General features: G+C 74.6%; 206 protein-coding genes and 1 tRNA gene (2 of these 207 cut by a window edge). 116 read left to right on the top strand and 91 right to left on the bottom strand.

Going from position 1 to position 227,858, the window contains the following annotated elements:
• From PIR53_17590 to PIR53_17615, 6 genes are all read left to right on the top strand, one after another.
• Positions 1-1,366 carry the 3' portion of a sugar ABC transporter ATP-binding protein gene (locus PIR53_17590; GenBank protein ID WZH51814.1) on the top strand. Its footprint begins 173 nt before the window's first position, so 1,366 of the gene's 1,539 nt are visible here — the last part of the coding sequence; its start codon lies off the left edge, out of view; it ends in the stop codon at positions 1,364-1,366.
• Positions 1,363-2,418, top strand: coding sequence for an ABC transporter permease (locus PIR53_17595; protein WZH51815.1), 1,056 nt, complete (start codon positions 1,363-1,365; stop codon positions 2,416-2,418). Before PIR53_17590 ends, PIR53_17595 begins: the two co-directional genes overlap by 4 nt.
• Positions 2,419-2,562: 144 nt before the next feature.
• Positions 2,563-3,621: a substrate-binding domain-containing protein gene (locus tag PIR53_17600; GenBank protein ID WZH51816.1), complete on the top strand. Its 1,059-nt coding sequence runs from the start codon at positions 2,563-2,565 to the stop codon at positions 3,619-3,621.
• Positions 3,621-4,790, top strand: a complete 1,170-nt coding sequence (locus PIR53_17605; GenBank protein WZH51817.1) for a Gfo/Idh/MocA family oxidoreductase — start codon at positions 3,621-3,623, stop codon at positions 4,788-4,790. The genes PIR53_17600 and PIR53_17605 overlap by 1 nt, the downstream gene beginning before the upstream one ends.
• Entirely contained in the window at positions 4,787-5,971 is a 1,185-nt protein-coding gene (gene xylA, locus PIR53_17610; GenBank protein WZH51818.1) for a xylose isomerase, read from the top strand. Before PIR53_17605 ends, xylA begins: the two co-directional genes overlap by 4 nt.
• A 55-nt stretch (positions 5,972-6,026) precedes the next feature.
• Positions 6,027-7,034: a sugar phosphate isomerase/epimerase gene (locus PIR53_17615; GenBank protein WZH51819.1), complete on the top strand. Its 1,008-nt coding sequence runs from the start codon at positions 6,027-6,029 to the stop codon at positions 7,032-7,034.
• On the opposite strand, the gene PIR53_17620 is transcribed toward PIR53_17615, so the two are convergent.
• A complete protein-coding gene (locus PIR53_17620; GenBank protein WZH51820.1) occupies positions 7,027-8,349 on the bottom strand; it encodes a peptide synthetase in 1,323 nt (440 codons plus the stop codon). The genes PIR53_17615 and PIR53_17620 overlap by 8 nt on opposite strands.
• A 40-nt stretch (positions 8,350-8,389) precedes the next feature.
• On the opposite strand from PIR53_17620, the gene PIR53_17625 reads away from it, so the two are divergent.
• Positions 8,390-9,172 (top strand): alpha/beta hydrolase, encoded by a 783-nt coding sequence (locus PIR53_17625; GenBank protein ID WZH51821.1) that lies wholly within the window; start codon positions 8,390-8,392, stop codon positions 9,170-9,172.
• Here PIR53_17625 and PIR53_17630 read toward each other — a convergent pair.
• Complete coding sequence (locus PIR53_17630; protein WZH51822.1) at positions 9,163-10,551, bottom strand: hypothetical protein; 1,389 nt, start codon at positions 10,549-10,551, stop codon at positions 9,163-9,165. The two genes, PIR53_17625 and PIR53_17630, sit on opposite strands and share 10 nt — an antisense overlap.
• A gap of 122 nt (positions 10,552-10,673) precedes the next feature.
• Between PIR53_17630 and PIR53_17635 the strand changes: the two genes are divergently transcribed.
• Genes PIR53_17635 through PIR53_17660 form a run of 6 tightly spaced genes read left to right on the top strand, consistent with a single transcriptional unit; the run spans position 10,674 to position 13,606 of the window.
• Positions 10,674-10,964, top strand: coding sequence for a hypothetical protein (locus PIR53_17635; GenBank protein WZH51823.1), 291 nt, complete (start codon positions 10,674-10,676; stop codon positions 10,962-10,964).
• Positions 10,961-11,224, top strand: a complete 264-nt coding sequence (locus PIR53_17640) for a hypothetical protein (GenBank protein WZH51824.1) — start codon at positions 10,961-10,963, stop codon at positions 11,222-11,224. Before PIR53_17635 ends, PIR53_17640 begins: the two co-directional genes overlap by 4 nt.
• A 58-nt stretch (positions 11,225-11,282) precedes the next feature.
• Complete coding sequence (locus tag PIR53_17645; GenBank protein ID WZH51825.1) at positions 11,283-11,813, top strand: gamma carbonic anhydrase family protein; 531 nt, start codon at positions 11,283-11,285, stop codon at positions 11,811-11,813.
• Between the two features lie 34 nt (positions 11,814-11,847).
• Positions 11,848-12,447, top strand: a complete 600-nt coding sequence (locus PIR53_17650) for a hypothetical protein (protein WZH51826.1) — start codon at positions 11,848-11,850, stop codon at positions 12,445-12,447.
• Entirely contained in the window at positions 12,444-13,025 is a 582-nt protein-coding gene (locus tag PIR53_17655) for a hypothetical protein (protein ID WZH51827.1), read from the top strand. The genes PIR53_17650 and PIR53_17655 overlap by 4 nt, the downstream gene beginning before the upstream one ends.
• The gene (locus PIR53_17660; GenBank protein ID WZH51828.1) at positions 13,022-13,606 is read left to right on the top strand and encodes a hypothetical protein; all 585 of its coding nucleotides are present in this window, start codon (positions 13,022-13,024) and stop codon (positions 13,604-13,606) included. Before PIR53_17655 ends, PIR53_17660 begins: the two co-directional genes overlap by 4 nt.
• Before the next feature lie 11 nt (positions 13,607-13,617).
• Here the strand turns inward: PIR53_17660 and PIR53_17665 are convergent, their stop codons facing one another.
• On the bottom strand, positions 13,618-14,451 hold the full coding sequence (locus PIR53_17665) for a hypothetical protein (GenBank protein ID WZH51829.1): 834 nt from the start codon (positions 14,449-14,451) through the stop codon (positions 13,618-13,620).
• A gap of 125 nt (positions 14,452-14,576) precedes the next feature.
• Between PIR53_17665 and PIR53_17670 the strand changes: the two genes are divergently transcribed.
• From PIR53_17670 to PIR53_17680, 3 genes are all read left to right on the top strand, one after another.
• Complete coding sequence (locus PIR53_17670) at positions 14,577-15,056, top strand: OsmC family protein (GenBank protein ID WZH51830.1); 480 nt, start codon at positions 14,577-14,579, stop codon at positions 15,054-15,056.
• A 162-nt stretch (positions 15,057-15,218) separates the two neighbouring features.
• Positions 15,219-17,393, top strand: coding sequence for an RNA polymerase recycling motor ATPase HelR (gene helR / locus PIR53_17675; protein WZH51831.1), 2,175 nt, complete (start codon positions 15,219-15,221; stop codon positions 17,391-17,393).
• Positions 17,394-17,402: 9 nt separating this feature from the next.
• Positions 17,403-18,593, top strand: a complete 1,191-nt coding sequence (locus PIR53_17680) for an MFS transporter (protein ID WZH51832.1) — start codon at positions 17,403-17,405, stop codon at positions 18,591-18,593.
• Here PIR53_17680 and PIR53_17685 read toward each other — a convergent pair.
• Positions 18,578-19,069, bottom strand: a complete 492-nt coding sequence (locus tag PIR53_17685) for a hypothetical protein (GenBank protein ID WZH51833.1) — start codon at positions 19,067-19,069, stop codon at positions 18,578-18,580. The two genes, PIR53_17680 and PIR53_17685, sit on opposite strands and share 16 nt — an antisense overlap.
• 102 nt (positions 19,070-19,171) lie before the next feature.
• Between PIR53_17685 and PIR53_17690 the strand changes: the two genes are divergently transcribed.
• Entirely contained in the window at positions 19,172-19,993 is an 822-nt protein-coding gene (locus PIR53_17690) for a DUF4262 domain-containing protein (protein ID WZH51834.1), read from the top strand.
• On the opposite strand, the gene PIR53_17695 is transcribed toward PIR53_17690, so the two are convergent.
• Positions 19,965-20,444 carry a DUF2000 domain-containing protein gene (locus PIR53_17695; protein ID WZH51835.1) on the bottom strand — a complete coding sequence of 160 codons (480 nt, stop codon included), beginning with the start codon at positions 20,442-20,444 and terminating at the stop codon, positions 19,965-19,967. The genes PIR53_17690 and PIR53_17695 overlap by 29 nt on opposite strands.
• 96 nt (positions 20,445-20,540) lie before the next feature.
• On the opposite strand from PIR53_17695, the gene PIR53_17700 reads away from it, so the two are divergent.
• The gene (locus PIR53_17700) at positions 20,541-20,999 is read left to right on the top strand and encodes an Lrp/AsnC family transcriptional regulator (GenBank protein WZH51836.1); all 459 of its coding nucleotides are present in this window, start codon (positions 20,541-20,543) and stop codon (positions 20,997-20,999) included.
• Positions 21,000-21,016: 17 nt separating this feature from the next.
• Here the strand turns inward: PIR53_17700 and PIR53_17705 are convergent, their stop codons facing one another.
• On the bottom strand, positions 21,017-21,634 hold the full coding sequence (locus PIR53_17705) for a TetR family transcriptional regulator (GenBank protein WZH51837.1): 618 nt from the start codon (positions 21,632-21,634) through the stop codon (positions 21,017-21,019).
• Positions 21,635-21,725: 91 nt separating this feature from the next.
• Between PIR53_17705 and PIR53_17710 the strand changes: the two genes are divergently transcribed.
• The gene (locus PIR53_17710) at positions 21,726-23,183 is read left to right on the top strand and encodes a DHA2 family efflux MFS transporter permease subunit (protein WZH51838.1); all 1,458 of its coding nucleotides are present in this window, start codon (positions 21,726-21,728) and stop codon (positions 23,181-23,183) included.
• Here PIR53_17710 and PIR53_17715 read toward each other — a convergent pair.
• A complete protein-coding gene (locus PIR53_17715; protein ID WZH51839.1) occupies positions 23,161-23,529 on the bottom strand; it encodes a VOC family protein in 369 nt (122 codons plus the stop codon). The genes PIR53_17710 and PIR53_17715 overlap by 23 nt on opposite strands.
• A gap of 59 nt (positions 23,530-23,588) precedes the next feature.
• Here PIR53_17715 and PIR53_17720 point away from each other — a divergent pair, with 59 nt between their 5' ends.
• Positions 23,589-24,032 (top strand): MarR family transcriptional regulator, encoded by a 444-nt coding sequence (locus PIR53_17720; protein ID WZH51840.1) that lies wholly within the window; start codon positions 23,589-23,591, stop codon positions 24,030-24,032.
• Here the strand turns inward: PIR53_17720 and PIR53_17725 are convergent.
• Positions 24,022-25,425 (bottom strand): PLP-dependent aminotransferase family protein, encoded by a 1,404-nt coding sequence (locus tag PIR53_17725; GenBank protein WZH51841.1) that lies wholly within the window; start codon positions 25,423-25,425, stop codon positions 24,022-24,024. The genes PIR53_17720 and PIR53_17725 overlap by 11 nt on opposite strands.
• Here PIR53_17725 and PIR53_17730 point away from each other — a divergent pair.
• The 3 genes from PIR53_17730 to PIR53_17740 all read left to right on the top strand — a co-directional run bounded on the left by PIR53_17730 (position 25,424) and on the right by PIR53_17740 (position 27,931).
• A complete protein-coding gene (locus PIR53_17730) occupies positions 25,424-26,347 on the top strand; it encodes a DMT family transporter (GenBank protein ID WZH51842.1) in 924 nt (307 codons plus the stop codon). The genes PIR53_17725 and PIR53_17730 overlap by 2 nt on opposite strands.
• Before the next feature lie 698 nt (positions 26,348-27,045).
• Positions 27,046-27,450 (top strand): MerR family DNA-binding transcriptional regulator, encoded by a 405-nt coding sequence (locus PIR53_17735; protein WZH51843.1) that lies wholly within the window; start codon positions 27,046-27,048, stop codon positions 27,448-27,450.
• Positions 27,451-27,484: 34 nt separating this feature from the next.
• Positions 27,485-27,931: a hypothetical protein gene (locus PIR53_17740; GenBank protein WZH51844.1), complete on the top strand. Its 447-nt coding sequence runs from the start codon at positions 27,485-27,487 to the stop codon at positions 27,929-27,931.
• Between the two features lie 19 nt (positions 27,932-27,950).
• On the opposite strand, the gene PIR53_17745 is transcribed toward PIR53_17740, so the two are convergent.
• The 5 genes from PIR53_17745 to PIR53_17765 form a co-directional block, all read right to left on the bottom strand.
• The gene (locus tag PIR53_17745; GenBank protein WZH51845.1) at positions 27,951-28,745 is read right to left on the bottom strand and encodes an SDR family NAD(P)-dependent oxidoreductase; all 795 of its coding nucleotides are present in this window, start codon (positions 28,743-28,745) and stop codon (positions 27,951-27,953) included.
• A 40-nt stretch (positions 28,746-28,785) separates the two neighbouring features.
• A complete protein-coding gene (locus tag PIR53_17750) occupies positions 28,786-31,344 on the bottom strand; it encodes a DUF4173 domain-containing protein (GenBank protein WZH51846.1) in 2,559 nt (852 codons plus the stop codon).
• Positions 31,341-32,048, bottom strand: a complete 708-nt coding sequence (locus PIR53_17755) for a response regulator transcription factor (GenBank protein WZH51847.1) — start codon at positions 32,046-32,048, stop codon at positions 31,341-31,343. The genes PIR53_17750 and PIR53_17755 overlap by 4 nt, the downstream gene beginning before the upstream one ends.
• A 76-nt stretch (positions 32,049-32,124) precedes the next feature.
• Positions 32,125-32,967 (bottom strand): helix-turn-helix transcriptional regulator, encoded by an 843-nt coding sequence (locus PIR53_17760; protein ID WZH51848.1) that lies wholly within the window; start codon positions 32,965-32,967, stop codon positions 32,125-32,127.
• A gap of 34 nt (positions 32,968-33,001) precedes the next feature.
• The gene (locus PIR53_17765) at positions 33,002-33,793 is read right to left on the bottom strand and encodes an SDR family NAD(P)-dependent oxidoreductase (GenBank protein WZH51849.1); all 792 of its coding nucleotides are present in this window, start codon (positions 33,791-33,793) and stop codon (positions 33,002-33,004) included.
• A 209-nt stretch (positions 33,794-34,002) separates the two neighbouring features.
• Here PIR53_17765 and PIR53_17770 point away from each other — a divergent pair, with 209 nt between their 5' ends.
• Both PIR53_17770 and PIR53_17775 read left to right on the top strand, forming a co-directional pair.
• Complete coding sequence (locus PIR53_17770) at positions 34,003-34,386, top strand: hypothetical protein (GenBank protein ID WZH51850.1); 384 nt, start codon at positions 34,003-34,005, stop codon at positions 34,384-34,386.
• A 93-nt stretch (positions 34,387-34,479) separates the two neighbouring features.
• Positions 34,480-36,177 (top strand): ABC-F family ATP-binding cassette domain-containing protein, encoded by a 1,698-nt coding sequence (locus PIR53_17775; GenBank protein WZH51851.1) that lies wholly within the window; start codon positions 34,480-34,482, stop codon positions 36,175-36,177.
• On the opposite strand, the gene PIR53_17780 is transcribed toward PIR53_17775, so the two are convergent.
• The 6 genes from PIR53_17780 to PIR53_17805 are packed head-to-tail and all read right to left on the bottom strand — an operon-like array spanning position 36,150 to position 43,752.
• Positions 36,150-37,238, bottom strand: a complete 1,089-nt coding sequence (locus tag PIR53_17780) for a phosphotransferase (GenBank protein ID WZH51852.1) — start codon at positions 37,236-37,238, stop codon at positions 36,150-36,152. The two genes, PIR53_17775 and PIR53_17780, sit on opposite strands and share 28 nt — an antisense overlap.
• Positions 37,232-38,359 carry a phosphotransferase gene (locus tag PIR53_17785; protein ID WZH51853.1) on the bottom strand — a complete coding sequence of 376 codons (1,128 nt, stop codon included), beginning with the start codon at positions 38,357-38,359 and terminating at the stop codon, positions 37,232-37,234. The genes PIR53_17780 and PIR53_17785 overlap by 7 nt, the downstream gene beginning before the upstream one ends.
• Positions 38,346-40,127, bottom strand: a complete 1,782-nt coding sequence (locus tag PIR53_17790; GenBank protein WZH51854.1) for an ABC transporter ATP-binding protein — start codon at positions 40,125-40,127, stop codon at positions 38,346-38,348. The genes PIR53_17785 and PIR53_17790 overlap by 14 nt, the downstream gene beginning before the upstream one ends.
• Positions 40,117-41,310, bottom strand: a complete 1,194-nt coding sequence (locus PIR53_17795; protein WZH51855.1) for a glycosyltransferase — start codon at positions 41,308-41,310, stop codon at positions 40,117-40,119. The genes PIR53_17790 and PIR53_17795 overlap by 11 nt, the downstream gene beginning before the upstream one ends.
• The gene (locus PIR53_17800) at positions 41,307-42,548 is read right to left on the bottom strand and encodes a glycosyltransferase (protein WZH51856.1); all 1,242 of its coding nucleotides are present in this window, start codon (positions 42,546-42,548) and stop codon (positions 41,307-41,309) included. The genes PIR53_17795 and PIR53_17800 overlap by 4 nt, the downstream gene beginning before the upstream one ends.
• A complete protein-coding gene (locus PIR53_17805) occupies positions 42,535-43,752 on the bottom strand; it encodes a glycosyltransferase (GenBank protein WZH51857.1) in 1,218 nt (405 codons plus the stop codon). The genes PIR53_17800 and PIR53_17805 overlap by 14 nt, the downstream gene beginning before the upstream one ends.
• 216 nt (positions 43,753-43,968) lie before the next feature.
• Here PIR53_17805 and PIR53_17810 point away from each other — a divergent pair, with 216 nt between their 5' ends.
• From PIR53_17810 to PIR53_17820, 3 genes are all read left to right on the top strand, one after another.
• A complete protein-coding gene (locus tag PIR53_17810) occupies positions 43,969-45,462 on the top strand; it encodes a malate:quinone oxidoreductase (protein ID WZH51858.1) in 1,494 nt (497 codons plus the stop codon).
• A 1-nt stretch (position 45,463) separates the two neighbouring features.
• Positions 45,464-46,255 (top strand): SagB family peptide dehydrogenase, encoded by a 792-nt coding sequence (locus PIR53_17815; protein WZH51859.1) that lies wholly within the window; start codon positions 45,464-45,466, stop codon positions 46,253-46,255.
• A gap of 331 nt (positions 46,256-46,586) precedes the next feature.
• A complete protein-coding gene (locus PIR53_17820) occupies positions 46,587-47,801 on the top strand; it encodes a hypothetical protein (protein WZH51860.1) in 1,215 nt (404 codons plus the stop codon).
• Positions 47,802-47,844: 43 nt separating this feature from the next.
• Here PIR53_17820 and PIR53_17825 read toward each other — a convergent pair whose 3' ends face one another.
• The gene (locus PIR53_17825) at positions 47,845-49,134 is read right to left on the bottom strand and encodes a DUF222 domain-containing protein (GenBank protein WZH51861.1); all 1,290 of its coding nucleotides are present in this window, start codon (positions 49,132-49,134) and stop codon (positions 47,845-47,847) included.
• Positions 49,135-49,563: 429 nt separating this feature from the next.
• Between PIR53_17825 and PIR53_17830 the strand changes: the two genes are divergently transcribed.
• Positions 49,564-49,950, top strand: a complete 387-nt coding sequence (locus tag PIR53_17830) for a hypothetical protein (GenBank protein ID WZH51862.1) — start codon at positions 49,564-49,566, stop codon at positions 49,948-49,950.
• Between the two features lie 21 nt (positions 49,951-49,971).
• On the opposite strand, the gene PIR53_17835 is transcribed toward PIR53_17830, so the two are convergent.
• From PIR53_17835 to PIR53_17845, 3 genes are read right to left on the bottom strand one after another with little or no spacing between them, the layout of a single operon-like run.
• Positions 49,972-50,790: an ABC transporter ATP-binding protein gene (locus PIR53_17835; GenBank protein ID WZH51863.1), complete on the bottom strand. Its 819-nt coding sequence runs from the start codon at positions 50,788-50,790 to the stop codon at positions 49,972-49,974.
• On the bottom strand, positions 50,787-51,782 hold the full coding sequence (locus PIR53_17840; protein ID WZH51864.1) for an iron ABC transporter permease: 996 nt from the start codon (positions 51,780-51,782) through the stop codon (positions 50,787-50,789). Before PIR53_17840 ends, PIR53_17835 begins: the two co-directional genes overlap by 4 nt.
• Positions 51,779-52,795: an iron ABC transporter permease gene (locus tag PIR53_17845; GenBank protein ID WZH51865.1), complete on the bottom strand. Its 1,017-nt coding sequence runs from the start codon at positions 52,793-52,795 to the stop codon at positions 51,779-51,781. Before PIR53_17845 ends, PIR53_17840 begins: the two co-directional genes overlap by 4 nt.
• Positions 52,796-52,832: 37 nt before the next feature.
• Here PIR53_17845 and PIR53_17850 point away from each other — a divergent pair, with 37 nt between their 5' ends.
• The 6 genes from PIR53_17850 to PIR53_17875 all read left to right on the top strand — a co-directional run bounded on the left by PIR53_17850 (position 52,833) and on the right by PIR53_17875 (position 58,824).
• Positions 52,833-53,801 (top strand): ABC transporter substrate-binding protein, encoded by a 969-nt coding sequence (locus PIR53_17850; protein ID WZH51866.1) that lies wholly within the window; start codon positions 52,833-52,835, stop codon positions 53,799-53,801.
• Positions 53,802-53,892: 91 nt separating this feature from the next.
• Positions 53,893-54,021 carry a streptamidine family RiPP gene (gene amiA / locus PIR53_17855; protein WZH51867.1) on the top strand — a complete coding sequence of 43 codons (129 nt, stop codon included), beginning with the start codon at positions 53,893-53,895 and terminating at the stop codon, positions 54,019-54,021.
• Between the two features lie 93 nt (positions 54,022-54,114).
• On the top strand, positions 54,115-54,819 hold the full coding sequence (locus PIR53_17860) for a hypothetical protein (GenBank protein WZH51868.1): 705 nt from the start codon (positions 54,115-54,117) through the stop codon (positions 54,817-54,819).
• Entirely contained in the window at positions 54,816-56,117 is a 1,302-nt protein-coding gene (locus PIR53_17865; GenBank protein WZH51869.1) for a CocE/NonD family hydrolase, read from the top strand. Before PIR53_17860 ends, PIR53_17865 begins: the two co-directional genes overlap by 4 nt.
• Positions 56,102-57,502, top strand: coding sequence for a YcaO-like family protein (locus tag PIR53_17870; protein WZH51870.1), 1,401 nt, complete (start codon positions 56,102-56,104; stop codon positions 57,500-57,502). Before PIR53_17865 ends, PIR53_17870 begins: the two co-directional genes overlap by 16 nt.
• Complete coding sequence (locus PIR53_17875; GenBank protein WZH51871.1) at positions 57,499-58,824, top strand: MFS transporter; 1,326 nt, start codon at positions 57,499-57,501, stop codon at positions 58,822-58,824. The genes PIR53_17870 and PIR53_17875 overlap by 4 nt, the downstream gene beginning before the upstream one ends.
• Positions 58,825-58,969: 145 nt before the next feature.
• On the opposite strand, the gene PIR53_17880 is transcribed toward PIR53_17875, so the two are convergent.
• Entirely contained in the window at positions 58,970-59,179 is a 210-nt protein-coding gene (locus PIR53_17880) for a helix-turn-helix transcriptional regulator (protein ID WZH51872.1), read from the bottom strand.
• A gap of 4 nt (positions 59,180-59,183) precedes the next feature.
• Entirely contained in the window at positions 59,184-59,576 is a 393-nt protein-coding gene (locus PIR53_17885) for a hypothetical protein (GenBank protein WZH51873.1), read from the bottom strand.
• Positions 59,577-59,680: 104 nt separating this feature from the next.
• Here PIR53_17885 and menB point away from each other — a divergent pair, with 104 nt between their 5' ends.
• Positions 59,681-60,511 carry a 1,4-dihydroxy-2-naphthoyl-CoA synthase gene (gene menB, locus PIR53_17890; protein WZH51874.1) on the top strand — a complete coding sequence of 277 codons (831 nt, stop codon included), beginning with the start codon at positions 59,681-59,683 and terminating at the stop codon, positions 60,509-60,511.
• A gap of 185 nt (positions 60,512-60,696) precedes the next feature.
• Here the strand turns inward: menB and PIR53_17895 are convergent, their stop codons facing one another.
• Complete coding sequence (locus PIR53_17895) at positions 60,697-61,410, bottom strand: enoyl-CoA hydratase (protein ID WZH51875.1); 714 nt, start codon at positions 61,408-61,410, stop codon at positions 60,697-60,699.
• Positions 61,411-61,448: 38 nt separating this feature from the next.
• On the bottom strand, positions 61,449-64,289 hold the full coding sequence (ppc, locus tag PIR53_17900; GenBank protein WZH51876.1) for a phosphoenolpyruvate carboxylase: 2,841 nt from the start codon (positions 64,287-64,289) through the stop codon (positions 61,449-61,451).
• 164 nt (positions 64,290-64,453) lie between these two features.
• Here ppc and PIR53_17905 point away from each other — a divergent pair, with 164 nt between their 5' ends.
• Entirely contained in the window at positions 64,454-66,226 is a 1,773-nt protein-coding gene (locus PIR53_17905) for a hypothetical protein (protein WZH51877.1), read from the top strand.
• Positions 66,227-66,263: 37 nt separating this feature from the next.
• Here the strand turns inward: PIR53_17905 and PIR53_17910 are convergent, their stop codons facing one another.
• Positions 66,264-68,099, bottom strand: a complete 1,836-nt coding sequence (locus tag PIR53_17910; GenBank protein ID WZH51878.1) for a phosphoenolpyruvate carboxykinase (GTP) — start codon at positions 68,097-68,099, stop codon at positions 66,264-66,266.
• A 172-nt stretch (positions 68,100-68,271) separates the two neighbouring features.
• Between PIR53_17910 and PIR53_17915 the strand changes: the two genes are divergently transcribed.
• Positions 68,272-68,883, top strand: coding sequence for a YitT family protein (locus PIR53_17915; protein ID WZH51879.1), 612 nt, complete (start codon positions 68,272-68,274; stop codon positions 68,881-68,883).
• Between the two features lie 16 nt (positions 68,884-68,899).
• On the opposite strand, the gene PIR53_17920 is transcribed toward PIR53_17915, so the two are convergent.
• Positions 68,900-69,445 (bottom strand): thermonuclease family protein, encoded by a 546-nt coding sequence (locus PIR53_17920; GenBank protein ID WZH51880.1) that lies wholly within the window; start codon positions 69,443-69,445, stop codon positions 68,900-68,902.
• 84 nt (positions 69,446-69,529) lie between these two features.
• Positions 69,530-70,189 (bottom strand): C40 family peptidase, encoded by a 660-nt coding sequence (locus PIR53_17925; GenBank protein ID WZH51881.1) that lies wholly within the window; start codon positions 70,187-70,189, stop codon positions 69,530-69,532.
• 365 nt (positions 70,190-70,554) lie between these two features.
• On the opposite strand from PIR53_17925, the gene mftF reads away from it, so the two are divergent.
• The gene (gene mftF / locus PIR53_17930) at positions 70,555-71,970 is read left to right on the top strand and encodes a mycofactocin biosynthesis glycosyltransferase MftF (GenBank protein ID WZH51882.1); all 1,416 of its coding nucleotides are present in this window, start codon (positions 70,555-70,557) and stop codon (positions 71,968-71,970) included.
• A 10-nt stretch (positions 71,971-71,980) separates the two neighbouring features.
• A complete protein-coding gene (locus tag PIR53_17935; GenBank protein WZH51883.1) occupies positions 71,981-72,589 on the top strand; it encodes a TetR/AcrR family transcriptional regulator in 609 nt (202 codons plus the stop codon).
• Here PIR53_17935 and PIR53_17940 read toward each other — a convergent pair.
• The gene (locus PIR53_17940; GenBank protein WZH51884.1) at positions 72,573-73,025 is read right to left on the bottom strand and encodes a hypothetical protein; all 453 of its coding nucleotides are present in this window, start codon (positions 73,023-73,025) and stop codon (positions 72,573-72,575) included. The two genes, PIR53_17935 and PIR53_17940, sit on opposite strands and share 17 nt — an antisense overlap.
• A 234-nt stretch (positions 73,026-73,259) precedes the next feature.
• Here PIR53_17940 and PIR53_17945 point away from each other — a divergent pair, with 234 nt between their 5' ends.
• Entirely contained in the window at positions 73,260-73,856 is a 597-nt protein-coding gene (locus PIR53_17945; GenBank protein ID WZH51885.1) for a hypothetical protein, read from the top strand.
• Here the strand turns inward: PIR53_17945 and PIR53_17950 are convergent.
• From PIR53_17950 to mftA, 6 genes are all read right to left on the bottom strand, one after another.
• Entirely contained in the window at positions 73,853-74,590 is a 738-nt protein-coding gene (locus PIR53_17950) for a mycofactocin-coupled SDR family oxidoreductase (GenBank protein ID WZH51886.1), read from the bottom strand. The two genes, PIR53_17945 and PIR53_17950, sit on opposite strands and share 4 nt — an antisense overlap.
• Entirely contained in the window at positions 74,587-75,333 is a 747-nt protein-coding gene (gene mftE, locus PIR53_17955; GenBank protein ID WZH51887.1) for a mycofactocin biosynthesis peptidyl-dipeptidase MftE, read from the bottom strand. Before mftE ends, PIR53_17950 begins: the two co-directional genes overlap by 4 nt.
• Positions 75,330-76,556: a mycofactocin biosynthesis FMN-dependent deaminase MftD gene (gene mftD, locus PIR53_17960; protein WZH51888.1), complete on the bottom strand. Its 1,227-nt coding sequence runs from the start codon at positions 76,554-76,556 to the stop codon at positions 75,330-75,332. The genes mftE and mftD overlap by 4 nt, the downstream gene beginning before the upstream one ends.
• Before the next feature lie 106 nt (positions 76,557-76,662).
• Complete coding sequence (gene mftC / locus PIR53_17965) at positions 76,663-78,033, bottom strand: mycofactocin radical SAM maturase (GenBank protein WZH51889.1); 1,371 nt, start codon at positions 78,031-78,033, stop codon at positions 76,663-76,665.
• The gene (gene mftB, locus PIR53_17970; protein ID WZH51890.1) at positions 78,030-78,347 is read right to left on the bottom strand and encodes a mycofactocin biosynthesis chaperone MftB; all 318 of its coding nucleotides are present in this window, start codon (positions 78,345-78,347) and stop codon (positions 78,030-78,032) included. The genes mftC and mftB overlap by 4 nt, the downstream gene beginning before the upstream one ends.
• 24 nt (positions 78,348-78,371) lie before the next feature.
• Positions 78,372-78,470, bottom strand: a complete 99-nt coding sequence (gene mftA / locus PIR53_17975) for a mycofactocin precursor MftA (GenBank protein ID WZH51891.1) — start codon at positions 78,468-78,470, stop codon at positions 78,372-78,374.
• A 224-nt stretch (positions 78,471-78,694) separates the two neighbouring features.
• On the opposite strand from mftA, the gene mftR reads away from it, so the two are divergent.
• The 3 genes from mftR (at position 78,695) to PIR53_17990 (ending at position 81,597) form a co-directional block, all read left to right on the top strand.
• Positions 78,695-79,288, top strand: coding sequence for a mycofactocin system transcriptional regulator (mftR, locus tag PIR53_17980; protein ID WZH51892.1), 594 nt, complete (start codon positions 78,695-78,697; stop codon positions 79,286-79,288).
• 81 nt (positions 79,289-79,369) lie between these two features.
• Positions 79,370-80,554, top strand: coding sequence for an acyl-CoA dehydrogenase family protein (locus tag PIR53_17985; GenBank protein ID WZH51893.1), 1,185 nt, complete (start codon positions 79,370-79,372; stop codon positions 80,552-80,554).
• A complete protein-coding gene (locus tag PIR53_17990) occupies positions 80,551-81,597 on the top strand; it encodes a phosphotransferase family protein (protein WZH51894.1) in 1,047 nt (348 codons plus the stop codon). Before PIR53_17985 ends, PIR53_17990 begins: the two co-directional genes overlap by 4 nt.
• A gap of 23 nt (positions 81,598-81,620) precedes the next feature.
• Here PIR53_17990 and PIR53_17995 read toward each other — a convergent pair whose 3' ends face one another.
• Genes PIR53_17995 through PIR53_18010 form a run of 4 tightly spaced genes read right to left on the bottom strand, consistent with a single transcriptional unit; the run spans position 81,621 to position 85,640 of the window.
• Positions 81,621-82,424 carry an SDR family NAD(P)-dependent oxidoreductase gene (locus tag PIR53_17995; GenBank protein WZH51895.1) on the bottom strand — a complete coding sequence of 268 codons (804 nt, stop codon included), beginning with the start codon at positions 82,422-82,424 and terminating at the stop codon, positions 81,621-81,623.
• 3 nt (positions 82,425-82,427) lie between these two features.
• Entirely contained in the window at positions 82,428-83,621 is a 1,194-nt protein-coding gene (locus PIR53_18000; protein WZH51896.1) for an acetyl-CoA C-acyltransferase, read from the bottom strand.
• A gap of 40 nt (positions 83,622-83,661) precedes the next feature.
• Complete coding sequence (locus PIR53_18005; GenBank protein WZH51897.1) at positions 83,662-84,417, bottom strand: SDR family NAD(P)-dependent oxidoreductase; 756 nt, start codon at positions 84,415-84,417, stop codon at positions 83,662-83,664.
• A gap of 53 nt (positions 84,418-84,470) precedes the next feature.
• Entirely contained in the window at positions 84,471-85,640 is a 1,170-nt protein-coding gene (locus PIR53_18010) for an acyl-CoA dehydrogenase family protein (GenBank protein ID WZH51898.1), read from the bottom strand.
• A 96-nt stretch (positions 85,641-85,736) separates the two neighbouring features.
• Between PIR53_18010 and PIR53_18015 the strand changes: the two genes are divergently transcribed.
• A complete protein-coding gene (locus PIR53_18015; protein WZH51899.1) occupies positions 85,737-86,315 on the top strand; it encodes a TetR/AcrR family transcriptional regulator in 579 nt (192 codons plus the stop codon).
• Between the two features lie 4 nt (positions 86,316-86,319).
• Here PIR53_18015 and PIR53_18020 read toward each other — a convergent pair whose 3' ends face one another.
• Complete coding sequence (locus PIR53_18020) at positions 86,320-86,646, bottom strand: chorismate mutase (protein WZH51900.1); 327 nt, start codon at positions 86,644-86,646, stop codon at positions 86,320-86,322.
• A 29-nt stretch (positions 86,647-86,675) separates the two neighbouring features.
• The gene (locus PIR53_18025) at positions 86,676-88,262 is read right to left on the bottom strand and encodes a glycoside hydrolase family 30 beta sandwich domain-containing protein (protein WZH51901.1); all 1,587 of its coding nucleotides are present in this window, start codon (positions 88,260-88,262) and stop codon (positions 86,676-86,678) included.
• 252 nt (positions 88,263-88,514) lie between these two features.
• On the opposite strand from PIR53_18025, the gene PIR53_18030 reads away from it, so the two are divergent.
• Together PIR53_18030 and PIR53_18035 are read left to right on the top strand one after the other, a co-directional pair.
• A complete protein-coding gene (locus PIR53_18030) occupies positions 88,515-90,002 on the top strand; it encodes an MDR family MFS transporter (GenBank protein ID WZH51902.1) in 1,488 nt (495 codons plus the stop codon).
• A gap of 39 nt (positions 90,003-90,041) precedes the next feature.
• A complete protein-coding gene (locus PIR53_18035) occupies positions 90,042-90,479 on the top strand; it encodes a hypothetical protein (GenBank protein WZH51903.1) in 438 nt (145 codons plus the stop codon).
• A 156-nt stretch (positions 90,480-90,635) separates the two neighbouring features.
• On the opposite strand, the gene PIR53_18040 is transcribed toward PIR53_18035, so the two are convergent.
• Complete coding sequence (locus tag PIR53_18040; GenBank protein ID WZH51904.1) at positions 90,636-91,715, bottom strand: LacI family DNA-binding transcriptional regulator; 1,080 nt, start codon at positions 91,713-91,715, stop codon at positions 90,636-90,638.
• A gap of 104 nt (positions 91,716-91,819) precedes the next feature.
• Here PIR53_18040 and PIR53_18045 point away from each other — a divergent pair, with 104 nt between their 5' ends.
• The 6 genes from PIR53_18045 (at position 91,820) to recD (ending at position 104,022) form a co-directional block, all read left to right on the top strand.
• Entirely contained in the window at positions 91,820-92,902 is a 1,083-nt protein-coding gene (locus tag PIR53_18045; protein ID WZH51905.1) for an asparaginase, read from the top strand.
• A gap of 22 nt (positions 92,903-92,924) precedes the next feature.
• A complete protein-coding gene (locus PIR53_18050) occupies positions 92,925-93,833 on the top strand; it encodes a nitrilase family protein (GenBank protein WZH51906.1) in 909 nt (302 codons plus the stop codon).
• A gap of 23 nt (positions 93,834-93,856) precedes the next feature.
• On the top strand, positions 93,857-95,077 hold the full coding sequence (locus tag PIR53_18055; protein WZH51907.1) for a hypothetical protein: 1,221 nt from the start codon (positions 93,857-93,859) through the stop codon (positions 95,075-95,077).
• 88 nt (positions 95,078-95,165) lie between these two features.
• Complete coding sequence (gene recC, locus PIR53_18060) at positions 95,166-98,615, top strand: exodeoxyribonuclease V subunit gamma (GenBank protein ID WZH51908.1); 3,450 nt, start codon at positions 95,166-95,168, stop codon at positions 98,613-98,615.
• Positions 98,612-102,130 carry a UvrD-helicase domain-containing protein gene (locus tag PIR53_18065; GenBank protein ID WZH51909.1) on the top strand — a complete coding sequence of 1,173 codons (3,519 nt, stop codon included), beginning with the start codon at positions 98,612-98,614 and terminating at the stop codon, positions 102,128-102,130. Before recC ends, PIR53_18065 begins: the two co-directional genes overlap by 4 nt.
• Positions 102,127-104,022 carry an exodeoxyribonuclease V subunit alpha gene (recD, locus tag PIR53_18070; protein ID WZH51910.1) on the top strand — a complete coding sequence of 632 codons (1,896 nt, stop codon included), beginning with the start codon at positions 102,127-102,129 and terminating at the stop codon, positions 104,020-104,022. The genes PIR53_18065 and recD overlap by 4 nt, the downstream gene beginning before the upstream one ends.
• A 48-nt stretch (positions 104,023-104,070) precedes the next feature.
• On the opposite strand, the gene PIR53_18075 is transcribed toward recD, so the two are convergent.
• Entirely contained in the window at positions 104,071-105,555 is a 1,485-nt protein-coding gene (locus tag PIR53_18075) for a polysaccharide deacetylase family protein (protein WZH51911.1), read from the bottom strand.
• Between the two features lie 157 nt (positions 105,556-105,712).
• On the opposite strand from PIR53_18075, the gene PIR53_18080 reads away from it, so the two are divergent.
• The 4 genes from PIR53_18080 to PIR53_18095 all read left to right on the top strand — a co-directional run bounded on the left by PIR53_18080 (position 105,713) and on the right by PIR53_18095 (position 109,151).
• Positions 105,713-106,363: an ACT domain-containing protein gene (locus PIR53_18080; GenBank protein ID WZH51912.1), complete on the top strand. Its 651-nt coding sequence runs from the start codon at positions 105,713-105,715 to the stop codon at positions 106,361-106,363.
• A gap of 230 nt (positions 106,364-106,593) precedes the next feature.
• Positions 106,594-107,283 carry an NAD-dependent deacylase gene (locus tag PIR53_18085; GenBank protein ID WZH51913.1) on the top strand — a complete coding sequence of 230 codons (690 nt, stop codon included), beginning with the start codon at positions 106,594-106,596 and terminating at the stop codon, positions 107,281-107,283.
• Positions 107,280-108,119, top strand: coding sequence for a hypothetical protein (locus PIR53_18090; protein ID WZH51914.1), 840 nt, complete (start codon positions 107,280-107,282; stop codon positions 108,117-108,119). Before PIR53_18085 ends, PIR53_18090 begins: the two co-directional genes overlap by 4 nt.
• 111 nt (positions 108,120-108,230) lie before the next feature.
• Positions 108,231-109,151, top strand: coding sequence for a hypothetical protein (locus PIR53_18095; protein ID WZH51915.1), 921 nt, complete (start codon positions 108,231-108,233; stop codon positions 109,149-109,151).
• Positions 109,152-109,166: 15 nt separating this feature from the next.
• Here the strand turns inward: PIR53_18095 and PIR53_18100 are convergent, their stop codons facing one another.
• The 8 genes from PIR53_18100 to PIR53_18135 all read right to left on the bottom strand — a co-directional run bounded on the left by PIR53_18100 (position 109,167) and on the right by PIR53_18135 (position 118,812).
• The gene (locus PIR53_18100) at positions 109,167-109,826 is read right to left on the bottom strand and encodes a CPBP family glutamic-type intramembrane protease (protein WZH51916.1); all 660 of its coding nucleotides are present in this window, start codon (positions 109,824-109,826) and stop codon (positions 109,167-109,169) included.
• A gap of 5 nt (positions 109,827-109,831) precedes the next feature.
• Entirely contained in the window at positions 109,832-110,794 is a 963-nt protein-coding gene (locus PIR53_18105) for an NAD(P)H-binding protein (protein ID WZH51917.1), read from the bottom strand.
• Positions 110,795-110,858: 64 nt separating this feature from the next.
• Complete coding sequence (locus PIR53_18110) at positions 110,859-112,697, bottom strand: ABC transporter ATP-binding protein (protein WZH51918.1); 1,839 nt, start codon at positions 112,695-112,697, stop codon at positions 110,859-110,861.
• A complete protein-coding gene (locus PIR53_18115; GenBank protein WZH51919.1) occupies positions 112,694-114,439 on the bottom strand; it encodes an ABC transporter ATP-binding protein in 1,746 nt (581 codons plus the stop codon). The genes PIR53_18110 and PIR53_18115 overlap by 4 nt, the downstream gene beginning before the upstream one ends.
• A 72-nt stretch (positions 114,440-114,511) precedes the next feature.
• Positions 114,512-114,988 carry a DUF779 domain-containing protein gene (locus PIR53_18120; protein WZH51920.1) on the bottom strand — a complete coding sequence of 159 codons (477 nt, stop codon included), beginning with the start codon at positions 114,986-114,988 and terminating at the stop codon, positions 114,512-114,514.
• Positions 114,988-116,511 (bottom strand): aldehyde dehydrogenase family protein, encoded by a 1,524-nt coding sequence (locus tag PIR53_18125; GenBank protein ID WZH51921.1) that lies wholly within the window; start codon positions 116,509-116,511, stop codon positions 114,988-114,990. Before PIR53_18125 ends, PIR53_18120 begins: the two co-directional genes overlap by 1 nt.
• Positions 116,512-116,639: 128 nt before the next feature.
• Positions 116,640-117,497 (bottom strand): hypothetical protein, encoded by an 858-nt coding sequence (locus PIR53_18130; GenBank protein WZH51922.1) that lies wholly within the window; start codon positions 117,495-117,497, stop codon positions 116,640-116,642.
• Between the two features lie 118 nt (positions 117,498-117,615).
• Positions 117,616-118,812: a GAF domain-containing protein gene (locus PIR53_18135; protein WZH51923.1), complete on the bottom strand. Its 1,197-nt coding sequence runs from the start codon at positions 118,810-118,812 to the stop codon at positions 117,616-117,618.
• Positions 118,813-119,208: 396 nt separating this feature from the next.
• Between PIR53_18135 and PIR53_18140 the strand changes: the two genes are divergently transcribed.
• Together PIR53_18140 and PIR53_18145 are read left to right on the top strand one after the other, a co-directional pair.
• Positions 119,209-119,298 (top strand) — tRNA-Ser (locus PIR53_18140).
• 207 nt (positions 119,299-119,505) lie between these two features.
• Complete coding sequence (locus PIR53_18145) at positions 119,506-122,082, top strand: metallophosphoesterase (GenBank protein ID WZH51924.1); 2,577 nt, start codon at positions 119,506-119,508, stop codon at positions 122,080-122,082.
• Between the two features lie 74 nt (positions 122,083-122,156).
• Here the strand turns inward: PIR53_18145 and PIR53_18150 are convergent, their stop codons facing one another.
• A complete protein-coding gene (locus tag PIR53_18150) occupies positions 122,157-123,914 on the bottom strand; it encodes a BCCT family transporter (GenBank protein ID WZH51925.1) in 1,758 nt (585 codons plus the stop codon).
• Positions 123,915-124,103: 189 nt separating this feature from the next.
• On the opposite strand from PIR53_18150, the gene PIR53_18155 reads away from it, so the two are divergent.
• The 4 genes from PIR53_18155 to PIR53_18170 all read left to right on the top strand — a co-directional run bounded on the left by PIR53_18155 (position 124,104) and on the right by PIR53_18170 (position 128,895).
• Positions 124,104-125,189: a hypothetical protein gene (locus PIR53_18155; GenBank protein ID WZH51926.1), complete on the top strand. Its 1,086-nt coding sequence runs from the start codon at positions 124,104-124,106 to the stop codon at positions 125,187-125,189.
• Between the two features lie 252 nt (positions 125,190-125,441).
• The gene (pdhA, locus tag PIR53_18160; GenBank protein ID WZH51927.1) at positions 125,442-126,593 is read left to right on the top strand and encodes a pyruvate dehydrogenase (acetyl-transferring) E1 component subunit alpha; all 1,152 of its coding nucleotides are present in this window, start codon (positions 125,442-125,444) and stop codon (positions 126,591-126,593) included.
• A complete protein-coding gene (locus PIR53_18165) occupies positions 126,590-127,567 on the top strand; it encodes an alpha-ketoacid dehydrogenase subunit beta (protein ID WZH51928.1) in 978 nt (325 codons plus the stop codon). Before pdhA ends, PIR53_18165 begins: the two co-directional genes overlap by 4 nt.
• Positions 127,568-127,575: 8 nt before the next feature.
• Positions 127,576-128,895, top strand: coding sequence for a dihydrolipoamide acetyltransferase family protein (locus PIR53_18170; GenBank protein ID WZH51929.1), 1,320 nt, complete (start codon positions 127,576-127,578; stop codon positions 128,893-128,895).
• Positions 128,896-128,962: 67 nt separating this feature from the next.
• Here PIR53_18170 and PIR53_18175 read toward each other — a convergent pair whose 3' ends face one another.
• Positions 128,963-129,361, bottom strand: coding sequence for a VOC family protein (locus PIR53_18175; GenBank protein ID WZH51930.1), 399 nt, complete (start codon positions 129,359-129,361; stop codon positions 128,963-128,965).
• Positions 129,362-129,517: 156 nt separating this feature from the next.
• On the opposite strand from PIR53_18175, the gene PIR53_18180 reads away from it, so the two are divergent.
• A complete protein-coding gene (locus PIR53_18180; GenBank protein WZH51931.1) occupies positions 129,518-129,661 on the top strand; it encodes a hypothetical protein in 144 nt (47 codons plus the stop codon).
• Positions 129,662-129,761: 100 nt separating this feature from the next.
• Positions 129,762-131,045, top strand: coding sequence for a DUF1205 domain-containing protein (locus tag PIR53_18185; GenBank protein ID WZH51932.1), 1,284 nt, complete (start codon positions 129,762-129,764; stop codon positions 131,043-131,045).
• On the opposite strand, the gene PIR53_18190 is transcribed toward PIR53_18185, so the two are convergent.
• The 9 genes from PIR53_18190 to PIR53_18230 are packed head-to-tail and all read right to left on the bottom strand — an operon-like array spanning position 131,021 to position 138,958.
• The gene (locus tag PIR53_18190; GenBank protein ID WZH51933.1) at positions 131,021-132,319 is read right to left on the bottom strand and encodes a DUF1205 domain-containing protein; all 1,299 of its coding nucleotides are present in this window, start codon (positions 132,317-132,319) and stop codon (positions 131,021-131,023) included. The genes PIR53_18185 and PIR53_18190 overlap by 25 nt on opposite strands.
• Before the next feature lie 12 nt (positions 132,320-132,331).
• Positions 132,332-133,444 carry a DegT/DnrJ/EryC1/StrS family aminotransferase gene (locus PIR53_18195; GenBank protein WZH51934.1) on the bottom strand — a complete coding sequence of 371 codons (1,113 nt, stop codon included), beginning with the start codon at positions 133,442-133,444 and terminating at the stop codon, positions 132,332-132,334.
• Positions 133,441-134,721, bottom strand: a complete 1,281-nt coding sequence (locus PIR53_18200) for a DUF1205 domain-containing protein (protein WZH51935.1) — start codon at positions 134,719-134,721, stop codon at positions 133,441-133,443. The genes PIR53_18195 and PIR53_18200 overlap by 4 nt, the downstream gene beginning before the upstream one ends.
• Complete coding sequence (locus PIR53_18205) at positions 134,722-135,492, bottom strand: NAD-dependent epimerase/dehydratase family protein (GenBank protein WZH51936.1); 771 nt, start codon at positions 135,490-135,492, stop codon at positions 134,722-134,724. It lies immediately after the preceding gene.
• A complete protein-coding gene (yidC, locus tag PIR53_18210; GenBank protein WZH51937.1) occupies positions 135,489-136,265 on the bottom strand; it encodes a membrane protein insertase YidC in 777 nt (258 codons plus the stop codon). Before yidC ends, PIR53_18205 begins: the two co-directional genes overlap by 4 nt.
• Entirely contained in the window at positions 136,262-136,558 is a 297-nt protein-coding gene (locus tag PIR53_18215) for a hypothetical protein (protein ID WZH51938.1), read from the bottom strand. Before PIR53_18215 ends, yidC begins: the two co-directional genes overlap by 4 nt.
• Complete coding sequence (locus PIR53_18220; GenBank protein ID WZH51939.1) at positions 136,555-137,679, bottom strand: class I adenylate-forming enzyme family protein; 1,125 nt, start codon at positions 137,677-137,679, stop codon at positions 136,555-136,557. Before PIR53_18220 ends, PIR53_18215 begins: the two co-directional genes overlap by 4 nt.
• Complete coding sequence (locus PIR53_18225; GenBank protein WZH51940.1) at positions 137,676-138,242, bottom strand: GNAT family protein; 567 nt, start codon at positions 138,240-138,242, stop codon at positions 137,676-137,678. Before PIR53_18225 ends, PIR53_18220 begins: the two co-directional genes overlap by 4 nt.
• Positions 138,239-138,958 (bottom strand): class I SAM-dependent methyltransferase, encoded by a 720-nt coding sequence (locus PIR53_18230; GenBank protein ID WZH51941.1) that lies wholly within the window; start codon positions 138,956-138,958, stop codon positions 138,239-138,241. The genes PIR53_18225 and PIR53_18230 overlap by 4 nt, the downstream gene beginning before the upstream one ends.
• A 73-nt stretch (positions 138,959-139,031) precedes the next feature.
• Between PIR53_18230 and PIR53_18235 the strand changes: the two genes are divergently transcribed.
• From PIR53_18235 to PIR53_18285, 11 genes are all read left to right on the top strand, one after another.
• Positions 139,032-139,607, top strand: a complete 576-nt coding sequence (locus PIR53_18235) for a hypothetical protein (protein ID WZH51942.1) — start codon at positions 139,032-139,034, stop codon at positions 139,605-139,607.
• 240 nt (positions 139,608-139,847) lie between these two features.
• Entirely contained in the window at positions 139,848-140,078 is a 231-nt protein-coding gene (locus PIR53_18240) for a hypothetical protein (GenBank protein ID WZH51943.1), read from the top strand.
• A gap of 36 nt (positions 140,079-140,114) precedes the next feature.
• On the top strand, positions 140,115-141,125 hold the full coding sequence (locus PIR53_18245) for a hypothetical protein (GenBank protein ID WZH51944.1): 1,011 nt from the start codon (positions 140,115-140,117) through the stop codon (positions 141,123-141,125).
• A 5-nt stretch (positions 141,126-141,130) separates the two neighbouring features.
• Positions 141,131-142,579 carry an NDP-hexose 2,3-dehydratase family protein gene (locus tag PIR53_18250; GenBank protein ID WZH51945.1) on the top strand — a complete coding sequence of 483 codons (1,449 nt, stop codon included), beginning with the start codon at positions 141,131-141,133 and terminating at the stop codon, positions 142,577-142,579.
• Positions 142,576-143,874 carry a DUF1205 domain-containing protein gene (locus PIR53_18255; protein WZH51946.1) on the top strand — a complete coding sequence of 433 codons (1,299 nt, stop codon included), beginning with the start codon at positions 142,576-142,578 and terminating at the stop codon, positions 143,872-143,874. Before PIR53_18250 ends, PIR53_18255 begins: the two co-directional genes overlap by 4 nt.
• On the top strand, positions 143,871-145,457 hold the full coding sequence (locus PIR53_18260; protein WZH51947.1) for an aromatic amino acid ammonia-lyase: 1,587 nt from the start codon (positions 143,871-143,873) through the stop codon (positions 145,455-145,457). Before PIR53_18255 ends, PIR53_18260 begins: the two co-directional genes overlap by 4 nt.
• A complete protein-coding gene (locus PIR53_18265) occupies positions 145,454-146,389 on the top strand; it encodes an ABC transporter ATP-binding protein (GenBank protein ID WZH51948.1) in 936 nt (311 codons plus the stop codon). Before PIR53_18260 ends, PIR53_18265 begins: the two co-directional genes overlap by 4 nt.
• A complete protein-coding gene (locus tag PIR53_18270; protein WZH51949.1) occupies positions 146,386-147,132 on the top strand; it encodes an ABC transporter permease in 747 nt (248 codons plus the stop codon). Before PIR53_18265 ends, PIR53_18270 begins: the two co-directional genes overlap by 4 nt.
• Positions 147,133-147,154: 22 nt before the next feature.
• A complete protein-coding gene (locus tag PIR53_18275) occupies positions 147,155-148,378 on the top strand; it encodes a class I SAM-dependent methyltransferase (protein ID WZH51950.1) in 1,224 nt (407 codons plus the stop codon).
• A gap of 3 nt (positions 148,379-148,381) precedes the next feature.
• The gene (locus PIR53_18280) at positions 148,382-149,659 is read left to right on the top strand and encodes a DUF1205 domain-containing protein (GenBank protein ID WZH51951.1); all 1,278 of its coding nucleotides are present in this window, start codon (positions 148,382-148,384) and stop codon (positions 149,657-149,659) included.
• Positions 149,656-151,203 carry a 4-hydroxyphenylacetate 3-hydroxylase N-terminal domain-containing protein gene (locus PIR53_18285; protein WZH51952.1) on the top strand — a complete coding sequence of 516 codons (1,548 nt, stop codon included), beginning with the start codon at positions 149,656-149,658 and terminating at the stop codon, positions 151,201-151,203. The genes PIR53_18280 and PIR53_18285 overlap by 4 nt, the downstream gene beginning before the upstream one ends.
• On the opposite strand, the gene PIR53_18290 is transcribed toward PIR53_18285, so the two are convergent.
• The 3 genes from PIR53_18290 to PIR53_18300 all read right to left on the bottom strand — a co-directional run bounded on the left by PIR53_18290 (position 151,176) and on the right by PIR53_18300 (position 154,568).
• A complete protein-coding gene (locus tag PIR53_18290; GenBank protein ID WZH51953.1) occupies positions 151,176-151,934 on the bottom strand; it encodes a LuxR C-terminal-related transcriptional regulator in 759 nt (252 codons plus the stop codon). The two genes, PIR53_18285 and PIR53_18290, sit on opposite strands and share 28 nt — an antisense overlap.
• Before the next feature lie 190 nt (positions 151,935-152,124).
• Positions 152,125-152,835, bottom strand: a complete 711-nt coding sequence (locus PIR53_18295; protein WZH51954.1) for a dTDP-4-dehydrorhamnose 3,5-epimerase — start codon at positions 152,833-152,835, stop codon at positions 152,125-152,127.
• A 254-nt stretch (positions 152,836-153,089) separates the two neighbouring features.
• The gene (locus PIR53_18300; GenBank protein WZH51955.1) at positions 153,090-154,568 is read right to left on the bottom strand and encodes a carboxyl transferase domain-containing protein; all 1,479 of its coding nucleotides are present in this window, start codon (positions 154,566-154,568) and stop codon (positions 153,090-153,092) included.
• A gap of 104 nt (positions 154,569-154,672) precedes the next feature.
• Here PIR53_18300 and PIR53_18305 point away from each other — a divergent pair, with 104 nt between their 5' ends.
• The gene (locus PIR53_18305; GenBank protein WZH51956.1) at positions 154,673-155,473 is read left to right on the top strand and encodes an SDR family NAD(P)-dependent oxidoreductase; all 801 of its coding nucleotides are present in this window, start codon (positions 154,673-154,675) and stop codon (positions 155,471-155,473) included.
• Between the two features lie 24 nt (positions 155,474-155,497).
• Here the strand turns inward: PIR53_18305 and PIR53_18310 are convergent, their stop codons facing one another.
• The gene (locus PIR53_18310; protein ID WZH51957.1) at positions 155,498-156,298 is read right to left on the bottom strand and encodes a LuxR C-terminal-related transcriptional regulator; all 801 of its coding nucleotides are present in this window, start codon (positions 156,296-156,298) and stop codon (positions 155,498-155,500) included.
• Positions 156,299-156,399: 101 nt separating this feature from the next.
• Between PIR53_18310 and PIR53_18315 the strand changes: the two genes are divergently transcribed.
• Complete coding sequence (locus tag PIR53_18315) at positions 156,400-157,950, top strand: AMP-binding protein (protein ID WZH51958.1); 1,551 nt, start codon at positions 156,400-156,402, stop codon at positions 157,948-157,950.
• Positions 157,951-158,004: 54 nt separating this feature from the next.
• Complete coding sequence (locus PIR53_18320; protein ID WZH51959.1) at positions 158,005-158,505, top strand: hypothetical protein; 501 nt, start codon at positions 158,005-158,007, stop codon at positions 158,503-158,505.
• An 85-nt stretch (positions 158,506-158,590) separates the two neighbouring features.
• On the opposite strand, the gene PIR53_18325 is transcribed toward PIR53_18320, so the two are convergent.
• From PIR53_18325 to PIR53_18335, 3 genes are all read right to left on the bottom strand, one after another.
• Positions 158,591-159,775: an alpha/beta fold hydrolase gene (locus PIR53_18325; GenBank protein ID WZH51960.1), complete on the bottom strand. Its 1,185-nt coding sequence runs from the start codon at positions 159,773-159,775 to the stop codon at positions 158,591-158,593.
• A complete protein-coding gene (locus PIR53_18330; GenBank protein WZH51961.1) occupies positions 159,772-161,031 on the bottom strand; it encodes a lyase family protein in 1,260 nt (419 codons plus the stop codon). The genes PIR53_18325 and PIR53_18330 overlap by 4 nt, the downstream gene beginning before the upstream one ends.
• A gap of 107 nt (positions 161,032-161,138) precedes the next feature.
• On the bottom strand, positions 161,139-163,205 hold the full coding sequence (locus PIR53_18335; GenBank protein ID WZH51962.1) for a hypothetical protein: 2,067 nt from the start codon (positions 163,203-163,205) through the stop codon (positions 161,139-161,141).
• A gap of 171 nt (positions 163,206-163,376) precedes the next feature.
• Here PIR53_18335 and purL point away from each other — a divergent pair, with 171 nt between their 5' ends.
• Positions 163,377-165,662 (top strand): phosphoribosylformylglycinamidine synthase subunit PurL, encoded by a 2,286-nt coding sequence (purL, locus tag PIR53_18340; protein WZH51963.1) that lies wholly within the window; start codon positions 163,377-163,379, stop codon positions 165,660-165,662.
• 32 nt (positions 165,663-165,694) lie between these two features.
• Positions 165,695-165,901 carry a hypothetical protein gene (locus PIR53_18345; protein ID WZH51964.1) on the top strand — a complete coding sequence of 69 codons (207 nt, stop codon included), beginning with the start codon at positions 165,695-165,697 and terminating at the stop codon, positions 165,899-165,901.
• 69 nt (positions 165,902-165,970) lie between these two features.
• Here the strand turns inward: PIR53_18345 and PIR53_18350 are convergent, their stop codons facing one another.
• The gene (locus PIR53_18350) at positions 165,971-167,209 is read right to left on the bottom strand and encodes an MFS transporter (GenBank protein ID WZH51965.1); all 1,239 of its coding nucleotides are present in this window, start codon (positions 167,207-167,209) and stop codon (positions 165,971-165,973) included.
• An 82-nt stretch (positions 167,210-167,291) separates the two neighbouring features.
• Here PIR53_18350 and PIR53_18355 point away from each other — a divergent pair, with 82 nt between their 5' ends.
• The 5 genes from PIR53_18355 (at position 167,292) to PIR53_18375 (ending at position 170,436) form a co-directional block, all read left to right on the top strand.
• Entirely contained in the window at positions 167,292-167,903 is a 612-nt protein-coding gene (locus PIR53_18355; protein ID WZH51966.1) for a helix-turn-helix domain-containing protein, read from the top strand.
• Between the two features lie 140 nt (positions 167,904-168,043).
• Positions 168,044-168,565, top strand: a complete 522-nt coding sequence (locus tag PIR53_18360; protein ID WZH51967.1) for a hypothetical protein — start codon at positions 168,044-168,046, stop codon at positions 168,563-168,565.
• A gap of 102 nt (positions 168,566-168,667) precedes the next feature.
• Positions 168,668-169,021 (top strand): sterol carrier family protein, encoded by a 354-nt coding sequence (locus tag PIR53_18365; protein ID WZH51968.1) that lies wholly within the window; start codon positions 168,668-168,670, stop codon positions 169,019-169,021.
• Between the two features lie 13 nt (positions 169,022-169,034).
• The gene (arfB, locus tag PIR53_18370) at positions 169,035-169,466 is read left to right on the top strand and encodes an alternative ribosome rescue aminoacyl-tRNA hydrolase ArfB (protein ID WZH51969.1); all 432 of its coding nucleotides are present in this window, start codon (positions 169,035-169,037) and stop codon (positions 169,464-169,466) included.
• A gap of 184 nt (positions 169,467-169,650) precedes the next feature.
• Complete coding sequence (locus PIR53_18375) at positions 169,651-170,436, top strand: alpha/beta hydrolase (protein WZH51970.1); 786 nt, start codon at positions 169,651-169,653, stop codon at positions 170,434-170,436.
• A gap of 13 nt (positions 170,437-170,449) precedes the next feature.
• Here the strand turns inward: PIR53_18375 and PIR53_18380 are convergent, their stop codons facing one another.
• From PIR53_18380 to PIR53_18390, 3 genes are read right to left on the bottom strand one after another with little or no spacing between them, the layout of a single operon-like run.
• Positions 170,450-172,120 carry a phospholipase D family protein gene (locus PIR53_18380; GenBank protein WZH51971.1) on the bottom strand — a complete coding sequence of 557 codons (1,671 nt, stop codon included), beginning with the start codon at positions 172,118-172,120 and terminating at the stop codon, positions 170,450-170,452.
• 4 nt (positions 172,121-172,124) lie between these two features.
• Positions 172,125-172,820: a response regulator transcription factor gene (locus tag PIR53_18385; protein WZH51972.1), complete on the bottom strand. Its 696-nt coding sequence runs from the start codon at positions 172,818-172,820 to the stop codon at positions 172,125-172,127.
• Positions 172,813-174,177 carry a sensor domain-containing protein gene (locus PIR53_18390; GenBank protein ID WZH51973.1) on the bottom strand — a complete coding sequence of 455 codons (1,365 nt, stop codon included), beginning with the start codon at positions 174,175-174,177 and terminating at the stop codon, positions 172,813-172,815. The genes PIR53_18385 and PIR53_18390 overlap by 8 nt, the downstream gene beginning before the upstream one ends.
• 161 nt (positions 174,178-174,338) lie before the next feature.
• Between PIR53_18390 and PIR53_18395 the strand changes: the two genes are divergently transcribed.
• From PIR53_18395 to PIR53_18415, 5 genes are all read left to right on the top strand, one after another.
• Entirely contained in the window at positions 174,339-174,965 is a 627-nt protein-coding gene (locus PIR53_18395) for a PadR family transcriptional regulator (protein ID WZH51974.1), read from the top strand.
• Entirely contained in the window at positions 174,962-175,708 is a 747-nt protein-coding gene (locus PIR53_18400; protein ID WZH51975.1) for an ABC transporter ATP-binding protein, read from the top strand. The genes PIR53_18395 and PIR53_18400 overlap by 4 nt, the downstream gene beginning before the upstream one ends.
• Positions 175,705-178,428, top strand: coding sequence for an FtsX-like permease family protein (locus tag PIR53_18405; GenBank protein ID WZH51976.1), 2,724 nt, complete (start codon positions 175,705-175,707; stop codon positions 178,426-178,428). Before PIR53_18400 ends, PIR53_18405 begins: the two co-directional genes overlap by 4 nt.
• Positions 178,429-178,646: 218 nt before the next feature.
• On the top strand, positions 178,647-180,155 hold the full coding sequence (locus tag PIR53_18410; GenBank protein ID WZH51977.1) for a DUF222 domain-containing protein: 1,509 nt from the start codon (positions 178,647-178,649) through the stop codon (positions 180,153-180,155).
• 102 nt (positions 180,156-180,257) lie between these two features.
• A complete protein-coding gene (locus tag PIR53_18415) occupies positions 180,258-180,533 on the top strand; it encodes a hypothetical protein (protein ID WZH51978.1) in 276 nt (91 codons plus the stop codon).
• A gap of 62 nt (positions 180,534-180,595) precedes the next feature.
• Here the strand turns inward: PIR53_18415 and PIR53_18420 are convergent, their stop codons facing one another.
• Positions 180,596-181,906, bottom strand: coding sequence for a reverse transcriptase family protein (locus PIR53_18420; GenBank protein ID WZH51979.1), 1,311 nt, complete (start codon positions 181,904-181,906; stop codon positions 180,596-180,598).
• A gap of 314 nt (positions 181,907-182,220) precedes the next feature.
• Between PIR53_18420 and PIR53_18425 the strand changes: the two genes are divergently transcribed.
• The 4 genes from PIR53_18425 to PIR53_18440 all read left to right on the top strand — a co-directional run bounded on the left by PIR53_18425 (position 182,221) and on the right by PIR53_18440 (position 187,832).
• Positions 182,221-183,594 (top strand): dipeptidase, encoded by a 1,374-nt coding sequence (locus PIR53_18425; GenBank protein ID WZH51980.1) that lies wholly within the window; start codon positions 182,221-182,223, stop codon positions 183,592-183,594.
• 74 nt (positions 183,595-183,668) lie between these two features.
• Positions 183,669-184,793 carry a helix-turn-helix domain-containing protein gene (locus tag PIR53_18430; GenBank protein ID WZH51981.1) on the top strand — a complete coding sequence of 375 codons (1,125 nt, stop codon included), beginning with the start codon at positions 183,669-183,671 and terminating at the stop codon, positions 184,791-184,793.
• A 157-nt stretch (positions 184,794-184,950) separates the two neighbouring features.
• Positions 184,951-187,323 carry a molybdopterin-dependent oxidoreductase gene (locus tag PIR53_18435; protein WZH51982.1) on the top strand — a complete coding sequence of 791 codons (2,373 nt, stop codon included), beginning with the start codon at positions 184,951-184,953 and terminating at the stop codon, positions 187,321-187,323.
• Between the two features lie 32 nt (positions 187,324-187,355).
• Positions 187,356-187,832 (top strand): (2Fe-2S)-binding protein, encoded by a 477-nt coding sequence (locus PIR53_18440; GenBank protein WZH51983.1) that lies wholly within the window; start codon positions 187,356-187,358, stop codon positions 187,830-187,832.
• A gap of 31 nt (positions 187,833-187,863) precedes the next feature.
• Here PIR53_18440 and PIR53_18445 read toward each other — a convergent pair whose 3' ends face one another.
• Positions 187,864-189,702: a GAF domain-containing sensor histidine kinase gene (locus PIR53_18445; protein WZH51984.1), complete on the bottom strand. Its 1,839-nt coding sequence runs from the start codon at positions 189,700-189,702 to the stop codon at positions 187,864-187,866.
• Positions 189,703-189,889: 187 nt separating this feature from the next.
• On the opposite strand from PIR53_18445, the gene purF reads away from it, so the two are divergent.
• Together purF and purM are read left to right on the top strand one after the other, a co-directional pair.
• Positions 189,890-191,470, top strand: coding sequence for an amidophosphoribosyltransferase (gene purF, locus PIR53_18450; protein WZH51985.1), 1,581 nt, complete (start codon positions 189,890-189,892; stop codon positions 191,468-191,470).
• A gap of 76 nt (positions 191,471-191,546) precedes the next feature.
• Positions 191,547-192,626, top strand: a complete 1,080-nt coding sequence (gene purM, locus PIR53_18455) for a phosphoribosylformylglycinamidine cyclo-ligase (GenBank protein ID WZH51986.1) — start codon at positions 191,547-191,549, stop codon at positions 192,624-192,626.
• An 88-nt stretch (positions 192,627-192,714) separates the two neighbouring features.
• On the opposite strand, the gene PIR53_18460 is transcribed toward purM, so the two are convergent.
• A complete protein-coding gene (locus tag PIR53_18460; protein ID WZH51987.1) occupies positions 192,715-195,147 on the bottom strand; it encodes a transglycosylase domain-containing protein in 2,433 nt (810 codons plus the stop codon).
• 247 nt (positions 195,148-195,394) lie between these two features.
• Between PIR53_18460 and PIR53_18465 the strand changes: the two genes are divergently transcribed.
• Positions 195,395-195,679 (top strand): WhiB family transcriptional regulator, encoded by a 285-nt coding sequence (locus PIR53_18465; protein WZH54478.1) that lies wholly within the window; start codon positions 195,395-195,397, stop codon positions 195,677-195,679.
• 47 nt (positions 195,680-195,726) lie between these two features.
• On the opposite strand, the gene PIR53_18470 is transcribed toward PIR53_18465, so the two are convergent.
• Together PIR53_18470 and PIR53_18475 are read right to left on the bottom strand one after the other, a co-directional pair.
• Positions 195,727-197,010, bottom strand: coding sequence for an ArsA-related P-loop ATPase (locus PIR53_18470; protein WZH51988.1), 1,284 nt, complete (start codon positions 197,008-197,010; stop codon positions 195,727-195,729).
• Positions 197,007-198,041 carry an ArsA-related P-loop ATPase gene (locus PIR53_18475; protein WZH51989.1) on the bottom strand — a complete coding sequence of 345 codons (1,035 nt, stop codon included), beginning with the start codon at positions 198,039-198,041 and terminating at the stop codon, positions 197,007-197,009. Before PIR53_18475 ends, PIR53_18470 begins: the two co-directional genes overlap by 4 nt.
• 39 nt (positions 198,042-198,080) lie before the next feature.
• On the opposite strand from PIR53_18475, the gene PIR53_18480 reads away from it, so the two are divergent.
• A complete protein-coding gene (locus tag PIR53_18480) occupies positions 198,081-198,377 on the top strand; it encodes a YciI family protein (protein ID WZH51990.1) in 297 nt (98 codons plus the stop codon).
• Between the two features lie 73 nt (positions 198,378-198,450).
• Here the strand turns inward: PIR53_18480 and PIR53_18485 are convergent, their stop codons facing one another.
• From PIR53_18485 to PIR53_18510, 6 genes are all read right to left on the bottom strand, one after another.
• Positions 198,451-200,985, bottom strand: a complete 2,535-nt coding sequence (locus tag PIR53_18485; GenBank protein ID WZH51991.1) for an FtsX-like permease family protein — start codon at positions 200,983-200,985, stop codon at positions 198,451-198,453.
• Positions 200,982-201,803: an ABC transporter ATP-binding protein gene (locus PIR53_18490; GenBank protein ID WZH51992.1), complete on the bottom strand. Its 822-nt coding sequence runs from the start codon at positions 201,801-201,803 to the stop codon at positions 200,982-200,984. The genes PIR53_18485 and PIR53_18490 overlap by 4 nt, the downstream gene beginning before the upstream one ends.
• A gap of 256 nt (positions 201,804-202,059) precedes the next feature.
• On the bottom strand, positions 202,060-202,941 hold the full coding sequence (locus tag PIR53_18495; GenBank protein ID WZH51993.1) for a serine hydrolase: 882 nt from the start codon (positions 202,939-202,941) through the stop codon (positions 202,060-202,062).
• A gap of 22 nt (positions 202,942-202,963) precedes the next feature.
• Entirely contained in the window at positions 202,964-203,752 is a 789-nt protein-coding gene (locus PIR53_18500; GenBank protein WZH51994.1) for a response regulator transcription factor, read from the bottom strand.
• A gap of 10 nt (positions 203,753-203,762) precedes the next feature.
• Complete coding sequence (locus tag PIR53_18505; protein ID WZH51995.1) at positions 203,763-204,944, bottom strand: histidine kinase; 1,182 nt, start codon at positions 204,942-204,944, stop codon at positions 203,763-203,765.
• A 67-nt stretch (positions 204,945-205,011) separates the two neighbouring features.
• A complete protein-coding gene (locus PIR53_18510) occupies positions 205,012-206,382 on the bottom strand; it encodes a cytochrome P450 (protein WZH51996.1) in 1,371 nt (456 codons plus the stop codon).
• 175 nt (positions 206,383-206,557) lie between these two features.
• Here PIR53_18510 and PIR53_18515 point away from each other — a divergent pair, with 175 nt between their 5' ends.
• The 3 genes from PIR53_18515 (at position 206,558) to PIR53_18525 (ending at position 208,847) form a co-directional block, all read left to right on the top strand.
• Positions 206,558-207,832 (top strand): histidine kinase, encoded by a 1,275-nt coding sequence (locus tag PIR53_18515; GenBank protein WZH51997.1) that lies wholly within the window; start codon positions 206,558-206,560, stop codon positions 207,830-207,832.
• A complete protein-coding gene (locus PIR53_18520; protein WZH51998.1) occupies positions 207,829-208,500 on the top strand; it encodes a response regulator transcription factor in 672 nt (223 codons plus the stop codon). Before PIR53_18515 ends, PIR53_18520 begins: the two co-directional genes overlap by 4 nt.
• An 86-nt stretch (positions 208,501-208,586) precedes the next feature.
• Entirely contained in the window at positions 208,587-208,847 is a 261-nt protein-coding gene (locus PIR53_18525) for a hypothetical protein (protein WZH51999.1), read from the top strand.
• Positions 208,848-208,862: 15 nt separating this feature from the next.
• Here PIR53_18525 and PIR53_18530 read toward each other — a convergent pair whose 3' ends face one another.
• Positions 208,863-210,392, bottom strand: coding sequence for an AMP-binding protein (locus tag PIR53_18530; protein WZH52000.1), 1,530 nt, complete (start codon positions 210,390-210,392; stop codon positions 208,863-208,865).
• A gap of 89 nt (positions 210,393-210,481) precedes the next feature.
• A complete protein-coding gene (locus tag PIR53_18535; GenBank protein ID WZH52001.1) occupies positions 210,482-211,063 on the bottom strand; it encodes a TetR family transcriptional regulator in 582 nt (193 codons plus the stop codon).
• 320 nt (positions 211,064-211,383) lie between these two features.
• Between PIR53_18535 and PIR53_18540 the strand changes: the two genes are divergently transcribed.
• The 10 genes from PIR53_18540 to PIR53_18585 all read left to right on the top strand — a co-directional run bounded on the left by PIR53_18540 (position 211,384) and on the right by PIR53_18585 (position 220,991).
• Positions 211,384-212,571 carry an ABC transporter substrate-binding protein gene (locus PIR53_18540; protein ID WZH52002.1) on the top strand — a complete coding sequence of 396 codons (1,188 nt, stop codon included), beginning with the start codon at positions 211,384-211,386 and terminating at the stop codon, positions 212,569-212,571.
• Positions 212,572-212,613: 42 nt separating this feature from the next.
• Positions 212,614-213,480 carry a branched-chain amino acid ABC transporter permease gene (locus PIR53_18545; GenBank protein ID WZH52003.1) on the top strand — a complete coding sequence of 289 codons (867 nt, stop codon included), beginning with the start codon at positions 212,614-212,616 and terminating at the stop codon, positions 213,478-213,480.
• Positions 213,477-215,420 carry a branched-chain amino acid ABC transporter ATP-binding protein/permease gene (locus PIR53_18550; protein ID WZH52004.1) on the top strand — a complete coding sequence of 648 codons (1,944 nt, stop codon included), beginning with the start codon at positions 213,477-213,479 and terminating at the stop codon, positions 215,418-215,420. The genes PIR53_18545 and PIR53_18550 overlap by 4 nt, the downstream gene beginning before the upstream one ends.
• Positions 215,417-216,127, top strand: coding sequence for an ABC transporter ATP-binding protein (locus PIR53_18555; GenBank protein WZH52005.1), 711 nt, complete (start codon positions 215,417-215,419; stop codon positions 216,125-216,127). The genes PIR53_18550 and PIR53_18555 overlap by 4 nt, the downstream gene beginning before the upstream one ends.
• Before the next feature lie 94 nt (positions 216,128-216,221).
• Positions 216,222-217,292, top strand: coding sequence for a phosphotransferase family protein (locus PIR53_18560; GenBank protein WZH52006.1), 1,071 nt, complete (start codon positions 216,222-216,224; stop codon positions 217,290-217,292).
• Between the two features lie 59 nt (positions 217,293-217,351).
• Positions 217,352-218,641 carry an acyl-CoA dehydrogenase family protein gene (locus tag PIR53_18565; GenBank protein ID WZH52007.1) on the top strand — a complete coding sequence of 430 codons (1,290 nt, stop codon included), beginning with the start codon at positions 217,352-217,354 and terminating at the stop codon, positions 218,639-218,641.
• 10 nt (positions 218,642-218,651) lie between these two features.
• The gene (locus tag PIR53_18570) at positions 218,652-218,804 is read left to right on the top strand and encodes a hypothetical protein (GenBank protein WZH52008.1); all 153 of its coding nucleotides are present in this window, start codon (positions 218,652-218,654) and stop codon (positions 218,802-218,804) included.
• 5 nt (positions 218,805-218,809) lie between these two features.
• Positions 218,810-219,268, top strand: a complete 459-nt coding sequence (locus tag PIR53_18575) for a RidA family protein (protein WZH52009.1) — start codon at positions 218,810-218,812, stop codon at positions 219,266-219,268.
• Positions 219,269-219,277: 9 nt separating this feature from the next.
• Positions 219,278-220,180: an NUDIX hydrolase gene (locus tag PIR53_18580; protein ID WZH52010.1), complete on the top strand. Its 903-nt coding sequence runs from the start codon at positions 219,278-219,280 to the stop codon at positions 220,178-220,180.
• A gap of 10 nt (positions 220,181-220,190) precedes the next feature.
• Positions 220,191-220,991, top strand: a complete 801-nt coding sequence (locus PIR53_18585; GenBank protein WZH52011.1) for an MBL fold metallo-hydrolase — start codon at positions 220,191-220,193, stop codon at positions 220,989-220,991.
• A 142-nt stretch (positions 220,992-221,133) separates the two neighbouring features.
• Here PIR53_18585 and PIR53_18590 read toward each other — a convergent pair whose 3' ends face one another.
• Positions 221,134-221,811 (bottom strand): Crp/Fnr family transcriptional regulator, encoded by a 678-nt coding sequence (locus tag PIR53_18590; protein WZH52012.1) that lies wholly within the window; start codon positions 221,809-221,811, stop codon positions 221,134-221,136.
• Between the two features lie 174 nt (positions 221,812-221,985).
• Between PIR53_18590 and nth the strand changes: the two genes are divergently transcribed.
• From nth to PIR53_18610, 4 genes are read left to right on the top strand one after another with little or no spacing between them, the layout of a single operon-like run.
• A complete protein-coding gene (gene nth / locus PIR53_18595) occupies positions 221,986-222,681 on the top strand; it encodes an endonuclease III (GenBank protein WZH52013.1) in 696 nt (231 codons plus the stop codon).
• Positions 222,678-223,346 (top strand): TlpA disulfide reductase family protein, encoded by a 669-nt coding sequence (locus tag PIR53_18600; protein ID WZH52014.1) that lies wholly within the window; start codon positions 222,678-222,680, stop codon positions 223,344-223,346. Before nth ends, PIR53_18600 begins: the two co-directional genes overlap by 4 nt.
• Positions 223,343-224,080, top strand: coding sequence for a CoA pyrophosphatase (locus tag PIR53_18605; protein ID WZH52015.1), 738 nt, complete (start codon positions 223,343-223,345; stop codon positions 224,078-224,080). Before PIR53_18600 ends, PIR53_18605 begins: the two co-directional genes overlap by 4 nt.
• Positions 224,077-225,249 (top strand): MarP family serine protease, encoded by a 1,173-nt coding sequence (locus tag PIR53_18610; protein ID WZH52016.1) that lies wholly within the window; start codon positions 224,077-224,079, stop codon positions 225,247-225,249. Before PIR53_18605 ends, PIR53_18610 begins: the two co-directional genes overlap by 4 nt.
• A 129-nt stretch (positions 225,250-225,378) precedes the next feature.
• Here the strand turns inward: PIR53_18610 and PIR53_18615 are convergent, their stop codons facing one another.
• The gene (locus PIR53_18615) at positions 225,379-225,783 is read right to left on the bottom strand and encodes a phage holin family protein (protein WZH52017.1); all 405 of its coding nucleotides are present in this window, start codon (positions 225,781-225,783) and stop codon (positions 225,379-225,381) included.
• Positions 225,784-225,894: 111 nt separating this feature from the next.
• A protein-coding gene (gene acs, locus PIR53_18620; GenBank protein ID WZH52018.1) for an acetate--CoA ligase crosses the window boundary here: on the bottom strand, positions 225,895-227,858 show its 3' portion. The gene runs 13 nt beyond the window's last position; 1,964 of the gene's 1,977 nt are visible here — the last part of the coding sequence; the start codon falls outside the window, past its right edge; the stop codon is at positions 225,895-225,897.

Here is a 227,858-nt window from a genome sequence, read left to right on the forward strand (position 1 = left end):
GACCGTCGCCGGGGTCAACCAGCCTGACGAGGGCTCGCTGCGCTGGCTCGGCGAGGAGGTGCGGTTCCCGACGCCGCAGGCCGCCATCAAGGCGGGCATCGCGACGATCTACCAGGAGCTCGACTTCGTCTCCGACCTGACGGTCGCGGAGAACATCTTCCTCGGCCACGAGCGCTCCACGGGCGGCTTCCTGCAGCGGGCGCGCGCCAACCACGAGGCGACCGCGCTGCTCACCCGCCTCGGCCACGGCGACATCGCGCCGACGCGCCGGATGGGCTCGCTGTCGCCGGCGGCGCAGCAGATCGTCTCGATGGCCCGCGCCCTGTCCCACGAGACGCGGGTGCTGGTGCTCGACGAGCCGTCCGCGGTGCTCGACCAGGAGGAGGTGCGCAACCTCTTCCGCGTCGTGCGCGGCCTCGTCGCCGAGGGGGTCGGGGTCGTCTACATCTCCCACCGCCTCGAGGAGATCCGGGAGATCGGCGACCGGATCACCGTGCTCAAGGACGGCCGCACCGTCGCGACGGGCCTGGCGGTCGCCGCCACCCCGACGAGCGAGCTGATCCGCCTGATGACGGGCCGTGCGATCGAGTACGTCTTCCCCGAGCGCACCGTCGCCCCGCCCGACGACGACCGCCCGCCCGTGCTCGAGGTCGACGGCCTCGCTCAGGCGGGGGTCTTCGAGGACGTCTCCTTCACGGTCCGCGCCGGCGAGATCGTGGGGCTCACCGGCCTCGTGGGGGCGGGCCGGTCCGAGATCCTGGAGGCCGTGTACGGCGCGCGTCGACCCACCCGGGGCGAGGTCCGGGTCGACGGACGCCGGCTGCGCCGCGGGTCGGTGGACCGCGCCGTACGCGCCGGGATGGGCCTGTGCCCGGAGGAGCGCAAGAGCCAGGGCCTCCTGCTCGACGAGGCCGTCTCGCGCAACATCACCGTCTCGTCGATGGGGCGCTTCGCGCGGGCCGGGTTCCTCGACGAGCCGCGCGAGCGCCGCGCGGCGGAGAAGCTCACCACCAGCCTCGACGTGCGTCCCACCGGCGTCACCCGCGCCGTGCGCACGCTGTCGGGCGGCAATCAGCAGAAGGTCGTGCTGGCTCGCTGGCTGATGCGTGAGTGCCGGGTGCTGCTGCTCGACGAGCCCACCCGCGGGGTCGACGTCGGCGCCCGCGCGGAGATCTACCGCCTGGTCCGCGACCTCGCCGACGTCGGCGTGGCCGTCGTCGTCGTCTCCAGCGAGATCGAGGAGGTGCTCGGGCTCTCGGACCGGGTCCTCGTCGTGCGGGAGGGGCGCGTGGTCCACAGCGCACCGGCAGCCGACCTCGACGAGTCCCAGGTCCTCGACCTGGTCATGGAAGGAAGAGCAGCATGACCGAGAGCTCCACCGGCGTCGCGGCGCCGCTCACGAAGGCCCCCGCGGCCGACCCGCCGCCGTCCCGGGGACGCTCCACGTCCCCGCTCGCCGCGCTCACCGGCTCCGGGGTCGGTCGCAACCTCGGCCTCGTCGTCGCCCTGCTCATCCTCTGCGGCGTGGGTGCGGCGACGGCGGGCGAGCGCTTCGCCGACCTCGACAACGCCCTCACCATCCTGCGGCTCGCCGCGGCGGTCGGCGTGGTCAGCATCGGCATGACCTTCGTCATCACCGGCGGTGGCATCGACCTGTCGGTCGGCGCGATCCTCGCCCTGTCGTCGGTGTGGTGCACCACCGTGGCCACGCAGACGATGGCCAACGACGTGCACTGGGTGACGATGGTGATCGCCGCGGTCGCGGTCGGCGCCGGCTGCGGCCTGGTCAACGGCGTCCTCATCGCGTACGGCGGGGTGGTGCCCTTCATCGCCACCCTCGCGATGCTGGCGAGCGCCCGGGGCCTGGCGGAGATTCTCTCCAACCGTCGCACCCAGATCGTCGACGTCCCCGGCTTCGACGCCTTCTTCGGCGCGGAGGTGCTGGGCGTCGAGGTGCCCGTGCTGCTCTTCGTGCTGGTCGCGATCATCGGCTGGGTGCTGCTCAACCGCACCACCTTCGGCCGCCGCACCGTCGCCGTCGGCGGCAACCCCGAGGCGGCGCGGTTGGCGGGCATCAACGTCAAGCGGCACACCCTGATGCTCTACGTGCTGCTCGGCGTCTGCTGCGGCATCGCCGCGCTCATGCTCATCGCGCGCACCAGCACCGGCAGCTCCACCCACGGCATGCTCTACGAGCTCGACGCCATCGCGGCCGTCGTCATCGGCGGCACGCTGCTCGCCGGCGGCCGCGGCACGATCGTCGGCACCGTGCTCGGCGTCCTCATCTTCACGACCCTCACGAACGTCTTCACGCTCAACAACCGCTCCATCTCGGAACAGGCCCTGCTCAAGGGGGCGATCATCGTGGTCGCCGTGCTCCTGCAGCAGCGCTTCGCCCGGCGCAGCGACTCCAGCTGACGCCGCGGCTGCCCCGCCGCCCACCACCGCCGCCCACCACCACCAACCGCCAGCCCCGCGGGCCGTCCCGACGACGGTCCGACGGCACCCCCTTGCCTCATCCGGCTCCTCTCGGGCTCAACGACGAACCACCAGGAGAAGACCATGCGCACCACCACCGCCCTCCGCGGACGGCTCGCCGTCGCCGCCACCGCCGGCCTGCTCGTCGTCGGCCTGGCCGCCTGCACCGGCAACGACACCAGCTCCGGCAACGACAACCTGCGCGGCGGCACCGACGGGGCCGCCGAGGGCTCGAACGACGAGGAGGGCGACACCGTCGTCATCGGCTTCTCGGCGCCGGCCGCCGACCACGGCTGGATGGCCTCCATCACCGAGTCGGCCCAGGTCGTCGCGGACAGCTACGGCGACGTCGAGCTCCGCATCGCCGAGGGCACCAACGAGGTCAACCTGCAGATCAGCCAGGTCGAGACGTTCATCAACGACGGGGTCGACGCGATCGTGCTGCTGCCCTTCGACGGCGCCGCCCTCACCCCGATCGCCCTCGAGGCGATGGAGGCCGGCATCCCGGTCATCAACGTCGACCGCGAGTTCAACGACCCCAACGCCGCGCGCGTCACCATCCTCGGCGACAACTACGGCATGGGCGTCTCGGCCGGGCAGTACATCTGCTCCGAGCTCGAGGGCCGGGCCGACGCCGTCGTCGCCGAGATCGCCGGCATCGACTCGCTGCCCCTGACGCAGGACCGCAGCGAGGGATTCGCCGAGGCGCTCGCCGAGTGCGGGCTCGAGGTCTCGAACCGCGTCGCGGCCGACTTCACGGTCGAGGGCGGCGAGCGCGCCGCGTCCAACCTGCTGCAGGCGGCGCCCGAGATCGACGCCATCTGGAACCACGACGACGACCAGGGGGTCGGCGTGCTCGCCGCCATCGAGAACGCGGGCCGCGACGAGTTCTTCCTCGTGGGCGGCGCCGGGTCGGCCAACGCGATGCGCTCCATCCAGGCCGGCGACGGCGTGCTGCGCGCCACGGTCGTCTACCCGTCGACGCAGGCCGCCGACGCCATCCGCGTCGCGCGCCTGCTCGCCCAGGACAAGGCCATGGCCGACCTCGTCGAGGTCGAGGTGCCCCGCCAGATCCAGCTCTTCGCCCCCGTCGTCACCGCGGACAACGTCGAGCTCTACCTCGACACCGCGTTCGAGTCGTGATGGGGAACGATCAGATCGCCGTGGCGATGGTGGGCCACGCCTTCATGGGGGCGGCCCACTCCCACGCCTGGCGCACCGCCGGCCACTTCTTCGACCTGCCCGCGACGCCCGTGCTGCGGGTGGTGTGCGGCCGGGACGCCGAGCGGGCGGCGGCCGCCGCCGACCGGCTCGGCTGGGAGGAGTCGGCCACGGACTGGAAGGAGGTCGTCGGGCGCGACGACGTCGACCTGGTCGACATCTGCACGCCCGGCGACACCCACGCCGAGATCGCCATCGCCGCCCTCGAGGCCGGCAAGCACGTGCTCTGCGAGAAGCCGCTGGCCAACACGGTCGCCGAGGCCGAGGCGATGGCGGCCGCCGCGGAGGCGGCGGCGGCCCGTGGCGTCCGCGCCATGGTCGGCTTCACCTACCGTCGCGTGCCGGCGGTCGCCTACGCCCGGCAGCTCGTGGCGGAGGGCCGCCTCGGGGAGGTGCGGCACGTGCGGGCGGTCTACCTGCAGGACTGGATCGCCGACCCCGACGCACCGATGTCGTGGCGGCTCGAGAAGGACAAGGCCGGCTCGGGCGCCCTCGGCGACATCGGGGCGCACATCGTCGACATGGCGCAGTTCATCACCGGCGACCGGCTCACCAGCGTCACCGGGCAACTGCGGACCTTCGTGCACGAGCGGCCGCTCGCCGCAGAGCACGCGGGCCTCGGCGGCACCGCCGGCAGCGGCCGGGGGACGGTGACCGTCGACGACGCCGCCACGTTCCTCGGCACCTTCGCCGGGGGAGCCATGGCGGTGTTCGAGGCCACCCGCTTCGCCACCGGTCGCAAGAACGCCATCCGCATCGAGGTCAACGGGTCGCTGGGCAGCCTGGCGTTCGACTTCGAGGACATGAACGTGCTGCAGCTCCACGACGCGCGCGACCCCGCGCCGTACGCCGGCTTCCGCCGGATCCTCGTGACCGAGCCGGAGCACCCGTACGTCGCGGCCTGGTGGCCGGCCGGCCACGGGCTCGGCTACGAGCACGGATTCACCCACCAGGTCGTCGACCTCGTCACCGCCATCGGTGCCGGCGTCGACCCCACGCCCACCTTCGCCGACGGTCTCCAGGTCCAGCGCGTGCTGGCCGCCGTCGAGGAGAGCTCGACCACCCGACAGTGGCAGGAGATCCCGTCGTGACCCCCAGCAGCAGTGTCCCGTCCGACCGCTTCACCCCCCGACCCGAGGACAAGTTCTCCTTCGGGCTCTGGACCGTGGGCTGGGAGGGCGTCGACGTCTTCGGGCCCGCGTCGCGGGCGGCCCTCGACCCCGTCGAGTCGGTGCGCCGGCTCGCCGACATCGGGGCGGCGGCGGTGACCTTCCACGACGACGACCTCGTGCCCGACGACGCGACCCGCGACCACACGCTCGAGCGCTTCGGCAAGGCGCTGGCCGACACCGGACTGCGCGTCGAGATGGTCACCACCAACCTGTTCGGCCCGCCGGTCTTCAAGGAGGGCGCGCTGACGGCGAACAACCGCGACGTACGGCGCTACGCGATCGCCAAGGTGCTCCGCAACATCGACCTCGCCGCGTCGCTCGGCGCCGACACGTTCGTGCTGTGGGGCGGCCGCGAGGGCGCCGAGCACGGCGCGTCCAAGAACGTGCAGACCGCGCTGGCGCGGATGGCGGAGGCGGTCGACATGTTCTGCGCCTACTCCCGCGAGCAGGGCTACGACCTGCGCTTCGCCCTCGAGCCGAAGCCCAACGAGCCGCGCGGCGACATCCTGCTGCCGACGATCGGGCACGCCCTGGCCTTCATCGGTGCGCTCGACCACGCCGACATGGTCGGCCTCAACCCCGAGGTGGGCCACGAGGAGATGGCGGGCCTCAACTTCGCCCACGGCATCAGCCAGGCGCTGTGGCACGACAAGCTGTTCCACGTCGACCTCAACGGCCAGCACGGTCCGCGCTTCGACCAGGACCTCCGCTTCGGCGCCGGCAACCTGCGCGGCGCGTTCTGGACGGTCGACGCCCTCCTGGGCGGCGGGGGCGGGCGGGCCTACGACGGCTACGTCCACTTCGACTTCAAGCCGCCGCGCAGCGAGGCCGACGGCGGCGTCTGGGACTCCGCCCGGGCGTGCATGCGCAACTACCTCGTGCTGCGCGAGAAGGTGCAGGCCTTCCGCGCCGACCCCGAGGTCGCGGCCGCGCTCGAGGCCGCGGAGGTCCCGGCCCTCGACGTACCGGCCCTGGCGCCGGGGGAGTCGCTCGCGGACCTCCGCGCCGCGGCCCACGACCCCGCGGCGCTGGCGCTGCGCGAGGTCGGCATGGAGGCCCTCGACCAGCTCGCCATGGAGCACCTGCTCGGCGTGCGCTGAGCCGCGCCGTCCCCTCACCCGCACCTGTCCGCAGCACCCGACGAAGGAGCCGACGATGCCTCGACCGATCACCCTGTTCACCGGCCAGTGGGCCGACCTGCCGCTGGAGGAGGTGGCGAAGCTGGCGGCGGGGTGGGGGTACGACGGGCTCGAGCTGGCCTGCTGGGGTGACCACCTCGACCCCTGGCGGGCGGCGGAGGACGACGCCTACGTGCAGGACCGCCTCGACCTGCTGGAGCGCCACGGCCTGCAGCTGTTCGCGATCTCCAACCACCTCAAGGGCCAGGCGGTCTGCGACGACCCGATCGACGCCCGCCACCAGGCCATCGTGTCGTCGCGGGTCTGGGGCGACGGCGACCCGGAGGGCGTGCGGCAACGTGCGGCCGAGGAGATGAAGATGACGGCCCGCGCGGCGCAGCGGCTCGGCGTGAGCACCGTGGTCGGGTTCACGGGCTCGTCGATCTGGAAGTACGTCGCCATGTTCCCGCCGGCGACGGAGGAGATGGTGGACGCGGGCTACCAGGACTTCGCCGACCGCTGGAACCCGATCCTCGACGTCTTCGACGAGTGCGGCGTGCGGTTCGCCCACGAGGTGCACCCCTCGGAGATCGCCTACGACTACTGGACGACCGTGCGGGCGCTCGAGGCGATCGGGCACCGGGAGGCGTTCGGGCTGAACTGGGACCCGTCGCACTTCGTGTGGCAGGACCTCGACCCCGTCGGGTTCCTCTGGGACTTCAAGGACCGGATCTACCACGTCGACTGCAAGGACGCGAAGCGCCAGACCGGCAACGGCCGCAACGGCCGGATGGGGTCGCACCTGCCGTGGGCCGACCCGCGGCGCGGCTGGGACTTCGTGTCCACCGGCCACGGCGACGTCCCGTGGGAGGCGTCGTTCCGGATGCTCAACACGATCGGCTACGCCGGCCCCATCTCGGTGGAGTGGGAGGACGCCGGGATGGACCGGCTCGTCGGTGCGCCCGAGGCGCTGGAGTTCGTGCGGCGGTTGGCGTTCGACCCGCCGTCCGCCGCGTTCGACGCGGCGTTCTCGAGCGCTACCTGAGGCGGGCGACGAGCGCGTCGAGCCAGCCGCCGACGTTGCGGCGCGCCTCGTGGGTGTCGGGGTAGCGGCAGCGCAGGTGCAGGCCCGAGTCGTCGAGCACGAACCAGAGCATGACGCCGTCGGTGCGGATCGCGGCGCCGACGTACTGCGCCTCGAGGCCCACGGAGTCCACCCGCACGGGGAGGCGCCGGAGGTCGAGCCAGGAGATGGCGAACATGCCGGGTGCCGCCGGCATGCCGCCCCACGGGGCCAGCACGTCGGCGAGCGGCCACGACCCGAGCCGTACCGCCTCCTTCACGGCAGCCGCGCACGCGTGGGGGTCGGGATCGGGGGACTCGATCACCGCGTTCGTGATGAACCAGCCGACCGAGTCGTGCCAGGTCGCGCCGCTCTCGGGGGTGGGGGTGCGGCTGTGCACCGGGAAGACGGCCCGGAGCGGCTCGCCCGCGAGCTCGCGGGTCACCTCGGTCATGGCCGCCACCACGAGGGCCAGCGTGGAGACCCCCAGCTCGCGGGCGCGGGAGCCGATCGCGGCCGTCTCGTCGACGTCGAGCACGTCGCGCACCTCGACCCGCTCGGGCTGCTCCGACGCCACGTCGCCGAGGGGGAGGGGGAAGCAGGGCATCACGTCCCCGCACGCGGCGAGGATCTCGGCCCACCGGCCGCGTACGTCGTCGGGCGCGGCCGGCCGGTCCTCCAGCGCCCGCGTGTGCTCGGCGAAGGCGGGGACGGTGGGGCGCTCGGTGCCGGTGCCGGTGCCGTTGCCGTTGTCGGTGCTCGCCTCGCCTGGGTTCAGCGCCGCGAGCAGGTCGCGGACGATGACGAGCATCGACCACATGTCGACGTGGGCGTGGTCGGCGCCGATCACGACCGTGGGGCCGTCGGCCGTCTCGAGCACGCAGAGCCGGTGGGACGGTGCCTGGTAGGGCGAGCACGCGGCGTCGAGCACCTCGCGCAGGGCGTCGTTGACGGCCTGCCCGGGGGCGATCTCGTGCTCCACCCAGGCGCCGGGGGCGAGGGCGATGTCGTGGAGCTCCGGTGCGTCGCCCGGCCCCGGCCCGGGGGAGAACGCGGAACGCAGGGTGCCGTGGCGGGCCACCACCGCCATCCAGGCCGCGGCGAGCCGGTCGCGCTCCACCGGCCCGCGGAGGCGGAACGACAGCGCCATCCAGCTGCCCGCCCGGTCGCCGGCGCCGACGTGGCGCCCCTGGTCGAACGAGACGGGGAGCGCGGTGCCGCGCTCGCCGACGGTGACGTCGTACCCCCACAGCCGGCCGAACGGGAGCCGCAGGTGCGCCACGTTGGTCAGCCGCATGGCCGTACCCTAGGCGGACCCGCCCACCCCAGGAGCAGCCGTGCCGACGTTCGCCGTCCCCGGGGCCGAGCTCGACGTCGAGCTGAGCGACGAGGGGGGTCACCCCGTCGTGCAGCTCCACGGCCTCACGTCCAGCCGCCACCGCGACCGCCTGCTCGACCTCGACCTGGGACGGGGGCTGAGCGGCACCCGGCTGCTGCGCTACGACGCCCGCGGCCACGGACGCTCCACCGGCCGCGCCGTCCCCGAGGACTACCGCTGGACCGTGCTCGCCGACGACCTCCTCCGGCTGCTCGACTACTGGTTCCCCGGCGAGCGCGTCCACGGCGTCGGACCGTCGATGGGCTGCGCGACGCTGCTGCACGCCGCCGTGCGCGACCCCGACCGCTTCGACGGCCTGACCCTGCTCGTTCCGCCGACGGCGTGGGAGTCGCGCGTGGCGAAGGCCGAGGACTACCGGCGGGCCGCCGTCGTCGTGGAGGAGCAGGGCATGGCGGCGTTCGTCGAGGCCGGGCGCGCGGCCCCCCGACCGCCGGCGACCGTCGAGGCCCCCGAGACCGTGCCCGACGTGGACGAGGCGCTGCTGCCCGCGCTGTTCCGCGGCGCCGCACTGTGCGACCTCCCCGACCGTACGGCGATCGCCCGCCTCCGCGTGCCCACCACCGTGCTCGCCTGGACCGAGGACCCCGCCCACCCGCTGTCGACGGCCGAGACGCTCGCGTCGCTGATCCCGGGAGTGGTGCTGGAGGTCGCCAGCACACCGGCCGACGTCGCCCGGTGGCCCGGGATCCTCCGCGACGACGTGGCGCGGCATCAGCCGTAGCGATCTGCGAACGCCAGCATCAGCCGGGCCTCGTTCTCGGAGCAGGGGTGGGTGCCGGTCGGTCCTGTGGTGAAGCCGAGGCCGTTCGGGGTGAGCCAGACGTAGTGGCCGGGGGCGCGTTGTCTTGCTTGGTAGCCGGCGTGGGTCTTCCAGCGGTGGTGGCGGCGGACGAGGGGGCCGGAGTTGTGGGTGCCGGTCTGCTCCTCTCCGCGTTCTGGATTGAACGGGGTGGGGTGGTCGTAGTCGACGTTGCGGCTGGTGGAGGTGGCGTAGGGCCAGTAGTCGCCGCCGGTGATGAGGTGCACCCGTTCTTTCACCGCTTCGGGGTGTTCGTAGGCGGTGGTGCGGACGGCGTCGGCGAGGTCGATGACCGGCTTGACGGTCACGTTCGTCGTCGCGAGGAGCTGGTGGAGGGCGCCGAGGGTGCGGGGCCCGAGGTTCTCGACGCGGGCGACGCCCTGGGTGTCGAGGAGGGTGGCTTCGTGGAGGTGGACGTAGAGCGTGGCCTTGGGGCGGAGCCTGGTCAGGTCGGTGCTCCGGAGGGCATCGAGGACGTCAGCGGGCAACGCGGTCGCGCGTGAGGGCTCGAGGGGCTCGTCGTCGGTGACCGGCTCCGGCGCGACTGCGGTCCCAGCGGGAGCAGCGGCCTCGTGCTCGACGAGCAGCGCGAGGAGCTCGGCCGGCCGCGCGAGATACCCCAGCGCGATGGCCCGGACCTCGTCCGCGCTCGCATCCGGGTGGCCCGGAGCGATGATCTCCGCGACTCGGGTGACGGTGGCCTGCACCCACGCCGCATCCCCGGCATCCAACCGGGCGATCAACGTGCGCAGACCGTACTCGTCGGTCCGCCCCAGAGCCACGTAGCGCCGTCGCTTCTCCTCCTCCACGCGCTGCTCGTGCAGAGCAGGGTCGGCCTCGATCACCTTCGCCTCGGCCACCGTCAACACGCGGCCGGGTGCCTCGGTCGCGATCATCCGCGCCACCGCGACGTCCACGATCCCGACCACCGAGCACGGGAGGTGGCGCGACATGCGGGCGACCTTCCGCGCGACGTACACCTCCGCGCCACCCTCCTGCACCACCCGCAACGTCAACGGGAGACGGTGCTGCAGGTCCAGCACGTCGGCCAGGGCGTTGATCGTCGCCGCCACCCCGGCACTGCGCGCGAGGGCGATCTCACCCAGCGCGTGGTCCTGCACCCGCGGCGTACCCTCCCCACCCACCATCACCAACGGGTTCCGCAGACGGGTGGACTCCCCCGAGTGCACCGCCGCCCACGCGCTGATCACCTCCAGGTCACGCACCTCCGCCAACCGGCGGGCGCGCACCGCCTCAGCGGCTGCATCCAGCAACCCACGAGGCGAGAGATGGTCGAACATGTGTGCGAGTCTACGCGCGCCCGCCGCCACCCGCCAGCGCGAATCCACAGGTCCGGCCGCGGATCGGCCAGGGGGTGCGCTACCTTCACTCCACAGTTTTGAACGTGTTCAAAGGAGCGCTGATGGACGAGCCCATCCGCTGGCCGGTGGCCACGGTGATCATGGCGGCGATGCCGACCGTCGCGCTCCTCGCCTGGTGGCCGTTCGCGACCGTCGGGATCGCGGCGCCGTACCTCGTGCTCCTCGTGGCGGCGATCGCGGCGAGTGTCCTGCTCTCCCGCCCGCGCCGGGGACCGCTCGCCCGCTCGGTGGGGGCCGGGCTGGCGGCAGGCCTGGGGGCGATCGTCAGCGTCTTCGTGCTGTTCGCCCCGGCCCTCGCCCTCGGCACCGTCCTGGGCGGTGGCAGCGTATGAGCTGGTTCGGTCCCTCCAGCCTCGCCGGGGTGCTGCTGGGCGCCTACGGGATGGTCGTCATGGCGGCAGCACTGTCGCAGCGGGAGGCGGGCGCCGGCGCGCTCGTCGTGGGTCTCGTCGTCGCGACCGTGGCTGCGCTGGCTATCGCGCGCGTCAGTCGGGTCGGATGGATCCGGCACGTCGCCACGGGGGTGGTCTGCGGGATCGCGGGTGCGGTCCTGCTGAACGCGTTCCTCGGGGACTGGGTCGTCGCGTTCTGATCCGCAGCGCGTTCGCGCCGCAGGCGCTCGGCCCAGTGTCGCGGCCTAGGGTGACCAGATGCCTCTCTTCGAGCTCGACGGTGTCGCCCCGACCATCCATCCCGACGCGTGGGTCGCGGAGACCGCGACGATCGTCGGCGACGTACGCCTCGGTGCGGGCGCGAGCGTCTGGTACGGCGCGGTCGTCCGCGGCGACGTCGGCACCATCACCATCGGCGAGGGCTCGAACGTGCAGGACGGGTCCGTGCTCCACCTCGTGTCGGGCACCCACCTGCGGATCGGCTCGGGCAGCACCGTCGCGCACGGCTGCATCGTCCACTGCCTCGAGGTCGGCGACGGCACCCTCATCGGCAACGGCTCGACCGTGCTCGACGGCGCCGTCATCGGCTCCGGGGTGCTCGTCGCGGCCGGCTCCCTCGTGACGCCCGGCACCCAGGTGCCTGACGGCAGCCTCGTGAAGGGCGCGCCCGCGAAGGTCGTCGGTCCGATCGAGCCCGGCAGCACGGCGGCGGGGATCCTGGAGCGGAACGCGCGGCAGTACGTCGGGCTCGCCCGCCACCACCGCGCGACGGTGAAGCGGATCGACTAGGTTCGCGGCCCGCCGACGGGGGTAGAGGGCGGCGATGGATCTGAGCGCGATGTGGCCCATAGCGGTGTACGCGTCGGTGCTCCCCGTCGCCCAGATGGTCAACGACCGCAAGTGGAGGGGCGACGAGGGACGCGAGCGACTGCTCGCGCTCGACCCGCTGGCGGCACGCAACGTCCTCGATGCCTACGAGTTCGGCGTGCCCACTCGTCGGTCCCCCCGACGCCGGGCATTGCTGCGGGTCGTGGCCCTCGCGGTGGTGATCGCGTACGTCGCGTTCGTCGTCCTCAGCTGGGGTTGGGCGGGGCTCGCCCTCCTGACGCCGGTGTTCCTGCTCGGCATCGCGGCCGGCGTGTCCCGCGCCAAGGTCCGTGCGCACGTCCTCGCCGTGCTCGATGAGCGCGACGACATCGCGACCCGCGAGGTCAGCAGGCGCGGCCGCCGTCGGTCCGGCCGGATCCTCCTCGTGGCGGGTGTCGCATTCGGTGGCGCGGCCGTCGCGGGTTGGGCTGCGGGACGTTGGGACCACGACGTGCTGTGGGTCGTCATGGGCGTGCTCCTCCTCATCTCCTTCGTCCTGCTGCTCGGATCGCTCTGGGCCGTCACGTGGCGCTACGGCGACGAGGAGCCCGCGTGAGTGCCCTGGTGATGCAGTCCGTCCTCTGGTCGGCGCTGGCGATCGTCAACGCGCACGGCGACCGCCGGTTCCAGGGTGAAGCGGGTCGTCGGCACCTCCTCGAGATGAGTCCCGGCGACGCCTGGTCCCACGCGAAGCAGTACCGCAGCCCGTGGACGGCCCGCATGTTCTACTTCCTGGCCGCGGCATGGTCCCTGGGTGCTGTCACGAACGCCGCCGCCGGGGAGTGGGGGGCGGTCCCGTTCGCCGTACCCGTCGTCGCGACGACCGCCTACGCCGCCCGCTCGCACCAGCGCACCGCGCCGACCGTCCTCGCGGTCCTCGCCGAGCGCGACGACGAGCCCCGCCCGCCGCCCGCCGAGGATCGCAGTGCCCGTCGCCGGCGTCGTACCCGGCAGTTCCTCGTTGCCGCCGGCGCCTTGTATGCCGCGAGCTCGTTCGTCCTCATCATTGCGAACTCGTGGAACTCGCAGGCGGGGACCACCGCTGGCGTGGCCCTCATCGTGGCCGGCACGCTCGCACTCGTGGGAGCGGGCTGGGCGCGGGCCTGGCGCTACGGCGACGAGGAGCCCGCATGACGCCGATCCTCATCCAAGCCGTCGTCTGGATCGTGCTGCCTCTCAGCTGGGCGCGCCAGGACCGCCGGTACCAGGGCGAGGCCGGCCGCGACCGTCTTCTCGCCCAGGCGCCGGGCGACGCCTGGGCCGAGACCGTCGCCTACCGACGGAGCTTCTTGTTCGTCCTGCTCCTCGTGATGACGGTCCTAACGACCCTCGGCACGGGTACCGCCCTCGTCGCCGGCGAGTGGTGGGCGGCTCCCGTCGCCCTGGCCGTCGCCCTCGCCTGCGCCTACGCGGCGCGCTCCAACCGCCGCACGGCCACCCACGTCCTCGCCGTCCTGGCCGAGCGGGGTGCCGAGGTCCGCCCGACCCCCGAGGAGCGCAGTGCCCTCCGCCGGCGCCGAACGTCGCTCCTGCTCATCGCTGCAGCGGCCCTGTACGCCGCAGGCACCGCCACCCTCGTCATCGCGGCCTCGTGGGGATCGACGCCGTGGACCGCCCTCGGCTGGACACTCGTCGGAGTCGGCACCGTCGCGCTCGTCGGGGCCGGCTGGGCCCGCGCGTGGCGGTACGGCGACGAGCAGGCCGCGCCCGACTGACGCTGTGCGGGCTAGCCGAGCCTGAGGGTCGGACGATCGTCCTCCGCAAGGAGTCGAGCGCGCCGTCCTGCCGCCGTCCCGATCTCCTTCTCGAGGGCGTCCACATCCAGCGCAGCGAGGGCGTTCGGGCACAAGACGATGGCCAGCTCGGCTCCCTGTGACGGGAAGAAGGCGCGCACCTCGTCGCGATACCCGGCCCGGCGGAGTGTCGTCGTCACCGACGCGCACGCCTCCTCGTCGAGGAGGGGCGGGACGGCGGTGGGTCGAAGGGAGCGAAGGAGCTCGAGGAGCGTCCCGTCCATGTCGTCGCGGTCGGCGGGCGAGACCCGCCAGCGTCGAACCAGGTCCGCGAGCTCGGCACCGCGAGCAGCGACGCCCAGCACGGCGTGGTCGGGTTCCTCGGCCACGATCTGGAGCACCGCCACCGCCGCCATGTACGGCGACCCCGTCACCCCGATGTTGGCGACGTGACTGCTGAGCTCGTCCCAGCGGCCGCGCCATGGGGTGACCACCCCGCGATCGGGCTGCGGGCTGCGTCGGTGTCCCTGCTCGGCCAGGAGGTCGTCGAGGTCGCGAGCGACCGTCTGCTCCTCGAAGGAGCGTCGGTCGGCCTCGTCGCGTGCGAGCCACTGGCGGCAGGCAGCGCGCAGCACCGACCAGGCAGCCTGGGCCGACACCTCGCCGTGCTCGTAGACGTCGATCAGGTCGTTCCAGAGCTCGTAGGTGGGGTCGCCCGGTTCGCCCAGCTCGAGGAGGTCCTCGGCGGCCTCCCGTGCGGTCCACGCATCGGCGGCGGCGAGCACGCGGCGTACCCCGGTCGGCAGGTCGGCCGCGGCGTCCGTCACGACGGCAACGGTAAGCCCGCCACGGCGACCGAACCGCCCACCTGACGAGACGCCCCGCTGCCCGGCCACGACCGTGGTTCTCTAACCAAAGTAACTCAGTCGCCTTTGACCACAAGGAGATCCCCATGAGCATCCGCCCCAAGGAGACCGTCGTCCCGTTCGTCGTGCGCGGCGAGGGCAGCGGCGTCGCGCAGCAGCTGCACGTCCCCGGCTCGCAGCACCGGTTCGAGACCGACGCCTACCCGGCGTTCGGCGGGCAGGACGCGGCACCGAGCCCGCTGTTCTACGCCCTGGGCGCCCTCACGTCCTGCAACCAGGTGACCGCCCAGCTCGTGGCGAAGGACCTCGGCGTCACGTTGGGCCGCTTCGAGTTCGAGGTGCAGGGCGACCTCGACACCGCTGTGCTCGTGGGCGGCGCCGACGGCAACGCCAACTTCGACCGGGTCACGCTGACCGCGACCATCGAGTCCGACGCGAGCCCTGAGGACTTCGCGCGCCTCGAGGCCGAGACGGACCGCCGCTGCCCGGTGTCGCAGCTCTTCCGCCGCAGCGGCCTGGAGCTGTCGACCACGTGGACCCAGGCCCCGCTCCACGCCACGGTCTGAGGCTCCGCGCGACCCCTGGACGCACGAGAGGGCGGCCCTTCGGGGCCCCCCTCTGTTCCAAGGTATAGCCCACCCCGGGGCTTGCGGCAAGACCCTCCTCGCCCGGCAGAATCCCGGCTCGCTCGCCTCCGAGCCACCCTCTTCCTGCCGGAACGGAGCCCTGTGCCGACCCCTGTCTTCGCCCTCCCCGCCCACCTCGCCGCCAAGGCCGCCCCCGCCCTCACCGCGGCCGACGAGCACCACTTCACTGCCGTCGCCGCCAGCATCGCCGCCGCCGTCACCGACCTCGAGACCCAGCTCGACGCCGCCCGTCGCGCGGGGGTCGCGCAGGGGCAGGAGGCGCTCGAGCGCGACCAGCTCGTGCGGCACCTGACGACCCGGCTCCGGCTGCTGCGCCGCTTCAGCCTCGACCTCTGCCTCGGCCGGATGGTGCCGGCGGACGGCGACCCGGTGTACGTCGGGCGTCTCGGCCTCAGCGCCCCCGACGGCCGACGGTTGCTCGTCGACTGGCGCTCGCCCGCGGCGGAGCCGTTCTTCGCCGCCACGCCCGCCGACCCGCGCGGCCTCCGCAGTCGTCGGCGCTACCGCTGGACCAACGGGTCCATCACCGACTTCTGGGACGAGCAGCTCGCCCCGGGAGACGAGGAGCCGCTCGCCCTCGACGACGACTCCGCCTTCCTCGCGAGCCTGGCCGAGGGGCGCTCGGGCCGGATGCAGGACGTGCTCGGCACGATCCAGGCCGACCAGGACGCCATCGTGCGGGCCGGCTCCCGCGGCGCGCTCGTCGTCGACGGCGGTCCCGGCACGGGCAAGACGGTCGTGGCGCTCCACCGCGCGGCGTACCTCCTCCACGCCGACCCGCGCCTCGGCGAGGGCCGCGGCGGCGTGTTGTTCGTGGGGCCGCACCGGCCCTACCTGGCCTACGTCGCCGACGTGCTCCCCAGCCTCGGCGAGGAGAGCGTGCGCACGTGCACCCTCCGCGACCTCCTGCCGGAGGGCGCGGCCGCGGTCGAGGAAGCGGACCCCGAGGTCGCGCGGCTCAAGGGCACCGCGGCGATGGTGGGCGCGATCGAGCCGGCGGTGGCGCTCCACGAGGAGCCGCCCACGGCGAGCCTGCTCGTGGGGACGTCGTGGGCGGACCTCTGGATCGGCGCGCGCGACTGGGCGGAGGCGTTCGGGGCGGCGGACGCCGGCGTGCCGCACAACGAGGCCCGCGACGACGTGCGGGACGCGCTCGTGGAGATCCTGCTCGACCAGGTCGACGAGGACGAGGTGCCCCGGGAGGTGCTGCGTCGCGAGCTGCGACGCCACCCGGCCATCGCCGAGGCGCTCGGCCGCTCCTGGCCGATGCTCGAGCCGACCGACGTCGTGGGTGACCTGTGGAGCGTGCCCGCCTACCTCCGCCGCTGCGCCCCCTGGCTCGCGCCCGACGAGGTCCGGCGCCTCCAACGCACCGACCCGCACGCCGACCCGCACGCGTGGACGACGGCCGACCTCCCGCTCCTCGACGCGGCCCGCCGTCGTCTCGGCGACCCCGCGGCGGAGCAGCGGCGGCGACGACGGGAGGACGCCGAGGAGGTCGAGCGGGAGCGCATCTCCGGGGTGGTCGACCGGCTCCTCGAGGCGGGCGCCGACCCCGACGAGGGCGTCGGGCTCGTGACGATGCTGCGCCACGACGGCCTGCGCGACCAGCTCATCGACCTCGGCGGACTGCCGGAGCCCGACCCCGACCGGCTCGCCGGCCCGTTCGCGCACGTCGTCGTCGACGAGGCGCAGGAGCTCACCGACGCCGAGTGGCAGATGGTGCTCCAGCGCTGCCCGTCCCGCAGCGTCACCGTCGTCGGCGACCGCGCCCAGAGCCGCCGCGGCTTCGCCGAGCCGTGGACCGAGCGGCTCGAGCGCGTCGGCTTCGACCAGGTCCGCACCGCCACCCTCACCGTCGGCTACCGCGTCCCGGAGGAGGTCATGGCCGCGGCCGCGCCCGTGATCCGTACGGCGCTGCCCGACGCCAACGTGCCGCTGGCCGTCCGGCGCAGCGGCCGGCCCGTGCGGCACGGCTCCACGTCCGAGCTCGTCGCCGTGCTGACCGCCTGGCTGGCCGAGCACGACGAGGGCACGGCGTGCGTGGTGGGGCGGGCCGGCGCCGTACCGCCGCTGCCCGACGCCGTCGTCCGGTCCGGGCGCGTGCGCGTGCTCGACCCCGTGCTGGCCAAGGGGCTGGAGTTCGACCTCGTCGTGCTCGTCGCCCCGGACGCCCTGGGCGACGGGATCGCGGGGGCGGTCGACCGGTACGTCGCCATGACCCGCGCGACCCGGGAGCTGGTGGTGATGACCTAGGTTCGACCGGTGCCTGCCGCCACGCCCGGCCGCGCCCGCCTGGGCGTCGCCCTCATGTTCTTCACCAACGGGGTGCTCTACAGCGCGCTGCTGCCGCGCTACCCCGAGATCAAGGCCGCGCTCGACCTCTCCAACACGGCCTTCGGTCTCGTGGTGGTCGCGTTCCCCGCCGGTGCGGTGGCCGCCGCCGCGGTGGCGGCCCCCGTGGTGCGGCGCTTCGGGGCGCCGACGGTCACGGCCGTCGGATCGGGCGTGCTGGCGGCGGCGATGGCCGTCGCGGGCTTCCACCCGAGCGTGCTCGTGCTCGTCGCGGCCCTCGCGCTCGGCGGCATCGTCGACGCCGTGGTCGACGCCGCCCAGAACGTGCAGGGCGTCGCCGTCGAGCGGTGGGCGGGCCGGTCGATCATCAACTCGCTGCACGCCATCTGGAGCCTGGGCGCGGCGACCGGCGGCGTGATCGGCGCGTTCGCCGCGGCCCAGGACATCGGGATCGGTGTCCAGATGATCGTCAACGGCGTCGTCTGGACCCTCGTCGCGGTGCTCGGCGCCTGGCTCGCCGTCCTGCCGCCCGCCGCGGCCCCGATCGCCGACGAGCTCGCCACGACCCCGACACCCGCCGCCGGTCGGTGGACGGCGCTGCGGCTCGTGCTGCCGCTCGTCGTGCTCGCGATCTGCGGCACGCTCGTCGAGGACGTCTCCAACAACTGGGCCGTGCTCTACCTGGGCACCGAGGCCGGCGCGCCCGTCGGCGTCGCCGCCCTCGCGCTCACCGTGGTGCTCGTCAGCCAGTTCGTGGGCCGGCTCGTCGGCGACCCGATGACCGACCGGTGGGGTCGCGAGGCCGTCGCCCGCAGCGGGGGACTGCTCATCGCGGCCGGGATGGCGCTGGCGATGCTGCCCGCGCCGTACCCGGTCGCCTTCGTCGGCTTCGCCCTCATGGGCTTCGGCAGCGCGACCCTCGTGCCCGCCGCCTTCGCCGCGGCCGACCGCGTGCCGGGCCTGCCCGCGGGCACCGGCATCGCGCTGCTCGGGTGGCTGATGCGGATCGGGTTCCTCGTCACCTCACCGGCCGTGGGGGCGCTGTCGGACGTCGCGAGCCTCCGTGTCGCCCTGCTCATCCCGCTCGCCGCCGGGCTCCTCGCCGCGGTGCTGTCGCACCGGGCGGCGCGGACCGGGCCGGCGGGTCAGACCGGCGGGTAGGTCGGGGTGAGGGACGAGTCGTAGACGACGACGAGCGTCTCGAGCAGCGTCGTGCCGTCGAGGAGCTGCAGCGTGCAGGAGCCGTCGGCGCTGTCGGCGAGACCGTCCTCGAACCAGAACGAGGTGCCGGTCAGGATGAACGAGGTCGGTGTGCTGTAGAAGTCGCCGATCCCGTCGTGCACCAGGTTCGACGAGTAGTCGCCGAACGTCTGGCTCGTCGCCGTGCGCGGCGTCCAGACGACGCGCGCGTTGGTGATCGGTGCCCCGGTGACGGTCACGTCCAGGCGGTACTCGGCCGGCACCGGCTCCCCCTGGATGAAGTACCGCGTCTGCTGCACCACGAACCGGCTCGTCCCTCCCGACGCGGCGAAGGCGGGGGCGGCGGCGACGACGCTCACCGCGGGCACGGCCCACGCGGCGGTGCGCACGACCGTACGGCGCGTGGCGCGTGCGGCGGGGACGGGGGAGGTGGTCATGGGCGGGAGCCTAGGGTGCGTCACCTTCGGGTGAGATCGTTACACCGAAACTCGCGTTTCTCGATGCGGGGCCGCGCCGCCCGATGCCCGAGGATGGCCCGCATGGACCACGGCGCGAGCGGCATCGACGGGGACGAGCTGGTCGCGGAGCTCGCCGGCCAGGCACGGATGCACGGCCACGCCGTCATCGCGGTCGCCGGCGGCGAGGACGGGCCGTCGTTCGCCTACACCGTCGGGCTCGCCGGTCTCGAGCACCCGGAGCTCCTCGTCGTCATGGAGAGCCAGGAGACGGCGTACGCCCTCCTCAACGACCTCGCCTTCCGCGTGCGCGACGGGCACGTCCGCCTCGACACGCCGGCGCTCTTCGCGGCCGACGCGACGGGCCGGTACGACGCGGTGGCCGCCCCCGTGCCGCCCGTGGTGGCCGCGGAGCACGTGACGATGGCCGACACGGTGGCGCGCGCCCAGGGCTGGCCGGCGCCCGTCGCGGTCACGCAGGTGCACCTCATGGACGGCGACCGGCACTGGCCGTGGGAGACGAGCGAGCGCTACGGCCCGCCCGTGCCCGGCAGCGTCCTCAGCGCCGTGCCGGACGTGGCGCGCCTGCCGCGGCTCGAGCTCGCGCCGTACGAGCGGGAGGTGGCTCCCGGCCTGCCCTACGACACCGTCGCCCACGTCTGCCTCCACGTGCAGCGGGCCGAGCGGCCGGCGCGCTACGCCTTCCGCGAGGACGGCGGCTGGTCGTTCGTGTGCGGCGAGGGCGGCCACGACTGGGGCACGGAGGTGCGGGCCGCCGTGCTGGGCCGGCTCGTCGAGCTCGACCCCACCCTCGCCCAGCTCCTCGACCTGCCCGACGAGCACGAGGCGACACGGGACGAGCCCGGTGCCGCCTGGGTCAGGCGAGCAGCGACAGACCCTTCGTGAGCTTGTCGACGACCTTGCGCGGTCCGACGACGCTCACCGCGTAGTAGTCGAGCGTCCCGCCGGTGCAGCCGCCGACCGCCTCGAGGTAGTCGGTGTAGACCCGCGTGTGCTGCGCCTGCGTCGGCATGTCGGCGACCACCACCGCGGGGAGCGCGGCGGCCCGGGCGCGCAGGTTCGTCAGCCGGGACCTCGGCGCTCCGAGCACGGTGCACCCGAGCCACGGCAGCCCGGCGTGGGCCCCGCCGTCGGCGTCGACGGCGTCGGGACCGCGGAGGCCCGGGACGGTGGTGGCCGTCGCGCTCGCGACGCAGACGGCGGCGTTGACCGCGCGCCCCGCCGGGAGGGTCTCGTCAACGACGACCACCCACTTCAGCGGTACGTCGCGGGTCGTGAGCGACAGGTCGATCTCCTCGGGGGCGAAGCCGACGGGCCGGGTGGTGGCGAGACTCATGACGTTCCTTCCGGTGCGGGGCGGGACGCGCCGTACGGTAGGTAGTGCACGGATGGAGCGCATCTCAGCCGTGCATCGTCAACCGAAGGGGTTCTTGTGGCGAACATCGACGATCTCGACCGGCGGATCCTGGCCGCCTGGATGACGGATGCACGGCGCAGCCTCCGCGACCTCGCGGGCACGCTCGGCGTCTCCGCCACCACCGTCCACGACCGGGCTCGCGAGCTGCGCCGCCGCGGCGTCGTGCGCGGGGCGGTGCTCGACGTCGACCTCGGCCAGGTCGGCCGACCGGTGCAGGCGCTCATCGCCGTCCGCATCCGGCCGCCGTCGCGCTCCAACATCGAGGCGTTCCGCGACTGGGTGAGCGGGCTCCCCGAGACGGTCGGGGTGTTCGTCACCTCGGGTCGCTCCGACTTCATCGTGCACGTGGCCGTCGCCGACAACGAGGCGCTCTACGCGTTCGTCATCGACCGGCTGACGTCACGTGCGGAGATCGCCGACGTCGAGACGTCGGTGGTCTACGAGCACCTGCGGGTGCCGCCGAGCCTGGACTGACGGGTCGCGGCCGGCGATCAGGCCCCCGTCATCGCCCGGAACGCGGTGACGGCCTCCTCGTAGAGGGTCACGAGGTCCGGCTCGCCGTACGTCGCGGGGTCGTCCATCGCCTCGGCCCACCGGTCGAGCGCGGCGCGCACGACGGCGGTCGTGACCTCCACGAGCACCCGGGGGGTCGGGTCGGAGGGCGCGGCCCCGGTGAGCTCCGCGAGCGCGGCGGCGAACCCCGCCCGCCGCTCGTCGTCGACCGCGACGGCGGCCGCGCGCAGGGTCGGCTCGGTGCGCAGCAGCCGGTAGAGCGAGCGGAGCTGGCGACCGGAGGGGCTCCGGCCGTTCTCGTGGCGGCGCAACACCTCGGTCCACAGCGCCTCGAGCTGGGGGAGGAGCGGTTCCGCGGGTCGCAGCGCCGCGACGCCGGCCTCGAACGCGTCCTCGATGTCCGCCTGCACGAGGAGGGCGGCACGCTCCTTCGTCACGGCGTACCGGTAGAAGGTGCGCGACGAGACCCCGGCCGCGGCGGCGATGTCGTCGGAGGTGCATCCCGCGACGCCGTGCTGCTCGAAGAGCGCCAGCGCGGCCGCGCAGATGTCCTGCTCGGTCTGGCGGCGACGGCGGTCGCGCAGCGTCGTGGTCATCCGGCCTCCTCGGGTTCCCATGCTAGACGCTCGTCAGTTCGTGTCTAGTTGGCAGTCACTGCCACAATGCTCGGGTCGAGAAAGGACCCGTGTGACCACCGAACAGACCCGCCCCACCGAGACCGCCACCGAGACCGCTGCTCCCGTGGCTCCCGTGGCTCCCGCCCTGCCCCGCGGCGTCGTGCCGCTGCTCGTCGTCTCCGCCTTCGTCGTGATCCTCAACGAGACGATCATGGGCGTCGCCCTGCCGCAGCTGATGACGGACCTCGAGATCTCCGCCGCTCGCGCCCAGTGGTTGACCTCGGCCTTCCTGCTGACGATGGCGGTCGTCATCCCGCTCACGGGCTGGCTGCTGCAGCGCTTCCACGTGCGCACCGTGTTCCTCGTGGCGATGACGACGTTCTCGCTCGGCACCCTCCTCGCGGCGGTCTCACCCGGTTTCGGCCTGCTCGTGACGGGTCGCGTCGTGCAGGCGGTCGGTACGGCGATCATGATGCCGCTGCTGATGACCACCATCCTCACGACGGTGGCGCCCGAGCGACGCGGTCGCATGATGGGCACGATCTCGATCGTCATCTCCGTGGCGCCGGCGATCGGCCCGACGGTCTCCGGCCTCATCCTCCAGGACCTCGGCTGGCGCTGGATGTTCTGGATCGTGCTGCCCATCGCGCTCACCTCGCTCGCGCTCGGCGCCGTGTGGGTGCGCAACGTGACGACGCCGGGTCGTCCGCCCCTCGACGTGCTCTCCGTCGTGCTGTCGGCGGTGGCGTTCGCGGGCCTCATCTACGGCCTGTCGAGCATCGGCGAGTCCGCCGCCGGACACACGCCGGTGGCTCCCTGGATCCCGGTGGCCGTGGGCGCCGTCGGCCTCGTGGCGTTCGTCGCCCGGCAGCTGGCCCTGCGCGAGCAGGCGCTCATGGACCTCCGTGCCTTCGGCACGCCGACCTTCAGCATCGCCGTCGGTCTCGTGGCCGTCAGCATGATGGCGCTCTTCGGCACGCTCATCCTGCTGCCGATCTACCTGCAGACCGTGCTGGGTCGCACCACCCTCGAGACCGGCCTCGTGCTCCTGCCGGGCGGCCTCACCATGGGTCTTCTGGCGCCGATCGTGGGTCGGCTCTTCGACCGCCACGGGCCCCGGCCGCTCGTCGCGCCGGGTGCCGTCGTCGCCAGCGCCGCCCTCTGGGCGATGTCGCTGCTCGACGTCGACACGGCCCTCGGGCTCGTCGTCGCCATCCACGTGGTGCTGAGCATCGGCCTGGCGCTCATGTTCACGCCCCTGCTCACCTCGGCGCTCGGGTCGCTGCCGCGGCACCTCTACTCCCACGGCAGCGCGATCGTGGGCACGGTGCAGCAGGTCGCGGGCGCGGCCGGTACGGCGCTGTTCATCACCGTCATGACCCGACGCTCGACGGCCGAGCTGGAAGCCGGGCTGGGCACGGCCGCCGCGACGGCCGAGGGTGTGCACGCCGCGCTGCTGTGGGGCGGGATCATCTCCGCCGTGGCGATCGTCGTGGCGTTGTTCGTCAAGCGCGGTCGTGCAGCGTGACGTGGTAGCCGTCGGGGTCGGCGAACGTGAACGTCCGCCCGAACGGACCGTCGATCGGCTCACTGACGATCGGGTGGCCGTCGGCCGCCAGCGCGTCGTGGATCTCCTGCACGTCGGTGGCATGGAGCCAGATCGCCGCCCCGATCCCCGGCCGGCCGACGGCGTCGAGGTCGGTGCCGGGGACGACGTCGCGCAGCGCGAACGCGATCGGCGCGGTCTGGAAGACGACCGCGTGCGGTGGCCCGGCGGGCGAGCGGACGAGGCCGAGGTAGTGCTCGTAGAACCGCTGGGCGGCGGGCAGGTCGCGCACCTGCAGGGAGACGAAGTCGGGACCGGTGACGGGCATGGGTGCTCCTCGGATGCTGTGTCAGGAAACTGACACGCAGACTATGTCAGGATACTGACATGAGTCAACGCGCGGACGGCATCGACCTGGAGACCTCGATGGGCTACCTCCTCAAGGAGGCCGCGACCGCCCTGCGGGCCGCGATGGAGGAGGCGCTGCGGCCGCTCGGGATGACCGTGACGCGCTACTCCTGCCTGGAGCTGCTGGCCCAGCGCCCGGGGATGTCGAGCTCCGACCTCGCCCGCGGGGCGTTCGTGACGCGGCAGTCGATGAACGTGCTGCTCCAGGCCCTGGAGCAGGAAGGCCTCGTCGACAGGCCCGCCCAGCCCGTGGTGGGCAAGGCGCTGCCGACGACGCTCACCCCGGCCGGACGACGCCTGCTCGACGAGGCCACCGCCGCGGTCCGGGCGGTGGAGGTCAGGATGCTGGGCGGGCTCACCCCGGCCGAGCAGGCCGCGACGTTCGCCGGCCTCCGGAGCATGGTCGCGGCGCTCAGGCCCTGAGGTTCCGCCCCAGTACCCGCATCGCCTCCTCGAACGTCTCCGGACGCGGTCCGGCGTAGTTCAGCCGCACGTACGGGCCGGTCGGCTCGGCCGGGAACCACTCCCGCCCCGCGGCGATCACCAGGCCGTCCGCCTCGCAGCGTCGTGCCAACCGGTCGACGTCCGTGCCGTCCGGCAGACGCACCCAGAGGTTGAGCCCCCCGGACGGGACCTGCTCGAGGTGCGCGTCGGGGACGTGCGCGCGCAGGCTCGTGACCAGCAGGTCCCGGCGGGAGCGCAGCTGCCCGCGCAGCTGCCGCAGGTGCGTGCGCCAGGCGGGCTGGGTCACCACGTCCAGCGCGGCGGCCTGCAGCACCCCGCTGACGTACATGGCCTCGGCGGCCCGATCGTTGCGGATCCGCTCGCGGGCCGGGCCGCGCGCCACGACGGCCGCCACCCGCAGTGCCGGCGAGACGCTCTTGGTGAGCGAGCGCAGGTGGACCACGTGGCCGCCGTCGTCGTGGACGGCGAGCGGGGTCGGGTCGGCGTCGATCCCGAAGTCGTGGGCCCAGTCGTCCTCGACCACGAACGCGCCGTGCGCCCGCGCCACGGCGAGGACCTCGAGGGAGCGGGTCGTCGTCCACCGGGCGCCGGTCGGATTGGCGAAGCTCGGCTGTGCGTAGAACGCGCGCGCCCCGGTCTCCCCGAAGGCGCGCACGAGCTCGTCGACGTCGGGTCCCTCGGGGCCGCTGGGCACCGGGACCACCCGTACGCCGGCCGACGCGGCTGCGGTGAGCGCTCCCCAGTAGGTCGGCGACTCCACCAGCAGGGGCCGGTCCGCGCCGACGAGGCTGCGGAAGATCGAGCTGAGGCCGCTCTGGCTGCCGGGGAGGACGGTCACGTCGGCTGGTGCCGGCGGTGTGAGCCCGGTCGGCGTCGCCCGGGCGAGCTCCGTGGCGAACCAGCCCTGCAGCTCCGGCAGGCCGGCGACGGGCGAGCGCGCGAGCGCCGCGTCGGCACGGGCGGCGCGGGCCAGGGCCGCGCGGACGAGACGTTCGGGCAGGAGGTCCCGGGCGGGGTAGCCCGACTGCAGCTCGATCACGTCGTTCGGGACGTCACGCATCGTCGCCGACACCGGCGACCCGAGCGCCGGCGCCGCCCGCAGGGCCGCGGTCTGCCAGCCGTGCTCCGCCGGGCGGACGGTGCGGACCGCCCGCACGAACGTGCCCGACCCGGGTCGGCTCTCGACGAGACCCTGCGCGGCGAGCGTCCGCAGCGCCTTCTGCACGGTGACCGGGCTCGCCTGGTGCTCGGCCACCAGGGCGCGTGTCGACGGCAGGCGGGAGCCGGGCGCCGCGTCCGCCACGAGCCCGCGGAGTGCCGCGACGATGCGCGCGCTGCTATCGTCGTTCATGACGCAACAGAGTAGCGCTATCCATTCTGCGCGAACACCGTTATCGCCCTCGACCACGACGGGGCTGCTCTGGGGACTGGCCGGGGTCGTCGCCTTCTCCTTCACGATCCCCCTGACCCGCGTGGCCGTGTCCGGCCTGTCCCCCCTGTTCATCGGCTCGGGCCGCGCGGTCGTGGCCGCGCTCCTCGCCGGGGCCGCGCTGGCGCTGACGCGACAGCCCGTGCCCTCCCGTCGTCAGTGGGCGCGACTGGCGGTCGTCGCCGGCGGGGTGGTGGTCGGCTTCCCGATGCTCACGTCGTACGCGCTGGTCTCCGCGCCCGCGTCCCACGGCGCCGTCGTCATCGCGGTGCTGCCCGCCGCCACGGCGGTGGTGGCCGTGCTCCGGGCGCGCGAGCGTCCCCCCGGCCGTTTCTGGATCGCGGCCGGGGTCGGTGCCCTGGCCGCCGTGGTGTTCGCGTCGGCGCAGGGCGGGGGCGTCGGCGAGCTGCACGCGGCCGACGTCCTCCTGGTCGGCGCCGTCGTCGCCGCGGCCGTCGGGTACGCCGAGGGCGGGTTGCTCGCCCGCGAGGTCGGCTCGTGGCAGACCGTCTCCTGGGCCCTGGTGCTCGCCTTCCCGCTCATGCTGGCCCTGGCGGTCGGGGACGCCGTCGCGTCACCTCCCCGGGGGACGCCCGGGGAGTGGACGGCCTTCGCCTACCTGGCCGTCGTCAGCATGTTCCTGGGGTTCGTCGCCTGGTACCGCGGGCTCGCGATCGGGCCCATGGCGCAGGTCAGCCAGGTGCAGCTGGCCCAGCCCGCCCTCAGCATCCTGTGGGCGACGCTCCTCCTCGGCGAGCCGCTGACCGTCGCGACGGTCGCGGGAGGCGCCGCCGTGATCCTCTGCGCCGGCGCGGCCGTGACGTCGCGCCGCGCTCCCGGCTGAGGTCGTTCCCGTCCCGTCTCGACGCTCATCGAGGGGGGGGGGCCGTTCGGCGCGCGCCTGCCGGAGGGCGGATGCCCACCAGGTGAGCTCGGCGAGGGCGCGGGCCAGGTCGCCCTCCACGCCGGCCGGAGCGTCGAAGCCGGCGGGGCCCACGTTGTTCCACGGTGTCGTCAGTCCGACGGTGCTGCGGGTCGTCGCCACGTGGAGCTCCGCGAGGACGCCGCGGAGGTGCTCGGTGGCGATCCGGCCGCCGTGGGCACCGTAGGAGACGACGGTCGCCGCCTTGAACATCCACTCCCGGTAGTGCCAGTCGATGGCGCGCTTCAGGGAGGCCGGGTAGCTGTGGTTGTGCTCGGGGGTCACGATCACGAACCCGTCGGAGGCGTCGATCCGGGCGGCGATGCTCGTGGGTCCACTCCCGCCGGGCTGCAGCAGCCGGTCGTCGGGCAGCTGGACCTCGGCCAGGTCGATGAGCGAGACGTCCACGTCGCCGGCGCGGGTCCTGCTCACCGCCCAGTCGGCGATCGTCCTGCCGACCCGATCGTCGCGGACACTGGCGGAGACGACGGTCACCACGAGTGGCGCGCCGGCGCCGCTCGTGGCCGACCCTGCGGGCTGGGGATCTGGGCTGGTCATGAGGTCACGCTGCGGGTTCGACCATGGTTGAAGTCAATGGTCGGATCGGTCATGGTGATCCGGTGAGCACCATCGAGCGTGGGGTCGGCCCCGAGTTCTCGGAGACGGTCGCCGACGTCGCGAGGGAGTCCGGCGTGGCACCGTCAGCCGTGCGGTTCTACGAGCAGCACGGGCTCGTGGGTGCGGTGCGCACGCCTGGCGGTGCTCGCCGTTTCGACGCGACGGCGGCGTGCCGCATCAAGGTCGCGAAGGTCGCTCAGCGGGTCGGGCTCTCGATCCGCGAGATCGTCGAGGTCCTCGAGGGACTGCCGGCCGAGCCCGCTCCGGCTGACTGGGGTGTCGTGTGCCAGCGACTCGTGCGCGAGGCCGAGGAACGGGTGGCCGCCCTGCACGCGCAGCTCGACGCCCTCGGCGGCGACGTCCGGTTGTGCGACCTCGCCGAGGTGGGCTCCGAGCGGCGGTCTTGACCTCAACCTCTGTTGAACTCCTAGCGTCGCGAGCATGGAGACGCGACCGATGCAGCCGCCCGCCCGTCAGCCCCTGGGGTTCTGGACCGTCCGTGCCGGGGAGGCGATCGGGCACCGCACCCGGTCCGCGCTGGCCGAGCTCGGCGTGACGCAGCCCGAGTGGTGGGTGTTGCACCAGCTCTCCCTGCACCCGACGGGAGTCGGACGCGCCGACGTCATCGCCACGATCGGCCCGAACGAGACCGACGCCGCGATCGAGGAGGCGATCGCCTCCGCCGAGACCCACGGGTGGCTGGTCACTGACGGCGACTCGATCCACGCGACGGCCAGCGGCACCGACGTCTTCGCCCGCTGCGCCGCACTGCAGACCGAGCTCCAGGAGGAGCGGATGCGCGGCATCACCGACGCCGAGCTCGCGACGACCATCACCGTCCTCCAACGCACCATCGAGAACGTCGGGGCCAGCGCCTGGCACTGGTGACGGCCCGCCCCCGTCGCAACTAGGGCAGGATCGCGTCGACGTACCCGCCGTCGGCGCGCACCGCGGCGCCCGTCGTCGCGGACGCGAGGTCGGAGCAGAGGTAGACGACGGTGTTCGCGATCTCCGCGGGCTCGAGGAGGCGCTGCACCAGCGAGGCGGGGCGGTGCTCGCGCATGAACCGCCGCTGGCGCTCGTCCCAGGGGCCGTCGGTGCCGACCATCTCGGCGACGAAGTCCTCGACGCCGGGCGTGTGCGTGGGGCCGGCGATGACCGTGTTGACGGTGACGCCGGAACCCGCCACCGCCTTCGCGAAGCCGCGCGTGACGCCGAGCAGCGCGGTCTTCGTGACGCCGTAGTGGATCATCTCGGCCGGGATCGCGACGGCGGAGTCGCTGGCGATCGTCACCGCCCGGCCCCAGCCGCGCTCGGCCATGCCGGGCAGGTAGGCGCGCAGCATCCGCACGGCGGACATGACGTTGACCTGGAAGTACTGCTCCCACGTCGCGTCGTCGACCTCGAACGGGTCGATCGCGCCGAAGATCCCGAGATTGTTGACGACGGCGTCCACGTCCGGGAGCTGCTCCACGAGGCTCGCCGCGCCCTCCGTCGTGCCGAGGTCGGCCGCCACCTGCAGCACCTCCGCGCCGGGCACGGCCGCGGTGATGGCGGCCGCCGCCTCCTCGAGCGCCTCGGGCCGACGGCCGTTGACGGCGACGCGGGCGCCGGCGCGGGCGAGCCCGGTGGCGATGGCCAGGCCGATGCCCTGGCTCGATCCGGTGACGAGGGCCGTCCGGCCCGAGAGGTCCAGCTGCACGACGTGCTCCTTCAGGGTGCGTCGGTGGGGTCGGTCCCCGTCACGAACAGGTCCCCCGGCCCGAGGATTCCGCGACGGCCGGCTGCGCCCCGAGCGCGTCGGCCGCCCGGGCGCGACCCAGGTTCCACTCCAGCCAGTCGTCGTCCGACGGCGTCCACCCCGGCAGCACGCACGCGCGCTCGGTCGCCGGCAGGTCGGCGAGCACCGGCACGGCGTCGTCGGACAGGCCCGCGAGGTAGGACCAGTCGATGCGCCCGGTCGCGTCGTACCGCTCCAGGTTCTGCTCCGCGATCCACGCGTCGGGGTTCACGACCGCGAGCCCCAGCAGGGACACCGCCCCGCTCAGCACCGCGAACCGCGCCAGCCAGGCGCCCCGCAGCGTCACGCCGCCGACGAGCACCGCGAGCACGACGACGCCGAGCCAGCCCTCGAAGACGTCGACGAGCAGGCGGAGCCGCGTGTAGCCGTAGGCCTCCTGGTAGAGGTCCATCCGGTGCAGCGCCGAGGCCACGACCACGAGGGTCTCGACGCAGAGGGCACCGAGGGCCACCCGCAGCCACGCCCGGTCGGCGACCGTCTCCCGCGGCGCCTTGCGCGCGGCCACCCCGACGACGACGAGCGTCAGCGCGGTGACGACGGTGAGCTGGCCGAAGCCCTGGTGGACGTACTCGGCGTAGGTGAGCCCCGTCGTACGGCGCAGGTAGTCGTGCCCGCCGAACACCACCGCTGCCTGGGCGACGAGGAAGGCCGCGACCACGCCGACCACGACGAGCACGGGAGCGAGCCACTCGAAGCGGTGCGCGACGGGGCGCGGGGCGCGGGGGCCGCGGTCGAGCCGCGGGGGGTTGAGGGCGAGGTACGCCGCGGCGAGCACCGCGCCGCCGATGGCCACCGTCAGGAAGGCGCGGAGCACGAGCGTGTCGATCGTGAGGTCGGGCAGGAGCGCGTCGACCCACTCCGCGAGGAGCGCGTCGGCCGAGGTCAGCAGCGCACCGAACACCAGGAGGCCGAGCGCCGAGAGCACCGCGGTCCGCAGCAGCGCCGCGCTCTGGCCGAGCCCCGTGAGCCGCGCCAGGGTGCGCCCCAGCCACGGCAGGCCGCGGAGGCCGGCGAGCGGCCACGACAGCCCGGCGAGCACGAACGCCGGCAGCGTGCGGCCCCGGGTGACCCCGACGACGCAGAGCGCCGCGCCCGTGAGCGCGCAGAGGAACGTGATCCACTCCGCGTCGCGCACCGCGACCGTGGCGGCGAGCAGCCCGCAGAGCGCGGCGCAGGTCAGGGTGAACGGATCGCGACGGTGCTTCGCCGCGCCGAGCACGACGCCGCCCGCGGCGAGGAGCACGAGCGCCGCGCCGATGCCGTGGTCGCGGAACGGCAGCACGACCGCGCCGAGCAGGCCCACGCTGAGGGAGGCGACGAGCACCCACAGCCGGGCGGGCACGCCGTCGTCGGGCCAGAAGTCGCCCACGAGGTCGTCGACGACGCCGGGCACGTGCGCGGGGACGTCGCGGCCGGGGACGGGGCGGGGCGGGACGGGGGAGCTGGGACGAGCGGGCGGGAGCGGTGCGGGCACGAGGGCCTCCTGGGGATCGGGTGGGAGGTCGACCTGCACGCGGGCGCCGGTCGGACCGAGGGGATCGACGAAGCGGATCGCGCCGCCGTGGAGGTCGGCGACCCAGCGGGCGACGGCGAGACCGAGGCCGGTGCCGCCGCCGGAGCCCGCGCCGAACGCCTCGAAGACGCGGTCCCGCTCGCGCGGCGGGACGCCCGGTCCGTCGTCGTGGACCTGCAGGCGCAGCCCGCCGTCGGGGCCGGGGCCTGCGTCGACGCGCACGGTGCCGCCCGCTGGGCTGTGCCGCGCGGCGTTGTCGAGGAGGTTGGCGACGAGCTGGTGCAGGCGCGCGGGATCGGCGCGCACGGCGAGGTCGTGCGGGCTGACGTCGACGTCGTACGTCACCGCCCGGCTGCGGGGACCCGCCGCGGTGACCGCCTCCGCGACGCAGGCGTCGAGGAGGTCGGCGACCTCGACGGACTCGGGGCGCAGCGGGGCGTGACCCGCGTCGACGCGGGCGAGGTCGAGGAGGTCCTCGACCAGGGCACTCATGCGCTCGGCCTGGCCCAGCGCGGTCGCGAGCGCGTCGTGGCGGGCCTCGGGGGTGGGGGCGCCGACGTCGTCGACGAGGTTCTCCAGCACGGCGCGGAGCCCGGCGAGCGGGGTCCGCAGCTCGTGGCTCACGGTGGCGACGAGCTCGCGCCGACGCCGGTCGACGTCGCCGAGGTCGCCGGCCATCGTGTTGAACGCGCGGGCCAGCTCACCGACCTCGTCGCGGGACGCGTCGGCCACCCGCGCCGTGTAATCGCCCCGCGCCATGCGGCGGGCGGCCGCCGTCATCTGCCGCAGCGGCGAGGTCATGCCGACCGCCAGCAGCTGGGTGACGGCGAGGGCGAGCAGCACCGTCACCGGCAGGCTGAGCCACAGCGGCACCGAGGCGGCACGGCCGAGGGAGGCGACCAGCGTCGCCACGGTCACGCTGGCGGCGACGAGCACGCCCAGCTTGACCTTGACCGAGCCGACCCCGGCCAGGGGTTCCCGGCTCACGAGGCGGTCCCCGGCTCCAGGGCGTAGCCGACACCGTGCGCGGTGCGCACCCGGTCGGCCCCCACCTTCGCCCGCAGGCCCTTGACGTGGCTGTCGACCGTGCGGGTGCCGGCGGCGTCCGCCCAGCCCCACACCTCGGCGAGCAGCCGCTCGCGGGTCACCACGGTGCCGGGATCGGCGGCGAGGCAGACGAGCAGGTCGAACTCCGTCGGCGTCAGGCGCACCTCGGTGTCGCCGCGCCACGTGCGGCGAGCGCCCACGTCGACCCGCAGGTCGCCGACCTCGAGCACCGGCCGGGCCGCCGCGGGGGCGGCCGCGAGCTCCGCCGCCCGCTCCACCCGACGCAGCAGCACGCCGACCCGCGCGACGAGCTCGCGCATCCGGAACGGCTTCGTCAGGTAGTCGTCGGCGCCCACACCCAGCCCGACGAGCACGTCCGCCTCGTCGTCCCGCGCGGTCAGCATGAGCACCGGGACGGGACGCGTCGCCTGCACGCGGCGGCACACCTCCAGCCCGTCGAAGCCCGGCAGCATCACGTCGAGCACCACCACGTCGGGCGCGTGCTCCTCGTGTGCCGCCACACCGGCGGGTCCGTCCCAGGCCTGCGTGACGACGTACCCCTCCGCCGTCAGGCGGTCCGTGACCGCCTGGTTGATGACGGGGTCGTCCTCCACGACGAGGACCGAGCGCGTGCGGTGAGCCATGCCGAGAAGGCTAGGAGCGCACGGGGCCGGGAGTGGGGGACGAACCGTGGAGGTTCTGTGCAGATCGGGGGGCAGGTCAGGGGGCGCGCAGCTCCTGCGTCCCGATCACCGACAGCAGGCGCAGCTTCTCGTGGCTCTCCGTGCCCGGGGTCGCCGTGAAGACGAGGAGGCCCTGGGACTGCTCCGCGTCGTACAACGTCTGGCAGTGCACCTCCACCAGGCCCACCTCCGGGTGGCGGATCCGCTTCGTGCGCGGGTGCTTCACCCCGACCTCGTGCGCCGCCCACACCTCGCGGAACCCGGCACTCGTGGCCTCCAGGTCGGCGACCACGCGGCCGGGGAAGGAGTCGGGACCCTCGCGGGTGTACGCCGCGCGCAGGTCCGCGACGAACACCCGGGCGTGCTCGGGCTGGTCCTCGGCCGGGTAGAGGTCGCGGCTCGTCGGGTCGCTGAACCAGCGGTGCACGACGTTGCGGGCGAGGCCCTCGTGCGCCGTCTCGTCCCCCAGCAACGCCACGGCGGCCGGCGTCTGCACGAGGGTCTCGCCGGATCCCGTGACCACCATCGCCGGGGTGTCGGCGAGGCGGTCGAGGATCCGCATGATGCCGACGTCGACGTGGTCGGAGCGCCGGGCGCGGCCGGGCGAGGCGTAGCCGCCGAGACGGAACAGGTGGTCCCGCTCCTCCAGCGTGAGCCGCAGGGCGCGGGCGAGGGCCGTGAGCATCTGCTCCGACGGCTCCGGCCCGCGCTGCTGCTCGATGCGCCCGTAGTAGTCGGCCGACATCTGCGCCAGCAACGCCACCTCCTCGCGCCGCAGGCCGCCGGTGCGCCGCCGGGCGCCGCGGGGCAGCCCCACGTCCTCCGGCTGCAGCGCCTCGCGCCGGGTGCGGAGGAAGTGGGCGAGCTGCTCGCGGTCCATGCCGCTCATCCTGCCCGGCCGTCGGGACGGCGCGTCACAGGTTCATCCCGCCCGACGCCTCGATGCGCTGCCCGGTCACCCAGCCCATGGCGGGGCCCGCCACGGCGGCCACCACCGCGCCGACGTCCGCGGGCTCGCCGACGCCGCCCATCGCGACGACCTGCGCGAGGTGGGCGCGCACCTCGTCGTCGTCGCGCAGCACGCCGCCCGCGAAGTCCGTGGCCGTGGGGCCCGGGGCCACCGCGTTGACGGCGATCCGGCGCGGGCCCAGCTCCTTCGCCAGGTAGCGCGTGTAGACCTCGACGGCGCCCTTGACCGCGGCGTACACCGAGTAGCCGAAGGCGCCGACGAACCGGGCCAGACCGGTGGAGGTGGTGACGATGCGGCCGCCGTCCGCGACGAGGGGGACGAGCTCCTGCGTCAGCAGGACGACCGGGGTGAGGTGGACGGCGACGAGGTCCTGCACCTGGGTGGCGGTGGTGGCGCCGAGCGTGGTCCAGCCGGCCACGCCGGCGTTGTGGACGAGGGCGTCGAGGTGGGTGCGGTCGAGGGTCGCGAGCGCGCGCCGGACCTCGTCGGCGAAGGCGGGGAACGATTCCGGCTCGGTGACGTCGAGCCGGAGCGCGACGGCCCGACGACCGCGCGCCTCGACGGCGGCGACGACCTCGGCGGCCTCGGCGGCGCCGGAGCGGTAGGTGAGGAGGACGTCGCTGCCGCCGTCGGCGAGCGCCAGGGCGGCGGCACGGCCGAGACCGCGGCTGCCACCCGTGACGAGGGTGGTGCGGACGGGGCTGGTGGTGCGGCTGGGTGCGGGGTTCGTGGTCATGCCTCCACGGTGCGCCCGGAGCGGCCCGGGGAGAAGGCCGCGGTCATCCGGGGACAGACAGTCCGTGGATGGTGCAACTACCGGTCTGACCTGGGACGACACCGAACGGGTGAGGCCATTGGACGGGACAAGTGACGGGGCGCTCGAACACGCGTACCGTCGACGGAGACGTTCCCGGTCTCGGGTGCGTGACCTTGAGGAGGGCAGCCATGCCCGACCAGACCATCCCTTCCCCGATCCCCTTTCCCGTCGACATCCGGCTCGAGCCGGACGGTTCGACCGTCACCGTGCGCGGCACCGTCGACCGGCGCAGCGGCCACGGCATGCGTACCTTCCTCGAGTCGACCGACCTGCGGGCGGTCCCCGAGGTGACCATCGACCTCAGCGGCGTGGACATGCTCCTCGCCGGCGGTCTCCGCGAGCTCGCGGAGGGCTTCCGCTACGTGCGTTCCGGCGGTTCGGTCGTCGTCGTCCACGCTCCCGACGACACGATCGCCGGACGCGTCATCGACGTGCTCCGACGCATCGACGCCCGCGAGCACGACCGGCTCTGCGGCCGCAATGGAGTGGACCCCCTCCCGCCCGCTGCGTAGGCTCGCTCCCGTGGAGCTCTGAGGACACCCCCGACCGCGGCCCGAGGCACCTGTCTGCCCGCGTGGTCACCGTCCTCCTCGGAAGAGCTTCCCGTGACCACCACTCCTGCTGCCGACTCCTCCCTCACCCCCCTGACCGCCCGGGGACTGGTGCGCTCGTACGGCGACCGCACCGTGTTCGACGGCCTCGACCTCACGGTGCCGCCCGGCACCCGGCTCGGACTCATCGGTGAGAACGGCTCCGGCAAGTCGACCCTGCTGCGGCTCCTCGCCGGTGTCGAGCGCCCCGACGCCGGCACCGTGGTGCGTCCACGCGACCTCGTCCACCTCGCGCAGGAACCGGCCGTCGGCCGGGACGGCCGCGCGACGCGCGGCACCGTCGGCGACCTCCTCGACGACGCCCTGCGGCCGCTGCACGACCTCGTGGCCGAGCTGGAGCGGCTCGCCGGCCTGATGGCGGCCGGCGACGGTGGGCTCGACCCGCGGCTGGGGGAGGCGTACGACGCCGTGCTCGCCCGCGCGACCCACCACGACGCCTGGGACGCCGACCGCCGGGCCGAGGTCACGGCGGGGGTGCTGGGCGTGGCCGACCTCGACCGGGACCGTCCGGTCGCCGCGCTCTCGGGGGGTCAGCGCACGCGGCTGGCGCTGGCGGCCGCGCTCGTGCGGCGCCCCGACTGCCTGCTGCTCGACGAGCCCACCAACCACCTCGACGCCGAGGCGCTCGACCTGCTCGAGAGCGCGCTCGTGCAGCTGCCGGGGGTGGTCGTGGCCGCGAGCCACGACCGCACGTTCCTCGACCGGGTCTGCACCTCGCTGCTCGACCTCGACGCCGGTGCGCTCGGCACCGACGGTGCGGGCGGGCGGGTGTTCGGGGGGTCCTTCACCGACTACCTCGCGCACCAGGAGGCCAGCCGGCGCCGCTGGGAGGAGACCTGGGCCGCGCAGCAGGACGAGATCGCGGACCTGCGGGCGGCGACCCGCATCGGGACCACCGCCGTGGCCCGCGACCGCGGCCCGCGGGACAACGACAAGTTCATCCACGCCTTCAAGGGCGCCCGCGTCGAGCGCACCCATGCGCGGCGCGTGCGCGACGCGGAGCGTCGTCTCGAGGTGGCCGAGCGGGAGGCCCTGCCGAAGCCGCGGCCGCCGCTGCGCTTCGCCGGCGCCCTCACGGCGGACGCGGGCGGCGACGGGCTCGTCGTGCAGGCACGCGGCCTGGTCGTGCCCGGGCGCCTCACGCTGGAGCGCCTCGACCTCGCCGCCGGTCGGAAGCTGCTCGTGAGCGGGCCGAACGGCTCCGGCAAGTCGACGCTCCTGGCGGTGCTGGCGGGGGAGCTCCCCGTCGGCGGCGCGCTCGAGGTGCGCGCCCGCACCGTGCGCCTGCTCCGGCAGGACCCGGTGGTGACCCGTCCGCGACGTACGGCGCGGGCCGCCTACGTCGCGGCCGTCGGGCCCGAGACGGCCGAGCGGGTGCCGCTGCGCGCGCTGGGGCTGCTGCCTCCGCGCGCCCACGCGACGCCCGTCGGGGCGCTCAGCGTCGGCCAGCGGCGCCGGCTCGACCTCGCCGTCGCCATCGCGGCCGCGCCCGACCTGCTCCTGCTCGACGAGCCCACCAACCACCTGTCGCTGCGGCTGGCGGGCGAGCTCGAGGAGGCGGTCGGGGTCGCGCCCGGCACCGTCGTCGTGACCACCCACGACCGGTGGCTGCGGGCGCGGTGGACCGGGGACGAGCTGCGGCTCGGCCGGCCTCAGCCCCCGCCTCAGCCCCCGCCCGGCCGGAACGCGTAGACCGCCGCGAGTCGCACCCGGGCCACCGCCGCGTGGGCGTCGACGGCGCGGCGGGTGCGCTCGTCCGCGCCGTACCCCTCCAGCAGGGCGGCCGACCACCCCGCCACGAGGGCGGGGTCGAGCAGGCCCTGCCGGGCGCGGAGCTCGAGGTGGACGGCCATGTTGGCCAGGTCGAGGGCGGGGTCGCCGAGCGCCAGCAGGTCGAGGTCGAGCAGCGACCAGCTGCCCGTGGCCGGGTCCCGCAGCAGCTGCTTGTCGTGGAGGTCGCGGTGCAGCGGCACCAGCCGGTCCGGGGCGGACAGCGCGGCGAGGCGCGCGACCACGTCGTCGAGCCCGGCCGGCACCGCCGCCTCGAGCCCGTACGCCGCGGCGAGATCCACCGCGCGGCGCGTCAGGTCCGCCTCGTCCCCGGCGTCGTGACGGGGCGTCCCGGCGGGCGGGGCCACGTCGTGCAGACGCCGCACGAGGGCGCCGATCGCGTGGAGGTCGGTGGCGCCGACGGCGGCACCGGTCGGGAGCAGGTCGTGCAGCGTCGCGCCGGGCAGCGCCTCGGTGACGAGGAGCGCCGCGGGCGTGCCGGGTCGCACGCGGGGCACCGGCAGACCGGCCGCGGCGAGGTGCTCCAGCGTGGCGGCGGCCCCGGTGGCGCGGTCGCCGCGCAGGACCTTCACGAAGTGCGGGGGCGCGTCGCCCCGGTCGACGCGCACGACGGCGCGGCGCTCGGGTCGGTGGGCGACCAGGTGCGTGCCGGGGGCGGCGACGAGCGGGGCGAGCTCCGGCAGGCGGCGGTCCGCGCCGCGGCGCTGCACGACGACGTGGCCCCCGAGGCGCTCGACGGCGCCCGCGGGTGCGCCGGCCGCGGTGCGTCGGGCGACCCGGTCCGCCTCGTCGGCGTCGGCGATCCACTGGCCGGGCACGAGCGCCCCGTCCCGCTGCCGGAGGTGCAGCAGCAGGTGGGTGCTGCTCCGGGGCTGCGCGCGCTCGAGGTCGAGGCCGGCGGCGGCCACCTCGGCGCGGACGGCGGCGAACCTCGTGGTGCCGGTGGGGCGAGCGGTCAGCACAGGTCCTCCAGGGTGGCGAGCAGGGCGGTCGTGGTGCTCCGCCAGTCGGGTGCGCAGGTGCGGAACGGCTCGACGGCGCGGCGCAGGAGGTGGGCGGCGGTCCAGGCGCGGAGGGCCGTCGGGTCCGGGAGGGGGCGCACCGCGGCGTACCCCGCCAGCAGGGCCGACCCCTGCTCCCGCCCCGGGACCCGCCCGTGGACGAGGTCGTCGGCGAGGAGGTTGCCGAGGTCGTCGGCCGCATCGCCGCGGCGGGCGCGGTCGAGGTCGAGGACGCCGACCCGTGGCGCGTCGGGGTTGCCGTCGAGCACGAGCTGGTCGCGGGACAGGTCGCCGTGGAGCGTGACGGCGGGGCCGCCGGGAGCGTCGCGCAGGGCGGCCGCCGCCCGCGCCGCCAGCTCGGCGACGCGGTCGGCCCGGGCGGGCAGGAGCAGGGCCAGCTGGTCGCGCGCCTGGGCCAGCGCCCGCAGCGGGCGGCCCTCGAGCGGGAGGTCCGTCGCGGTGCCGTGGAGGTCCGCGACGGCCGCACCGGCGCGGCGGAGCGCGGCCGGGGTGGCGGGTCCGTCGTGGGGGCCGTCGAGCGGCTGCCCCGGTACCCAGCCGGTGAGGAGCGTCCCGCGGCGGGCGTGGCTGTCGAGGAGCCGTGGCGTGCCGGCCCGTCCCGCCAGCGCCCGCGGCCCCCGCACGGCCGCGGCGTGGGCCGAGGGCCGCACGACGCGCAGGACCGCGGGCCCGTCGGGGCCCTCCACGCGCGCGACCACCCGACGCTGCGGGTTGGCCGACAGCACCACGGCGTCCGCCGGCAGGCCCCGGAGGCCGGGGAGGTCGCGGTCGCCGACCAGGTACGTCGCGAGCAGGCCCGCCTCGGGGTCCGCGGCCGCGACGGCGCCGAGCCGGGCGGCCCGGTCGTGGGACTTCGCCAGCTTCGGCCGGGCGTGGTCCGCGGCGGCGAGGACGACGAGGTGGTCGGTCCCGCGCCGTACGGACAGGGCGGCCGAGGTGCCCGCCTTCACGCGCAGGCGGAGCCGGACGAGGTCGTCGCTCCCGAGCAGCTCGGCGAGCCGGTCCCCGAGGAGCACGTCGAGACCGGGGACGCCGAGGTCGATCCGCTCAGCCGGCCGCACGGACCGCTCCCGGGGTGAGCACGACCGCGGGCGGGCCGTCGGCGACGACCTTGCCGCCCTCGAGCCACACGACGCGGTCGCAGTCGCGGGCGTGGGCGAGGTCGTGGGTGACGACGATGGTGGTGCGGCCCGCGGTGAGCCGCTCGAGGGCGGCCAGCACCTCGGCCTCGGTGCCCTCGTCGAGGCCGGTGAGGGCCTCGTCGAGCACCACGACGGGGGCGCGGCGCACGGCGGCGCGCGCGATGGCGATGCGCTGCCGCTGCCCGCCGGAGAGGGTGGCGCCCCGCTCGCCGACGACGGTGGCGTAGCCGTGGGGCAGGGCCTCGACGAAGTCGTGCGCACCCGCGATCCGGGCGGCCTCCTCGATCTCCTCGCGGGTGGCGCCGGGGCGGCCGTGGGCGATGTTCTCCTCGATGGAGGTCGCGAACAGCACGCTCTCCTGCAGCACGACGGAGACCTGGCTGCGCAGCGACTCGAGCGTGAGGTCGCGCAGGTCGTGCCCGTCGACCCGGACGGCGCCCGCGTCGGGGTCGCGCAGCCGCGACAGCAGGGAGGCGAGCGTCGACTTGCCGGAGCCCGAGGAGCCGACGAGCGCCACGCGCTCCCCGGCCGCCACCCGCAGGGAGACGCCGCGGAGCACGGGTGCGTCGGGCGTGTAGGAGACCCAGACGTCGTCGAGCACGAGCTCGCCGCGCAGGGCCGGGGCCGTGCGGGCCTCGGGGTGGTCGCGCACGGTGGGCTCGACCTCCAGCAGGTCGACGACCCGCTCGCCGGAGGCGGCCGCGGCGGCGATGCGGCCGGTGTACTTCGCCAGGTCCCGCATCGGCTTGAAGGTCGCCTTGAGGTAGGTGAGGAACACGACGAGCTCGCCCGGGGTGAGCATCCCGGCGAGCACGCGCTGCGCCCCGACGTACAGGACCAGCGCGGTCGCGAGCCCGACCAGCACGTCGGTGCTCCGCTCGAGCCGCGCCGAGAGCCGCTTGGTGCGCACGCCCTCGGTGAGGCTGCGGCCGTTGCTCTGCGCGAAGCGGCCCTGGAGGTGGTCGGCGAGGCCGTAGGAGTGCACGACCCGCATCGACGACAGCGTCTCGGTGGCGAGCGAGGCCAGCTCGCCCTCCGCCTTGCGCTGCTCCTTCGAGACACCGTGGATGCTGCGCGACGTCTCGCGGCCGGCGAGCAGGAACAGCGGCACGACGGCCACCATGAGCAGCGCCAGGGGCCAGTCGAGGAAGGCCACGACCACGACCATCCCGAGCATCGTCACGATGTTGCCGACGAGCGGCAGGCCCGCGGTGACGACGACCTCCTTGAGGCGGCCGACGTCGCCGGTCACGCGCTGCACGAGGTCGCCGGTGCGTGCCTTGTCGTGGAAGGCCATCGGCAGGCGCTGCAGGTGGGCGTAGGCGTCGGCCCGCACCCGGGTCAGCAGCCGGTTGCCGGCGAGGGCGAACGCCAGCGTCGTCAGGTAGGCGGCCACCGCCCGCACCAGCACGACCCCGAGCAGCGCGACCGCGGCGATCGTCAGCGTGGCGCGGACGTCGCCGGGCGCGGCCCCGGCCACGTCGGTCCCCGAGGCGGCGATGACGGTGTCGATGACGACCTTGAGCGGCCAGGGCTCGGCGAGCCGCATGAGCACCTCGACGAACAGCGCCAGCATGCCGCCGGCGACGAGCGGGGTCTCCTTGCGCAGGTAGGGGCGCAGGTGCGTCGCCGTGCGCCGCAGGCCCGGTCCGGCCTCGCGGAGGGTCGTGGGCTTCTCACGCGACACGGGTGGCTCCTGTCGTGCTGGCTGTCGGGTGGGCGCTGCTCAGGGTGGCGAGGGACGCGGTCACGACGTGGTCCCAGTCGAGCGCGAGGGCGGCGCGCCGGTTCGCGGCGCGCAGCGCGCGCCGGCGGGCGACGTCGTCGCGGAGGTCGGCGACGGCGGCCGCCAGCGCGGCGGGGTCACCGGGCGCCACGAGCGCGTCACCGCCGAGCAGGTCGCGGAGCCCGCCCACGTCGCTCGCGACGACGGGGAGGCCCGCGGCCAGGTACTCCGTCACCTTCAGCGGCGAGAAGTAGAAGCCGTCGAGGGCCGGGTACGGCGCGCACGCCACGTCCATCCGCTGCAGGAGCGCGGGCACCGCGGCGGCCGGTACGGCGCCGGTCCACTCGACCCGGTCGCTGACGCCGAGCCGGTCGGCGGTGGCCCGCAGGCCGGTCGCCCTGGGCCCGTCGCCGACGACGAGCAGGCGGTGGCCGGGACCGACGAGTGCGAGCGCCGCGAGCAGCGTCTCGACGCCGTGCCAGCCCTTGAGGGTGCCGACGAAGCCGAGGGTGAAGGGGCGGTCGGGGCGGGGCCGACCGTCGTGGACGGGCCGGTCGGCCGGCACGACGCGGCGGGTGTCGACGCCGTTCCCGATCGTCGTCACGTGGGCGGCGCCCTGGGAGCGTGCCCACTCGCTGACGGCCGGGCTCACGCCGATCACGCTCGTCGCGGTGCCCAGCGCGGCGCGGGCCGCGTCGTACGCCGCCGGCTCGTCGACGAGCACCCGGTGCCGGGCCTGCTCGACGGGGAGGGGGGCGTTGACCTCGAGCAGGGACGGTACGCCGCGGGTGGCGGCCCAGGCCGTCGCCGTGCGGCCCCACAGGGCGTAGCGCTCGTAGACGAGGTCGAGCGGGTGAGCCTCGTGGAGCCCGTCGAGCAGGTCCGCGACGGCGGCGTCGCTGGCCCGGGCGGCGTGCTCCCGGGCGGCGGGCTCGCCGCGGCCGACGCGGGGCAGGCGGTGGATCCGCAGCCGCGGGTGGGCGGCGAGGTCGGCGGCGGCGTCCTCGTCGGCGCGCGGGGTCAGCAGATCGACCTCCGCGCCGCGCCGCAGCAGGGCGGCGACGACGGCCTGCACGTGCACCGAGGCGCCCTTGGTGCCGAGCACGTCGATGCCGGGGTCGGTCGAGACGTACGCGACCCTCATGCCGGCACCCCTGCCACGCCGAAGTGGCGCTCGAGCTGGGCGGTGTTGGTGCGGGTGTCGAAGGCCTCCTCGACACGGGCGCGGCCGGCGGCGGCGTAGGCGGCCCGCAGCCCCGGGTCGTCGAGCAGCTCCTTGAGGGCGGCCGCGAGCGCGACGGGGTCGTCCTCCGGCACGAGCGCGCCGCTGTGGCCGTCGACCACGGCCTCCGGGATGCCGGTGACCGGGGTCGTCACGCAGGGCGTGCCCAGGGCGAGGGCCTCCAGCACGACCGTCGGGAGGCCGTCGCGGTTGCCGTCCGCGGCGACGCGACAGGGAGCCGCGAGGAGGGTGGCGTCGGCGACGACCTGGAGCATCCGGTCCTGCGGGAGCGGTCCGAGGAGGTCGACGCGGTCGGCGATCCCGAGCGTGGCGACGAGGTCGCGCAAGCGCTCCTCCTCCGCGCCGGCGCCGACCAGGTGCACGCGGAGCGGGTCGCCCGCACGGGCCAGGAGGGCCGTGGCCTCGAGGAGCACGTCGAAGCCCTTCTTCGGCACGAGGCGCCCGACGGCCGCCACGGTGCGCGTGGCGCGGCGGCCCGTGTGGAGGGCGAAGCGGTCGAGGTCGAGGCCGTTGTAGACGCGCACGACGTTCGCCGTCGGCGCGAGGCCGCGGAGGTGGTCGACGTGGAAGTCGGAGACCGTCACCACCGTGTCGACGCCCGCGAGGTTGGCGCGCAGCGCGTCGGCGTCGAGGCCGTCGTGGAAGACGTCCTTCGCGTGGGCGGTGAGCGAGCAGGTGATGCCGGCCAGCCGGGCGGCGACGCGGGCGACCGTGGCCGGGGTGTCCGCGAAGTGTGCGTGCAGGTGGGTGAGGCCCTGCTCGACGGCCTCGGTGGCGACGGCGAGGGCCGCCGCGCCGGTCTCGGCCGGGAGGGCGAGCACGTCGTCGAGATGAGCCGCGAGGCCCGGGAGCCGGCCGTGGGCCCCGCGCAGCGCCTGCCACACGGCGGTGCCCTTCGGGCTGCGGGTCAGGTGCGGGAGGTAGGTCACCGGCGCCCGGAGGTCGCCGAGGGCCGCGTGGAAGCGACCGTCGTCGGGGGAGCGCAGCGACAGCACGCGCACCTCCAGCCCGCGGGCCTCGAGGGCGAGTAGCTCGGTGAGCACGAACGTCTCCGAGAAGCGCGGGAACATCGTCAGGACGTAGCCGACCCGGGTCGTGGGCGGCCGGTTCTCAGGCGGTCGGTTCTCAGGCAGTGGCACGGGAGGTCTCCTCGGCGAGGGTCGGGGCGAGCAGGTCGTCGACGAGCCGCGGCAGGCGGCCGAGCCCGTCGAGGTCGAGGTCGTGGGGGATCGCTGCGCGGCGTACGGCGCGGTCGAGCCACGCCGCGAGCACCGCGGGCGTCGCGTGCTCCGGCAGGACGTGGTCGAGCGCGGTGTGCGGGGCGAGGCCCTCGGCGCGGACGAGCTGCTCGCGACGCGGGGTGGTGCGGGGCACCACGAGGGTGGGGCGTCCGGCGGACAGCAGCTCGCAGACGGAGTTGTAGCCGCCCATGCTCACCACGGCGGCCGCGCCGGCCACGAGCGGACGGGTGTCGCCGACGAAGGGGTGCACGTCGAGGTCGGGGCGCCGTGCCGCCAGCTCCTGCAGCCGCTGCCGCTGGTCGCCCGGCATGCAGGGTCCGGTCACGAGGACGGCGCGGTGCCCGGCGGGCAGGGAGGTGCGCGCCACGGTGTCGGCGAGGCGGTGGCCGTCCTGACCGCCGCCGACGAGGCACAGCACGTAGGGCTGCTCCGGGGGCGTGGGGTCGCCCGCGGGCGGCGTGGTGACGTGGCCGCCGCGGCCGTGGGCGAGGTAGCCCGTGTGCCGCACCATCGCCGCCACGTCGCCCGGGAGCCGGAGCGTGGCCGCGAGGTCGTGGACGCGGGGGTCGCCGTAGACCCACACCGCGTCGTACGACGCCCGCACGGCCGCCGTCGTGCCCTCCGCCTCCCACTCGGCCCGCGCGGTCGCCGGGTCGTCGAGGACGTCGCGGAGACCGAGGACGACGCGCGTGGGCAGGCCGCGGGGGCCGACCGTCGAGCGCAGCGTGCGGAGCGCGGCGTCGAGCTCGCCGCCGAGGCCGCGCGCCACCTTGTCGACGACCACGAGGTCGGGGGAGAACGCGGCGAGCGCGCTCTCGATCATCCGGCCGCGCAGGTCGAGCACCTCGCCGAGGTGGAGGCCCAGCGACGCGGCGGCGTAGGTACCCGGACCGTTCTTTGCGACGCCGGGGAGCACCACCACCTCGGCACCCGGCGGTAGTGGGAGCGCCGCGGCCGCCGGTGTGCCGGTCAGCAGCAGCACGTCGGTGCCGGGCCGGGCGGCGACCAGGGCGGCGGCGATCTCGATGTTGCGGCGGACGTGGCCGAGACCCTGGGTGTCGTGGGAGTAGAGCGCCACCCGGCGGCGAGGTGAACGGGGCATGGCGGGAACACTGCGGGCGGTCGGTGACGCGAACGTGAGGTCCGGATGAGAGGGCTCTCATGCCGCGCGGGATCCCCGGGTGGATCACGGCCACCTCCGTCCAGGTGACGCGCCACGCCGCCTGGAACGATCAAGTAAGTGACCTTCGTCTCGTTATGCGGGCATCGAGGCACCCCGGTTGTGTGTCCCGACCGATGGCTCGGTCTAATCGTTGTCGTGGACGCACCCCTCGACGTAGTTCTCATCGGTGGCGGCATCATGAGCGCGACACTCGGCTCGATGCTGCAGCAGCTCGAGCCGGGCTGGAGGATCCGTCTGGTCGAGCGCCTGGACTCGCTCGCGCAGGAGAGCTCCGACCCGTGGAACAACGCGGGCACGGGGCACTCGGCGCTGTGCGAGCTCAACTACACGCCCGAGAAGGCGGACGGCAGCATCGACATCACCTCCGCGGTGAAGGTCAACGAGCAGTTCCAGCTGTCGCGGCAGTTCTGGTCGTTCCTCGTCGAGAGCGGTCGCATCCCCGACCCCAAGGCGTTCATCAACCCCACGCCGCACATGAGCTTCGTGTGGGGCGCGGAGAACGTGGAGTACCTGCGGAAGCGGTACGAGGCCCTCCGTCCCCACCCCCTCTTCGCCGGGATGCAGTTCTCCGACGACCCCGAGGTGATCCGGGGCTGGGCGTCCACCCTCATCGACGGCCGGTCGGGCGACGAGCCCGTCGCCGCGACGTTCACGACCGCGGGCACCGACGTCGACTTCGGCTCGCTGACCCGCATCCTCACCGACCAGCTCGTCGAGGGCGGCGCGGAGCTGCAGCTCGGCTCGCAGGTCACCTCGCTGACGAAGGACGCCGAGGGCCTCTGGGTCGTCACCGGCAAGAACCGCGCCTCGGGCGAGAAGTTCACGCTGCGGTCGCGGTTCGTGTTCGTCGGCGCCGGCGGCGGCGCGCTCACCCTGCTCCAGAAGTCGGGCATCAAGGAGATCCGCGGCTACGGCGGCTTCCCGGTGTCGGGCGAGTTCCTCCGCACGCGCAACCCCTCGGCCGTCGCGAAGCACGCCGCGAAGGTCTACGGCAAGCCGCCCGTCGGTGCGCCCCCGATGTCGGTGCCCCACCTCGACACCCGCGTCGTCGATGGCTCGGCCAGCCTCATGTTCGGTCCCTACGCCGGCTTCAGCCCCCGCTTCCTCAAGAACGGGTCGCTCTTCGACCTGTTCCGCTCCGTGCGGCTGCACAACCTCGTGCCGATGATCCAGGTCGCGTTCCGCAACGTCAGCCTGGTGGTCTACCTGGTCGGCCAGCTCGCCGCGCGCCGCAGCACCAAGTTCAAGGAGCTGCGCGCGTTCATGCCCGAGGCCGACCCGGCCGACTGGGAGATGATCACCGCCGGCCAGCGCGTCCAGGTCATCAAGAAGGACCCCGAGAAGGGCGGCGTGCTCCAGTTCGGCACCGAGGTCGTCGCGGCGGGCGACGGCACCATCGCCGGCCTGCTCGGCGCCTCGCCGGGCGCGTCCACGACGGTCGCGATCATGCTCGACCTCATGGGCCGCTGCTTCCCGGACCGCATGGACGCCTGGGGCCCCGTGCTCGACGAGATGGTGCCCGGCCACCGCTCGCCGCTCGCGAAGGACCCGGCCGCCGCGGCCGCGCACTTCGAGCGCACCGACAAGACCCTGCAGCTCGACCAGGGCCAGCAGCGCGCCTCGGCCTGACATGGCCCCTCCCGGGGCGCCGGGGCACCCGGACGTCCCGGGCCTGCGCGCACTGCACCGCGAGCTGAACCGCACCGCCACCGGGGGCGTCGACGACCCGCGGGGTGCGCGGGAGGTGCTGCCGCCGCTCGTCGGTCCGGACGTCCCCGGGATCCCCGTCCCGGAGACGGCGTTGCCCGGCGCCGACCTCGGCGAGGTGCTCGCGGCACGGCGGTCGTCCTACCGGTACGGCGCCGCCCCCGTCCCGCTCGGCGACCTCGCCGCGCTGCTCCGCACCGCGCTGGGCGTGCAACGGGCGGTGCGGCTCCCCGACGGACGGTCCCGCGCCTTGCCCGTCGCGCCGTCGGCCGGCGGGTTGCCGTCGCTCGCGGCGTACGTCGTCGTGCGGGGGCCGGGCGTCGGTCTGCCGGGGACTCCTGTGCCCGCCGGCGTCCACCGCGCCGACCTGCGGGCCGACGAGCCCACGCTCGCACCGGTGCGGGTCGGCGACCCGACGCCGTTCCTGTCCCGTGCCCTCGACCAGCCGGAGCTCGCCGAGCGGGCCGGGGTCGTCGTGGCCCTGGTGGCGCGGCTGAACACGACGTTGCCGCGCTATCCCGCCCGGCACTACCGCACCCTTCACGTCGACGCCGGCGTGGCGCTGGGGCACCTCTACCTCGCCGCGACCGCCCTCGGGCTGCCGGGTGTCGCCGTCATGGGGTACGACGACACGGCGTTCGACGCCCTGCTCGACCTCCCGGAGGACCAGTTCACGGCGGTGTTGTTCGCGCTGGGGTCGCGGGTGGAGGGCTGACTGCTCGGATCCTGCCGCGCGCCGGGTGCCAATGCGGGCTGACGCGACGTGGACTAGACCTGTGTGCTTCATTCAGCCGGAAACTTGTCGAATTGTTCTGGCCCTGGTCGGTTGGAGGAGATCGCATCTTCCATCTCGCCAGGGGGCCGGCATGTTCAGGACGTTTCGACGATGGAGCGTTCCGACAGGCATCACAGCGCTCGCCACCGTCGCGCTTGTGCCTAGCGGGACTGTGGCACCGGCGACGGCAGACGCGAGGATGTCCATCACAGAGGTGTCCTACGCCCCGAACGAGTACAACCCGGTCCGCTTTCCTCCTTACGCTCCGACGGTGTCGCTCGCCTGTGGATTCGTGGTCGACTTCTCAGACCCCGACCCAGCTTCGACCTACGAACTCTCGGTCTCGCCGGCCGACGTGGGTTCCACGGCCTCCTCGGTCGTCCTCGACCCGGCCACAGGAACAGGTGTAGGTCGCATGGGGTGCACTGACGCCGGAGGAGGTGCACTGGTCCCGGGTACTGACTACACACTCACCCTCGAGAAGCGCGACGGCTCCGGACGAGTGGTCGAGGCGGTGAGTCGGGTCGCGGCCTACGACAGGGTCCCTGCGCCGAAGGGGGTCGTCGTGCGCGTCGGGGGAATCCCTACGCAGGGCGAATTGAGGGACGACAAGCCCATCTCCATCGAATACTCGGGTTCGTGGGCATCGGGCACGACCTTCTCGACACTGGTGATGAGCGTGTCTGCCGGGGCTGACCCACTGGACCCCGGCCTGGACCCGCTCGACGTCGATCGCCACTCGTACTCGTGGAACACGAACCGACCGATCTCGTCCTTCCCATTGACGCACGTCCGTGACGGGAGTGACGTCTACATGTCCATCCGGGCCGAGCGCCCGGGCCAGGATGCAGCCGTCCTGGTGTTTCCTCTCGGACGGGCTGTGGTTATTCCACCACCGCCGATCCCGATTCCCTCGCACTTCATCTCCTGGCCGGGCACGAGGGTTCAGTACCGGCCACTGGTGGGCCAGCCGTCGGGCGTAACCCCGCCCATCCTGAGCCAGTCGGCCATCAATGTCGGCATCACGCCGACCTATCAGTGGCTCTCGGGCAGGACGCCCATACCCGGTGCCACGGGACCGTTCTACACACCGACCGCTAGCGATGTGGGACGGGGCCTGATCTTGGAGATCACCTTCGCGGCACCGGGATATGTGGCCAAGTCGGGGGGGTTCATCTTCGCCGAGGTCCGGCGACGGCCCGTGCCCGGCGGATGGCTGACGAGAGCCCCGGTGAAGTCTGGACAGGCTCGTGCGGGAACCGTGGTCTCGGTCGACGGCCCGCGGCTCAGCCACACGGCTGTCGTGTCGGGGGCGAGGGTCCACTATCAATGGTTCCTCGACGGTCGAGAGATCCCCGGCGCCACCAGTCCCAGCTACAAGGTGGCTCACGCCGCGCGCGGCGGTCACCTCACCGTCGGCGTGGCTGTCGTCAAGCAGGACTGGGAGCCTCGGACGGGCACATTGTCATTTGGCCTCGTTCGCTGAACGGTTTCGCCGTCGGAGCTGCGGCGGTCCAAGACGGCGGTTGTTATTCGCGTCGGGTGAAGCGGAGCTTGCCGGTGCCGAGTCGTTCGACGAGGTAGAGCGGGTCGTGGATCTGGTGGTGGTGTTGGTCGCAGAGGAGGCAGCCGTCTTGCACGTTGGTGTGGCCGCCGGCTGACCATGGGGTGAGGTGGTGGGCGTGGGTCTGGTGGGGTGGTCTCGTGCAGCCCTCGGCGACGCAGCCGCCGTCGCGGATGGCCATGGCGGTGCGCATGGCTCGGGTGTGGAAGCGGGCGGTGCGGCCGAGGTCGAGGACCTCGGATTTGGTGCCGAGGACGGCGGGGATGATGCCGGCTTCGCACGCCAGCCGCCGGGCCTCGGCTGCGCTGAGGGTGCCGCCGGTGTCAAGCGATGCGGCCGCCAGACCATCGAGCAGTGACTCGAGCGTCATGGTGACGACGACGGTGGCTCCGGTGCCGCCCGTAGCCGGGAGGTCTTTCTGGTCGAGCATCTCCAGCAGCTGCTGAAAGGCCTGTCCGTAGCGCTCCGGGGTCGGACGGCCTGCCTGGAAGCGCTGCTCAGGGTCGTCGTTGGTGTTGAGGTGCTGGGGTGCGGCGTAGGCGTCGAGGGCTTTGCGGAGCATCGCGCCGTGGAGCTCGGGCAGCGTGAACCGTCCGTGGATCTTGCCGTGGCCATCGGAGACCATCGACAACCGCGACGCGGCCCGGGCCTCGCGTTCCTCCCGTTCGAGCAGCGCGGCCTCGTGGGCTTCGCCGACCTCGGGGGCGATGACGGTGAGAATCTTCTTGCCCAGGGCTCGCAGGGCCTTGGCGTCGTGGTCGGTGGCAAACCCGACGAGCGTCTCCTCTGCCTGCAGCCGTAGCTCGTCGGGGAGCTCGTCGGGGAGTGCGTCGAGGGCCTTGATGATGACGTCGGCCTGCTCGGTGTTGACCGTCCCGGCCTCGCAGGCTGGGGCGAGGTGGGTGGCACAGCGGCCCGCCGTGGCCTCACCGATGCGGGCCAGACGGTAGGCGTCGCGCCGGGTCACGGCGGTCGCGTTCGCCAGCCATACCGCGGCGGTCGACGCGCCGTTCTGCCGGTGGAGCTCGACCGCCTCGGCGTGCTCCACCAACACCGCGACCAGCGCCGAGGCGCGGGCGACGAGGCGGTGGGCGTCAACGAGCGCGATTCCGGTCTGCGGCGCGCTCAACCACCCGAGCCCGGTCCGCCCATCGTCCGCGAGCACGGCCGTGGCCACCCGGATCGCCTCCAAGACCGGATGCCCCACATCGACCGCACCCGGACCGGCACCGGGACTCGAGGCGACGCCCGGCACCACCCACCCGGGCTCCGGCTCTGCGGCGGGTTCGGGCGCGTCGTACTGGCTCTCGCCGCGCGAGACGATCCGGCATCCGCGCGTAGCCTCCGCAGGCCACTCACCCGTGGCGAACGCGTGCTCCAACCAGTCCGGCACCGGCTCGTCGACCAGGAACTCGGCAGGCGGTTCCGGCACCGGTGGCCCGAAGCCACCGGCGTCGCCAGATGAGCCGACCCCCGTCATGGCCACCACTCAACCCGAGACCACCGACAGTTCTGAACCACACCGGACAAGCCGCCGTACGGCCTGTGGACAACCCCGAGGCCCGCCGCCGTTCGACCCAACTCGACGCCCCCGCCGCGCCGAACAACCCAGCTCGACGCGAACGCCGACGCCGATCTCGGTCGTTCCTTGGCAGCGGGGTGCGCGCCTGCGAGGTTCCGGAGCGTGGCGGACATCAGCAGGAGGGGCATCGTGCGCGCCGGCGTGTGGAGCGTTCCCGCGATCGCGGTCGTCGCCGCGGCGCCCGCCGTCGCCGCGAGCGCGGCCCCCGCGATCCGGATCACCAGCATCGTCCCCCGCGGGTTCAGCGACTGGATCACGCTGTCCTTCGCCGTGGACGGCATCCCGGTCGGTGCGTCGGGCTTCGTCCAGCTGAGCTGGACGCCGGCGGGTGGCACGACGATCGACACCGACTACGCGCTCGTCTCCGGGCCGGGGACGGGCAGCATCACCCTCTCGGGATTCACGCGAGGCACCACCTACACGTTCACGGTGTCGTGCCAGGTCGGCAGCAGCCCCGTCGTGACGGCCTCCAGCCCCTACACGCCCTGAGCCCGCGCCGCCTCCGGCACCTCACCGCTCCACGAAGTGCGGGCGGCCGCTGACGGGGTCGGGGACGACGACGGCGTCGATCTCGAACACGTCCCGGAGGAGCGCCGGGGTCACGACCGCCGCGGGGTCGCCGTCGGCGACGATCTCCCCGCCGCGCAGCGCCACGATCCGCTCGGCGTAGCGCGCCGCCTGGTTGAGGTCGTGCAGCACCATCACGATCGTCATGCCCTCGTCGCGGAGCCGACCGACGAGCCGGAGGAGGTCGAGCTGGTGGCGGACGTCGAGGTACGTCGTCGGCTCGTCCAGCAGCAGCACGTCGGTCTCCTGCGCGAGCGCCATCGCGATCCAGGCGCGCTGTCGCTCGCCGCCCGACAGCGTCGCGAGCCGCCGATCGGCGAGGTGGCTGACACCGGTGCGCTCGAGGGCGCGCTCCATGGCGGCGTCGTCGGTGCGCCGCAGCATCGCCCAGGCGCCCCGCTGCGGGTAGCGCCCCTGCTCGACGAGCTCCCGCACCGTCGCCCCCGGCGGAGCCGTCGACGTCTGCGGCAGCAGCGCTATCCGGCGCGCGACGGCCCGGGTGGGGAGGTCGCGCAGGGGCGTGCCGTCGAGCCGCACCGCCCCCGACCGCGGTGCCAGCACCCGCGCGAGGGCGGCGAGCAGGGTGGACTTCCCGGACCCGTTGGGGCCCACGAGGGCCGTGGCGGTCCCGGGCTCGATCCCGAGGGAGAGGGCGTCGATCACGGCGGCCCGGCGGTATCCCACCGTGATGCGGTCGGCGGCCAGCACCGGCGTCTCCGGCGTGGAGGGCGGTGGGAGAGGTGGGGGGAGGGACGTGGTCATCCGCGCTCCTGGAGGGTCGGGCGTGCGCTGCGGCGCACCAGGTGGACGAGGAGCGGCGCGCCGATGAGCGCCGTCACCGCACCGACGGGCACGCCCGCGACGTCGGGCCGGGCGCCGGGCAGCTCGAGGGACACGGCGAAGGCGACGAGGTCCGCCGCCGACAGCAGCAGCGCCCCCAGCACGGCGGCCGCGGGCACGAGCCGCCGGTGGTCGGCTCCGACGAGCATCCGCGCCACGTGCGGCGCCACGAGGCCGACGAACGCCACGGCGCCCGCGGCGGTGACGGCGGCCGCGGCCGCGAGCACCGCGACGCCGAGGATCGCGGCGGGAGTGAGCAGGCGCCGTACGCCGAGGCCCACCGCCGTCGTCTCCCCGAGCGCCCACGCGTTCATGCGGGAGGCCAGCAGCCACGCCAGCGGCACCGTCACGAGCCACGGGGCGACGGCGTCCCAGTCCCCGGTCGTGCGCGCGTTGAGCGACCCGACGAGCCAGCGGAGCACGGTGCCCATCGGCGCGGAGTCGAGCACGAGCGCGAACGAGGTGAGCGCCCCGAGCACGGCGCCGAGCAGGATCCCGGTGAGCGCGAGCGAGCGGCGCCCGAGCAGGAACAGCAGCCCGCCGGCGGCCAGGGCGCCGAGGAGGGCCGCGAGCGCGACGTACGGGTGCCCCGGCGCCACCAGCAGGCTCACCACGACGGCGAGCGCGGCACCCGAGCCGACCCCCGTCGTGGCGGGCTCGGCGAGCGGGTTGCGCACGACGGCCTGCACGAGCACGCCCGAGGTCGCCAGCAGCGCTCCCGCCGCGAGCCCCACGAGCACGCGGGGGAGCCGGAAGCGCAGCACGATGATCTCGTGCGCCGGCTCCCGGGCGTGCCCGAGCAGGGCCGCGGCGACGTCGCCGGGCGCCAGCGCGGAGCGTCCGACGAACAGGTGCGCCGCAACGAGCGCCGCCACGGCCAGGGCCGCGCCGACGGCGAGCAGGAGCGACCTCACCGGGCGTCCCGGGAGCGGGCCAGGGTCCAGACGAGGGCGGGTACGCCGACGAGCGTCGTGGCGACGCCCACCGGGACCTCGACGGGGTAGAGCGCGAGGCGCGAGACGAGGTCGGCCGCGACGAGGAGCACCGCCCCGACGACGCCGCTCAGCGCGAGGACCCGCGCCGTGCTCGTGCTGCCCAGCAGGCGCCGGACGACGTGCGGGGCCAGGAGCGCGACGTACGCCACCGGTCCGCAGACGCTCGCCACCGCGGCGGCGAGCGCGGCCGCCGCGGCGAGGGCGGTGAGGCGGGTGCGGACCACGGGTACGCCGAGGCCCGTCGCCGCGACGTCCCCGAGCGCCAGCGCGGCGACGCGGCGGCGCAGCAGGACGGCGACCGCGACGCCGACGGCGACCCACGGCAGCACCACCGCGACGTGGTCCCAGCCGCGGGCCGCGAGGCTGCCGAGGAGGTAGCGGAACAGCACCACCACGTTGCCCTCGGTGCCGAGACCGACGATCGCGACGACGAGGCCCGCACACGCTGCGGAGACGGCGGCGCCGACGAGCACGACCTGGTCGGGGTCGCGGGTGCTGCCCCCGATCGCGAGCAGCACGAGCACGCCGGCGACGAGTGCGCCGACGAGAGCGAGGTAGGGGAGGGCCGCCAGGGGCACGGGCAGCGCGAGGACGACGACGGCGGCGGTGACCACAGCGGCCCCGGAGGAGACCCCGAGCAGCTCGGGACCGGCGACCTGGTTGTGGAGCGCGTCCTGCATCAGCAAACCGGCGACCGCCAGCCCGAGGCCCGCGAGCGCCCCGAGCACGGCCCGCGGCAACCGCGCCTCCGTGACCGCCACGTGCTGCGGGTGGGCGGGGTCGCGCAGCGCGTCGACCACGGCGGCCGGGCTCAGCCGCGGCTCGCCCAGGCACAGCGCGGCGACCACGAGTGCGACGAGCACCGCGGTCGCGAGCAGGTGGACGGCGACGGGGGCGGTGGTGCGCCCGGTTGCGCCGCGAGTGAGAACCATTATCATTTCGGCGCCATCGTCACGTACAGGAGATCCCATGCGCAACCCGAGCCCGTCCCGCGGCGTCCGCCGCGTCCGTCCCGCCCTCGCCGTCGTCGGCGTCCTCGCCCTCGGAGCCGGGGTGCTCGCGGGGTGTGCGAGCGACTCCTCCGAGGCGACCTCCGGGGGCGGTGCCGGCGGCGCGGTCCGCGCCACCGACGCCACCGGGGTCGAGGTCGCCCTCGACGCCCCCGCCGAGCGCATCGCCTGCCTCACCATGATCTGCGTCGACGCCCTCACCGAGGTCGGCATCACCCCGGTCGCCTACCGGGACCAGCTGGCGCTCGACGAGCGGTACGCCGGGCCCGACGCCGACATGCGCGAGATCACCGGCGGGTTCGGCGAGGAGAACGTCGAGGACATCGCCCTCGCCGCCCCCGACCTGGTCATCGGTCTCGCCGGCGCCCAGGACGGCCTGCGGGACGCGGTCGAGGAGATCGCGCCGCTCTACCTGGTCGACCCGGGCTCCTGGGAGGAGTCGGTCGAGGTCCTGCGCACCGTCGGCGAGCTGACCGGCACGCAGGAGGCCGCCGACGCGGCCGCCGACGCGTTCACGGAGCGGGTCGAGCACGCCGCCGAGCACCGCTCCGACCTCACGACGCTCTCGATGTTCGGTGAGCCCGGTTCGCTCGGCGTCGACTCGGTCGCGACCCCGGTGGGCTCGCTGCTGGCGGAGGTGAGCGACTACCCGTGGGAGGCGGGGGCCGACCCGTTCGCGACCGTCGCCGTGGAGCAGGTCGCCGCCGTCGATCCCGACGTCGTCTTCGCGCAGGCGTTCTCGGCCTCGAGCGACACCGAGCCGCTGTCGGAGCGCCTCGCGAGCGACCCGCAGTGGGCGCAGCTCGCCGCCGCCCGCAACGACCGCGTCGTCGAGGTCGAGGCGCCCGTGTGGGCGACCGGCCGCGGCACGATCTCGCTCGGCATCGTGCTCGACCAGGTCGAGGCGGAGCTCGGCATCGAGCACTGAAAACTTGTTCTTGAGAATCGTTCTCAGAAATGGTCTGATCCTCCCGCGGCCCCACCCGGGGCTCGCGCCCACCGATGCGAAGGAGCAGCAGATGAACGAGTTCTTCAGCCCCGTCCCCGCCCGCGCCGCCCTGGCGACGCACTCCGCCGGTCACAGCAACGCGCTCGTCGAGAACCCGTTCGACGAGGTCGAGGCCGTCGAGGCCGAGGGCGACCGCTGACCACCGTCGCCTGACCCGCTGCCCGTGCGCCCCACCTCTCCTGGGGCGCGCGGGCAGCGCTTCGTCCGATCGAGCCACCCCTCGGGAGCACCCATGACCGTCCTCACCGCGCCGCGACTCGCCCCCGGCGTCCGGCTCCACCGCACCGCCGCCGGTGACCTGCTGCGCACCGCGGACGGCACCCTCCACGCGGTTCACCTCCCGCCCGCCGAGGCGGACGAGCTGCGGAGCGCGCTCGTCGCCGACCGTCGGCCGCGCACGTCGACGGCCGCCGCGGCGTACGACGCCCTCGGCTCCGCCGGGCACCTGCGGCCCGCGACCGTCCCCGCCGCGCGGGTGCAGGGCGCCGGGGTCCTGGCCGACGCCACCGCCGCCGCCCTGCGCCGGATGGGTGCGGAGGTCACGCAGGACGCGGGGAGCGCGCTCCGCGTCGAGGTCACGGCCCCGCGGGCCGCGTGCGTCGAGGCGTGGTGCGCGGACGGGCACCTCGTCGTCGCACCCGTCGCCGTGCCCCTCGCCGACGTGGCCGCCCGCTGGCGCGCCGCCGGCCACCACCGCCGCCTCGACGAGATCGACCCCGTCGACGAGCTCGCGCCCAGGGTCGTCGCCGCCTCCGCGGCACCCTCGCCCCGCGCCGTCGAGCTGGTCGCCCACACCCTCGCGAGCGAGGCGCTCGCCCGCGCGGACGGGCCGGTGGACCGAGCCACCCGCGACGCCTACCTCGCCACCACGGTCGACCTCCGCACCCTCGCGGTCGTGCGCCGCCCCGTCCTCCCCGTCCCGCCCGCGCCCCGATGACGCTGCAGGCCGAGCCGACCACGGCCGCCACCGTGCACGCCGAGCGGCACACGGTGGGCGGACTCGCGACGTACGTCTGGCGCCCCGACGGCCCACCCCGCGCCGTGCTCGTCGCCCGCACGCCGTACGACGCGGCCGGCCACGCGCCCGAGGGCGTGGGCTGGGCGCGCCACGGGGTCGCGCTCGTGCTCCAGGACGTGCGCGGGCGTCACGGCTCGCCGGGCCGGTTCACGCCCTACGCGGGCGAGGGGCCGGACGGCGCCGACCTGCTCGCCTGGACCCGTCGCCGACCGTGGGTGCGGGGGCCGGTCGTGCTGCACGGCACGTCGTACGGCGCGCACTGCGCCCTCGCCGCCCTCGCCGCGCTCGAGGAGCACGGGGCCGCACCCGCCGACGGTCCCGACGCCGTCTCGCTCGCGGTGCCCGCGCTCGGGCTCGGCGAGACCGCGTGGACCCGCGGGGGAGCGTTCCAGCTCGCCTCCCGCCTCGGCTGGTGGGGCGAGCACGCCGACCTCGCCGACTGGGAGCGCGTCGTGGACGCGACCCGCGACGACGCCGACCGCGCGGCACTGGCCGCCCGGCAGCGCGTGCCGCTGCTGGCGATCGGCGGCCTCCACGACCACTTCGCGCACGACACCGTCGACCTCGCCCGCGCTTGGGGCGGACCCGCCTGGCTCGTCCTCGGGCCGTGGGGCCACGACCTGCGCGGCGCGCGGCGCGCGGAGCGCGTCCTGGCGTGGCTGGACCGGCTGGCCGACGGCGCGCCGCCGACCGGAGCGGTGGTCGGGGACGGGACGCGCTCGCTCCGCCCCGGCACCCCGTTGCGCCGGCGGCTCGCCGTGGCTCTCGGCGGCGGCATCCTCCGCGTCGACCCGGCGCACCCCGTGCCGTCGCCGCCGTTCGGCACCCGGGAGCTCGACCCGCGCGTCCGCCCCGACCGGCTGCTCCTCCCCGTCGACCTCCCGTGCCCGGGAGCCGGGCGGGCGCTGGTGGCCGACGTCGCGGCGTACGTCGCCGGTGACGCGCCGCCCGGCACGCCGCCGGATGCCGTCTGGTGCGTGGCGCTCGCCCGCCGTGTGCCCGGCCCCGGGGGGCCCGTGCTCGAGGAGCTCGCCCACGGCGCCGCCGTCGGCCCGCGGGTGACCCTCGGTCCGGTGGTCCTCGACCCCGCGGACGACCACGTGCTCGTCGTCGCCGCCGACGCCTTCCCCCGCACCGCGCCCGCCCGCTCGGGCTCCGCGCACGTCCGTACCGTCCGCCACGTCGACCTGGAGGTCGCCCCATGGCCGCTCCGCTGACCGCGCCCGCTCCGCTCGCCCTCGACGACCTCGTCGACCCGCTGGTGGGGCTCGTCCGCGAGCTGCACCCGGTGGACCGGCTGGACGGGATGCCCGCGGCGTACGTCGGCCTGACCGCCGCCGTCGCCGACTCCCGGACCCACGGCGCCTGGCCGAGCGACCTCGTCTCGCTCGGCACGACCTTCGGCGACCTCGCGGGCGCCCGGGTGGCGGCGATCGGGGAGGCGGTCGAGCGCTACTGCGGCAACTACGTGCCCGCCGGGCTCCGGCGAGCGAGTGCCGCGGAGCTGCGCGCCGAGGGGCGGCGCCTGCTCGGCCCCGACGACCTGCGCTGGTTCGCCGACTGGCAGCACGCGCGGGCGGGCTTCCCCTACGCCCGGTTCACCGACGACGTCGAGATCGCGTGGGTGGTCGGCGCGGGCGACGGCGGCGGTGCCAGCGGTGGGGGAGAGGTGCTCGTCCCCGCGTCGTGGGTGCACCTCAACTGGCGCACCGGCGAGCGACGGGGCGATCCGTTCCTGCACCACCTCAACTACGCGGGCATCGCCACCGGGCAGGGGCTCGCCGACGCCGCCCGGCGCGGGTTGCTGGAGCTCGTCGAGCGCGACTCGCTGTCGCTGTGGTGGCACCTCGACCTGCCGGCGCGCGGGATCGACGTCGCCAGCGTGCCGGGCCTGGCGGACCACCTCGCGGGCTCGCGGCTGGAGGTCCACCTGCTCGAGCTGCCGTCGTGGTTCGGGGTGCCGGTCGTCGCGGCCCTCGTGCGCGACCCCGTCACGGGCATCGCCGCCGGTGGGTTCTCGGCCAAGCTCGACCCGGCGGAGACGGCCACGAAGGCGGTGCTCGAGGCGGTGCACAGCTGGGTCTTCACCCGCGGCCTGCTCGACGCCGACGGCTGGGTCTTCGGGTCGATGGACGCCGGGGTGCTCTCGCGGGGGCTCTACCTCGAGCACCGGGCGGACCGGTCCTACCTCGACGCAGCCGGCGCGCTGCAGGAGCACGTGCGCGACCTCGGCGCCCAGGCGCAGGTGTGGCTCGACCCGCGGGTGCAGGCGGCGCTCGCTCCCCGGTTCACCGATCCCGGCGAGGTGGTCGGCATCGACGCGCTGCCCGTCGGCACCGAGGAGGGGATGCGGGCCGCCCTCGCCGCGGCGGGGCACGAGGTGATCGTCTGCGACCTCACCACGCCCGACGTCGCGCTCACCCCGCTGCGGGTCGCGCGCGTCTGTGCCCGGGGACTGGTGCCGAACGCGCCCGCGGCGTTCACCTACCTCGGCCTCCCGCGCTGGGCCGAGGTGGCCGCGACGACGCCGAACCGGCACGGGCGCCGGGTCGACGTCACCGACCCGGCCCAGCTGCTCCTGCTGCCCCCGCCCAGCCTGTGAGCGCCCCGTCCGTCAGCGCCTGGGACGTCCCGGCGTACCGGACCTACCTCGCCGTCCGTGCCCTCGCCATGGCGGGCGGCGCGCTGACGCTCGTCGCGCTCCCGGTGCTCGTCTACCGGCTCACCGGCAGCGCCACCCTGACCGCGTTGATGGCGGCCGCGGAGACGCTGCCCTACCTCCTGCTCGGCCTGCCGGCCGGCGCGCTCGTCGACCGGTGGCACCGGCGGCGGGTGCTCGTGGGTACGTCGCTGGGCGTCGCCCTCCTCCTCGCCGCCATCCCGCTGGCGGACGCCGCGGGCGTGCTGACCTACCCCCAGCTGCTCGCGACCGGGCTGCTCGTGGGAGCGCTGTTCGTGTTCGCGGACGCCGCGTCCTTCGGGGTCGTGCCGCAGATGGTCGGGCGGGACCGGGTCGCATCGGCCACGTCGCTGCTCGTCACCGTCGGCACCGCCATCAGCGTCGCCGGCCCCGTCGTGGCCGGCGTCCTCGTCGCCACGCTGCCCGCGGCGCTCGTCATCGGCCTCGACGCGCTGGCCCACCTCGTCGCCGCGCTCGTGCTCGCGCGGCTCCGCTGGGAGGGGAGCGAGACGCGACCGGCGGCGGCAGCGGGGGGCGGGCCGCGCCGTACGCGCCTCGGCGCCGACATCCTCGAGGGCCTCCGGTTCGTGCTCGGACAGCCCGTCGTGCGCGCGCTGACGCTGCTCGGGATCGGCTGCAGCCTCGCCGGCGGCGCGGTGGCGGGCCTCGTCGTCGTCATCGGGGTCGAGCGGCTCGGGCTCGGCGCGGAGGACGCGGCCATCGGATGGCTGTTCGCGGCGGGGGCGCTCGGCACGTTCGTCGCCAGCCTGGCGCTGCCGCGGCTGCAGCGGCGGGTCGGGGTCGGGCTCATCACGACCTGCGGGTTCGCGGTCGCCGCCGTCGCGGTGGGGGCGTTGTCGGCGGCGACGTCGCTCGCGCTCGCCCTCGTGCTCCTCGCCTGCTTCCACCTCGCGTCGACGACGCTCATCGTCAACGGGATCGTCGTGCGCCAGGTCGTCACCCCCGACGCGCTCCAGGGCCGCGTCAACACCACCGCGCGCATGATCGCCTGGGGCGGCAGCCCGTTGGGGGCGGCCGCGGCGGGGGGCGTGGCGGGTACGGCGGGGGTCGAGTGGGCCCTACGGCTCGCCGCGGTCGCGCTGCTCGTCAGCCTGGTGGGCGCGCTGGTGTGGGGGGTGGTGCGCTACCCGCGGCTCGCTGTGCTGGAGGTGGAGCGGGCCGAGCCGGGCCGGGCGCAGAAATGTGCGCCTGGTGCCGCTCGGACCGAGCGGGCGCCGTCCTAGCCGCACAGTTCTGGACCTCGGGCTGGGGGCGGCGGGCCGGGCCGGGCTCAGAAATGTGCGCCTGGTGACGGTCCGCCCGCGTCAGGACCGCCCCAGCTGCACAGTCCTGAACCCGGTGCGGCTCAGCCCCTCGGTCCTCTGCCCCTCACTTCTCGGAGTCGCTCGCCCCCGGTTCGAACAGCGCGTCGACCGACGTCTCGAACAGTGCCGCGAGGCGGAACGCCAGCGCCAGTGCGGGGTCGTGGCGCCCGCGTTCGATGGAGATGATCGTCTGGCGCGAGACACCCAGCTGCTGCGCCAGGTCCTGCTGCGTCCAGCCGCGCCACGTGCGGTGCTCGGCGATGTGGTTGCGCATCGGGTCACTGCTCCTTCAGGCGGATGAGCCAGTAGCGCACGCCGTAGTCGATGCCGGCCAGCACGGTGAGACCCGTCAGGAAGACGAACGGTGCCATCTCGTGGGCCCAGGCGACGACCACGGACACCAGGAGGACGGTCGGCACGAAGAACTGCATCGTGTCGAGGAACGCCCCGGACTGGGCGCGCCGCGTCCATTCGGCCTCGATGTCGCTCGGGGCGGGCTGGGGCCGGTCCCGGCGGCGGTAGATGCCGCCGATGAAGCCCGCCACGGAACAGGCGGTGACGAAGAGGGGCGCGTTCGTCTGCCACTTCCAGGCGAACACGGCTCCGATCGCCGCCAGCACCACGATGGTCAGCGCCGACCGCACCTTCGTCTCCAGCGTCATGCCCCTCATGCGTCCCCCTTCAATGTCAAACATCCTTGACATCGAACGCTAGGACCCCGCCCCGACCAGAGTCAAGTTCTCTTGACATGGAACGCCCGGTCACAATGAACGCCATGAGCGACGAGACGACCTGGACCACCGCGGGCGACTACGAGGACATCATCTTCTCCACGACCGACGACGGGATCGCCAAGATCTCGATCAACCGGCCCGAGGTGCACAACGCGTTCCGCCCGCAGACGCTCATCGACATCTCGCACGCGCTCGACATCGCGCGCGAGGACGAGCGCATCGGCGTCATCATCCTCACCGGCGAGGGCGGCAAGGCGTTCTGCTCCGGCGGCGACCAGCGGGTGCGCGGCGACTCGGGCTACAAGACCCACGAGAGCGCCACCGGCCGCTTCCACGTCACCGACCTGCACGTGCAGATGCGCCGCTGCCCCAAGCCGATCGTGGCCTCGGTCGCCGGGTGGGCGATCGGCGGCGGCCACGTGCTCCACCTCGTCGCCGACCTCACGATCGCCGCCGACAACGCCCGCTTCGGCCAGGTCGGCCCGAAGGTCGGCTCGTTCGACGGCGGCTACGGCGCCAGCATCCTCGCCGACCTCGTCGGCCCGAAGAAGGCGAAGGAGATCTGGTTCCTCTGCCGCCAGTACGACGCGGCCACCGCCCTCGAGATGGGCCTGGTCAACACCGTCGTACCCCTCGAGGACCTCGAGGCCGAGACCCTCACGTGGTGCCGCGAGATGCTCGAGCTCTCGCCCTGGGCGCTGCGCCTGTCGAAGCTGTCGTTCAACGCCCACGAGGACGGCTACGCCGGCATCCAGCAGCTCGCCCACGACGCCAACCTGCTCTTCTACGGCCAGGCCGAGGCGCAGGAGGGCCGCGAGGCGTTCAAGGCGAAGCGGAAGCCCGACTTCACGCAGTTCCCGCGTCGGGCCTGAGCCGACTCTGGTTGTGGTGTGAGGCCGCGGATTTCCGCAGGTCTCGCACCACGACCGGGTGGGCCCCTGAGGCGCCCCCGCCTCCGCCCCAAAAATGTGCAGCCGGGGCGGGCCGGAAGCGACCGGCGCCGCGCCAACGTCCCATTTCGGAGGGCCGGCTGCGACGCGGGACAGGAGCAGAGAGCTCAGAGCCCCCGGAACGCCGGCGTCCGCTTCTCCACGCGCGCCGCGGCCGCCTCCCGCACGTCCTCGCTGGCCCAGCACGCGGCGAAGGTGCGGTCGATCTCGGCGTCGCTGCCGCCGTTGAGCACGAGCTTGTTGTGGGCGAGCGTCAGCGGCGCCAGCGTCGCGATCTCCGCGGCCCACGCGAGGGCGTCGTCGAGGGTCCCGGCACGGTCGGCGAGGCCGCAGCCCAGGGCCTCGTCGCGGTCGACGGTCTCGGCGGCCAGCATCAGCCGCCGGGCCGTCCCGCCGCCGGCGACCGTCTGCAGGGTGCGCATCGTCCAGGCGTCGACCGCCATGCCGTTCCGCGCGGTCGGCACACCGAACTTCGCGGTCGTGTCCGCGACCCGCAGGTCGGAGGCGAGCGCGAGCTGCGTCCCGGCGCCGATGGCCGGACCGTTGACGGCCGCGACGACCGGGACGGGCAGGCGCGTCAGCCCGTGGAGCATGCCGTACAGCGCGTCGAGGAACTCCGCGCCGTACACGCCCCCGAGGTCCGCGCCCGAGCAGAACGACGTGCCCTCCCCGGTCAGCACCAGGACGCGGGCGCCGGCCTCCACCTCGGCGTGGGCGGCCGCGTCGATGGCGCGGCAGAGCTCCAGGTTCAACGCGTTGCGCCGCTCCGGGCGCTGGAGGGTGAGCAGCGAGACGGCACCGTCGCGGGTCGTGGCGAGCATGGCCGCACCCTAGGACCCACCCCGACGCCCCATGGCGCTCACCCCGTGTTCCGCAGCCCCGCCGCGATGCCGTTGATGGTGAGCAGCAGGGCGCGCTGCACCTGCGGGTCGGGCTCCGCGCCCTCCGGCGTCTCCCGCACCCGGCGCAGCAGGGCGACCTGCAGCGCGTGGAGCGGCGTCAGGTAGGAGTCGCGCAGCGCCAGCGTGCGCCGCAGCACCGGCGAGTGCTCCAGCAGCGCCGACTGCCCGGTCACCTCGAGCACGTTCGCGACCGTGCGCGCGTGCTCCTCCCGCACCTGCTCGAACAGCCCGTGGTGCTCGGCGGGCACGAGCGCCGCGACGTACTCCGCCGCGATGTCGAGGTCTGTCTTCGCCAGGGTCATCTGCACGTTGGAGAGGAAGGTGCGGAAGAAGGCCCACGAGCCGTACATCTCCCGCAGCGTGTCCCGGCGACCGGCGTCGAGCGCCGCCTGCAGGCCCGACCCGACGCCGAACCAGCCCGGCAGGATCATCCGTGTCTGCGTCCAGCCGAACACCCACGGGATCGCGCGCAGGTCGTCGAGCCCGCCCGCGCCGCCGGGGCGCTTGGCCGGGCGCGAGCCGATGTTCATGCGGCCCAGCTCGTCGACGGGGGTCGCGGCGACGAAGAAGGGCACGAGGCCCGGGTCGCGCACGAGGCCGCGGTAGGTCGTCTGCCCGCCCGCGGCGACGACGTCCATCGTGTCGTTCCACGACGCCAGCAGGTCGGCGGGGAGCTGCGAGTGCCGGTGCAGCAGGGTGGCCTCGACGACGGCGGCCAGCGCTCCCTCGAGGTTGCGGCGGCCGAGGCCCGGGAGGGCGTACTTGTCCGAGATGACCTCCCCCTGCTCCGTCACCTTGATCGCCCCGGTGAGCGACCCGTAGGGCTGGCTCATGATCGCCTCGGCCGTCGGCCCGCCGCCGCGGCCCACCGAGCCGCCGCGGCCGTGGAACAGCCGCAGGGTCACCCCGTGCCGCGCCGCCACGTCGCGCAGCGCCCGCTGCGCCCGGTGGATCTGCCACTGCGACGCCGCGATGCCCGCGTCCTTCGACGAGTCCGAGTAGCCCAGCATGATCTCTTGCACGTCGCCGCGGGCGGCGACGAGACGCCGGTACGACGGCTCCTCCAGCAGCGCCTCCAGCAGCGGTCCCGCGTTCTCGAGCTCGGCGACCGTCTCGAAGAGGGGCGCGAAGCCGATCCGGGCGCGGGCGGGACGGTCGGCGGAGCCCAGGTCGACGAGACCGACCTCGCGCGCGAGCACGACCACGGCCCACAGGTCGTCCACGTCGTGGGTCATCGACACGATGTAGGTCTCGACGACCCCGTCGCCGTAGGTGTCGAGCGCCGTGCGGATCGTGCGCACCAGGTCGAGGGAGGCCGTCGCCGCCTCGCCCAGGTCGCTCGCCCCGGCGCCCGTCAACGGCCGCGACGAGGCGAGCTCCCGGGCGAGCAGAGCGATGCGCTCGGGGCGCTCCAGCTCGTCGTACGGCGTCGTGAGCTCGCCCGTGCGGGCGTAGAGCTCGGCCAGGGCGGCGTGCGCCTTGGCCGAGTGCTCCCGCACGTCCATCGTGGCCAGCCCGGCGCCGAAGGTGACGGCGGTGCGGATGAGCCGCAGGATCGCGCCGTCGCCGGTGAGGGTGTCGCCGGCGGCGAGCATCGAGTCGCGCACGAGGCACAGGTCGGCGACGAGCTCGTCCACCGACAGGTAGTCGCGGCCCGGCTCGTGCGGCGTGCCGGCGCGCAGCCGGTCGCGGGTGCGCTGCAGGCGCACCTTCACGAAGGTCAGCTTCACGCGGTAGGGCTCCTCCGCGTTGAGCCGCCGCACCGTGCTCCACGTGACCGGCAGCGCGGCCGCGTCGCGCTCGAGGCTCTCGGCGAGGGCCGCGGACGGGGTCACCACCCGCGTCGAGGCGGTCATCTCGGTGAGCACCTCGTCAACGGCCTCGACGAGCTCCGCGAGCCCCGCCGCGTGCTGCAGGGCCAGGATCTCGAGGGTCACCGCCGGCGTCACGTTGGGGTTGCCGTCGCGGTCGCCGCCCGCCCACGTGCCGAACCGCAGCGGCCGCGCCGTCGCCGGCAGCGCCACGTCGAGCGCCGCCAGGGCGCGGTCGAGCTCGCCCAGCAGCTCGGGCACGACCTCGGCGGCGATGGAGCGCAGGTAGTAGACCGCCGTGCGCGCCTCGTCGCCGGGCTCGGGACGCACCACCCGCAGCTCGTCGGTCTGCCACAGCAGGTCCACCAGCTCCGCGAGCCGGCGCTCGTCGGCGGCCCGACGCGCCGCAGGACGACCCGGCTGCTCCGCCGTCGTCACGACCTCGGCGACCTTGCGGAGCAGGCGCAGGACGGTGCGGCGGGAGGCCTCCGTCGGGTGGGCCGTGAAGACGGGGCGGTACTCGACCCGGCCCAGCAGGTCCACCAGCTCGTCCCGCGTGAGGCTGCCGTCCGCCAGCGCCTCGCCCACCCGGCCCAGCGTCGCCGTGAACGGACCCTCCTCGCCCGCGTCGAGCTCGCGCAGGCGGTGCAGCTGCTCGGTCGTGTTGACGAGCTGGAAGTACGCCGTGAACGCGCGCGCGAGCACGACCGCCGTCGCCGGGTCGACGTCGGCGAGCAGCGCGTGGAGCTCGGCGTCGGACGGCTGCCGGGCCAGGCGCCGTACCTTCTCGACGAGCGCGAGCAGGTCGGGGCCCTCGTGGCGGGTCAGCGACTCGCCCAGCAACGTCGTCAGCTGGCGCACCGAGGCGCGCAGCGCCGCGTGCTGCGGCTCGGAGCCGACGCCGCCGGCGAAGAGGGCGGCGTCGGGCTCGCGGCGGTCGGCCTCGAGGAGGTCGTCGACGGAGGCCGGCGTCTTGTCGGTCGTCATGCGCCCCAGTCTGTCGGGTGGTTGTTACGGGCCCGTGCCGGGCTCGCGGAGCGGACGACGCCGGTTCTGCTCAACCGAGGGCGCGCTTCGCCGATGGGTCCTCGTCGCGACCCGGCTCGGCGGTTCCCCCGTCGCCGACCACGGGTCGTGGAAGGGACCCTCGGATGCACCACCACCCCCGGCAGTGCCGCCGGAACAGCCGCCGGAACAGCCGCCGCGACCAGCGCGGCAGCGTCGCGGTCTTCGTCGCCGTCATGATCGCGGTCGTCGTCGCCGCGGCGGCCTTCGTCACCGACCTCGGGCTGCAGCGCGTGCTGCGCTCCGACCTGCAGGCCGTCGCCGACGTGGTCGCGCTCGACCTCGCCCGCAACCTCGACGGTCGCCCGGCCTCCCAGCTCGGCGCCGTCCTGGACACCGCCCGGGACCAGTCCGTGGCCCGCAACGACGACGCCGTCGGCGACGGGACCCGCGTGACGTGGGAGGTGGGCGAGGTGACGCTCCAGGGGCAGTTCCGGGCGTTCACCGCCGCGGACGCCGGGAAGAGCCCGACCGCCGTGCGGGCGACCGCCCGGTCGCAGGTGCGGTACCCGATCACCGGGGGCGACGGCCCCGCGACCCGGTCGGCGGTCGCGGGTGCGACGTCGTCGGCCTGCTACCGGGTGGGCTCCTACGCGGCGATGGTGCGGTCGGGGAACTCGTTGCTGCTCAACCCCGTGCTGCGCCGGATCGGGCAGAGCAACGCCACGCTGTCGGCCGCCGACTACACGGGGCTCGCCGGCGTCGCCGTGTCCCTCGACAAGCTCGCCGCCAACCTCGGCCTCGGCTCGGTCAACGAGCTCGCGACGGCGACCGTGAAGGCCCGCGACTACTACCTGGCCGTCGTCAACGCGCTGCCGGCGGGCGCGAGCGGCACCCAGGTCACGATCCTCAACCAGCTGCGGTCGTGGACGCTCGCCCAGAACGCCGACCTGCAGCTCGGGCGGATCATCGGGGTGTCGTCGGGTTCCGGCGCGGTCGTGGGCGCGTCGTACGACCTGCTCGACCTGGTCGCGGGGTCCATGTACCTCGTCAACGGCGAGAACCTCATGAACGTCTACATCGGGAGCCTGGCCACCGGCGTCACCAACACCGGCCTGGCGATCCGGCTGATCCAGGGCGCGCGGCAGTACTGCGGGCGACCGGGCGAGACCCAGACCACGGCTCGCGCGACCGACACCCAGCAGCTCGGGGTGCACGTCGACACGTCGCTCAACCCGGTCGTCACGTCGATCGTCGTGCCGGGCATCCCCGGGATCCTGGCCTCGCCGGCGTCGCTGACGGTCAACCAGCCCAACTACGTCAGCCTCGACGTGGGCGTCGCCCCCACGGTCTCGACCCTCACCGAGCTGCGCTGCGGGAGCCCGAAGAAGGCGACCTTCACGGTGGAGAACGGGCTCGTCAAGGTCACGCTGCGCACCAACATCCGCACCGTCCTGCAGACCCAGCTCAAGCTGCTCGCGCTGCCGTCGCTGACCGAGACGCGGGTCGAGGTGAACGCGACGGTCGACATCAAGGTGACCATCGGGTCGTCGAGCCGCAACGGCTTCACCGTCGAGGTGCCGCCGCAGAGCTTCGACACGGCGTACCCCACCGGCTCCGGCGGCGTCACCATCGACTCCGCCGCCGTCGTGGGCACGGCGTCGATCACCGCCCACAAGTACGTCGCGGGTCTCAACGTCGGCGGGGTCACGCTCACGACCAGCGAGAAGAACGCCCTCGCCCAGTCGGCCGCCGACGGGTCGGCCCGCGCCTACTTCGACCCGGCCCGGTCCACGAGCATCCTCAGCGGGATCGTCACGCCGATCCTCGGCCTCGCCGGCGCGGAGATCGCGGGGTCGCGCCTCTCGCTCAACAGCACCCCCGCCCTGCAGTGCGGTACGCCGCGACTGCAGGGCTGAGGGTGCTGCCGGGTGCTTCTCGGTCGGGTGCCGGGGCTCAGGCCTCGTCGAGGGCGGCGGCCACGCGGCGGTGCGCCTCCCAGATCTCCTCGGGAAGACCCTCGAACAGCTCGAGGTGCGCCTGGCGGAAGCCCATCTCCTGGCGCCAACGCTCCACGTCGATGTCGAGGAGCCGCTCGAGGTCGGCTTCGGGGAGGTCGAGGCCGGTCAGGTCGAGCTCCTCGCGCGTGGGGAGGATGCCGACCGGCGTGGGCCGTCCCTCGACCTCGCCCTTGCGGAGCTGGATCAGCCACAGGAGCGCCCGCAGGTTCTCGCGGTAGCCGGGCCACAGGAAGTGGCCGTCCTCGGCGTCGCGCTGGAACCAGTTGACGTGGGCGAAGATCGGCGGCTTCGAGGCCGCGCCCACGATCTTCAGCCAGTGCGCCGCGTAGTCGGCCTCGGCGTAGGACATGAACGGGCGCATCGACATGGGGTCGTAGCGCAGCTGCCCCTCGACGCCCTCGGCGGCGAAGGTGGCCTCCGCGCCCAGCGTCAGGCCGTCGTAGACGCCCTCGGCCACGTCGTGGAAGGCGCGCACGAGCGGCTCGCGGTCGCGGGTGCGGCCGCCGAAGATGATCGCGTCGACAGGCACGCCGGCCGGGTCGTCGTAGTCCGGCGCCACGTTGGGGACCTGGCTCAGCGCGGTGGTGAAGCGGCTGTTCGGGTGGGCCCACGGGGCGTCCTTCTCGGACTCCGAGCGGTCGGCGATCTTGTCGCCCTTCCAGTCCTCCCAGCCCGTGACGTCGGCCGGCGGCTGGGGCGTCTTGCCCTCCCACCAGACCTCCTGCGTGTCCGGGTTGTAGGCGACGTTGGTGAAGATCGCGCCCGAGCCCTCGTCGACCGAGTGCAGCGCGGTCGGGTTGGTCAGCTCGTTGGTGTCCTTCGCGACGCCGAAGACGCCCCCCTCGGGGTTGAACGCGTAGAGACGGCCGTCCTCGCCGGGCCAGATCCAGGCGATGTCGTCGCCGTAGAACTCGACGTGGTAGCGGTCGCCCAGCGCCTCGGGGGCCAGCGTCATGGCCAGGTTGGTCTTGCCCGACGCGCTCGGGAAGCCGCCGACGACGTGGTGCTTCTCGCCGGTCTGCTTGTCCGTGATGCCCAGCAGCAGGAACTGCTCGGAGAGGAACTCGCCCGAGGCGAAGCCGTCGAACGCGGCCTGGCGGAGACCGTGCGCGATCTTGCCGAGGAGCGCGTTGCCGCCGTAGGACGAGCCGTAGTGCAGGATCGTCCGCTCGTCGGCGATCGTGACGAAGTAGCGCTGGTCGTCCGGGGTGCCCTGGCCGAGGTTGGGCAGGTCGCCGGCGACGTGCACGGCGCGCACGAAGCTGTCGGGCTCGGCGAGGTCGTTGATGTAGGAGACGCCCACGCGGGCCATCCGGATCATGTGGAGCACGACCGTGCGGGTGTCGGTGAGCTCGACGCCCGCGGCGTACTTCTCCAGGGGGGAGCCCTGGGGCGCCATGAGGTAGGGGACGACGTACATCGTCTTGCCCTCGAGCTGGCCGCGCATCTTCGACGTCAGCAGCTCGCGCATCTCGGCGGCGGGACGCCAGTTGTTGTACTCGCCCTTGTGGCGCTCGTCGTTGGTCGCGACGATCGTCCGCTCCTCGGAGCGGGCGGTGTCCTTGTGGTAGCTGCGCGAATAGTACCGGCCCTCGCCGGCGGGCAGCAGCTCGCCGGCCTCCAGCGCCTCCGCGACGAGACGGGCGTCGTCCGCGGCGTCCACCACCTCGATGCGGGCCGCGCCGGTCACCTCCGCCCAGTGCGCGACGTACTCCCGCACGTGCGGGTTCAGCAGGCCGGCCTCGTCGAGGGCGGTGTCCACGAATCCCATATCTCCCCGGATCCCTTCGTCGGTGGCACCCCGGGGGGTGCGCACGGCGTCAACTGGCGTCGATGCTCGCACACCCCACGCGTAGCGGTACTGCGGCCCCATATTTGGTACTGAGTGCCGCACTGGGTCCCACGCGGTCGGGAGTGTCTCCCGCCGTCGCTAGGGTGCGGCCGTGAGCACCGCGCCCGACACCGTGCCCCACTCGTTCGCGGAGAACGTGCTGGGCGTGCTCACCGGCACCTTCGTGGTCTCCCTGGGGCTGCTCTTCCTGACGACCAGCGGCGCCGTCACCGGCGGCACCGCCGGTCTCGCGCTGCTGCTGACGTACGCCGCGGGCGTGCCCTTCGGTGTCGTCTTCGTGCTCGTCAACCTGCCCTTCTTCGCCCTTGCCGTCGTGAAGAAGGGCGTGGCGTTCACCGCCCGCAGCCTCGCCTGCGTCGTGCTGGTCAGCGGCTTCTCCGAGCTCCACCACCGCCTGGTCGACCTCGCGGGGCTCGACGCCGTGTACGCCGTCGTCGCGGGCAACCTGCTCGTCGGCATCGGTCTGCTCATCGTCTTCCGCCACGGTGCCAGCCTCGGCGGCTTCAACGTGCTCGCCCTCCTCGCGCAGGAGCGGCTCGGGTGGCGGGCCGGCTACGTGCAGATGGGGCTCGACGTCTGCGTCGTGCTCGCCGCGCTGGCCGTCGTCGAACCCGTCGACGTGCTGATCTCGGCCCTCGGCGCGGCCCTGCTCAACCTCGTGCTCGCGCTCAACCACCGGCCGGGGCGCTACCTCGGCGCCTGACGGCTCCTCGCGCCGGTCAGCAGGCTCCCCACGCGCCACGGCCCTCGGCCTCGGCGCGGTCCTCCGCCGAGGCGTACCGCCCCAGGCGCTCGAAGTCGTCGCGGAACACGTACGTCGCGACCCAGCCCGACGCGATGAGCCGCTCCCCGACGTCGGTGCCGTCGGGGGCCTCGACGTAGCGCAGCAGCCGGTCGTAGCGGTCCACGTCGTCCTGGGTCGGGTCGCCCACCAGGGTCACCGTGGTGCCCACCGGCAGCAGGTCGACGAGGACGTCGGTGGCCTCGGGGCCGCCGCACTCGGGGGTGTCGCGCACCTCGGGCGCGTCGAGGCCGAGCAGCCGCACGCGTCGCTCCTCCGCGGAGCCGTCGGGCACCACGCGGATCGTGTCGCCGTCGACGACGGCGGTCACGGTGGCGGCGCTGGACGTGCCGCTCCCGGGGTCGGTGTCAGGACTGCCTCCCGAGCCGCCGTCGGGACCGTCCTCCGCCCGGTTGCCCGTGAACCAGATCGCGGCCACCACCAGCAGCGTCAGCAGGACCCCCACCATGCGTGTGCGCACCACGCACCCCCTCTCACGACCGTCGGCGGCGATCCTAGGGATCGCCGCCGACGGTTCTCGGGAGGTGCGGGGTGCCGCGGGCGTCGCTCAGACGCGACCGAAGGTGACGCTGGTCGTCCAGATCTTCTCCAGCTTGACGCGCTCGCCGGTGCCGGGGGCGTGCCAGACGTAGCCGTCGCCCGCGTAGATCGCCACGTGGTAGACGCGGCCGCCGCTGTAGAAGAAGACGAGGTCGCCGACGCGGGCCGACTTCGTGCTGATCCGGCCGACCGACTCGGCCATCTGGCGCGACGTGCGGGGGAGGGTCTTGCCGACCTTCTTGTAGACGTAGCCCACGTAGCCCGAGCAGTCGAAGCCCGTGCTGGGGCTGGTGCCGCCGTAGCGGTACTTGACGCCCTTGAGGGCGCGGGCCGCCTTGAGCACCTCGTAGTTGCGGATCTCGATCTGACGCTCGTACTCGGCCCGCTGGGTCGAGGACCAGTGCGCGGGGTAGGCCTCGGCCGGCTGGGCCGTGCCCACGCTGAGCGCCGCGGTGGAGGCGACGGCCGCGAGGGCCAGACCGCCGGCGGTCGCGGCCCGGCGGAGGGTGGAGGTGCGGCCGGAGGTGCGGGCCGTCGTGGGGCCGGTGGCGCGCGCGGTCATGCGGGCGCGGCCGTGGGCGCGGTGGCGGGGGGCTCCGGAGGGGGTGCCGGAGAGGTCGTGCTCGGGGGTGCCCGGACGTGCGGGCACGCTGACATCAGCATGCATGGAGGGGATTCCTTGCGGCGACGCCTACGAAAGATGACCTGTCGGGTTCGGGCTGCCGTTGCCCGGGTCGGCCGCCTCGCGGCGGGCGGACCTTCACCCCAAGCCGTTCCACCGGGGGCGGTGGAGCGGCGTACTGCCTGGGTCTCCCGTGCTCACCACTCGCGCGTGCGCGATCTGGTTCTCCCCAAGCCGTGGTGAGCCTCGGCGCAGCCTGGGCGGCCCCGTCGACCACGACGAGGACTTTCGGCCGTCAACACTGCGGGCTCGTCCGCCGCGTTGGCAAGAGGTTGAACTGTCATTTATGTCACGCGTGTTAACGCTCAGGTGGGCGGCGGTGACGCCGAGGAGAACTACCTTTGGTGCCCGTGACCGTCCCGCCCCCGCCCGAGCACGCCGCCCCGCCCGCGGGCACGCGGGTCGTGCTCGACGCCGGCGTGCGGCGCTACGGCGCCCTCCTCGTGGGGGGTGCGCCGGTGCGGGCCGTCCGGCTCGGCGCGGGCGGCGTCCGGCTGCTCGAGGCCGGGTCCTTCACGCTCGACGGCACGGCCGGTCGCGTCGGGCTCGCAGCGCAGCTGGTGGGGGCCGGGCTCGCGGCGTACGTCGCGGACGCACCGCCTCCGACCTGCGACGACGTGCTCGTCGTCGTGCCCGCCCACGAGCGGGCCGACGGTGTCGAGCGGCTGCTCACGACCCTCGGTGGCGCGGTGCCCGTGCTCGTCGTGGACGACGCCTCGCCCGATCCGGGGCCGCTCGCGGCCGTGGCGGCGCGGTACGGCGCGGACGTGCTCCGGCTGCCGGTGAACCTCGGCCCGGCGGGTGCGCGGAACGCCGGCCTCGCCGAGGCGCGGAGGCGGGGCGCGCCGTACGTCCTCTTCGTCGACTCCGACGTCGTCGTCACGGTGGACGCGCTGCGCCGGCTCCGCGCCGCCTTCGTCGACCCCGGGCTCGCCGTGGTCGCCCCCCGCATCCGCGGGCTGGTGGAGACGGGGTCGGCGCTGACGCGGTACGAGGCCGTCGCCTCCTCCCTCGACCGGGGCCCCCGCTCGGCGTTCGTGGCGCCCGGCACCGCCGTGGCGTACGTGCCGTCCGCGGTGCTCCTCGCGCGGGTCGCCGCGCTGGGGGAGGGCTTTGCGGCCGACCTGCGGGTGGGGGAGGACGTCGACCTCGTGTGGCGGCTGGTGCGGGCGGGCTGGCGGGTGCGGTACGACGCCGGGGCCACTGCCCGCCACGACCACCGCGTCGCCCTCGGGGCGTGGGCGCGCCGGCGGGCCGACTACGGCGGGAGCGCGGCCGTCCTCGCCGCGCGGCACGGCGACCTCGTCGCGCCCGCCGTGCTCGCCCCCCTCGGCGTCGCCCAAGTGACGGCCCTGCTGCTGCAGCGTCCGGTGCCGACGGCCGTCGCCGGGGCCGCGTCCGTCGTGGTGGCCGCCCGGCTCGCCGACAAGCTGGGCGGCGACGCCGACGCGCGCCGCACCGCGACCTCCCTCACGCTCCTCGCGACCTGGATGAACGTCGAGCAGGTCGCCACCGGCCTGCTCCGCCACCACTGGCCCCTCACCGTCGTGGCGCTCGCGACCTCCCGCCGGGTACGACGCCTGGTGGCTGCCGCCGTCGTCGCCGACACCGCGGCGGGCTGGGTGCGGCAGCGTCCGGCGATGGAGCCCGCGACGTACGCCGTGCTCCGCCGGCTCGACGACCTGGCCTACGGGTGGGGGGTCTGGCGCGGCACCGTGAGCGAACGCTCGGTGCGTTCCCTCCTCCCGGCGTGGCGGAGGTCGTAGGGTGCTCCGCATGGTTGCGGAGCCGCTGGAGTGGCGGAAGTACGACGACGCCGAGCTGCCCCGGGTCCTGGAGGCGGCGCTCGAGGCGTTCGCCAAGCACGGGTACCACGGCACCTCGATCCGGGAGCTGGCCTCCACGGCCGGCCTGTCGGTGCCGGGGCTGTACCACCACTACCCTTCGAAGCAGGACATCCTCGTCGCCCTGCTCGAGGACGTCATGCGCGACCTCGTGCAGCGCACCGCCGCGGCGCTGGAGGAGGCCGGACCGTCCCCCGCGGCGCGCTTCGACGCCTGGGTCGAGTGCCTCCTGCGCTTCCACATGTTCCGCACGAAGCACGCGTTCGTGACGTCCAGCGAGCTGCGGAGCCTCGAGGGCGCCAACCGCGACCGGATCGTGGAGCTGCGCGACGAGCTCCAGGCGATGCTCGACAGCGCCGTCGAGGACGGCGCGGCCGACGGCACCTTCGCCACGCCGTACCCCAAGGCCGCGAGCCGCGGCGTCACCGTGCTCTGCATCGGGGTGTCGTCCTGGTACCGCCCCGACGGGCCGCTGAGCCCCGAGGAGCTCGTGCACCGGCACCTCGTGCTGGCGCGCGGCGTCGTCAACGCGACGGAGTGACGCCCTCGCCGGCGGGCAGACGGTTCACGGCCCAGTAGACGGGCACGACCCCGCGCACGTCGCCGACGTCGTCGCGGAGCACGCCGATCTCGCTGCGGAACCGCTCTCCCGCGGTGGTCTCGCCGCGGAACGTGACGAGCGCGGTGCCGTCGTCCTGCAGGTCGACCTGGGTGGCGACGTCGCCGGTCGGCCCGGCGGGCACCCCGTCGAGGGTGCGCTCGCACAGCGAGACGGACGCGGACAGCTGGCAGACGTCGTCGGGCGGCAGCGCGAGCAGCTCGTCTGCCCACGCCTCGGCCTCCGCCACGGTGATGGCGTCGGGCGGGTCGGGCTTCGCCACGGCCGAGATCCCGGCGCTCGCCGCGACGCCCGCACCCGCGATCCCCAGCACGGCGGCGCCCAGCGCGAGGGTCCGGCGGATCGGGAACGTCGTCATGATGCTCACCATGGGGCGGGCCGAGCGCCCCCGGTGGAGTTCTGCGGAACAGATGCGGTTCCAGGGCCCTCCCAGGTGCATCCGTTCCGCAAGACATGGGGACCAGCCGGGCCCGGTGTCGACAAATCGGTGGCGACGCAGCCGTCGGCAGCGCATCCTGCTCTACTCGGCCGACGGCGCCGGGGGGTGGTGCGAGGCCGACTCGCGACGGCCGGTCCGGCCCGGAGGCCCACGATGGTCTACCTGCAGTTCTTCAGCGACTACACCGAGCACCCGTTGTGGCTCCGCGGACCCGCTTGGGACGACGTCGGGCACGCCGATGCCGACGAGCTCGGGCTGAGCGCTCCCTTGCAGGAGGACCTCGCCGACTGGTGCAACCGCGAGGACGGCGACGACCAGCTGCGCGACGGCTTGCTCGGCCACCTGGTGCGCGCCCTCGACCTCGCGCGACGGGTCCAGCTCGAGCTGGGCGGTGAGCACGAGGTGTGGCGCTGCGAGTCGGGGCGGCACGAGCTGCTGCTGGCCCTGCCGGGCGAGGGCGCGGACCTCCTCCGGTTCGAGGCCGGTCGGCCGGTGCGATTGCCGATCCGGACCCTCGCCGTATCGGTCCCGACCCGTCGCCGCATCCACCGGTGGCGCGCGCAGCGCCGTCACGCCGACGGCCTGCCGGGCGATGCGTCGTGGCGCGCGGAGGGCCTGTCGATCGCGGCCGCGATCCAGGAGGAGGTGGGCCTCGACGCAGTGGTCGGCTACCGCGGCGGTCGGACGGAAGAGCCGCCGCGGGCCCCGGTCCCGCCCTGGCTCCGGGGAGGGCAGTGGCGCGCCTACTAGATGCCGAAGCCCCCGTCGGCGTTGACGACCGACCCGTGGAGGGCCGCGCCCGCCGGCGAGCAGCAGAGTGCGACGACATCGGCGACCTCGGCCGGCTCGAGCGGTCGGCGGAGGCCCTGGTGGCGGGCGAGCTCGTCGATGCCGTCCTCGCCCGCGAGGCCGTAGAGCGCCGCGGTCGCCTCGAGCATCGGCGTGCGGGTCGCGCCGGGCGAGACGGCGATCGCCGCGACGCCGGTGCCGGCGAGGTCGGCGGCGAGCCCGCGGACGATCCCGACGACGGCGTGCTTCACGGCCGTGTAGGCCGCCAGCCCGAACAGCCCGTGCTCGCCCGCGGCCGAGGCGATGCCGACGAAACGGGCGAGGTGCGGCTCGGGAGAGGCCAGCAGGTGGGGGACCGTGGCGGCGGCGGTCGTCCACACGCCCTTGGCGTCCACCTCCCACAGCTCGTCGAGCACCTCGTCGGGGGTGGCCCAGAGCGGGCTGCCACCGCCGACCACGGCGGCCGCGGCGACGACGGCGTCGAGCCGGCCCCGCCGGGCCACGACGTCCGCGGCGAGCTGGCGCAGCGCCGTACCGTCCCGCACGTCGACGACGTGCGCCTCCGCGCAGGGCGCGGCGACGGGTGCGACGTCGACGCCGACGACGTCGTAGCCGTCGCGGGCCAGTGCCGCGAGGATCGCCGTGCCCATCCCCCCGGCGGCACCGGTGACGAGAGCGACGCGGCGGTCGGTCACGCCTGCACCGGTACGCGGCCCGCGGCCCGCGCCGCGGGTGCGGCCAGGTGTCCCCGGGCGTCGGGAGCGGCGTGGCGGACGCGTTGGAGCACGTCGCGCACGAGCTCGGCGACGAGGCAGCGGCCCTCGTCGGCGGTCGCACCGGTCGGGTCGCCGAGCACGCCGTTGGCGGAGACGGCCTTGACCCCGCCGCTCATCAACGTCGGCAGGATCTCCGTCAGGCTGCCGGTGTTGCCCACCTCGGCGCGGCGGAGGTCGACCGCGGTGGGGCGCAGGTGGAGCATGATCGAGGTCTCGGTGCGGCCCGCGTGGAGGTCGACGTCCTCGGTCGCGCAGGCGACCCAGGCGGTGTCGTGCCCCTCCTCGCGCAGCTGCCGCACGGCCTTCTCGAGCGCGAACACGTTGCCGCCGTGGGCGTTCACGAAGACGACGCGCGGGGTCCACAGCTCGGCCGAGCGCACCAGCTCGACGAGCAGCGTGGCGAGCGCGTCGGTGCCGATCGACAGCGTGCCCGGGAAGCCGTGGTGCTCGCCCGACGCGGCGAACAGCAGGGGCGGGGCGACGAGCACCGACACCTCGTCGAGGAGGTGCACCGCCACGCGCGCCGCGACCTCGGCGGCGATGACGCCGTCGGTGTCGAGGGGCAGGTGGGGGCCGTGCTGCTCGATCGAGCCGACCGGCACCAGGAGGAGCGTGCCGGGCTCGACGTCCGGCCACGTGCGGGACGACAGGGCGGGGGTCATGGTGCGCCCAGCGTGCGGTGGAAGCCCTCGGGCACGAGCAGGTGCTCGGGCGTCAGGTCGTGGATCGACGCGACGCCCATGCCCCGCAGCGCCGAGTCGACACCCATGCGGAGCACGTCGAGGACGTTCCCCACGCCCTGCTCGCCGTTGGCCGCGAGGCCCCACAGGTAGGCGCGGCCGATGAGCACCGCGCGGGCCCCGAGGGCGACCGCCTTGACGACGTCGGAGCCGCGGCGGATGCCGCCGTCGATGACGACCTCGAGGTCGTCGCCGACCCGCGAGGCGATCGGGTGGAGCATGCGGATCGCGGCCGGGGTGCCGTCGAGGTTGTTGCCGCCGTGGTTGGAGACGGAGATGGAGTCCACGCCGGCGTCGACGGCGCGGAGCGCGTCGTCGACCCGGCTGACGCCCTTGAGGATGAAGGGCTTGCCACCGGAGATCTGCTTCCACTGCTCGCGCATCCACGCGACGTCGTCCCACGACGGCGGCTCGGTGTTCATCCACTCGTAGTAGGCCCCGAAGAACGTCGGGCCCGCGATGCCGCCCGGGGGCGCCAGGTTGGGGGCCGTCAGGTCGGGGATCATGCCGGTCTTGCCGAAGGTCCACAGCCAGCGCGGCTTCGTGGCCACCTTCGGCGCGAACCGCACCATCGTCTTGAGGTCGACCTTCTCGGGGATCTCGGGGGAGCCCCAGTCGCGGCCGATCGAGAACGACCAGTCGGTGGTGGCGATGAGGCCGAGCGCGCCGGCGTCCTGCGCCCGCTGCATGCGGTGGAGCATGATGTCGCGCTCGCCGGTCCAGTACATCTGGAAGAACGTGCGCGCCCCCGTCTCGGTGACCTCCTCGACGGACTTCGACGCGAAGTTCGACAGGCCCATGAGCGTGCCGCGGTCCCGGGCGGCCCGGGCGACCGCGACCTCGCCGTCGGGGTGCACGGCCTGCACGCCGGTGGGCGAGATGACGACCGGCTGCGAGATCTCCTGCCCCCAGAGGGTGGTGCTCTGCGACCGCTCCTTCTTCTGGCCCGCGACGACCGGCTGGAGGCCGATCTCGGCGAAGGCCGCCTGGTTGTCCCCGGCGGACTGACCGCGCTCCGAGCCGGCGACGAGCGCGCCGTACACGGGCTGCGGCAGGCGCTTGCGCGCCCGCTCCTGGGCGACGGCGACGGACTCGAACCAGGGGTTCTGCTTCCAGGGGTTGCTCAGCCACTCGGGCTTGGCCATGGGTCTCTCCTGCGGTGGTGTGCCGGCGGGCGCGCGTGGTCGGCGCAGGCGCGCCCGCCGGCGGATCGGGGGTGGGGTGCTCGGGGTGCTCGGGTACGGCGCGGGGTCAGCACCCGCAGGCGCCGGAGGCGCAGCCGCCCCCGCCGCCCAGGGCACCGGTGCCCGGGTCGAAGCCCGCGAGCGGGCTCTCGGCGCACGCCGAGACGGGCATGCCGCGGGGGGTGAGAGCGGCCTCGAGGTCCTCGGGGCGGCGACCCAGCTGCAGCATCACCGGCTGGTTGCGGGTGGGGTTCTTCTTCGAGTGGTCCTGGCTGGACTCCGGGATGACGCGACCGCCGGCCGCGTTCATCGACGCGAGGGCGGACTCGCCGTAGCCCTGCACGCACTCGGGGTCGGGACCGTCGAGCGGGAGCCCGGTGAAGAACTTGGCGGCCATGCAGCCCCCGCGGCAGGCGTCGAAGAAGGAGCACTTCGCGCACGCGCCGCCGGTCTGCGGGGCCCGCAGGTCCTGGAACAGCTCGGACTTCTGCCAGACCTGCTGGAAGCCGCCGTCGGTGAGGATGTTGCCGGCGTGGAAGTTGTCGTGGATCGCGAACGGGCAGGCGTAGACGTCGCCGATCGGGTCGATCAGGCAGACCACGCGGCCCGCGCCGCACAGGTTGAGGCCCGGCAGCGACTCGCCGAACGCGGCGAGGTGGAAGAAGGAGTCACCGGTGAGGACGTTCTCGCCGTTGGCCATCAGCCAGTCGTACAGCTCGCGCTGCTGCTCGGGGAGCGGGTGCAGCTCGTCCCACACGTCGGCGCCGCGGCCCGAGGGGCGGAGCCGGGTGAGGCGGAGCATCGCGCCGTACTGGTCGGCGATCGCCTTGAACTCGTCGAGCTGGCCGATGTTCTGGCGCGTGCAGACGACGGAGATCTTCGCGTCGGAGAAGCCGGCGGCCTGGAGGTTCTCCAGCGCACGGATCGCGGTGTCGAACGAGCCGGGGCCGCGGACGTAGTCGTTGACCTCCGCGGTCGCGCCGTCGAGGGAGATCTGGATGTCGACGTACCCGTTCATGGCGGGCGAGGCGAGGAACTCGGCGCGCTCCTTGTTCAGCCGCACGCCGTTGGTGGAGAACTTCACGCCGACGTTGTGCTCGATGGAGTACTCGAGCAGCTCCCAGAAGTCGGGGCGGATCGTGGGCTCGCCGCCGCCGATGTTGATGTAGAAGACCTGCATGCGCTGCAGCTCGTCGATGACGGCCTTCGCCTGGTCGGTCGACAGCTCGCGGGGGTCGCGGCGGCCGGAGCTGGAGAGGCAGTGGGCGCACTCGAGGTTGCAGGCGTAGGTGAGCTCCCACGTCAGGCAGATCGGCGCGTCGAGACCGAGCTCGAACTGGTCGACGAGGCGGTCGCCGCGGGGCGTCCGGTCGCCGGTCGTCGGGAGCAGCTGGCCGATCCGGGTGCTGGGGCCGGGGCGCTCGGGGGCGATCGTCATGCTGCGGCTCCTTCGGTCGGGCGCGGGCGGATCATGTCGGTGCGGGCGAGGCCCTGCAGGGCCGCGAGGTAGCCGGGCCACTGGGCCTCCGGCACCGCGGCGGCCGCGAGGGCGGCGGCCACGTCGGGCTCGTCGGCGAGCGCGCGCACCACGGTGACGAGCTCGGGACGTTTGAGGAAGGTCAGCTTGCGGTTGCCGAAGTGGTAGGCGAGCGCCCCGAACGGCTCGGGCCGCAGCGCCACCGCGGGCGAGATGGCCCACGGCTGGTCGAGTCGCACGGCGTCGGGGGCCGAGCTGTCCGGGGCGTCGCTCATCGCAGGTCTCCTGGGCTCGTCGGCTCAGTACACGCCGCACATGCCGTCGATCGAGACTTCCTCGATCAGCATGTCGGCGCTCAGGTCGGTCTGCGTCTCGACGGACTCCTGGGGCTTGCTCATGCGCATCTCCTCACGGTGTCGGTGCGGGGTGGCGAGCCCCCCGCGTGTGCCGTGCGCCACAGTAATGACACGGAGTGCCACTTGGGAAGAGGCAAGCGACACCTGGTGTCATAACTGCCTGGTCGGGCAGGTGCGACCCCGTCGCCTTCCCGGCGCGAGGGGGCGCGTGGTGGGATTCGCGAGGCCGGCGTTCCCGGCCGTGCCGGCGGCGGAAGGAGGCAGCGGTGCGCCACGAGCGCGGCGAGATGTTCGGCCGACCCCGGTCGACGACGCACGAGTCCATCGAGTCGGTCGCGCTCGACCTCTTCCACCGCGACGGCTTCGATCGGACGACCGTCGACGACATCGCCGCGGCCGCCGGCATCAGTCGGCGCACCCTGTTCCGCTACTTCGCCTCCAAGAACGACATCCCGTGGGGCCGCTTCTCCGAGGGGCTGGCCGAGCTCGCACGCCGCCTCGACGAGGCTCCCCGCGACGAGCCCCTGTGGCGGGCGCTCCACGACGCGATCCTCGACTTCAACGCCGTGCCCGAGGGCGGCGAGGAGCAGCACCGGCGCCGCATGCGGCTCCTCCTCGGCACGCCGGCGCTCCAGGCGCACTCCGCCCTCATGTACGCCGAGTGGCGCGGCGTGATCGCCCGCTTCGTCGCCGAGCGGCGCGGCATCGCGGCGGACGACGTGCGCGCCGTCGTCGTGGGCCACGCGGCCCTCGGGGTGTCGCTCGCGGCGTACGAGACCTGGCTCGCGCACGACGACGCCGACCTCGGCGAGCAGCTCGACGCCGCGCTCGGCGCCCTGCGCGACCACCTCGCCGAGTAGGTCCACGGAGATTGCGCGAGGTCCGGACCGTCTGGCACCCTGGTGCACGATCCGAGCGAGCGCTCGGTCGGGAAGGGTGGAATGGGAACGCTGGCCGAGGACCTGACCGCACGCACGCGTGCCTTCGTCGCGGAGCACGTGCTGCCGCTCGACGACGAGCACGACGGCGACATCGTGGCCGCGGGAGGCGACGAGCGTCGGGTCGCGCTGCAGGAGGCCGCGCGTGCCGCCGGGGTGTTCGCGCCGCAGGTGGCCCGGGAGTACGGCGGGCACGGCCTCGGCATGGTCGACCGCTCGGGCCCGCTCGAGGAGGCCGGCTACTCGCTGTTCGGGCCGATCGCCACCAACGTCGGCGCCCCCGACGAGGGCAACATGCACATGCTCGAGGCCATCGCGAGCGCCGACCAGCGCACCCGGTTCCTCGAGCCGCTCGCCCGGGGGCTCGTGCGCTCCGCCTTCGCGATGACCGAGCCGGCGCCGGGCGCCGGGGCCGATCCGTCCGCGCTGCGCACCCGCGCGGTCCGCGGCGACGGCGGCTGGGTCATCAACGGCGAGAAGCGGTTCATCACGGGGGCGGACGGCGCCGGCTTCTTCATCGTCATGGCGCGCACCGGCGGCGAGGCCGGCGGCCCCGGCGGGGCAACCATGTTCCTCGTGCCCGCCGACACCCCGGGCGTCGTCGTCGGACGTCACCTCCCGACCGTCGACCGCGCCATGATCGGCGGTCACTGCGAGATGCGCTTCGAGGACGTCGTCGTCGGTGACGACGCGGTGCTGGGCGAGGTCGACCTCGGGTTCCGCTACGCGCAGGTGCGGCTCGGTCCGGCGCGGATGACCCACGTGATGCGCTGGACCGGCGCGGCCCGGCGGGCGCACGAGACCGCGGTGGCCTACGTCGCGGGTCGCCAGGCCTTCGGTGGTCGGATCTCCGACCTGGGCCTCGCCCAGCAGCACATCGCCGACAACGAGATCGACCTCGCAGCGACCCGCGCCCTGCTGCGGGTGGCCTGCGAGGAGCTGGACGCGGGCGGACGTGCGTCGGAGTCGACGTCCATCGCGAAGACGTTCGCGGCCGAGGCGCTCGACCGGGTCGTCGACCGCTCCCAGCAGCTGTGCGGCGGCCTCGGCGTCACCGCCGACCTGCCGGTCGCGAAGATCGCCCGGGAGATCCGCCCGTTCCGCATCTACGACGGGCCGTCCGAGGTGCACCGCTGGTCGATCGCCAAGCGCGCGGTCAAGCGCATCACGAACGGTGCACCGTCGTGAGCGACGCCGTCGGCGGGCTCGCGCCCGCGGAGCTGGACCGGGTCACCGCCTGGCTGGCGACCCAGGGGATCACGACGGCGGGACCGCTCGCGGCCCGCCTCATCGCGGGCGGGAAGTCCAACCTCACGTTCGCCGTCACCGACGGCACGCACCGCTGGGTGCTGCGGCGTCCGCCGCTCGGGGGCCACACGCCCTCGGCGCACGACGTGGGCCGCGAGTTCCGGGTGACCCGGGCCCTCGAGGGCGCGGGCGTCGCGGTCGCGCCGACGATCGCGTCGTGCACCGACGAGAGCGTCCTCGGCGCGCCGTTCACGGTCGTGGAGTTCGTCGAGGGCCTCTCGATCGCCCGGCGCGACCACCTCGACGCGCTCGACGACGACGAGGTGGCGCGGGTCGTCACCGGCCTGGTCGAGGCACTCGCCCGTCTCCACGACGTCGACCACGTCGCCGCCGGGCTCGAGGGCTTCGGGCGACCGGACGGGTACGCCGCGCGCCAGCTCCGGCGCTGGAGCGGCCAGTGGGAGCACGTGAAGCAGCACCACGCCCCGAGTGTCGACGCGCTCGCGACGCAGGTGGCGGCCCGGCTGGGCGAGACCGTCCCCGGGCAGGACCGCACGAGCGTGGTGCACGGCGACTACCGCATCGACAACACGTTGCTGGCGGCCGACACCGCCGGACGACCCACCGGCGCGGTCGCGGCGATCGTCGACTGGGAGCTCTCCACGATCGGCGACCCCGTGGCCGACGTGGCACTCATGGCCGTCTACCGCGACCCGTCGCTCGACCTCGTCCTGGGCTTCGACGCGGCCTGGACCTCACCGCGCCTGGCCGACGAGGCGGCGCTCGCCGCGGCGTACGAGGCCACGGGCGGAACCCTCCCGCACTGGGAGTTCCACCTGGCGCTCGCGGCGTTCAAGCTCGCGGTGATCGCGGCCGGGATCGACCACCGCTACCGCGCGGGCGGCACCGTCGGCGACGGCTTCGACACCGCCGGGACGGCCGTGGCGCCGCTGCTGGAGCGGGCCCTGCGGCAGCTCCCCTGAACGCCCTCGACCCGGTCCTGCGCTCAGCGCGGCGCCATGCGGATCGCGCCGTCGAGGCGGATCACCTCGCCGTTGAGCATCGGGTTGGCGGCGACGTGGGCGACGAGCGCGCCGTACTCGCTCGGCTCGCCGAGGCGGCTCGGGTGCGGCACCTGGGCGCCGAGGGAGGCCTTGGCCTCGTCGGGCAGCGTCGCGAGCAGCGGCGTGTTGAAGAGGCCCGGGGCGATGGTGACGACGCGGATGCCGTGGCTCGCGAGGTCGCGCGCGATCGGCAGGGTCATGCCGACGATGCCGCCCTTGGAGGCGGAGTACGACGCCTGTCCGACCTGGCCGTCGAAGGCGGCCACCGAGGCGGTGTTGACGACCACGCCGCGCTCCTCGGGGGTGCCGAGCGTGCCGGGGAGCGGCTCGAGGGTGGCCATGCGGGCCGCGGCCAGGCGGATGACGTTGAACGTGCCCACCAGGTTGATCTCGATGATCCGCTGGAACGACTCGAGCGGCAGGGGCTCGTTGCCCCGGCCGACGGTCTTGCCGGGGTCGCCGGTGCCGGCGCAGCTCACGGCCACCCGCAGGTCGCCGATCTCGGAGGCGAGGTCGACGGCCTGCTGCACGGCGTCGGCGTCGCGCACGTCGGCGGCCGCGAACCGTACGTCGCGGTCGAAGCGCTGCGACAGCTCGACCGCGACGTCGGCGCCGGCGGAGGAGGGCAGGTCGAGGATGACGGCGCCGCGGGCGCCGGCCTCGAGGAGGGCCTCGACGGTGGCACGGCCGAGGCCGGAGGCGCCGCCGGTGACGAGGGCGGTGGAGGAGCCGGAGGAGAGGTCCACGGGTCAGAGCCTTTCGATGATGGTGGCGTTGGCCATGCCGGCCGCCTCGCACATGGTCTGCAGGCCGTAGCGGCCGCCCGTCTGCTCGAGGTCGGCGAGGAGCGTGCCGAGCAGGCGCGTGCCCGACGAGCCGAGGGCGTGGCCCAGCGCGATGGCGCCGCCGTTGGGGTTGAGCTTCGCCGGGTCGGCACCGAGCTCGCGGGCCCACGCCAGCGGCACGGGGGCGAACGCCTCGTTCACCTCGTAGGCGTCGAGGTCGTCCATCCCGAGGCCCGTGCGGGCGAGCACCTTCTGGGTGGCCGGGATCGGGGCGGTGAGCATGAGCACCGGGTCGTCGCCGGTCACGGCGAAGCCCACGAAGCGGGCGCGGGGGGTGAGGCCGAGCTCCTGCAGCACGCGCTCGCTCACGATGAGGGCGGCCGAGGCGCCGTCGGTCAGGGGCGAGGAGTTGCCCGGCGTGATCTGCCAGGCCAGGTCGGGGAACCGGGCGGCGAGCTCGTCGGTGCGGAACGACGCCCGCAGGCCGGCGAGGCCCTCCGCGCTCGTCGCGGCGCGGATCGTCTCGTCGACGCGGTGGGTGAGCGTGGTGCCGTCGGGCAGCGTGACGTCGATCGGCACGACCTCGCGGTCGAAGAAGCCGGACTCCGTGGCCGCGGCGGCCCGGCGGTGGGACTCGGCGGAGAAGGCGTCGAGCTCGTCGCGCTCGAGCTTCCAGCGCTGCGCCACCAGCTCCGCGGAGACGCCCTGGTTGACGAGGCCCTCGGGGTAGCGGGCGGCGACCTCGGGGCCGTCGGTGTCCAGTCCCAGGGTCGAGGCGCCCATCGGGACGCGGCTCATCGACTCGACACCGCACGCGATCACGACGTCGGCGAAACCGGACATCACGGCCTGCGCGGCGAAGTCCACGGCCTGCTGGCTCGAACCGCACTGCCGGTTGATGCTGACGGCCGGCACGGTCTCCGGGAAGCCGGCGCCGAGCAGCGCCGTACGCCCGATGTTCATGGACTGCTCCCCGACCTGCTGGACGCAGCCGGTGATGACGTCCTCGACACGGGCGGGGTCCACGCCCGTGCGCTCGGTGAGCGCCTTGAGCACGTGGGACAGCAGCACGGCGGGGTGGGTGCCGGACAGGGCGCCGCCGGGCTTGCCCTTGCCGGACGCGAGCCGGACGACGTCGATGAGGTAGGCCTCGGCCATGGGTGTCTCCTGAGGGTGGGGTGGGGTGGGGTGCCGAGGGTCAGCGGGGGGCCATGCGCAGCGCGCCGTCCATGCGGATGACCTCGCCGTTCAGGTAGTCGTGGTCGATGATCGCGAGGGCGAGCTGGGCGTACTCGTCCGGCCGCGCGAGGCGCTGCGGGAACGGGACGCCGGCGGCGAGGCCGGCGCGGAACTCCTCGGAGACGGTGGCGAGCATCGGGGTCTCGACGATGCCGGGGGCGATCACGTTGACGCGGATGCCGTACTGCGCCAGGTCGCGCGCCGCCGGGAGCGTGAGGCCGACGACGCCGCCCTTGGAGGAGGAGTACGCCGCCTGGCCCACCTGGCCGTCGAAGGCCGCGATCGAGGCGGTGTTGATGACGACGCCGCGGGCGCCGTGCTCGAGCTCGGGGGTCTGCGCGATCCGCTCGGCGGCGAGCGTCAGCACGTTGAAGGTGCCGATGAGGTTGACCTGGATGATCTTGGCGTAGAGGCCGAGGTCGTGCGGGCCCTTGCGCGAGAGGATCCGCGCCGACGGGCCGATGCCCGCGCAGTTGACGACGGTGCGCAGCGGCGCGCCCTCGGCGGCGGTCGCGACCGCCGCGACGACCTGCTCGGGGTCGGTGACGTCGGTCGGCACGTAGGTCACGCCGTCGACCGACGGCGCGCTCTCGAGGGAGCCGGGGAGGTCGAGGCCGAAGACGGTGGCGCCCTGCGCGGCGAGCGCGGCGGCGGTCGCGGCGCCGAGGCCGGAGGCGGCACCGGTGACGATGGCGGCGGTGTCGGCGAGCTGCATGCGGGTTCTCCTGGGGTGGTGGGGTCGGTCGTGGGAGCGGCGGGTCGGGTGGTTCAGGCGGTCACGTGGAGCGAGGTGTCGGGCTTGGCGTCGAGCGAGCGCGCCACGACCATCCGCTGGATCTGGTTGGTGCCCTCGAAGATCTGCATGACCTTGGTCTCGCGCATGTAGCGCTCGAGGGGGAAGTCGCGGGTGTAGCCGACGCCGCCGAGCACCTGGACGCCGTCGGTCGTCACCTTCATCGCGTTGTCGGTGGCGACGAGCTTGGCCACGGAGGCCTCGCGCGAGAAGGGCAGGCCCTGGTCGCGGAGCCGCGCGGCGTGGAGCGTCACGGCGCGGGCGGACTGCACCGCCGCCTCCATGTCGGCCAGCACGAAGCCGAGGCCCTGGTGGTCGATGATGCGGCGCCCGAACGCCTCGCGCTGCTGCGCGTAGGCCAGTGCCGCGTCGAGCGCGCCCTGGGCGACGCCGGTCGCGACGGCGGCGATGCCGAGGCGGCCCGAGTCGAGGCCGGCGAGCGCGATCTTGAGGCCGTCGCCCTCCGCGCCGAGCCGGCGCTCGACGGGCACCCGCACGTCCGTGAGCAGCATGGAGGCCGTCGTCGAGCCCATCAGGCCCATCTTGCGCTCGGGGTTGTCGGCGACGAGACCGGGCGTGTCGGCCGGCACGAGGAAGCAGGAGATGCCGTTCTTGTCGTCCGACGTGCGGGCCATGATCTTGTAGAAGTCGGCCTCGCCGCCGTGGGTCACCCAGGCCTTCGCGCCGTTGAGCACGTACTCGTCACCGTCGCGCCGCGCCGTCGTGCGCATGGCGGCCGGGTCGGAGCCGGCGTGGGCCTCGGAGAGGCAGTAGGCGCCGAGGAGCTCGCCGCCGAGCATGTCGGGCAGCCACTCCTGCTGCTGCTCCGCCGTGCCCCGCGTGGCGAGGCCGAAGCACGAGAGCGCGTGCACCGAGACGCCGACGCCGACGCTGGCCCAGACGCGGCCGATCTCCTCGAGCACCTGGAGGTAGACCTCGTAGGAGACCCCGCCGCCGCCCACCTCCTCGGCGTACGGCAGCCCCAGCACGCCCGTCCGGCCGAGCAGGCGGAACACCTCGCGGGGGAACTCGCCCTTCTCCTCGGCCTCCGCGGCGCGGGGCGCCAGCTCCTTGGTGACGAGCTCGCGCACGAGCGCGATGAGGTCGGCGGACTCCTGGTCCGGCAGCAGGCGGCGGGCAGGCATGGGTCCTCCTCGGTAAGCGATACTCAGAGCAGTTCTACAGTATCGTTCTCGGTATCGCTAGGGTGAGGCAGGAGTCGAGGAGGTGGACGTCTGGTGGTGGCCGCGACACGACCGCGTCGTACGGCGCGGCAGCAGGAGCTGCTCGGCCGGCTCGTCGACCTGTGCGAGGCGGAGGGGTTCGCCGGGTTCACGCTCGACGACCTGACGGTGCGCCTCGGCTGCTCGAAGACGACGCTCTACTCGCTCGCGGGCTCCAAGCTGGAGCTCGCGGTCGAGATCGTCCGGGCCTCGTTCCGCCGCGCCACCGACCTCGTCGAGGCGCGCCTCGACGGTGTGGAGGGCGCCGGGCCCCTCATCGACACCTACCTGCGGGCCGTGGCCGACCACCTGCAGTCGCTGTCCGTCGCGTTCCTGGCGGACATCGCCGCCTTCCCGGCCACCGACGCCGTCTACCGCCGCAACACGGAGGCCGCCGCCGACCGGATCCGGCAGCTCGTCAGCGAGGGCGTCGCCTCCGGGGAGCTCCGCCAGGTCCACGCGGGGTTCGTCGCGGAGATGGTCGCGGCGACGATGTTCGACATCCAGCGCGGGCGGCTGTTCGAGCGGCTCGAGCTGAGCGACGCGGAGGCCTACGCCGAGCTCGCCGACTTCGTGGTGCAGGCGCTGACGGGCTGAGGGCTCAGCCGCCCTCGGCGATGCGCTGGTGGTGGTGGATGACCTCGGCGATGACGAAGTTGAGGAACTTCTCCGCGAACACGGGATCCAGCCCGGCGGAGGTCGCGAGGGAGCGCAGGCGGGTGATCTGCCGCTCCTCGCGGGCCGGGTCGGCCGCGGGCAGCTGCTGCTCGGCCTTGAGCACGCCCACGCGCTGCGTGCACTTGAACCGCTCCGCGAGCAGGTGCACCAGGGCCGCGTCGATGTTGTCGATGCTGGAGCGCAGCGCGGCCAGCTCGGGCGGTACCTCGCCGGCCGGAGCCGTCCCCGTCTCGGTCACGTCGTCGCTCACGGGAGCCAACAATAGGTGCGCGCGGCCCCTCAGCGACCGAGCAGCCCCCGCACGAGCCCGCGCACCGTCCCCAGCAGCGAGCCCACCGGGTCCCCGCCCGGCTCCTCCGGCGACCCGGAGCCGTCGGCCGGCGTCCCCCAGTCGAGCGTGCTCCACGACGCGTTGAGCACGACGAGCACGCGGGAGCCGTCGGGGTTCGCGTAGGCCACCGTCTCCACCGGCGAGCGCTGCGTCGAGCCCAGCAGCACCGCACCGGGCTGCACGAAGCGGGAGAGCTGGGACCAGTACGCCGCCGACTGGCCCACCGCGTACCCCTCGTCGCCCACCTCGACCATGCCCCGGCAGGTCGCGCAGCCGCCGAGGTGCGGCCCGCCGGCCGTGTCGAGCGCCAGGTTCCAGTAGAGGGAGGCGACCGCGCCGTACCGGAGCGGGTTGAGGAGCGCCAGGTGCGTCTCGTTGACGAGGTTCTGCCGGGTGTCGCGCCAGTGGGTCGTGCCGGTGCACTCCGTCATCCACGCCGGTCGCGCGGTGGTCTGCTGGGCGGCGGGCTCGCGGCGGCGGTTGGACTCGTAGCAGTGGTAGCCGATCGCGTCGACCTGCTCGCCGGCGGCGGCCAGCAGCGCGGCGGGGTAGCCCGTCGGGCGGTCCGTGCCCTCGTCCACGTAGTTGTGGTCCCAGCCGAGGATCGCGACGTCCGCGAACCCGGCCGCGTCGAGCGCGGGCCGCAGCACGGTCGCGAGCCGGGCCTGGGTGGCGACGGGCATGGTCATCGTCGGGTAGGTCGAGTTGCAGTGCTGCGGCTCGTTGCCGAGCGACACCTGGGCGACGTCGATGCCCTCCGCGGCGTACGCCTGCAGGTAGCGCACGTAGTAGCGCGCGTAGACCTCGACCATGTCGTCGCGCAGCTGGTTCTGCTGCTGCCAGCAGTCGCCGACGTACTTCCCCGAGCGCTTCATCCACCCCGGCGCCGACCAGGGCGCCGCGACGACGACGAGGTCGGGGTTGATCGCGAGCGCGTCCCGCAGCACCGGCAGCACGTGGGCCCGGTCGCGCTCGATCGAGAACGCCGCGAGCGTCGGGTCCGGCGCGTCCGCGTAGCTCGCGTGCCCCGCCGTCGCGACGAAGTCGCTCGCCCCCATCGCGAGGCGCACGACGTCGAGCGAGGCGCCGTCGGCGCCGAAGAGGTCGGCGAGGATCGCGTCGCGCTGCGGCGAGGTGTCGATGACGTACGCCGCGGAGTCGGTCAGCGCGCCGCCGAAGCCGACGACGGGGGAGGCGCCGGGGACGGGGTCGCCCACGACGAGCTCCTCGCCGCCCACGACGGGACGGGTGGCGAGCGGGACGCGCGCGGCGACCCGCTCGGTGAGGCCGCCGGCCGTGGCCGTGGTGCGCCACGACGTGACGCCCGTCCCGGCCGGGTCGCCGGGGCGCCAGACGTAGGTGGTCACGGACGTCGGCGGCAGCGTGTCCCGGACCGCAACGCCACCCAGGTCGATGCGGACGTCGCTGCGGGTGTCGGCGGCGGGCTGCGCGGGCGCGGCCGCGCTCGTGGTGGCGACGAGCGCCACCAGGGCGGTCGTCGTGACGGAGAGGCGCAGGAGGGGCGTGGGGAGCATGGGAGGCGTCGACTTTCTGGGGCCCGGGGGAAGGCGTGGCGCCCTGACGACCGGAGGGGGAGGGTGTCGTCGTCCGGCAACCTACGGCATCTCGGGCCCCGGCGGAACGGTTCCTCAAGGAATCCTCAAGGCGCGTCGGGTGGAATAGCGACCCGGTGGAAAACGATTCGCTCCTCGACGATGAGTTCTGGGAGCCTCTCCGGTCGGACCCGTCGTCCGTCGCACCACCCGCCCCCGCTCCAGGAGACACCCATGACCGACACCCGCGCTGCGGCGCCGCCCGCGCCCCCGAGGGTCGCCGACGCGTCCCGGCTGGAGCGCCGCGACGTCGTGCTGATCGGCGTGCTGCTGGTGGCGACCTTCGTGGTGATCCTCAACGAGACGGTCATGAGCGTCGCCCTGCCGGTGCTGCAGACCGAGCTCGGCGTCGACCCCAGCGTCGGGCAGTGGCTGACGACGGCGTTCCTGCTGACGATGGGCGTGGTCATCCCGCTGACGGGCTACCTCATCTCCCGCCTCGGCACCCGCACCCTGTTCGGGGTCGCGATGAGCCTCTTCACGGTCGGCACGACGCTGGCCGCGCTGGCCCCCGGCTTCGGCGTGCTGCTGAGCGCGCGGGTCGTCCAGGCCACCGGCACCGCGATCATGCTGCCGCTGCTGATGACGACGATCATGACGCTCGTGCCGCCGGCCCGCCGCGGCGTGATGATGGGCAACATCTCGATCGTCATCTCCGTGGCGCCGGCCCTCGGACCGACGCTGTCCGGTGTGGTGCTCGAGCACCTGGGCTGGCGCTGGGTCTTCGGGCTCGTCGTGCCGGTGGCCGTGGCCGCCCTCGTGCTCGGCCTGCGCCTCGTGCGGCCGGTCGCCGCCCCGCTCGCCGCGCCCGTCGACCTCCTCTCGGTGCCGCTCGCGGTGCTCGGCTTCGGCGGTCTCGTCTACGGCCTCGTCAGCCTCGGGCACGCGGCCGAGGGATCGGGCGGGCTGCCCCCGGCGGTCCCGTTCGTCGTGGGTGGCGTCGCGCTGGCGGCGTTCGTCGCGCGCCAGCTGCTCCTCGCCCGCACCGACCGTGCGCTCCTCGACCTGCGGGTCTTCGCGTCGCGGCAGTTCACGGTCGCGATGGTCGCGATGCTCGTGGCGATGGCCGCGATGATGGGCACCTTCATCCTGGTGCCCTACTACGCCCAGACCGTGCTCGGCATGGGTCCGACCGCGACCGGCCTGCTGACCCTGCCGGGCGGCATCCTCATGGGCGTCGCCGGTCCGATCGTCGGGCGCATCTACGACGCGCGCGGCCCCCGCCTGCTGCTCCTCCCCGGCGCCGCGCTCATCAGCGCGGCCCTGTGGATGCTCGCGACCGTCGGGGCCGACACCCCCGTGGCGTGGCTGCTCGCGGCGTACGTCGTGCTCTGCGTGGGACTGGCCGTCACCTTCACGCCGCTGATGACGGCGGGCCTCGGGTCGGTGCGCCCGGCGCTCTACGCCCACGGCTCGGCGGTGCTCGGCACGTTCCAGCAGGTCGCCGGGGCGGCCGGTACGGCGCTGTTCGTCACCGTCATGACCATCGTCTCCACGCGTTCGGCCGAGGACGGAGCCACCACGGAGGTCGCGGTCGCGGACGGCGTGCAGTCCGCGTTCCTCGTCGGCGCCTGCGTCTCGCTGCTGCTGCTCGTCGTCGTGACGTTCGTGCGGAGGCCGGAGCCGGAGCCCGCCTCGGACGGCGCGCCGCTGCCCCACTGAGCGGCGCCGTCCGCGGGAGCATCCGTCACACTGGCTCCCGTGGACGTGACCGCGTGCATCTACTCGCCGGACGGGGCCCTGCGCCTCGAGCCCGACGAGTTCCTCGACGCCGCGCTGCTGTGGTGGCCGGACGCCGTCGCGGTCGACGTGCGCCGCCGCATCCCCCGGTCCCGCCGCGTCGGCGTGCGGGTCGAGGCGCCCGGCGAGCGGCCGTTCCAGGTGCGCCTGTCGCGTGACGGCACCGAGCTGCTGACCGACGGCGACCACGTGCAGCAGATCTGGTTCGCCATCTGGGCCCGCTCCCGCGTGCCGTACGACGCGCCCGGCCGCATCGTGCTCGTCAACGCCGACGCGTCCGAGGCGGCCCTGCTGACCCCGGGCATGACGCCGCGCGAGGTGTGGGCCGCCTGGCGCGGCCAGAGCGAGGAGTGGCAGCGCTTCGCCCGCGGGTGGCTCGCGGGGGCGCTGGCGGGGTAGGCCGCGCGCCGAGCTGGGGTGTTCGGCGCGGCGTGGGCGCCGAGCTGGGGTGTTCGGCGGCGCCCGGCGGGGCGTGGCGGGGTCCGTAGTGCCCGCGCCATCACCAGCGGCAGGTCCCGACGCGTCCGGGACGTCGTTCGTGACCAGTTCTGCGGGTCAGCGGGTCGTCGTCCCCTCGGCGTCCGGGCCGAGCGTGCTCTCGCGGGCCGCGAGGGTCGGGGGGAGGACCACCGAGGTCACCTCGGTTCCCCCGAGTGCTGCGACGAGCAGTGCCATCGCCTCCCGGCCCATGTCGTGGAGCGGCGAGCGCACGGAGCTCAGCGGCAGGGGCAGCTCGGCGGCGAGGGGGATGTCGTTGTAGCCCACCACGGCCACGTCCCGACCCGCGGTGAGCCCGGCGGCGCGCAGCGCGCCGAGGGCTCCGATCGCCGCGAAGTCGTTGACGACGAAGAGTGCCGTCGGCCGTTGGCCCGACCGAGCCAGAAGGTGCTCGGTCGCGCTCCGGCCGCCGGCCACGTCGAAGCGTGAGGGCACGACCAGGTCGGGATCGAGCGGGTGCCCGGCCGCGGCGTAGACCTCGGCGAAGCCGGCCAACCGGTCGATCCCGGTGCTGGCGAACGGCTCGCCGGCGACGACGGCCACCCGTCGGTGCCCCAGGTCGAGCAGGTGCTCCGCAGCCAGGCGTCCGCCCGCCCGGTCGTCGCACGTGACGCTCGGGTGGCCCGGGGACCGTCGGCTGACCAGCACGAAGGGCACCTTGCGGGCCTCGAGCTGGGCGATGACCGCGTCGTCCTCCACGCGTGCGTCGCCGAGCACGATCCCGTCGACCTGGCGGGCCAGGAGCATCCCGAGCTTGGCAGCGCGCTCGTCGTCGCGGTCGCTCGTGTTGGCGACGAAGGTCTGGTAGCCGTGGCGACGTGCCTCGTCGTCGATGCCCTCGTAGATGGTGGCGAGCACGAGGTCGGTGAGCCGGGGGACGAGCACGCCGGCCAGGGAGGTGCGGCGCGTGCGGAGGCCCGCAGCGTGGATGTTGCGGGAGAAGCCGACCTGCGCGGCGACGGCCCGGATGCGGGCCACCGTGGCGGACGAACCCACACGCACGCCGTCGTCCAGCGTCGCGGACAGCGCGCGGGACGCGGTCGAGGGATGCACGCCGGCGAGAGCGGCGACCGTCGCGAGGGTGGGGCGTCCGGCCTTGTCCAGGTGCGGCAGGTCGGACGGGGCCTCTGTCGACATCGCGCCCTCCTCACGTCTCCCCGCGGAATCTACCGGGTGCTCTTGCGCGGCGTGACGACGGCCACTACGGTAGCGCAATCGATTGGCACAAACGATTGGGCACTATGCAAAACATCGTGGTCATCACGACCGGAGGCACGATCGCGAGCGTGGCGGACGAGTCCGCCGGACCGGGCGGTGCGCACGCGAAGGTCGCGCGCGTCCCCGGCCCCGCGCTGGTTGCGGGGCTCGCCGCCGAGCGCCTGCCCGTCGGGACGGACGTCCGCGTCGTGGAGGCCATGAGCCTCAACAGCTACGACATCGACTTCACGGCGATGGACACGATCGTGGCAGCGGTGCGGGGGGCGCTGGCCGATCCGACGACGATCGGCGTCGTGGTCACCCACGGCACCGACACGCTCGAGGAGTCGGCCCTCCTCGTCGACCTCTTCCACGACGACCGCCGGCCGGTCGTGCTGACCGGCGCGCAGCGCAGCAGCGACGACCCCGGCGCGGACGGCCCGGGCAACCTTGCCGACGCGATCGCCGTCGCCGCCTCCGAGGAGGCCCGCGGTCTCGGCGTGCTCGTGTGCTTCGCCGGTCTCCTGCACGCGGCCCGCGGCACGCGGAAGATCCACAACACCGAGCGAGACGCGTTCCGCGACGCCGACCGCGGACCGGTGGGCAGCGTCCACGACGGGCGCGTCCGCATCGACGCGGTGCCGGACCGGGTCGGTCGCTCACCGCTCCGCGCCGTACGACTCGCCGGGACCCGCGTCGACACCGTCGCCCTCTATCCCGGTGCGGACGCAACGGCCATCGACGCCCACGTGGCCCACGGGGCGCGGGGCCTCGTGCTGGAGGCCACCGGGTGCGGCAACGGGAACGCCGCGGTGGTCGCCGCCGTCGCGCGCCACGCCGGCTCCGGTCTGCCGATCGTCCTGTCGACGCGGGTCGCCGCGGGCGCGGTCCGACCCGTGTACGGCGGGGGTGGGGGCGGCGTCGACCTCGTCGCCGCCGGCGCGGTGCCCTCGGGGTCGCTCCGACCGAGCCAGGCCCGGGTGCTGCTCGCCGCCCTGGTCGCCGCCGGCAGCGCCCCGGCCGCGATCGCCGCGGCGTTCGCTGCCGACCCGTCCGCGCCGTACCCCGTCCCCGCCTCCGCTCCCCTGGTCACATCCCCCCGTCCCACCACCGTCGTCCCGACCTGACCCCCATCCCGAGGAGAACCCCATGAGCGACACCCCGCGTTCCGCCACCCACCCGGCCGTGAGCCAGGTCCGGGTCGCCGCCGTGCAGTCCGACCCGCAGGTCGGCCTCGAGAACAAGGCGGCCAACGTCGAGGCCACGCTGGCCCAGGTGCGCGCCTGCGCGGCTGAGGGCGCCCGCCTCGTCGTGCTGCCGGAGCTGGCCAGCACCGGGTACTCCTTCGACACGCGGGAGGAGGCCTACGCGCACGCGGAGCCCGTGCCGGACGGCCCGACCTGCACCGCGTGGGCGGAGCTCGCCCGCGAGCTGGACGTCTACCTCGTGGCCGGCATCGCGGAGAGCGACGGCGTGCAGCTGTTCGACACCGCCGTGCTGATCGGGCCCGAGGGGTTCATCGGGAAGTACCGCAAGACGCACCTGTGGAACCGCGAGAAGCTGATCTTCACGCCGGGATCGTCCTACCCGGTCTTCGAGACGCGGATCGGCCGCATCGGCCTGCTCGTGTGCTGGGACATCTGGTTCCCGGAGGTCGCCCGCATCCTCACGGCCCAGGGCGCCGACGTCATCTGCTCGGTCAACAACTGGGTGTGGACCCCGCCGCCGCTCTTCGACGACGCCGGCAACTGCATGGCCAGCTACCTCACGATGGGCGCCTCTCACGTCAACAGCGTGCCCATCGTGGCCGCCAACCGCGTGGGCGAGGAGCGCGGCGGCAAGTTCCTGGGGTGCTCCCTCATCACGGGTGTCAACGGCTGGCCGACGTCGCGCATCGCCGACGCGGAGAAGGAGGAGGTGCTCTACGCCGACCTAGACCTAGCTGCCGCCCGCTCCGCCGTCGTGTGGAGCGACCTCAACGACCTGCCTCGCGACCGCCGCACCGACCTCTGCGACCCGCTCCTCGGCTACACCGGCGGCACGCCGGTCGTGCGCTGAGCCGCGCCGACGGGACCACCGCCATGACCATCCCCCTCGACGGCCCGCCCACCGGCCGCACCCGCCCGGCGGAGCGCGAGGAGCTCGCGCTGCCCGGTGTCCTGCTCGGCGGCGCGGTCGTCGTCGGTGCGTTCACGCTCCTGACGGCGGCCCTGTCCGCGGTGCCCGCGGGCGACCGTGGGCTGACCGACTACGCCACCTGGCTGGCCGCGGTGCCCGACGACCTGGGCGCCCGGGTGCAGTGGGTGCTCGGCGACATCACGGAGCCCCAGTTCTACAAGTCCTGGGTGGCCTCCCTCGGCCTGCTGCTCGGCGGCCTCGTCGGCTGGTGGGCCCACCGCACGCGGCGGCGCTGGGCCGGCGAGCCGATCGCTTACGGCAGCGGCCTCTGGCCGTGGATGCTCGGCGCGGCGGGACTGAGCCTGGTGCTGTCGAACGTCGTCGTCGGGGACCGGCTCGCGGACGGCTGGCAGCCCACGTTCGTGCCCTTCGTGTGCGTGGCGCCGGCGGTGGTGCTGGTGTACGGCCGCGGCTGGAGCACCCTCGTCACCGGCGCCGTGCTGGGTGTGGTGACGACGCCGCTCGCGATGGTCCTGATCGCCCACGTCACCGGGCCGCTGGCGCTGCCGGCGGTCGTCGCGAACACCGCCGCGATGAGCGTCGGCACCGCCGCGGTGTTCCTGCTCTGCCGCGTGCTGCCGTGGATGGCCCTGCCCGTGGCGGAACCGGACTCGCAGGTGGAGACCGTCGCTGCGGAGCGGCGGGTCCCGACGGTGCTCGGCGATGCGGTCTGGACGGTACGGCGTGTGGTCACCGACTTCACCGAGACGCAGTTCTGGGCCAACGAGTGGGCGAGCCTGGGGCTCATCGCGGGCGCGGTCGTGACGACGCTGCTCAACCCCGACTTCGGGTCCTACGGAAGCGGGCTCCTGCCGCGCATCATGCTGGCCCAGGCCCTCACCTCCGCTCTCGGGGTCGTGCTGTGGCGGCACCTCTACCGGGGCGGCGGCTGGGCGCCGACCTACATCTCGGTGGTCTCGGTCGCGCCCGCGACCGTGCTGGCCCACGGCGACAGCCTGCTCGCCCTGGTCCTCGGTGCGGTCGCCGGGGCGGTGCTCTGCCCGGTCGTCGCGCGGCCGGTGTCGCGAGCGCTGCCGGAGGACTTCCACCCGTTCATCGGCAACACCGTCGCGATGGCGGTGGTGACGTCGCTCGTGGTGCCCGCGGTGGGGCTCGTCGTCTGAGGGCGGGCCACGACCCGACCGGGCAGTCCCGGACGGTCCTGTGGAGGACCGTCCGGGACTGTCGGTCGCTCGTGGCAGGCTCTCCCGCGTGACCCTCACCGTCCACCGCGCGACCAGCACCGGCGTCCTCGCCGACGCGCTGGGCGACCTGCTCGCGCACCCGGTGGACGACCCGTTCGCCGACGAGCTGGTGGTGGTCCCGGAGCGCGGGATCGAGCGGTGGCTGGCCCAGCGGCTCTCCCACCGGCTCGGTGCCGGGCCGCGGGGCGGCGACGGGGTGTGCGCGGGGGTCCGGTTCCTGAAGCCGCACTCGCTGGTGACCCTCCTGCTCGACCGCGACCGCGACGACCCGTGGGAGCCGTCGCGTCTCGTCTGGCCCGTGCTCGCCGTCGTCGACGCCCACCTCGACGAGCCGTGGTGCGCGCCGCTGGCGCGGCACCTGGGGGCGGTGCTCGCCCCCGGCGAGCCGCCGGAGCTGGGGGAGCTGCGGCGGTCCCGGCGCTGGGCGGTCGCGCGGCGTCTCGCGGGGCTGTTCGGGTCCTACGCGTCGCAGCGCCCGCGCCTGCTGGCCGACTGGCGGGAGGGGCGGGCGCTCGACGGAGCGGGCGAGCCGCTGCCCGACGACCTGCACTGGCAGGCCGAGCTCTGGCGCCGGGTGCTCGACGAGGTCGACGCGCCGCCGCCCGACGTGCGGTACGCGCGCACGGTGGCGGCGCTGCGCGCCGGTGAGCTCGACGACCTCGACCTGCCGGGGCGCCTGTCGCTCTTCGGCCACACCCGCCTCCCCGCCGCGGAGCTGGAGCTCCTCGCGGCCCTGGGGGAGCACCGCGACGTGCACCTGTGGCTCCCCGTCGCGTCCACCGCCGTGGCGCGGGCGCTCGACGCGCACGCCCCGGTCGACGTGGCGGCACCGGTGCGGGCCGACCACGACACCGACGTGCTCGTCCACCACCCGCTGCTCGCGGCGCTGGGACGCGACGCCCGCGAGCTGGGGCTGCGGCTCGCCGCGGTGCCCGGCGTCGCGGTGGTGACCCACGACGACCACGACGAGCCCGGCCCGGACGCCTCGCTGCTGCGCCTCCTCCAGGCCGACGTGCGCGCCGACCGGGTCCCCGACGAGCACGACCGCGCCGCGCGCACCCGGGCGGTCGACACGTCGGTGCAGGTGCACGCCTGCCACGGGCCCGCGCGGCAGGTCGAGGTGCTGCGCGAGGTGCTCGTCGGGCTGCTGGCCGACGACCCCACGCTCGAGCCCCGGGACGTGCTGGTCATGTGCCCCGACGTCGAGACCTACGCGCCGCTGATCGAGGCGGGCTTCGGGCTGGCCGGCGCCCTCGACGAGGGCGACGAGCCCGCAGCGAGGGAGGGCCGTCACCCGGCCCACCGGCTGCGGGTCCGCCTCGCGGACCGCGCGCTCGGCAGCACCAACCCGCTCCTGGCCCTCGCCGAGCGGCTCGTCGCCCTGGCCGGCGGGCGGGTCACGGCCTCCGACGTGCTCGACCTGGCGTCGCTGCCGGTGGTGCGCCGCCGCTTCCGCCTGGCCGACGACGACCTGACGGTGCTGCAGCGCTGGGTGGCCGACGCCGGCGTGCGCTGGGGCCTCGACGCGCCCCACCGCGCGGGGTTCGGGCTCGACGGCATCGCCCAGAACACCTGGCGCGCGGGTCTCGACCGCGTGCTGCTCGGCGTCGCCATCTCCGGCGACGAGCCGCACTGGCTGGCCCACGCCCTCCCGCTCGACGACGTCGGCAGCGGCGCGATCGACCTCGCGGGACGCGTCGCCGAGCTGGTCGACCGGCTCCAGCGCACGCTCGACGCCCTCCACGGTCCGGCACCGGCCGGCCGGTGGGCAACCGCGCTCGCCGAGGGCGTGGCGTCGCTCGCCGCGGTCGCTCCGACCGACGCCTGGATGCAGGCCGAGCTCGACCGCGAGCTGCGGCGCCTCGCGCCCGACGACGACGGGGCCTCGCCGCCCCTGGTGCTGCCGGACGTCCGGGCCCTGCTCGCCCGGCTCTGGTCCGGCCGCCCGACGCGCACGAGCTTCCGCACGGGCACGCTGACCGTGGCCACGCTCGTGCCGATGCGGTCGGTCCCGCACCGCGTGGTCTGCCTGCTCGGCCTCGACGACGGCGTGTTCCCGCGCGCCGGGATCGACGACGGCGACGACGTGCTCGCCCGGCGGCCGCTCCTCGGCGAACGCGACCCGCGCGCGGAGGACCGGCAGCTCCTCCTCGACGCCGTCATGGCGGCCGGCGAGCGACTGGTGGTGACCTACACGGGGGCGACGGAGCACACCGGTGGGGTGCGGCCGCCGTCGGTGCCGGTGGGCGAGCTCCTCACCGCGCTGCGGGCCACCGCCCCCGTCGAGCGACCGCTGGTGGTGCGTCATCCCCTGCAGCCGTTCCACCCGGCCAACCTGGAGCCGGGGGCGGGCACCGGCGACGGCCTGGTGCCGCCGGGTGCGCCGCCGTTCAGCTTCGACCCGACCGCCCTCGCAGGCGCTCGCGCGATCGTGCGGGAGCGCGCGCCCCGCGGTCCGTTCGTCGCCGCGCCCCCGCCCCGCGACCCCGAGCCGGAGGTGGCGCTCGACGACCTGGTGCGGTTCGTCGAACGACCCGTGCGGGAGTTCCTGCGCACCGGTCTCGGCGTCGGCAGCCGCTTCGACGCCGACCAGGTCGCCGACGCGCTGCCGCTGGAGCTCGACCCCCTCGACCGGTGGGGCGTGGGCGCACGGCTCCTCGCCGACGTGCTGGGCGGCGTGCACCCGGAGCTGGCCCGGGAGGCCGAGCGCCGGCGCGGCCAGCTGCCCCCGCGCGCGCTGGGCGCCCGCACCCTCGCGAGCGCCGAGCGCGACGTGCGGGCGCTCTACGTCGACACCGTCGAACTGCGGGCCGGTGACGCGCGCACGCTCGACGTGGACGTCGACCTGGGCGACGGCCGCCGCCTCGTCGGCACCGTCGGTGGCGTGCACGGCAACCGCCTGGTCTCGGTCGGGTTCTCCCGCGTGCGGGCACGGCACCGCATCGGGGCGTGGGTGCGGCTGCTGGCGCTCTCGGCGGCCCACCCCGACTCCTCCTTCACGGCCCACACCGTCGGCCGGAGCGGTCGTTCCGGCCCGCAGCGCTCGTTGGCCGGGCCCCTCGACCACCGCGCGCTCGACCACCTGCGCGCCCTCGTCGACCTGCGGGACCGGGGCCTCGCCGAGCCGCTGCCGATGCCGGAGCGCACGGCGTGTGCCGTGGCGGAGGCCATGCGCCGCCAGCGGGCCGGCGACGACGTGGAGCTCGAGGTCGTCGCGCGTCGCGAGTGGGAGACCTCGCGTGACCGTGCCGCCGTCCCCGGCGAGCACGAGGAACCCGAGCACGCGTTGGTCTTCGGCGACGCGTCCGGCGTGGAGGTGCTGCTCGGTCCGCCGGGCGACGACGAGCTCTGGGTGCCCGCCACGGAGGGGCCGGGCTTCCGCACCCGCATCGGGCAGCTCGCCTGGCGGGTCTGGGGTCCGCTGGTCACCGGCGGCGAACGGCTGGGTCCGCTGTGAGCGCCGAGGACCTCACGCCGCCGGAGCTCGCGCCCTTCGACGTGCTCGGCCCGCTGCCGCAGGGCACCACCCTGCTCGAGGCCAGCGCCGGCACCGGCAAGACCTGGACGATCGGTGCCCTCGTCGCCCGGTACGTCGCGGAGGGCCACGCCCGGCTCGACGAGCTCCTCGTCGTCACGTTCGGGCGTGCCGCCAGCCAGGAGCTGCGCCAGCGGGTGCGGGGCCAGCTCGTCGACGTGGCGTCCGCCCTGGCGGCCACGCTCGCCCGCCGGGACGCCACGGACGCCACGGACGCCACCGGCCCGGCTGTTCCCCGACCGGCGCCGGACGCGCCCGACGTCGACGAGGTCGTCGCCCTGCTCTGCACCGGCGACCAGGCGACCCTCCGCGCCCGCCACGCCCGGGTCAGCAGCGCCCTCGCCCACTTCGACGGCGCCACCATCGCGACGATCCACCAGTTCTGCCAGCAGGTGCTCCGCAGCCTGGGCGTCGCGGGCGACACCGACCCGTCGGCCCGGCTCGTGGAGGACGTCGGCGACGTGCGTGACGAGGTGGTGGACGACCTCTACCTGCGGGGGTTCGTCGACGAGGAGGCGCCGGTCTTCTCGGTCGCGGACGCGCGCCGCCTGGGCGCCGCCGCGGTCGGTGACCCGCAGGCGGCCCTGGTCCCGGAGCACCCGGCCGACGGCACGCCCGCGCTGCGGCGCGTGCGGTTCGCGCGGGCAGTGCGGGCGGAGGTCGAGCGGCGCAAGCGGCGGGCCGGCCTGCTGGGCTACGACGACCTCCTCAGCCAGCTCGCCACCGCGCTGGAGGACCCGGGTGCCGCGGCCCGCACGCGCATGCGGCAGCGCTGGCGCGTCGTGCTCGTCGACGAGTTCCAGGACACCGACCCGGTGCAGTGGCAGGTCTTCGACCGCGCCTTCTCGGGCCACGCCACGATGGTGCTCATCGGCGACCCCAAGCAGGCGATCTACGCGTTCCGCGGAGGCGACGTCGCGACGTACCTCGAGGCGGCGGCGACCGCGTCCACCCACCAGACGCTCGCCACGAACTGGCGCTCCGACCGTGCTCTCGTGGACGCGACGAACCGTCTGCTCGAGGGCACGGCGTTGGGCGACGACCGCATCGTCGTGCGACCCGTGACCGCCCACCACTCGGTCGCACGGCTGAGCGGCGCGCCGTCGGACGCGCCCTTCCGGCTGCGGATGGTGCGGCGCACCGACGTGAGCCGCGTGACGCGGCAGGGACGCGGGCTGCGCATGGACCAGGTGCGTCCCCACGTCGACACCGACTGCGCACGCGACATCGCGGCGCTGCTCGCCTCCGACGCGCAGTGGGACGGGCGGCGGCTCCAGGCGGGCGACGTGGCGGTGCTCGCCCACACGCGTCGCCAGCTCGGAGCCGTGCGCGACGCCCTCGCCGAGGTCGGCGTGCGCGCGGTCTTCGCGGGGGGCGGCAGCGTCTTCGCGACCCCCGCCGCGGAGGAGTGGCGCACGCTGCTGAGCGCCGTCGACGCGCCCCACCGCTCGCTGCTGGTGCGGGCCGCCGCGCTCACCTCGTTCTTCCCCGACACCCCGGCCTCGCTCGCGGCGGAGGGCGACCGGGCGACCGACCGCACCGCCGACACGCTGCGCCGCTGGTCGGTGCTGCTCGCCCGCCGGGGCGTGGCGGCGGTGTTCGAGGCGGCCCAGAGGGTTGGTCTGGCGGCCCGCGTGCTGTCCCGCCTCGAGGGGGAGCGCCACCTGACCGACCTGCGGCACCTCGCCGAGGCGCTGCACGCGGCGTCCCGGGGCGAGGCGCGCGGCGGCGGCGACCGCGCGCGCGGCGAGGCGCTGGGCCCGGCGGGCCTCGTGGCGTGGCTCGAGCACGAGATGCGGGAGGGGGCGAGCGACGGCGTCGACGAGCGCACCCGACGGCTCGACAGCGACCTGGCGGCCGTGCAGCTCGTGACGATCCACGGGAGCAAGGGGCTGCAGTACCCGGTGGTCTACCTGCCCTGGCTCTGCGACCGCTACGTCTCCGACCCCGCCGTCCCGCTCTTCCACCTGCCGCCGGACGAGCGCGGGCACCGCCGGCGCGCGATCGACGTCGGCGGGGAGTCGGGTCCGCACTGGCGGCGCAGCTGCGAGGAGCACCAGGCGGAGGACGCGGGCGAGTCGCTGCGGCTCCTGTACGTCGCGGTCACCCGCGCGCAGTCCCAGGTCGTCGCCTGGTGGGCGCCGACGAACAACACGGCCGGTTCGCCGCTGCACCGGGTGCTGTTCGGCCGCACCCGCGGCGTGGCCACGGTGCCGCCCACCGCACCCCTGCCGAGCGACGACGACGCCCAGGCCCGGCTGGCCGCGCTCGAGGCCGCCGGTGGACCGGTGCTCGAACGTGCCGTGCCGGCCGCGGCGCCCGAACGGCCGCCCGCCGCGGCGCCGCCCCGGCTCGCGGTGCGCTCGTTCGACCGCGAGGTCGACCTCGGCTGGCGCCGCACGTCCTACTCGGCGCTGGCCGCCGGAGGCAGCGCGACCGGGGTGCACGAGCCCGTGCTCCCGCCCACGAGCGAGCCCGAGGTGGTGCCGCGCGACGACGAGCCCGACACCGGGACGCCACCGCCGGCCCCGGACGCCGAGGTCGAGCTCGCCGACGACGTGGTCTCGCCGATGGCGGGCCTCCCGGTCGGCGCGACCTTCGGGTCCCTCGTGCACGCCGTGCTCGAGCACGCCGACCTCACGGCGCCCGACGCGCCGGAGCGGGTCGCCGCACTGGTGAGCGAGCAGCGCGCCTGGTGGCCGGTGCCCGACCTCGACGAGGACGCGCTCGTGCAGGCCCTCCTCGCGGTCGCGGCCTCGCCGCTCGGCCCGCTCGCCGGGGGACACACGCTGGCGACCATCGCACCCGCCGACTCGCTGCGGGAGCTGGACTTCGAGCTGCCGCTGTCGGGTGGCGACCACGCTCGCGGCGCCGGCGCCGGGTCCCGCACCGCCCCGGTCGTGCTCGGCGACCTCGCCCCGCTCCTGCGGGCGCACCTGCCCGCGGGGGATCCCGTCCGGAGCTACGCCGCGGTGCTCGACGGCGACGCGACGCTGGCGGGGCAGCCGTTGCGGGGCTACCTGGGCGGGTCGGTGGACGTGCTCCTCCGGCTCCGCGGCGCGGGCGCGGACGGCACGGACCGCTACGTCGTCGTCGACTACAAGACCAACTGGCTGGGCCCGCACGGCGACGACGCGCCCCCGCTCCGCGCCTCGACCTACCGCCCGGAGGCGATGGAGGCCGCCATGGCGGGGAGCGACTACCCGCTGCAGGCCCTGCTCTACGCGGTGGTGGCCCACCGGTTCCTGCGGTGGCGGCTCCGGGGCTACGACCCGGAGGTCCACCTGGGGGGCGTGCTCTACCTCTACCTGCGCGGGATGTGCGGACCGGCGACACCTCTCGTCGACGGGCAGCCGTGCGGTGTCTTCAGCTGGGTGCCGCCCGTCCCGCTCGTGGAGGCCGTCAGCGCCCTGCTGGACGGGGGTGACGACCGGTGAGCGAGCTCTTCGAGCCCGACGGGCCCCACGACCACCGGATCGCCGCGGTGGCCCCGGAGGGCCCGCTCCGCCTGCTCAACCACGCGGGGGTGCTCACGGCGGCCGACGTGCAGGTGGCCACGCGGGTCGGTGGCCTGGCGGTGCTGGCCGACGGCCGCGGCGCCGAGCACGATCTGGCGCTGCTGGCGCTGGCGCTCTGCGTGCGGTCGGTCCGCGGCGGGTCCGTGTGCCTCGACCTCGACACCGTCGCGGCGTCCACGGAGGCACCCGACGGCTGGTCGTGGCCGGACCGCGACGCGTGGAGCGCCGCGATCGACGGCAGCGCCCTGGTCGCGACGGGCGTGCTCCACCGGGCTGGCTCCCTGGTCCACCTCGACCGCTACCTGCGGGAGGAGCGCCAGGTCGCGGACGACCTGCGGGCGCGCGAGCGGCAGGCGGCGCCGGACGTCGACCTCGCCGTGCTCGAGCGGGGCGTGACGCGGGTGTTCCCCGCCTCGGGCGACGAGGAGCAGCGCGCCGCGGCCCGCCACGCACTGACCCGCCGCACCACCGTGCTGACCGGCGGCCCCGGCACGGGCAAGACCACCGCGGTCGCCGGGCTGCTCGCGCTCCTGGCCGAGCAGGCCGAGCACGATCCCGCCGGCCGGGCACCCCGGGTGGCGCTCGCCGCCCCCACGGGCAAGGCCGCCGCGCGCCTGACGGAGGCGGTCGCGGAGTCCGCGCGCCGCTTCTCCGCCGCCGACCAGGAGCGCGTCGCCCGGCTCGTGCAGGGCGCCCCCGCGACCACGCTCCACCGGCTGCTGGGCGCACGCCCGGACTCCTCCGTCCGGTTCCGGCACCACCGGGGCAACCGCCTGCCCCACGACGTCGTCGTGGTGGACGAGGCCTCGATGCTGTCCCTGACCCTCACCGCGCGCCTGCTCGAGGCCGTGCGCCCCGAGGCCCGGCTCCTGCTGGTCGGCGACCCCGACCAGCTGGCCTCCGTCGAGGCCGGTGCCGTGCTCGCCGACCTCGTCGCCGGCTTCGGCGACCCAAGCGACCCAGCCGACCCGGCCGACCCGGCCGGTCCCGTCGTCCGCCTGCGCACCTCGCACCGGTTCGGGGCGTCCATCGGCACCCTGGCCGCCGCCCTGCGCGACGCCGACGCGGGCGCCGACGCGGACGGCGAGGCTGGCGTGCTGGCCCAGCTCCGCGCCGTACGGCGCACGCCCGGGTCCCCGGCCGACCCGTCGGCGCCCGTCGGGTTCGTCGACCTGGCGGAGCCGGCGACGGAGGCGGCGCTCGACGAGGCGTTGCGGCCGCTCGTGCTGCCGACGGCTCGTGCGGTGCGGGCCGCGGCGCTCGCCGGGGACGCCGAGGGCGCCCTGGCGCTGCTGGGCGAGCACCGGCTGCTGTGCGCGCACCGGTCCGGTCCCGCGGGGGTGGCGGCCCAGAACCGTCGCGTCGAGACGTGGCTGGCGGAGGAGGATCCGGGCCTGGTGCCCGGCGGGTCCTACGCGGGCCGTCCGCTCCTCGTCAGCCGCAACGACCCGGGTCTCGGCCTCGCCAACGGTGACACCGGCGTCGTGGTGCGGGCGGCGGACGGCTCGTTCCGCGCCGTCTTCGCGACGCCGGGCCGCCCGCGCGAGCTGGCGCTGAGCCGGGTCGGCGACGTGGAGACCATGCACGCCCTCACGATCCACAAGGCGCAGGGCAGCCAGGCCGAGCGCGTCACGGTGCTGCTGCCCGGTCCCGAGTCGCGGCTGCTGACGCGGGAGCTGCTCTACACGGCGGTCACCCGCGCCCAGCGGTCCGTGTGCCTCGTGGGGTCCGAGGAGGCCGTCAGCGCGGCCGTGGGGCGCCACGTCCAGCGGGCCAGCGGTCTCCGCGAGCGGCTCCGCGCGACCGACTGACGGCGCGACCGACCGGGCCGACCGGCCAGGCCCACCGGGCCGACCGGCTCAGTCGGTGGTCCCGGCGTCCTCGGCGCCGTCCGCCTGCTCCAGCAACCGGCTGGCGGTGACGAGCGTGAAGCCGCGCTGCCGCAGGCCGGTCACGATGGCGGTCACCGTCGCCGCGCTGGTGCTCGCGGTGTCGGGCAGCACGACGATCCCGCCAGCCTCGGCGTCCGCGACGACCCGCTCGACGAGGGCCGCGGGCTCGAGCCCGGCCAGCGTGTCGGGGTCGACGGTCGGCAGCACCTCGGTGAGCCCGGCGGCGTCCGCGCGGGTGCGGACCCGCTCGTCGGTGGCGCCGTAGGGCGGCCGGAACAACGTCGGCGTCTGGTCCACGGCGTCCTCGACCACCGTGACGGTGCGGGCGAGCTCGCGGTCGACCTCGGGGAGGGGGAGCCGGGTGAGGTTGCGGTGGTCCCACGTGTGGACGCCCAGCTCGTGCCCGGCGGCGGCGATGGCGGCGGTGACGGCGGGGTACGTCGCGACCTGCTGCCCCAGCACGAAGAAGGTGGCCGGTGCGTCCAGCGTGCCGAGCGCCTCGAGGAGCGCGGGCGTCCCGGCGCCGGGGCCGTCGTCGAAGGTGAGGGCGACGCACTGCTGCTCGGCGCAGTCGACGTCGCCGGTGTCGACCGGGGGCGTCGAGGTGGCCGCGGACGCCTCGGACTCGTCGGACGTCCCGGGGTCGTCGGAGCCCTCGGGCTCCACGGCACCCGGCGGCAGGGCGGGGTCGACGAGCGACGCCTGGGCGACCTCGCCGAGGTCGGAGAGCAGGTCGTCGGTCTGGTCGAGCGTGAGCACGACGCTGACCCGGCCGGTGTGCGCGGGCGAGATCTGGCCCTCGTCGAAGCCGACGAACAGCTCGCCGTTCTCGGTGAACCCGAGCACGGGCACGCCGGTGGCGAGGGCGTCGGCGAGCAGGTCGGGGTCCACGGCCGGCTGGCCGTCGAGGGCCTCGGTGACGTCCTCGGCGAGGGTGGCGGCGTCGTCCACCAGCGCGAGGTTGGGGACGACGGTGCCGGCGGCCGCGTCGTACCACGTCGTCTGCCACGTCTCGGTCGTGCGCCCCTCGGCGAGGAGGTAGGTGTCGGTGAGCACGCCGACGACGTCGGCGGAGGACCCGACGAAGCTCCAGGTGCCGTTCAGCTCGGAGTCCTCGGGGGCCGCGGCCACCGTGGGGCGGAAGGTGGCCACCTTGTCGGCCCCGAGGCGGTCGAGCTCGGCGTCGAGCGCGGCGATGCCGAGCCGCGGCCACGTCACGTGCACCTCGCCCAGCTGCTCGGTGACGGTGACGGTCGACGCGGCGGGCACGTCCTCGAGGACGGAGGGGTCGACGACGGCCGGGTACCCGTCGACCGTCACGGCCGTCGTGTCGACGGGCGGCTGGGACGGGGCGAGCTCGTGGGGCTGGTCGGGCTCGGTGGCGACGTCGTCCGAGCAGCCGGTCACGAGCGCGCCGACGGCGAGCAGCGCGACGAGGGCGCGACGGGACATGGGGCTCCGATCCGGCGGGGTGGGACTGCCAGCATCATGCCAGCCCGGTGTGCGGCGTGCCGGACGGCACGTGGGCACCCGGCCGTCCGACGGCGGCCGAGCGACTATCGTGACCCCGGAACGGACGACACCCGAGGCCCGAGGAGGGACCTGCGCCATGCCCTTCCTGCTGCGGGTGGAGCTGCCCGACGTGCCGGGATCGCTGGGCCGGGTGGCCTCCGCGATCGGTGAGGCGGGCGCCGACATCGAGGCCATCGAGATCGTCGAGCACCGCCCCGACGGAACCGCGGTCGACGACGTGCTCCTCGAGATGGCCCCCGGCGCGATGCCCGACTCGATCGTCTCGGCCTGCAACCGCCTCGACGGGGTGCGCGTGGTGTGGATCAGCCGGTACGCCGCCGGCGGCAACCTCTTCCTCGACCTCGAGGCCGTCGAGGAGCTGACGGCCCACCCGGCCGAGGCCCTCGACCGTCTCGTCGACCTGCTGCCGGTGACGTTCCGGGCGGACTGGGCGGCGCGGGTACGCCGCATCGACGCCCCCGGCGGCCACGACAGCACCAAGATCGTCCACGCCACCGGTGCGGCTCCGGGCACGGTCGGCTGGTTCGCGGTGGACCGCGTCGCGCGGGTCGAGCAGCCGGACGACGACGTGAACGTGCTGTGCGCCGTCCCGCTCGCCCGGGCCGACGGTGGCCGCGCGGAGCAGATCGTGGTCGGCCGTCGTGGGGGTCCGGAGTTCCTCGAGTCGGAGCTGGCCCGCATGGGTCACCTCGTCGCGCTCGCGGTCTCCATCACGCGCCCGGGCTGAGCCCGGCGCGGGCGAGCGTTCCGGACCGGGCGCTCCCGAGCCCCCTGCGAAACGCCTCTCCCGTCATGTAACGCGGTGTCCGTGCTACTTGTGCGGTGGTAGAGCACGTGTGGAGTAGCCCGGACACCGCGTTACACGGGGCGGGGGGACCGTTCGGGCGGCGCCATCCGACCGTCCACGTGTGACGGCCCCCACCGTGACCTGGCGCACGAGCGTGCAGAATGACGGCCATGCGCATCGTGGTGCTGACGGGGGCGGGCATCTCCGCCGAGTCGGGCGTGCCGACGTTCCGTGACTCGGACGGCCTCTGGGAGGGGCACCGGGTCGAGGACGTTGCGACCCCTGAGGCCTACGAGATGCAGCCCGGCGTCGTGCAGGCGTTCTACGACGCCCGCCGTGCCGCGCTGGACGTGGTGGAGCCGAACCCCGCGCACGAGGCCCTGGCCCGCCTCGAGGAGCACCTCGGCGACGACTTCCTCCTCGTCACCCAGAACATCGACGACCTGCACGAGCGGGCGGGCAGCAAGCGCCTCATCCACATGCACGGCGAGCTGAAGAAGGCGCTGTGCCGCTCCTGCGGCAAGCGCAGCGAGTGGCTCGGCGGGCTCTCCGACCTGCCGCCCTGCCCCGCGTGCGGCACGTGCGAGCTGCGGCCCGACGTCGTGTGGTTCGGCGAGATCCCCTACCGGATGCAGGAGATCGAGGACGCCCTCGCCGAGGCCGACCTGTTCGTGTCGATCGGCACGTCGGGGGCGGTCTACCCGGCGGCGGGGTTCGTGCAGGTCGCGCGGGCGTACGGCGCGCACACCCTCGAGCTCAACCTGGTGCCCTCGGAGGGCCGCTCGATGTTCCACGAGGCCCGGCACGGGAAGGCCGGCCAGATCGTGCCGGAGTGGGTCGAGGAGCAGGTCCTGCGATGACCCGACCGACCCCGCGACGTCGGTGGGCGACCTGCCTCGTCGTACCGCTCCTGGCCCTGCCCGGCCTCGCGGCGTGCAGCGCCGACGACGAGAACGCGTCCGCCGGGGAGGGCACACCCCCGGTGCCCGGCGCTGGCGCGGACGACAGCCCCGCAGCCGCCCAGCGGTTCGCGGCCCTCCCCGCGTCGTCGATCGAGGCCGCCGTGCTGCAGGACATGTCGGAGGTGACGACCGTGCGGGCGCGGGTGCGCGCGACCCACCTCGGCCTCCCCGTCGACGCCCAGGTGGCCGTGGACGAGTCGGGGGCGTGCCTCGGCACGCTCACCGCCGGGTCGGGCACGGCCGAGGTCCTCCGCCCGCCGCCCGTCACGTCGCTGGGCACCGGCGACAGCGCCGACGTGTACGGGACGTTCGACGCCCCCTTCCTCGAGGAGGTCGGGTTCACCGCCGCCCAGGCGGACGCCGTCGTGGCGGCCACCGCCGGCCGCTGGGTCCTGCTCGATCCTGTCTCGGGCCTCACCGACATCGGCCTCGTCTGCCAGGCCCTCGACGACACGCGCGACGGCCGGCTGCTCGGCGGCGAGGACGCCGCCACGGAGGTGACCGGTCTCGACCAGGTCGACGACCGCCCCGTGCTCGGGCTCGAGCGCACCGGCGAGGACGGCACCGTCTCGCTGGTGGTCGCCGCCACCGGCGAGCACCGCTTCGTCCGGGTCGTGACGCCGCGCGACGGGTCGTCGGCGACGGTCGACGAGCTGGCGTACGACGAGGAGGTCGTCGTCCCGGACCCCGCCGCCCGCGGGGTGGTGCCGGCGGCCGAGGTCGGCCTGGACTGACGGCCCGCCCGGGCTGCGGACCTGCTGACCGCTCTCAGGGGCGACCGGTACCGTTCGCCGTCGGCGCGTCGCCGTGACGCGCGGCACGACGACGTCGATCGGAGCGAGACCGTGGCCGACGAGCCCGACCAGGAGCGCGACGAGCAGCCCGCGGAGGCGCCGGAGCCCACCCTGCTGGTGAAGCGCGGCGTGGAGAAGCCCCGCCGCTTCTCGCGGCCCGTGCTGGTCGGCGGGGGCGTGGCCCTCGCGCTGGTGGCGGTCGTCGGCGGGCTTGCGGTGTTCTCCCAGCTGCGCGAGGACGGCGACGCCGACGCGGCGGGCGCGGAGCGCAACGGCATCGAGGACGACCCCATCGGCGAGATCGGCCAGCGGATCGACGTCGCCATGCGCGAGCTGACCTCGGTGCGCGTCGTCCTCCAGCCCACCGACGCGCAGCTGCCGCCCTTCGACCTGCGCCTCGACGTCGACGGCGACTGCTCGGGCTCGGTGGGGGCGGACGGCGCGTTCGGCGAGGTGCTCGCCGTGGACGACCAGTTCTTCTTCCGGCCCGGTCCGGAGTACTGGGCGGCGTACGCCGGGACGCCCCCCACCGCAGGCGAGGCGGAGGGCGAGCCCGAGGGCGGCGACCAGGCCGCCCAGATCGCCGCGCTCCAGGAGGTCGTCGGCGACCGGTGGATCGACGGCACCGAGTCGGCCGACGCCACGTCGCTCGGCATCCTCTGCAGCCAGGGGCTCGAGGCGCTGCTCGGCGACACCTACGACGCCGACGCCTTCGAGGAGGACGGCTGGCTCGTCAGCGACGAGGTCGAGGTCGACGGCGACCCGGCGGTGACGCTCACCAACGGGGCCGGCAACGCGACGCTCCGGGTGGCGACGACGGGCGAGCCCTACATCCTCGAGGCCGAGGTGGCGCAGGGGGCGTCGGGTGCGACGTACACGTTCTCGGAGCAGAACGAGCCGCTCGACCTGGCCGTGCCGCCCGCCGACGAGATCGCGACGAACGAGGAGCTCCAGGCCGCCGTCGGCGGGTGAGCGGGCCGACGGGGGCTACGCCGCGGGGAACAGCATCGGCAGGATGAAGAGCATCCCGATCGACCACGTGATGTGGGTGATGCACCCGGCGAGCACGCCGCCGGTGGCCCGTCGCTGCAGCCCGGTCACGAGGCCGAGCAGGGCGGCCGCGAAGGCCAGCATGATGTTGCCGGTGGCGGCGGTCGCGACGACGTACACGGCCGTCGTGACGACCACGGGGTGGCGGTGGATCGCGTCGTACAGCGCACCGCGGAAGAACAGCTCCTCGCAGATGCCCGCGACGGCGGTGACCACGACGAGGCCCGGGGCGACCCCGTCGCCGGTGTAGGCCACGACGTGGCGCACGGCCTGGTCGAGCGGCTCGAGGAACGGCACCTCCCGCACGACGAGCCCGCCGACGACGAACAGGGCGATGAGGCCGAGCCCGATCGCGAAGGGCACGAGCAGCGGTCGGCGGCCGGGGGCGCGACCGGTGCGGCCCAGGTGCACCGGCCCGGCGAGGAACGCCCCGGCGGCCCACACCGCGGCGAGCGCCACGGTGCAGACGTAGAAGCCCACGGACCCGGGATCGAACCGCAGCATGAGGGCGAGCACGACCGCGCCCGCGACGACGGTGCCGATCGTGGCGACGCGCTGGCGCGTGTCGACACCCCGCGGCGGGGGTGCCGGAGGCACGGGGCTCAGTGTCCCGCTCCTGCCGTCTCCCCCGCCTCCATCTCCGCGGCCCTCTCGTCGAGGGCCCGGCGCACGGCCTCGGCGTAGGTCAGCGGCTCACCCGGCACGATGTCGCGGATCGAGTGGTCGGTGACCACGACCTCCACGCCCATCGAGTCGATGAGGTTGCGGCCCGTCGTGGCGTCGACGGTGGTGACGAGCGCCAGCCAGCGGGACGACAGCCGGGGCGTCAGCACGGGCACGGGCACGATCGGGGGCGCGTGGCCCTTCGCCACCTTCGCCGCCTCGCGCAGCATCCCGATGTAGTCGAGCCGGTCGGGGCCGCCGATCTCGAAGGCCCGGTCGAGGGCCTCCTCGCGGTCGGCGACGCCGACGAGGTAGCGCACGACGTCGTCCACGGCGATGGGCTGCGTGCGGGTCTTCACCCAGCGCGGCGCGACCATCGCGGGCAGCTTGTCGACGAGCTGGCGGGTGATCTCCCAGGAGATGCCGCCGTGACCGACGACGATCGCGGCCCGCAGGGTGGTGACGGGCACGCCGCTCTCGGCGAGGAGGTGCTCGACCTCGCGCCGCGAGCGCAGGTGGGGCGAGAGGTCCTCGTCGTCGGAGCCCAGGCCGCCCAGGTAGATGATCTGGCGCACGCCGAGCGCGGCCGCCGCCTGGCCGAACGCGCGGGCGGCCGCGGCGTCCTTCTCCTCGAAGTCGTCGTCGTCGAGCGAGTGCACCAGGTAGTAGGCCACGTCGACGCCCGTCAGGGGCTCCGCCAGCGACCCGGGATCGGCGACGTCGCCGTACACGGGCGTGCCCTTGCCGTCGTACGTCTCCGGGTGCCGGGTCATCGCCCGGACGTCGTGCCCCTCCGCGACGAGCGCAGGCACGAGCCGGTGCCCGATGAAGCCGGACGCGCCGGTCACGAGCACGGTCAGGGGTCGGCGCTCGGCGCCGGTGGATTCGCTGGTCGCAGCCACCCGTTCACTATGCATGCGGGGTGGTGAGGCCCCCGGGCCGGCGGCAGCGGACGAGCGCGCGACCTCAGGCGTGCCAGGCCGCCGACAGCCGCGCGTAGTGCCCGCCCGACGCGACGAGCTCGGCCGGCGTGCCGACCTCGACGACCCGGCCGCCGTCCATGACGACGACCCGGTCCGCGGCCTCGGCCTGGGTGAGGCGGTGGGCGATCGTGAGGGCGGTACGCCGCTGGACGACCCGCGCGGCCGCCCGCTCCAGGTCGCGGGCGCCCGCCGAGCCCGCCTCGGCGGTGGCCTCGTCGAGCACGACCACCCGCGGGTCGGCCAGCTCGACGCGCGCCAGCGCGAGGTGCTGCGCCTGGGCGGGCGTGAGCGCGGTGGCGCCCTCGCCGACCACGACGTCGAGGCCGCCCAGCGCCCGCACCCAGCCGGCGGAGCCGAGGAGCTCGAGCACCTCCCACAGCCGGTCGTCGGAGGCGTCGGGGTCCGCCAGCGTGAGGTTGTCGCGCACGGTGCCGGCGAACACGTGCACCTCCTGGGTCACGATGACGACCGGTGGCCGCGCCGCGACGCCGTGCACGGCGACCGGCGCGTCGCCGAGGCGCACGGTGCCCGTCGTGGGGGCGATGCGGCCGGCGACGATCTGGCCCAGCGTCGACTTGCCCGCGCCGCTGGCGCCGACGACCGCGACCCGCTCCCCGGGCTCGAGCACCAGGCTGACGTCGGCGAGGACGGACCGCCCCGCGTCGTACGCATGCCCCACGCCGTCGATCACCAGCCGCGCCAGGGCGGCGGGCGGCGGGGTCGGGGCGGGGACGGTGGTGCGCAGCTGCGCGACGCCAGCGACGCGGGTCATCGACGCGCCCGCGGACTGCACCTCGTCGAAGATCATCAGCACCGCGCCGATCGGGTTGAAGAGGCGGTGGAAGAACAGGGCGGCCGTCGTGACGGCGCCGACGCTGACGGCGGGGCCGAGGTCGCCGCGCACCAGGAAGAAGCCGCTGCCGAGCACGAGCAGCAGGCCGATCAGCTCGGCGCGGTTGGTGCGCTGGCCGAAGCGGGTCAGGAGGTTCCACACGCTGAGCCCGATCGCCGCGGAGCGCCACGAGGCGTGGCCGACGCGCTCGGAGTGCGCCGGCGCCAGGCCCTGCGCGCGCAGCGTCGCGCTGCCGTGGACGGCGGTGAGGAGCGCCTCGGCGCGCGCACCCATGGCGGCCCGCTCGGCGCGGTAGTAGGGGCCGGAGCGCGGCAGGTACCAGCGCAGGCTCATCGCGTAGAACGGCAGCGTCAGCAGCCCCGCCACGCCGAGGCGCCAGTCGAGCGCGAAGAAGCCGACTGCCGTGAAGGCGATCGCCACGACGGAGCGCACCAGCAGCGGGACCACCTTGGTGAGGGAGTCGGCGAGCACGCGCACGTCGTCGCCGGCGCGCGACAGCAGGTCGCCCTCGCCGGCCTTCTCGACCACCTCGTGGTCGAGGCCCAACGCGACCTCGACGACCTCCTCGCGGAGGCGGGCGAGGGCGGGCTCGCCGGCCCGGGCGAGGAACGTCACGCTCGCCCACGCCGCGACCGTCTCGACCAGCGCGGCGACGGCGATCGCCCCGGCACCCCACCAGACGAGGGCGCTGGCGTCCCCCGAGTCCCCCGCGCTCCCCGAGCTCCCGGTGACGGCGTCGACGATGCGTCCGAACACGATCGGGGCGACGAGCCCGGCCAGGCCCGACAGCGCGAACATGACACCCGCGACCGCCAGCGACCCCCGGTGGCCCTCGAACGCGGCCCACGCCTTGCGGGCCGCCGCCCGCGGCGTCGCGACGGGCAGCAGCGTGCGCCCCGCCTCGGAGTCCGCGTCGCGACCGATCTCCACCGTCTCGCCCCCGGTCCCGCTCCCCGGCTCGCGCGTCATCGGAGCACCGCCTCGCGGTACGCCGCGTGCTCGAGCAACGCGGTGTGGGTGCCGGTGCGGGCGACGCGCCCGGCCACGACGTGGACGACCTCGTCCGCCACCGCGAGCAGCGCGGGGCTGGAGGTGAGCACGAGGGTGGCCCGGCCCTGCCGGAGGGCGCGGAGGCCCGCGGCGATGCGCTGCTCGGTCACGGCGTCGACCGCGGTCGTCGGCTCGTCGAGCACGAGCACGGGCGGGTCCGCGGCCAGGGCGCGCGCCAGGGCGACGCGCTGCTGCTGGCCACCGGACAGCGTCGACCCGTGGGCGGCGACGTGGGCGTCGAGACCGTCGGGGGAGAGGGCGACGACGTCGTCCGCGGCCGAGGCGCCGAGCACCTCGTCGCGACGGTCGCGCGGCAGCGTCCCCGCCGGGTCCACGTTGGAGGCCAGCGTGCCCTCGAACAGGTCGACGCGGTGGGCGGCGACGAGGAGCGTGCGGTGGCGCTCGTCGAGCGCGAGCTCCGCGAGCGGCACGTCCCCGAGGGTGACCCGCCCGGCCTCGGGCACGTCCTCCGCCCGCAGCAGGGCGAGGAGCGCGCCGGCGGCCGCGGGCTCGTCGACGACGAGGGCGACGAGGCACCCGGGGCGCACGACGAGGTCGAGCCCCTGCAGCGGACCGGCCACCACGTCGCGCACCACCAGGGGTGCGTCGGTCGGCGCCGACCGGTCGCCGTGCCGCTCGAGCGGCGGCGTGGCGAGGAACGACGCGATCCGTCCCGCGCTGCCGCGCGACGCCGCGAGGGTGGAGACGAGCTCGGCGCACATCATGAGGGGCTCGGCGAGGAACTGGGCGAGACCGACGACGGCGATGAGCTCGCCGACGGTGAGGTGGCCGTTCACCGCCCGGAGGCCGGCGAGCAGCGCGACGACCGCGAGGAACAGCAGGGAGGCGCCCGCCGTGACGCCGAGCATGAGGCCCTCGGCGCGGGCGCTGGCCACGCCGGCCGCGGCCGCGTCGCGGCTGGCGGTCCGGTAGCGACCCAGCGCGGTGCCCTGCGCGCCGACGCCCTGCAGGGGACGCAGGCCCGACACGAGGTCGGCCGCCAGTCCCGACGCGCGGGCGATCCGCTCCTGCGCCGCGGCGGTGCGGCGGCTGAGCAGCGGGGCGACGGCCTGCGAGCCGAGCAGGACCAGCGGCGCCCCCACCGCGACGACGACGCCCAGCAGCGGGTCCGTCCAGAACAGCACGCCGACGGCGACCGTGAGGCCGGCGATGCCGGCGCAGGCCTGGGCGACCTGGTGGACGACGAGGGTGCTGACCTCGGCGTCCGAGGTGGCCAGGGAGAGCACCTCGCCGGGCATCGCGCCGGTGCGGGCGCCGGCGGGCGACAGCACGTGGTCGGTGATCTCGGTGCGCATCCGATGGTTCTCGACCTGCATGGCGTAGCCGGACACGCGCGCGCCGTACCGGTAGCTGTAGCTGAGCACCGCGAACAGCGCCGCCAGCCCGAGCGCCGACCAGACGAGCGCGACCAGGTCGCCGGTGGCCACCGCGCGGTCGATGATGACGCCGATCGCCACCGGCACGGTCGCCTCGCAGACCTGCCAGGTCGCGATGAGCGCGAAGGCGGCGGTGAGCCGACCGCGGTGGCGCCGGAGCGTACGGCGCAGGAGCCGGCCGCCCGTGGCGGGGCGCTCGTCGGTGACGGCGGGGGGTGCGACCTCGGGATCGGGGACGAGCCGCTGGGCGATCCGGGTGCGCATGTTAGGTGACCCTAATCTGCGCGGGCGTGCTGCGGCGAACCGGGATCGCTCCCCGGTCCGCCGCAGCGCCCGTCAGGCAGACGCGATCTTGCTCTCCAGGGCGAGGAACTCCTCGTCGGTCAGCACCCGTGACCGGATGAGGAACCGCACGCCCTCCGGCGCCTCGAGCGAGAACCCGGCACCCCGGCCCCTCACCACGTCGATGGTGAGGTGGGTGTGCTTCCAGTACTCGAACTGCGCCTTCGACATCCACACCGGTACGCCGCGCTCCAGCCCGACGTCGAGGTCGCCCAGGTGGACGTCGGCGTCGCCGGTGAGGAAGTCGCCGTCGGGGTAGCACATCGGTGCCGACCCGTCGCAGCAGCCGCCGGACTGGTGGAACATCACCGGACCGTGGGTCTCGGTGAGGCTGCGGACGAGCTCCGCCGCCGCGTCGGTGACCGAGACCCGCACCGGCTCGGGCGGCAACGGCGAGTCCGCGGTGACGCCCAGGGCGCCGTCGGGGAGATCGCTCGTCGTGCCGGCCGAACCGGTGTCGGGCGTCGTCATCAGAAGAAGCCGAGCGCGTCGGGGCTGTAGGACACGAGCAGGTTCTTCGTCTGCTGGTAGTGGTCCAGCATCATCTTGTGGTTCTCACGGCCGATGCCCGACTGCTTGTAGCCACCGAAGGCCGCGTGCGCCGGGTACGCGTGGTAGTTGTTCGTCCACACGCGGCCGGCCTGGATCTCCTTGCCGGCGCGGAACGCCTGCGAACCGTCACGCGACCACACGCCGGCACCCAGGCCGTAGAGGGTGTCGTTGGCGATCTTGAGGGCGTCCGCCTCGTCGTCGAACCCGGTGAGCGAGACGACGGGGCCGAAGATCTCCTCCTGGAAGATCCGCATCGAGTTGTCGCCCTCGAAGATGGTGGGCTGCACGTAGTAGCCCTCGGCGAGGTCGCCGTCGAGCACGTTGCGCTCGCCGCCGGTGAGGATCTTGGCGCCCTCCTGCTTGCCGATGTCCATGTAGGACAGGATCTTCTCGAGCTGGTCGTTGGACGCCTGGGCGCCGATCATCGTCGTGTCGTCGAGCGGGTTGCCCTGCTTGATCGCCTCGACGCGCTTCACCGAGTCGGACACGAAGTCGCTGTAGATCGAGCGCTGCACGAGGGCGCGGCTCGGGCAGGTGCAGACCTCGCCCTGGTTGAGGGCGAACATCGCGAAGCCCTCGAGCGCCTTGTCGTAGAACGCGTCGCGCTGCGAGGCCACGGACTCGAAGAAGATGTTGGGGCTCTTGCCGCCGAGCTCCAGCGTCACCGGGATGATGTTCTGCGAGGCGTACTGCATGATCAGCCGGCCGGTCGTCGTCTCGCCGGTGAAGGCGATCTTGGCGATCCGCGGGCTCGACGCGAGGGGCTTGCCGGCCTCGACGCCGAAGCCGTTGACGATGTTGACGACGCCCTTGGGCAGCAGGTCGCCGATGAGTTCGAAGAGCTTCAGGATCGACCACGGCGTCTGCTCGGCCGGCTTCAGCACGACCGCGTTGCCGGCGGCCAGGGCGGGGGCGAGCTTCCACACGGCCATGAGGATCGGGAAGTTCCACGGGATGATCTGGCCGACGACGCCCAGCGGCTCGTGGAAGTGGTAGGCGATCGTGGTGCTGTCGATCTCGCTGATGCCACCCTCCTGCGCGCGGAGCGCGCCGGCGAAGTAGCGGAAGTGGTCGACGGCCAGCGGGAGGTCGGCGGCGAGCGTCTCGCGCACGGCCTTGCCGTTGTCCCACGTCTCGGCGACCGCGAGAGCGGCGAGGTTCTCCTCGATGCGGTCCGCGATCTTGTTGAGGATGTTGGCGCGCTCGGCGACCGACGTCTTGCCCCAGGATGGCGCGGCGGCGTGAGCGGCGTCGAGGGCGGCGTCGATGTCCTCGGACGTGCCGCGCGCGATCTCGGTGAACGCCTTGCCGTTGACCGGCGAGATGTTCTCGAAGTAGTTGCCCTTGATCGGGTCGACCCACTCGCCACCGATGTAGTGGCCGTAGCGGGGGGCGACGGAGACCAGCGAGTCGGGCTGGCCGGGTGCGGCGTAGACGGTCATGGGATGTGTTCTCCTCGCTGAGGCAGGTGTGTGACTGCCCTCACACCGTAGGAAGTCCCACGTTGCACCCTCGTTGCGACAAGAGCCGCGGGTCCGGACCCGCGGCGTACGCCCGGGGTGGTGCTGCCTCAGCCGATCGTGATCGCGCCGTCGGTGATGACCACGTAGAAGCGCTTGCGGTTCTGGCTCGTCGTCACGGTGCCGTCGCTCAGGCGGGGGCTGATCACGAGGTGCTCGGCGTTGTTCGTGCCGGCCGGGGCGCACGCGACGACGCCGGCGACACCGCACAGCGTCGCGCTGATCTCGCCCGAGAACTCGGGGTTCGCGTCGGGTGTGCCGGCGCGGCCGTTGGTGACGCCGTCGCCGTTCTGGTCCACCTGGTTCTGCAGGGCGATGGTGGCGACGATGCCCGACCCGGACAGGTCCTCCCCGGCGTCGACGTAGACGTTGCCCGCGGCGCGCAGCGCGTTCGACGGCGAGCCGGCCGGTGCGGTGTTGGCGAGCTCGGGGTAGGCCGCCGCGACGGTGAAGCCGCCCGACTGGGCGACGATCGCGCCGGTGGCGTCGACGAGGAACCAGCGCGTGCCCGTGCCGGGCTCGCCCTGCGGTCCCTGGGGGCCCTGCTCGCCGGGTGCGCCGGGGGTGCCCGGGGTGCCCTGCGGCCCCTGCGGCCCACGCGCGCCGGCCGGGCCGGCCGGCCCCTGCGGGCCACGGGCGCCGGTCGCGCCCTTCGGTCCGGCCGGCAGCTGGTTCTTGGCGAAGTCCTGGCGGAACAGTGAGCCGTCGCGCACGTCGAGGCCGGTGATGGAGCCGTTGCGGATGTCCTCGCCGCCGATGAGCTTGGCGGCGTACGCGCCGGTGCCGCTCGAGGCGGCGACCAGGGCGACGGTGGCGACGACGAACGCCGGCGTGATGCGGGCGCTCCGGAGCCGGGAGGGCAGGCGGGACGTCAGGCGGGAGGTGAGCGACGGGCGCGAGGAGGACATGGCGGGCCTTTCCGGGAGGGAGGAACGGAGGCGTTCCACCCTCGGTTCGGCCCCCGCTCGGCGCCGGATGGCGAGGACTAGACCACTTTCGTGACCGGGGTCACGTCGACGGTGGGTCTCAGAGCCCCAGGTCGCGGTCGAGACGCGCCAGCTGACCGTCGATGAGCGGCAGCATCGGCGACGTCGTGCCCACCGCGCGGCGCTGGGCCTGCCACATCTCGTAGTCGTCGGCGCCCCACGTCGAGCGCGTCCACTGGGACATGAGGTCGGCCTCCCGCGAGCGCAGCAGCGCCTCGCGCAGCTGGGACTCGAGGCTTTCCCGCAGGCGTACGACGCCGGGTGCCGTCGACCGCGGGAGCACGGGCCCGCCGTAGGCGCGCATCGCCGCGCGGAGGTCGCCCGCCGCGAGCATCGCCTCCACGGTCAGCCAGTCGCCGGTGACCTGGGCGGTCAGCCGGTAGGGCCGCGAGGCGAGGAGCTCTCCGCCGAGGAGGTGGCGCAGCCGGTTCAGCTCGGCGCGGAGCGTGGAGGAACCGGCGCCGTCCTCGGCGTACAGCAGCACCGCCAGCTCGTCGCCGCTCAGGCCCTGCGGCGAGCTGCCCAGCAGCATGAGGATCTCGCTGTGGCGCGGCGAGAGCCGCAGGGTCTGCGGCGTGCCGCCGGCGCCCTCGACCGTGAGGAGGGCATCGGACCGGCCGAGGCCCTCCATGACGAGGCGCGGCCCGGCCGCGGTCGGCGCTGCGGCGCGGCGGTCCTGACGGCTGAGGAGGTCGCGGGCCAGCTCCAGCTCGGCCATGCGGGCGGCGGCGCGGATCATGGCCATGGTCTGCGGTACGACGATCTGGTCGCCGCCCGTGATGTCGAGGACGCCCAGCAGCGCGTTGGTGCCGGGATCGTGGATCGGGGCGGCCGCGCAGCTCCAGCCCTGGACGGAGGAGCGGAAGTGCTCGTCGCGCACGATGCTGACGGGCTGGTCGAGCGCGAGGGCGAGGCCGGGCGCGTTGGTGCCCGCGAGCCGCTCGTCCCAGTTGGAGCCCTCGACGAAGCCGATGGCCTCGCAGCGGCGCAGCGTCGTGGGCGTCCCGCAGACCCACAGTAGGTTGCCCTCGGCGTCGGACACGGCCATCACCGCGTCGCAGTCGCGGGCCGCGTGGCCGAGCACCTCGTCGAGCAACGGGAAGGCCCGCGCGAGGGGGTGCGCGTCGCGCCGGTCCTTGAGGTCGCTCTCGGGAAGGGTGATGGGCACGCTCGCCGCGTCGGGGCGCACACCGGCCGATGCGGAGCGGTGCCACGAGTCGACGACCGCCGAGCGCATGCCGGCATCGCGGCTCCGTGTGGAGAGAACGTCGGACCTCGTCACGCGGACCACCCCATCGGATCACCGACCCCATGGCGACGTTGCCCGTGAGCGGGGTCACAGCCCCATGATGCTCCGGATCGGAACGTTGCACCAACGTTGCAGGCCGTGCGACCTCCGGGTAGGTCCGGGTAGGTCCGCCGGGTCGGGCAGGGCGGTGCCTGTCGGGTCGGGTAGGTCGCCGGACGTCATGCGGAGCGGCGCCTCGGGCGGCCGGGGCGCATGACGTCGCGCGAGGGGCGCGCCGGACGTCATGCGAGGTGGTGCCCCCGGCGGCCGGGGCGCATGACGTCCCGAGGGGCAGGCCGGGATCCGATTTCGGCCCCGCGCCGGGCGTCCGCTAATGTCTCCCGCGGTGGCGTGTCCGAGCGGCCTAAGGAGAACGCCTCGAAAGCGTTTGTGGGTGCAAGCCCACCGAGGGTTCAAATCCCTCCGCCACCGCCAGCACGGGAGAACCCCCGCCGAGACTCTCGGCGGGGGTTCTCTGCTGTCGTGACGACCGGTCGACGCCGACCGCGGCCCTTCACCCAACCCACCCGGGGCATTCGCCGCCGTGTCACCCGCGCGCACCACGCTGCCGGGGGCGAGACGGTGCTCGGGCCCGGCCACGCCACGACCAGGCCGTTGCCCTCGAAAGGTGATCCCTCTCCGATGACGACCCTCCGAGCCCGGCGGCCGCGCGCCTCCGGGCGCATCGTCGTGACCAGCCTCGCGCTGCTCGCGCCGCTGACTTCCGCCTCCGCGCTCTCCGGGGCCGACGCGTCCGCCCGGACCCCCGACCGGTCGGCGAGTGCCGCGCTCGCCGCGGGCACCTCGTCCCTCTGGACCGACCCGGTCGGCGACACGCGTCTCCTCACCGACCCCTTCCTGCAGGCGCCGACCGCCGACGGCGTCTCCGTCGTCTGGTTCACCGAGTTCGCCGGTTCCGACCACACCGTCCTCGTGGGTGACGGCGTCAGCCGTCTCGGCGTCGCCGACCTGGCGGCCGCGTCGCGGGGCACGACCTACCCGGGCGTCACGGCGTTCGACGCCACCACCGGGACGCTCTCGCAGGTCGCCGAGGACCACCAGTCCAACATCCCCGTCAAGCCCGCGCAGTCCGACGGCATCGTCGACCGCGACGTCTGGCGCCACGAGGGCGTCGTCACCGGCCTCGCCGCAGGTGAGCGGGTGCCCTACCGCGTGGTCAGCCGCGACGGCGAGAAGGTCGCCGGCTCCGGCACCTTCAGCCTGAAGCCGGCCGCCCAGCCGGGCGAGGACCTCGACATCCTGCTGACCAGCGACCACCAGGCGATGGTCAACACCCCCGCGAACCTCCAGGTCGCGGCCGACACCATCGGCGACATCGACGCCGTCTTCCTCGCCGGCGACCTCGTCAACATCCCCGACCGCGCCTCCGAGTGGTTCGACGACAGCCGCGGCTCGGGCTTCTTCCCGGTGCTCCAGGGCAACGGCGGCCGCACCTCGACCGGCGGGGTCTCCTACGCGGGCGGCGAGATCGTGCAGAACGCCCCGCTCTTCCCCGCGGTCGGCAACCACGAGGTCCAGGGCCGCCGGGCCGGCGCGACCGCGTTGGGCGCGTCGTACAACGCCCCGGTGCCGCGGGACGTCGCGACGGCGGCGTACGAGCGGGTCGCCGCCGAGGTGAACCCGGGGAACGACCCGGCCGTGCGCGATCGGTGGATCCGCGACAACTCGTTCTCCACGACCACCTACGAGGAGATCTTCTCGCTCCCCGACGCTTCGCCGGGTGGCGAGACCTACTACGCGACGACCGTCGGCGACGTGCGGCTCATCTCGCTCTACTCGACCCGCATCTGGCGCGGCACCGGCGCCGTGCCGGACCCGGCGGCGCGCACGAGCTCGACCCGCTACCAGGAGTCGCGGCAGTCGCTGGCCGACCCGCTGGCGCAGGGGTACGGCGAGCACGTGTTCGAGGCCGTCGACGCGGAGAGCCCGCAGTACGCCTGGCTGCAGGACGAGCTCGCCAGCGACGAGTTCGCCGCCGCGCGCTACCACGTGGTGATGCTGCACGAGGGGCCGCAGGGTCTCGGCGACAACGTCATGCCGCAGTTCGTCGACCCGCAGCGCATCGAGGAGCGCGACGAGGCGGGCAACGTCGTCGGCGTCCGCTACGAGTACCCGCCGAGCGAGAACAAGCTCCTCACCGACCTCCAGCCGCTGCTCGAGGACGCGGGGGTCGACCTCGTCCACAACGGCCACAGCCACCTCTGGAACCGGTACGTCGCGGAGAACGGCACGACGAACTTCCTCGAGACCTCCAACACCGGCAACTCGTACGGCGCGTACCACCCCCTCAGCGGCCGTAGCCGCCCGCTGCCCCCGGCGCCGTGGGACGCGTCGCACTACCTCGCCCAGGGCAACCCGGGCGGGCTGGAGCCGGTGGTGCCGAACGTCGCGCCGTACACGGACGCCCAGGGCACGCCGCTGCCGTTCGTGCAGGACAACAACCTCGCGGTGTTCACGAAGCTGAACACGGGCTCGGGGGAGATCACGACGTACTCCTACGACGTGCGCACCCCGAACGTGCGACCGAAGGTCATCGACGTCTTCACCATCGGCGACCCCGACGACTCCGAGGCGCCCGCGGTCACCCGCCAGCCGGGGCACGTGACGGTGACCGCGGGGGAGCCGGCGACGTTCACGGCGGAGGCCTCCGGCGTGCCCGCGCCCGGGGTGCGCTGGCAGCGCCTCGTCGACGCGGAGTGGGTCGACGTGCCGGGCGCGACGGCGACGACGCTGCGGCTGCCGGCGGTGACGACCGCGCAGAACGGCGAGCAGTACCGCGCGGTGTTCACCAGCTCCGCAGGGTCGGTGCCGACCGCGGCCGCCGTGCTCACCGTGCGGGCGGCGCCGACCCCGCCGTCCGAGCCGGGTCCCGGCTCGATCGGCCTCGGCAGCCGGGTGGTGCCGGGCGCGCCGTCGGCGTACGGGCGGATCGGCAGCGGCAAGCCGATCTCCGTCTTCTTCGCCGGCGACGACGGGCGCCGGGTGACGGGCACGACCTACGTCAGCATCCGCAAGGCCGGCACCGGGAACGTGACCGCCACGGCGTGGGCGTACGTCGGGCGCACGACCACCGTCGCCACGCCACGCATCCCGAGCAAGGGCAGCTGGCGCGTCACGGTGACGTTCGTGCCGGACGACCCGCGCTACCGACCGACGACGCGGGCGTGGTGGCTCTGGGCGACGCCGACGGGTCGCTGAGGCCGGGTCCGCACGGGCAGACGGGCCGGGCCCCCACCTCCGCGGAGGTGGGGGCCCGGTGTCGTCGTGGGGGATCAGCCCTTCGTGCTGGGGTCCGCCGGCACCACGGGGATCTCGCCCGTCATGCCGAGCCGGTCGTCGACCCGCTCGTCGACCCGCTCGTCGATGCGCTGGTCGACCTGCTCGCCGAAGTGGTCCTCGAAGTTGGCGACGAGGTCGCTGGTCACCGTCTCGCCGACCTCCTCCGCCAGGACCTTGCGGCGGGCCTTGAGGTCGAGCCGGCGGATCTCGGTGTACTCCGCCTTGAACGCCTTGTAGAGCGCGACGCACATCGCCACCATGATGACGCTGAAGGGCAGCGCCGTCAGGATGGCACCGGTCTGCAGGGCGCCGAGACCGCCCGCGACCAGCAGGCCGATGGCGACGAGCGCCTCGATGACGCACCACAGCACGCGGCTCCAGCGCGGCGGGTCGGTGTCACCGCCGGAGGCGAGCATGTCGACGACCAGGGAGCCGGAGTCGGACGAGGTCACGAAGAAGATGGCGACGAGCACGATCGCCAGGCCCGACAGCAGGGTGCCGCCCGGGAGGTCGCCGACGAGGCGGAACAGCACGGACTCCGACGTGACGGAGCCGTCGGCGTCCAGCAGCCCGCCCTCGCCGAACTTCTCGCGGTAGATCGCGGAACCGCCGAGGATCGAGAACCAGACGGCCGACACGGTGGTCGGCACGAGCAGCACGCCGGCGACGAACTCGCGGACGGTGCGACCCCGCGAGATGCGGGCGATGAAGACGCCGACGAAGGGCGCCCACGACATCCACCAGCCCCAGTAGAAGGTCGTCCACAGGCCCTGCCACTCCTGGCCCTCCTCGCCGAAGAACGCCGAGGTGTCGAAGCTGTTGGGCACGATCGTGAACAGGTACTCGCCGACGTTCTCGACGAACGAGCGCAGCACGAACAGCGTCGGCCCGAGCAGGAGCAGCGCGACGACGAAGATCCCGGCCATGCCGAGGTTGATGTTCGAGAGCCACTTGATGCCCTTGTCAAGGCCCGAGACCACCGAGGCGGTGGCGGCCACGGAGATGACGACGATCAGGCCGACGAGCAGCGGGGTGCCCGCCTCGTCGACGACCCCGAGGCTCTCGAGGCCCGCGGCGATCTGCGAGACGCCGAGGCCCAACGACGTCGCGACACCGGCGATGGTGCCCACGATCGCGACGACGTCGATCGCATCGCCGAGCCCGCCCTTGACGCGGTCGCCGAGCAGCGGCTCGAGCACCCAGCGCAGGGAGACCGAGCGGCCCTTGCGGTGGATCGCGTACGCCAGGGCGAGCCCCACCACGACGTAGATCGCCCAGGCGTGGAGACCCCAGTGCAGGAACGTCTGGCTCATCGCCTCGTGGGCGAGCTCGACGTCGTCGCCCTCCACGCCGGGCTTCGGCGACGTGTAGAAGTTGAGGGGCTCGGCGGCGCCCCAGAAGACGAGGCCGATGCCCATGCCGGCGGCGAACAGCATCGAGAACCAGACGAGGAACCCGTACTCGGCGCCCTCGTCGTCCGGCCCCAGCCGGATGTCGCCGAAGCGGCCGACGGCGACCCAGATCGCGAAGACGACGAAGCCCGTGACGATGAGGCTGTAGTACCAGCCGAAGACGCCGATCACCTCCTCCTGGGCGGCGGAGAAGGCGTCGCCGGTGCGTTCGGGGAACGCGATGCTGACCACCACGACGACGGCGAGGATCGCCAGCGCGGGCCAGAAGACGGTCGGTCGGACGGACTGCAGGCGTCGCCGGGACGGCGGCGCTCCAGCGGTGCTCGGGGTGTCGCTCACGGGTGGGGTTTCCCTCTCCAGGTCTCGACGGGGGACCCGTCACGCTTTCGTCCGGAGGGGGTCCGCGTCAAAGCGACCCGTCGCGGACCGACCCGCGGCGAACGGGTCGGAGGTTCCGCTCAGGTCTCCCCGGACTTCGCCGAACAGGGGTGCAACGGATCCAACCGACTCGGAAAGTGGTGCCCACCGATGCGCACAGTGCTCAACCGGCGGAGGGCGTCGGCCCTCGTCTCGGCCGTCGTCGTCACGGGCGGCCTCGCCCTCGCGGCGCCGGCCCCCGCCCAGGCGGCCTCCGGCCTCTCCGTCGTGGGCGTGCAGACGTTCTACAACTCCGGCGCCACCGTGTTCGACTCCTCGCGGGGGCTCACGATCGTCAACTGGAACGACGCCACCCCGGACACCTCGCACACCTACCGCCTCAAGCTGAACCCGACCGGGAAGGTCGGCTACTTCGACCCCCGCTCGCTCAGCGAGGACGTCGACGGTCCGTGGGACGGCTTCTACACCGACTACACCGTCGGGCGGCACATGCAGCCGGGCGGCACCTACCAGATGGTGCTGGAGGAGTGGGACGGCAACCGGCTCGTCGAGTCGAGCCCGACCTTCGACTACACCTTCGCCGAGGTGCAGGCTCCGAGCGCCATGACGGTCGGCACGTCGCTCGTCGGCGGCCGGCAGGCGGTCGTCGCCGGGCGCGCCACCTCGCTGGCGTTCACCGGGCAGTGGGAGCCGGGCACGCGCTACCGCACCGTCGTCGGCGTCAAGGGCGCGACCGCGGCGAAGGACTTCGTCCTCTGCCAGGCCTCCGAGTGCGTCGACGCGGGTCTCGGCACGGTCGGCGAGTCCCCCACGCCGGTCACCTCGTTCACCGCACCGTCGTCGCTCGTCGGCAAGACCCTCCGCATCCAGGTGACGGGCGTGAAGGACGGACGCCTGCGCAGCACGTTCGACGTGGAGTACCCCGTCGTCGCCGACCCGTCGATGAAGACCGTCCCGGGCGGCTGGATCACCTCGCCCGGCAAGAAGTACGGCGTCGTCCGGACCGGGAAGACGGTCGGCGTGAGTGCGCCCGTCCTCACCGCGACGGCGAAGCAGAAGGGCGTCAAGACCTACTACCAGTGGTTCGCGGACGGCAAGAAGATCCCCGGCGCGACCAAGGCCAGCTACACGATCCACCCCAGCCTCAAGGGCCGGAACCTGAGCCTCGGGATCCAGTTCTCGGCGCCCGGCTACAAGCCGCTGACCGGCGGCTTCGGCTTCGGCACGGTGCGCTGACCCGCACCGCTCGTCAGCCGCAACACCCCGCAGCACCCCGCAGCTCCCGTACGGCGCCCGGTCGGACCCACTCCGACCGGGCGCCGTCTCGCGTTTCGTCGGAGGCGTCCGCTACCGTGGGCGCACCCAGTGACCTGGGTCACAACAGGTGAACAGATCGACGGATCCGGTCGGCGCCCACCCACGCGCCGCGACGACCCGTCACGACGAGCCCGAGCGCGGTGACCCCGCGCTCGTCGCGAGGAGCGTGCGATGACGATCCTGACCGGGGCGCCCACCGCCCACGAGTCCGCCGGGTGCGAACCCGACTACGTGCAGCTGCTGACGCCCGAGGGCCAGCGCGTCGAGCACGACGACTACCACTTCGACGGTGACGACGACCTCGTGCGCACCTTCTACCGCGACATGGTGCTGGCCCGCCGCGTCGACACCGAGGCCACCGCCCTGCAGCGCCACGGCGAGCTCGGCATCTGGGCCCAGCTCCTCGGCCAGGAGGCGGCGCAGATCGGTGCCGGCCACGGGTCCCGCCCGCAGGACTTCGTGTTCCCGACCTACCGCGAGCACGGCGTCGCCCTCGTCCGGGGCCTCGACCCGGCGCGGCTCCTCGGCCTCTTCCGCGGGGTGGACCACGGCGGCTGGGACCCCGCGGAGCACAACTTCGGGCTCTACACCGTGGTCATCGGTGCCCAGACCCTCCACGCGACGGGCTACGCGATGGGTCTCACCGCCGACGGCCTCGTCGGCTCCGGAGACGTCACCCGCGACGCCTGCACCCTCGCGCACTTCGGCGACGGCGCGTCCAGCCAGGGCGACGTCATGGAGTCGTTCGTCTTCGCCGCGACGTACGACGCCCCCGTCGTCTTCTTCTGCCAGAACAACCAGTGGGCGATCTCGGCGCCCATCGAGCGCCAGTCACGCACGCCGCTGCACTGGCGGGCGCCCGCCTTCGGCTTCCCGGGCGTGCGGGTCGACGGCAACGACGTGCTCGCGACGTACGCCGTGACCCGCGCCGCGACCGACCGCGCCCGTGCGGGCGAGGGCCCGACGCTGATCGAGGCGTACACCTACCGGATGGGAGCGCACACGACGACGGACGACCCGACGCGCTACCGGTCGGGGGCCGACGTCGACGCCTGGCGCCGCAAGGACCCGATCGCCCGCGTGCTGGCCTACCTGCGTTCCCGCGACGCCGTCGACGACGCGTTCGTCGCCGCCCTGGAGGCGGAGGCCGACGACCTCGGTGCCGACCTGCGGCAGCGGTGCCGCACGATGCCCGACCCGAGTCCGCTCGCGATGTTCGACCACGTGTACGCCGAGGCCTCGCCCGAGGTGGAGGCCCAGCGGGAGGGGTACGCCGCGTACCTCGCCCGGTTCGACCTGACCGGTGCGGAGGGGGACCGATGAGCAAGGTGACGCTCGCGAAGGCGCTCAACGCCGGTCTGCGGACCGCCATGGAGGCCGACGACAAGGTCATGCTGATGGGGGAGGACGTCGGCCGGCTCGGCGGCGTCTTCCGCATCACCGACGGCCTGCAGAAGGACTTCGGCGAGCGCCGGGTCATGGACTCGCCCCTCGCGGAGTCGGGCATCGTCGGCACCGCGATCGGCATGGCGATGCGCGGCTACCGGCCCGTGGTCGAGATCCAGTTCGACGGGTTCGTCTACCCGGCCTACGACCAGATCGTCACCCAGCTGGCGAAGATGTCCTACCGCTCGCAGGGCAAGGTGCGCCTGCCCGTCGTCATCCGCATCCCCTTCGGCGGCGGCATCGGCGCCGTCGAGCACCACTCCGAGAGCCCCGAGGCGCAGTTCGCGCACACCCCCGGCCTCAAGGTCGTGGCCTGCTCCAACCCGGTCGACGGGTACTGGATGATCCAGCAGGCGATCGCCTGCGACGACCCGGTGATCTTCCTCGAGCCCAAGCGGCAGTACCACGGCGACAAGGCCGAGCTCGACCTCGACGCCACGCCGGACCCGCTCTTCACCTCGAAGGTCGTGCGCCGCGGCGACGACGTCACCCTGGTGGCCTACGGGCCCATGGTCCGCACGGCGCTCGCCGCCGCCGAGGCCGCCGTCGCCGATGGTCGCTCCATCGAGGTCGTCGACCTGCGCAGCCTGTCCCCGCTCGACCTCGGCCCGGTGATCGCGTCGGCGCGCCGCACCGGTCGGGTGGTCGTCGCCCACGAGGCGCACGTCAACCTCGGCATGGGTGCCGAGGTCGCGGCGCGGGTCACGGAGGAGTGCTTCTACTCCCTCGAGGCGCCGGTGCTCCGCGTCGGCGGGTTCGACACGCCCTACCCCGCGGCCCGCAACGAGCACCACTTCCTGCCCGACCTCGACCGCGTGCTCGACTCCGTCGACCGCGCCTTCACCTTCTGAGGAGGGACATGCCCGAGTTCAAGCTGCCCGACGTCGGCGAGGGTCTGACCGAGGCGGAGATCGTGGCCTGGCACGTCAAGGTCGGCGACGTCGTCGAGGTGAACGACCCGATCGTCGACATCGAGACCGCGAAGTCCGTCGTCGAGCTGCCCTCCCCGTTCGCCGGGGAGGTCACCGCGCTGCTCGTCGACGTCGGCGTGACCGTCGAGGTCGGCACGCCGATCATCCGGATCGGGGAGCCGGCCGCGGCCGCCGCCCCCGCTGCTGCCCCGGAACCGGAGCGGACGCCGGAACCGGAGCCGGTCCCGGAGCCGGAGCCGGAGCCCGCCGAGGAGGAGCACAAGACGCTCGTCGGCTACGGCCCGCGGGCCACCGGCACGACGCGTCGTCCCCGGCGCGTGACGGCGGCGCCCGCCGCCGCTCCCGCAGCCGTCGGGGTGCTCGCCAAGCCGCCCGTGCGCAAGCTCGCGGCCGACCTCGGCGTGGACCTGGCGACGGTGCCGCCGACGGGTCCGCACGGCACCGTGTCGCGCGAGGACGTCGAGCGCGCGGCGGCGCCCGCCGCTCCCGCAGCCTCGCCCGCGGCGCCCGTCGCGGTCTCCGGCACCGAGCGCCGTCAGCCCGTCAAGGGCGTCGGCAAGGCGATGGCGCAGGCGATGGTCGCCTCGGCCTTCACGGCGCCGCACGTGACGATCTGGACGACGGTCGACGCCACCGCCACGACGCGGCTCCTCGACGGGTTGCGCGAGCGCGCGGCGTACGCCGACCTGCGGCTCTCGCCCCTCGTCGTCGCCGCCCGGGCGGTGACGCTCGCGCTGCGGCGCTCGCCGCTGCTCAACGCGCGGTACGACGCGGGCACCGCCGCCGACGGCGGCGACGAGCTCGTGCTGCGCGACGAGGTCAACCTCGGGATCGCGGCGGCCACGCCGCGGGGGCTCGTCGTGCCCAACGTGAAGGGAGCGGAGCGGATGTCCCTCGCCGAGCTCGCCCGGGCCATCGGCGCGCTGACCGCGACCGCACGGGAGGGCCGCACGGCGCCGGCCGACCAGGCGGGCGGGACGTTCACCATCACCAACGTGGGCCCGCTGGGGATGGAGGGCGGGACGCCGATCATCAACCCGGGCGAGTCCGCGATCCTCTGCCTCGGTGCGGTGCAGCGCCGGCCGTGGGTGGTGGGCGAGGGCGCCGACGAGCGCCTGGAGGCGCGCGACGTGGTGACGTTGACGCTCAGCTTCGACCACCGGCACATCGACGGCGCGACGGGCTCGGCGTTCCTGCACGACGTCGCGCAGGTGCTCGCCGACCCGGTGAACGCCCTGCTGCTCTGATCCCTCCCGGGACGTCATGCGCCCCGGCGGGCGGGGCGACCGGCGCGCATGACGTCCCGCGGTGGGATCAGCCTGCCTGCTCCTCCGCCGGCCGGATCACGCAGAACTCGTTGCCCGCCGGATCGGCCAGCACGACCCATCCCTTGCCGTCGGGCGTCCGGAGGTCGTCGACCACCGTGGCGCCGAGGGCGAGCACCCGCTCGACCTCGGCGTCGCGGCTCGCGCCGACCCGCGTCGGGTCGACCTCGGGCGGGGCGAGGCAGAGGTGCAGGCGGTTCTTGACGACCTTGCCCTCGGGCACGCGGAGGAACAGCAGCGCCTGCCCCGACGGCAGCTCGAGGCCGGCCTCGTCGTCACCGGGCGCGTCGTCGTCGGCGAGGGGGATCCCCAGCACGTCGCTCCAAAAGACGCCGAGGGCGTAGGGGTCGGCACAGTCGATGCAGATGTTCGCGATGGCGAGGCTCACCCCGACCACCCTGCCACCCCCACACCTCCGGAGCACGTGTTGAGCGGTTCCGATCGGTTGGGCACCACGGTCTTTCGTGGGCGTGCGGGCGCTCCTAGCGTCGAGGACGTCATTGCTGATCAGGCCCGCCCGGCCCCATCTCTCGAGGAGCGAAACATGAACGCGCAGTCCACCCCCAAGCGCAAGATCACCGTCCAGTCGAGCGGCTCGCGTGCCCGCGGCGAGCTCCGGGTCGCCGGCGAGACCCGTGAGGCCAAGGTCGTCTCGCCCGAGCGGAGCTTCTCCTACAGCTCCTACTGAGCCGACGACGCGCCGGGGAGCCGGGAGGGCGGAGCCGCCCTCCCGGCTCTTCGCCGTCCTGACGAGGACCTGCCGAGGGGGGGCACGGGTGCGGGTGGTGATGACGGCCCTGGGCGAGCGCACGCACGTGCTGCCGCTCGTCCCGGTCGCCTGGGCGCTGCGCGCCGCCGGGCACGACGTGACGGTCGCGACGCCCCCACGGGTGCTCGACGTCGTCACCGGTGCGGGTCTCCGGGGCGTCCCCCTCGGCCGCGACCACCGCGCCTACCGTGCGCTCGAGCGCCTCGATGCCCTCGAACGCGGGGCCGACGGTCCGGCGGCGGGCGCGACCTCGGGCTTCGCCCCCGCGGCGGTGCGCCGCCGCACCTGGCCGGAGTGGCAGGCGTTCTACCGCGAGAACGTGGGGCTCTGGTGGCGCCTCATGAACGACCCGCTCGTGCCCGACCTCGTCGCGCTCCTCGAGCGTGAGCGTCCCGACCTCGTGCTCTGGGAGGGGTTCACGTGGGCGGGCTCCATCGCCGCGACGGCGGCCGGGGTGCCCCACGCCCGGGTGCTCTCGGGCTCCGACCTGCTCACGCCGGCCCGCCGGCGCTACCGCAAGCTGGCCGCCGCCGCCGACCCCGCGCCCGACCCCGTGCTCGGCTGGCTCGGCGGGCGCCTCGCCTCGCTGGGACGTCGCGGTGGCGCCGACGAGCACCTGCTCACCGGTCTCGCGACCGTCGACTACCTGCCGCCCGCGCTGAACCCCACGGGCGCGCCCGCCGCGTCCGCCGCCCCCGCCGCCCCCGCCGCGTCCGTGCTGCCGGTCCGCTACGTCCCGTCGAACGGGCGCGCGGTCCTCCCCGCCTGGCTCCGGTCACGCCCGCGTCGACCGCGGGTCTGCGTCACCCTCGGCCAGTCGTCGATCACCAACCACGGCCGCTACGGCGTGGCGCTGCGGGACGTGCTCCTGGGCGTCGCCGCGCTCGACGTCGAGGTCGTCGCCACCGTCCCGGCGGACCTGCACGCGTCGGTCGGGCCGCTGCCCGCGCACGTGCGTCTCGCGTCCTTCGTGCCGCTCGACGCCCTCGCTGCGACGTGCAGCGCCGTGGTCGACCACGGCGGTGCCGCCACGATGTGCACGGTCGCGCGCCACGGCGTACCGCAGCTCGTCGTGCCCGACGACACCTACGACGAGGCGGTGCTCGGCGACCTGCTCGCCCGCTCCGGGTCGGGCCTGACGTGTCCGCCGGAGCAGGTCGACGCCGCGTCGGTGACCGCGGCCGTCGACCGGTTGCTGCACGACCGGGCGCTGCGCGCGGGCGCTGCGCGGCTCGCCGGTGAGATGGCCGCGATGCCGCCGCCCGCCGCCCTCGTCCCTCAGCTCGAGGCGCTGGCTGCCTGACCCCCGGAGGCCCCGGCCGCCGAGCCCGCCAGGTCCGTCAGGTCCGCCGCCACCCTCCGGGCGCCGGGCATCGCCAGCAGCTCCTGCCGCAGGGCGGCGGCGCCGGACCGGAACGGCTCCTCGTCGAGGAGCCGCTGCACGGCGTCGTGCACGGCCGCCGGCGTCGCGTCCTCCGGGGCCAGCGCGAGCCCCGCCCCCGCGCGCTCGATCCGCGCGGCGAGCACCGGCTCGTCGTAGTGCTGCGGCACGACGAGCTGCGGCACGCCGTGGCGCGCGACCGTGCACACCGTGCCGCCGCCGCCGTGGTCGACGACGACGCTGCAGGTGGCGGCCAACGCGTCGAGCGGCACGAACGGCTCGACGCGCACCGTGTCCGGCAGCGGGCCGAGCGCGCGCCGTACCTCCGTCGGCGCGGTCGCGACCACCTCCAGCCCGCCGAGCCGCGCCAGTCCGGCCAGCAGGTCGCGGAACCGGGCGGGGTCGTCCGCCGACGAGTGCCCGAGGCTCACGCCGACCCGCGGGCGGCGGGGCGGTCGCCGGAGCCAGGCCGGGAGCGTGCCGTCCCCGTTGAACGGCACGAAGCGCAGCGGGTGCAGCGGCCCCGTCGACCCCGGAGGCTCCCCGTCGGGGCGGCCGAGCGACGGCGGCAGCGGGTCGACGGTCGGGGCAGCGAGCACGTCCGCGGCGTCGAACCCCGTCCCGAGGCGGTCCGCGGTGCGGCCTAGCCAGTCCACCAGCGGGTCCGCGCGCACCTCGGGCGGCCGCTCCCGCCGGTACGCCGCGTGCAGGCGCCCCGCGAGGTCGACGCCGAAGAGGACCCGCGCGTGGGCGGCTCCCGCGGCACGCGCGGCGACCACCCCGGCGAAGGTCACCGCCCCCCACAGCACGAGGTCGGGACGCCAGCGCCGGGCGAGCCCCACGAGGTCGTCCACCATCGGGTCGTTGACCAGTCGCCACCACCACGGCACGACGCGCTCCAGCTCCTCGCGCAGCACCGGCCAGTCGGCGGGTCCCGACCCCGGGCCCGGACCCAGCCCCGGCGCCAGTCCCAATCCCGGCACCCGGTCGCCGCCGCCCACCGCGCCGCGCACCCGCCACAGCTGCGAGTCCCGGCCCACGGCCGCGACCGGGAGCCCGGCGGCGTGGCCCGTCGCCGCGAGCCGCGGCTGCACGGCGACGAGCACCTCGTGGCCCTCGGCCCGCAGGGCCCAGGCGAGCGGCACGAGCCCGAGCAGGTGGGTGCGCTCCGCGTGGGTGGTGACGAGGACCCGCATCGAGGTCGGCGCTCAGAGGTCGCGGAGCACGTCGAGGAGGTTCTCGATGACGGTGTCCTGGATCTCGCGGGAGAGGTGGGGATACATGGGCAGGGAGAAGATCTCCTCGGCCGCCGCCTCGGTGACGGGGAGGCTGCCCCGCGGCACCCCGAGGTGCGCGAAGCCCGACATCGTGTGCACCGGCCACGGGTAGCTGACGGTGAGCTCGATCCCGCGCTCGGCCAGGTGCTTGAGCACGAGGTCCCGCTCGGGGTGCCGCACGACGTACAGGTAGTAGGAGTGCTCGTTGCCCGGCGCCACCGCGGGCAGCACGAGGTCGGTGCCGGCGAGCGCCTCGTCGTAGCGGCGCGCGACCTCGCGGCGGGCCGCCACGTAGTCGTCGAGCCGACCCAGCTTGCGGCGCAGGATCTCGGCCTGGACCGCGTCGAGGCGGGAGTTGAGCGCCGGCCGCTCGACGACGTAGTAGGTGCGCTCCATCCCGTAGTACCGCAACCGTCGCGTCCGCGCCGCCGCCTCGTCGTTGTCCGTCAGGACCGCGCCGCCGTCGCCGTAGGCCCCCAGCACCTTCGTCGGGTAGAAGGAGTACGCCGTGGTGCGGCCGAAGGTGCCGGCCAGCCGCCCGTGGTGGCGCGCGGCGTGGGCCTGGGCGCAGTCCTCGACGACGGCGATCCCCGCCTCGGCGGCGAGCGCGGTCAGCGGCTCCATCTCGACGCACTGGCCGTAGAGGTGCACCGGCAGCACCGCCCGCGTGCGCGGGGTGATCGCGTCCCGCACCTGCGTCACGTCCATGAGGTAGGAGTCGTCGTCGCGGATGTCGACGAACACCGGCACGGCGCCGATCGCGTCGATGGCGACGACGGTGGGCGCCGCGGTGTTCGACACGGTGACCACCTCGTCGCCGGGGCCGACGCCGGCGCTGCGCAGCGCCAGCTCGACCGCGTTGGTGCCGTTGTCGACACCGACGGCGTGCCGCACGCCGTGGAAGTCGGCGAAGGCTCGTTCGAACTCCTCGACGGCGGGGCCCAGCACGAGCCGGCCGGAGGCGAACACGGTGCGGACGGCGTCGAGGAGGTCGGCCTCCTCCGCGCCGTACTCGGTCAGGTAGTCCCAGACGCGGATGGTCATCGCTCGGCTCCTCGGGTGGTCTCCGGACAGGGGGCGGGGTGCTCGACGAGGCGCTCGAGCGCGTCGACGAGGTCGTGGGGGCTCGGCATCCCGAGCAGGGCGGTGCGCAGGCGCACGGTCTCCTCCCGGATCGCCGGGTCGTCGAGGAGCCGGCGTGCGGCCTCCGCGACGGAGGCCTCGGTCAGCTCGTCGAGGGAGAGCCGCAGCGCGGCGCCGGTGTCGGCGAGCAGCCGGGCGAGCACGGGGGCGTCGAACTCCTCGGGCACGACCAGGGCCGGGACACCCGCGGCGACCGCCGTCATCGCCGTGCCGGGCCCGCCGTGGTGGACGACCAGGTCGCAGGTGCGCAGCACGGCGTCGAGGGGGACCCGGCCGACGAAGCGCACGTGGTCCGGCACCTCCGCCGGGTCGAGGCCGGCGTCCTCGGGGCCGTCGAGGGTCACGAGCACCTCGGCGGCCACGGCGGCGACCCCGCGCACCACGGTCGCCGCCGGCACGACGAGGCGGCCGAAGCGGTCGAGCGCCGAGGTCCCCAGCGTCACGCAGGCCCGGGGGACCGTGGGCTCGTCGTGCACCCAGTCGGGCACGACGACGGGACCGGCGTAGGGCACGAAGCGCATCGGGAGGTAGGTCAGGTCGGGGTCGTCGAGGCGGCGCAGCGCCGCGGGGAGGAAGGTGATCGTCGCGTCCCCGGTCACCGCCGCCGGGTCCGGCTCGACGCCGAACCGCGCCGCAACGGTGGCGAGCCAGGCGGTCAGCGGCTCGGCGGCGCCGGGCGGCTGCACGTCTCGGAGCCGTCGCAGCACCGAGGCGAGGAAGTCGTAGGTCCACAGGAACCGCACGTGGGGCACCCCGCAGGCGCGGGCCGCCACCGCCCCCGCGACGGTGATCGTCTCCCACACGACCAGGTCGGGCTCCCACTCGCGGCACAGGGCGACGAGGTCGCCGACCAGCGGTTCGTTGGCTGTGCGGAACCACCACTGCACCAGGTCGGCGAAGGCGGGGGCCGCGGTGTCCCAGTCGAGGGGCACCGTCGGGTCGACGAGGTCGAGGTCCCCGTCGGCGTCGCCCTCGTGCTCCGCGTGGTCCCACAACCGGTACAGGGGCAGCGACCGCCCGACCGCCACCACGGGGAGTCCGCTGTCGGCCAGCGTCTCGACGAGCTCCGGCTGGGTCGCGACGAGCACGTCGTGGCCGGCGCAGCGCAGCGCCCAGGCCAGCGGCACCAGGGGCTCCGCCTGCGTGCGCTCGGCGTAGCTGACGAGGAGGACCCGCACTCACCCCACCCCCGGCCGGCTCGCGGGTGCGTCCACGTCGATGCCGACCGCGCGCAGGTAGCCGTCGATCACCGTGCGGAAGTAGTCGGGCGGGAAGTGCAGCTCCACGTCCGCGGGCAGGAGGCCGAGCATCTTGTCGGTCGACATGCAGTGCCGGGCGCCCTCGTCGAGGCGGACCCACTCCGCCCGCATCCCCAGGCGCCGCTCGACGTGCCGCACGATGCGGTCGATGAGCACGCACTGCCCCGAGGCGACGTTCACGACGTGGTCGGTGACGCCGTTGCGGAGCAGGCCGTCGGTGATGGTGACCATGTCGCCCACGTCGAGGAGGTCGCGGTAGGCGTGGCGGTGCAGCGTCACCGTCCCCGCGCGGACCTGGCGCACCAGCGAGGGCACGAGGCGGTGCGGCGGCGCGTCGCGACCGAGCACGTAGCCGAGCCGCAGGCTGAGGTGGCGCACCCCGGAGTCGCGGATGAGGGCCTCCAGCGAGGCCTTGTGGTGACCGTACGGCGTGGGTGGGTCGGGCGGCTCGTCCTCGCTCCCGCGCTCGTCCGTGCGGCCGTAGACCGCCGCGCTGCTCATGAACACGAGCTTGCGGTCGTCGCGCAGGCACTCCTCGACGACCTCCTCGACGAGGCGGCGCTCCCGCACGTAGGACTCGACGGGGTTGGTGGGGAACGAGACCCCGGCGGCCAGGGCGACGACGTCGTCGTGCCGGTGGGCGATGCGTTCGAGGTGGGTGGCGATGAACCCGGTCCCGATGATCTTCATGCCCGTGCCACCTCCGGCTGCGGATGGGGGGCGCCGCGGCGCCGCGCCGCCACCCAGGTCGACTGTCCGATCCCCCAGAGCAGGCTCGTCGTCAACGAGAGCACGATCGCGAGGGGGAGGTTGAGGGCCAGCGCTCCCGCCAGCACGGGCAGCGCCAGGAGCCGCAGCCGGCGCCCGGTCGGCGTCACCGCGGCGGGGTCGGGGCGCGCAGCGAGCGCGCGTCGCTGCCCGACGTGGACGAGGACGACGGCGAGGAGCGCCGTCGCCAGCACGACGGCGCGACCGTCGTCGTGGTGCAGGAAGGTGGTCGTCGGCGCGGGGACCGCCGCCCACGTGGCGGGGTGCAGGTCGGCCGTGCGGTCCGGGCTGCCGAAGAGCCGGAGCACCGCGACGACCGCGGGGATCTGCACGAGGGCGGGGAGGAACCCCACCCACCAGCGGACCCCGTGCTCCTTGAGCAGCGCGTCCTGCTCCTCCTCGGCCCGCACCCACGCGGCTGCCGCCTTGCCCGGACGCTTGACGAGCGGTGTCGCACCGACGCCGTGGCGCTCGCGGATCTCCCGCAGCTGCGGCTCGAGGGCGTCCATGCGCCGCGTGAACCGGAGCTGCAGCGCCAGCGTGGGCAGCAGGGCCGCCCGGACCAGCAGCGTGAGCGTGACGACGGCGAAGCCCCACGACCACCACCGGGTCGCGCCGAGCGCGGCGAAGGCGCCGTCGAGGGCGAGCAGCACGACCTGCAGCGCCGACTCGACCGCGTCCCAGGCCCCGCTCATGACCGGGCGGCCGCCTCGCCGCGCGAGCGCTCGACCTGCGCCACCACGAAGTCGGTGACGTCGTCGAAGGTGGTGCCGCGGAAGTCGCCGAGCTCCTCGAGGAGCTCGACGTCGAAGGCCGCCTCCACGGAGAGGAGGAGCTGGATGAAGGTGAAGGAGTCGAGGTCCGCGAAGGCGACCGCGGTGCCGCCCGCCTCGCCCTCGGCGTCCGACTGGATCCAGGTGAGCACCCCGGCCTCGGTCTCGACGTGGTCGCGGACCTCGGTCCACAGTGCGCTGCGTGTGGTGCTCATTGCCGTTCCTCCCGGAAGTAGGTCTGACCGGACACGACCTTGCCCGTGCTCGACGTGACGAGCTCGGTCACGAGCCGCACCCGTCGGGGGTGGACGCCCACCACGTCGATGGCCCGCCGCAGGTCGTCGGCGATGTCGACGAGACCGGCGGTCGGCTCGACGACGTAGAGCTCGAAGTGCTCGCCCACGTCGGGGTCGACCACCCCGATGCAGGCGACCTCGCGGCGCAACTGCGCCCCGAAGCGCGCCGCGACCTCGTCGAGGTGGTGCCGCACGCCGTTGACCTTCACGAACCGGCCGGCGCGGGCGACGAGACGGAGCCGGTCGGCGCCGTGGCGCTCGACGACGTCGTCAAGCCGGTGGACGCGCCGGTCCTCCGTGCTGCCGGGCGCCCGGGCCAGCCAGGGGCTGCGCACCACCAGGCGCTCCTCGTCCGCGGGGCCCTCCTCGCGCGGGCCGGCGAAGGACACCCCCGGCAGGAGGGTCCAGAGGTCGTCGCCCCGTCGTCGGGTGGCGACGGCACCCGACTCCGTGGAGCCGAGCAGCTCGACGACGGACAGGTCGGCCCCGGGGGCGGCGAGGGCCACCTCGTCCTCGAGCGCCCCGGCCGCAGCGGGCAACGTCGCCGAGCTGTGCAGCACCGTCACCGACGCCGCGGCCTCCAGCCAGGCCAGGCGGTGCCGCAGGATCGCGAACGTGCTCGGGATGCCGACGACCAGCACCCGGCCGCGCAGCGGGGGCAGCGCTCCCAGGGAGCGCGGACGCACCCAGGCGGGCACGCCGAGGGCCGCGGGCAGCAGCACGGAGCAGTGCGCGCCGTACCGGTGCCGCGGCGGCGCGAAGGCGACGACCGCGTCGATCCCGCCCCCGGCGCCGAGGACGTCCCCGAGGGCCAGCACCTCGGCCAGCATCTGCTCGGGCCGCAGCTCCCACGGCCGCGGCGGACCGGTCGAGCCGGACGTGTGGAACTCGCAGCGCGGCGGCATCCGGTGCTCCACGAGCCGCTCGAGGTCGGCGAGCCGCGTGCCGCTCCAGTCCACGTGCCACGGCCGCGCGTTGAGGAGGTCGGCGTCGTGGGGCCACGCGAGCACCTCCTCGGGGGTCAGCGTCACGTCCTTCACGGGCTTACCTCCTGCGACCCGGTGCGCGGGGTCAGCCGCTCGAGGAACGGCGCCCCCTCCGCGCACCAGGAGTCGCGCTCCATCGAGTACCAGTGGGCGTCCCAGTGCCGGCCCTGGAACCAGAAGTGGTCGGGGATGACGGCCTCGCGGCGCTCGTCGGCGAAGGCGACGCCGAAGTCGGAGCTGCTGTGCTCGGTCGTCACCGACCAGACCTTGCGCACGCCGAGGGCGGCGAAGGCGTAGTTGACGACGAGCAGCGTGGCCTCGGCCCCGGCGCCCAGCGGGGTGCGCTCGGCGTCGGTGTAGATGCCGACCTCGACGTGCCGGCCCGCACGGAGGTTCTGCAGCATCGCGAAGCCGACCGGGTCCTCGTCCCGGCCGACGTGGACGGTGAAGAGGGCGCTGACGTCGGCGGTGATGCCGCGCGCGAAGACGTCGGGGTCGCCGAGCGCGGTGGTGCCGAAGGCGGTGAGGAAGCGGTAGACCGTGCGCCCGACGTCGTGCCCGCCCTGGCGCAACGAGACCCGGCGGGTGCGCAGGTGCGGGGTCAGGACGGTGCTCACGCGGGCACCTCCGGAGCGCCGCCGACGAGGATCCGGCGGGGGAACGGTCCCGAGGGCACGCGCTCGGTCACCAGCCCGGCGGCGCGGAAGGCGTCGGCGTACTCCTCCTCGGTGAAGAGGCCGAGCGCGTGGTGCTCGACGACGTGCTCGATGCCGGTCGCGGCGGAGCCGATGAGGTACTGCAGCTCCACCTCGGCCACCCGCCCGTGCCGCGTCGACGACCCCATCCGCACCGCGGAGAAGCCGGGGCGCTCCACCACGACCGTCCCGACCAGGTCGGTGCTCCACTCCGTCGGTGCGTTGCACGTCTCGACGACCAGCAGCCCGCCGGGGCGCACGTGGCGGGCCATGGTGGCGATCGCCCGGCGCAGGTCCTCGAGCGTCAGCATGTAGCCGACGGAGCCGAAGAGGCAGGTGACCACGTCGAACGTGCGCCGCAGGTCGAAGGTGCGCATGTCGCCGACCACCAGCTCGGCGCCCGGGCAGCGCCCGGACGCGACGGCCAGCAGACCGGGGTCGAGGTCGACGCCGGTGCAGGTCAGCCCGTCGGCCAGGAGGGCCAGGTGCTTGCCCGTGCCGCAGGCCACGTCGAGCAGCGTCCGCGCGTCGGGCCGGCGTTCGCGGAGGAGCCCGAGGAGGTGCGCGGCCTCGGCCTCGTAGTCCTTCCCCGCCCCCTCGTAGACGAGGTCGTAGAGGTCCGCCGACTCGGAGAACACGGCCCGGTCACCTCCCCCGCGTGGCATAGGGTCGGCCACCGACGGTCCCCACCCACGAGGCGCAGGAGCAACCGTGACCCTCTTCCCGACGCTCGCGACGGCGCGCGTGGAGCTCGAGCCCACGTCCTTCCGATCGGCCCTCGACCTGCCCGAGGAGCTGGGGATCGACCCGGACGACGCGGCCGGGATGCCCGACCTCGACCTCGTCGTGGAGCTGGCCTGCCCCGCGGAGCCGGGCCGCATCGCGCTCCAGTACGACGTGCGCCCCGGCGGTGCGGACGGCGGTGCGGACGGCGGTGCGGACGGTGGCGACCCGGTCGGGATCGCGACCCTCTGGGACCTCGACCCCCACGCCGGCCACGTGCGGGCGGGCGTGCAGCTCGCCCCCGGCGCGGACGCCGTGGTGGCGCGCGAGACGCGGCTGCTGCTGCTCAACGTCGCCTTCGCGACGTGGCGCGTGGCCAAGGTCTACGTGCACGAGGTCCACGGCGCGTGGGCGTGGGACGCGCCGGGGGCACGGCTCGAGGGGACGCTGCGCGACTACCTGCACGATGGCTCCCGAACGCTCGACATGGACGTGGTCGCGGTCCACCGGTCGGACTGGGACCGCGAGGGCCGCGAGGTCCTCGGGGCGCTCCTCGGCGACTGAGCGCCGGCACGGCCGGCGACCCGCGGCAGTTCGCCACGCTAGGTGAGGACCATCGCGAGCGGTCGTCCTCGCCCCCCGGTTTGACCGGCTCCGCTCAGGGGCGACCCGGCCCGCGCACCCGGCGGACCGGTTCCGCTCGCGTGCCCTCCCGAGCCTTCCGAGGCGCGTCGGCGCCTGCCTAGCGTCCAGGGCACGACGAGGTCGCGGGGAGCCTGCGACCGTGGCCGGGAGGACGACGTGATGACCGACGAGCGCATCGGGCCGGACACCAGCGCGGGGCCCACCGCCCCGCCGCCGGCCCCCGCAGCAGCCACGCCCCGCCGTACGGCGCGGGTGAGCTTCGTCGGGGGCACCAGCCACAGCCGGGCCTCGGTCGACGTGCGCGGCACGGAGCGCGAGGTCGTCGACCGCACCGGGCCCGACGGGGAGACCCCGCCGCCGGCGGGCTGCCCCTGCTCGTCGGGCTTCTGAGCCTCCCGCACACCCTCGACCGGAAGGAGCGCCGCCATGACCCTGACCGACACCTCCGCGGAGCAGGAGGCGGGCTTCGCCGAGCGGCTCGCGGCCTCCCTGCTCCCCGTCTTCGAGGGCGAGGAGCCGCTGCTGCTCACCGACTCGCGCGCCCTGCTCCGGATGCTCCACGAGCGCGGCGTCGGCGCACTGCACTTCGAGCACCTCTCCGGGCTCTCGCCCGACGAGCGCCGCAACGTCGTCGCCATCCCGACGACGCCGCTCGACGTGTCCAACCACGACGTGTGGCGCGAGTACTTCGCCGAGTCGCGCGTGCTCATCGTGGCGGGGGTCGCCTTCGACCCGGCGCCGGAGGCCGTGCTCTACACGCTCGAGAAGATGGCCCGCTCGTCGTTCGTCGACGCCGCGGAGCGCAACAACGTGCTCCTCGAGGCGGTGGCGGGCTCCTCGACCATGGTCGTGTCCAGCGCCGACGCGGAGCTGCGGTGCGAGCTCGACGAGATCACCATGCTGCGGCCCAAGATCGAGCCCGAGCTCGCCCCGGGCGAGTGGGAGAGCGTGGGTGCCTACTTCGAGGTCGGCCTCGTGTCGGTCCCCGACGAGTTCATGACCGGCATCAAGCCGGGCTTCGACGTCAACGGCGAGTTCGTCGCCGACGGTGTCTCGGTGGCGGTGCACCGCCACGTGGGCGACGACGTGCGCGCCATGCAGACGGCTGCCTGGGAGCTGCTGCGCTCGCTGGCCCGGGCGGGCGAGTTCCCCCTGCGGCTGACGGTCGAGCACTCGGTGCTCCGGAAGGTGCTCACGGCCTCCGGACGCGACATGGCGCCCGAGCTGCTCGTGCACACCAACGCCGGCCTGGGCGGCATGCTCACCGAGCTGGCGTTCAGCTCCAACGCGGCCATGAAGCCCGACGAGGTCGACTGGTCGGTCAACTCGCAGCTCAACGAGGGCGCCATCGGGGTCCACATCGCGGTCGGCGAGGGCCTCACCGGGGCGCACGTCGACTTCATCGCCATCGACGCCACCACCGACTTCCGGGCCTGAGCGTCATGACCTCCGTCGACGAGCTGGCCCCACGGCGGACGACGCCGCCGGGGGTGGCGTCCGTGCAGGCCTGGCTGGCCGACGTCGCGGCGCGGCACACCATGACGGTGCGCCAGGTCGACCTCGACGACATCGCGCCCTGGCGCGCCGACCCGCTCACGGGCGACCTCGTCCACCCCAGCGGCGGGTTCTTCCGGGTCACGGGCCTCCACGTGGGCCCGGTCGTCGGCGCCGACGACCACCCGGGCACACCGCGTCCGGAGGGCTGGAGCCAGCCGATCATCGACCAGCCCGAGGTCGGGATCCTGGGGTTCGTCGCCGCCCGCGCCGAGGGACGCCTCCACGTGCTCGTGCAGGCCAAGGCGGAGCCCGGGAACCGCAACGGCGTGCAGCTGAGCCCGACGGTGCAGGCGACGTGGAGCAACTACACGGGCAAGCACGGCGGGGCGTCGGTGCCCTACCTCTCGTGGTTCACCGACGCCGGTCGCGGTCGGGTGCTCGTCGACGTCCTGCAGTCGGAGCAGGCGGCCTGGTTCTTCCAGAAGCGCAACCGCAACATGTTCGTCCTCCTCGAGGACCGGGAGGCGCTCGAGGTGCTCCCGGGCTTCCGCTGGGTGCCGCTCGAGGACCTCTACGGCTGCCTGCTCGAGGCCGACCTGGTCAACATGGACGCGCGCACGGTGCTCTCCTGCCTGCCCCTGCACCTCATCGGCGGCTGGCGCGAACCGACCCCCGGCCTCGACGACCGGCTCGCCCGCACCGTGCGGGCGTCCCTGGCGCCCGCGACGGAGGCGCTGCACCCCTACGCCGACCTGCTGAGCTGGCTCACCGGCCTCCGCAGCCGCCCGCTGCGCCGCGCCACGCTGGTCCCGCTGCGCGAGGTCGGCGACGGGTGGCACCGGGCCGACGGGGAGCTGCGCCACGTCGACGGCGGCCGCTTCGCCATCCGGGGCGTGCAGGTCGAGGCGCGTGGCCGTGAGGTGCGCACGTGGCGCCAGCCGCTGCTGGCCCCGCACGCCGAGGGGCTGGCGGTCTGCCTGGCGGCCGCGGTCGACGACGTGCTCCACCTCCTCGTGCGGGCGAGCCCGTCGCCCGGTTACCGCGACGGCGTCGAGCTGGGCCCGACGCTGCAGGACGCCACCGATCCCACCGGTGCCGCCGACGCCGCCCTGCCCCTGCCGCTCCGGTCGCTGGCCGTCGACGCGCCGTCAGGGGCGGTGCTGTTCGAGTCGGTGCTGTCCGAGGAGGGCGGTCGCTTCTGGGACGCCCGCACCCGCTACCGGCTCGTGGCGGTCGACGAGGCCGTGGTCGGCGCCGAGCCGCCCGGGTTCCGCTGGATGAGCCTGCACCAGCTCGGCAGCCTGCTGCAGCACAGCCACTACGTGAACGTCGAGCTGCGCACCCTCGTCGCCGCGGCGCACGGACTGGCGGCGACCCCGGGGGACGTCGCATGAGGGTCCTCCTGGTCTCGCAGGCCGAGTGGAGCCACGCCGCCGGGCTCGTCCCGGTGGGGTGGGGCCTCCGCGCGGCCGGCCACGACGTGCTGTTCGCGACGCAGCCCGACCTCGTCGCCACGCTGGCCACCAGCGGGCTGCCCACCGTGGGGGTCGGCCGCGACCACCGGCTGGGGGCGCTGCTCCAGAGGGTCCCGCCCCGGCGGCGCGTGAGCGGGGGGATGGACACCGCCTGCCTGCGCCCCGGCGTGGACGGCGAGGTGGTGGCACGGGGCTACACCTACCTCGTGCGCTGGTGGTGGGCGCTCGTGAGCGACCCGATGTGCGCCGGCCTCGTCGCGCTGGCCCGTCGCTGGCGTCCCGACCTGGTGGTCTGGGAGACCACGACCTTCGCGGGAGCCGTGGCCGCGGAGGCGGTCGGCGCCCGCCACGTGCGCTTCGCCTGGAGCCTCGACCTCGTCGCCCGCTTCCGCCGGCAGTTCCTGCGGCTGCGGTCGGACGGCGTCCCGGACCCCCGCCCGGACCCGCTCGAGGAGTGGATGGGGCGGTCGGCCGCGCCGTACGGCGTGGAGTTCAGCGAGCGCCTCGTGCACGGCGAGGCGACGATCACCCAGCTGCCCGCCACCCTCCGCGCCGAGGACCCGGCGGACGTCACCTACCTGCCGGTGCGGCACGTGCCCTACAACGGGTCCCGGCCCGTGCCCTCCTGGGTGCTGACCGAACCACCGACGCCCCCGGGCCGGCCGCGGGTCAGCGTCTGCCTCGGCTCGTCGTCGGTGGCGCGGTTCGGGCGCTACGTCTGCTCGGCGCGCGAGGTCGTCCACGGTCTCGCCGCCCTCGACGTCGAGGTGGTGGCCGCGCTCGCGCCGTCGGAGCACGCGTCGCTGGGGTCGCTGCCCGGCAACGTGCGGCTCGAGGAGCACGTCCCGCTGGACGCCCTGCTGCCCACCTGCGCGGTCGCCGTCAACCACGGCGGTCCCGGCACCGTCGCGACCGCGGCGGTGCACGGCGTGCCGCAGCTCGTCCTCCCCGCGGAGTTCGACGCGCCCCTGCTGGCCGACGGGCTGGTGGCGCAGGGCGCCGCCCGGTCCGTGCCCGCCGAGGAGGCCGACGCGGCCACCGTGCGCGACCACGTGACGGCGCTGCTCGACGGTCCGTCGCACCGGAGGGCGGCCCGCGCCCTGCGCGACGAGGTCCGCGCCATGCCCGATCCCTACGCGCTCGGCACCACCCTCACCGACCTGGTGCGGGACGTGCCCGCCGCGCCGCTCGCCACGGCAGGAGCCGCCCGATGACGACGACCGCCCCCACGCCGCTCGCGACCCCCGGGACGCTCGCGGCGTCACCCGCACCGACCCCGCCGCTCACCTCGCTGCGCGCGCTCGTCGCCGGTGGTGACCTCGCGACACCGGTCCCCCCGCTCACCGCGGAGGAGCGGGACGCGATGGAGCGGAGCGTCGCCGTCATGGCGGGCGCGCTCGCCGCCGACGCGCAGGTGTACGGCGTGACGAACGGCTTCGGGGCCCTCGTCGACCACCCCGGGGCCGGCGACGGCACCCGCACGGGGATGGGCCTGATCCACCACCTCGGCACGGCCCAGGGACGCCACCTCGACCCCCGGGTCTGCCGCCTCGCGGTGCTGCTGCGGCTGCACGGCATGCGGCAGGGCTTCTCCGCCGTGACACCCGAGCAGTGGGAGTCGCTCGCCCGGCTCCACGACCGCGGCTTCACCCCGGCCATCCCCGGTGCCGGGACGGTGAGCGCGAGCGGCGACCTCCAGCCCCTGGCCGCCGCGGCGCTCGCCCTGGCCGGCCGGGGCGAGGCCTGGGTGCAGGACGCCACGGGCGCCTGGCGGGTGGTCGACTCCGCCCGCGCGCTGGCGGACGTCGGCTGCGACCCCGTCGCGTGGCCGGCCCGCCTCGCGCTCGCCTTCGTCAACGGCACGAGCGTCAGCCTCGCCGCGGCTCTCGTCAACCTCCAGGAGCTCCAGGCCCACGTGCGCGCGGCCGCCCTGCTCACGGCGCGCCTCGTCGAGGTCGTGGGGATCGGCACGGAGTCGCTGGACCCGGCCATCGCGGCGGTCCGTCGGCAGCCGGGCCAGGCGGAGGTGGCCGGGTGGATCCGCGGCGCGCTCGACCCGGACCGCCCCGCCCGGGTGGAGGGACGTCCGCTGCAGGAGGTCTACAGCATCCGCGCCGCCTCCCAGGTGCTCGGCGCCGTGCTCGACCAGGCCCGGTCGTGCGAGGAGATCCTGCTCCGCGAGGCGAGCGGGGTCACCGACAACCCGGTCTGCGTCGACGGGCGGGTGCTCCACGGCGCGAACTTCCACTCGCTGCCGGTGGGTCTCGCCTCCGACCAGACCGGCCTCGGCGTGCAGCAGGTCGCCTTCCTGCTCGAGCGCCAGCTGGGCGTGCTCTGCTCGAGCGAGCTGAACGGCGGGCTGCCCCCGATGCTGACGTCCTCACCGGGGCTGAGCAGCGGACTGGCCGGCGTGCAGATCAGCGCGACCTCGTTCGTGTCGTCCATCCGGCAGCGCGTGCAGCCGACGACGCTCACCTCGCTGCCGACGAACGGGGCCAACCAGGACCACGTGCCGATGTCGCTGACGGGGGCCATCGCCGTCGGTGAGGCCCTCGAGACGGCGCGCTGGGTGATCGGGTCGCTCGCCGTGGGCCTCGCCCAGCACGCCGCCCTCGGCGGCTGGCCGGCCACCGGGCTGTGGGCCCGGGTCGCGGCGGCCTGCCCGCCGCTCGTCGAGGACCGCCCGCTCGCCGCCGAGGTGCGCGCGTGCGCGCGGCTGGTGCTCGACGCCGTGGAGGAGCACGACGACACCGGGGGAGGAACCTCCCTCGCCGAGGAGCTCGGGAGACGCCAGTGAACGTTGCCACGCCAGCCATCGAGGTCCGGCAGCTGCGCAAGACCTACCGCGGGACCACCGCTCTCGACGGGGTCGACCTCACGGTCGGGACCGGGGAGATCTTCGGCATCCTCGGCCCGAACGGCGCCGGGAAGACGACGACGGTCGAGATCATCGAGGGCCTCACCCGCCCCGACTCCGGTGCGGTCAGCGTGCTCGGGATCGACCCCTTCGGCGACCGGGACGCGCTCCGGCAGGTGCTCGGCGCCCAGCTGCAGGAGAGCCGCCTGCCCGCCAAGCTGCGGGTGCGCGAGGCGCTCAAGCTCTACGCGTCCTTCTACCCCGACCCGGTGCCCGTCGACGAGATGCTCGAGCGGGTGGGTCTGACCGACAAGCGCGCCACCCCCTTCGAGGGCCTCAGCGGGGGGCAGCAGCAACGGCTCTCGATCGCGCTCGCCCTGGTCGGCCGTCCCCGGGTCGCGATCCTCGACGAGGTGACGACGGGCCTGGACCCCACGGCCCGGCGGGCGATGTGGCAGACGATCCTCGACCTGCGGGACGGTGGCCTGACCGTCGTGCTCATCACCCACTTCATGGAGGAGGCCGAGCGCCTCTGCGACCGCGTCGCGCTCATGCGCGGTGGTCGCGTCGTCGCCACCGACACCACCGGCGGGATCATCGAGAGCACCGTCGGCGGGCAGCGGGTCACCTTCGACGTCACGGGCCCTGCGCCCGTCGGGGACCTCGAGCGGCTGCCGGGGGTCACGGGGGTGGAGGCCGACGGCTCCACCGTCCACGTGCTGGGGCGGGGCGACCTCGTCACGGCGGTCACGAGCGCCCTGCACGGCTGGGGCGTCACCTACGAACGGGTGCGGGTCCACCAGGGGACGCTCGACGACGCGTTCCTCCAGCTGACGGGCACCGCCGCGGGTCGCACGGAGGAGGACCGATGAGCACCGCCACCGCTGTCCGCCAGGTCGTCGCCACCGAGGCCAAGCTGGTCTGGCGCGACCCCGCCGGGGTGTTCCTCCCGCTGGCCCTGCCGGCCCTCATCATCGTGATGAGCGGCCTCACCTCCGAGGAGGGCGGGGTCGACGGCACCGGCATCCCGGCCGCCAGCGCGATCGGGATCCCCAACGGGTTCGGCACGATCGTCGCGATCCTCGCGCTGGTCAACATGCCGTCGTTCCTCGCGTCGTACCGCAGTGAGGGCGTGCTGCGGCGCCTGGCCGTCACGCCGGCGCGGCCCTCCTGGGTGCTCCTCGGACAGGTGACCGTCAACGCGGTCCTCGGCATCGTCGGCACGATCCTGTCGCTGGTCGTGGTGGCGACGGTCTTCGAGCTGGTCGCGCCGCGCCTGCTGCTCTGGACCGTCCTCGCGGCGCTGCTCACGACGGCCGCCATGTACGGCATCGGGCTCGTCCTCGCCGCCCTCGTGCCGTCCTCGAGCAGCGCGACGGCCGTCGGCCTCGTCGTCTTCCTCGGCATGCTCACGCTCGGCGGCGGCACGGTGCCGCCCGACGTGCTGCCCGACGTGCTCACCGAGATCGGGCGGGTCCTGCCCTTCGGTGCCGGGACGCAGGCCATGCAGTCCGCCTGGCTCGGTGACGTCCCCGAGGCCCGCGACCTGCTGACGCTGGCCGCCACCGCCGTGGTGCCGACGCTCGTCGCCACCCGTGTCTTCCGTTGGAAGTGACCCGACCGAGAGGGAGCAATCGATGAGCGAACCGGCACGGTGCCGCGTCTGCGGCGAGGGCCTCGCGCCCTTCCTGGACCTCGGCGAGCAGCCGTTGTCCAACGACTTCGCCACCGCGGAGGAGTCGAGCGACTTCAGGTTCCACCTGGAGATCGCCGCCTGCACCGGCTGCACGATGGTGCAGATGGTGCACGAGGTGCCCCGCGAGCTGATGTTCCGCGAGGACTACCCCTACCTCTCGTCGGGCTCGACCCGCATGGCCGAGCACTTCGAGGCCGCGGCCCGCGACGCCCTCGAGCGCGAGCTGCGCATCGACGACCCCTTCGTCGTCGAGCTGGGCTGCAACGACGGGGTCTACCTCAAGCACGTCGCGGCGGCGGGGGTCCGCCACCTGGGGGTCGAGCCGTCCGCGGAGGTGGCCCGACGCGCGGCGAGCCTGGGCGTCGACGTGCGCGTCGACTTCTTCGACGAGGAGCTGGCGCGCGAGGTGCGGGCCAAGGAGGGGCCGGCGAAGGTCGTCTTCGCGGCCAACACCCTCTGCCACATCCCCTACATCGGCTCCGTGCTGGCGGGGGTCGAGGCGCTGCTCCACGACGACGGCGTCTTCTGCTTCGAGGACCCCTACCTGGGCGACATCCTCGCGACGACGGCGTTCGACCAGTTCTACGACGAGCACTTCTACTACTTCAGCGTCCACTCGGTGCAGGCGATGGCCCGCCGCCACGGCCTCGAGCTCGTCGACGTCGCGCCGCAGGCCGTGCACGGCGGCGAGCTGCGCTACACCCTGGCCCGCGCCGGTGCCCGGGCCCCGTCCCCGGCGGTGGCGGCGGCGCTCGAGCAGGAGCGGGCCGCGGGCGTCACGGACCCGGCCCGGCTGCGGGAGTTCGGCGAGCGGGTCCGCACCAACGCCGACGAGCTGGTGGCCGTGCTGGAGGAGGCGCGCGCCGCCGGGCGCAGCGTCGCGGCGTACGGGGCGACGGCGAAGAGCGCGACCGTCCTCAACTACTGCGGGATCGGGCCCGACCTCGTCCCGGTGGTCTACGACTCGAGCCCGACGAAGCAGGGCCGGGTGACCCCCGGGTCGGGCATCCCGGTGGTGCCGAGCGAGGGGTTCCGCGCCTCCTACCCCGACCTCGCGCTGTTGTTCGCCTGGAACCACGCGGCCGAGATCCGTGCCAAGGAGCAGGGCTTCGCCGAGGCGGGGGGCTCGTGGCTGACCTACGTGCCCCGGGTGCAGGTCGACTGAACCGTGCGGGTCCTGCTCGTGGCCTACGCCGAGCGCACCACCACGCAGCCGCTGGTGCCGCTCGGCTGGGGGCTGCGGGCGGCCGGCCACGAGGTGCTCGTCGCGACCCAGCCCGCGGCGGCCGCCCAGGTCGCCACGACGGGGCTGCCGGTGGCCGCGGTCGGTCGGGACCACGGCTTCTGGCGGGTGATGCGCCACGTGGGGTTCGAGCGCGACACCGACGTGCCGGGGTTCGCCTCCGTGCACGGCCGGGCGCGGTCCGCCGCTCCGCCGGACGAGCGCCTGCACGCGGACTACGCCGAGGTCGTGACCTGGTGGTGGCGCACGGTCAACGACCCGATGCTCGACGCGGTGGTGCGGCTCGCGCGCCGCTGGCGTCCCGACGTCGTGGTCTGGGAGACGTCGACCTACGCGGGGGCGGTCGCCGCGGCGGCGTGCGACGCGGCCCACGCGCGGTTCGTCTGGACGGTCGACGTCTTCGCCCGCCTGCGCGCCCGGGTGCACGCCGCCGGCCCCGGCCCCGACGCGCTGCGGGCGTGGCTCGAGCGCTGCGCGCGCCGGTACGACGTGGCGTGGGCCGAGGAGCTCGCCGTCGGCCAGGCGACGATCACCTTCCTGCCCGCTGCGCTGCGGGGCCCGGCGCCCGACCGCTCCAGAGGTCCCGACCGCCCCGGAGGCGCGGTGGTGCTGCCGGTGCGACCCGTGCCGTTCCCGGGGCGCTCGGTGCTGCCGCGCTGGCTCACCGAACGGCCCCCGCGACCCCGCGTGGTGGTGTGCTTCGGCACGACCGGGGCGGAGCACTTCGGCACGGACGGGGCCCACCTCGGCGACGTGGTGCGGGGGCTGGGCGGGCTCGGTGCCGACGTCGTGGTGGCGACGGCCGCACCGGAGACCATCGACGGCGTCGCCCTGCCCGCCGGGGTGCGCGTCGAGCCGTTCCTGCCCCTCGACGCGCTCATGCGGTCGTGCGCGCTGCTCGTCAGCCACGGCGGGCCCGGCACGGTGGCGACGGGCGTCGCCCACGGCGTACCGCAGCTCGTCGTGCCGGGGGAGTTCGACGGACCGGAGCTGGCCGCGCACCTCGCGGCCACCGGGGCGGCCGCGGTGCTGGAGCGCCCCGCGGCGTCGCCGGAGGCCGTGACCGCCGCGGCGGACGGGCTGCTCCGGTCGGGGGCCGTCACGGCGGCCGCCCGACGACTGCAGGACGAGGCACGGGCGATGCCCGCGCCGGCCGAGCTGGCCGCGCCGCTCGCGGCGCTGCGGGGAGGGCGGGTGCGGTGACCACGAACGACGGCGACGACCGAGGAGACGAGGCAGCGGTGACGACGGACGAGAGCACGACCGGGACGGTGCGACCCTTCACGGGCGCGGAGTACCTCGACAGCCTGGCCGACGGCCGGGACGTCGTCATCCACGGCGAGCGGGTGAAGGACGTGACGACGCACCCCGCCTTCGCCGCGAACGCGCGCGTGATCGCGGGGCTCTACGACGCCCTGTGGGAGGAGCCGGGCCGGTCGGACCTGACCGTGCCCACCGACACGGGCAACGGCGGGTTCACCCACCCGTTCTTCCGGCCCCCGCGGTCGCGCGAGGACCTGGAGACGGCGCGGACGGCCATCGAGGCGTGGCAGCGGCGCTGCTACGGCTGGCTGGGTCGCACCCCGGACTACAAGGCCTCGTTCCTCGCGACGCTGGGCGCGAACGCGGAGTTCTACGGCGAGTACGCCCCCAACGCGCGCCGCTGGTTCACCGCGGCGCAGGAGCGGGTGCTCCACGTGAACCACGCGCTCGTCCACCCGCCGGTCGACCGCCACCTGCCGCCCGACGAGGTGCGGGACGTCTACGTGCACGCCGAGGGCGACAACGACGCGGGCGTGATCGTGTCGGGCGCCAAGGTCGTCGCGACCGGGTCGGCGCTGACCCACCACAACTTCATCGCGCACCACGGGATGCCGGTGCAGCGGCCGGAGTTCGCGCTGGCGTTCATGGCCCCGGTGGACACGCCCGGGTGCACGATCCTGTGCCGCACGTCGTACGCGCAGTCGGCCGCCGCGACCGGCTCGCCGTTCGACTACCCGCTGAGCAGCCGCATGGACGAGAACGACACGATCATCGTGTTCGACAAGGCGCTCATCCCCTGGGAGAACGTCCTCGTCTACCGGGACGTGGAGATGGCCAACGGCTTCTTCCACCGCTCGGGCTTCCTGCCGCGGTTCGCGCTCCACGGGGCCACGCGCCTCGCGGTGAAGCTGGAGTTCATCGCGGGCCTGATGCTGCGGGCGATCGAGGTCAACGGCACCGGCGACTTCCGGCGCACGCAGGCCGCGGTCGGCGAGGTCATGACGTGGCGCCACACCATGCGGGCCCTCTCGGACGCGATGATCCACTCCGCGGGGCCGTGGACGGGGCCCTACGTGCAGCCGCCGGCGGAGTACGCCCTCGCCTACCGCGTGCTCGGCCCCATCGCCTACGCCCAGGTGCGCAGCCTCGTGCTGAGCACCGTCGGCAGCGGGCTCATCTACCTCAACTCGGGCGTCGAGGACTTCGCCGCGCCGGACGTCCGGGCGCTCCTGGACCGTTACCTGCGGGGGTCCGGGGGCCACGACGCCGTCGGACGGGTGAAGGTGATGAAGCTGCTCTGGGACGCCGTCGGCACCGAGTTCGGCGGGCGGCACGAGCTCTACGAGCGCAGCTACGCCGGCAACGAGGAGGACACCCGGATCCAGGTCGCCCGGGGAGCCGCCGGGTCCGGTCTCGCCGACCGCATGCTGGCGCTGGTCGACGACTGCATGGCGTCCTACGACCTCGACGGCTGGGTGGACTGACCGGGGAGCTCGTAGTAGCCGTGGGCACCCGCCCACGCCGCCAGCTCGACCCGGCGGGTCGTGTCGGTGCGCTTGCGCAGGGCGGAGACCCGTCGCCGCACCGTCGCCTCGCTGACGTAGGAGCTGCGGGCGATCTCGAGGTCGGAGAGACCCTGCGCGACCATGGCGAGGAGCTCCCGCTCGTCGGCGCTGAGCGAGGGCACGGCGGCGGTCTGGGCTCCGCGCAGCAGGAGCGACTGCAGGAAGCGGCCGGTCTCGCCCGCCCGGTCGAGCTGCACGATCATGTGGCCGCACTGGATCATCTCCAGCGCCGACACGAGCTCCTCGGGGGCCAGGCCGGCGCCGAGCACGCCGGAGGGCCGGCACTTCAGCAGCTGGGCCAGGGCCGACTTGCTGACGGAGCGCTCGCAGGTGATGAGCAGCACCAGGTGGGTCGTCGACGGCGGCAGGGCACGGCACCACCGCACAGCGGCGGCCGGGTCGCCGCAGACGTCCACGACGACCCAGGTGCTGGCGGCGACGAGCGCGGGCTCGATGGGCGACTCGCCCAGCACGATGCGGGTGGACGTCAACCCGCGGGCGGCGGCCTGCTCGGCGAAGGTGGAGGCGATGAAGGGCCGGTTGCTCAGCACCAGCAGCTCGGCGGGTGCATCGGCAGCGGCGGTGTCGGCGGCGTCGGTGGCGGCGTCGGCGGCGAGGTGCGGACGAGGCGCCGGTGGCGCTTCGGTCATCGCGCGGGCACCGGGTCGACCGGACGTGCGTCGCCGCAGCCCCCGTGGTCGTCGTGTCGTCTGCCCGAGAACCTCATCTGGTGCCGCCCCCTCGTCTGGAGCGCCGGGACCCGTCTCCCATGGTGTCCCCGCACTCGTGGTCGTCCGATCCCCTAGGAGAATACGGAACGGAGGAGCCCGCGTTCCAGTATCAGAAACGACCGGAATCGTCCAGAATTTGTGGCGAATGGCGGGAACTCGTCGGGCCGTCGGCTCGTTGTCCGGGAAGGTGCGTTCTGCCGTCCTGGGCTCTGCCCGGTGCGCGGTCCGCCGCGCCGTCCCGTGCGCCGTCCCCCGCGCCGTACGTCGGGAGGAGACCGGCGGCGAGCGCCTCCGCGAGCGTGGGGGCAGAGGCGTCCCGGGCCGACATCACGGGCTCGAGGTCGGCCGGGATCGGGAGGCCGAGCGCCGGGTCGAGCGGGCTCACCGTCCGCTCCCGCTCGGGCGCGTAGACGCTGGAGCAGAGGTAGAGCACCGTCGACGCGTCCTCCAGCGCGCAGAAGGCGTGGCCCAGGCCCTCGCCGATGAGCACGGCGCGGCGGTCGACGCTGTCGAGCCGCACGCACTCCCACGTGCCGAAGGTCGGCGAGCCCACCCGCAGGTCGACGACGAAGTCGAGGAACGACCCCGTGAGGGCGGTGACGTACTTGGCCTGCCCCGGCGGCACGTCGGCGAAGTGGACGCCCCGCACGGTGCCGCGGCCGCTGACCGACACGTTCGTCTGCCACACGTCGAGGTCGTGGCCCGTCACCGCGGCGACGGTGTCGCGGCGGAACGACTCCAGGAAGACGCCGCGCTCGTCGGGGAGCTGCACCGGGGTCACCGTCCAGGCGCCCTCGATGCGGGTCGGCACTACCTCCATGGCCTCTCCCTGTCGCCGCGGCCCGTCGGGGTCGGTCGCGACCCTAGCGCTGCGGTGCGTCGGGAGCCGACGACCTCGGCCCAGGTTGAGCGGAGCCGCTCCGGCTCGACCCGGAGCGGTCGTGGTGGGCAGTCCGGCACTTTCCCCGGCTGACCGGGGAACACGCCACTTAGACCATCAAATTTGATGGTCAAAGCGACACTTTCCCCGGCTGACCGGGGAAAGTTGTCAACTCCTGTGACTCGCCCCCGGGCCTAGAACGCGTAGCGGCGGGCGCGCTGCGACACCGACCCCGCGCCCGCGACGAGCAGGCGCGACAGCTCGTGCTCGAGCACCCCGCCGACGCGCGCGCAGAACGCCTCGGGCTCCTCGGCGGCGTCGGGCAGCTCGGGCACGACGACGTCGACGACGCCACGGGCCGCGAGGTCGAGGGCGCGCACCTGCTGGGCGCGGGCCATCTCGGCGGCGTGGTCGAGGTCGCGGTGCACGATCGCGCTCGCGCCCTCGGGCGGCAGCGGTGAGAGCCACGCGTGCTGCGCGGCGACGACCCGGTCGGCGGGCAGGAGCGCGAGGGCGCCGCCGCCGTTGCCCTCGCCGAGCATGAGGCACAGCGTGGGCGCGTCGAGGGTGACGAGGTCGGCGAGGCAGCGGGCGATCTCGCCGGCGAGACCGCCGTTCTCGGCGTCGGCCGACAGCGCGGCACCCTGGGTGTCGATGACCGTCATCAGCGGCAGCTTGAGGTCGGACGCGAGCCGCATCCCCCGGCGGGCTTCCCGCAGCGCCTCGGGTCCCATCGGGTGCTCCCGCGTCTGCCCCCGCCGGTCCTGGCCGAGGAAGACGCAGGGCGCGTCGCCGAAGCGCGCCAGCGCGATGATGAGGCCGGGGTCGGCCTCGCCCTCGCCGGTGCCGTTGAGCAGCACGACGTCGCTCGCGGCGTACTTGAGCAGGCGCCGCACCCCCGGGCGCTCCGGGTTGCGGGACCGCGTCACGGCGTCCCAGGTGTCGACGTCGGGGACGGGGGCGAGGTCGGGCGGCGGCACCGTGCCGACGCCCCGGCGGCGGGCGAGCAGGATGGTGAGGGCCCGGTCGACGATATCGACGATGTCCTCGGGCGCGACGACGGCGTCGATGATGCCGCGCGCGTAGAGGTTCTCCGACGTCTGCACGCCCTCGGGGAACGGCTGGCCGTAGAGCGCCTCGTAGACCCGCGGTCCGAGGAACCCGACGAGCGCGCCCGGCTCCGCGACCGTCACGTGGCCCAGCGAGCCCCACGAGGCCATGACGCCGCCGGTCGTGGGGTGGCGGAGGTAGACGAGGTAGGGCAGCCCGGCCTTCTTGTGCGTCGCCACCGCCGCCGAGATCCGCACCATCTGCACGAACGCCGGCGTGCCCTCCTGCATGCGCGTGCCGCCCGACACCGGCGCCGCCAGCAGCGGGAGCCCCTCGGCGGTGGCGCGCTCCACGGCGGCGACCACGCGGTCCGCGGCCGCCCGCCCGATCGAGCCCGCGAGGAACCGGAACTCGCCGAGCATGACCGCGACGCGGCGTCCGCGGATGAGGCCCTCGCCCGTCACGACGGACTCGTCCGTGCCGGCCTTCTCGGCGGCGGCGGCGAGCTCCGCGGCGTACCCCTCCGCGATGTCCCCGCGTTCCGGGGGCGTGTCCCAGGAACGCCACCTGCCGGCGTCGATGACGAGGTCGACGAGGTCGTGGGAGGTCAGCCGCGTGGTCACGCCCCGACGCTAGCGCGGGGGCCGGTGCCGGGGGAGGGGTACGGCGCGGACGGGTCCACCCCGTCGGGTGAGTCCGTTGGGGTGAGGGGGCTACAACCTCTGACATGGACCTCGGCATCGCAGGACGCACCGCACTCGTCACCGGAGGCGACTCCGGCATCGGCTGGCACACCGCCCGCATCCTCCTCGCGGAGGGCGCCACCGTCGTGCTCAGCGACAAGGACCCCGACTCCCTCGCGGAGGCGGCGGCCAAGCTCGACGCCCCGGACGGCCGGCTGCACCACGTGGCCGCCGACCTCACCTCGGAGGCGGCAGCGCTCGAGCTGCGCGACGCCGTGCTCGGGCTCGTGCCCACGATCGACGTGCTCGTCCACGCGGCCGGGGTGACCGGTGCGCAGGGCAAGTTCCACGAGATCGACGACGACGGCTGGGTCGACACCCTCACCATCGACCTGCTCGCCCCGGTCCGCGTGACGCGGGCGTTCCTCCCCGCGCTGCGCGACGGCGGCTGGGGCCGGATCGTCTACCTGACCAGCGAGGACGCGCTCCAGCCCTACGACGACGAGCTGCCCTACTGCGCCGCCAAGGCCGGCGTGCTGTCGTTCGCGAAGGGTCTCTCCCGCTCGTACGCCGCGGAGGGTCTCCTCGTGAACTGCGTGTCGCCCGCGTTCATCTCCACGCCGATGACCGACGCGATGATGGAGAAGCGGTCCGACGAGCTGGGCGTGTCGTTCGACGAGGCCATCGAGAGCTTCCTCGACGAGGAGCGGCCCTACATGGAGCTCGGCCGCCGCGGGAAGCCGGAGGAGGTGGCCAACGTGGTCGCTTTCCTCTGCTCCGACCTGGCGTCGTTCGTCAACGGGTCGAACTACCGCGTCGACTCGGGGTCGGTCGCGACGATCTGAGGGCCCGTCCGGCTGCGCCGCGGGTCAGGCCAGGAGCCCCGCGCGCCGGGCCAGCACGACGGCCTCGAGCCGCGTGGCGGCGCCGAGCTTGGCCATCACGTTCTTCACGTAGCCCTTGACCGTGTGCAGGGTCAGCCCCAGCTCCTCGGCGATGCGGGCGTTGCTCGACCCGAGGGCGACGAGGGCGAGCACGTCGCGCTCCCGCTGGGTGAGGTGCACGAGGGCGAGCGCCTCGGCGGACGCGGGCGCCTCGGGGGCAAGGTTGTCGGCGGCCCGCACGAGGGCGTCGCGGAGCAGCGGGTCGTCGAGGTCGGCGGCGAGGCGGCGGAGGTCGGCGTACGTCGCGCGCACCCGTTCGCGCAGGGCGGCGGCCCCGTCGTCGTGCGCCGTGTCGAGGGCACGCGCCACGGCCAGCGCCTGCTCGAGGGCGCGGGCCTCCGCGGTCAGCACGTCGAGCGTGCGGCCCCCCAGGTCGCCGGGGGAGTGGAGCGCGCCGTACAGGACCGCGACGGGACGTCGGTCGACCACGACGGGCACGGCCGCCATGGCGTGGAGGCCCTCGGCGGCGATGATCGCGTCGTACCGGTGGGAGATCGAGCGGCTGCTCAGGTAGTCGCTGAACGCGTGCGCGCGCCCGAGCGCGAGGACCCGGCCGCCGAGGCCGTGGCCCGGCTGCAGCGTCGTGCCGGCGAGGCGTCCGACCGTGCGGCCCTCGAACCGGTCGAGGGTGACCCGACCCTCCACCACGGAGCCGGCGAAGGCGAGCGAGACGGCGGCGCCGCGGCGTACCCGCCCCAGCGTCTCGTCCAGCGCTCGACCGCTCATGCGACCTCCTCCGCACCCCTCCTCGGAGGGTGGCGGGCGGCCGACGGCGCCCGCACCATGTGACCTCCGTGACACACCGACCGTCATTCTAGGAGGAACCCGTGACCGCCGTCGTCGCCGATCGCGTCCGTGAGGAGCTCGAGGGCTGGCTGGCCGCCTACGCCGCCCCCGACGCCTGCGCCGCCACCCTGCTCAACGACGGCCACGCCCCGGACGCCGTGGCCTTCCGGCTGCTCGACGCGTGCTACGGCGAGCGCGTGCTGACCCACGGCGAGCTGCGCGACCTGTCCTCCCGCCTCGCCACCGGCCTCGCCGAGCGCGGCGTGGGCGCGGGCGACCGGGTGGGGGTGCTCATGGGCAAGCGGCTGGAGTACGTCGTCACCCTCCTCGCGCTCTGGCGCCTCGGCGCCGCCCTGGTGCCGCTCTTCACCGCCTTCCAGACCGGGGCGATCGAGACGCGCACCTCCGGCAGCGGCGCCCGGCTGGTCGTCACCGAGCCCTCGCAGCGCTCGAAGCTGGACCCCATCCCGGGTCTCGACGTGCTCGTGACCGGCGACGAGTTCGACGCCCTCCTCACCCGCGAGCCGCTCGCCGAGCCGGTCGCGGTCGGCGGCGACGGCCTCCTCGCGATGCTGTTCACCAGCGGCACGACGGGCAAGCCCAAGGGCGTGCCGATCCCGGTGCGGGCGCTGGCCGCCTTCCACGCCTACGTGGACCTCGGGCTCGACGTCCGGCCCGACGACGTGTTCTGGAACGCCGCCGACCCGGGCTGGGCCTACGGGCTCTACTACGGGATCCTCGGCCCGCTGGTCGCCGGTCGGCCCAACATCCTGCTCGACGCCGGGTTCTCCCCGGACGCCACCCGCGAGGTGTTCACCCGCTGCGGGGTGACCAGCTTCGCGGGCGCCCCGACGATGTACCGCGCCATGTCGAAGGACCCCTCCTTCACCGGCTTCTCCCTGCGCCGCGCCTCGTCGGCGGGCGAGCCGTTGACGCCGGACGTCGTCGCGTGGGGGCGCGAGGCGTTGGGCGTCGAGGTGCGCGACCACTACGGCCAGACCGAGCACGGCATGTGCATCGTCAACGCCTGGCACGACGACGTGCGCCAGCCCGTGCGTACCGGCTCCATGGGCCCCGCCCTGCCCGGCTTCACCGCCGGCGTGGTCGACGGCCAGATCGCCCTCGACGTGGAGGCGTCGCCGCTGATGTTCTTCCGCGGCTACCACGAGGCGCCGGAGAAGTCGGCGGAGCGGTTCACGCGGGACGGCCGCTGGTACCTCACCGGCGACATCGGCCGCGTCGACGAGGACGGCCACTTCTTCTTCGCCTCCCGCGACGACGACGTCATCCTCGCCTCGGGCTACCGCATCGGACCGTTCGACGTGGAGAGCGTGCTCGTCACGCACCCCTCCGTCGTCGACGTCGCGGTCGTCGGCAAGCCCGACGAGGTGCGCGGGGAGGCCGTGACGGCGTACGTCGTGCTCGCCCCCGGCACCGCGCCGACCGACGGGCTCGCGGTCGAGCTGCAGCAGCTGGTGCGCAACCAGTACTCCGCCCACGCCTACCCCCGCGTCGTGCACTTCGTCGAGGAGCTGCCCAAGACGCCCAGCGGGAAGGTGCAGCGCTACCTGCTGCGCCAGCGGCAGGACTGATCTCCCCGGGTGGTCGGGGCATGGACGCCGGCCACCCGGGGTAACCAGCGGCCCGTGGGCGACGACGCGGTGCGGGTGCTGGTGGGGATCGGCGTCGGGCTGCTGCTCGTCTTCCTGGTGCTGGCCCTCGTCTACCGCTTCCGGCGGCTGCCCTTCGCCCACCGGGCGATGTTCCAGCCGTCGCCGCGGGTGCTCGGCGACGCCGAGGGCCAGCGGTTCCTGGCGGTGCCGACGGTGTCGACCCATCGTGGCCGTCCCGGTCGGATGCAGCCGGTGCGCGGCCACCTCTCGCGCGCCGACGAGGTCGTCATCGGGCCGGCGGGCGTGGACCACCACCGCCGCAGCCTCGTGCGTCCCCTCGCGCGCCACGTGCTGCCGTACGGCGAGGTGCGGTCCGTCGAGGCCCGCAGCGCCCACGGCGCGGCGCAGGTGGCGGTGCTGCTGCGGGACGGGAGCGAGCTGCTGATCAGCGCCGCGTCGATGGCGGCGCAGCAGGCCGCCGTGACCGAGATCCGGTGGCGCTGCGGGGACGGGGCGGCGCCGGCCGACCCCTAGTCACCGCCGGCCGCGAGTTCTGCGGAACGGACGCAACGCGGGGCGCCCCCAGACCGCATCCGTTCCGCAGGACGTACGGCGCGGGCTACAGCTCGACGCCCTCGGCCCGCAGCGTCTCCTGCGCGACGCGGAAGGCGGCCGCGGCGGCGGGCGTGCCGCAGTGGACGGCGGTCTGCAGGAGGACCTCCGCCAGCTCGTCGACGCTGACCCCGTTGCGGAGCGCGGCGCGCACGTGGACGGCGAGCTCCTCGTGGTCGCGCTGCGCCACGAGCGCGGTGAGGGCGACGACGGACCGCGTGCGGCGGTCGAGGCCGGTGCGGGACCAGACGGAGCCCCAGGCGTACTGCGTCACCAGGTCGTCGAAGTCCCGCGTGAACGGGGTCGGCGCGTCGCCGGCGCCGTCGAGGTGCACGTCGCCGAGCACCTGGCGCCGCACGATCGCGCCCGCGGCCGCGCGCTGCGACTCGGTGATGACCGCGCCCTGCTCCAGGTGGCGGCGCAGCAGGTCGGCCACCTCGGCGGGCGCCTCGGCAGGGGCGAGGTGCGCCACGTCCTCGAGCACGACGGCGCGGCCGTCCGCCACCCCGGCGGCGATCGTCTGGAGGTCCGACGGCGGGGTCGCCTCGTCGCACACCCCGGCCACCGTCAGCACGGGGACCCGGATGGAGCCCAGCCGGTCCCGCACGTCGAACGTCGCGAGTGCCTTGCAGACCGCGGCGTACCCGCTCGCGTCGGCCTCCTCGAGCGACGCCAGGAGCGCCTGGGCGGCCTCCGGCTCGCGGTCGGGGAAACCCGGCGCGAACCAGCGCTTCGCCGAGCCCTCGACCATCGTGGCCGTGCCGAACGCCCGCACCATCGCGGCCCGCTCGTGCCACCCGTCGGGCGTGCCGATCTTCGCGCCGGTGCAGATCAGGGCTGCCGCGGCCACCCGCTCGGGGGCGTCGAGCAGCAGCTGCAGGCCCACGGCGCCGCCGACCGACACCCCGGCGTAGACGAACGTGCCGCTCGCCTCGCCCCGCTCGCGCAGGATGCGCTCGGCGAACGCGAGCACGCCCCCGGCCAGCTCCGCCATCGTGAAGGCCTCGCCGGGCGCCGGGCTCGTCCCGTGCCCCGGCAGGTCCCAGCCGACCACGTGGTGGTCCTCGGCGAGCAGTGCCGCGCTCCGCTCCCAGAGCGCGGTCGCGGAGGTGCCGAGGGACGGGCCGAGCAGCAGCAGCGGGCCGTTGCCGGCCTCGCTCAGCTCGACGCCGTCGATGACGGGGACGCTCATGGGCGGGTCCTGTTCTGCACGATCTGGTCGGTGATGCCGAGGTACGACGAGGGGCCGCCGTCATCGGCAGCATTCTCCCCACCCGTTCCGGCGACCTCGACGAGACCCCGCACGGCGTCGCGCTCGGCCAGCAGCGCACCGGCCGCGCGGGCGCGCTCGCGCATGGCGACGACGTCGACCTGGAGGCCCGCGACCAGCTCGGACGTGTGCGCCGCGGCGACGACGGTGCGTCGGGCGAGGTCCCGCAGGGTCGCCCACTCGGCGTGCCACGCGCCGTCCGGCCGCTCGTCGTTCGCGAACGCCGCGGCCGTGTGGAGCGTGCCCGCCAGGCCCGGAGCGGTGATCGCGGCGCGACGTACGAGCACCGCCAGCACCGGGTTCTGCTTCTGCGGGATCGTGGACGAGCCCCCGCGGCCGGTGCCGAGCGGCTCGGCGACCTCCGCGATCTCGGGACGCGTCAGCGTGAGCACGTCCGAGGCGATGCGGCCCATGGCGGAGCTCGCCGTCGCGAGGGCGTCCCCGACGCGCGTCACCGGGAAGCGCGTCGTGTGCCACGGCGCCGCCGGCACCAGGCCGAGCGCCGCCGCCGTCTCGCGGGCGAGCGCGACGGTCGCGCCCTCCGGGTCGCGGAGGCCGCGGCGCCGCGCGAGCTCCACGGTGACGGCGAGCGTGCCCGCGGCCCCGCCCACCTGCGCCGGCAGCACCGAGTGCGCGAACGCCACCGAGGCCCGCGCGTCCTCGATCCCCGCCAGCCACCCGCTGGCCTTGAGGCCGAACGTGATGGGGACGGCGTGCTGGGTGAGCGTGCGCCCCACCATCACCGTGCCGCGGTGGGCGCCGGCGAGCGCGTCGAGGGCCTGGGCCTGGGTGCCGAGCTCGATCTCGAGCCGGCGCAGGGCCGTCCCCGCGCACAGCATCAGCGCCGTGTCGACCACGTCCTGGCTGGAGAGGCCCTGGTGGAGCCACTGGGCGGTCTCCTCCCGGCCGGCCTCGACGAGCCGGTTGCGGAGCGTCGAGACCAGCGGGATGACGGGGTTCCCCCCGCCCTCGGCGTCGAGGACGATCCGGGCGACGTCGCTGCCGTCGAGCAGCTCGAGCAGCTCGTCGGCGCTCACGGCGACGCCGCGGGGCGCCAGCCCGTGCGCCACGAGGCCGGCCGACCAGGCCGCCTCGAGCGCCACCATCCCCTCGAGGAGTGCGGAGTCGGCGAAGAGGGCACCTGCCCGCTCGTCACCCGGCCAGAAGAGGTCGCTCACGCCCCCAGTGTCCAGGGTGCGCCAGAGCGGCCCACCCGACGTACGACGACGGCCCCGCCTCCACGGGGGAGACGGGGCCGTCGGCGGTGGGTCGGATCAGCCGCGGGTCACGGACGCGGCGGGTCCTGCGGTCGCTCGAACTGCGACGTGTCGCCGCCCGCGGGGGGACGCACGATCGTCTGCTCGCTCGGGTCGTCCTGCGGGGCCGGCGGCTGCTGCGCGGGCTGGCCCTGCGGGGCGCCCCACGCCTGCTGTCCGGGCTGGCCCGGCTGGCCCTGGGGCTGGCCGTAGCCACCCTGCTGGCCGGGCTGGCCCTGCTGCGGCCACTGCTGGCCCGGCTGGCCCTGGGGCGCGCCGTACTGACCGGGCTGCCCCTGCGGCTGGCCGTAGCCACCCTGCTGGCCGTAGCCACCCTGCTGGCCCGGCTGGCCGTACTGGCCCGGCTGACCCGGCTGGCCGTACTGACCGGGCTGGCCCTGCGGAGCGCCGTACGGGCCCGGCTGGCCCTGCGGCTGGCCGTAGCCACCCTGCGGGCCGGGCTGGCCGTACTGACCCGGCTGGCCAGGCTGCCCGTACTGGCCCTGCTGCGCACCGGCCGGCTGCCCGCCCTGCGGCAGGATCGAGCCGAGCACGTTGCGGATCGACGGCGGGGCCGTCAGCGCGGCGATGGCCAGGCCGGAGAGGCCGAGCCAGGCGCCGGCCGAGTAGACCGAGAGGCTGTAGCCGTTGAGCGCGTCGGAGCCGTTGAGCACCGCGACGTAGACGATGCCGAGGACGAAGTTGCCGGCCACCATGCCGACGACGACCAGACGACCCTTGCGGGGGTCGGACAGCATCGTCGTCGGGATGACCGCGAGCGCGATCGCGATGACGCCGAAGACGAGCGAGACGATCGTCGAGCCGGTGAAGCCGTCGCCGAGGAAGTCCTCGGTCTGGATGTAGATCAGCACGAGGAGCGTGCCGAGGACCGTGAGGCCGACGACAGCGGCGTTGACGTAGAGCGCCAGCTTGGCCGCGCCGACCCAGGCCCAGAACGGCTCCTGGGGCGTGGTCGCCCGCTGCACGGGGCGCGTCACGAGGAGACCGGCGAGCAGGCCGACCGTGAAGAACGTCGAGCCGGGCACGTTCCAGCCGTGCAGCTCGGCGTCGAAGATCGAGCCGTCGTCCCCGGCGAACATGGCGGTCACGAGACCCACCAGGAGCAGCGTGGCCAGCACGAGGCGGGCCTCCTCGCTGCGCTTCATCAGGGTGAGGGTCGGCCAGGCGATGGCGACGACGGGGATCAGCACCGACACCACCACGAGCGCGGCGAACGCGAGGAACGGGTCGAAGATCTCGACGTCCTCGGCGAGGCCCCAGACGATGTAGAGCAGGAACGTCAGCACCGCGAGGCCGACGGTCGCCCACGCCAGGATCCACGTCGCCTTCCACCAGATCGCCTCACCGGTGGCCTGGCCGTTCGTCTCCTCCGACTGGCGCGGGGAGATGGCGAGGACGGCACCCGCCATGGCGAGGGCCACGCCGGCGCCGATCCCGCCGTCGAAGCGGTCGCCGCCGGAGATGAGCTCATTGATGAGCGCCGCCAGCACGCTGCCCACGTAGGGCAGCAGGAGCGCGGCCTTCGCGAGCGTCACCTGCACCGGCGGGATGGGCAGGACGTTCGACTTGACGAGGTAGGGCACCGCGACGGAGAAGATGCCGATGAGGGCGGAGACCCACACCCACCAGCGCTCGGCGCCGACGCCGTTGGAGTCCCACAGCGTCCACAGCGGCGCCAGCAGCAGCAGGAACGCCCCGCCGTCACGCACGTAGTCGCTGATGGGCGTGCCCGCGAACGGATTCACCTTGGGGACGGAGGGCCGTGGCGGGGCCTGGGGCGCGCCGTACCCCGGCTGCCCGTAGCCCTGCTGGCCCCATCCCGGCTGGCCCTGCGGCGGGCCCTGGGGGTAGCCACCCTGCTGCGGGTAGCCCTGCTGCGGGTAGCCGCCCGGCTGGCCCTGCGGCGGCGGAGCGCCCCACGGCTGGCCCTGCTGACCGGGCTGGCCCGGCTGGCCGGGGGGCGGGGGCGGCTGCTGGCCCCAGCCCGGCTGGCCCTGGGGCGCGCCGTACCCGGGAGCACCCGGCTGCGGGGGTTGGCCGCCCTGCTGCGGATAGGGATCGGACGGGTTCGACATTCGAGTGCTCCTCGCATCGACTCGGTGCGGGCCTGGACCCGCAACGTAGCAATTCAGGCACCACGCGACGACGGGTCGTCGCCGCGTGGACCGGCGGGTCCTGCTTCCCCACTTACCCACGACTTACTCCTGTGGCGGGGCACGGGTGTGGACGGCGATACGATGCGGCCCGTGACGGACGCTGCTGCTCCCGCTGTTTCCCCCTCGGTCCTCGACACCGTCGAGCGTGCGGCGGGCGACCCCGACCGCAGCCAGCCGTGGGCCGACCTCGGTCTGAAGGAGGACGAGTACGCCCGCATCCGCGAGATCCTCGGGCGCCGCCCGACGTCGAGCGAGCTGGCGATGTACTCCGTCATGTGGAGCGAGCACTGCTCCTACAAGAGCTCCAAGGTGCACCTGCGCCAGTTCTCCGAGATCCCGCAGGAGACGCGGGCCGGAAAGATGCTCGCCGGCATCGGCGAGAACGCGGGCGTCATCGACATCGGCCAGGGCTACGCGGTGACGTTCAAAGTGGAGAGCCACAACCACCCGTCCTACGTCGAGCCCCACCAGGGCGCCGCGACGGGCATCGGCGGCATCGTCCGCGACATCCTCGCCATGGGCGCCCGCCCGGTCGCCGTCATGGACCCGCTGCGCTTCGGACCGCTCGACGCGGAGGACACGTCCCGCGTGCTGCCCGGCATCGTCGAGGGCGTCGGCCACTACGGCAACTGCCTCGGCCTGCCCAACATCGGCGGCGAGGCGGTCTTCGACGCGACGTACCTCGGCAACCCCCTCGTCAACGCCCTCTGCGTCGGCGTGCTGCGCCACGAGGACCTCCACCTCGCCAAGGCGAGCGGTGCGGGCAACCAGGTGATCCTGTACGGCGCGCGCACCGGCGGCGACGGCATCGGGGGCGTCTCCGTGCTCGCCTCCGAGACGTTCGACGCCGACGGGCCTGCGAAGCGCCCGAGCGTGCAGGTCGGCGACCCCTTCATGGAGAAGCTGCTCATCGAGTGCACGCTCGAGCTGTTCGCGGCCGGCGTGGTCGCCGGCATCCAGGACCTCGGCGGCGCCGGTCTCTCGTGCGCCACCTCCGAGCTCGCCAGCGCCGGCGACGGCGGCATGCACGTCGAGCTCGACAAGGTGCTGCTCCGCGACTCCACGCTCGCTCCCGAGGAGATCCTCATGAGCGAGAGCCAGGAGCGGATGATGGCCGTCGTCGAGCCCGACGACGTGGCCGCGTTCCTCGCGATCTGCGCCAAGTGGGACGTCGAGGCCGTGGTCATCGGCGAGGTCACCGACACCGGCCGTCTCGAGATCGACTGGCACGGCGAGCGCGTCGTCGACGTGCCGCCGCGCACGGTGGCCCACGACGGACCGGTCTACGAGCGTCCCTTCGCCCGGCCCGACTGGCAGGACGGCCTCCAGGCCGACGCCGCCGAGGCCCTCCCGCGGCCGAGCGGCGGCGACGAGCTGCGGGAGACCCTGCTCCGCCTGGTCGCGTCGCCGAACCTCTGCGACAAGTCGTGGATCACGGACCAGTACGACCGCTACGTGCGGGGCAACACCGTGCTCGCGCAGCCGTCGGACTCCGGCATGGTGCGCGTCGACGACGAGACCAACCTCGGTGTCGCGGTCTCCACGGACTGCAACGGTCGCTTCGCGAAGCTCGACCCCTACGCCGGCGCGCAGCTCGCGCTCGCCGAGTCGTACCGCAACGTCGCGACGGGTGGCGCCGTGCCGCTCGCCGTCTCCGACTGCCTCAACTTCGGCTCGCCCGAGGACCCGGCCGTCATGTGGCAGTTCGCCGAGGCCTGCCGCGGCCTCAAGGACGCCTGCCTCGAGCTCGGCGTGCCGGTGACCGGCGGCAACGTGAGCCTCTACAACCAGACCGGGGAGACGGCGATCCTGCCGACGCCGGTCGTCGCCGTGCTGGGCGTCGTCGAGGACGTCACCCGCCGCACGCCCACCGGCTTCGAGACCTCCGGCGACCAGCTCGTGCTGCTCGGCACGACCCGCGAGGAGCTCTCCGGCTCCGAGTGGGCGCACGTCGTCCACGGCCACCTCGGCGGTCGCCCGCCGGCGCTCGACCTCGCCGGGGAGCGTCGCCTCGCGGGTCTGCTCGCCGACCTCGTGGGCGTCGCCTCCTCCGCGCACGACCTCTCCGACGGCGGCCTCGCCCAGGCGCTCGCCGAGTCGACGTTCCACCGCGGCATCGGTGGGACCGTGGCGCTGGCGGAGGTGCACGAGGACCCGTTCGTGGCGCTCTTCGCGGAGTCCACCGGCCGGGTGCTCGTCTCCGTCTCGGCGGACGCGCTCAACGAGCTGCTCGCGCGGGCGGCGGCGCACGACGTGCCCGCGGCCGTCATCGGCCGCACCGGTGGCGAGGACCTCGTGGTCGAGGGCCAGTTCACGCTGCCCGTGGCCGAGGCCCGTGCCGCCTGGGTGGCGACGCTGCCGGCGGTCCTGGGCTGATCGCGCTTGTCGCCCCACGTCACGATGGGGCCATGAGCGATCAGAAGCACGACGACCAGCAGTCCGAGGGGCAGGTCTCGGAGGTCAGCGGCATGGACCCCGCCGACGCCGACACCCCGATCGCGCCCGACCAGGCCGTCGCGGGCTACCCCGACTCCGAGAGCGGCAAGCCCGACGAGGGCCCGGCCGGTCCAAACGCCATCCCCGACCACGAGCACGAGAACAAGCCGCACGCCTGATCCACCGTTCCGGGTCGTGGCCCCAGCGCACCGTTTTCCGGGGCGCTGGGGCCACGACGCGTCGGGGGGTCAGGCGGCCGTCGCCCACTCCCGCGGCCGCGGGACCCGGCGCACGCTCCGGCTGCAGGTGACGAGGAGCGCGGTGAGCAGGCACCCGCCGAGGAGCGCGGCCGTGGCGACCGACCCGCCGTACGCCGCGAGCAACGCCCCGCCGAGGAGCGGCGCGAACGGCATGAGCGACCACGACAGGAACGCCGTCGTCGCCGCGACCCGCCCCTGGAGCTCGGGCGGGGTCAGCGACATCCGGTAGGCGCCGATGCCCGCGTTGCCGATCGGGTTGAGGAGCACCAGCATCCCGACGCACGCCGCGGCGGTGACGGGTGTGGCCCACCAGACGAGGGGCACCAGCGGCACGGCGCACGACCAGCCGACGGCGACGGTGAGCCGCCCGGTGCGGGTGCGGTCGATGACGGCCGGCGCGATCGCGGCCCCGACGATGCCCGCCGCCCCGACGACCGCCATCGCCACGCCGATCGCGGCCGGGCTGTGGCCCGCCTCGGCCATCCGCACCAGCACGACGAACAGCAGCCCGTTGACGACGAGGTTGCCCAGCGCCGACCAGACGGCCAGCACCCGCATGACGGGGTGGCGCGCGACGTACCGCGCCCCGGCCACCACCTCCCGCCCCGCGCCCGCGAGCAGGCGCCCCTCGCGCCGGGCCGCCGGGGCGAGGTCGGTGCGGATCCGGCCGAGGGTGAGGAACGAGACGAGGTACGTCGCCGCGTCGAGCGCGAACGGCAGCCAGCGCCCGACGCCGAGCAGCACGCCGCCGAGCGGGGCGCCCGCGAGGCCCGCCACGTGGCCCCGGGCCTGGTTCTGCGCCAGCGCCGTGGGCAGCTCGGCGGTCGCGACGACCGAGCGCACCGCCGACACCTGCGCCGGCTCGTAGATCCCCGCGAGCCCGCCGGCGACGAGCGCGCCGACCACGAGGCCCGCCGCCGGGAGGGTCCCGGTGGCGAGGGTGGTGGCGAGCGCGCCGTACACGGCGAAGCCGGCCAGGGAGACCGCGCGCAGGAGGCGGCCGCGGTGCACGCGGTCCACGAGCGCGCCCGCGGGGAGGAGCACGAGGACGATGCCGCCGAAGTACGCCGCCTGCACGAGCGCCGCCGTGCCGGCCGAGCCGGTGAGGGCGAGGGCGACGAGGGGGTAGGCGAAGGCGCTGGTGCGGTTGCCGAGCTCGGAGACGGTCTCGCCCACCCACAGCACGGTGAAGTCGCGGTTGCGGGCGAGCTGGCGGTAGCCGGTCATGGGAGGACGGTAGATCCGCACGTGTCATTGCGCAAGTAATGGTGCGCAATGGGTGGTGCGGACTGGCGGTAAGGTCGCGCTCATGCCCGGACGCCCGTCGATCACCGACCCGCGCGTGCTCCGCGCGTTCGCCCACCCCGTGCGCTCGCGGATCCTCGAGGAGCTCAACGCCCGCGGACCGCAGCGCTCCGCCGACCTCGCGCGGCTGCTCGACCTCCCCGCCAACCAGGTGAGCTTCCACGTGCGCAACCTGGCGGGCTACGGGCTCGTCGAGGAGGCTCCCGAGCTCGCCCGCGACCGGCGCGACCGCGTGTGGCGCGCCGCGGACGGTGGCGACGGCTTCCGGCTCGACCTGGAGGCGGTGGCCGCAGCACCGGGGGGCACGGCGGTCGCCGCGGCCTGGCGCGGACGCGCGGGCGCGCGGGCCCACCGGGCGGTGGACGCGGCGTACACGGCCGCCCGGGACCCCGCCGTGCTGCGCAGCATCACGGAGGCGACCTTCCTGCTGACGAAGGACGAGGCGTCCGCGCTCGAGGGCGAGCTGACCGAGGTGCTGCACCGGTGGACGGTGCGCAGCCGGGCGGCGGGGGAGGAGCCCGCCGGGGACGCGGGACGTTCGGTCTACGCCCTGCTCCAGATCCTCCAGCCCCGGGTGCCCGACGAGGAGGAGCCCGGCCAGGGCGCGGAGGGCTGAGACGCGGGACGCCCTCGTCCGAAAGGGCGACCTGACACCGCGTGATACCCCCGGGGGGCTTTGCGGGCCCCTCCGGACCTTGGTAGACCAGAAGTGAGGCCTCTTCAGAGCACGACACAACCGAACACAGGAGTCGAACAATGAAGAGAGCACTGGCCCTCTCGGGTGCCGCTGCCGCCGTCATCGGAACGACCCTCTTCGTCGCCCCGCCAGCCGCACAGGCGGACGAGTGCGTGGGGGGCAGCAGCTCAGGCAAGTGCGTGCAGGTGCTCAGCACCTCCGTGTCGACGTCCGTGGTGGAGACGGTCCCCATGCAGAACAGCTCGGGGACGACCGCGAGCTTCACCTGCGGCTTCTCGCAGACGATCTCCCGCAGCGTGGAGTCGAGCGCCAGCGCGGAGCTGAGCGTGTCGGCGCAGGTCGCCGCCGTCGGTGCGTCCGCATCGGTGGGCGTGAGCGAGTCCGTCAGCCAGTCCGCGAGCGAAGCCTCGTCGGCCGGCGGCACCGTGACCCTCGCCCCCGGCGAGAGCATCCTCTGCGAGCGCACCTACAGCGCCGTGACGGCGCAGGTGCGGGAGTACAGCTACTCCGGCACCGGCACGACGGAGACCGCCCGCTACCAGGTCACCGTCCCCTCCAGCCTGGGTATCCGTCTGAGCTGACCGCACCACGCCGCACCGCGGAGTCGTGGCCCCAGCGCACCGGACGACGGCGCGCTGGGGCCACGACTCCGTCCGGGCGCGGGAGGGTGGTTCGATGGGAGGGTGCCCCGTCGCCTCCTGCCCGCCGCCGCCCCCGACGTCGCGGCCGCCCTCGCGCGCTGGCGCGCCGGCGACGCCGACCGCGCGGACCGGAAGCTGCTGGTGAAGCACTACCTCGCGATCCTCCAGGAGCGGGCGCCCGGCGCTTCTGTGGAGGTCCGGGTCCCGCCGTACGCCGCGGTGCAGGTCGTCCCGGGCGTGCGGCACACGCGGGGCACGCCGCCCGCCGTGGTCGAGACCGACGCCGACACGTGGATCCGGCTCGCCACGGGGGAGACCGCGTGGGACGAGGCCGGGACGGCGCTCACGCGCAGCGGCGAGCGGACGGACCTGTCGACGTACCTCCCCCTCGGCTGAGCCCGGACGAGCCGTGGACCTCTCCGCCGACCTCGAGGTGAACGCCCGCTGGCGCGTGCCTGCGAGCGAGCTCGTCGAGCGGTTCTCGCGCGGGTCCGGGCCGGGGGGCCAGGGCGTCAACACCACGGACAGCCGCGTCGAGCTCGTGCTCGACCTCGCCCGCTCGTCCTCGCTGCCCGACCACCTGCGGGAACGGGTGCTCGAGCGGCTCGCCGGCCGCCTCGTCGACGGGACCGTCGTGGTGGTCGCGAGCGAGCACCGCGCGCAGCGCGACAACCGGCGAGCCGCGCGGGTGCGCCTGGCCGCGCTCCTGCGCGACGCGGCCGCCCCGCCATCCGCACCGCGTCGGGCGACGAAGCCCACCCGGGGATCGCAGCGACGACGGCTCGCGGCGAAGACCCGGCGATCGGAGGTCAAGCGTGGGAGGCAGGGACGGTGGGACTGACGGGGGGACTGACGGGGGGATTGACGGTGCACGACTCACACGACGGGGGCTCGCGGCGCTGGGCGTCGGGCTCGGCGGCGGGCTGGCCCTGGGTGGCCTCGCCGGTTGCGCCGACGACGGCCTGCCCGGCGGTGCCGACGACCCGCCGCCCCCGGAGGCCACGAAGCTGCCCGGGACCGACGTCATGAGCCCGCGGCGGATCGCCTACGGCGACGACTCCTCGCAGTGGGGCGACCTCTACCGCCCCAGCGCCGCTGCCGACCCCGACGGCCCGGCCTCCAAGGGGGTCGTCGTGGTGGTGCACGGGGGCTTCTGGAAGGCCGAGTACGACGCGAGCCTCGGCGCGCCGCTCGCCCTCAGCCTCGCGGAGAACGGCTGGACGGCACTCAACCTGGAGTACCGCCGCGTCGGGGACGGCGACGGCGGGGGTGGGGGCTACCCCGCCACCTTCGACGACGTCGCCGCCGGGATCGACCTGCTGGCCGACGTCGAGGAGCTGACCGACGCCGAGCGCGCCACGGTCGTCACGCTCGGGCACTCCGCCGGCGGGCACCTCGCCGTGTGGGCCGCCGCCCGCGGCCGGTTCGAGCGCTGGTCGCCCGTGCGCGTGCCGGTCACCGCCGCGGTCAGCCAGGCGGGGGTGCTCGACCTGACGGCCGGGCTCTCCGACGCGAACGCCGCCCCGAACGTCCTGGCCCTCATGGGCGGGGACGCGGAGGCCGACCCCGCGGCGTACGACGCGGCCGATCCCGCGCGGCACCTGCCCCTCGGCGTACCGGTCCGCTGCGTCCACGGCACCGCCGACACGATCGTGCCGCTCCGCCAGTCGCGGGACTACGTGGCCGCGGCGACGGTGGCCGGCGACGACGCGACCCTGACCGAGGTCGACGGCGACCACTTCATCGTCATCGACCCCGCCACCGAGGCGTGGGAGCGCACGCTGGAGCTGCTGGAGGACCTGCGCGCGTGACGGGTCCCGCGGCTCAGTAGGACTCGGTCGCCCGCAGGTGCGCCGGACGGCCGTCGGGGTCGTGCACCGTGGCCAGCAGCAGCCGCGCCAGGGGCCGCAGCACCGCGGGGGGCTCCGCCCGGGGCAGGCGGCGCAGGTGGCCGGGAGGCCGCTCGCCGACGCGGCCCGCGGCGTGCCAGTCGTCGAGGTGCGTCGCCGCCAGCGAGAGCTGCTCGAAGAACCCGTCCGCGGTCTTGCAGTCGGCGACGCGGTCGAGCTCGCCGACGTCCGCACCGTCCGGGCCGACGCCCTCGTCGGGGGCGAGCCGCCCGAGGTGCTCGGCGGCCAGCCGCATCCGCAGGGTGCGCGCGTGCACCGGGTCGAGCACGGCGGCGGTCAGCTCGGAGTCGTGGGTCCAGGAACGGCGGTTGAAGTTGTCCGAGCCCGTCGTCGCCCACGTGTCGTCGACGATGCAGACCTTCGCGTGCACGTAGACGGGGGTGCCGGAGGTGTTCTCGAGGCAGTACGCCGCGACCCGCCCCGGCGCGACCCGCACCAGCCGCTCGAGGGCGCGGTGCCGGGCCAGCAGCTGCGCCTGCCGGTTGATGCCGTCCTGGTCGGGGTGGCGCGGGACCACGATGACGACGCGCAGTCCGGGCTCCGCCTCGAGCTGCTGCTCGAGGGCGGCCACGACGTCGTTGCCGTGCGGCTCGTTGGTGGAGCTCTTGCGGCGTCCCGGCAGGTTGTGCTCGGTGTCGTGGCTCCAGAAGAACTGGTCCTCGATGTAGACGAGCTCGCGGGCCCGCGCGATCGCCCGCGAGTAGCCCCGCGCCACGCTGCGCTCGCCCTCGGGAGCGAAGTCGTAGCCCCGGCCCGGGCCGAGGTCGGGGTAGGTGCGCAGCAGCTGCACCGTCGCGTCGCCCGCCGGCGGGGGCGCGGCGGCCTGCGGCGGCAGCGGCGACGGGTCCGTCTCGACGCGGCGCAGGGCGTCGGCGATCCGGCGCCAGGGCGCGAGCGTCAGCGGCGCCGGGTCCTCCCAGCGCTCGCGGAAGGTCGTCTCCACGTCCCGCACCACGGGGCCGCGCAGCTCGAGCTGCACGTCGTGCCAGGGCGAGTGCGCGCCGTACTCCTTCGTCAGGCCGCGCGCCTGCGGGTCGCCCGCGTGGTGCTGGTCGTCGCGGCGGTTGCGGGCGAGGTCGATGCCGCCGACGAAGGCGACGTCGCGGTCCGCGTCGTCGGCGTGCCGCACCACGACGAACTTCTGGTGGTGGGAGCCGCCGGGCCGCACCCGCATGTCGAGGGACACCTCGGCGCCGCGGCGGCCGAGCTGCTCGCCGAGGTGGCGGTTGCTGGGCGCGAAGAAGCCGGCCTGGTCGGTGTGGGACCGCCAGACGAGGCCGCGCACGTCGACGCCCCGCGCCAGGGCGCGGCCGAGCACCTCGACGACCTCGCTGCCCGGCTCGCCGGTGAGGCGGAGGTTCCCGTCGCCCATCCAGTCGGTGAACCAGACGAGGTCGCCCGGTCCGGTCGCCTCGACGACCCGGTGCAGCGCCTCGAAGTAGGAGGCGCCGTCGATGTGGGCGAGGACGCGGTTGCCGGTCGTCCAGGAGCGGTCGGGCTCACCGGGCACGTCGGCGGCGTCGACGCGGGTCGCCGGGTTGCCGCGGTCGGCCGGGGAGAGCAGCCAGGCGGCGGGGTCGGTCACCCGGTCAGTATGGCCCCTGCCGCAGGAACGCCAGCACGGCCTTGACCCGGCGGTGCTGGGCGTCGTCGGCGTGGAGGTCGAGCTTGGCGAAGATGCGCTGCGTGTGCTTCTCCACGCCGCCCTCGGTGACCGTGAGTCGGGCGGCGATCGCGGCGTTGGAGAGACCCTCGGCCATCGCGGCGAGCACCTCGCGCTCACGGGGCGTGAGGGCCTCGAGCGGGTCGCGGCGCCGCCGCATGAGCTGCGCGACGACGAGCGGGTCGAGCACGGTCCCGCCGGCGGCGACGGTCGCGACGGCGTCGAGGAACGAGCCCAGCTCGCTGACGCGGTCCTTGAGGAGGTAGCCGACCCCGCCCTCGCCCGAGGCGAGGAGCTCGTCGGCGTAGGACACCTCGACGTACTGGCTCAGCACGAGGATCCGTGCCCCCGGCCGCGCGCGGCGGATCTCGACCGCGGCCCGCAGGCCCTCGTCGGTGTGGCTGGGCGGCATCCGCACGTCGACGAGGGCGAGGTCGGGCACGTGCGCGGCCACCGCGGCCACGAGGCCGGGGCCGTCGCCCGCCGTCGCGACCACGGTGTGCCCCGCGTCGGCGAGGATCAGCTGGAGGCCCTCCCGCAGCAGGACCGAGTCGTCGGCGACGACGACGCGCAGGTGCTCGCCTGTCCCGTCACTCCTGCCGTCACCCCTGCCCTCAGCCATCGAGCGGCACCTCCGCGCGGAGCACCGTCGGACCGCCGGCGGGGGAGGAGAGCAGGAGCCGTCCGCCGAGACCGCGCACCCGCTCCTCGAGCCCGGCGAGGCCCGACCCCTTGCCCTGGTGGGCCCCGCCGACACCGTCGTCGGCGACGTTCGCGGCCACGCTGGCCCCCTCCCGCTCGACCTGCACCAGCACCGTCGCGGCGCCGGAGTGCTTGGCCACGTTCGTCATGCCCTCGGCCACGACGAAGTAGAGCGCGGTCTCGACGTGCGGCGCCAGCCCGTGGGCCAGCTCCGGGTCGATCCGCAGCTCGACCTCGGCGTCGGCGCGGCTCACCAGCTCCTCGAGCGCCGGCCCGAGGCCGCGGTCGACGAGCAGGGGCGGCGCGATGCCCCGCGACAGGGCACGCAGCTCGTCGATGGCGTCCCGGGCCTGCGTGTACGCCGCGTCCAGCGCCTCCCGCGCCCGCTCGGGGTCCTTCTCGAGCTGGTGCCGGGCCCGGCCGATGTCCATCGCGAGACGCACGAGCCGCTGCTGGGGCCCGTCGTGGATGTCGCGCTCCAGGCGGCGGAGCGAGCGGGCCTCGGCGTCGCGGGCGGCGTCGCGGCCGCCGGTGGCGCGGCGCACCTCGGCCTGCAGGCTCGCCCGGCTGCAGAGCAGTGCCTCGGCCAGGCCGGCGTGCAGGAGCACGACGAGGCGGACGACCCAGGGCAGCAGGGCCAGTGCGAGGAGGCCGAGCACGAGGTTGAGCGCGCTCTCCGCGCCGCGCCCGTCGCCGAGGCCCAGGAGCTCGGCCAGCGAGCGGTTGTCGGGGTCGTCCGGCAGCCACTGCTGCCAGAACCAGAACGTGAGGCCGCCGAGCACGAGGGCCCAGCAGGTGACGACGGCGACGAACGCCAGCGTGCCGGTCGCGAGCGCCAGCACCGCCCAGACCATGTCGAGCCACGACTGCGGGTCGCGCAGCGGGGTGAGGACGCGACGGAACCTGCCGTCGCCGGGGCGAGCCGCGGCGTACGTCGGCGCCGAGGCCTCCCGGTCGAGCAGCCCGCGCATCCGGGACCGCTCGAGGTGGGCGAACCCCCGGGCCACGACCGCCGTCAGCGCGAGCACGGGGAGGCCGACGACGACGACCGCCAGGCCCGCGCCGAGGGCGACCCCGGTCACGACCAGCACGAAGCCGACGAGGCCGATCGGGAACGCCGTCAGGGCGTAGCCGGTCTCCGCCAGCACGCGGCCGGCGCCGCGGCGCCGGGTGTCGTACGGCGCGGTCGCGGGGCCGGTCGCGGGGCCGGTCGCGGGGCCGGTCGCGGGGCCGGTCGAGGCGGCGTCGACGGGCGGCATGGGACGAGTCTCGGTCATGACGACGACGCTAGGGATCGCGCGTCCCGTGTGGCAGCCGGGCGGCCGGACGATCGGGGGTCGGGGTAGCCCGACACCGGCGCGCCCTCGGCGAAATGGATACCGGGTATGTACGGCCCGTGATATGCATACCCGGTATCCACCACTGCGAGGAGGGGCCCATGTCGGTCCGCAACGCGTTGCTCGCGCTGCTCGATCCGGACCCGAAGTACGGCTACCAGCTCCGGGCCGAGTTCGAGGCGCGCACGGGAGCGACGTGGCCGCTCAACATCGGGCAGGTCTACACGACGCTCGCCCGCCTCGAGCGCGACGGCCTCGTCGAGCGCCAGGACGAGGGCGGGGGCGAGCAGCAGGTGCTCTACGTGCTGACCGAGCGCGGTCGCGCGGAGAGCGCCTCGTGGTTCGCCTCGCCGGTGCCGCGCGAGACGCCGCCCCGCGACGAGCTGGCGATCAAGCTCGCCCTCGCCGTCGACGCACCGGACGTCGACGTCGTCGCCGTCATCCAGCGGCAGCGCGAGGCGACGGTCGCGGCCCTGCAGGAGCACACCCGCGCCCAGCGCCGGTCGCGTCCCCCGGCCGGCAAGGAGCTGGGGGCGGACGAGCTGGCGTGGAGCCTGGTGCTCGACTCGCTCGTCTTCGCCGCGGAGGCCGAGGTGCGGTGGCTCGACCACTGCGAGACCCGCCTGGCCCGCCTTGGGCGACCACCCCGCCGTACCGGCCCCGGTGACCCCACCCCCACCCCCACCGCCACTGCCCACCCCGCCGAGCCGCAGGAGAACGTCCGATGAGCACACCGACCCCCGCCGCTCCCGTCGTGCTCCGCCTCGAGGACGTGCACCGCGCGCACGGTGAGGGCGCGGCCCGCGTCGACGCCCTGCGCGGCGTCACGCTCGAGGTCGCCGCGGGCGAGCTCGTCGCGATCATGGGCCCCTCGGGGTCCGGCAAGTCGACCCTGCTGACCATCGCGGGTGGCCTCGACACCCCGTCGTCCGGGCGGGTGCTCGTCGAGGGCGAGAACCTCGCGGAGGCGTCGCCGGCGGCGCGGGCGCTGCGGCGGCGCTCGTCGATCGGGTACGTGTTCCAGGACTTCAACCTCGTGCCGGCCCTCACCGCCGCCGAGAACGTGGCGCTGCCGCGGGAGCTCGCGGGGGTACGTCCGCGGGACGCCCGCGCCGACGCGCTCCTCGCGCTGGAGGAGGTCGGGGTGCCGCAGGTGGCCGACCGCTACCCCGACCAGATGTCCGGCGGACAGCAGCAGCGGGTCGCCATCGCCCGGGCGATCGTCGGCCAGCGTCGGCTCGTGCTGGCCGACGAGCCGACGGGCGCGCTCGACTCGGTGTCGGGCGAGGACGTGCTCGAGGTGCTCCGCGGGCGCTGCGACGAGGGCGTCGCCGGGGTCATGGTCACCCACGAGCCGCGGCTCGCGGCCTGGGCCGACCGCATCGTCCACCTGCGCGACGGCCGGCTGGTCGGCGCGGACGGCGGAGCGGCCGGGGACAGCACGATCGCGCTCAGCGGGGCGCGTCGATGACCGGCTGGCGGCCGCTGCTGCGGCTCGCGCGGCGGGACCTGGCGCGGCACCGCGGGCGTACGGCGATCGTCCTCGTCATGCTGACCCTCCCCGTGCTCGTCGTGACGGCGGGTGCGGTGCTGTACGCGTCCGCCGACATCAGCTCCACGGAGCGGCTCGACCGGGAGCTGGGGCCCGAGGCGCAGGCCGCCCTGGCGCCCACCTCGATGGGGCCGTTGCGCCAGGCCGCGGACCCCGACGACGGCTGGTCGTCGGGCAGCGGCGGCGGGATGGGCGACGCGTTCTCGATGGTGGACGACCCCTCCGCCGACCCGAGCGCCTGGACGGACGTGCTGGGCGACCGGCCCGTCGTCGAGCTGCGCGAGGGATCGGCGGAGGTCGAGGTCGGCGGCGGCCGCCTCTACGCCCCCGCCCTGGAGGTCGACCTGACGTCCCCGCTCGGCTCCGGGCTGGTCGAGCTCGCCGACGGGCGGCTGCCCGCGACGACGGGCGAGGTGGCCGTCAGTGCCGCGCTCGCGCGTCGCGGTGCCGACGTCGGTGACGAGGTCGAGATCGGCGGCGCGGCGCGCACGGTCGTCGGCATCGCGGAGAGCCGCACCGACCAGGGGCCGTTCGTGACGGGCCCCCTCGGTGCTCTCGGTCTCGACGACACCCAGGTGGCCTCGGCGAGGTACCTCGTCGGCGGCGCCCCGGTGACCTGGGACGACGTCGAGGCCCTCAACGCCGACGGTGTCCTCGTCCTCTCCCGGGCGGTCGTCGAGGACCCGCCGGCGGAGGCCGAGGCGATCGAGGCCGAGGTCGGCTACAGCGTCGTCGACGACGGGGTGGTCGTCTCGGGGGCACTCATCGTCGTCATGGTGCTCCTCGAGGTGGTGCTGCTCGCCGGTCCGGCCTTCGCGGTCGGTGCGCGCCGCCAGGCGCGGACGGTGGCCCTGCTCGTCACCGGCGGGGCGACGCCGGCCCAGGTCCGCACCCTCGTGCTGGCCTCCGGTGTCGTGCTGGGCGTGGGGGCGGCCGTCGTCGGCGTGCTCGGCGGGATCGCCGTCGCCGCCGTCGTGCCGTGGGGCCTGGAACAGGCCGCAGCGCAGTGGCCGTGGGTCGACCAGCAGGTGTCCGGCGGCCGCCTCGGGCCCTTCGACGTGCCGTGGGGCGCGGTGCTCGCCGTCGCCGCCTTCGGCGTGGTCAGCGCGCTGCTGGCCGCCGTCGTCCCGGCATGGCTGGCGTCGCGCACCGACGTCGTCGCCGTGCTGGCGGGCCGGCGGGGTGACGACCGCCCCGGCCACCGGTCGCCCGTCGTGGGTGCCGTCCTGGTCGCCCTGGGGGTTGCGGCCGCGGTCGGGGGAGCGGTCGACCGCGACGAGCGGCTCGTCGCCTTCGGCGCCGTGCCGCTGGTGATCGGCACCGTGCTGCTCGTCGCGCCGCTGCTCGCCCTGCTGGGCCGGTCGGCGGCCCGGCTCCCGTCGGCGCTGCGCTTCGCCGTACGGGACTCGGCGCGGCACCGCTCCCGCACGGTGCCCGCGATCGCGGCCGTGGCGGCGACCGTGGCCGGCGCGGTGGCGCTCGGCATCGGCGGCGCGAGCGACGCCGAGCAGGAGGCACGGGCCTACAGCCCCGAGCTCCCCGTCGGCCAGGCCGTCGTGCGATCGGCCACGGGGGTGCCGCTCGACGACGACCTGGCCGCCGTGGAGGACGTCGTGCCCGCAGGGGCCGTACCGGTGGAGGGTCTCGGCTTCCGCTCGGACGACGAGGTGCAGATCGACTGGAGCGCGACGATCCTGGGCGACGACGAGGGGTGGTCCTACGGGTCGTGGACGACGTCGTACGGCAGCCAGGTCCTCGTCGCCGACGACCTCGGAGCGGCGGACCTCGACGCGGGCATCGCCCCGGCCGACCGCCAGGTCGCGCGGGACGCGCTCGCTGCTGGCCGGGCGCTCGTGGTGGTCATGGACCCCGCCGGCGCGGGCGAGGAGCGGCAGGTGCTGCTCACGGCGACCCGGTGGCGGTACCAGCAGGGCACCGCCGAGGACGAGAACGACGAGCTCGTGGCGGCCGAGGTGCCGGCCACGCTCGTGCGCTCGGAGCGGCCCACGGCGCGGTTCGCCGCCGTGCTGCCGACCGCGCTCGCTGCCGAGGTGACGGCGGGCGCCCCCGCCGAGGTGCAGCCGGCGACCACGGCGCTGCTGCTGCCCGACGGCCCGGGACCGGAGGGCGCGCAGGAGCTGCGGGAGCAGGTCGAGGAGGCGGGACGGGGGCTGACGCTCTACGAGGAGACGGGGTACGAGAGCCCCGCCGAGACCGTGTGGGTGCTCGTCGGGCTCGGGACCGTCGCCCTCCTGCTCGTGCTCGTCGGCAGCCTGACGGCCACCACGCTCGCCATCAACGACGCCGCCGGCGACCTCGCGACGCTGGGCGCGGTGGGTGCGACCCCGGGGGTACGGCGCCGCATCGCCGCCTCCTACGCCCTCGTCATCACGGGGATCGGCGCCGGCCTCGGCCTGCTCGTCGGCCTGGTGCCGGGCATCGCGGTCGCGTTCCCGCTGACGGCCCCGATCGACTACTACGGCTACGGCACCGAGGGCCTGCCCGGCCCGGTGCTCGCGGTGCCGTGGCTGCTCATCGGTGCGCTGGTGCTGCTCCTGCCGCTCGTCGTCGCCGGCATCGCCGCGGCCACGACGCGCAGCTCGTCCGTGCCGGCCGGGCGGAGCGCGGCGGTGGGGTGAGGGCGGTGTGAGGGCGCGTCGAGTTGGGTTGTTCGGCGCGGCGTGCGTGTCGAGTTGGGTTGTTCGGCGCGGCGGGGGCGTCGAGTTGGGTTGAACGGCGCGGCGGGTGCGTCGAGTTGGGTCGAACGGCGGCGGGTCTCGGGGTTGTCCACAGGCCGTACGGCGGCTTTGTCCGGTGTGGTTCAGAACTGTCGGTGGTGTCGGGTTGAGTGGTGGCCATGACGGGGGTCGGCTCATCTGGTGACGCCGGTGGCTTCGGGCCACCGGTGCCGGAGCCGCCTGCCGACTTCTTGGTCGATCTGCCCGATCCCGACTGGTTGGAGCACGCGTTCACCACCGGGGAATGGCCCGTCGAGGCGACGCGCGGATGCCGGATCGTCTCGCGCGGCGAGGGTCAGTACGACGCGCCTGAGCCGGCCGCGGAGCCGGAGCCTGGGTGGGTGGTGCCGGGCGTCGCCTCGAGTCCCGGTGCCGGTGCGGTCGATGTGGGGCATCCGGTGCTGGAGGCGATCCGGGTGGCCACGGCCGTGCTCGCCGCGGACGGCCGCACCGGGCTCGGGTGGTTGAGTGCACCGCAGACCGGAATCGCGCTCGTTGACGCCCACCGCCTCGTCGCGCGCGCGTCGGCGCTGGTCGCGGTGTTGGTGCAGCACGCCGAGGAGGTCGAGATCCACCGGCAGAACGGTGCGTCGACCGCCGCGGTATGGATGGCGAACGCCGGTGCTCTCACGCGTCGCGATGCCTATCGGTTCGCGAGGATCGGTGACGCTCTGACTGGTCGGTGCGAGACGCACCTGGCGCCAGCCTGCGAGGCCGGGACGGTCAACACCGAGCAGGCCGACGTCATCGTCAGGGCGCTCGACGCGCTCCCCGACGAGCTGCCGGCCGAGCTACGACTGCAGGCCGAGAAGACGCTCGTCGGGTTCGCCGCCGACCACGACGCCAAGGCCCTGCGAGCCGTGGGCAAGAAGATCCTCACGGTCATCGCCCCCGACATCGGCGAAGCCCACGAGGCCGCGCTGCTGGAGAAGGAGGAACGCGAGGCCCGCGCGGCCTCCCGGCTCAGCATGGTCTCCGACGGCCACGGCAAGGTCCACGGACGCTTCACGCTGCCCGAGCTCCACGGCGCCATGCTCCGCAAAGCCCTGGATGCCTACGCCGCACCGAAGCACCTCAACACCAACGACGACCCCGACCAGCGCTTCCAGGCAGGACGGCCGACGCCGGAACGCTACGGCCAGGCCTTCCAACAGCTGCTCGAGATGCTCGACCAGAAAGACCTCCCGGCCACAGGCGGGACGGGTGCGACCGTCGTCGTGACGATGACCCTGGAGTCACTCCTCGGCGGACTCGAGTCAGCCTCCCTCGACACCGGCGGCACCCTCAGCGCCGGCGAAGCCCGACGCCTCGCCTGCGGAGCGGGGATCATCCCCGCCGTCCTCGGCACCAACAGCGAGGTCCTCGACCTCGGCCGCACCGCCCGCTTCCACACCAAGGCCATGCGCACCGCCCTGGCCATCCGCGACAAGGGCTGCATCGCCGAAGGCTGCACGAGACCGCCCCACCAGACCCACGCCCACCACCTCGCCGCATGGTCAGAAGGCGGGCACACCAACGTCGACGACGGCTGTCTCCTCTGCGACCAACACCACCACCAGGTCCACGACCCGCTCTACCTCGTCGAACGACTCGGCACCGGCAAGCTCCGCTTCACCCGCCGCGAGTGAGACGGGTCGGCGCATCCCGATCGCCCACGGGAAGCACGCGCAGCTTGCGATGATCGGCGAGGCCGTGATCCAGGGAGGGTGCGCGGCAGTGAGGGGAAACGCTTGAGCACGACCGTGACGCCTCGCTACGACAGGACCAGCCTGGCGCCACCGGACGTGCAGTCCTCGTCGGTGATCGGGTGGCTGGCCCTGGCGTGCTCCGTCGGCTGGGTCGCCGGGTTCGGTTCGCTCGCGGGCGTCGTGCTGGGCACCTGGTCGATCGTGCGCGCACGTCGTCGCGGTCTGCGCGCGCCGATCCCCGCCGTCATCGCGATCGTGATCGGGACGGTCGTCCTCGTTCTCTCGCTGGTGGGCATGTGGGTGCTGCTGAACATGTAGGTCTCCACCGGCTCGGGCCCCGCCGGGTGACGCCACCGGTCGCCACCGGTCGCCACCCCGTCTCACCGCTCCCAGTTCACCGCGTACCACGCGTCGAGCAACCGCTGGCCGCGCGCCGGGTCGTGCTGCGCGACCCACGCCACGCGTCCGCGGAGGTGGTCGGCGAAGGCCGGCACCGCGGCCCGGTTCTGGCTGCTCGGCCCGTGCACCCGGCAGTTGTGGAGGATCGCGCGCAGGCGGTCGACCTCGTCCCGGGCGACGCGCGGCCGGTCGTTGACGACGAGCCCGGCGAGGTGCTGCCGCTCGCCGCGGCGCATGACGGCCGTCTTGAGGGGGTTGAGCCGGAAGCCCTCGTCCCGCACGACCTCGGTGACGGCGGTGACGAGCCGCGCCGTACCGGCTCCCCAGCCGCGGTCGCTCGAGAGGGCGAGGTCGTCGGCGTACCGGGTGTAGCGCCCGCCCCACGCCTCGGCGAGGGCGGCGAGGCGGAGGTCGAGGCGGTACGCCGCGAGGTTCGCCAGCGCCGGCGACGTGGGCGCGCCCTGGGGCAGGTGCGGGGCCGCGAGCCGGCGGCCGAGCCGCCAGTGCGCGTCGTGGAGGCTCGTGTCGGCGGGGCGGGGGAGCGCCCGCCAGGCCGAGCGCGGCAGCACCGTCGTCGTGAGCCCGGCGAGCAGGTGGGCGACGGGCTCGGGGTAGCCGGCGGTGCGCCAGACGCCGTAGACGCGGCCCACGGTCACGCTCGCGAAGAACGCCTCGAGGTCGAGGTGGAGCACGGTGGCGCGGCCGGCGTGGGGTGCGGCGTACCGGGCCACGGAGCCACCGGGGCGGAACCCGCGCGCCGCGTTGTGCGGCGGGATGCGGTCGAGGACCTCGTCCAGCAGGAGCCGCTGGATGCGCTTCAACCGCGGCTTGGGCGCCTCGAGCACGCGGATCGCGCCGCTGGCCGCGACACGGTGACCGACGCGGTAGTGCTGCAGCGGCGCCACCGCGACCTCCCGCGCCCACCGCTTGGGGTCGGCGAACCAGTCGAGCTCGTCCGGCGCCACCTCGAGCAGGGTGGCGAGGTCGTCGACCCCGTCGAGCACCGGCAGCGCCCAGCGGTTGCCGGCCATCGCGGTGGGCGCCGGGGCCCGGCGGAGCACCCGGGTGCGCCGCGCCTTGGCCGCCGCCGGAAGGCTCGCGACGACGGCGGCCAGCTCGCGGGGCCGGTCGCGGGGGGCGGCGGGGTACGCCGCGATCACCTGCTGTGCGAGCTGCCGCAGCCACTGCGGCCGTCGGCCGATGACGCGCGCCCCGCTGGTGAGGAGCCCGTCCTCGGTCCACTCCCCGCCGAGGAACCCGGCCCCGAGCGCGGCCGCGACGTCGGGCCTCACCGGCGCGCGGGACCGTGCGGGACGGGGGTGTGCGGGACGGGACTGTGCGGGACGGGACTGTGCGGGACGGGAGCGTGCGGCAGCGGCTCTCGACCTGTCCCGTCGTGCGCGCGGCGACCTGCAGCGGAGCGCAGCAAGCCGCGCGCGGTGGAGTGCCCGGACGTGCCGGTGGTCCCCGGGGTAGCCCCGGGGAGGTCGACCGGTGACGCGCACCGGTTGACCGTCTCGAGAGAGCGCTGCCGCACGCGGCGACCCTAGCGTCCGCCGCGCCCGGGGCCGATCAGCAGGCGCGGCCGATCAGTAGGGTCGACCTCATGAGCGACCTCACTCTCGACCAGCTGCGCCAGCGGGTCGCGGACGTCCTGCCGGGTGTCCGCGCCGACCTCGAGGACCTCGTGCGGATCCCGTCGGTGAGTGCGGACCCGGCGCGCGCCGAGGACGTACGACGCAGCGCGGCCGCCGTCGCCGCCCTGCTGGAGGCGGAGGGCCTGGAGACCCGGGTCGTGTCCGCCGACGGCGGTGCCCCCGCGGTCATCGCCTCCCACCCGGCGCCCGCGGGCGCACCGACGGTGCTGCTCTACGCCCACCACGACGTGCAGCCGGAGGGCGACCACGCCGACTGGGCGACGCCGCCGTGGGAGCCCACGGAGGCCGACTCGCCCGCCGGTCCGCGCCTCTTCGGCCGTGGCGCCGCCGACGACAAGGCGGGCATCGCCGCCCACCTCGGCGCGATCCGCGCGCTCGGCGACGATCTCGGCGTCGGGGTCACGGTGTTCGTCGAGGGCGAGGAGGAGGTCGGGTCCGACACGCTCCCGGCGCTGCTCGCGGCCCACCACGACGACCTCGCCGCGGACGTCATCGTCATCGCCGACTCCACCAACTGGGACATCGGCGTCCCGGCCCTCACCACCAGCCTCCGTGGGCTGGTGCGCGTCGACGTCGAGGTGCGCACGCTGACCCACGCCGTGCACTCGGGCATGTGGGGCGGCCTCGTCCCCGACGCCCTCATCACGCTGTCCCGGCTCATCGCCACGCTCCACGACGACGCGGGCGACGTCGCGGTCGCGGGGCTGCACGCGGGTCCGGCGGCCGACGTCGACTACCCCGAGGACCGGTTGCGCGCCGAGTCGGGCGTCGCGCCCGGCGTCGAGCTGATCGGCACCGGCACGGCCGTCGAGCGCCTCTGGACGAAGCCGTCGCTCAGCATCACCGGCCTCGACGCCCCGAAGGTCGACGGCGCCTCCAACACGCTCGTCCCCGCCGCCCGGGCCAAGATCTCGATGCGCATCGCCCCCGGGGACACCGCCGAGAGCGCCCTCGCGGCCCTCCGCACCCACCTCGAGGCGCACGTCCCGTGGGGTGCCCGGCTCACCGTCACGCTCGTCGACACGGGCGAGGCGACGCAGATCGACGCGACCGGCCCGGTCTACGACGTCGCCCGCGCCGCCTTCGCCGACGCGTGGGACGGCACCGCCCCGGTCGACATGGGCGTCGGCGGCTCGATCCCGTTCATCGCCGAGTTCCTCGAGGCGTTCCCGCAGGCGGCCGTCCTCGTCACCGGTGTCGAGGACCCCGACACCCGCGCCCACGGCGCCAACGAGGGGCTCCACCTCGCCGAGTTCGAGCGCGTGCTGCTGGCGGAGACGCTCCTGCTCGCCCGCCTGGCTCGCTCGACCGTCCGGGCCTGACCGTGCGCCCGGTCGCGGCGGACCTCCTCGCACGGCACCGGGCCGCGCGGGTGGGTCCGCTCGCGGACCGGCTGGTGGCCACCATCCAGGCGGAGAACGCCGGCTACGTCGAGCTGCCCGTCGTCCCCGTCGAGGACCTGCGGGCCTCGTGCGTCGACAACGTCGCCCGGGTGCTGCAGCTGCTCGCCGTCGAGCTCGGCCTCGCGCCGGACGGCCGCGGACCCTCGGTCGACCGGTACGACGCGGCCCGCGCCACCGGCCGCCGCCGGGCCGAGCAGGGGCTGCCCCTCGACGACGTGCTGCGCTCGTTCCGCATGGGCGGTCGGCTCATCTGGGACGACCTGCTCGACCAGGCCGACGGCATCCTCGAGGCCCGGGAGACGCGGGAGCTGGGCACGGCCCTGTGGGCGGTGGTGGACAGCACCTCGGCGGCGGTGGCCGCGGCGTACCACCAGGCCGAGGCCTCGTCGATCCGGGTGCACGAGCAGCGCCGTACCGCCCTCTGGGAGGACCTCCTCGCCGGCCGCGGCGCCGACGCGGCCTTCGCGGCGGAGGCCGCCCGCGTGCTCGACCTCGCGCCCGGGCCGTGCGTGGTGGTGGTCGCGCCCGCTGGCGCCCCGGCGGAGGCGGGCCGTCGCGCCGAGACGCACCTGCGGGTGGCGGGCCACCACTCGAGCTGGGTACGGCGCGCGATCGGCCTCGTCGGCGTGGTCGAGGCGCCCGCGGGATCGATCGACGCGCTCTGTCCCGCGCTGGAGACGGCGGACGTCGGCCCGACGGGGGTCTCCGGCGTGGCCCCGGGCCTGGGCCACGTGGAGGAGGCGTTCACCCAGGCGGTGGCGGCCCAGCGCATCGCCACGGCCCGGGACCTCGCCGTGGTCGCGTTCGACGACGCGCTGCCCGACGCGCTCGTGCTGGCGGCGCCCGCGATCGCCGGGCGCCTCGCCCGGCACTGGCTGGCCCCGCTGCTCGCGCTGCCCGCCGACGAGTCGCGCGCGTTGCTGGACACACTGGAGGCGTGGGTGGGGGCCGGGGGGTCGCCGACCGCCACCGCGCGGGCGCTGCCCTGCCACCGCAACACGGTGCTCAACCGGCTCCGCCGCGTGCATCGCCTCACCGCCGGTCGGTTGGGCGAGGGGGCGCCGCCGGCCGAGCTGGGGCTCGCCCTCGCGGCGTACCAGCTGGGCCTCGTGGACTGACCAAGCCCAGTTGTGCGGATCGCACAGTGACGCGCGCCACATCGTGGGCGCCTGCGGGTTGGGTCCGCCGGCCGGTGATGTGACCGTGGTCGCAGGGAGGGAGTGACGACCCGGCGGTGCCCCCAGGGTGCCTCCGGCCGACGCTCTCGGAGGAAACGTGACGATCACAGGTCCGGCCGGCTCGACCGGTCTCGGGCAGGACCAGGCGGCGACGGAAGGGGACACGGAGGGGAGCGGGACGGTCAGCCGTCGCGGCTTCCTCGGCTTCGTGCTCGGCGGCGCGACGCTCGTGGCGGCAGCGCCGTTCCTCGAGCAGCCGCCCGCGGCGGCCGACGGCATCCCCACGGTGCCGCAGCCCGCGGAGATCTACGACCTCAACGACTTCCTCACCCACATCACGCTGCCGACGAGCCAGCTCATCACGATCACCATCGACGACGACGGCGGTGCGTCCTTCGCGCTGCCCCGCGCGGAGGTGGGCCAGGGGATCACGACCTCGACGGCGATGATCATCGCCGAGGAGCTCGACCTGCCCCTGGACAAGGTGCGGGTCTCGCTCGCCCCCGCGCGGCCCGAGCTCCTCTTCAACCAGCTCACGGGCGGCTCCAACACGACGATCTCGACCTACACGCCGGTGCGGGTCGCCGCCGCGGTCGCCCGCGGCGCGCTGCTCGCGGCCGCCGCCCGCCTGCTCGGCGACAACGTCGACCAGCTCGTCACCAAGGCCGGCGGCATCGTGGAGGCCCCGGACGGCCGTCGGGTGACCTACGCCGAGCTCACCGTGGACGCCGCGGTCGCCCAGGACCGCGCCGTCGAGGTGCAGCTGCCCGACCGACCGGCGGGGCGGATCATCGGCACACCGCAGAACCGGGTGGACGCCCGGGACGCGGTCACGGGGCGCAAGCAGTACGCGACCGACCTGCAGGTCGAGAACGCCTGGCCCACGATGGTGTGCCGGGCGCCCACCCTCAACGGGACGCTGCGGTCGGTCGACAACCTCGACGCCGTGCGCGACCTGCCCGGCGTCACCCACGTCGCGGAGCTGGACTTCGGGGTGGCCATCCGGGCGCGGACGTTCGGCCAGTGCATCGACGCGGTGCGCGCCGTCGAGGCGCAGTGGGACGACGGCCCGGTCGCCGGGGAGTCCGACGAGAGCGTGCTGCGGGGCCTCCAGGCGTCCCAGCTGCCGCTGCCGAAGCTGCCGAGCCTCCCCCTGCTGGCCCGCACGATCAACCACGACGTGACGTTCTACTTCCGCAGCAACTCGCCGATGGACACCAACTCGGCGATCGCGGACGTGCGCTCCGACCGCGCCGAGATCTGGTCGGCGCTCAAGTCGCCGGTCGTCGCCCAGGCGGCGATCGCCGAGGCGGTGGGGCTGCCGGTCGACAAGGTGACGGTCAACGTGGTGCAGGGCGGCGGGTCGTTCGGCCGCCGGCTCTTCTTCGACGGCGCCCTCGAGGCCGCGCGGATCAGCAAGGCGATGGGCGTCCCGGTGAAGCTGATGTGGCACCGGGCCGACGACGCCCGGGCCGGGCGGGTGCACCCGATGTGCACGTCCCGGATCCGCACCGTGCTCGTGGGCGACGAGGTCGTCGCCTTCCAGCAGTCGCTGACCAGCATCGAGACCGACTTCCGGCACGGCCTGGGTGACGCCCTCACGGCGTTCGCCGCGGACCTGCCCACGGGTCTCGGCAACCTGGGCTTCAGCGAGACGGTCTTCCTGCTGACGCAGGAGGTGCCCTACAACTTCGGCGCGGTCGTGCAGACGTTGACCGAGGTCGACCAGCGCTTCAACACGGGCTCGATGCGCAACATCTACTCGCCCGACGTGCGCGCCGCCTCGGAGCTGGTCGTCGACCGGATCGCCGACACCCTCGGCAAGGACCCCTACGAGTTCCGGCGGTCCCACGCCCGCAACCCCCGCGTCGCGGCCGTGCTCGACAAGGTCGCCGAGGAGGGCGGCTGGGGACGCGAGATGGAGCCGGGCACCGCCCAGGGAATCGCGATCCACAAGGAGTACAAGGGGGCCACCGCCTGCCTCGTCGAGATCGACTGCCGACCGGAGACCGTCGGGCGCCAGGTGCGCGACGCGGTCACCGGACCCCGGGTCACCAAGGTCGTGTTCGCCGTCGACGCCGGTCTCGTCATCAACCCGCGAGGCCTGGAGGCCCAGATGCAGGGCGGCATCAACGACGGCATCGCACTGGCCCTCACCTCCAGCCTGCACCTGCGCGACGGGCACTTCCTCGAGGCCAGCTGGGACAACTACTTCTACACGCGGCAGTGGAACACGCCGCCCGAGGTCGAGGTGCACGTCATGCCGTCGGACAGCCCGCAACCGGGCGGGGCCGGCGAGGCCGGGGTCGCGGCCACCTTCGCCGCCGTGGCCTGCGCCTACGCCCGGGCGACGGGCACGACGCCGACCCACTTCCCGATCAACCACCGCGAGCCGCTGGCGTTCGAGCCGAAGACGTTCGTGCCACCGATCCCGCCGTCGCCGACCAACGGCCTGCGGCTCACGTACTGACCCCCCGACCGTTCCGCGACGAGGAGCCCCCCGTGCCCACCCAGACCTTCCGCCTCAACGGCGAGACCGTGACCGTCGACGTCGAGGACGACGTGCGCGTGCTGTGGGTGCTGCGCGACCTGCTCGGGGTCACCGGCCCCAAGTACGGCTGCGGCATCAACGTCTGCAAGGCGTGCACCTCGCACGTCAACGGCCGTGCCTTCAACCCCTGTGCCGTGCGCGTCGGCGACCTCGGCGCCGACGACGAGGTCACGACCATCGAGGGACTGCCCGCCACCGTGGGCAAGGAGCTGCACCCCATGCAGGAGGCGTGGCTGGAGCACGACGTCGCCCAGTGCGGCTACTGCCAGCCGGGGCAGGTGATGGCCGCGGTCGCGCTCGTCAACAAGGCCCGGCGCGAGGGCCGCACCATCACGGACGCGGACCTCGACGGCATCCGCAACATCTGCCGGTGCGGCACCTACACACGGATCCGCGAGGCCATCGTGGACGGGGAGAGCCGCATGTGACGCCGTACCGCGCTGGTGTCAGGCGCTGGTGTCAGGCGCGCGGGTCAGGGGCCAGTGGCAGCGTCACGGTGAAGGTGCTGCCCTCGCCGTGGACCGAGTCGACGTGCACGCTGCCGCCGGCGCGCTGCACCGTGCGGGCCACGATGGCGAGGCCCAGCCCGGTGCCGGTCTCGCGTCGCGCCACGGGGTCGTCGGAACGCACGAAGGCGTTGAACACCCGCCCGAGGTCGTCCTCGGCGATGCCGATGCCGGTGTCGACGACCCGCAGGACGGCCGTCGCGGGGCGGTCCCCGGTGGCGGGCACCGCCTCGAGGTCGACGACGACGGTGCCGCCGTCGGGCGTGTACTTGATCGCGTTGCCCACGAGGTTGCCGAGCACCCGGTCGAGACCTCCGCGGGGCACGAGCACGGGCACGGGGGCGCCGGGCACGGCGACGACGAGGGTCTGCTCCTTGGCCGCCGCCACCGTGCGGAGCAGCTCGACGGTCTCGACGACCGCCTCGTCGAACGCGGCCGGCTCGGTCGGCACGGCCTGGGGCCCGTCGGCCTCCGAGAGGGCGAGCAGGTCGTCCACGAGCGCGCCCATTCGCTCCGCGGCGCGCCGGGAAGCGTCGAGCGGCGGGGTGGGCTCGATGAGCTCCGCGAGCACGTCGAGGTTGCCCAGCACGGCGGTGATGGGGTTCTTCAGCTCGTGGGCGACCGTCGCGATCAGCTGTTCCTTGTAGCCCACCATCGCCCGCTTCTCGGCGAACACGGCCGCGGTGTGGAGGGCGTCGCCGAGGTCGCGGCCCAGGTCCCGGGCCGCCTGCTCCTCGATGTCGCTCCAGTCGCGCTGCCGGCCGCTGCGGGCGAGCACCACCGTGCCGAGCGGCTCGTCGAGCGTGCCGAGCGGCACGACGAGCACGGTGGTGACCTCCACGCGCTCCATCCACGCGTCGACGGCCGCGAGGTCGGCGTCGGAGATCCCGGGGTGCGAGCGCGAGTAGACGCTGCGCATGAGCAGCTCCTGGTGCGACCACAGGTGCCGGGTGATCCGGGCGACGAGGTGCAGCTCGTCGGGCGTCGTGACGACCTCCTCGAGCGCGACCTGCTGGCCGCCCGACGAATCGCGGCTCGCGACGACCGAGGGTCCGTCGCTGACGTGGAACCAGGCGGCGTCGGCTCCCAGGGCGTCGACGAGGGCGGGCGCGCAGGCCTCCACGACCGCGTGGGCACCCTGGCGGGCGTCGGCCCGGCGGATGACCTCGCGGGAGGCGGCCGCCAGGGCGAGCTGCTGCTCGACCCGGTGTCGCTCGTCGAGGTTCTCCAGCACCGCCGCGGTGCGCTCGACGTAGTCGATGAGTCGCGCCCGTGTGTCGGCATCGGGCCGCAGCCCGTCGAAGGGCACGTCGAGGGTGAGCACGCCGGCGACCTCGCCGTCGGGGCGCAGCAGCAGCGCGGAGAACCAGTCGTCGGGGTCCCAGGCGTCGGGGTGGTCGGTCTTCTCGATGTCGGGCGTCCAGGAGAGCCCGACGGGCACGGCGCGCTCGACGGGCAGGAAGCGGAGCGGGCCCCAGACGTCCGCCTCGTCGGTCTGCTCGGCCAGGGCCTCCGCCGGGAGGTGCTTGCCGAGCACCAGTGTCCGGGCCTCCTCGTCGCCGACGAAGCTGACGAACTCGAGGTCGCCCGACTCGCGGCGCATCGCCAGGGCCGCGACCCCGAACCCGGCCACGTCGGCGGCGGCGCGGGTCAGCACGTCGATCGCCTCGGCGTACCGCCCCGCCACCCCGTGCTGCAGCGCCGCGGTGATGCTCGCGTCCACCGCGTCGGCGGGGGTGCGGGGGACCGCAGCACCCCCGGAGTCGTGCGCGTTCGTCGTGGCTGTCGTCACGGGTCCCCTCCCCCAAGCCGGTCCCGAGTCACGCAAGTGTCCCGACAGTAACCTGCTGGTCCCAGCCGCGCGGGTGATCGCCCACAGAGGTGACGCAACGGGAGGTTCGCGGGGTGTGAGGAGCCCGATCCGAGCGTGGTCGGTGACCGGGCCCCGTTCGCCGTACCATGGCCCGGTGGCGAACTCCGTGAGCACACGCAAGGGCGGCGACGGGCGGCTCACCGCGGCTCTCGACCCGCAGGACCAGGGACCCCAGGACGCGTGCGGCGTCTTCGGCGTCTGGGCGCCGGGCGAGGACGTGGCGAAGCTGACCTACTACGGTCTCTACGCGCTGCAGCACCGCGGCCAGGAGTCCGCCGGCATCGCGGTCAGCAACGGTCGGCAGATCCTCGTCTACAAGGACATGGGCCTCGTCTCCCAGGTCTTCGACGAGTCCACCCTCGACGCGCTGCAGGGCCACCTCGCCATCGGCCACTCGCGCTACTCGACGACCGGCGCCAGCACCTGGCACAACGCGCAGCCCACGTTCCACCCGACCGCGCACGGCTCCATCGCGCTGGCCCACAACGGCAACCTCACCAACACGGCCGACCTGGCCGCCCTGGTGCGCGACCGCAGCGTGCTCGACGGCGAGCTCGACCTCAAGGTGCACCGTCCCGAGCAGGTCGGCTCCACCAACGACACGAGCGTCGTCACCGCGCTGCTCGCCGACCACCCCGACACCACGGTCGAGGAGCGCGCCGTCGAGCTGCTCCCGCAGGTCAAGGGCGCGTTCTCCTTCGTCTGGATGACGGAGAACACCCTGTACGCGGCCCGCGACCCCCAGGGCATCCGTCCGCTCGTGCTGGGTCGGCTCGAGCGCGGCTGGGTCGTCGCCTCCGAGACGGCGGCGCTCGACATCGTCGGCGCCTCGTTCATCCGCGAGATCGACCCGGGCGAGCTCGTCGCGATCGACGCCGACGGCCTGCGCACCCGCACCTTCGCGCAGCCCGAGCCGAAGCACTGCCTCTTCGAGTTCGTCTACCTCGCGCGGCCCGACACGATCATGACCGGCAAGCGCATGCACAGCGTGCGCGTCGAGATCGGTCGCCGCCTCGCCAAGCAGTTCCCGGTCGACGCCGACCTCGTCATCCCCGTGCCGGAGTCGGGCACGCCGTCGGCGATCGGGTACGCCGAGGCCTCGGGCATCCCGTACGGCACCGGTCTCGTGAAGAACTCCTACGTGGGCCGCACCTTCATCCAGCCCTCGCAGACCATCCGCCAGCTGGGCATCCGGTTGAAGCTGAACCCGCTCCGGGACGTCATCGAGGGCAAGCGCCTCGTGGTCGTCGACGACTCCATCGTGCGCGGCAACACGCAGCGGGCGCTCGTGCGGATGCTCCGCGAGGCGGGCGCGCGCGAGGTGCACGTGCGCATCTCCTCGCCGCCGGTGAAGTGGCCCTGCTTCTACGGCATCGACTTCGCCACGCGCGCCGAGCTCATCGGCAACGGGCTGTCGGTGGACGAGATCTGCCGCTCCATCGACGCCGACTCGCTGGGCTACATCGACCTCGACGAGCTCGTGGACGCCACCGACGTGCCCAAGCAGAACTTGTGCCGCGCCTGCTTCGACGGCGTCTACCCGATCCCGCTCCCCACGCCCGAGCACCTGGGCAAGGACGTGCTCGAGGTCAACCCGACGGCGCCCGTCGTGCGCACGACCGACGTCGACGGCCTCGCCGCGTCCCTGGCCGGGAGCGGCGCGTCCGACGCGCTGCAGCGGCCCTGACCCGCGCCGTACCCCCGCGCCGTACCCCCTTGCCGTTCCGCCCGAACCACCCCGCAGACCCCTGGGAGCAGACCACGTGAACCAGCCCGAGAACGCGTACGCCGCCGCCGGCGTCTCCATCGAGGCCGCGGACCGCGCGATCGACCTGATGAAGGGCTGGGTCGAGAAGTCCCGCCGTCCCGAGGTCATCGGCGGCCTCGGCGGCTTCGCCGGCCTGTTCGACGCCAGCGCGCTCAAGGCCTACGACCGTCCGGTGCTGGCCACGTCGACCGACGGCGTCGGCACGAAGGTCGCGATCGCCCAGGCGCTCGACAAGCACGACACCATCGGCTTCGACCTCGTCGGCATGGTCGTCGACGACCTCGTGGTGTGCGGCGCGGAGCCGCTGTTCATGACGGACTACATCGCGACCGGCCGCGTGGTGCCCGAGCGGATCGCCGCGATCGTCAAGGGCATCGCGGAGGCGTGCGTCGAGGCGGGCTGCGCGCTCGTCGGCGGCGAGATCGCGGAGCACCCGGGCCTGCTCGGCCCCGACGAGTACGACGTCGCCGGCGCCACCACCGGCGTCGTCGAGGCGGAGCAGATGCTCGGCCCCGGCCGCGTGCGTCCCGGCGACGTCGTCATCGCGATGAAGTCGTCCGGCGTGCACTCCAACGGCTACTCGCTCGTGCGTCACGTGCTGCTGTCCGACGCCGGCGCCGGCTGGACCCTCGACCGCCACGTCGACGAGCTGGGCCGCACCCTCGGCGAGGAGCTGCTGACGCCGACGAAGCTCTACACGAAGCCGTCCCTGCGGCTCGCCCGTGAGACCGCGACGCACGCCATGGCCCACGTGACCGGCGGCGGCCTGGCCGCCAACCTCGAGCGCGTCCTGCCGGCCGAGCTGACCGTCACGATCGACCGCGGCACCTGGACCCCGCTGCCCGTCTTCGACGTCGTGCGGCAGGCGGGCGACGTCGCCCAGGCCGACGTCGAGGCGACGCTCAACTGCGGCGTCGGCATGGTCGCCCTCACCGACCCCGGCTCCGTCGACGCCGCCCTGGCGATTCTCGCCGAGACCGGCGTCGAGGCCTGGGTCGCCGGCGAGGTGCGGGCGCTCGCCGACGGCGAGCGCGCCGGCTCCGTCAACCTCGTGGGGCAGCACCCGGGCTGGTAAGCCCGCCGGGTCCGCCCGGCCCCCGTACGCCGAGCGCCCGCCCTCCGTGAGGAGAGCGGGCGCTCGTGTCGTTCGGTACGGCGCGGGGTCAGCCCCCGGCGCCCGGGCCGCCGTCGCCGCCGGGGCCACCACCGGCACCACCACCGGGGCCGCCACCGTCGCCGGGCCCGGCGTCGCCGCCACCAGCGCCGCCGCCAGCGCCGCCGCCAGCGCCGCCGCCAGCGCCGCCGCCAGCGCCGCCGCCAGCACCCCCACCACCGCCGGCTCCGGCCCCGGGCTCGGGGTCGGCCGGCTCGGGCGCGGTCGTCTCCGGCTCGCGCGTGCGGTTCTCGTTGGTGGTGGAGCCCCGCGACGTACCGCTGCGCTCGCTGCGGCCACCGCCGCCGAGGCCGAGGAAGCCCTGCGGGTCGGGCGGACCGACGGCCTCGCGCAGGGCCGAGGCGCTGAACCGCTCGAAGTCGTCGCCGGCGAGCTCGTCGCGGACGCCGCGCATGGCGTCGCCCCACATGGGGGCGACGTAGCCAGAGGCCGACACGTTGTAGAACGTGCGGCCGCCGACGCGCTGGCCCGACAGCGGGATCGGCGAGCCCTGGCTGTTGGCGCCGGCGATCATGGCCGCGGTCGACAGGTTCGGGGTGTAGCCCGCGAACCACACGGAGCGGCCGTTCTGCGTCGTTCCGGTCTTGCCGGCGTTGTCGATGCCGAGGTTCTGGGCCGAGGCGAAGCCGCCGGAGCCCAGGACGCCCGAGAGGATCTCGTTGACCGCGTCGGCCGTCTCCGGCTGGATCACCTGGTCGCAGGTCGGCAGGTAGTCCTTGAGGACGTTGCCGGCCGAGTCGAGGATGCGCTGCACCGGGAGCGCGTCGCAGTGCTGGCCGCGCGCGGCGAACGTCGCGTACGCCTCGGCCATCTCGATGGGGCTCACGTCGGCCACGCCGAGCACGAAGGAGGGGATGCGCTCCGCGCCGCGGCCGGGCTCCTCGCTGCCGGTCGGGTTATTGAGCTCGACGCCCATCGACCGGGCGAGCTCGAACGGCTCGCAGAGGCCGGTGCGCTGCTCGAGCTGGGCGTAGAACGTGTTGACCGACAGGCGCGTGCCCGTCGTCATCGTCATGTAGCCCGAGCTGGTCGAGTTGGAGGGGTCCCAGATCGTGGAGCCGCCGTAGGGCTCGCCGTCGCAGTCCTTGAAGGACGACTCGCGGAGCCGCACCTGCTCCGGGGAGTTGATGCCCCACGACACCGGGATGCCCTGCTCGAGGGCCGCGGCGAGCACGAACGTCTTGAACGTCGAGCCGGCCTGGAAGCCGTTGGCGTCGCCGAGACGCTCCGGCACCGTGTAGTTGAGGTAGGTCTGGCCCGCGTCCACGTCCCGACCCATGGGGCGCGACTGGGCGACGGCGCGGACGTAGCCCGTGCCCGGCTCCACCATGGCGAGGGCGCCGATGGCGTTGTCGGTGGGGTCGACCGTCTCGGAGACGGCCTCGTCGGCGGCCGCCTGGAAGGGCAGGCGCAGCGGGGTGCGGATCGTCAGGCCGCCTTCGTAGAGCAGCGCGCGGCGGTCGGCCTCCGACTCGCCGAGGGCGGGGTCGGCCACGAGGTAGCGCAGCACGTAGTCGCAGTAGAACGGCGCCGCCGAGGAGACGCAGCCGTTGGACGGGGCCGCGACGTTGACGCCGAGGTCGCTGCTGCGGGCCGCCTGCTGCTCGGCGTCGTCGATCACGTTGAGCTGCGCCATCCGGTCGATGACGACGTTGCGGCGCTGCAGGGCACGGTCGGGGTTGACCGTGGGGTCGAGGCCGACGGGGTTCTGCACCAGACCGGCGAGGAGCGCCGCCTGCGGCAGGGTGAGGTCGGCCGCGTCCACGCCGAAGTAGGTCTTCGCCGCGGACTGGATGCCGTAGGCGCCGTTGCCGAAGTAGGCGAGGTTGAGGTACCGCTCCAGGATCCAGTCCTTGGAGTAGGTGTTCTCGATCGCGATGGCGTAGCGGAGCTCCTGGATCTTGCGCGCCACGGTCTCCGCGGTCGCCGCCCGCCGGGCCTCCTCGTCGTCGCCCGCCTGCTGGATCAGCGTCAGCTTCACCATCTGCTGGGTGATGGACGAGCCGCCCTGGACCACGCCCGAGGAGGCCTGGTTGATGACGAACGCGCGCAGGGTGCCCTTGATGTCGAGGGCGCCGTGCTCGTAGTAGCGGTAGTCCTCGATCGAGATGATGGCCTCGCGCATCACGGGCGCCACCTGGGTGAGGGGCACGTTGACGCGGTTCTCGTCGAACAGCGTCGCCACCAGGGCGCCGTTGGCGTCGAGGATGCGGCTGCGCTGGGGCAGTGCACTGGTCTCGAGCTCCGCGGGGAGCTCCTTCACGCTCTCGGAGACGTTGCGCGCGCCGACCCCGAGGAGTCCGGCGAACGGCAGCGCGAGGCCCGAGGCGACGACGCCCAGCACGACCGAGCCCGCGACCATTACGAGGAGGTGCTTGACGACGCGGGCGGCCGTGAGGCGCTCGGGATCAGAGGAGGCCATGGTGCAGAAGGGTACGGGGTGAACCTGTGAAGGGTCTCCTCCGCGGACGAGCCCGCGGCGGCTCCCCCGAACGGGTGGGTCCCGTGCCCCGCGCGGGGGACGTCCTAGTCATTTCGGACTATGCGACGTGAGCCGTGCGGGTCTGTGAATCTCCTCAGCCTTTCTTTACCTTTCTCGGTGTTGGGTTGGAATGGTGAGGGCGAGCGGCGTGGGGCTGCGGATCCTCCGGATGATCTGGGGACATCACATGTGGGTCGAGGACTGGACGAACGAGGCGGTCTGCCGCAAGTCGACGCCGGACGAGCTGTTCGTCCGCGGTGCCGAGCAGAACAAGGTCAAGCAGATGTGCCAGGGCTGCCCGGTGCGCACCGAGTGCCTCGCCGAGGCCCTCGACAACCAGATCGAGTGGGGCGTCTGGGGCGGCATGACCGAGCGGGAGCGCCGCGCGCTGCTGCGTCGTCGCCCCGAGGAGTCGTGGCGCGAGGTGCTGCAGAGCGCCCGCGCCCAGCACGCCGCCGCCGTCGTCGTCTGACGCGCTGAGCGGTCGGACCAGGTGCGGTCGGACCAGGTGCGGTCGGGCTAGATCCGACCGACGGCCAGCAGGTCGCCGACCCGGCGGAGCCCGTCGAGGTCGTGCACGTCGCTGGCCAGCGCCGGCACCACGGCGGTCGCCACCTCCGGGTGCGTCGCCGCGAAGCGTCGGCGCAGCTCGCCCTCCCGCTCCGTGATGCGCACGTGGTCGGCGTGCAGCCGCAACAGGCCCTCGGCCAGCGCGGGGTCGTGCAGCGCCGTACCGCCCTCGCTCGTTCCCGAGGCTCCCGGGGACTCCGCGTTCCGCGCGAGCCACCGCGCGGCCGAGACGGCCTCCTCCGCGCCGAGGTCCACCGGGGGCTGGGGGTGGGCCCGGTTCACGACCAGGCCGGCCAGCGGCATCCGGTCGTCGGCGAGCCGCTCGACGAAGTAGGCCGCCTCGCGCAGCGCGTCCCGCTCGGGCGCGGCCACCACCACGAACGCGGTCTGGGCGTCCTGCAGCAGCGCGTAGGTCTGCTGGGCCCGCTGCCGGAACCCGCCGAAGACCGTGTCGAACGCCGCCACGAACGTCTGCAGGTCGGTGAGCACCTGGGCGCCCAGCACCTTCGTCAGGGCTCCCGTGATGAGGCCGAACCCCATGCCGAGCACCTTGGCGGGACCCTTCGCCGGCGCGAGCAGCAGCTTGATGAAGCGCCCGTCGAGGAAGCTCGAGAGCCGTTCCGGGGCATCGAGGAAGTCGAGCGCCGACCGGGACGGCGGGGTGTCGACGACGATGAGGTCGTAGGTGCCGTCCACCTTCGCCTGCCGGTGGATCTGGCCCAGCTTCTCCATCGCCATGTATTCCTGCGTGCCCGCGAACGAGCTCGACAGCGCGACGTAGAACGGGTTCTCCAGGATCGCCCGGGCCTTCTCGGGGCTGGCCTGGCTCTCGACGACCTCGTCGAAGGTCGACTTCATGTCGAGCATCATCGCGTCGAGCGAGCCGCCGTTGCTCGCGTCGATCCCGACGACCGGGCGCGGGGTGTTGTCGAGCTCCTCGATCCCCATCGACTGCGCGAGCCGGCGGGCCGGGTCGATGGTGAGCACGACGACCTTCCGACCGCGCTCCGCGGCGCGCATCGCGAGGGCCGCCGCCGTCGTCGTCTTGCCGACGCCACCCGACCCGCAGCAGACGACGATGCCCGTCCCGCGGTCGTCGACGAGCGCGTCGAGGTCGAGGTGCGGCGCGGCCTTCGTCGGGTCGCCCGCCAACCGGCCGACCCGGTGGCTGCTGCGCCGGTGGCTCCCGAGCCGCTCCGCCGCCCCGCCGCCGGGCGTGCTGCTGACCGTCATGCCATCCCCTGTCGCCGCAGGTGTCCCGCCAGCTCGTAGAGCCCGCCGAGGTCGACGCCGCCCGCCATGCGGGGCAGCTCGTAGGTGGGGACGCCGTACGTCGCGACCAGCTCCCGCTGCGCGTCCTCGAGCGCCTTGCGCTCCGCGTGGTCCCGGCCCTGCGCGAGCAGGTGCTCGGCGAGGTCGGTGAGCTCGTCGGGCCCGCCGTCGATCCCGGCGGCGGCCAGGTCCTCGGCGAGGGGCGCCGCCTGCGCCGTACCCGCGGTGACGGCCGCGAGGTCGTCGGCGTCCAGCTCGTCGGGACGCGTCAGGTTGACCACCACACCGCCCACGGGCAGGCCCGTGCGGCGGAGGTCGGCGATGCCGTCGGCGGTCTCCTGCACGGGCATCTCCTCGAGCACGGTCACGAAGTGCACCGCGGTCCGCGAGGAGCGGAAGAGGGTCATCATGAGGTCGGCCTGCGACTTCACCGGCCCCACCTTGGCCAGTCCGGCCAGCTCGTCGGAGACGTTGAGGAACTGGGTGATGCGGCCCGTGGGGGGCGCGTCGAGCACGACCGCGTCGTACTGGCGGGCGTTCTTGCCCCGTCGGCCCGGCTTCGCCGCCTCGAAGACCTTGCCCGTGAGGAGCACGTCGCGCACGCCGGGCGCGATGGTGGTCGCGAACTCGATGACGCCGAACTTGTCGAGGGCGCGGCCGGCGCGGCCGAGGCGGTAGTACATCGCCAGGTAGTCGAGCAGGGCCGACTCGGCGTCGATGTGCAGCGCGTGCACCGTGCCGGCCGCGCCGCTGGGCTCCGCGGGGAGGCCCTTCGCGATGCGCCGCTCCTCGTAGGGCAGCGGGTCGACGTCGAACATGCGGGCGATGCCCTGCCGGCCCTCGACCTCGCAGAGGAGCACCTCCTTGCCGCGGGAGGCCAGGGCGAGGGCGAGAGCGGCGGCGACGGTGGACTTCCCGGTGCCGCCCTTGCCGGTCACGACGTGCAGGTGCACGCCCGGCCAGTCGGGCCCGGGACGATCGACGGCGGACACGCGCGCAGCATAGCCAGCGGGCCCTGGGAGGATGCCCGCATGAGCATCTACGCGGTGACCTACACCTACTCCGACGACGTGGCCCTGCGGGACGCGGAGCGCGCGACGCACCGCGAGTACCTCGCCGGGCTCGCCGAGGCCGGCCGGATGGTCGTGTCGGGCCCCTGGGGCGCCGACGAGCCCGCCGGCGCGCTCCTGCTGTTCCGGGGCGACTCGGCCGACGAGGTGCGGGCCCTGACGGCGGAGGACCCGTTCGTCAAGGTGGGCGTCGTCGTCGACCAGGTCGTCCGCGAGTGGCTCCCCGTCCTCGGCCCCGGCAAGGACGCCTTCGCCTGAGGTCTCTCGCGTCGAGTCGGGATGTTCGGCGGATCGCGCCGAACATCCCGACTCGACGCGGGCCGTGCCGCGCTCAGTCCGCCGTCAGCCCCGCGGCCGGGGCGGTGCGAGCGGCGCGGCGGGCCGGGAGCACGCAGGCGACGAGCCCGGCGAGCGCGGCGACCACGACGACCACCGCCAGCTGCCCGTAGGGCAGCACCATCGTCGCCTCGGGGATCGACGGCTGCACCATCACCTTGACGCCGACGACCGCGAAGTAGACCCCGACGGCCGTGCCGATGAGCGTCGCGACCACGGAGAGCAGCACTCCCTCGGTCGCCAGCGTGCGGCGCAGCTGCCGGCGCGTCAGGCCCAGGGCCCGCAGGAGCGCGTTCTCCCGCGACCGCTCCAGCACCGAGAGCCCCAGCGTGTTGCCGATGCCGATGAGCGCGATGAGCACGCCGATCCCGAGCAGGCCCACGACGGCGATGACGACGACGTCGAGCTGCCGACCGATCCAGTTGCGCTGCTCCACGAGCGGCGTCACCGACGCCCCGGTCCCGGCGGTGGCCGCGTCGAGGTCGGCGAGCAGGTCGTCGAGGTCGTCCCCGTCGGCGCGCAACCACGCGGCGTACGGCGCCGTGTCCGGGCCCAGCAGTGCCTCCAGGGTGTCCGGCGCCACGATCGCCGCCGTGCCCCAGGCGCTGTCGACGTAGCGCGCCCGCAGCGTCAGCGTCCCGCGGGGCGTGCTCACCTCGAGCCGCTCGGTCAGCCCCGTCTCGCCGGTCAGCCCGGACGGCACGAGGATCTCGTCGTCGCCGGGCAGCGCGATCCCGCGGTCGCCGCGCACGACCTCGTCGAGGGCGGCGTCGGCGTCGGGGGCCGCCCCCGGTGCCACCACGGCCAGCGCCTCGTCCGCGAACAGCTGGTCGACCGGCACCCCGGCGACCGTCTCGTCGAGCACCGGGGCCGCCGCGACCGCGCCGCCCGGCACGACCAGCGACGCCTCGACCCCCGGGAAGCCCGTGACGCGGTCGGCGAGCTCGGCGCCGATCGGGCCGTCCTCGGCGGCGACGGTGACGTCGAGCGGGTACTGCTCGTCCATCTCCTTGTCCGTCGCCGCCCGGGCGGTCGCCATGCCGGTGAGGACGGCGGTGGTGAGCGTGACCCCGATGAGCAGGGAGGCGGTCGTCGCCGCCGTGCGTCGCGGGTTGCGGACCGCGTTGTCGCCGGCGATGCGCGCCGTGGGTCCGGTACGCCGCACGACGAGGCCCACCAGCCGCAGGACGGCGGGCACCAGGACGGGACCGAGCAGGACGACCCCGGCGAAGAACAGCGTGCCCCCCGCCACCATCACGACCATCTCGCCGGTGGAGACCGCCGCGGTCAGGCCGACCACGCCGGCGGCCACCACGACGAGACCGAGGGCGATCCGCACGCGACCGGCCGCCGTCCGCACGCTGGGCGCCGCCTCGGGGCGGAGCGCGGCGAGCGGGCTGACCCGGGTGGCGGTGCGCGTCGGCACCCACGCGGCGACCACCGTCGTCAGCACGCCCCCGGCGAAGGCGGCGCCCCACCACACCGGGGAGGGCTGCGGCGTGCCGAGCGGGAAGTCGACGGTCGCCTGCAGCAGCGCGACGCCGCCGAAGCCGAGCGCGGCGCCCGCCAGCAGGCCGGTGGCCGACGACAGCAGGCCGACGACGAGGGCCTCGAGGCGCACGGAGCGTCGTACCTGCCGGCGCGTCGCGCCCACGCAGCGGAGCAGCGCGAGGTCGCGCTGGCGCTGCGCGAACAGGATCGAGAACGTGTTGGCGATGACCATGACGGAGACGACGGCGGCGATCGCCGCGAAGAGCAGCACGACCATCGAGAGCACGTCGACCTGCTGGTTCGCCTTCTGCAGCCGGTCGTCGGCGACCTCGGCGGGGGACCAGGTGACGAGCTCGCCGACCGCGGTCTCCGTGCTCGCCAGCGCCGCGACCTCCGCCGCCGCGTCGGCGACGTCGTGGTCGGGACCGACGGCGTACGTCACCGTCTCCGCCGACCAGTAGTCGAGCGAGGAGACCACGGAGAAGTCGGCCCACAGGGCGCTCGACGTGAACGTCGTGCCGTCGGCCAGGCCGACGATGGTGAGGGTGGTCGCCGCGTCACCGGACCCGACGACCACCTCGTCACCGATCCCGAGGTCGTTGGCCTGGGCGCCGGAGGCGTCGGCGACGACCTCGTCGGGGTCCTCGACGCCCCGGCCCTCGACGAGGTCCTGCCACACGAGGTCGGGGTCGGCCGCCCAGGTGCCGATGGAGGCGTCCTCGACGATCGACGTGCCGTCGGTCCGGTCGATCGGCGCCCACGCCTCGGCGAGCGGGGCGGCGCTGTCGCCCTCGTCCGCGGCGTGGGCGAGGACGGCCTCGACGCCCTCGTTCGAGGGCCACGCGTCGACCGCCCCGCCGGTGACGACGAGGTCGCCCCGCTCGTAGGGCTTGCCGATCTCGTCGGTGAGCCCGCCGCGCGCGGCCGACGCGATCGCGTCGGTCACCACGACGAAGGCGACGGCGATGGCGACCGCCAGCACGGCGGCCACGTAGCGCCGGGTGTGCGTCCGCAGCGACGCGAGCAGCACGGTCCTCATCGGGCGGCACCCCCGTGTCCGCCCGTGCCGAGGGGACCCGTGCTGCCCGGCCGCAGCGTCGCGACGAGCCGGTCCGCGTCCGGCTGGACGAGGTGCGCCCGCACCGTGCCGTCGGCGAGCACGACGACGTCGTCGGCGTACGCCGCGGCGTCCAGCTCGTGCGTCACCATCACGACGGTCTGGCCGAGCTCGCGGACGCAGCGCCGCAGGAACCCGAGCACCTCCGCGGAGGTGTCCGAGTCGAGGTTTCCGGTCGGCTCGTCGGCGAAGACGATCGCGGGCTGCGCGACGAGCGCGCGGGCGATGGCGACCCGCTGCTGCTGCCCGCCGGACAGCTCGCCCGGGCGGTGCCCGAGGCGGTCGCCGAGGCCGAGGGTGGCGACGACCTCGTCGTACCGCGCCCGCACGGTCGCGTCGACCTTCCGGCCCGCGAGCTCGAACGGCAGCAGGATGTTCTGGCCCGCCGTCAGCATCGGCAGCAGGTTGAAGGCCTGGAAGACGAAGCCGACGTGGTCGCGGCGGAAGCGCGTGAGGTCGTCGTCGCCGAGACCGTCGAGCCGGCGTCCGGCGATGGTGACGGACCCCGCGGTGGGCTGGTCGAGCCCCGCGAGGCAGTGCATGAGGGTGGACTTGCCGGATCCCGAGGTGCCCATGACCGCCGTGAACCGGCCGGCCGGCACGTCGAGGTCGACGCCCCGGAGCGCGTGCACCTGGGCGTCGCCGCGGCCGTAGGTCTTCGTCAGGCCCCGGGCGCTCGCCGCGAGGGCAGGGCCGGCCGGGGCGGGCTGGACCAGGTCGGTGAAGGGTGTGGTGGACATGACCGGAACGCTAGGGACGGCGCACCCCCGCGTCGTCACGCGAGCGGTTGATCCTCGGGGGCGGTGGTACGACGGGGGTGGGACCCCGGGTGGACCCTGCGTCCACCCGTGGGTGGAGGCGGCCGGGTCGGCGCTCGGGGAAAGAAGACGCGGACGGGTCGAGAGCGCGGGGAAAGAGAACGCGGACCGGTGCCTCGACTGGATCGATCCAGGGGGCCTCCCGGTCCGCGTCTTCCTTCCCCGGCGCGCATTCTCCTCAGCCCGACGCCCCCGACGCCCCCGCTGCGGCCTCGACGACGCGCTCCGCCATCCGGTCGGCGCCAGCGTGGTCGTGGGCCGTCAGGGTCACGACCGTGTCCCCGCGGAGGACCACCAGCTGGCCGTGGGCACCGTGCAGGCGCCACGCGTCGCCCGGTCCGCCCCAGGCACCGAGGCCGTACCGGGCGTAGGACGGGTGGGCCTCACGCTCGACCCAGGTCGTGCGCATGGCGCGCGGCCAGTCCGCGGAGACCAGGCGCGTCCCCTCCCACCACCCGTCGTCGCGGACGAGCCGTCCGAGGCGGGCGAGCTCGTCGATGGTGAGGTGGAGACCCCCGCCGGCGGCGATCCACCCCTGCGGGCAGCGGTCCCACGGCGGTGCGTCGATGCCGAGCGGGTCGAACAGCCGCGGACGCAGCCAGTCGGCGACGTCGCCCACGACCGACCCGAGCGCCCGCATGGCGGTGTAGGTGCTGGCGTTGGAGTACTGGAACACCCGCCCGGCCGACGGGCGGGACAGGAGCTCGTGCGCGAGGTCCGGCCAGTCCGTCAGCAGCGTCTCCGACCAGGGCAGGTCGATGCCGCTCGTCATGCCGAGCAGGTGCCGCGTCGTGACGTCCTCGACGCCCGCGCCCAGCGCCAGGCCGGGGAACCACCGGCCGACCGGCGCGTCGACGTCGAAGATCCCCGCGTCGTGGGCGATCCCGGCCGCGAGCACGCAGACCCCCTTGGCGGCGGAGTGGACATCGCGTCGCACGTCCTCGCTCCACAGGTGCCGCGCGGTCGCGTCGCCGACCAGCACGTGGGCGGCGTGCGCACCGAAGCCGTCCTCCTCGGCGGCGGCCACGACGCGGTCGAGGAGCTGCCGGGCGCGGGACACGCGGGGAGTCTCCCACCCGGGCTCAGCCCGGCCCCACCACGCCCGCCTCGTAGGCCAGCACGACGAGCTGCACCCGGTCGCGGGAGCCCGTCTTGGCGAGCAGCCGCCCCACGTGGGTCTTCACCGTCGCCTCGCCGAGCACGAGCTCGGCGGCGATCTCGCCGTTCGACAGCCCGCGCCCGACGAGCTCCAGCACCTCGGCCTCGCGCTCGGTCAGGGTCGCCAGCCGTGGGTGGTCGGCGGGCGAGGCCGGCGACCCCGGTGCGCCGCGGTCCGCCCCGCCCGACAACCCGCCCGACGACCCGCCCGACGACCCGCCCGACGACCCGCCCGACAGCCCGTCCGGCAGCGTCGCCGCCACGTGGTCGAGCAGGCGGCGGGTCGTGGAGGGCGCGACGACGGCGTCGCCGGCGTGCACGCGCCGTACGGCCTCCAGCAGGTCCGGGGGAGCGGCGTCCTTGAGGAGGAAGGCGGAGGCGCCGGCCTTGAGGGCGGCGAAGGCGTACTCGTCGAGGTCGAACGTCGTCAGCACGATCACCCGCGGCACGGGCGCACCCGCCGCGGCCCGCTCGGCCAGGGCGCGGGTGGCCTCGACGCCGTCCAGCCGCGGCATGCGCACGTCCATGAGCACCACGTCGGCGACGGGTCGGTCGCTGCCCGCCGGCGCGGCGAGCGACCGCAGCGCCTCCTCCCCGTCACCGGCCTCCCCGACGACGGTCAGGTCGTCCTGGCTCTCGACGAGCATGCGGAACCCGGCCCGCACCATCTGCTGGTCGTCGACGAGGAAGACGCGGATCGGCGGGGCGTTCACCGGGCCATCCTCACACCGGCACCCGCGCCACGACCTCGAACCCGCCGCCGCCCCGCGGCCCCGTCGTCAGCGTGCCGCCCGCGGCGCGCACCCGCTCCCGCATCCCCACGAGCCCGAGGCCACCGCCGGGACGTCCCTCGCCGGCCGCGGCGCCCCGCCCGTCGTCGGTGACGCGCACGACGAGCCCGCCCGGCTCCGCGTCCACGACCACCTCGACGTCGCGGACCGGGCCGGCGTGGCGCCGCACGTTGGTGAGGGCCTCCTGCAGCACCCGGTAGACCACGAGCCCCGTGCCCGTCGGCACGGTCGGCAGGGGGTCGGGGAGCCGCACGGTGAGCGGGAGCCCGTCGGCGCGGGCCTGCTCGAGCAGGCCCGCCAGGTCGTCGAGGCCGGGCTGCGGACGCGTGCCGGTGTCCTCGGAGCGCAGCAGGCCCAGCAGCCGCCGCATCTCGCCGAGCGACTCGCGCCCGGTCGCCGCGATGGTGCCGAGCGCCGCGGTGGCGACGTCGGGGTCCTTCGCCGCGGCGTACCGCGCCCCGTCCGCCTGCACCACCATCACCGACAGCCCGTGCGCGACGACGTCGTGCATCTCGCGCGCGATGCGGGCCCGCTCGTCGGAGGCGGCGAGCTCGGCGCGCTGCTCGGCGTCCCGGGCCACCTGCTCGGCGTGGGTGCGGAGCGCGTCGACGTACGCCGCCCGCGTGCGTCCCAGCGTCCCCAGCGCCCACGCGGCGACCACGATGACGCCGATCGTGGTGGCGTAGCTGACCACCTGCTCCACCGGGTAGTCGCCGGGGTCCACGTACGGCGAGGTCCAGTCCCACGCCGCCGTCGCGGCCGCCACCAGGCCGACGACGAGGGCGACGGCCCCCGCCGTCGCCGTGGAGAAGCGGGCGACCGCGTAGACGGCGACCGGGTACGCGAGCTGCGAGAACAGGGGCATGTCGACGAGCAGCACCTGCAGGGCGCTGGCGGCGGCCACCGCGGCGTACACGGCCACGGGGAAGCGGCGTCGCCACCACAGCGGCGCGCACTGCAGCAGGCCCAGGAGCGCCCAGTCGGCGGCGCCGGCGGCGACCCCGATCAGCAGGCTCAGCCCCGTGAGCCCGACCGCGAGCCCCCGGTCGAACCACGCCTCGCCCCGCGGCCCCAGCCGCCGCGGCTGCCGGGGGAGGGCGGAGGTGGCGCTCATGGACGCCGAGGGTACGGCGCCGCCCGGGCCCCGCGCGTCCACCCGCGGGTGGACGTCGCGCCGGTCCTCAGGCCGGCGCGGCGACCCGACCGGGGGCGACCGGCAGCCGCTCGAAGCCGCGGAGCACCCGGGTCTCCCGGCGTCGCGGGGTGCCGTCGACGCGGAGGTCGGGGAACCGCTCGTGGAGCATCTGCAGGGCGATCCGCGCCTCGGCCCGGGCCAGCGCCGCGCCGAGGCAGTAGTGCGCACCGGAGGAGAAGGCGAGGTGGGCGTTCGCGTTCGGGCGCGCGACGTCGAACACCCGCGGGTCGTCGAACACGGCCGGGTCGCGGTTGGCGGCGGCGAGGAACAGCAGGACGGGCGTGCCGCCCCCGATCTCGACGCCCTCGAGCTCGAGGTCGTGGGGCACGATGCGCAGCGAGTTCTGCACCGGCGGGTCGAAGCGGAGCGTCTCCTCCACGACGCCGGCCCACAGGTCGGGCTCCGCGAGGGCGCGCTCGCGCTGGTCGCGGTGCTGCTCGAGCAGCACCACGGCGTTGGAGATGAGGTTGACGGTCGTCTCGAACCCGGCCGCCAGCACGAGCAGGGCGACGGCCCGCAGCTCCAGGTCGGTCAGCTGCGTCTCGTCGCCGTCGCCGTCGAGGAGCGCGAGCTGGCTGAGCAGGTCGTCACCGGGGTGGCGCCGCTTCTCCTCGACGTGCGCAGTCACCCAGCGGTGCATCGCGCGCACGGCGCTGCTGGCGCGGCGGTAGCGCCCCCAGCGCAGCCCGGGGTCGAGCAGGCTGGCGGCGCTGTTGCCCCAGGCGAGGAGCTGGCGGTGGTCGCGCTCGGGCACCCCGAGGATCGCGCCGATCACCGCGACGGGGAGCTGGGCGGCGTAGGCGTCCACCAGGTCGGTGCGCTCCGCGCCCGCCCGCTCGATCCGGTCGAGCAGGCGCTCGGCCGTCGCGGCGACGAGGTCCTCCTGGCTGCGCACCTGACGGGCGGTGAAGGCGCGGTTGACGAGGCGCCGCATGCGGGCGTGGTCGACGCCGTCGGTGGCGAGCAGCGAGGGCGGGTCGATCGGTCCGGCGGCCCACGGGTCGGTGCCCCAGCGGGCCAGGACGCCGAGGGGGCCGGGCAGGTCGCGCAGACCGGCGCCGACCCGTACGTCGGGGTGGCGCAGCAAGGCCGTCGTGAGCGCGTGGTCGGTCGTCGCGGAGACGACGCGGCCCGGGACGAGCCGGCCGAGGGAGCGGAGCTCCTCGTACGCCGGGTAGGGGTCCGCGCGCAGGGCCGGGTCGCAGTCGATCCGGGCGAACAGCTCGCCGCTCCGCGCCGCGTGCTCGAAGAACGCCCGGGTCAGCGCGTGCTCGCCCACCCAGCGGGCCGCCGCCCGGACGTCGCCGACGGGGTCCCGCTCGGCGGGCACGTGGTCGGCGCGGTCCAGCAGGGGCATGTCTCGTCCTCCTCGGGCGTGCGGGCGCGTGCTCCTCCACGCTAGGACGCCGGGGGAAGCGGCGCATCGGTCGACGGCAGGGTGTCGGTCTCCTCCCGTGGGAGGAGACCGGCGGGGTGCCGTCGGGTGTCGCGGAGGGATGTCGCACCGGTGTGCGCACGCCTAGGGTGCCCCTGTGGAGCGAGCCCCCGGCGTACCGCGCCCGCCCGCCGGCCTGCGCGCCCGCATCGAGGACAAGGCGCTGCGGCACGGGCTGGCCGCGCCCTGGTGGATCGGCACGACGGCGGTGCTCGCCCAGGTCGCCGCGGCGCTGGTGGCGCTCGTCCAGCGGGACGCGCTCTTCTCCCCGGCGGTGCTCGCCGTCGGGGTCATGGCGGCGCCGTTCGCCGCGCAGGCGCTGCTGCGCGCGTGGGTGCCGGCGTGGGTCGACCTCGCGGCCGGGCTCGCGGGGGCGGCCTGGATCGCCGTCCTGCCCGTCGTCACCACCGGCCTCGCCGACTTCCTGCCCGTCTCGGTGGCGTTCCTCGTCGCCCACGTGACCGCGGCGACGAGCGCGCGCGTCGGGGCCCTGGCGGCGGGGTCCGCCATCGGCGTCGCGGTGGTGCTGCCGGGGCCGCTGCTCGGCATCGCGGCCGACCCGGGCGGGGCCGTCGTGGGCGTGCTGGAGGTGTGCCTCGGCGGGGTCGTCGGCTACTGGTTCCGCACGCAGATGCGGGCGTTGGCGGCCGAGCGGGCGGCCCGTTCGCAGGAGGCGGAGCGGGCGGCGCTGGCCGAGCGGCAGCGGATCGCGCGCGAGATCCACGACCTCGTCGCGCACTCGCTCAGCGTGACCGTCCTGCACGTGGCGGGAGCGCGCCAGGTGCTCCTCGACGGGGTCGCCGACGCGGCGGAGGGGCGGGCCGCGGCGCTCGAGGAGGCGACGCGCGAGGCGTGCGAGGCGTTGGCCGACGCCGAGGAGGTGGGTCGACGCGCGATGGCCGACATCCGCCGCACGGTCGGGCTCCTGGCCCGCGGCGACGGGGACAGGGGCGACGGGGACAGGGGAGGCGACGGCGGGGACCGCCACGCCCTGCCCGACGCCCGCGACCTGCCGGCCCTGGTCGCGCAGGTGCGCGCGGCGGGCCTCCCCGTGGAGGCGGCGCTCGAGGGCGACCTCGCCGCGGTGCCGCCCGCCCTCGGGCTGGGCCTCTACCGCGTGCTGCAGGAGTCGTTGGCGAACGCCGCCCGGCACGCGCCGGGTGCGCCGGTGCGGGTCGAGGTCGACGTACGCCGCGGGGCCCGCCTCCGCGTCGTGAACGACGTGCCCCCGGGTGCGGTCCCCGGCACCGACGGGTCGGGCACCGAGGGGATGGCCGCCCGCGTGGCGGGGCTCGGTGGCACGCTGCGGGCGGGCCGACGCCGCGAGGGCGGCGTCGTGCGGTGGGTCGTCGAGGCGGAGGTGGCGGGATGAGCGAGCGGCCGCCGGTCCGCGTGCTGCTGGTCGACGACCAGGAGCTCGTGCGCTCGGGGCTGCGCCGGATCCTGCGGCGGCGGGCGGGCTTCGAGGTCGTGGCCGAGTGCGACGACGGGGACGGGGTGCCCGCGGCGGTCGCGGCGCACGCGCCCGACCTGGTCGTGATGGACCTGCGGATGCGCCGCGTCGACGGGATCGCGGCGACGGCGGCCCTGCGCGCGGCCGGGGACGCCCCACCGGTGCTGGTGCTGACCACCTTCGACGACGACGAGCTGCTCTCCGGTGCGCTCCGGGCGGGCGCGGCCGGCTTCTGCCTGAAGGACACCCCGGCCGACGACCTGGTCCGCGCCGCCCACGCCGTCGCTGCCGGCGCGTCCTGGCTCGACCCCACGGTCACCGGGCGCGTGCTCGCGACGTACCGCGCCGTCTCGCCCGGTTCGCCCGCGTCCTCCGCCAGCCTCGACGTGCTCACCCAGCGGGAGACCGAGGTGCTGCGGGCCATCGGCCGGGGCCTGACGAACGGCGAGATCGCGGCCGAGCTGACGATCTCGGAGCTGACGGTCAAGAGCCACGTCGGCCGCATCTTCACCAAGCTCGGGCTCCGCGACCGGGCCGCCGCCGTCGTGCACGCCTTCGACACGGGTCTCGTGCGTCCGGGCGGGTAGCGGACCCGTCGGGTCCGGTCCAGACCTCTGCGGCGTCTCCCCGGCGAACCCGGGACAGACGGCCCCCGGGTTCCTAGCGTGCGTCCATGAGGTTCCGCACCCTGCTCGCCACCGTCTCCCTCGTCCTCGCCGGGCTGGTGGCGTCGCCCGCCCTGTCGCCCGCCCTGTCGCCCGCCGCCCACGCCGCGGCACCGGCGGCGAGCTGCACGAAGACCTCGAGCGGCACGTGCATCAAGGGCGGCCAGTTCTGCCCCAAGGCGTCCTACGGCAAGAGCGGCTACGACAAGAACCACAAGCGCTGGGTGTGCAAGGGCGACCGCCAGCACCCGAGGTGGACCAAGCCCTGATCCGTACGCCGCGGGTCAGCCCGCGTGCTGCTCCTTCAGCACGCGGCGCAGCAGCTTCCCGGTCGGCGTGCGGGGGAGCTCCTCGGCGAAGGTCAGCGTGCGCGGGCACTTCACGCGTGTGAGGTGCTCCCGCACGTGCTCGAGCAGCGCCTCGGCGCGCTCCGGGCTCGGCTCGAGGCCCGGCCGCAGCTGCACGACGGCGCGCACCTCCGCGCCGTACTCGGGGTGGGGGACCCCGAACACCGCGGCGTCGGCGACGTCGGGGTGCGCGACGAGGAGGTTCTCCGCCTCCTGCGGGTAGACGTTGACGCCCCCGACGAGCACGAGGTCCTCGCGACGGTCGCTGAGGTAGAGGTAGCCGTCGGCGTCGACGTACCCGAGGTCGCCGACGGTGCGCCAGCCCCGCTCGTTGCGGGTCGCCTCGGTCTTCTCCGGGGCGTTGAGGTAGCTGAAGTCCAGGCCGCCCTCGGACCAGATGGTGCCGTGCTCGCCGGGTGGCAGCTCGTTACCCTGCGCGTCGAGGACGTGGGGGGTGCCCAGCACGGCACGGCCCACGGACCCCGGCCGCTCGAGCGCCTCCGCGGAGCGGATGACGGTGAGGAGGATGGCCTCGGTGCACGAGTAGTACTCGTCGACGATCGGGCCGACCCAGTCGATCATCGCCCGCTTCACCTCGGGTGGGCACGGCGCGGCGGCGTGGATGACGGCCCGGAGCGAGGAGAGGTCGGCGGCGGCACGCACCTCGTCGGGGAGCTGCAGCATCCGCACGAACATCGTCGGCACCATCTGGGTGTGGGTCACGCGGCGCACCTCGATGAGGCGCAGGGCCTCGGCCGCGTCGAACTTCGGCATGACGACCACGGAGCCGCCGAAGCGCTGCACCGTCATGGACGTGCGCAGGGGGGCGGCGTGGTAGAGCGGCGCCGGCGAGAGGTAGATCGTGTCGGCGTCGAAGCCCCAGGTCGCCTGGAGGAACGGGGCCGTGCCGGGAGCGGTGCCCAGCGGCGCGTTCGGGAGGCTCGCCGCGACGCCCTTGGGGCGGCCCGTCGTGCCGGAGGAGTAGAGGAGGTCGACGCCCTCGCGCTCGGGGCCGGTCGGCTCCGCGGGCTGGGCGGGCAGGAGCGGGCGGAGGTCCTCGAAGACGTCCTCGAACCCGGCGGCCGGGCCGTCGACGGTGAAGGCCGCGACGGGGCGGTCAACCTCGGCCAGCGCCGTGGCGGCGACGGCTGCGTGGCTGGTGGCGGTGAAGAGTGCGCGGGCGCCGGAGTCGGCCAGGATGTAGGCGACCTCGCTGGCGGTCAGGCGCTCGGCGATCGCGGTGTAGCGCAGGCCGGAGCGTTGCGCGGCCCACGCGACCTCGAGGAGTCCGACGACGTTCGGCAGCAGGAGGGCCACGACGTCGCCGTCGGCGATCCCGCGCTCGCGCAGCAGGTTGGCGATGCGGATGGAGTCGTCGACCAGCTCGGCGTAGGTCACCCGGGTGTCCCCGAGCTCGTAGGCGACCTTGTCGGGGGTGCGCTCCGCATGTGCGTCGGGGAAGTCCACTCCAGCTCCTTCTAAACGAACGCTCGCTCAGTTCTTGCTCAATGTAAGCCGGGCCACACGAGGCGTCAAGGCGCGGAGCGGGTGGTGGGTCAGCGCACCATCGCGAGCGCGAGGTCCGCGTAGGTCGCGGCCATCTCCTCCGGGGCGACCGGGCCGTCGGTGCGGTACCAGTTCACGATCGAGCGGCTCATGTTGATGATGGCGCGCGCGGCCTCGCGGGGATGGGGGGTGGAGAACGTCCCGTCGGTGACGCCGCGGTCGACCACCGCGCGGAAGAGGGTCTCCTGCTGGTCGCGCAGCGCGACGATCGCGGCGAGCCCCCCGTCGTCCAGGCTGCGGATCTCGGAGGCGCCGATGAGCGCCTCGCGCTGGCGCCGGATGTGGAACAGGACCCACGTGCGGACCAGGGCGGCGAGCTGCTCGTCCGCGTCGCCGCCGGCGGCCAGCACGGCCGCACGGGTCTCCTCGATCACCTCGCTGAGGATCTCGACCATGATCGCCTGGAGGATCTGCTGCTTCGACTTGAAGTGGTAGTAGATCGACGCGACCGTCACGTCCGCGGCCGCGGCGATGTCCCGGGTCGAGGCCCCGTGGTAGCCGACCTTGCCGAAGAGCTCGACCGCGCCCTCGATGATGACCGCGCGCCCGCCCCGGCGTCCCGACGTCGCCATGTGTGCTCCTGCCTCGTGCCGGCCGCGGTGGCCGATGTGGTCGCTGATCCTGCCTGATGTCCGCCCCGGAGTGGGTGTCGAGGAGGGCGCGTCGCGGAGTCGCGACCCCAGCGCCACGGGAGGCGACGCGGAGGGAGCGCAACCCCGGCGGGCGCAAGAAATGAGCGATCGCTCGGTATGCGGTTCCCGCTCAAGTCCCTCCGTTGCAGCCTGATCGACATTTATTTATAGCGAACGTTCGGTATTGCAATGTGCTCGGTTGGGCCGTACGGTGACGCCGGTCACGCTCGACGGGAGCGGCCGACTCCAGGAGAAGAACCATGAAGAAGTTCGCAGTCGCAGCGCTCGCCGTGGCCTCGGTGGCCAGCCTCGCCGCGTGTGGCAACGACAGCTCGTCCGAGCGCGAGGACGGTGTCGTGCGCATCGGTCTCGTCGGTCCCGAGACGGGCGCGGCGCCGCAGTTCCACACCGACCTCGTGCGGCCCGTGGAGCTCGCCGTGGCCGACCTCGCCGACGAGTACGGCCTGGACGTCGAGATCGTCACGGTCGACGACAAGGGCACTCCCGACGGCGCCTCGGCGGCCGTGCAGCAGCTCCTCAACACCGAGGACGTCGACGCGATCTTCGGTCCCCCGCAGTCGGGCAACGCGCTCCAGGTGGCCGAGGTCATCCAGCGCAGCGGCCGCCCGTGGCTGAGCGCCGCGCTGGCCCCGGAGATCATGGACGAGTCGCTCGACCCCAACTGGCTGTTCCGCACCAACTACAACGCCAGCGACCTCTCCTCCGTCGTGGCGCAGTACCTCTTCTCGGGCGACAGCACCGTGGGCATCGTGCACTCGGCCGACGCCTACGGGCAGAGCGGCGCCGAGTCCATCGAGGCCGAGGCCGAGGAGCTGGGCGCCGAGATCGCGGCCGTCGAGGCGATCCAGCCCGGCACGACCGACTTCAGCGCCGGCATCTCGCGGCTCGCGGCCGCCGGCGTCGACACCGTCTTCCTCGCCATCACGGCCGGCGCCGACACGGCGACCGTCACCAAGGCGATCGCCCAGGAGGGCCTCGCCGCCGACCGCGTCGTCACCAACGCAACGATCCTCGCGGACTTCGCCACGCTGGCCGACCCCGAGCAGTGGGAGAACCTGGTCTTCATCGACCCGCGCGACCTGACCGGCGACACCGTCGCCGGGATCGCGGCGGACTACGAGGCGGAGTACGGCGAGGCGCCGATCATCCCGACCAACGTCTACAGCTGGATGGCGGCCGTCGACGCCTACCTCCAGGCCGTGGCCGAGGTCGGCGACGCCCGCGACTTCGACGGCGTCCGCGAGGCCATGGAGGGCCTCGAGCAGGTGTCCGTGCGCGACGACGTCTACGAGCAGCCGTTCGGTGCGGGTGACCACGAGATCTACGAGCCCGAGGACCCGTCGCAGTGGATCGTCTTCGGGTTCGACGGCGAGGGCGCGCTGGAGGCCCGGGGCGACCTGGGCTCGTGCATCGCCGACGGCTGCTGAGCGCCGTACCGACGACCCGAGAACCTGGGAGAGAGGCCGCCGATGGACGCCGTGGTGTCCGGGATCGTGCTGGCGGGGCTGTACGCCCTCGTCGGCCAGGGGCTGGTGCTGACGTTCGTCACCACCCGCACCCTCAACTTCGCCTCCGGTGAGCTGCTCGCCGTCGGTGGCTTCCTCGCCCTGGGGGTGGGCAGCTGGTCGTGGCTGCCCACCCCGGGCAAGCTCGCCGTCGTGGTGCTCGTGGGCGGCGCGCTGGGCGCGGTGGTGCACCGCTGGCTGGTGCTGCCGTTCGCGCGCGGCGAGCACGACTCGCGCTGGTTGCTCAGCACCGTGGGCATCTCCTACGTGCTGCTCAACCTCTTCACCAACGGTGAGGGCGCGAACCCGCAGCGGGTCGAGCTGACCCGCAACCCGGGCACCGTCGAGGTGCTGGGCGTGGGGGTCAACAAGCAGTCGCTGGTCATCGCGGTGATCGCCGTCGTGGTGACGCTCGCGCTCGTCGCGGCCTCGCGCTGGACGTCGGGCGGCGTCATCATGCGCGCCGTCGCGGAGGACCCGCGCACGGTCGCGCTCATGGGCATCTCTCCGCGGCTCGTGGGCGCGGTGGCGTACGCCGCGGCCACCGCCCTCGCCGCGCTCGCGGGCGTGCTGTGGGCCTCCGAGGTCGGCGCCACGCCCGGCCTCGGCGTGCACGTGCTCGTCTCGGCCTTCGCCGTGGCGGTCATCGGTGGCCTCACCTCCTTCTGGGGCCCGCTCGTCGGCGCCGTCGTCTTCGGTGTCGTCGTGCAGGTGAGCGCCTACGAGCTGGGCGCGCTCTGGGGCCAGGTCGCCGGCCTGGCGCTGGTCATCGTGGTGCTGGTCCTCCGCCCGGAGGGCCTGGTCGGTCGACGCGTGGAGGCGAAGCTGTGAGCACGACGACCTCGAACCCGGCCCCCTCCCTCCTCGACCGCGTCCGCCAGGGTGAGGCCGCTCGCGACCTGGGCTTCCTCGCGGTGCTCCTGGCGGCCGCGGCCTGGATCGCCGTGCCGGCCCTCAGCGGCGACGGCACGACCCTCGCCGGCACCCAGACGGCCGCCGTCGTGGTGGCGGTGACCGTCGCGGCCGCCGGGCTGAACCTCCTGTCCGGCCACGCCCGCCTCATCTCGCTCGGCCAGGGCGCGTTCTTCGCGATCGGCGCCTACGTGAGCGCCTACCTGTCGGTCGACTCCGCCCTCCACCCCCTGGTCGCGATCGTGGTGGCGCTGGTCGTCACGGCCGCGTTCGGGAGCCTGCTCGCGCTCTGCACCATGCGGCTGCGGGGTCCGGCCTTCGCCATGGTCACCCTGGTGGTCGCCATCCTCACCGAGCGGGTGCTCGCCGAGTGGGCGCCGCTCGGCCGGCTCTCCGGCTACCCCAACACCCTCGACCACGGCAGCGGCCTCATGCCGCCCCTCGAGGTGTTCGGGACCAGCCTCCAGCCGCCCCTGTTCGCGGGCACCGAGGCCACCGTGGTCGTCGCGATCCTCGTCGTCGCGGTCGTGGCCCTGCTCGGCTACCGCAACGTGGCCCGCTCGCCCTGGGGCCGCTCGCTCCACGCGATCGGCACCAGCGAGCACCTCGCGGCGCACCTCGGCGTCAACGTCTTCGGGCGCAAGGTGGCGGTGATGGCGCTGGCGTCGACGTACGGGGCCCTGGGCGGGGTCTTCTACGCCCAGGTCTTCGCCCACCTGCAGCCCGAGAGCTTCACCATGCTGCTCTCCATCACGATGATCCTCGCGGTCATCCTGGGTGGGGCCGGCACGGTCGCCGGGCCGCTGGTCGGTGCCGTCATCATCGTGCTGCTCCAGCGCACCGACGCGCTGACGCCGCTCGTGGACCTGCAGCGCCAGGTGAGCGACACGTGGTACCTCTCCACCCCCGGCCTCATCGGCGTGCTCCTCGTGCTCACGCTCGCCTTCCTGCCCCAGGGCATCGTGGGCGGCCTCGGCGAGCTGGTGCACCGGCTCCCCGGCCGGCCCGGCGCGGCCGCCCCGGTGCGCTCGGCCGCCCCGGCGCGGGCCGAGACGGCCGCTGCGGCCGCGGCGCCTGTCGGTGACGACGTGCTCCTGGCGGTGCGCGGCGTGTCGAAGAGCTTCGGCGGCATCAAGGCGGTGCGGGCGGCCGAGCTCGTCGTACGGCGCGGCACCATCCACGCCGTCATCGGCCCCAACGGGGCCGGCAAGACCACGGTGGCCAACCTGGTCACGGGCGTCTACGGGATCGACGGCGGCGAGATCACGTTCGACGGTCGCCGCATCGACGGGCGGCGCACCCACGCGATCGTGCGTGCCGGTGTCGCGCGGACGTTCCAGACGCCGCTCCTCTTCACCCACGCGAGCGCGACCGAGAACGTGCTGGCCGGGTTCCCCGACACGGGCCGCCTGCCGCTGGTGCGGGCGTGGCTCAAGGACCCGGGCCAGTACCGCCGGGCCCGCGAGCTGCGGGGGCGGGCGGGCGAGCTGCTCGCGCTCGTCGGGCTCGGGGAGGACGGCCACGTCGAGGCGGGCAGCCTGCCCTACGGCAAGCAGCGCGCCCTCGAGATCGCCCGGGCGCTCGCGAGCGAGCCGCGGTTGCTGATCCTCGACGAGCCGGCGGCGGGCCTCAACACCGCCGAGACCGCGGAGCTGGGTCGGCTGATGCTCACCCTGCGCGCGCAGGGTCTCGCGATGGTCGTGGTCGAGCACCACATGGACCTCGTCACGCAGGTGTCCGACGAGGTGACCTGCATGGAGAGCGGGGCCGTGCTGGCGCACGGCACGGCGGCCGAGGTGCTCGCCGAACCGGCGGTCGTCGAGGCCTACCTCGGCGTCGAGATGGAGGAGACGGCATGAGCCTCGTGCTGGAGAAGGTGGCGTCGGGCTACGGCCGGCTGGCGGTGCTGCACGGTGTCGACCTCGAGGTCCCCCGCGGGGAGATCGTGTCCGTCGTGGGCGCCAACGGTGCCGGCAAGTCGACCCTGGCGCAGACCGTCAGCGGGCTGCTCGCGACGACGGCCGGCACCATCACGCTCGACGGGACACCGGTGCACCGGATGCGGCCGGAGCGCCGGGCCCGGCTCGGCCTCGTCCACGTGCCGGAGGGGCGCCGCCTGTTCGGCGGTCTCACCGTCGCCGAGAACGTGGGCATGGGTCGCCACGCGGCGCGCGGCCGCGGCGGCGACCCCGACGTCGTCGAGCACCTGCTGGAGGCGTTCCCGCGGCTGCGGGAGCGCTGGGGCCAGCGGGCGGGGCTGCTGTCCGGCGGCGAGCAGCAGATGGTGGCGCTGGCGCGGGCGGCGGCGTCGCGACCCCGCTACCTGCTCCTCGACGAGCCGTCCCTCGGCCTCAGCCCGCGGCTGAGCACCGAGGTGTTCCGCCTCGTCGCGATGATCGCGGCCGAGACCGGTGCCGGGGTGGTGCTCGTGGAGCAGCGTGTCGACGCCGCCCTCCGGCTCGCGACCACCGGCCACGTGATCGAGCACGGTCGGATCGTCGTCTCGGGTGACGCCGAGGAGCTGCGCACCTCGGAGACGATCCGCAAGGCGTACCTCGGCGTCTGATCCGGGCGGGGGTGCGGCCCTGGTTGACCACCGGGGCCGCGCCCGTCATGCTATCTGAGCGAGCGTTCGGTAAGTTTCGGGACAAGGGAGCATCATGACGACCACCAGCAGCCCGCCCACGGGCGCGACCGAGCTCGACCTCGCGGCGCTCGGGACCTACCTCGACGCCCACGTCGAGGGCGGCCTCCGCGGGCCGCTCACCGCCCGTCTCGTCGCCGGCGGGCGCTCGAACCCGACGTACGAGGTCGGGGACGGCGAGCGGAGCTGGATCCTGCGCCGCCCGCCGTACGGCGAGGTGGTGGCCGCCGCCGCGCACGACATGGGGCGCGAGGCGCGGGTGCTGCGGGCGCTGGCCGGCTCGCCGGTGCCGGTGCCGCGGGTCGTGGCGCGGTGCGAGGACCCCGCGGTGATCGGGGCCGACTTCTACGTGATGGACAAGGTCGAGGGCCGCACGCTGCGGACCCCCGCGGACACCACGACGCTCACCCCGGCGCAGCGCGCCGGTCTGACGGAGGCGCTCGTCGCGCTGCTCGTCGAGCTGCACGCCGTGGACCCCGCCGCGGTCGGGCTCGCCGACTTCGGACGGCCGGACGGCTACCTGGCGCGCCAGCTGACGCGCTGGCAGCGGCAGTGGGAGAAGGTCCGCACCCGCGACCTGCCCGGCTTCGCGGAGCTGGCCGCCCGCCTGGAGGCCTCGATGCCGACGGTGGGGCGGCCCGGGATCGTGCACGGCGACTACAAGATCGACAACCTCATGCTCGACCCGCAGGACCCGACCCGGATCGTCGCGCTGCTCGACTGGGAGATGGCCACCGTCGGCGACACGCTGGCCGACGTCGGCATGCTGCTGAGCTTCTGGGACGAGGCGGGCGCGATCCCCAACCCCATCACCGCCGGGGCGACCGCGCTGCCGGGCTTCCCCGACCGTGCGACGGTGCTGGGGATGTACGCCGAGCGCTGCGGCATCGAGGTCGCCGACATCGAGTGGTACGTCGTCTTCTCCGACTTCAAGCTGCTCGTGATCCTCGAGCAGATCCACGCCCGGCACCTGCAGGGCACCACGGTGGGCTCGGGCGTCGACGACCTCGGTCCGATGGTGCCGCTGCTGCTCGAGCGCGCCCGCGCCGCCGCGGCCGCCGCCAGCGACCCGCGGCTGCGGGCCTGACGCGGCCCCGCGCCGTACCCCCCCGTCCCGTGATCCCGTTCCGCGCCACCGGAGGCACCATGACGTTCCAGCCCACCGACGACCCGATCGACGTCGCCGGCCTCGACCTCACCCCGTCGCCGCGGGCGCGGGAGCTGCGGGCGTCGCTCGTGGAGTTCATGAACGAGCACGTGTTCCCGGCCGAGGCGAGCTACCACGCCTACCGGGCGGCGCGCGGTCCGGCCGACCACACGCTGCCGCCCGTCGTCGAGGACCTCAAGGTCGAGGCGCGCCGGCGGGGGCTGTGGAACCTGTTCCTGCCGTCGTTCGGCGGCATCAGCCAGCTCGACTACGCGGGGCTCGCCGAGATCACCGGCTGGAGCCTCGAGCTGGCCCCGGAGGCGATCAACGGGCAGGCGCCCGACACGGGCAACATGGAGCTGCTCCACCTCTTCGCCACGCCGGAGCAGCGCACCCGCTGGCTCGAGCCGCTGCTCGAGGGCACGGTGCGCTCCGCCTTCGCGATGACGGAGATCGCGGTCGCGAGCAGCGACGCCACCAACATCGAGACGCGCATCGAGCGCGACGGCGACGAGTACGTCATCAACGGCCGCAAGTGGTGGACCTCCGGCGCCGCGGACCCTCGCTGCGAGCTGCTCATCGTGATGGGCAAGACCGACCCCGACGCCGCCAAGCACCGCCAGCAGTCGATGGTGCTCGTCCCGACCGACACCCCCGGGGTCGAGATCGTGCGCGACGTGCCGGTGTTCGGCCGCCACGACCAGCACGGGCACTGCGAGGTCGCCTTCACCGACGTGCGCGTGCCCGTCTCGGCGATCCTCGGGGAGGAGGGCGCGGGCTTCGCGCTGGCCCAGGCGCGCCTCGGGCCCGGCCGGATCCACCACTGCATGCGGGCCCTCGGCGCCGCCGAGCGGGCGCTCGACCTGCTGGTACGGCGCGCCACGAGCCGCGTAGCGTTCGGCAAGCCCCTCGCGGAGCAGGGCATGGTGCAGCGCGACATCGCCGAGTCGCGCATCGCGATCGACCAGGCGCGGCTGCTGTGCCAGCACGCGGCCGCGGTGATCGACGCCCACGGCAACAAGGCCGCCGCCTCGCTCGTCTCCATGGCCAAGGTGGCCGTGCCACGGGTGGCGCTCGACGTCATCGACCGCGCCATCCAGGTGCACGGCGGCGCGGGGGTGAGCGACGACGTACCGCTGACCGCCATGTACGGCTGGCACCGCGCCATGCGGATCTTCGACGGTCCCGACGAGGTGCATCTGCGCGGCATCGCGCGCGCCGAGCCCGGCCGCGCCCGCGTGCTGGACCCGGTGGGCCACCGCGACCGGTGGGCGACCCGCGGACAGTAGGGTGCTGGCCATGACCAAGTGGGAGTACCAGGTGGCGCCGATTCCGCTCCACAACGAGGCGCTGATGCTGAACAACTTCGGGCAGGACGGGTGGGAGCTCGTCACCATCCAGACCAACGCGCAGGGCGGGCTCATCGCCTTCCTCAAGCGGCCGCAGGCCTGAGCGCCGTGAGCCACCCCGAGGAGCGGCTCGCCGCCCTGGGCCTCGCGGTCCCCGAGGTCGCGAAGCCCGTGGCGGCCTACGTGCCGGCGGTCCGCAGCGGTGACCACGTCTTCACGTCGGGCCAGCTGCCCATGCGGGGCGGCGAGCTCATGGTCACCGGCAAGGTCGGCGGCGAGGTCGACCCCGAGGAGGCCCGCGCCTGCGCCCAGCAGTGCGCCCTCAACGCGCTGGCCGCGGTGAAGGCGGAGATCGGTGACCTCGCGCTCGTGAAGCGCATCGTCAAGGTCGTCGTCTTCGTCGCCTCGACGCCCGACTTCACCGGGCAGCCGCAGGTCGCCAACGGTGCGTCCGAGCTGTTCGGCCAGGTCTTCGGCGACGCCGGTGTCCACGCCCGGTCCGCCGTCGGCGTGCCGGTGCTGCCCCTCGACTCGCCCGTCGAGGTCGAGCTCGTCGTCGAGGTCTGAGGAGGGCTGGTGCGCATCCCGCTCCCGCCCGTCCCGCTGGACCCCGAGGTGGTGACGCGCGCGCAGGAGTACGCCGCGGGTCGGCACACCCCGGCCGAGCCGCGTGACGCGGCGACGGTCGTGCTCCTGCGGGAGGGGAGGGGCGACGTGCCCGGGCCGGAGGTCTACCTCCTGCGGCGGCAGGCGTCGATGGCGTTCGCCGCGGGCATGGCCGTCTTCCCCGGCGGGGGCGTCGACCCCCGCGACTTCGACGCCGAGCTGTCCCGCGACGCGTGGGCGGGTCCGTCGCCGGCGGACTGGGCCGTGCGCCTCGGGGTGGACGAGCACCTCGCGCTCGCGCTCGTGTGCGCGGCCGTGCGGGAGACCTTCGAGGAGTCCGGCGTGCTGCTGGCCGGGCCGTCCGCGGACGAGGTCGTCGCCGACACAACGGGCGACGACTGGGAGGCCGACCGGGTCGCGCTCGAGTCGCGGGAGCTGGCGTTCACGGCGTTCCTCGCGCGCCGCGGGCTCGTCGTGCGCACCGACCTGCTGGGGCTGTGGGACGCCTGGACGACGCCGGTCTTCGAGCCGCGCCGGTTCCGCACGTGGTTCTTCGTCGCCGCGCTGCCCGAGGGCCAGCGCACCCGCGACGTGTCACGGGAGTCGTCCTCCGTGGTCTGGCTCCCTGCAGCCACGGCCGTCGAGCAGGCGGAGGCCGACGAGCTGGCGATGATGCCGCCGACCTACCTGACCTGCCTCGACGTCGCCGCCCAGGACGGGCCCGCCGCCGCGCTCGCGGAGGCCGCGACCCGCGAGGCGGTCATGTTCACGCCGACCATCGAGCAGCTCGACGACGCCGGCGACCGCTGGACGATGTCGATGCCCGACCGGATGCGGCCCGTCGTCGCCGCGCGGCGCGCGGCGTCGTCGTGACGGGGGCGTCGTGGTGACGGACTGGACCGGCGGCACCTTCGGCGAGCGCGCCCGCTGCGTGCTCGCGCCCAACGCGGGCCCGATGACGCTCGACGGCACCAACACGTGGGTGCTGCGGGAGCCGGGCGGCAGCCGCTCCGTGGTGATCGACCCGGGGCCGACGGACCCCGGCCACCTCGACGCGATCGTCGCGGCGGCCGACGGGCGGATCGGTGCCGTCCTGCTCACCCACCACCACCACGACCACTCCGAGGCGGCGAAGGCCTTCGCCCAGCGGGTCGGCTGCGGCGTGCGGGCGCTCGACCCGGCGTACCGGCTCGGTGCCGAGGGACTCGGCGACGGCGACGTCGTCGAGGTGGACGGGCTGGAGCTGCACGTCGTCGGTACGCCGGGGCACACGGCCGACTCGCTGTCGTTCGTGCTGCCCGCGGAGCGGGCCGTGCTGACGGGCGACACGGTGCTCGGGCGCGGCACGACGGTGGTCGCGCACCCCGACGGCTCCCTGGGGGCCTACCTCGACTCGCTCGACCGCCTGCACGCGCTCGCGGAGCGCGAGGAGGCGCAGGTCGTCTGGCCGGGCCACGGGCCGGTCATCGACGACGCGCTGGCCGTGCTCGACCACTACATCGCCCACCGGCGGGACCGGCTCGCGCAGGTCGAGGCCGCCGTCGCGACGCTGGAGCCGGGACCGGCCGACACGCTGCCGCGCCGGGTGGTCGAGACGGTCTACGCCGACGTCGACCCGGTGCTGTGGGGAGCCGCCGAGCTCAGCGTGCGGGCCCAGCTGGCGTACCTCGGCCGCGTGGGCTGAGGGCCCCCGGATGCCGGGGTGGCCCCCGGACGCGGGTAGTCCCTGACGTTCCAGTCCATGTGAACGTTCACGACGGACCGAGACGTCAGCGACGACCCACCCGACGGGAGCGGTCGACCGACCGCAAGCCGTACGGCGCGGGTCAGCGCGCGCGGCGCGAGAGCCGCTCGATGTCCATGATGACGACGGAGCGCGGCTCGAGGCGGAGCCAGCCGCGCGACGTGAAGTCGGCCAGCGCCTTGTTGACGGTCTCGCGGGAGGCGCCGACGAGCTGGGCCAGCTCCTCCTGCGTGAGGTCGTGGTGCACGTGGACGCCGTCGTCGGCCGTGCGGCCGAAGCGGTCCGCCAGGTCGATGAGCGCCTTGGCCACGCGGCCGGGAACGTCGGAGAACACCAGGTCGGCGACGACGTCGTTCGCCTTGCGGAGGCGCGCCGCGAGCTGCGAGAGCAGGCCACGAGCGACGACCGGGCGCCCCTCGAGCCAGAGCTGCAGGTCCTCGTGGGAGAGCGACGCGAAGGTCGACTCGGTCACGGCGGTGACGGTCGCGGAGCGCGGGCCCGGGTCGAAGAGCGAGAGCTCGCCGAACATCTGGCCGGGACCGAGGATCGCCAGCAGGTTCTCGCGGCCGTCGGCCGACGTGCGGCCGAGCTTCACCTTGCCCTCGAGCACGACGTAGAGCTTGTCGCCGGAGTCGCCCTCGTGGAACAGCACCTCGCCGCGGCGCAGCCGGGTCTCGGCCAGCGACGACACCAGCGACTCGATCGAGTCGTCGTCGAGGGCGCTGAACAGCGGCGCCTGACGCAGAACGTCGATGTCCACAACAGCCTCCAGGTGGAACGTGTCTCGTCGCCACGGACGAGGGACCGTCGTGGCCTCCGCGCATCCTAGTCCGCCGTGACCTCCGCGTCGCGCACCGACCGGCTCCGACGGCGGGTGTCGGTGGGTCTCGCAGGGTCGCGGAGGACCGTCGGCGGGGACCCGTACCCTGTGCGGGTGCCCGACGTCGCCTTGGTCCGTCGCGCCCGGAAGGTCGACCGGGTGCTCGCGGAGACCTACCCCGACGCGCGCTGCGAGCTCGACTTCGACGACGCGTTCCAGCTGCTCGTCGTGACCGTGCTGTCCGCGCAGACCACGGACAAGCGCGTCAACGCGGTGCGTCCCACCCTGTTCGCGGCCTACCCCGACGCGGCCGCGATGGCCGGCGCCGACCGGGCCCACCTCGAGCAGATCGTCGGCCCGCTGGGCTTCTTCCGGGCGAAGACCGACGCGCTCCTGCGGCTCTCCCAGGCGCTGGTCGAGAAGCACGACGCCCAGGTGCCCGCCCGGCTCGAGGACCTCGTCCAGCTGCCCGGCGTCGGTCGCAAGACCGCCAACGTCGTGCTCGGCAACGCCTTCGGCATCCCCGGGATCACCGTCGACACCCACTTCGGCCGGCTCGCCCGTCGCCTCGGCTGGACCGAGCAGACCGACCCCGTGAAGGTCGAGCACGAGATCGGCGCGCTGTTCCCGAAGCGCGACTGGACGATGCTCTCCCACCACCTCATCTGGCACGGCCGCCGCCGCTGCCACGCCAAGCGGCCCGCGTGCGGCGCCTGCCCGGTCGCCCGCTGGTGCCCCTCCTTCGGCGACGAGGGCCCGACCGACCCGGTCGAGGCGCTCAAGCTCGTGCGCACCGAGGGGCGGGCGTGAGGGCCCGGCCGGGCGCGGGCCGGCGCCGTACGTCGCGGTTCGCCGCCGCCGCGCTCGCGCTCGTGGCCCTCGCGGGGTGCACGTCGGGTGGGGCGGACGAGGAGGGCGACGACTACTGGTCGCCGCCGCTGCGTCCGCCGGGGGCGCCCGACATCGACTACGACAGTCCTGCACTGCAGGAGGCGCGGGCGGCAGCCGGCATCGAGGCCTGCGCGCCAGGTGACCGCACGACCGGCCCGGCCGTGCTGCCGGACCTCACGCTGCCCTGCCTCGGCGGCGGTGAGTCCGTCGACCTCAGCAGCTTCCAGGGGCCGATCCTCGTCAACGTGTGGGCCAGCTTCTGCACGCCGTGCCGGAAGGAGCTGCCGGCGCTGCAGCAGTTCCACGAGCGGTACGGCGACGAGGTGACCGTGCTCGGCGTCGACTATAACGAGACGAGCCCGGAGGAGGCGATCGCCCTGCTCGACGAGACGGGCGCGACCTTCCCCCAGCTGATCGACATCGAGCTCGAGCTCGGCACCCGCGAGCCGTTCGTGCCGCTCCGGGAGATCCCCCGCACCGTGGTGGTCGACGCCGACGGCGAGGTCACCGTCCTCGCGCAGAGCTTCGACGACCTGGACGACCTCCTCGACGCGGTGGCCGAGCCGCTGGGGCTCGACCGGTGACCGCCGCGCGCGACGACGAGGTCCCCGACTGGCTGCGGCCCGTCACCGACGCGCTCACGGAGATCCGCGCCGAGCACCTCACCGCGTTCACGCCACCGCCGGGCTCGAACCCCCGCGAGGGCGCCGTGCTCATGGTCTTCGCCGAGGGCGACCGCGGACCCGAGCTGCTGCTGACCGAGCGCGCCCACGACATGCGGTCCCACCCCGGCCAGGTCTCGTTCCCCGGCGGCTCGCTCGACCCGGGGGAGACCCACGAGCAGGCCGCCCTCCGCGAGGCGTGGGAGGAGATCGGGCTCGACCCCGCGTCCGTGCACGTGGTGGGCCGGCTGCCCGAGCTGTGGCTCCCGCCCAGCAACTTCGCCGTGGTGCCCGTCGTCGCGTGGTGGGCCTCGCCCGGCTCGGTGTCGGTGCGCAGCCCGCGCGAGGTGCACGCCATCCACCGGGTGGCGATCGCCGACCTCGTGGACGCGCGCTGGCGCCGTACGATCCGGGGACCGTCGGGGTGGTCCTCCCCGGGGTTCCTCATCGGCGCCGACCACGACGTGGTGCTGTGGGGGTTCACCGGCGGGATCATCGCCCGGCTGCTCGACTTCATCGGCTGGAGCGAGCCGTGGGACGAGTCGTTGACGGCGGAGCTGCCGTCCTACATGTTCTCCGGGGTGGAGCGGGCGAGCGACCGCCGGGCGGCGCCGCGGGTGCCGCCGATGGCCGACATCGAGGAGACCGACGCGTGAACTGGCTCGACTGGCTGCTCCTGGTGCTGGTGGCGACGTATGCGCTGTCCGGGTACTGGCAGGGCTTCATCACGGGCGCCTTCGCCACCATCGGCCTCCTCGCCGGTGGCGTCGCCGGCATCGTCATCGCGCCCCTGCTGCTCGGCAACGCCGACCCGGGGCTCGCGGTCTCGCTCGGCGCGCTCTTCATCGTCATCGTCTGCGCGTCGATCGGGCAGGCGAGCTTCCAGTTCTTCGGCGCGATGGCCCGCGACCGCATCACGTGGCAGCCCGCCCGCGCCGTCGACGCGGTCGGCGGCGCCGCCCTGAGCGTCGTGGCGGTGCTGCTCGTGGCGTGGGCCCTCGGCGTCGCGGTGTCGGGCACGCGCATCGGCGGGGTCACGGAGGCGGTGCGGGGCTCGGCCGTGCTGAGCCGCGTCGACAGCGTGCTCCCGGGGCAGGCCGACCGCCTGCTGGGCGCGTTCAACAGCGTGGTGGGGTCGTCGTTCTTCCCGCAGTACCTCGAGCCGTTCGCCCCCGAGCGCATCGTCGAGGTCGACCCCGGCGACCCGACCACCCTCAACGAGGTCGGCGTCGTGCAGGCGCAGTCGCGGGTGCTGAAGATCCGCGGCGACAACTCGTGCGGTCGTGGTGTCGAGGGCACCGGTTTCCTGTACGGCGACGACCGCCTCATGACGAACGCGCACGTGGTCGCGGGCGTCGACGAGCCGCGGGTCGAGCTCAACGGCGAGTGGGTCGACGCCACGGTGGTGCTCTACGACCCGCGGACCGACGTCGCGGTGCTGGCGCTCGACGACGACGGCCTCGAGCCGCTCGCGTTCGCCGAGGGTGCGGAGGGCCAGAGCGTGGCGATCCTGGGCTACCCGCAGGACGGGCCCTTCGACCAGCAGCCGGCGCGGATCCGCGACGCCCAGCAGCTGCGCTCGCCCGACATCTACGGCAACGACGCGGTCGTGCGCGACGTCTACTCCCTGCGCGGCCTCGTGCGCCCCGGCAACTCGGGCGGCCCCATCGTCAACGCGGCCGGCGAGGTCGTCGGGGTCATCTTCGCGGCGTCGGTGACCGACGCCGACACGGGCTACGCGCTCACCACGGGCCAGGTGGCCGACGCCGCCGCCGAGGGCATCGCCAGCGGCGCCGAGGTCAGCACCGGCGCCTGCGCGAGCTGATCCTGGCGTCGAGCTGGGTTGTTCGGTGCGGCGTGCGCGCCGAACAACCCAACTCGACGCCCAGGGAACGTCAGACGCCCCGGAGGTTGGGACCTCCGGGGCGCATGACGTCGTCGAGCGGGGGGAGCGTCAGGCCTTGCCCTTGAGCGCGCCCGGGATCTCCTTGGCCGTGCGGATCGTCCGCTCCGGCGCCCGGACCTTCTTCACCTTCTTGATGCCGAGCATCACGAACAGTGCCGTGATGACCAGGTAGGCACCGGTCACGATGAGGTAGGCCCAGTGCAGCGCCAGACCGTCACCGTTCCAGTGGATGAGGTAGACGAAGGCCAGCGACAGCAGGATCACGGCGAGCATCGCCACGAAACCGGCCACGACGAAGAAGGCGATCCCGACGCCGCCGAACTTCACGGAGACCTTGAGCTCGGTCTTCGCGAGCTCGATCTCCTTCTTGACCAGGGTCGAGATGTCGCGGCTCGCGTCGGCCACGAGCTGGCCGATGGTGGGCTCGTCGTCCTTGACCGGCTGGGTCGTCATGGGCATCCCTCTGCAGGTGGCTCTCGGTTGGTCGATCGGGCGGTGGAGCACCGCTGCGGCGACCCTACAACCCAGGCGTGACCCGGCACCTGCGTGCCGGGCCACACCGCGTCAGTCGCCGCTGCTCGAGGACAGGCCCTTCGAGATCAGGTCCATGACGGAGGAGTCCGCGAGCGTGGTGACGTCGCCGACCTCGCGCTTCTCGGCGACGTCGCGGAGCAGGCGGCGCATGATCTTGCCGGAGCGCGTCTTGGGCAGCTCGGGCACGACCATCACCTGGCGCGGCTTCGCGATCGGGCCGATCTCCTTGGCGACGTGGGTGCGCAGCTCCTGCACGATGTCGGCGCCGCCGTCGCCCGCCTCCTCGCGGAGGATGACGAAGGCGCAGACCGCCTGGCCGGTGGTGTCGTCGGCGGCGCCGACGACGGCCGCCTCGGCCACCTTCGGGTGCGACACGAGGGCCGACTCGATCTCGGTGGTGGAGAGCCGGTGGCCCGACACGTTCATGACGTCGTCGACGCGGCCCAGCAGCCAGATGGCGCCGTCCTCGTCGAGCTTCGCCCCGTCGCCGGCGAAGTAGTAGCCGAGGTCGCCGAAGTGGGACCAGTAGGTGTCCTTGTAGCGCTCGTCGTCGCCCCAGATCGTGCGGAGCATGCCGGGCCACGGGGAGGTGACGACGAGCAGCCCGCCCTCGCCGTTGCCGACGGGCTTGCCGTCGTTGTCGACGACCGCGACCTCGATGCCGGGCACGGCGGCCATGGCGGAGCCGGGCTTGGCCTCGGTGACGCCGGGCATGGGGGAGATCATGTGGCCGCCGGTCTCGGTCTGCCACCACGTGTCGACGATGGGCGCGGAGCCGGCGCCGATGTTCTCCCGGTACCAGACGTAGGCCTCGGGGTTGATCGACTCGCCCACGGAGCCGAGCAGGCGGAGGCTCGAGAGGTCGTACTCCTCCGGGATCTCCTTGCCCCACTTCATGAAGGTGCGGATCGCCGTGGGCGCCGTGTAGAGGATCGTCGCCCTCGTCTGCTGCACGATCTCCCACCAGCGGCCCTTGTGGGGCGAGTCGGGCGTGCCCTCGTAGAGCACCTGCGTCGCCGCGTTCGCCGTCGGGCCGTAGACGATGTAGGTGTGCCCGGTGACCCAGCCGATGTCGGCGGTGCACCAGTAGACGTCGGTCTCGGGCTTGTGGTCGAAGGTGCCCCAGAACGTGTACGCGGCCTGCGTCAGGTAGCCGCCCGACGTGTGGAGGATGCCCTTCGGCTTGCCGGTCGTGCCGGAGGTGTACATGACGTAGAGCGGGTGCTCGGCGTCGAACAGCTCGGGCGTGTGCTCGGTGGAGGCGCCGGCGACGACGTCGTCCCACCACACGTCGCGGCCCTCGGCCCAGGAGCCCTCGGGCAGGTCCTGGCCGGTGCGCTTGACGACGAGCACCTTCTCGACCGGCGACGCGTCGCCGAGCTTGGCCAGCGCCTCGTCGACCGCGGGCTTGAGCGCGGAGGGCGCGCCGCGGCGGTAGCCGCCGTCGGAGGTGATGACGGCCTTCGCGCCGAAGCCGTCGATGCGGCTGGCGAGGGCGTCGGAGGAGAAGCCGCCGAAGACCACCGTGTGGGGGGCGCCGAGGCGGGCGCAGGCCAGCATCGCGACGACGGCCTCGGGGATCATCGGCATGTAGATCGCGACGGCGTCGCCGGCCGTCACGCCGAGGTCGGTCAGCGCGTTGGCCGCCTGGGACACGAGGTCCTTGAGCTCGGCGTAGGTGATGTCCCGCGTGTCGCCCGGCTCGCCGACGAAGTAAAACGCGACCTTCTCGCCCAGCCCGTTCTCGACGTGCCGGTCGACGCAGTTGTAGGCGACGTTGAGCTTGCCGCCCGTGAACCACTTCGCGAAGGGCGGGTTCGACCAGTCCAGCACCTCGGTGAAGGGCTCGCCCCAGCTGAGGCGCTCGGCCTGCTTCGCCCAGAAGGCGAGCCGGTCGGCCGCGGCCTCGTCGTACGTCGCCTGCGTGACGTTGGCGGCGGCCGCCAGCTCCGCGGGCGGGGCGAAGCGCCGCTCCTCCTTGAGCAGGTTGGACA

It is taken from the genome of Nocardioides alkalitolerans, assembly GCA_038184435.1.
Taxonomy (GTDB): Bacteria; Actinomycetota; Actinomycetes; order Propionibacteriales; family Nocardioidaceae; genus Nocardioides; species Nocardioides alkalitolerans_A.

Coding starts and splice junctions, on each gene's coding strand:
- PIR53_18180 (WZH51931.1), top strand. CDS start 129,518: ATGAACGCGCAGTCCACCCCCAAGCGCAAGATCACCGTCCAGTCGAGC.
- mftC (WZH51889.1), bottom strand. CDS start 78,033: ATGACGATCGCCCCCGAGCGCCCCGGCCCCAGCACCCGGATCGGCCAG.
- PIR53_18480 (WZH51990.1), top strand. CDS start 198,081: ATGAGCATCTACGCGGTGACCTACACCTACTCCGACGACGTGGCCCTG.
- PIR53_18290 (WZH51953.1), bottom strand. CDS start 151,934: ATGACCGAAGCGCCACCGGCGCCTCGTCCGCACCTCGCCGCCGACGCC.
- PIR53_18570 (WZH52008.1), top strand. CDS start 218,652: ATGACCAAGTGGGAGTACCAGGTGGCGCCGATTCCGCTCCACAACGAG.
- PIR53_18030 (WZH51902.1), top strand. CDS start 88,515: ATGACCGACACCCGCGCTGCGGCGCCGCCCGCGCCCCCGAGGGTCGCC.
- PIR53_18080 (WZH51912.1), top strand. CDS start 105,713: ATGCCCTTCCTGCTGCGGGTGGAGCTGCCCGACGTGCCGGGATCGCTG.
- PIR53_18120 (WZH51920.1), bottom strand. CDS start 114,988: ATGACGACGCCCGACACCGGTTCGGCCGGCACGACGAGCGATCTCCCC.
- PIR53_18165 (WZH51928.1), top strand. CDS start 126,590: ATGAGCAAGGTGACGCTCGCGAAGGCGCTCAACGCCGGTCTGCGGACC.
- PIR53_17905 (WZH51877.1), top strand. CDS start 64,454: ATGCACCACCACCCCCGGCAGTGCCGCCGGAACAGCCGCCGGAACAGC.
- PIR53_18075 (WZH51911.1), bottom strand. CDS start 105,555: ATGTCCCGTCGCGCCCTCGTCGCGCTGCTCGCCGTCGGCGCGCTCGTG.
- PIR53_18335 (WZH51962.1), bottom strand. CDS start 163,205: ATGTCGAACCCGTCCGATCCCTATCCGCAGCAGGGCGGCCAACCCCCG.
- PIR53_17845 (WZH51865.1), bottom strand. CDS start 52,795: ATGGTTCTCACTCGCGGCGCAACCGGGCGCACCACCGCCCCCGTCGCC.
- PIR53_17765 (WZH51849.1), bottom strand. CDS start 33,793: ATGACCACGAACCCCGCACCCAGCCGCACCACCAGCCCCGTCCGCACC.
- PIR53_18205 (WZH51936.1), bottom strand. CDS start 135,492: ATGAAGATCATCGGGACCGGGTTCATCGCCACCCACCTCGAACGCATC.
- PIR53_18270 (WZH51949.1), top strand. CDS start 146,386: ATGAGCACCGCCACCGCTGTCCGCCAGGTCGTCGCCACCGAGGCCAAG.
- PIR53_18565 (WZH52007.1), top strand. CDS start 217,352: ATGACGTTCCAGCCCACCGACGACCCGATCGACGTCGCCGGCCTCGAC.
- PIR53_18260 (WZH51947.1), top strand. CDS start 143,871: ATGACGACGACCGCCCCCACGCCGCTCGCGACCCCCGGGACGCTCGCG.
- PIR53_17815 (WZH51859.1), top strand. CDS start 45,464: ATGGCCCCTCCCGGGGCGCCGGGGCACCCGGACGTCCCGGGCCTGCGC.
- PIR53_17880 (WZH51872.1), bottom strand. CDS start 59,179: ATGCGCAACCACATCGCCGAGCACCGCACGTGGCGCGGCTGGACGCAG.
- PIR53_18245 (WZH51944.1), top strand. CDS start 140,115: ATGACCCTGACCGACACCTCCGCGGAGCAGGAGGCGGGCTTCGCCGAG.
- PIR53_17615 (WZH51819.1), top strand. CDS start 6,027: ATGCCTCGACCGATCACCCTGTTCACCGGCCAGTGGGCCGACCTGCCG.
- mftD (WZH51888.1), bottom strand. CDS start 76,556: ATGGCCAAGCCCGAGTGGCTGAGCAACCCCTGGAAGCAGAACCCCTGG.
- PIR53_18050 (WZH51906.1), top strand. CDS start 92,925: ATGAGCGACACCCCGCGTTCCGCCACCCACCCGGCCGTGAGCCAGGTC.
- PIR53_18005 (WZH51897.1), bottom strand. CDS start 84,417: ATGCAGCTCGCCGACACCGCCGCCATCGTCACCGGTGCCGCCTCCGGC.
- PIR53_18545 (WZH52003.1), top strand. CDS start 212,614: ATGGACGCCGTGGTGTCCGGGATCGTGCTGGCGGGGCTGTACGCCCTC.
- PIR53_18135 (WZH51923.1), bottom strand. CDS start 118,812: ATGCGCTCGGCGGTCGTCGACTCGTGGCACCGCTCCGCATCGGCCGGT.
- PIR53_18010 (WZH51898.1), bottom strand. CDS start 85,640: ATGCCTGCCCGCCGCCTGCTGCCGGACCAGGAGTCCGCCGACCTCATC.
- PIR53_18470 (WZH51988.1), bottom strand. CDS start 197,010: ATGACGGTCAGCAGCACGCCCGGCGGCGGGGCGGCGGAGCGGCTCGGG.
- PIR53_18130 (WZH51922.1), bottom strand. CDS start 117,497: ATGTCCTCCTCGCGCCCGTCGCTCACCTCCCGCCTGACGTCCCGCCTG.
- amiA (WZH51867.1), top strand. CDS start 53,893: ATGAACGAGTTCTTCAGCCCCGTCCCCGCCCGCGCCGCCCTGGCGACG.
- PIR53_18295 (WZH51954.1), bottom strand. CDS start 152,835: ATGGAGGTAGTGCCGACCCGCATCGAGGGCGCCTGGACGGTGACCCCG.
- PIR53_18395 (WZH51974.1), top strand. CDS start 174,339: ATGTCGGTCCGCAACGCGTTGCTCGCGCTGCTCGATCCGGACCCGAAG.
- PIR53_18000 (WZH51896.1), bottom strand. CDS start 83,621: ATGGCCGAGGCCTACCTCATCGACGTCGTCCGGCTCGCGTCCGGCAAG.
- PIR53_18170 (WZH51929.1), top strand. CDS start 127,576: ATGCCCGAGTTCAAGCTGCCCGACGTCGGCGAGGGTCTGACCGAGGCG.
- PIR53_18425 (WZH51980.1), top strand. CDS start 182,221: ATGAGCGACCTCACTCTCGACCAGCTGCGCCAGCGGGTCGCGGACGTC.
- yidC (WZH51937.1), bottom strand. CDS start 136,265: ATGAGCGGGGCCTGGGACGCGGTCGAGTCGGCGCTGCAGGTCGTGCTG.
- PIR53_18350 (WZH51965.1), bottom strand. CDS start 167,209: ATGACCGGCTACCGCCAGCTCGCCCGCAACCGCGACTTCACCGTGCTG.
- PIR53_18090 (WZH51914.1), top strand. CDS start 107,280: ATGACCCGACCGACCCCGCGACGTCGGTGGGCGACCTGCCTCGTCGTA.
- PIR53_18185 (WZH51932.1), top strand. CDS start 129,762: ATGACGGCCCTGGGCGAGCGCACGCACGTGCTGCCGCTCGTCCCGGTC.
- PIR53_17715 (WZH51839.1), bottom strand. CDS start 23,529: ATGCCCGTCACCGGTCCCGACTTCGTCTCCCTGCAGGTGCGCGACCTG.
- PIR53_18390 (WZH51973.1), bottom strand. CDS start 174,177: ATGACCGAGACTCGTCCCATGCCGCCCGTCGACGCCGCCTCGACCGGC.
- PIR53_17600 (WZH51816.1), top strand. CDS start 2,563: ATGCGCACCACCACCGCCCTCCGCGGACGGCTCGCCGTCGCCGCCACC.
- PIR53_18355 (WZH51966.1), top strand. CDS start 167,292: ATGCCCGGACGCCCGTCGATCACCGACCCGCGCGTGCTCCGCGCGTTC.
- PIR53_17945 (WZH51885.1), top strand. CDS start 73,260: ATGGTCTACCTGCAGTTCTTCAGCGACTACACCGAGCACCCGTTGTGG.
- PIR53_18305 (WZH51956.1), top strand. CDS start 154,673: ATGGACCTCGGCATCGCAGGACGCACCGCACTCGTCACCGGAGGCGAC.
- menB (WZH51874.1), top strand. CDS start 59,681: ATGAGCGACGAGACGACCTGGACCACCGCGGGCGACTACGAGGACATC.
- PIR53_18465 (WZH54478.1), top strand. CDS start 195,395: ATGTGGGTCGAGGACTGGACGAACGAGGCGGTCTGCCGCAAGTCGACG.
- mftA (WZH51891.1), bottom strand. CDS start 78,470: ATGAGCAAGCCCCAGGAGTCCGTCGAGACGCAGACCGACCTGAGCGCC.
- PIR53_18255 (WZH51946.1), top strand. CDS start 142,576: ATGAGGGTCCTCCTGGTCTCGCAGGCCGAGTGGAGCCACGCCGCCGGG.
- PIR53_17670 (WZH51830.1), top strand. CDS start 14,577: ATGAGCATCCGCCCCAAGGAGACCGTCGTCCCGTTCGTCGTGCGCGGC.
- PIR53_18555 (WZH52005.1), top strand. CDS start 215,417: ATGAGCCTCGTGCTGGAGAAGGTGGCGTCGGGCTACGGCCGGCTGGCG.
- PIR53_17755 (WZH51847.1), bottom strand. CDS start 32,048: ATGGCTCACCGCACGCGCTCGGTCCTCGTCGTGGAGGACGACCCCGTC.
- PIR53_18275 (WZH51950.1), top strand. CDS start 147,155: ATGAGCGAACCGGCACGGTGCCGCGTCTGCGGCGAGGGCCTCGCGCCC.
- PIR53_18560 (WZH52006.1), top strand. CDS start 216,222: ATGACGACCACCAGCAGCCCGCCCACGGGCGCGACCGAGCTCGACCTC.
- PIR53_17720 (WZH51840.1), top strand. CDS start 23,589: ATGAGTCAACGCGCGGACGGCATCGACCTGGAGACCTCGATGGGCTAC.
- PIR53_18110 (WZH51918.1), bottom strand. CDS start 112,697: ATGACGCGCGAGCCGGGGAGCGGGACCGGGGGCGAGACGGTGGAGATC.
- PIR53_17925 (WZH51881.1), bottom strand. CDS start 70,189: ATGCATGCTGATGTCAGCGTGCCCGCACGTCCGGGCACCCCCGAGCAC.
- PIR53_17910 (WZH51878.1), bottom strand. CDS start 68,099: ATGGGATTCGTGGACACCGCCCTCGACGAGGCCGGCCTGCTGAACCCG.
- PIR53_17865 (WZH51869.1), top strand. CDS start 54,816: ATGACGCTGCAGGCCGAGCCGACCACGGCCGCCACCGTGCACGCCGAG.
- PIR53_18400 (WZH51975.1), top strand. CDS start 174,962: ATGAGCACACCGACCCCCGCCGCTCCCGTCGTGCTCCGCCTCGAGGAC.
- PIR53_18540 (WZH52002.1), top strand. CDS start 211,384: ATGAAGAAGTTCGCAGTCGCAGCGCTCGCCGTGGCCTCGGTGGCCAGC.
- PIR53_18485 (WZH51991.1), bottom strand. CDS start 200,985: ATGAGGACCGTGCTGCTCGCGTCGCTGCGGACGCACACCCGGCGCTAC.
- PIR53_18145 (WZH51924.1), top strand. CDS start 119,506: ATGACGACCCTCCGAGCCCGGCGGCCGCGCGCCTCCGGGCGCATCGTC.
- PIR53_18055 (WZH51907.1), top strand. CDS start 93,857: ATGACCATCCCCCTCGACGGCCCGCCCACCGGCCGCACCCGCCCGGCG.
- PIR53_17660 (WZH51828.1), top strand. CDS start 13,022: ATGACGCCGATCCTCATCCAAGCCGTCGTCTGGATCGTGCTGCCTCTC.
- PIR53_17650 (WZH51826.1), top strand. CDS start 11,848: ATGGATCTGAGCGCGATGTGGCCCATAGCGGTGTACGCGTCGGTGCTC.
- mftB (WZH51890.1), bottom strand. CDS start 78,347: ATGAGCGACGCCCCGGACAGCTCGGCCCCCGACGCCGTGCGACTCGAC.
- PIR53_17935 (WZH51883.1), top strand. CDS start 71,981: ATGGTTGCGGAGCCGCTGGAGTGGCGGAAGTACGACGACGCCGAGCTG.
- PIR53_18125 (WZH51921.1), bottom strand. CDS start 116,511: ATGACCGTCTACGCCGCACCCGGCCAGCCCGACTCGCTGGTCTCCGTC.
- PIR53_17895 (WZH51875.1), bottom strand. CDS start 61,410: ATGCTCGCCACGACCCGCGACGGTGCCGTCTCGCTGCTCACCCTCCAG.
- PIR53_17940 (WZH51884.1), bottom strand. CDS start 73,025: ATGACGACGTTCCCGATCCGCCGGACCCTCGCGCTGGGCGCCGCCGTG.
- PIR53_18460 (WZH51987.1), bottom strand. CDS start 195,147: ATGGCCTCCTCTGATCCCGAGCGCCTCACGGCCGCCCGCGTCGTCAAG.
- PIR53_17835 (WZH51863.1), bottom strand. CDS start 50,790: ATGACCACGTCCCTCCCCCCACCTCTCCCACCGCCCTCCACGCCGGAG.
- PIR53_18510 (WZH51996.1), bottom strand. CDS start 206,382: ATGCCCCTGCTGGACCGCGCCGACCACGTGCCCGCCGAGCGGGACCCC.
- PIR53_17635 (WZH51823.1), top strand. CDS start 10,674: ATGGACGAGCCCATCCGCTGGCCGGTGGCCACGGTGATCATGGCGGCG.
- PIR53_18085 (WZH51913.1), top strand. CDS start 106,594: ATGCGCATCGTGGTGCTGACGGGGGCGGGCATCTCCGCCGAGTCGGGC.
- PIR53_17605 (WZH51817.1), top strand. CDS start 3,621: ATGGGGAACGATCAGATCGCCGTGGCGATGGTGGGCCACGCCTTCATG.
- PIR53_18155 (WZH51926.1), top strand. CDS start 124,104: ATGCGCACAGTGCTCAACCGGCGGAGGGCGTCGGCCCTCGTCTCGGCC.
- PIR53_18325 (WZH51960.1), bottom strand. CDS start 159,775: ATGAGCGTCCCCGTCATCGACGGCGTCGAGCTGAGCGAGGCCGGCAAC.
- PIR53_17795 (WZH51855.1), bottom strand. CDS start 41,310: ATGAGGGTCGCGTACGTCTCGACCGACCCCGGCATCGACGTGCTCGGC.
- PIR53_17805 (WZH51857.1), bottom strand. CDS start 43,752: ATGCCCCGTTCACCTCGCCGCCGGGTGGCGCTCTACTCCCACGACACC.
- PIR53_18410 (WZH51977.1), top strand. CDS start 178,647: ATGACGGGGGTCGGCTCATCTGGTGACGCCGGTGGCTTCGGGCCACCG.
- PIR53_17850 (WZH51866.1), top strand. CDS start 52,833: ATGCGCAACCCGAGCCCGTCCCGCGGCGTCCGCCGCGTCCGTCCCGCC.
- PIR53_18345 (WZH51964.1), top strand. CDS start 165,695: ATGAGCGATCAGAAGCACGACGACCAGCAGTCCGAGGGGCAGGTCTCG.
- PIR53_18310 (WZH51957.1), bottom strand. CDS start 156,298: ATGAGCGGTCGAGCGCTGGACGAGACGCTGGGGCGGGTACGCCGCGGC.
- PIR53_18045 (WZH51905.1), top strand. CDS start 91,820: ATGCAAAACATCGTGGTCATCACGACCGGAGGCACGATCGCGAGCGTG.
- PIR53_18195 (WZH51934.1), bottom strand. CDS start 133,444: ATGACCATCCGCGTCTGGGACTACCTGACCGAGTACGGCGCGGAGGAG.
- PIR53_17770 (WZH51850.1), top strand. CDS start 34,003: ATGCCCGACCAGACCATCCCTTCCCCGATCCCCTTTCCCGTCGACATC.
- PIR53_18215 (WZH51938.1), bottom strand. CDS start 136,558: ATGAGCACCACACGCAGCGCACTGTGGACCGAGGTCCGCGACCACGTC.
- PIR53_17985 (WZH51893.1), top strand. CDS start 79,370: ATGGGAACGCTGGCCGAGGACCTGACCGCACGCACGCGTGCCTTCGTC.
- PIR53_18025 (WZH51901.1), bottom strand. CDS start 88,262: ATGCTCCCCACGCCCCTCCTGCGCCTCTCCGTCACGACGACCGCCCTG.
- PIR53_18490 (WZH51992.1), bottom strand. CDS start 201,803: ATGTCCACCACACCCTTCACCGACCTGGTCCAGCCCGCCCCGGCCGGC.
- PIR53_17725 (WZH51841.1), bottom strand. CDS start 25,425: ATGAACGACGATAGCAGCGCGCGCATCGTCGCGGCACTCCGCGGGCTC.
- PIR53_17690 (WZH51834.1), top strand. CDS start 19,172: ATGGACCACGGCGCGAGCGGCATCGACGGGGACGAGCTGGTCGCGGAG.
- PIR53_18385 (WZH51972.1), bottom strand. CDS start 172,820: ATGGCTGAGGGCAGGGGTGACGGCAGGAGTGACGGGACAGGCGAGCAC.
- PIR53_18240 (WZH51943.1), top strand. CDS start 139,848: ATGACCGACGAGCGCATCGGGCCGGACACCAGCGCGGGGCCCACCGCC.
- PIR53_18520 (WZH51998.1), top strand. CDS start 207,829: ATGAGCGAGCGGCCGCCGGTCCGCGTGCTGCTGGTCGACGACCAGGAG.
- PIR53_18190 (WZH51933.1), bottom strand. CDS start 132,319: ATGCGGGTCCTCGTCACCACCCACGCGGAGCGCACCCACCTGCTCGGG.
- ppc (WZH51876.1), bottom strand. CDS start 64,289: ATGACGACCGACAAGACGCCGGCCTCCGTCGACGACCTCCTCGAGGCC.
- PIR53_18525 (WZH51999.1), top strand. CDS start 208,587: ATGAGGTTCCGCACCCTGCTCGCCACCGTCTCCCTCGTCCTCGCCGGG.
- PIR53_18375 (WZH51970.1), top strand. CDS start 169,651: ATGAGCCCGCGGCGGATCGCCTACGGCGACGACTCCTCGCAGTGGGGC.
- PIR53_17595 (WZH51815.1), top strand. CDS start 1,363: ATGACCGAGAGCTCCACCGGCGTCGCGGCGCCGCTCACGAAGGCCCCC.
- PIR53_17760 (WZH51848.1), bottom strand. CDS start 32,967: ATGGACCGCGAGCAGCTCGCCCACTTCCTCCGCACCCGGCGCGAGGCG.
- PIR53_17870 (WZH51870.1), top strand. CDS start 56,102: ATGGCCGCTCCGCTGACCGCGCCCGCTCCGCTCGCCCTCGACGACCTC.
- PIR53_18040 (WZH51904.1), bottom strand. CDS start 91,715: ATGTCGACAGAGGCCCCGTCCGACCTGCCGCACCTGGACAAGGCCGGA.
- PIR53_17740 (WZH51844.1), top strand. CDS start 27,485: ATGGAGACGCGACCGATGCAGCCGCCCGCCCGTCAGCCCCTGGGGTTC.
- PIR53_17695 (WZH51835.1), bottom strand. CDS start 20,444: ATGAGTCTCGCCACCACCCGGCCCGTCGGCTTCGCCCCCGAGGAGATC.
- PIR53_17620 (WZH51820.1), bottom strand. CDS start 8,349: ATGCGGCTGACCAACGTGGCGCACCTGCGGCTCCCGTTCGGCCGGCTG.
- PIR53_17705 (WZH51837.1), bottom strand. CDS start 21,634: ATGACCACGACGCTGCGCGACCGCCGTCGCCGCCAGACCGAGCAGGAC.
- PIR53_17885 (WZH51873.1), bottom strand. CDS start 59,576: ATGAGGGGCATGACGCTGGAGACGAAGGTGCGGTCGGCGCTGACCATC.
- PIR53_17685 (WZH51833.1), bottom strand. CDS start 19,069: ATGACCACCTCCCCCGTCCCCGCCGCACGCGCCACGCGCCGTACGGTC.
- PIR53_18250 (WZH51945.1), top strand. CDS start 141,131: ATGACCTCCGTCGACGAGCTGGCCCCACGGCGGACGACGCCGCCGGGG.
- PIR53_17645 (WZH51825.1), top strand. CDS start 11,283: ATGCCTCTCTTCGAGCTCGACGGTGTCGCCCCGACCATCCATCCCGAC.
- PIR53_17730 (WZH51842.1), top strand. CDS start 25,424: ATGACGCAACAGAGTAGCGCTATCCATTCTGCGCGAACACCGTTATCG.
- PIR53_18405 (WZH51976.1), top strand. CDS start 175,705: ATGACCGGCTGGCGGCCGCTGCTGCGGCTCGCGCGGCGGGACCTGGCG.
- PIR53_18535 (WZH52001.1), bottom strand. CDS start 211,063: ATGGCGACGTCGGGACGCCGGGGCGGGCGCGCGGTCATCATCGAGGGC.
- PIR53_18505 (WZH51995.1), bottom strand. CDS start 204,944: ATGAGCGCCACCTCCGCCCTCCCCCGGCAGCCGCGGCGGCTGGGGCCG.
- PIR53_18115 (WZH51919.1), bottom strand. CDS start 114,439: ATGCGCACCCGGATCGCCCAGCGGCTCGTCCCCGATCCCGAGGTCGCA.
- PIR53_18360 (WZH51967.1), top strand. CDS start 168,044: ATGAAGAGAGCACTGGCCCTCTCGGGTGCCGCTGCCGCCGTCATCGGA.
- PIR53_17640 (WZH51824.1), top strand. CDS start 10,961: ATGAGCTGGTTCGGTCCCTCCAGCCTCGCCGGGGTGCTGCTGGGCGCC.
- PIR53_17630 (WZH51822.1), bottom strand. CDS start 10,551: ATGTTCGACCATCTCTCGCCTCGTGGGTTGCTGGATGCAGCCGCTGAG.
- pdhA (WZH51927.1), top strand. CDS start 125,442: ATGACGATCCTGACCGGGGCGCCCACCGCCCACGAGTCCGCCGGGTGC.
- mftE (WZH51887.1), bottom strand. CDS start 75,333: ATGACCCCCGCCCTGTCGTCCCGCACGTGGCCGGACGTCGAGCCCGGC.
- PIR53_18615 (WZH52017.1), bottom strand. CDS start 225,783: ATGACGACCCAGCCGGTCAAGGACGACGAGCCCACCATCGGCCAGCTC.
- PIR53_17860 (WZH51868.1), top strand. CDS start 54,115: ATGACCGTCCTCACCGCGCCGCGACTCGCCCCCGGCGTCCGGCTCCAC.